This window comes from Vibrio sp. E150_018 (assembly GCF_053544035.1).
In genome coordinates this window covers 55,905-286,590 of the sequence record NZ_JBHGNY010000002.1, presented here as the reverse complement: position 1 = coordinate 286,590, position 230,686 = coordinate 55,905, and the positions used below count along the sequence as shown (strand labels likewise).

209 protein-coding genes, 11 tRNA genes, 1 other RNA gene, 2 pseudogenes and 2 riboswitches (2 of these 225 only partly in view) are annotated in these 230,686 nt (G+C 41.2%); of the genes and pseudogenes, 106 read left to right on the top strand and 117 right to left on the bottom strand.

Going from position 1 to position 230,686, the window contains the following annotated elements:
- The 13 genes from rpoS to rlmD form a co-directional block, all read right to left on the bottom strand.
- A protein-coding gene (rpoS, locus tag ACE3G9_RS04030) for an RNA polymerase sigma factor RpoS (protein ID WP_417881239.1) crosses the window boundary here: on the bottom strand, nt 1-81 show its 5' portion. Its footprint begins 891 nt before the window's first position; 81 of the gene's 972 nt are visible here — the first part of the coding sequence; its start codon is at nt 79-81; its stop codon lies off the left edge, out of view.
- 87 nt (nt 82-168) lie between these two features.
- The gene (locus tag ACE3G9_RS04025) at nt 169-948 is read right to left on the bottom strand and encodes a peptidoglycan DD-metalloendopeptidase family protein (RefSeq protein ID WP_417881296.1); all 780 of its coding nucleotides are present in this window, start codon (nt 946-948) and stop codon (nt 169-171) included.
- A gap of 43 nt (nt 949-991) precedes the next feature.
- Nucleotides 992-1,618, bottom strand: coding sequence for a protein-L-isoaspartate(D-aspartate) O-methyltransferase (locus tag ACE3G9_RS04020; protein ID WP_417881240.1), 627 nt, complete (start codon nt 1,616-1,618; stop codon nt 992-994).
- Between the two features lie 15 nt (nt 1,619-1,633).
- Nucleotides 1,634-2,377 (bottom strand): 5'/3'-nucleotidase SurE, encoded by a 744-nt coding sequence (gene surE / locus ACE3G9_RS04015; protein ID WP_417881241.1) that lies wholly within the window; start codon nt 2,375-2,377, stop codon nt 1,634-1,636.
- Between the two features lie 24 nt (nt 2,378-2,401).
- The gene (gene truD / locus ACE3G9_RS04010; protein WP_449218523.1) at nt 2,402-3,457 is read right to left on the bottom strand and encodes a tRNA pseudouridine(13) synthase TruD; all 1,056 of its coding nucleotides are present in this window, start codon (nt 3,455-3,457) and stop codon (nt 2,402-2,404) included.
- 28 nt (nt 3,458-3,485) lie between these two features.
- Nucleotides 3,486-3,962 (bottom strand): 2-C-methyl-D-erythritol 2,4-cyclodiphosphate synthase, encoded by a 477-nt coding sequence (gene ispF, locus ACE3G9_RS04005; RefSeq protein ID WP_449218522.1) that lies wholly within the window; start codon nt 3,960-3,962, stop codon nt 3,486-3,488.
- A gap of 15 nt (nt 3,963-3,977) precedes the next feature.
- Entirely contained in the window at nt 3,978-4,694 is a 717-nt protein-coding gene (ispD, locus tag ACE3G9_RS04000) for a 2-C-methyl-D-erythritol 4-phosphate cytidylyltransferase (RefSeq protein WP_449218521.1), read from the bottom strand.
- Nucleotides 4,695-4,696: 2 nt separating this feature from the next.
- Nucleotides 4,697-5,008, bottom strand: a complete 312-nt coding sequence (ftsB, locus tag ACE3G9_RS03995; protein WP_417881297.1) for a cell division protein FtsB — start codon at nt 5,006-5,008, stop codon at nt 4,697-4,699.
- A 281-nt stretch (nt 5,009-5,289) separates the two neighbouring features.
- Nucleotides 5,290-6,588, bottom strand: a complete 1,299-nt coding sequence (gene eno / locus ACE3G9_RS03990) for a phosphopyruvate hydratase (RefSeq protein WP_449218520.1) — start codon at nt 6,586-6,588, stop codon at nt 5,290-5,292.
- A 148-nt stretch (nt 6,589-6,736) separates the two neighbouring features.
- Nucleotides 6,737-8,374, bottom strand: coding sequence for a CTP synthase (locus tag ACE3G9_RS03985; RefSeq protein ID WP_417881246.1), 1,638 nt, complete (start codon nt 8,372-8,374; stop codon nt 6,737-6,739).
- Nucleotides 8,375-8,588: 214 nt separating this feature from the next.
- Entirely contained in the window at nt 8,589-9,389 is an 801-nt protein-coding gene (mazG, locus tag ACE3G9_RS03980) for a nucleoside triphosphate pyrophosphohydrolase (RefSeq protein ID WP_417881247.1), read from the bottom strand.
- A 95-nt stretch (nt 9,390-9,484) separates the two neighbouring features.
- The gene (gene relA, locus ACE3G9_RS03975; protein ID WP_417881248.1) at nt 9,485-11,701 is read right to left on the bottom strand and encodes a GTP diphosphokinase; all 2,217 of its coding nucleotides are present in this window, start codon (nt 11,699-11,701) and stop codon (nt 9,485-9,487) included.
- A gap of 116 nt (nt 11,702-11,817) precedes the next feature.
- On the bottom strand, nt 11,818-13,197 hold the full coding sequence (rlmD, locus tag ACE3G9_RS03970) for a 23S rRNA (uracil(1939)-C(5))-methyltransferase RlmD (protein ID WP_449218519.1): 1,380 nt from the start codon (nt 13,195-13,197) through the stop codon (nt 11,818-11,820).
- Nucleotides 13,198-13,389: 192 nt separating this feature from the next.
- Between rlmD and barA the strand changes: the two genes are divergently transcribed.
- Nucleotides 13,390-16,185 carry a two-component sensor histidine kinase BarA gene (gene barA / locus ACE3G9_RS03965; protein WP_417881250.1) on the top strand — a complete coding sequence of 932 codons (2,796 nt, stop codon included), beginning with the start codon at nt 13,390-13,392 and terminating at the stop codon, nt 16,183-16,185.
- A 109-nt stretch (nt 16,186-16,294) separates the two neighbouring features.
- Here barA and acpS read toward each other — a convergent pair whose 3' ends face one another.
- The 11 genes from acpS to rpoE all read right to left on the bottom strand — a co-directional run bounded on the left by acpS (nt 16,295) and on the right by rpoE (nt 25,606).
- Entirely contained in the window at nt 16,295-16,675 is a 381-nt protein-coding gene (gene acpS / locus ACE3G9_RS03960; protein ID WP_417881251.1) for a holo-ACP synthase, read from the bottom strand.
- Nucleotides 16,675-17,409, bottom strand: a complete 735-nt coding sequence (gene pdxJ / locus ACE3G9_RS03955; RefSeq protein ID WP_417881252.1) for a pyridoxine 5'-phosphate synthase — start codon at nt 17,407-17,409, stop codon at nt 16,675-16,677. Before pdxJ ends, acpS begins: the two co-directional genes overlap by 1 nt.
- 2 nt (nt 17,410-17,411) lie before the next feature.
- Nucleotides 17,412-18,146 (bottom strand): DNA repair protein RecO, encoded by a 735-nt coding sequence (gene recO / locus ACE3G9_RS03950; RefSeq protein WP_417881253.1) that lies wholly within the window; start codon nt 18,144-18,146, stop codon nt 17,412-17,414.
- An 83-nt stretch (nt 18,147-18,229) separates the two neighbouring features.
- Nucleotides 18,230-19,234: a GTPase Era gene (era, locus tag ACE3G9_RS03945; RefSeq protein ID WP_417881254.1), complete on the bottom strand. Its 1,005-nt coding sequence runs from the start codon at nt 19,232-19,234 to the stop codon at nt 18,230-18,232.
- Complete coding sequence (gene rnc / locus ACE3G9_RS03940; protein WP_417881255.1) at nt 19,224-19,904, bottom strand: ribonuclease III; 681 nt, start codon at nt 19,902-19,904, stop codon at nt 19,224-19,226. Before rnc ends, era begins: the two co-directional genes overlap by 11 nt.
- Nucleotides 19,905-19,914: 10 nt before the next feature.
- On the bottom strand, nt 19,915-20,814 hold the full coding sequence (gene lepB / locus ACE3G9_RS03935; RefSeq protein ID WP_449218518.1) for a signal peptidase I: 900 nt from the start codon (nt 20,812-20,814) through the stop codon (nt 19,915-19,917).
- 161 nt (nt 20,815-20,975) lie between these two features.
- Nucleotides 20,976-22,769: a translation elongation factor 4 gene (gene lepA / locus ACE3G9_RS03930; protein WP_449218517.1), complete on the bottom strand. Its 1,794-nt coding sequence runs from the start codon at nt 22,767-22,769 to the stop codon at nt 20,976-20,978.
- Nucleotides 22,770-22,928: 159 nt separating this feature from the next.
- Nucleotides 22,929-23,399, bottom strand: coding sequence for a SoxR reducing system RseC family protein (locus ACE3G9_RS03925; protein WP_417881258.1), 471 nt, complete (start codon nt 23,397-23,399; stop codon nt 22,929-22,931).
- Nucleotides 23,396-24,364: a sigma-E factor regulatory protein RseB gene (gene rseB, locus ACE3G9_RS03920; protein ID WP_449218516.1), complete on the bottom strand. Its 969-nt coding sequence runs from the start codon at nt 24,362-24,364 to the stop codon at nt 23,396-23,398. Before rseB ends, ACE3G9_RS03925 begins: the two co-directional genes overlap by 4 nt.
- Before the next feature lie 42 nt (nt 24,365-24,406).
- Entirely contained in the window at nt 24,407-25,003 is a 597-nt protein-coding gene (locus tag ACE3G9_RS03915; RefSeq protein WP_449218515.1) for an RseA family anti-sigma factor, read from the bottom strand.
- Nucleotides 25,004-25,027: 24 nt separating this feature from the next.
- Nucleotides 25,028-25,606 carry an RNA polymerase sigma factor RpoE gene (gene rpoE, locus ACE3G9_RS03910; protein WP_417881261.1) on the bottom strand — a complete coding sequence of 193 codons (579 nt, stop codon included), beginning with the start codon at nt 25,604-25,606 and terminating at the stop codon, nt 25,028-25,030.
- Between the two features lie 481 nt (nt 25,607-26,087).
- On the opposite strand from rpoE, the gene nadB reads away from it, so the two are divergent.
- On the top strand, nt 26,088-27,719 hold the full coding sequence (gene nadB, locus ACE3G9_RS03905; protein ID WP_417881262.1) for an L-aspartate oxidase: 1,632 nt from the start codon (nt 26,088-26,090) through the stop codon (nt 27,717-27,719).
- Between the two features lie 51 nt (nt 27,720-27,770).
- Here the strand turns inward: nadB and ACE3G9_RS03900 are convergent, their stop codons facing one another.
- Complete coding sequence (locus tag ACE3G9_RS03900; RefSeq protein ID WP_417881263.1) at nt 27,771-28,202, bottom strand: hypothetical protein; 432 nt, start codon at nt 28,200-28,202, stop codon at nt 27,771-27,773.
- Complete coding sequence (locus ACE3G9_RS03895; protein ID WP_027697662.1) at nt 28,174-28,434, bottom strand: FAD assembly factor SdhE; 261 nt, start codon at nt 28,432-28,434, stop codon at nt 28,174-28,176. The genes ACE3G9_RS03900 and ACE3G9_RS03895 overlap by 29 nt, the downstream gene beginning before the upstream one ends.
- Before the next feature lie 154 nt (nt 28,435-28,588).
- Here ACE3G9_RS03895 and ygfZ point away from each other — a divergent pair, with 154 nt between their 5' ends.
- Nucleotides 28,589-29,569 carry a tRNA-modifying protein YgfZ gene (gene ygfZ / locus ACE3G9_RS03890; RefSeq protein ID WP_449218514.1) on the top strand — a complete coding sequence of 327 codons (981 nt, stop codon included), beginning with the start codon at nt 28,589-28,591 and terminating at the stop codon, nt 29,567-29,569.
- Nucleotides 29,570-30,359: 790 nt separating this feature from the next.
- Here the strand turns inward: ygfZ and ACE3G9_RS03885 are convergent.
- From ACE3G9_RS03885 to ACE3G9_RS03875, 3 genes are read right to left on the bottom strand one after another with little or no spacing between them, the layout of a single operon-like run.
- Nucleotides 30,360-31,580: an FAD-dependent 2-octaprenylphenol hydroxylase gene (locus ACE3G9_RS03885; RefSeq protein WP_449218513.1), complete on the bottom strand. Its 1,221-nt coding sequence runs from the start codon at nt 31,578-31,580 to the stop codon at nt 30,360-30,362.
- 1 nt (nt 31,581) lies between these two features.
- Nucleotides 31,582-32,772, bottom strand: coding sequence for a 2-octaprenyl-6-methoxyphenyl hydroxylase (gene ubiH, locus ACE3G9_RS03880; protein ID WP_417881266.1), 1,191 nt, complete (start codon nt 32,770-32,772; stop codon nt 31,582-31,584).
- A 9-nt stretch (nt 32,773-32,781) separates the two neighbouring features.
- Complete coding sequence (locus ACE3G9_RS03875; protein ID WP_417881267.1) at nt 32,782-33,351, bottom strand: YecA/YgfB family protein; 570 nt, start codon at nt 33,349-33,351, stop codon at nt 32,782-32,784.
- Nucleotides 33,352-33,637: 286 nt separating this feature from the next.
- Between ACE3G9_RS03875 and zapA the strand changes: the two genes are divergently transcribed.
- The 5 genes from zapA (at nt 33,638) to serA (ending at nt 36,944) form a co-directional block, all read left to right on the top strand.
- Entirely contained in the window at nt 33,638-33,913 is a 276-nt protein-coding gene (gene zapA / locus ACE3G9_RS03870) for a cell division protein ZapA (protein WP_417881268.1), read from the top strand.
- A 43-nt stretch (nt 33,914-33,956) separates the two neighbouring features.
- A non-coding RNA gene (gene ssrS / locus ACE3G9_RS03865) (6S RNA) lies at nt 33,957-34,142 on the top strand.
- A 6-nt stretch (nt 34,143-34,148) separates the two neighbouring features.
- Nucleotides 34,149-34,772 (top strand): 5-formyltetrahydrofolate cyclo-ligase, encoded by a 624-nt coding sequence (locus ACE3G9_RS03860; protein ID WP_417881269.1) that lies wholly within the window; start codon nt 34,149-34,151, stop codon nt 34,770-34,772.
- 75 nt (nt 34,773-34,847) lie between these two features.
- Entirely contained in the window at nt 34,848-35,504 is a 657-nt protein-coding gene (gene rpiA, locus ACE3G9_RS03855; RefSeq protein ID WP_449218512.1) for a ribose-5-phosphate isomerase RpiA, read from the top strand.
- Nucleotides 35,505-35,714: 210 nt separating this feature from the next.
- A complete protein-coding gene (serA, locus tag ACE3G9_RS03850) occupies nt 35,715-36,944 on the top strand; it encodes a phosphoglycerate dehydrogenase (protein ID WP_449218511.1) in 1,230 nt (409 codons plus the stop codon).
- An 83-nt stretch (nt 36,945-37,027) separates the two neighbouring features.
- On the opposite strand, the gene ACE3G9_RS03845 is transcribed toward serA, so the two are convergent.
- The 6 genes from ACE3G9_RS03845 to tkt form a co-directional block, all read right to left on the bottom strand.
- Complete coding sequence (locus ACE3G9_RS03845) at nt 37,028-37,744, bottom strand: oxidative stress defense protein (protein WP_449218510.1); 717 nt, start codon at nt 37,742-37,744, stop codon at nt 37,028-37,030.
- A gap of 283 nt (nt 37,745-38,027) precedes the next feature.
- Entirely contained in the window at nt 38,028-38,900 is an 873-nt protein-coding gene (gene mscS / locus ACE3G9_RS03840) for a small-conductance mechanosensitive channel MscS (protein ID WP_449218509.1), read from the bottom strand.
- 250 nt (nt 38,901-39,150) lie between these two features.
- Nucleotides 39,151-40,227 (bottom strand): class II fructose-bisphosphate aldolase, encoded by a 1,077-nt coding sequence (fbaA, locus tag ACE3G9_RS03835; RefSeq protein ID WP_417881274.1) that lies wholly within the window; start codon nt 40,225-40,227, stop codon nt 39,151-39,153.
- Nucleotides 40,228-40,420: 193 nt separating this feature from the next.
- Nucleotides 40,421-41,584: a phosphoglycerate kinase gene (locus ACE3G9_RS03830; RefSeq protein ID WP_417881275.1), complete on the bottom strand. Its 1,164-nt coding sequence runs from the start codon at nt 41,582-41,584 to the stop codon at nt 40,421-40,423.
- 231 nt (nt 41,585-41,815) lie between these two features.
- Nucleotides 41,816-42,859, bottom strand: a complete 1,044-nt coding sequence (epd, locus tag ACE3G9_RS03825; protein ID WP_417881276.1) for an erythrose-4-phosphate dehydrogenase — start codon at nt 42,857-42,859, stop codon at nt 41,816-41,818.
- 121 nt (nt 42,860-42,980) lie between these two features.
- Nucleotides 42,981-44,975, bottom strand: coding sequence for a transketolase (gene tkt, locus ACE3G9_RS03820; protein WP_417881277.1), 1,995 nt, complete (start codon nt 44,973-44,975; stop codon nt 42,981-42,983).
- A gap of 500 nt (nt 44,976-45,475) precedes the next feature.
- Between tkt and metK the strand changes: the two genes are divergently transcribed.
- From metK to ruvX, 7 genes are all read left to right on the top strand, one after another.
- Nucleotides 45,476-46,627, top strand: coding sequence for a methionine adenosyltransferase (metK, locus tag ACE3G9_RS03815; protein WP_449218508.1), 1,152 nt, complete (start codon nt 45,476-45,478; stop codon nt 46,625-46,627).
- A 160-nt stretch (nt 46,628-46,787) separates the two neighbouring features.
- Entirely contained in the window at nt 46,788-47,282 is a 495-nt protein-coding gene (locus ACE3G9_RS03810; RefSeq protein ID WP_449218575.1) for a SprT family zinc-dependent metalloprotease, read from the top strand.
- A 71-nt stretch (nt 47,283-47,353) separates the two neighbouring features.
- Entirely contained in the window at nt 47,354-48,229 is an 876-nt protein-coding gene (locus ACE3G9_RS03805) for a sensor domain-containing diguanylate cyclase (RefSeq protein WP_417881279.1), read from the top strand.
- 116 nt (nt 48,230-48,345) lie between these two features.
- Complete coding sequence (gene rsmE, locus ACE3G9_RS03800) at nt 48,346-49,077, top strand: 16S rRNA (uracil(1498)-N(3))-methyltransferase (RefSeq protein WP_449218507.1); 732 nt, start codon at nt 48,346-48,348, stop codon at nt 49,075-49,077.
- A gap of 93 nt (nt 49,078-49,170) precedes the next feature.
- A complete protein-coding gene (gshB, locus tag ACE3G9_RS03795; protein WP_417881299.1) occupies nt 49,171-50,124 on the top strand; it encodes a glutathione synthase in 954 nt (317 codons plus the stop codon).
- A 77-nt stretch (nt 50,125-50,201) separates the two neighbouring features.
- On the top strand, nt 50,202-50,765 hold the full coding sequence (locus ACE3G9_RS03790; protein WP_417881281.1) for a YqgE/AlgH family protein: 564 nt from the start codon (nt 50,202-50,204) through the stop codon (nt 50,763-50,765).
- A gap of 33 nt (nt 50,766-50,798) precedes the next feature.
- Nucleotides 50,799-51,221 carry a Holliday junction resolvase RuvX gene (ruvX, locus tag ACE3G9_RS03785; RefSeq protein WP_417881282.1) on the top strand — a complete coding sequence of 141 codons (423 nt, stop codon included), beginning with the start codon at nt 50,799-50,801 and terminating at the stop codon, nt 51,219-51,221.
- A gap of 62 nt (nt 51,222-51,283) precedes the next feature.
- On the opposite strand, the gene ACE3G9_RS03780 is transcribed toward ruvX, so the two are convergent.
- From ACE3G9_RS03780 to ACE3G9_RS03770, 3 genes are read right to left on the bottom strand one after another with little or no spacing between them, the layout of a single operon-like run.
- Nucleotides 51,284-51,697 carry a DUF3293 domain-containing protein gene (locus tag ACE3G9_RS03780; protein WP_417881283.1) on the bottom strand — a complete coding sequence of 138 codons (414 nt, stop codon included), beginning with the start codon at nt 51,695-51,697 and terminating at the stop codon, nt 51,284-51,286.
- Nucleotides 51,698-51,710: 13 nt separating this feature from the next.
- Nucleotides 51,711-52,814 carry a PilT/PilU family type 4a pilus ATPase gene (locus ACE3G9_RS03775; protein ID WP_449218506.1) on the bottom strand — a complete coding sequence of 368 codons (1,104 nt, stop codon included), beginning with the start codon at nt 52,812-52,814 and terminating at the stop codon, nt 51,711-51,713.
- Between the two features lie 29 nt (nt 52,815-52,843).
- On the bottom strand, nt 52,844-53,893 hold the full coding sequence (locus tag ACE3G9_RS03770; RefSeq protein ID WP_417881285.1) for a type IV pilus twitching motility protein PilT: 1,050 nt from the start codon (nt 53,891-53,893) through the stop codon (nt 52,844-52,846).
- Between the two features lie 28 nt (nt 53,894-53,921).
- On the opposite strand from ACE3G9_RS03770, the gene ACE3G9_RS03765 reads away from it, so the two are divergent.
- The 7 genes from ACE3G9_RS03765 to hemW all read left to right on the top strand — a co-directional run bounded on the left by ACE3G9_RS03765 (nt 53,922) and on the right by hemW (nt 58,730).
- Nucleotides 53,922-54,629 carry a YggS family pyridoxal phosphate-dependent enzyme gene (locus tag ACE3G9_RS03765; protein ID WP_449218574.1) on the top strand — a complete coding sequence of 236 codons (708 nt, stop codon included), beginning with the start codon at nt 53,922-53,924 and terminating at the stop codon, nt 54,627-54,629.
- Between the two features lie 93 nt (nt 54,630-54,722).
- The gene (gene proC, locus ACE3G9_RS03760) at nt 54,723-55,541 is read left to right on the top strand and encodes a pyrroline-5-carboxylate reductase (RefSeq protein WP_449218505.1); all 819 of its coding nucleotides are present in this window, start codon (nt 54,723-54,725) and stop codon (nt 55,539-55,541) included.
- Between the two features lie 35 nt (nt 55,542-55,576).
- On the top strand, nt 55,577-56,131 hold the full coding sequence (locus ACE3G9_RS03755; protein WP_417881287.1) for a YggT family protein: 555 nt from the start codon (nt 55,577-55,579) through the stop codon (nt 56,129-56,131).
- Nucleotides 56,132-56,134: 3 nt separating this feature from the next.
- Nucleotides 56,135-56,425 (top strand): DUF167 family protein YggU, encoded by a 291-nt coding sequence (gene yggU / locus ACE3G9_RS03750; protein WP_449218504.1) that lies wholly within the window; start codon nt 56,135-56,137, stop codon nt 56,423-56,425.
- 50 nt (nt 56,426-56,475) lie between these two features.
- Nucleotides 56,476-56,925: a DUF4426 domain-containing protein gene (locus ACE3G9_RS03745; protein ID WP_417881289.1), complete on the top strand. Its 450-nt coding sequence runs from the start codon at nt 56,476-56,478 to the stop codon at nt 56,923-56,925.
- A gap of 17 nt (nt 56,926-56,942) precedes the next feature.
- The gene (locus ACE3G9_RS03740) at nt 56,943-57,551 is read left to right on the top strand and encodes an XTP/dITP diphosphatase (RefSeq protein ID WP_417881290.1); all 609 of its coding nucleotides are present in this window, start codon (nt 56,943-56,945) and stop codon (nt 57,549-57,551) included.
- Nucleotides 57,552-57,554: 3 nt separating this feature from the next.
- Nucleotides 57,555-58,730: a radical SAM family heme chaperone HemW gene (gene hemW, locus ACE3G9_RS03735; RefSeq protein WP_449218503.1), complete on the top strand. Its 1,176-nt coding sequence runs from the start codon at nt 57,555-57,557 to the stop codon at nt 58,728-58,730.
- A 234-nt stretch (nt 58,731-58,964) separates the two neighbouring features.
- Here the strand turns inward: hemW and glsB are convergent, their stop codons facing one another.
- Together glsB and trmB are read right to left on the bottom strand one after the other, a co-directional pair.
- On the bottom strand, nt 58,965-59,888 hold the full coding sequence (gene glsB, locus ACE3G9_RS03730; RefSeq protein ID WP_417881292.1) for a glutaminase B: 924 nt from the start codon (nt 59,886-59,888) through the stop codon (nt 58,965-58,967).
- Between the two features lie 108 nt (nt 59,889-59,996).
- Nucleotides 59,997-60,716, bottom strand: coding sequence for a tRNA (guanosine(46)-N7)-methyltransferase TrmB (trmB, locus tag ACE3G9_RS03725; protein ID WP_417881293.1), 720 nt, complete (start codon nt 60,714-60,716; stop codon nt 59,997-59,999).
- Between the two features lie 284 nt (nt 60,717-61,000).
- Here trmB and mutY point away from each other — a divergent pair, with 284 nt between their 5' ends.
- The 13 genes from mutY (at nt 61,001) to ACE3G9_RS03660 (ending at nt 66,953) form a co-directional block, all read left to right on the top strand.
- Entirely contained in the window at nt 61,001-62,056 is a 1,056-nt protein-coding gene (gene mutY, locus ACE3G9_RS03720; protein WP_417881294.1) for an A/G-specific adenine glycosylase, read from the top strand.
- 22 nt (nt 62,057-62,078) lie between these two features.
- A complete protein-coding gene (locus ACE3G9_RS03715) occupies nt 62,079-62,351 on the top strand; it encodes an oxidative damage protection protein (protein WP_027697699.1) in 273 nt (90 codons plus the stop codon).
- A 138-nt stretch (nt 62,352-62,489) separates the two neighbouring features.
- Nucleotides 62,490-63,626, top strand: a complete 1,137-nt coding sequence (gene mltC, locus ACE3G9_RS03710; RefSeq protein ID WP_449218502.1) for a membrane-bound lytic murein transglycosylase MltC — start codon at nt 62,490-62,492, stop codon at nt 63,624-63,626.
- A 127-nt stretch (nt 63,627-63,753) separates the two neighbouring features.
- Nucleotides 63,754-63,829, top strand: a tRNA-Phe gene (locus tag ACE3G9_RS03705).
- Between the two features lie 55 nt (nt 63,830-63,884).
- Nucleotides 63,885-63,960 (top strand) — tRNA-Thr (locus ACE3G9_RS03700).
- 6 nt (nt 63,961-63,966) lie between these two features.
- A tRNA-Phe gene (locus tag ACE3G9_RS03695) sits at nt 63,967-64,042 on the top strand.
- Nucleotides 64,043-64,089: 47 nt separating this feature from the next.
- Nucleotides 64,090-64,165, top strand: a tRNA-Asn gene (locus ACE3G9_RS03690).
- A gap of 285 nt (nt 64,166-64,450) precedes the next feature.
- The gene (locus ACE3G9_RS03685) at nt 64,451-66,049 is read left to right on the top strand and encodes a lytic polysaccharide monooxygenase (protein WP_449218501.1); all 1,599 of its coding nucleotides are present in this window, start codon (nt 64,451-64,453) and stop codon (nt 66,047-66,049) included.
- Between the two features lie 338 nt (nt 66,050-66,387).
- Nucleotides 66,388-66,463 (top strand) — tRNA-Phe (locus ACE3G9_RS03680).
- Nucleotides 66,464-66,518: 55 nt separating this feature from the next.
- Nucleotides 66,519-66,594: transfer RNA gene (locus ACE3G9_RS03675), tRNA-Thr, on the top strand.
- Between the two features lie 39 nt (nt 66,595-66,633).
- Nucleotides 66,634-66,709 (top strand) — tRNA-Asn (locus tag ACE3G9_RS03670).
- A 54-nt stretch (nt 66,710-66,763) separates the two neighbouring features.
- Nucleotides 66,764-66,839: transfer RNA gene (locus tag ACE3G9_RS03665), tRNA-Thr, on the top strand.
- A 38-nt stretch (nt 66,840-66,877) separates the two neighbouring features.
- Nucleotides 66,878-66,953, top strand: a tRNA-Asn gene (locus ACE3G9_RS03660).
- Nucleotides 66,954-67,110: 157 nt separating this feature from the next.
- Here the strand turns inward: ACE3G9_RS03660 and ACE3G9_RS03655 are convergent.
- Nucleotides 67,111-68,541: an NAD-dependent succinate-semialdehyde dehydrogenase gene (locus ACE3G9_RS03655; RefSeq protein WP_449218500.1), complete on the bottom strand. Its 1,431-nt coding sequence runs from the start codon at nt 68,539-68,541 to the stop codon at nt 67,111-67,113.
- Nucleotides 68,542-68,760: 219 nt separating this feature from the next.
- Nucleotides 68,761-68,845, bottom strand: a tRNA-Leu gene (locus ACE3G9_RS03650).
- Between the two features lie 200 nt (nt 68,846-69,045).
- Between ACE3G9_RS03650 and ACE3G9_RS03645 the strand changes: the two genes are divergently transcribed.
- The gene (locus ACE3G9_RS03645; RefSeq protein ID WP_417880120.1) at nt 69,046-69,519 is read left to right on the top strand and encodes an RDD family protein; all 474 of its coding nucleotides are present in this window, start codon (nt 69,046-69,048) and stop codon (nt 69,517-69,519) included.
- A 95-nt stretch (nt 69,520-69,614) separates the two neighbouring features.
- Here ACE3G9_RS03645 and lptG read toward each other — a convergent pair whose 3' ends face one another.
- Entirely contained in the window at nt 69,615-70,688 is a 1,074-nt protein-coding gene (gene lptG, locus ACE3G9_RS03640) for an LPS export ABC transporter permease LptG (RefSeq protein WP_449218499.1), read from the bottom strand.
- Nucleotides 70,681-71,787, bottom strand: a complete 1,107-nt coding sequence (lptF, locus tag ACE3G9_RS03635) for an LPS export ABC transporter permease LptF (protein ID WP_417880118.1) — start codon at nt 71,785-71,787, stop codon at nt 70,681-70,683. Before lptF ends, lptG begins: the two co-directional genes overlap by 8 nt.
- Nucleotides 71,788-72,034: 247 nt before the next feature.
- Here lptF and pepA point away from each other — a divergent pair, with 247 nt between their 5' ends.
- The 3 genes from pepA (at nt 72,035) to ACE3G9_RS03620 (ending at nt 77,078) form a co-directional block, all read left to right on the top strand.
- Nucleotides 72,035-73,549 carry a leucyl aminopeptidase gene (gene pepA / locus ACE3G9_RS03630; protein ID WP_417880117.1) on the top strand — a complete coding sequence of 505 codons (1,515 nt, stop codon included), beginning with the start codon at nt 72,035-72,037 and terminating at the stop codon, nt 73,547-73,549.
- An 82-nt stretch (nt 73,550-73,631) separates the two neighbouring features.
- Nucleotides 73,632-74,108 carry a DNA polymerase III subunit chi gene (locus tag ACE3G9_RS03625; RefSeq protein WP_417880116.1) on the top strand — a complete coding sequence of 159 codons (477 nt, stop codon included), beginning with the start codon at nt 73,632-73,634 and terminating at the stop codon, nt 74,106-74,108.
- 111 nt (nt 74,109-74,219) lie between these two features.
- Nucleotides 74,220-77,078 carry a valine--tRNA ligase gene (locus ACE3G9_RS03620; RefSeq protein ID WP_449218498.1) on the top strand — a complete coding sequence of 953 codons (2,859 nt, stop codon included), beginning with the start codon at nt 74,220-74,222 and terminating at the stop codon, nt 77,076-77,078.
- Nucleotides 77,079-77,119: 41 nt separating this feature from the next.
- Here ACE3G9_RS03620 and ACE3G9_RS03615 read toward each other — a convergent pair whose 3' ends face one another.
- The gene (locus ACE3G9_RS03615) at nt 77,120-78,337 is read right to left on the bottom strand and encodes a hypothetical protein (RefSeq protein WP_449218497.1); all 1,218 of its coding nucleotides are present in this window, start codon (nt 78,335-78,337) and stop codon (nt 77,120-77,122) included.
- A gap of 2 nt (nt 78,338-78,339) precedes the next feature.
- Nucleotides 78,340-78,531: a hypothetical protein gene (locus ACE3G9_RS03610; RefSeq protein ID WP_417880112.1), complete on the bottom strand. Its 192-nt coding sequence runs from the start codon at nt 78,529-78,531 to the stop codon at nt 78,340-78,342.
- Between the two features lie 273 nt (nt 78,532-78,804).
- Between ACE3G9_RS03610 and ACE3G9_RS03605 the strand changes: the two genes are divergently transcribed.
- Both ACE3G9_RS03605 and ACE3G9_RS03600 read left to right on the top strand, forming a co-directional pair.
- Complete coding sequence (locus tag ACE3G9_RS03605; protein ID WP_417880111.1) at nt 78,805-79,257, top strand: DUF2061 domain-containing protein; 453 nt, start codon at nt 78,805-78,807, stop codon at nt 79,255-79,257.
- Between the two features lie 153 nt (nt 79,258-79,410).
- On the top strand, nt 79,411-79,896 hold the full coding sequence (locus ACE3G9_RS03600) for a GNAT family N-acetyltransferase (protein ID WP_449218496.1): 486 nt from the start codon (nt 79,411-79,413) through the stop codon (nt 79,894-79,896).
- Between the two features lie 23 nt (nt 79,897-79,919).
- Here the strand turns inward: ACE3G9_RS03600 and ACE3G9_RS03595 are convergent, their stop codons facing one another.
- Complete coding sequence (locus ACE3G9_RS03595) at nt 79,920-80,720, bottom strand: glycosyl hydrolase 2 galactose-binding domain-containing protein (RefSeq protein WP_449218495.1); 801 nt, start codon at nt 80,718-80,720, stop codon at nt 79,920-79,922.
- Nucleotides 80,721-80,796: 76 nt separating this feature from the next.
- Nucleotides 80,797-81,231, bottom strand: coding sequence for a ribonuclease E inhibitor RraB (rraB, locus tag ACE3G9_RS03590; RefSeq protein ID WP_449218494.1), 435 nt, complete (start codon nt 81,229-81,231; stop codon nt 80,797-80,799).
- Between the two features lie 198 nt (nt 81,232-81,429).
- Between rraB and ACE3G9_RS03585 the strand changes: the two genes are divergently transcribed.
- From ACE3G9_RS03585 to ACE3G9_RS03560, 6 genes are all read left to right on the top strand, one after another.
- Nucleotides 81,430-82,434 (top strand): ornithine carbamoyltransferase, encoded by a 1,005-nt coding sequence (locus ACE3G9_RS03585; RefSeq protein WP_449218493.1) that lies wholly within the window; start codon nt 81,430-81,432, stop codon nt 82,432-82,434.
- A 254-nt stretch (nt 82,435-82,688) separates the two neighbouring features.
- Nucleotides 82,689-83,618 carry an aspartate carbamoyltransferase gene (gene pyrB, locus ACE3G9_RS03580; protein WP_417880107.1) on the top strand — a complete coding sequence of 310 codons (930 nt, stop codon included), beginning with the start codon at nt 82,689-82,691 and terminating at the stop codon, nt 83,616-83,618.
- Between the two features lie 15 nt (nt 83,619-83,633).
- A complete protein-coding gene (gene pyrI / locus ACE3G9_RS03575) occupies nt 83,634-84,095 on the top strand; it encodes an aspartate carbamoyltransferase regulatory subunit (RefSeq protein ID WP_417880106.1) in 462 nt (153 codons plus the stop codon).
- A 26-nt stretch (nt 84,096-84,121) separates the two neighbouring features.
- Complete coding sequence (locus ACE3G9_RS03570; protein WP_417880105.1) at nt 84,122-84,511, top strand: Rid family detoxifying hydrolase; 390 nt, start codon at nt 84,122-84,124, stop codon at nt 84,509-84,511.
- A gap of 139 nt (nt 84,512-84,650) precedes the next feature.
- Nucleotides 84,651-85,133: a hypothetical protein gene (locus ACE3G9_RS03565; RefSeq protein ID WP_417880104.1), complete on the top strand. Its 483-nt coding sequence runs from the start codon at nt 84,651-84,653 to the stop codon at nt 85,131-85,133.
- Nucleotides 85,133-86,245 carry a GGDEF domain-containing protein gene (locus ACE3G9_RS03560; protein WP_449218492.1) on the top strand — a complete coding sequence of 371 codons (1,113 nt, stop codon included), beginning with the start codon at nt 85,133-85,135 and terminating at the stop codon, nt 86,243-86,245. The genes ACE3G9_RS03565 and ACE3G9_RS03560 overlap by 1 nt, the downstream gene beginning before the upstream one ends.
- Nucleotides 86,246-86,304: 59 nt before the next feature.
- Here ACE3G9_RS03560 and ACE3G9_RS03555 read toward each other — a convergent pair whose 3' ends face one another.
- The 3 genes from ACE3G9_RS03555 to ACE3G9_RS03545 all read right to left on the bottom strand — a co-directional run bounded on the left by ACE3G9_RS03555 (nt 86,305) and on the right by ACE3G9_RS03545 (nt 89,710).
- Nucleotides 86,305-87,837: a DHA2 family efflux MFS transporter permease subunit gene (locus tag ACE3G9_RS03555; protein WP_417880102.1), complete on the bottom strand. Its 1,533-nt coding sequence runs from the start codon at nt 87,835-87,837 to the stop codon at nt 86,305-86,307.
- A gap of 8 nt (nt 87,838-87,845) precedes the next feature.
- Nucleotides 87,846-89,057 (bottom strand): efflux RND transporter periplasmic adaptor subunit, encoded by a 1,212-nt coding sequence (locus ACE3G9_RS03550; protein ID WP_417880101.1) that lies wholly within the window; start codon nt 89,055-89,057, stop codon nt 87,846-87,848.
- Between the two features lie 218 nt (nt 89,058-89,275).
- Nucleotides 89,276-89,710, bottom strand: a complete 435-nt coding sequence (locus tag ACE3G9_RS03545; RefSeq protein ID WP_417880100.1) for a MarR family transcriptional regulator — start codon at nt 89,708-89,710, stop codon at nt 89,276-89,278.
- Between the two features lie 191 nt (nt 89,711-89,901).
- Here ACE3G9_RS03545 and corA point away from each other — a divergent pair, with 191 nt between their 5' ends.
- Nucleotides 89,902-90,855, top strand: coding sequence for a magnesium/cobalt transporter CorA (corA, locus tag ACE3G9_RS03540; protein ID WP_417880099.1), 954 nt, complete (start codon nt 89,902-89,904; stop codon nt 90,853-90,855).
- A gap of 87 nt (nt 90,856-90,942) precedes the next feature.
- Here corA and ACE3G9_RS03535 read toward each other — a convergent pair whose 3' ends face one another.
- The 8 genes from ACE3G9_RS03535 to mlaF form a co-directional block, all read right to left on the bottom strand.
- Nucleotides 90,943-91,668, bottom strand: coding sequence for a 1-acylglycerol-3-phosphate O-acyltransferase (locus ACE3G9_RS03535; RefSeq protein ID WP_449218491.1), 726 nt, complete (start codon nt 91,666-91,668; stop codon nt 90,943-90,945).
- A 272-nt stretch (nt 91,669-91,940) separates the two neighbouring features.
- Complete coding sequence (gene murA, locus ACE3G9_RS03530) at nt 91,941-93,197, bottom strand: UDP-N-acetylglucosamine 1-carboxyvinyltransferase (RefSeq protein WP_417880097.1); 1,257 nt, start codon at nt 93,195-93,197, stop codon at nt 91,941-91,943.
- 92 nt (nt 93,198-93,289) lie between these two features.
- Nucleotides 93,290-93,544: a BolA family iron metabolism protein IbaG gene (ibaG, locus tag ACE3G9_RS03525; protein ID WP_417880096.1), complete on the bottom strand. Its 255-nt coding sequence runs from the start codon at nt 93,542-93,544 to the stop codon at nt 93,290-93,292.
- A 15-nt stretch (nt 93,545-93,559) separates the two neighbouring features.
- Complete coding sequence (locus ACE3G9_RS03520; RefSeq protein ID WP_417880095.1) at nt 93,560-93,877, bottom strand: STAS domain-containing protein; 318 nt, start codon at nt 93,875-93,877, stop codon at nt 93,560-93,562.
- A complete protein-coding gene (mlaC, locus tag ACE3G9_RS03515; protein ID WP_449218490.1) occupies nt 93,877-94,521 on the bottom strand; it encodes a phospholipid-binding protein MlaC in 645 nt (214 codons plus the stop codon). The genes ACE3G9_RS03520 and mlaC overlap by 1 nt, the downstream gene beginning before the upstream one ends.
- A gap of 15 nt (nt 94,522-94,536) precedes the next feature.
- Nucleotides 94,537-95,013 (bottom strand): outer membrane lipid asymmetry maintenance protein MlaD, encoded by a 477-nt coding sequence (gene mlaD, locus ACE3G9_RS03510; protein ID WP_417880093.1) that lies wholly within the window; start codon nt 95,011-95,013, stop codon nt 94,537-94,539.
- A 26-nt stretch (nt 95,014-95,039) separates the two neighbouring features.
- Nucleotides 95,040-95,816, bottom strand: a complete 777-nt coding sequence (gene mlaE / locus ACE3G9_RS03505) for a lipid asymmetry maintenance ABC transporter permease subunit MlaE (protein ID WP_417880138.1) — start codon at nt 95,814-95,816, stop codon at nt 95,040-95,042.
- 43 nt (nt 95,817-95,859) lie between these two features.
- Nucleotides 95,860-96,660 (bottom strand): phospholipid ABC transporter ATP-binding protein MlaF, encoded by an 801-nt coding sequence (gene mlaF / locus ACE3G9_RS03500; RefSeq protein ID WP_449218489.1) that lies wholly within the window; start codon nt 96,658-96,660, stop codon nt 95,860-95,862.
- 328 nt (nt 96,661-96,988) lie between these two features.
- Between mlaF and ACE3G9_RS03495 the strand changes: the two genes are divergently transcribed.
- The 12 genes from ACE3G9_RS03495 to mgtE all read left to right on the top strand — a co-directional run bounded on the left by ACE3G9_RS03495 (nt 96,989) and on the right by mgtE (nt 106,648).
- Nucleotides 96,989-97,954 carry a calcium/sodium antiporter gene (locus tag ACE3G9_RS03495; protein ID WP_449218488.1) on the top strand — a complete coding sequence of 322 codons (966 nt, stop codon included), beginning with the start codon at nt 96,989-96,991 and terminating at the stop codon, nt 97,952-97,954.
- 105 nt (nt 97,955-98,059) lie between these two features.
- Complete coding sequence (gene kdsD / locus ACE3G9_RS03490; protein ID WP_417880090.1) at nt 98,060-99,031, top strand: arabinose-5-phosphate isomerase KdsD; 972 nt, start codon at nt 98,060-98,062, stop codon at nt 99,029-99,031.
- Entirely contained in the window at nt 99,031-99,588 is a 558-nt protein-coding gene (kdsC, locus tag ACE3G9_RS03485) for a 3-deoxy-manno-octulosonate-8-phosphatase KdsC (protein ID WP_417880089.1), read from the top strand. Before kdsD ends, kdsC begins: the two co-directional genes overlap by 1 nt.
- Nucleotides 99,585-100,151: an LPS export ABC transporter periplasmic protein LptC gene (lptC, locus tag ACE3G9_RS03480; protein WP_449218487.1), complete on the top strand. Its 567-nt coding sequence runs from the start codon at nt 99,585-99,587 to the stop codon at nt 100,149-100,151. Before kdsC ends, lptC begins: the two co-directional genes overlap by 4 nt.
- Nucleotides 100,132-100,644, top strand: a complete 513-nt coding sequence (gene lptA / locus ACE3G9_RS03475) for a lipopolysaccharide transport periplasmic protein LptA (protein ID WP_449218486.1) — start codon at nt 100,132-100,134, stop codon at nt 100,642-100,644. The genes lptC and lptA overlap by 20 nt, the downstream gene beginning before the upstream one ends.
- 2 nt (nt 100,645-100,646) lie before the next feature.
- Nucleotides 100,647-101,372 carry an LPS export ABC transporter ATP-binding protein gene (gene lptB, locus ACE3G9_RS03470; protein WP_417880086.1) on the top strand — a complete coding sequence of 242 codons (726 nt, stop codon included), beginning with the start codon at nt 100,647-100,649 and terminating at the stop codon, nt 101,370-101,372.
- Nucleotides 101,373-101,637: 265 nt separating this feature from the next.
- Entirely contained in the window at nt 101,638-103,122 is a 1,485-nt protein-coding gene (locus ACE3G9_RS03465; RefSeq protein WP_417880085.1) for an RNA polymerase factor sigma-54, read from the top strand.
- A gap of 62 nt (nt 103,123-103,184) precedes the next feature.
- Nucleotides 103,185-103,472 carry a ribosome hibernation promoting factor gene (gene hpf, locus ACE3G9_RS03460; protein ID WP_417880084.1) on the top strand — a complete coding sequence of 96 codons (288 nt, stop codon included), beginning with the start codon at nt 103,185-103,187 and terminating at the stop codon, nt 103,470-103,472.
- Between the two features lie 2 nt (nt 103,473-103,474).
- Nucleotides 103,475-103,921 (top strand): PTS IIA-like nitrogen regulatory protein PtsN, encoded by a 447-nt coding sequence (gene ptsN / locus ACE3G9_RS03455; RefSeq protein ID WP_417880083.1) that lies wholly within the window; start codon nt 103,475-103,477, stop codon nt 103,919-103,921.
- A complete protein-coding gene (gene rapZ, locus ACE3G9_RS03450; RefSeq protein WP_417880082.1) occupies nt 103,921-104,805 on the top strand; it encodes an RNase adapter RapZ in 885 nt (294 codons plus the stop codon). Before ptsN ends, rapZ begins: the two co-directional genes overlap by 1 nt.
- Nucleotides 104,802-105,116, top strand: coding sequence for an HPr family phosphocarrier protein (locus tag ACE3G9_RS03445; protein WP_417880081.1), 315 nt, complete (start codon nt 104,802-104,804; stop codon nt 105,114-105,116). The genes rapZ and ACE3G9_RS03445 overlap by 4 nt, the downstream gene beginning before the upstream one ends.
- A 161-nt stretch (nt 105,117-105,277) precedes the next feature.
- Nucleotides 105,278-106,648 (top strand): magnesium transporter, encoded by a 1,371-nt coding sequence (gene mgtE, locus ACE3G9_RS03440; RefSeq protein ID WP_449218485.1) that lies wholly within the window; start codon nt 105,278-105,280, stop codon nt 106,646-106,648.
- Nucleotides 106,649-106,759: 111 nt separating this feature from the next.
- Here mgtE and pmbA read toward each other — a convergent pair whose 3' ends face one another.
- Nucleotides 106,760-108,103 carry a metalloprotease PmbA gene (gene pmbA, locus ACE3G9_RS03435; protein ID WP_449218484.1) on the bottom strand — a complete coding sequence of 448 codons (1,344 nt, stop codon included), beginning with the start codon at nt 108,101-108,103 and terminating at the stop codon, nt 106,760-106,762.
- Between the two features lie 123 nt (nt 108,104-108,226).
- Here pmbA and yjgA point away from each other — a divergent pair, with 123 nt between their 5' ends.
- The gene (gene yjgA / locus ACE3G9_RS03430) at nt 108,227-108,748 is read left to right on the top strand and encodes a ribosome biogenesis factor YjgA (protein ID WP_417880079.1); all 522 of its coding nucleotides are present in this window, start codon (nt 108,227-108,229) and stop codon (nt 108,746-108,748) included.
- Nucleotides 108,749-109,077: 329 nt separating this feature from the next.
- Here yjgA and tldD read toward each other — a convergent pair whose 3' ends face one another.
- From tldD to ACE3G9_RS03380, 10 genes are all read right to left on the bottom strand, one after another.
- On the bottom strand, nt 109,078-110,526 hold the full coding sequence (tldD, locus tag ACE3G9_RS03425) for a metalloprotease TldD (RefSeq protein WP_449218483.1): 1,449 nt from the start codon (nt 110,524-110,526) through the stop codon (nt 109,078-109,080).
- 7 nt (nt 110,527-110,533) lie between these two features.
- Complete coding sequence (locus tag ACE3G9_RS03420; protein ID WP_449218482.1) at nt 110,534-111,358, bottom strand: carbon-nitrogen hydrolase family protein; 825 nt, start codon at nt 111,356-111,358, stop codon at nt 110,534-110,536.
- Nucleotides 111,359-111,392: 34 nt separating this feature from the next.
- Nucleotides 111,393-115,358: a YhdP family protein gene (locus tag ACE3G9_RS03415; protein ID WP_449218481.1), complete on the bottom strand. Its 3,966-nt coding sequence runs from the start codon at nt 115,356-115,358 to the stop codon at nt 111,393-111,395.
- An 11-nt stretch (nt 115,359-115,369) separates the two neighbouring features.
- The gene (gene rng / locus ACE3G9_RS03410; protein ID WP_417880075.1) at nt 115,370-116,839 is read right to left on the bottom strand and encodes a ribonuclease G; all 1,470 of its coding nucleotides are present in this window, start codon (nt 116,837-116,839) and stop codon (nt 115,370-115,372) included.
- Nucleotides 116,840-116,892: 53 nt separating this feature from the next.
- Entirely contained in the window at nt 116,893-117,492 is a 600-nt protein-coding gene (locus ACE3G9_RS03405) for a Maf family protein (protein WP_417880074.1), read from the bottom strand.
- A gap of 110 nt (nt 117,493-117,602) precedes the next feature.
- Nucleotides 117,603-118,091: a rod shape-determining protein MreD gene (gene mreD / locus ACE3G9_RS03400; RefSeq protein ID WP_417880073.1), complete on the bottom strand. Its 489-nt coding sequence runs from the start codon at nt 118,089-118,091 to the stop codon at nt 117,603-117,605.
- Nucleotides 118,084-118,965, bottom strand: coding sequence for a rod shape-determining protein MreC (gene mreC, locus ACE3G9_RS03395; protein WP_417880072.1), 882 nt, complete (start codon nt 118,963-118,965; stop codon nt 118,084-118,086). The genes mreD and mreC overlap by 8 nt, the downstream gene beginning before the upstream one ends.
- Nucleotides 118,966-119,079: 114 nt before the next feature.
- On the bottom strand, nt 119,080-120,123 hold the full coding sequence (locus tag ACE3G9_RS03390; RefSeq protein WP_027697752.1) for a rod shape-determining protein: 1,044 nt from the start codon (nt 120,121-120,123) through the stop codon (nt 119,080-119,082).
- 546 nt (nt 120,124-120,669) lie between these two features.
- A complete protein-coding gene (gene csrD, locus ACE3G9_RS03385; protein WP_417880071.1) occupies nt 120,670-122,661 on the bottom strand; it encodes an RNase E specificity factor CsrD in 1,992 nt (663 codons plus the stop codon).
- A gap of 137 nt (nt 122,662-122,798) precedes the next feature.
- Entirely contained in the window at nt 122,799-123,323 is a 525-nt protein-coding gene (locus ACE3G9_RS03380) for a single-stranded DNA-binding protein (RefSeq protein ID WP_417880070.1), read from the bottom strand.
- Nucleotides 123,324-123,641: 318 nt separating this feature from the next.
- Here ACE3G9_RS03380 and ACE3G9_RS03375 point away from each other — a divergent pair, with 318 nt between their 5' ends.
- From ACE3G9_RS03375 to ACE3G9_RS03360, 4 genes are all read left to right on the top strand, one after another.
- Nucleotides 123,642-124,301, top strand: a complete 660-nt coding sequence (locus ACE3G9_RS03375) for a LuxR C-terminal-related transcriptional regulator (protein WP_417880069.1) — start codon at nt 123,642-123,644, stop codon at nt 124,299-124,301.
- 120 nt (nt 124,302-124,421) lie between these two features.
- Entirely contained in the window at nt 124,422-125,273 is an 852-nt protein-coding gene (gene galU, locus ACE3G9_RS03370; protein ID WP_417880068.1) for a UTP--glucose-1-phosphate uridylyltransferase GalU, read from the top strand.
- Between the two features lie 217 nt (nt 125,274-125,490).
- A complete protein-coding gene (gene uvrA / locus ACE3G9_RS03365; RefSeq protein WP_449218480.1) occupies nt 125,491-128,316 on the top strand; it encodes an excinuclease ABC subunit UvrA in 2,826 nt (941 codons plus the stop codon).
- 369 nt (nt 128,317-128,685) lie between these two features.
- Nucleotides 128,686-130,488 (top strand): PglL family O-oligosaccharyltransferase, encoded by a 1,803-nt coding sequence (locus ACE3G9_RS03360; protein ID WP_449218479.1) that lies wholly within the window; start codon nt 128,686-128,688, stop codon nt 130,486-130,488.
- A gap of 224 nt (nt 130,489-130,712) precedes the next feature.
- On the opposite strand, the gene ACE3G9_RS03355 is transcribed toward ACE3G9_RS03360, so the two are convergent.
- On the bottom strand, nt 130,713-131,834 hold the full coding sequence (locus ACE3G9_RS03355) for a pyridoxal-phosphate-dependent aminotransferase family protein (RefSeq protein ID WP_449218478.1): 1,122 nt from the start codon (nt 131,832-131,834) through the stop codon (nt 130,713-130,715).
- Nucleotides 131,835-132,224: 390 nt separating this feature from the next.
- Nucleotides 132,225-132,405, top strand: a riboswitch (Lysine riboswitch).
- A gap of 392 nt (nt 132,406-132,797) precedes the next feature.
- Between ACE3G9_RS03355 and lysC the strand changes: the two genes are divergently transcribed.
- Entirely contained in the window at nt 132,798-134,147 is a 1,350-nt protein-coding gene (gene lysC / locus ACE3G9_RS03350) for a lysine-sensitive aspartokinase 3 (protein ID WP_449218477.1), read from the top strand.
- Between the two features lie 236 nt (nt 134,148-134,383).
- On the opposite strand, the gene metH is transcribed toward lysC, so the two are convergent.
- Nucleotides 134,384-138,082 carry a methionine synthase gene (metH, locus tag ACE3G9_RS03345; RefSeq protein WP_449218476.1) on the bottom strand — a complete coding sequence of 1,233 codons (3,699 nt, stop codon included), beginning with the start codon at nt 138,080-138,082 and terminating at the stop codon, nt 134,384-134,386.
- Between the two features lie 445 nt (nt 138,083-138,527).
- Here metH and ACE3G9_RS03340 point away from each other — a divergent pair, with 445 nt between their 5' ends.
- A complete protein-coding gene (locus ACE3G9_RS03340) occupies nt 138,528-139,871 on the top strand; it encodes a cation:proton antiporter (RefSeq protein ID WP_449218475.1) in 1,344 nt (447 codons plus the stop codon).
- A gap of 125 nt (nt 139,872-139,996) precedes the next feature.
- On the opposite strand, the gene metA is transcribed toward ACE3G9_RS03340, so the two are convergent.
- From metA to zapE, 9 genes are all read right to left on the bottom strand, one after another.
- Nucleotides 139,997-140,938, bottom strand: a complete 942-nt coding sequence (gene metA / locus ACE3G9_RS03335; RefSeq protein WP_449218474.1) for a homoserine O-succinyltransferase MetA — start codon at nt 140,936-140,938, stop codon at nt 139,997-139,999.
- 350 nt (nt 140,939-141,288) lie between these two features.
- Entirely contained in the window at nt 141,289-141,771 is a 483-nt protein-coding gene (gene sspB, locus ACE3G9_RS03330; RefSeq protein WP_449218473.1) for a ClpXP protease specificity-enhancing factor, read from the bottom strand.
- Between the two features lie 2 nt (nt 141,772-141,773).
- On the bottom strand, nt 141,774-142,409 hold the full coding sequence (gene sspA, locus ACE3G9_RS03325) for a stringent starvation protein SspA (protein ID WP_417880059.1): 636 nt from the start codon (nt 142,407-142,409) through the stop codon (nt 141,774-141,776).
- 155 nt (nt 142,410-142,564) lie between these two features.
- Complete coding sequence (locus ACE3G9_RS03320; protein WP_449218472.1) at nt 142,565-143,305, bottom strand: cytochrome c1; 741 nt, start codon at nt 143,303-143,305, stop codon at nt 142,565-142,567.
- Entirely contained in the window at nt 143,302-144,570 is a 1,269-nt protein-coding gene (locus tag ACE3G9_RS03315; RefSeq protein WP_449218471.1) for a cytochrome b, read from the bottom strand. Before ACE3G9_RS03315 ends, ACE3G9_RS03320 begins: the two co-directional genes overlap by 4 nt.
- On the bottom strand, nt 144,570-145,163 hold the full coding sequence (gene petA / locus ACE3G9_RS03310) for a ubiquinol-cytochrome c reductase iron-sulfur subunit (RefSeq protein WP_449218470.1): 594 nt from the start codon (nt 145,161-145,163) through the stop codon (nt 144,570-144,572). Before petA ends, ACE3G9_RS03315 begins: the two co-directional genes overlap by 1 nt.
- 519 nt (nt 145,164-145,682) lie before the next feature.
- Nucleotides 145,683-146,075, bottom strand: a complete 393-nt coding sequence (rpsI, locus tag ACE3G9_RS03305) for a 30S ribosomal protein S9 (RefSeq protein ID WP_027697786.1) — start codon at nt 146,073-146,075, stop codon at nt 145,683-145,685.
- Nucleotides 146,076-146,090: 15 nt separating this feature from the next.
- Nucleotides 146,091-146,519: a 50S ribosomal protein L13 gene (gene rplM, locus ACE3G9_RS03300; RefSeq protein ID WP_017024950.1), complete on the bottom strand. Its 429-nt coding sequence runs from the start codon at nt 146,517-146,519 to the stop codon at nt 146,091-146,093.
- 319 nt (nt 146,520-146,838) lie between these two features.
- Nucleotides 146,839-147,939, bottom strand: coding sequence for a cell division protein ZapE (zapE, locus tag ACE3G9_RS03295; RefSeq protein ID WP_417880137.1), 1,101 nt, complete (start codon nt 147,937-147,939; stop codon nt 146,839-146,841).
- A gap of 182 nt (nt 147,940-148,121) precedes the next feature.
- On the opposite strand from zapE, the gene zapG reads away from it, so the two are divergent.
- The 4 genes from zapG (at nt 148,122) to ACE3G9_RS03275 (ending at nt 152,173) form a co-directional block, all read left to right on the top strand.
- Nucleotides 148,122-148,562, top strand: coding sequence for a Z-ring associated protein ZapG (gene zapG, locus ACE3G9_RS03290; protein WP_417880055.1), 441 nt, complete (start codon nt 148,122-148,124; stop codon nt 148,560-148,562).
- Between the two features lie 95 nt (nt 148,563-148,657).
- The gene (locus ACE3G9_RS03285) at nt 148,658-150,028 is read left to right on the top strand and encodes a Do family serine endopeptidase (protein ID WP_449218469.1); all 1,371 of its coding nucleotides are present in this window, start codon (nt 148,658-148,660) and stop codon (nt 150,026-150,028) included.
- A 158-nt stretch (nt 150,029-150,186) separates the two neighbouring features.
- A complete protein-coding gene (degS, locus tag ACE3G9_RS03280) occupies nt 150,187-151,251 on the top strand; it encodes an outer membrane-stress sensor serine endopeptidase DegS (protein ID WP_417880053.1) in 1,065 nt (354 codons plus the stop codon).
- Between the two features lie 46 nt (nt 151,252-151,297).
- The gene (locus tag ACE3G9_RS03275; protein ID WP_417880052.1) at nt 151,298-152,173 is read left to right on the top strand and encodes an EamA family transporter; all 876 of its coding nucleotides are present in this window, start codon (nt 151,298-151,300) and stop codon (nt 152,171-152,173) included.
- A gap of 132 nt (nt 152,174-152,305) precedes the next feature.
- Here ACE3G9_RS03275 and parC read toward each other — a convergent pair whose 3' ends face one another.
- From parC to nudF, 6 genes are all read right to left on the bottom strand, one after another.
- The gene (parC, locus tag ACE3G9_RS03270) at nt 152,306-154,579 is read right to left on the bottom strand and encodes a DNA topoisomerase IV subunit A (protein WP_449218468.1); all 2,274 of its coding nucleotides are present in this window, start codon (nt 154,577-154,579) and stop codon (nt 152,306-152,308) included.
- Nucleotides 154,580-154,610: 31 nt separating this feature from the next.
- Nucleotides 154,611-156,497, bottom strand: a complete 1,887-nt coding sequence (parE, locus tag ACE3G9_RS03265; RefSeq protein WP_449218467.1) for a DNA topoisomerase IV subunit B — start codon at nt 156,495-156,497, stop codon at nt 154,611-154,613.
- A 189-nt stretch (nt 156,498-156,686) separates the two neighbouring features.
- Entirely contained in the window at nt 156,687-157,256 is a 570-nt protein-coding gene (yqiA, locus tag ACE3G9_RS03260) for an esterase YqiA (RefSeq protein ID WP_417880136.1), read from the bottom strand.
- 105 nt (nt 157,257-157,361) lie between these two features.
- Nucleotides 157,362-158,171: a 3',5'-cyclic-AMP phosphodiesterase gene (cpdA, locus tag ACE3G9_RS03255; RefSeq protein ID WP_417880049.1), complete on the bottom strand. Its 810-nt coding sequence runs from the start codon at nt 158,169-158,171 to the stop codon at nt 157,362-157,364.
- Nucleotides 158,172-158,260: 89 nt separating this feature from the next.
- A complete protein-coding gene (locus ACE3G9_RS03250; protein ID WP_449218466.1) occupies nt 158,261-158,692 on the bottom strand; it encodes a DUF1249 family protein in 432 nt (143 codons plus the stop codon).
- 76 nt (nt 158,693-158,768) lie between these two features.
- The gene (nudF, locus tag ACE3G9_RS03245) at nt 158,769-159,395 is read right to left on the bottom strand and encodes an ADP-ribose diphosphatase (protein ID WP_449218465.1); all 627 of its coding nucleotides are present in this window, start codon (nt 159,393-159,395) and stop codon (nt 158,769-158,771) included.
- Between the two features lie 229 nt (nt 159,396-159,624).
- Between nudF and tolC the strand changes: the two genes are divergently transcribed.
- Nucleotides 159,625-160,980 carry an outer membrane channel protein TolC gene (gene tolC, locus ACE3G9_RS03240; RefSeq protein WP_417880046.1) on the top strand — a complete coding sequence of 452 codons (1,356 nt, stop codon included), beginning with the start codon at nt 159,625-159,627 and terminating at the stop codon, nt 160,978-160,980.
- A gap of 112 nt (nt 160,981-161,092) precedes the next feature.
- Here the strand turns inward: tolC and hldE are convergent, their stop codons facing one another.
- A complete protein-coding gene (gene hldE, locus ACE3G9_RS03235; protein ID WP_417880045.1) occupies nt 161,093-162,523 on the bottom strand; it encodes a bifunctional D-glycero-beta-D-manno-heptose-7-phosphate kinase/D-glycero-beta-D-manno-heptose 1-phosphate adenylyltransferase HldE in 1,431 nt (476 codons plus the stop codon).
- Between the two features lie 89 nt (nt 162,524-162,612).
- Nucleotides 162,613-165,471, bottom strand: a complete 2,859-nt coding sequence (glnE, locus tag ACE3G9_RS03230; protein WP_449218464.1) for a bifunctional [glutamate--ammonia ligase]-adenylyl-L-tyrosine phosphorylase/[glutamate--ammonia-ligase] adenylyltransferase — start codon at nt 165,469-165,471, stop codon at nt 162,613-162,615.
- Nucleotides 165,472-165,626: 155 nt separating this feature from the next.
- Between glnE and ACE3G9_RS03225 the strand changes: the two genes are divergently transcribed.
- Nucleotides 165,627-166,382 carry an ion transporter gene (locus tag ACE3G9_RS03225; RefSeq protein WP_417880043.1) on the top strand — a complete coding sequence of 252 codons (756 nt, stop codon included), beginning with the start codon at nt 165,627-165,629 and terminating at the stop codon, nt 166,380-166,382.
- Nucleotides 166,383-166,479: 97 nt separating this feature from the next.
- Here the strand turns inward: ACE3G9_RS03225 and ACE3G9_RS03220 are convergent, their stop codons facing one another.
- Nucleotides 166,480-168,003: a CYTH and CHAD domain-containing protein gene (locus ACE3G9_RS03220; protein WP_417880042.1), complete on the bottom strand. Its 1,524-nt coding sequence runs from the start codon at nt 168,001-168,003 to the stop codon at nt 166,480-166,482.
- 253 nt (nt 168,004-168,256) lie between these two features.
- Here ACE3G9_RS03220 and ACE3G9_RS03215 point away from each other — a divergent pair, with 253 nt between their 5' ends.
- The 3 genes from ACE3G9_RS03215 to ACE3G9_RS03205 all read left to right on the top strand — a co-directional run bounded on the left by ACE3G9_RS03215 (nt 168,257) and on the right by ACE3G9_RS03205 (nt 171,205).
- Entirely contained in the window at nt 168,257-168,937 is a 681-nt protein-coding gene (locus ACE3G9_RS03215; RefSeq protein ID WP_417880041.1) for a TIGR00153 family protein, read from the top strand.
- A 116-nt stretch (nt 168,938-169,053) separates the two neighbouring features.
- Nucleotides 169,054-170,313 carry an inorganic phosphate transporter gene (locus ACE3G9_RS03210; protein ID WP_417880040.1) on the top strand — a complete coding sequence of 420 codons (1,260 nt, stop codon included), beginning with the start codon at nt 169,054-169,056 and terminating at the stop codon, nt 170,311-170,313.
- 280 nt (nt 170,314-170,593) lie between these two features.
- Nucleotides 170,594-171,205, top strand: a complete 612-nt coding sequence (locus ACE3G9_RS03205; protein ID WP_449218463.1) for a TIGR04211 family SH3 domain-containing protein — start codon at nt 170,594-170,596, stop codon at nt 171,203-171,205.
- Nucleotides 171,206-171,319: 114 nt separating this feature from the next.
- Here the strand turns inward: ACE3G9_RS03205 and ACE3G9_RS03200 are convergent, their stop codons facing one another.
- The 3 genes from ACE3G9_RS03200 to ACE3G9_RS03190 all read right to left on the bottom strand — a co-directional run bounded on the left by ACE3G9_RS03200 (nt 171,320) and on the right by ACE3G9_RS03190 (nt 175,324).
- Nucleotides 171,320-172,576, bottom strand: coding sequence for a uracil-xanthine permease family protein (locus ACE3G9_RS03200; RefSeq protein WP_449218462.1), 1,257 nt, complete (start codon nt 172,574-172,576; stop codon nt 171,320-171,322).
- Between the two features lie 169 nt (nt 172,577-172,745).
- A complete protein-coding gene (locus tag ACE3G9_RS03195) occupies nt 172,746-173,597 on the bottom strand; it encodes a general secretion pathway protein GspB (protein ID WP_449218461.1) in 852 nt (283 codons plus the stop codon).
- Complete coding sequence (locus ACE3G9_RS03190; protein WP_449218460.1) at nt 173,597-175,324, bottom strand: AAA family ATPase; 1,728 nt, start codon at nt 175,322-175,324, stop codon at nt 173,597-173,599. The genes ACE3G9_RS03195 and ACE3G9_RS03190 overlap by 1 nt, the downstream gene beginning before the upstream one ends.
- A 326-nt stretch (nt 175,325-175,650) precedes the next feature.
- Between ACE3G9_RS03190 and ACE3G9_RS03185 the strand changes: the two genes are divergently transcribed.
- Entirely contained in the window at nt 175,651-176,874 is a 1,224-nt protein-coding gene (locus ACE3G9_RS03185; RefSeq protein WP_449218459.1) for a multifunctional CCA addition/repair protein, read from the top strand.
- A gap of 126 nt (nt 176,875-177,000) precedes the next feature.
- Entirely contained in the window at nt 177,001-177,771 is a 771-nt protein-coding gene (locus tag ACE3G9_RS03180; protein WP_417880034.1) for an undecaprenyl-diphosphate phosphatase, read from the top strand.
- An 84-nt stretch (nt 177,772-177,855) separates the two neighbouring features.
- Here ACE3G9_RS03180 and folK read toward each other — a convergent pair whose 3' ends face one another.
- Nucleotides 177,856-178,338, bottom strand: coding sequence for a 2-amino-4-hydroxy-6-hydroxymethyldihydropteridine diphosphokinase (gene folK, locus ACE3G9_RS03175; RefSeq protein WP_417880033.1), 483 nt, complete (start codon nt 178,336-178,338; stop codon nt 177,856-177,858).
- Nucleotides 178,335-178,694 (bottom strand): dihydroneopterin aldolase, encoded by a 360-nt coding sequence (gene folB / locus ACE3G9_RS03170; RefSeq protein WP_449218458.1) that lies wholly within the window; start codon nt 178,692-178,694, stop codon nt 178,335-178,337. The genes folK and folB overlap by 4 nt, the downstream gene beginning before the upstream one ends.
- Before the next feature lie 158 nt (nt 178,695-178,852).
- Between folB and plsY the strand changes: the two genes are divergently transcribed.
- Nucleotides 178,853-179,455, top strand: a complete 603-nt coding sequence (plsY, locus tag ACE3G9_RS03165; protein ID WP_417880032.1) for a glycerol-3-phosphate 1-O-acyltransferase PlsY — start codon at nt 178,853-178,855, stop codon at nt 179,453-179,455.
- Between the two features lie 46 nt (nt 179,456-179,501).
- Here plsY and tsaD read toward each other — a convergent pair whose 3' ends face one another.
- A complete protein-coding gene (gene tsaD, locus ACE3G9_RS03160) occupies nt 179,502-180,518 on the bottom strand; it encodes a tRNA (adenosine(37)-N6)-threonylcarbamoyltransferase complex transferase subunit TsaD (protein ID WP_417880031.1) in 1,017 nt (338 codons plus the stop codon).
- A 228-nt stretch (nt 180,519-180,746) separates the two neighbouring features.
- On the opposite strand from tsaD, the gene rpsU reads away from it, so the two are divergent.
- The 6 genes from rpsU (at nt 180,747) to ACE3G9_RS03130 (ending at nt 186,165) form a co-directional block, all read left to right on the top strand.
- Nucleotides 180,747-180,962 (top strand): 30S ribosomal protein S21, encoded by a 216-nt coding sequence (gene rpsU, locus ACE3G9_RS03155; protein ID WP_017024921.1) that lies wholly within the window; start codon nt 180,747-180,749, stop codon nt 180,960-180,962.
- 28 nt (nt 180,963-180,990) lie between these two features.
- Nucleotides 180,991-181,434 (top strand): GatB/YqeY domain-containing protein, encoded by a 444-nt coding sequence (locus ACE3G9_RS03150; protein ID WP_417880030.1) that lies wholly within the window; start codon nt 180,991-180,993, stop codon nt 181,432-181,434.
- Nucleotides 181,435-181,598: 164 nt separating this feature from the next.
- On the top strand, nt 181,599-183,359 hold the full coding sequence (gene dnaG / locus ACE3G9_RS03145) for a DNA primase (protein WP_449218457.1): 1,761 nt from the start codon (nt 181,599-181,601) through the stop codon (nt 183,357-183,359).
- A 120-nt stretch (nt 183,360-183,479) separates the two neighbouring features.
- On the top strand, nt 183,480-185,321 hold the full coding sequence (gene rpoD, locus ACE3G9_RS03140; RefSeq protein WP_417880028.1) for an RNA polymerase sigma factor RpoD: 1,842 nt from the start codon (nt 183,480-183,482) through the stop codon (nt 185,319-185,321).
- A 159-nt stretch (nt 185,322-185,480) separates the two neighbouring features.
- Nucleotides 185,481-185,557, top strand: a tRNA-Ile gene (locus tag ACE3G9_RS03135).
- A 410-nt stretch (nt 185,558-185,967) separates the two neighbouring features.
- Nucleotides 185,968-186,165: a diguanylate cyclase gene (locus ACE3G9_RS03130; RefSeq protein WP_417880026.1), complete on the top strand. Its 198-nt coding sequence runs from the start codon at nt 185,968-185,970 to the stop codon at nt 186,163-186,165.
- Between the two features lie 237 nt (nt 186,166-186,402).
- Here the strand turns inward: ACE3G9_RS03130 and ACE3G9_RS03125 are convergent, their stop codons facing one another.
- On the bottom strand, nt 186,403-187,062 hold the full coding sequence (locus tag ACE3G9_RS03125) for a winged helix-turn-helix domain-containing protein (RefSeq protein WP_449218456.1): 660 nt from the start codon (nt 187,060-187,062) through the stop codon (nt 186,403-186,405).
- A gap of 424 nt (nt 187,063-187,486) precedes the next feature.
- Between ACE3G9_RS03125 and ACE3G9_RS03120 the strand changes: the two genes are divergently transcribed.
- The 5 genes from ACE3G9_RS03120 (at nt 187,487) to ACE3G9_RS03100 (ending at nt 193,325) form a co-directional block, all read left to right on the top strand.
- Nucleotides 187,487-187,984 (top strand): fimbrial protein, encoded by a 498-nt coding sequence (locus ACE3G9_RS03120; protein ID WP_417880135.1) that lies wholly within the window; start codon nt 187,487-187,489, stop codon nt 187,982-187,984.
- 61 nt (nt 187,985-188,045) lie between these two features.
- Entirely contained in the window at nt 188,046-190,511 is a 2,466-nt protein-coding gene (locus tag ACE3G9_RS03115; RefSeq protein ID WP_449218455.1) for a fimbria/pilus outer membrane usher protein, read from the top strand.
- A 23-nt stretch (nt 190,512-190,534) separates the two neighbouring features.
- A complete protein-coding gene (locus ACE3G9_RS03110) occupies nt 190,535-191,293 on the top strand; it encodes a fimbrial biogenesis chaperone (RefSeq protein ID WP_417880023.1) in 759 nt (252 codons plus the stop codon).
- Between the two features lie 6 nt (nt 191,294-191,299).
- Entirely contained in the window at nt 191,300-192,337 is a 1,038-nt protein-coding gene (locus ACE3G9_RS03105; protein WP_417880022.1) for a fimbrial protein, read from the top strand.
- A 10-nt stretch (nt 192,338-192,347) separates the two neighbouring features.
- Nucleotides 192,348-193,325 carry an OmpA family protein gene (locus ACE3G9_RS03100; protein WP_449218454.1) on the top strand — a complete coding sequence of 326 codons (978 nt, stop codon included), beginning with the start codon at nt 192,348-192,350 and terminating at the stop codon, nt 193,323-193,325.
- Nucleotides 193,326-193,405: 80 nt separating this feature from the next.
- On the opposite strand, the gene ribB is transcribed toward ACE3G9_RS03100, so the two are convergent.
- The 4 genes from ribB to ACE3G9_RS03080 all read right to left on the bottom strand — a co-directional run bounded on the left by ribB (nt 193,406) and on the right by ACE3G9_RS03080 (nt 197,190).
- Nucleotides 193,406-194,068 (bottom strand): 3,4-dihydroxy-2-butanone-4-phosphate synthase, encoded by a 663-nt coding sequence (gene ribB, locus ACE3G9_RS03095; protein WP_449218453.1) that lies wholly within the window; start codon nt 194,066-194,068, stop codon nt 193,406-193,408.
- Nucleotides 194,069-194,197: 129 nt separating this feature from the next.
- Nucleotides 194,198-194,355, bottom strand: a riboswitch (FMN riboswitch).
- 333 nt (nt 194,356-194,688) lie between these two features.
- Nucleotides 194,689-195,303: an acetate uptake transporter gene (locus ACE3G9_RS03090; protein WP_417880019.1), complete on the bottom strand. Its 615-nt coding sequence runs from the start codon at nt 195,301-195,303 to the stop codon at nt 194,689-194,691.
- 301 nt (nt 195,304-195,604) lie between these two features.
- Nucleotides 195,605-196,228 carry a mechanosensitive ion channel domain-containing protein gene (locus ACE3G9_RS03085; RefSeq protein WP_449218452.1) on the bottom strand — a complete coding sequence of 208 codons (624 nt, stop codon included), beginning with the start codon at nt 196,226-196,228 and terminating at the stop codon, nt 195,605-195,607.
- Nucleotides 196,228-197,190, bottom strand: a complete 963-nt coding sequence (locus ACE3G9_RS03080; protein WP_417880134.1) for a bile acid:sodium symporter family protein — start codon at nt 197,188-197,190, stop codon at nt 196,228-196,230. The genes ACE3G9_RS03085 and ACE3G9_RS03080 overlap by 1 nt, the downstream gene beginning before the upstream one ends.
- Nucleotides 197,191-197,480: 290 nt before the next feature.
- On the opposite strand from ACE3G9_RS03080, the gene ACE3G9_RS03075 reads away from it, so the two are divergent.
- Both ACE3G9_RS03075 and ACE3G9_RS03070 read left to right on the top strand, forming a co-directional pair.
- The gene (locus tag ACE3G9_RS03075; protein WP_417880017.1) at nt 197,481-197,864 is read left to right on the top strand and encodes a DUF3302 domain-containing protein; all 384 of its coding nucleotides are present in this window, start codon (nt 197,481-197,483) and stop codon (nt 197,862-197,864) included.
- Entirely contained in the window at nt 197,864-198,994 is a 1,131-nt protein-coding gene (locus ACE3G9_RS03070; RefSeq protein ID WP_449218451.1) for an HlyD family secretion protein, read from the top strand. The genes ACE3G9_RS03075 and ACE3G9_RS03070 overlap by 1 nt, the downstream gene beginning before the upstream one ends.
- Before the next feature lie 222 nt (nt 198,995-199,216).
- On the opposite strand, the pseudogene ACE3G9_RS03065 reads toward ACE3G9_RS03070, so the two are convergent.
- Nucleotides 199,217-199,444: pseudogene (locus tag ACE3G9_RS03065) on the bottom strand (SAM-dependent methyltransferase); the annotation flags it as partial.
- Between ACE3G9_RS03065 and ACE3G9_RS03060 the strand changes: the two are divergent.
- Nucleotides 199,439-199,662, top strand: a pseudogene (locus ACE3G9_RS03060) (beta-ketoacyl synthase N-terminal-like domain-containing protein); the annotation flags it as partial. The pseudogenes ACE3G9_RS03065 and ACE3G9_RS03060 overlap by 6 nt on opposite strands.
- Before the next feature lie 173 nt (nt 199,663-199,835).
- On the opposite strand, the gene ACE3G9_RS03055 reads toward ACE3G9_RS03060, so the two are convergent.
- Nucleotides 199,836-200,519: an OmpW/AlkL family protein gene (locus ACE3G9_RS03055; RefSeq protein ID WP_449218450.1), complete on the bottom strand. Its 684-nt coding sequence runs from the start codon at nt 200,517-200,519 to the stop codon at nt 199,836-199,838.
- 226 nt (nt 200,520-200,745) lie between these two features.
- Here ACE3G9_RS03055 and zntR point away from each other — a divergent pair, with 226 nt between their 5' ends.
- Entirely contained in the window at nt 200,746-201,201 is a 456-nt protein-coding gene (gene zntR / locus ACE3G9_RS03050; RefSeq protein WP_449218449.1) for a Zn(2+)-responsive transcriptional regulator, read from the top strand.
- Here zntR and ACE3G9_RS03045 read toward each other — a convergent pair.
- The 4 genes from ACE3G9_RS03045 to ACE3G9_RS03030 form a co-directional block, all read right to left on the bottom strand.
- Nucleotides 201,198-202,097, bottom strand: coding sequence for a cation diffusion facilitator family transporter (locus ACE3G9_RS03045; protein ID WP_449218448.1), 900 nt, complete (start codon nt 202,095-202,097; stop codon nt 201,198-201,200). The two genes, zntR and ACE3G9_RS03045, sit on opposite strands and share 4 nt — an antisense overlap.
- A 192-nt stretch (nt 202,098-202,289) precedes the next feature.
- Nucleotides 202,290-203,168 (bottom strand): LysR family transcriptional regulator, encoded by an 879-nt coding sequence (locus ACE3G9_RS03040; protein WP_417880012.1) that lies wholly within the window; start codon nt 203,166-203,168, stop codon nt 202,290-202,292.
- Between the two features lie 164 nt (nt 203,169-203,332).
- Nucleotides 203,333-205,165: a glutamine--fructose-6-phosphate transaminase (isomerizing) gene (gene glmS, locus ACE3G9_RS03035; RefSeq protein WP_449218447.1), complete on the bottom strand. Its 1,833-nt coding sequence runs from the start codon at nt 205,163-205,165 to the stop codon at nt 203,333-203,335.
- Nucleotides 205,166-205,262: 97 nt separating this feature from the next.
- Nucleotides 205,263-206,024 (bottom strand): DeoR/GlpR family DNA-binding transcription regulator, encoded by a 762-nt coding sequence (locus tag ACE3G9_RS03030; RefSeq protein WP_449218446.1) that lies wholly within the window; start codon nt 206,022-206,024, stop codon nt 205,263-205,265.
- Between the two features lie 399 nt (nt 206,025-206,423).
- Here ACE3G9_RS03030 and pykF point away from each other — a divergent pair, with 399 nt between their 5' ends.
- Nucleotides 206,424-207,836 carry a pyruvate kinase PykF gene (gene pykF / locus ACE3G9_RS03025; protein WP_449218445.1) on the top strand — a complete coding sequence of 471 codons (1,413 nt, stop codon included), beginning with the start codon at nt 206,424-206,426 and terminating at the stop codon, nt 207,834-207,836.
- Nucleotides 207,837-208,370: 534 nt separating this feature from the next.
- On the opposite strand, the gene ilvN is transcribed toward pykF, so the two are convergent.
- The 5 genes from ilvN to ACE3G9_RS03000 form a co-directional block, all read right to left on the bottom strand.
- Complete coding sequence (ilvN, locus tag ACE3G9_RS03020) at nt 208,371-208,865, bottom strand: acetolactate synthase small subunit (RefSeq protein WP_089122190.1); 495 nt, start codon at nt 208,863-208,865, stop codon at nt 208,371-208,373.
- A 1-nt stretch (nt 208,866) separates the two neighbouring features.
- Nucleotides 208,867-210,585 (bottom strand): acetolactate synthase 3 large subunit, encoded by a 1,719-nt coding sequence (locus ACE3G9_RS03015; RefSeq protein WP_449218444.1) that lies wholly within the window; start codon nt 210,583-210,585, stop codon nt 208,867-208,869.
- A 471-nt stretch (nt 210,586-211,056) separates the two neighbouring features.
- Nucleotides 211,057-212,028 (bottom strand): transcriptional regulator LeuO, encoded by a 972-nt coding sequence (gene leuO / locus ACE3G9_RS03010; RefSeq protein ID WP_449218443.1) that lies wholly within the window; start codon nt 212,026-212,028, stop codon nt 211,057-211,059.
- Nucleotides 212,029-212,303: 275 nt separating this feature from the next.
- Nucleotides 212,304-213,359 carry an MJ1255/VC2487 family glycosyltransferase gene (locus ACE3G9_RS03005; protein WP_449218442.1) on the bottom strand — a complete coding sequence of 352 codons (1,056 nt, stop codon included), beginning with the start codon at nt 213,357-213,359 and terminating at the stop codon, nt 212,304-212,306.
- A gap of 5 nt (nt 213,360-213,364) precedes the next feature.
- Nucleotides 213,365-213,895, bottom strand: coding sequence for a phosphatase PAP2 family protein (locus tag ACE3G9_RS03000; RefSeq protein ID WP_449218441.1), 531 nt, complete (start codon nt 213,893-213,895; stop codon nt 213,365-213,367).
- A 431-nt stretch (nt 213,896-214,326) separates the two neighbouring features.
- Here ACE3G9_RS03000 and leuA point away from each other — a divergent pair, with 431 nt between their 5' ends.
- The 5 genes from leuA to ACE3G9_RS02975 all read left to right on the top strand — a co-directional run bounded on the left by leuA (nt 214,327) and on the right by ACE3G9_RS02975 (nt 220,092).
- A complete protein-coding gene (gene leuA / locus ACE3G9_RS02995) occupies nt 214,327-215,877 on the top strand; it encodes a 2-isopropylmalate synthase (protein WP_417880004.1) in 1,551 nt (516 codons plus the stop codon).
- A 105-nt stretch (nt 215,878-215,982) separates the two neighbouring features.
- On the top strand, nt 215,983-217,071 hold the full coding sequence (leuB, locus tag ACE3G9_RS02990; RefSeq protein WP_449218440.1) for a 3-isopropylmalate dehydrogenase: 1,089 nt from the start codon (nt 215,983-215,985) through the stop codon (nt 217,069-217,071).
- A 23-nt stretch (nt 217,072-217,094) separates the two neighbouring features.
- Complete coding sequence (gene leuC / locus ACE3G9_RS02985) at nt 217,095-218,513, top strand: 3-isopropylmalate dehydratase large subunit (protein ID WP_417880002.1); 1,419 nt, start codon at nt 217,095-217,097, stop codon at nt 218,511-218,513.
- A 10-nt stretch (nt 218,514-218,523) separates the two neighbouring features.
- Nucleotides 218,524-219,144 (top strand): 3-isopropylmalate dehydratase small subunit, encoded by a 621-nt coding sequence (gene leuD, locus ACE3G9_RS02980; protein WP_449218439.1) that lies wholly within the window; start codon nt 218,524-218,526, stop codon nt 219,142-219,144.
- A 168-nt stretch (nt 219,145-219,312) separates the two neighbouring features.
- Nucleotides 219,313-220,092 carry a DUF547 domain-containing protein gene (locus tag ACE3G9_RS02975; protein WP_417880133.1) on the top strand — a complete coding sequence of 260 codons (780 nt, stop codon included), beginning with the start codon at nt 219,313-219,315 and terminating at the stop codon, nt 220,090-220,092.
- 18 nt (nt 220,093-220,110) lie between these two features.
- Here the strand turns inward: ACE3G9_RS02975 and djlA are convergent, their stop codons facing one another.
- Complete coding sequence (djlA, locus tag ACE3G9_RS02970; RefSeq protein ID WP_417880000.1) at nt 220,111-220,953, bottom strand: co-chaperone DjlA; 843 nt, start codon at nt 220,951-220,953, stop codon at nt 220,111-220,113.
- Nucleotides 220,954-221,412: 459 nt separating this feature from the next.
- Between djlA and lptD the strand changes: the two genes are divergently transcribed.
- The 6 genes from lptD to ACE3G9_RS02940 all read left to right on the top strand — a co-directional run bounded on the left by lptD (nt 221,413) and on the right by ACE3G9_RS02940 (nt 228,255).
- Nucleotides 221,413-223,725 (top strand): LPS assembly protein LptD, encoded by a 2,313-nt coding sequence (gene lptD / locus ACE3G9_RS02965; RefSeq protein WP_449218438.1) that lies wholly within the window; start codon nt 221,413-221,415, stop codon nt 223,723-223,725.
- Between the two features lie 82 nt (nt 223,726-223,807).
- A complete protein-coding gene (surA, locus tag ACE3G9_RS02960; RefSeq protein ID WP_417879998.1) occupies nt 223,808-225,103 on the top strand; it encodes a peptidylprolyl isomerase SurA in 1,296 nt (431 codons plus the stop codon).
- Between the two features lie 14 nt (nt 225,104-225,117).
- Entirely contained in the window at nt 225,118-226,140 is a 1,023-nt protein-coding gene (gene pdxA, locus ACE3G9_RS02955) for a 4-hydroxythreonine-4-phosphate dehydrogenase PdxA (RefSeq protein WP_449218573.1), read from the top strand.
- Entirely contained in the window at nt 226,137-226,943 is an 807-nt protein-coding gene (gene rsmA / locus ACE3G9_RS02950; RefSeq protein ID WP_417879997.1) for a 16S rRNA (adenine(1518)-N(6)/adenine(1519)-N(6))-dimethyltransferase RsmA, read from the top strand. Before pdxA ends, rsmA begins: the two co-directional genes overlap by 4 nt.
- 108 nt (nt 226,944-227,051) lie before the next feature.
- Complete coding sequence (gene apaG / locus ACE3G9_RS02945) at nt 227,052-227,432, top strand: Co2+/Mg2+ efflux protein ApaG (protein WP_417880131.1); 381 nt, start codon at nt 227,052-227,054, stop codon at nt 227,430-227,432.
- A gap of 10 nt (nt 227,433-227,442) precedes the next feature.
- A complete protein-coding gene (locus ACE3G9_RS02940; protein ID WP_417879996.1) occupies nt 227,443-228,255 on the top strand; it encodes a symmetrical bis(5'-nucleosyl)-tetraphosphatase in 813 nt (270 codons plus the stop codon).
- Nucleotides 228,256-228,401: 146 nt separating this feature from the next.
- Here ACE3G9_RS02940 and folA read toward each other — a convergent pair whose 3' ends face one another.
- From folA to cgtA, 4 genes are all read right to left on the bottom strand, one after another.
- The gene (gene folA, locus ACE3G9_RS02935; RefSeq protein WP_417879995.1) at nt 228,402-228,884 is read right to left on the bottom strand and encodes a type 3 dihydrofolate reductase; all 483 of its coding nucleotides are present in this window, start codon (nt 228,882-228,884) and stop codon (nt 228,402-228,404) included.
- A 12-nt stretch (nt 228,885-228,896) separates the two neighbouring features.
- A complete protein-coding gene (locus tag ACE3G9_RS02930) occupies nt 228,897-229,379 on the bottom strand; it encodes a threonine/serine exporter family protein (protein ID WP_417879994.1) in 483 nt (160 codons plus the stop codon).
- Nucleotides 229,361-230,128 carry a threonine/serine exporter family protein gene (locus ACE3G9_RS02925; RefSeq protein ID WP_417880130.1) on the bottom strand — a complete coding sequence of 256 codons (768 nt, stop codon included), beginning with the start codon at nt 230,126-230,128 and terminating at the stop codon, nt 229,361-229,363. Before ACE3G9_RS02925 ends, ACE3G9_RS02930 begins: the two co-directional genes overlap by 19 nt.
- Before the next feature lie 172 nt (nt 230,129-230,300).
- Nucleotides 230,301-230,686 carry the 3' end of an Obg family GTPase CgtA gene (cgtA, locus tag ACE3G9_RS02920; protein WP_417879993.1) on the bottom strand. 784 nt of this gene lie beyond the right edge of the window, so 386 of the gene's 1,170 nt are visible here — the last part of the coding sequence; its start codon lies beyond the right edge, outside the window; the stop codon is at nt 230,301-230,303.

Genomic DNA, 230,686 nt, shown 5'->3' with positions numbered 1-230,686 from the left:
TGCTTCGGCTGCAAGAGCCTCAACATCAAATTCAGAATCATCGATGTCGTTTATTTTGGTTACTGCATTGCTGATACTCATAAGCGCCTCCCCTTGGCGAATAAAGTTTTAGCAAGACATAACAACTTAATATGTCATTATTGTAAGTCGGTGTATTTCAAAAGAGCTCTAGTCCAAGTAGCTTTCTGGATTCACTGGCTTACCTTTATATCGAATTTCGAAGTGTAGTCGAACACTATTGGTGCCCGTACTCCCCATCGATGCAATTTTCTGGCCAGTTTTTACAGACTGGCCTTCTGTTATCAATAAACTATCATTATGGGCATAAGCACTGAGATATTCATCATTATGTTTAATAATAATCAGATTCCCATAACCTCGAAGTGCATTACCAGCATATACCACAACACCTGCTGCGGTTGATACTACGTCTTGCCCTCGCTGCCCTACGATATCTATCCCTTTGTTACCTTGGTCACCAACCGAAAACTTGCTAATGACTCGTCCTTTTGTTGGCCACACCCAGCGTTTTACTTTGTCATTACTCGGTGTCGATTGTGTGACAGGTTTATTATTATTTTGTGTTACTTGGGATTCAACATACTCCTTTGACTTTGATTGCACAACTGGGGAAGTATTCTGTTTTTGTGCCACTTTAGTCGTAGAAGTGGAGGCTACTTGACTATCTCCAGCACCAGTACCATCAAATGCTGGTGGGATATAAACCGGACGCCACAAGTTTAATTTTTGACCAGGATGAATTATGTAAGGGGGCTTTAGATGGTTGAAGTTAATGATGTCATTAACATTTTTATCTGCGAGATAAGAAATCAAATATACCGAATCACCTTTTTCAACAACGTAGTAACTCCCCTTATAGCTACCACGCTCATTTTTAGCCGAGTTCAATGAACACGCTACTAAAAAAGTGAGAAAAAACAAAGCAATTAGCGCATTTCTTATCGACAGCAACCTGAGTACCTTTCGTTTATTAGGCTAAATCGCCCGAGATTAGAGGAACAAAACGCACGACTTCTACCAAAGTAGAAATACACTCCCCTGCTTTCTTTTCAATTTTTATCAATTCTTGATGTTCATCACCTATTGGCACCACAAGAACCCCCCCCTCAGCTAATTGTTCAACTAGCGCTTGCGGCAGGTGAGAAGCCGCTGCAGTGACAATAATCGCATCAAAAGGACTTTTCGATGGCCAACCTTTCCAGCCGTCACCATGCTTAGTTGAGACATTGTAAATATCTAAATGTTTCAAACGACGCTTGGCATCCCACTGTAATGACTTAATGCGTTCTATTGAATAAACATGATCAACCATTTTTGACAATACGGCGGTTTGGTAACCCGATCCTGTGCCAACTTCTAGTACTCTACTATTGTGTTTTAAATTCAATAGCTCGGTCATTCTTGCAACGATATAAGGCTGAGAGATTGTCTGACCAGCCCCAATAGGCAGCGCATTATTATCATACGCTTGATGACGCATCGCTTCAGATAAGAAATACTCACGAGGCAAACTTCTCATTATCTCTAGAAGTTGAGGATCTTTAATGCCTTTGTGTTGCAAAATAGAAACGAGTTGATCTGCTTTAATATTCTTCATTATTGCCTGTGATGTTTATTTTGGGCTAACCCAGTGTTTCATTTTATCTATCGCTTCATGTGCCGTAAGATCAACGCGTAATGGTGTAATCGACACTTCGCCTTTTTCTATGGCATAGAAATCAGTACCTTCACCCGCATCCGCTTCTTTTCCCGGAGGACCAAGCCAGTAGATATCAGCGCCACGTGGATCTTTTTGTTTAATCATATCTTCCGCATGATGACGTGCACCAAGTCGAGTCACTCGAGTCGCCCCAAGCTGATCGAGTGCTAAATCCGGTACATTAACGCTGATCAAATGATTAGCCGGAACCGGCTTCTTCACATGCTGTAAAACTAGATCTTTCGCAATTTGTGCCGCAGTATCAAAATGCGTTTGCCCCACCAACGAAATGGCTATCGATTGAACACCTAGAAAATGTCCTTCCATTGCTGCCGCAACGGTACCGGAATACAACACGTCATCACCTAGGTTTGCACCATGATTGATCCCAGAAACTACTAAATCGGGCATATCCGACTTTAATAATTCGTTTAAAGCAAAGTGGACACAATCGGTTGGAGTCCCTTGCACGGAATAGACATTTGGGCGGACTTGTGTCACTCGAAGCGGTGTTTCTAATGTTAATGAATTTGAAGCACCCGATCGATTACGATCCGGCGCCACAATGATGATCTCAGCGATCTCTGACAATACCTCGGCTAAGGTATTGATCCCCTTGGCATTCACACCATCATCGTTACTTAATAATATTTTCATTATTCTTCCTTGTTGAACCTGACACTAGTCTGCGTAAACGCGCTCTACTTCAACCGCATCAGCAACTTCTCTTAAAATCGAGGTAGCAAAGCATCCTGCTGGTAGAGAAAACGACACCACAACATCACAGCCATCAACTTGCCAATTCATGTTATCAGCTTTTAATCCCACCACACGACGATCATGACGCATACGATTACCACGGATAAGCTTCATCAAATCTTCTTCGGCATCTAGAAATTGATTTTCAAGTTGTTGTGCTAAGCCTTGAGTTGGAAGTGCATTATCTCCCGCTAATGCTGAAGTTAAAAATACGCTGCCTTGTTCAAGTTGAGATTGTAGTGATTCTAGCGTATCGGCTTCTATGGTCAGTAATTCGCCTTGAGCATTTTGAACTAAATCGCCTTCAACCAGTTGGTTAAACAAGCCATTTTCAATTCGATGGGACAAAATATGATTGAAGATCCAAGAACGTGCGGTCGACAGATACATGCTGCGCTTATTTTGATTGCGAGTGCGCACATTATCACGCCCCCAACGACGAGCTTCCGCCAAGTTATTACCATCACGACCAAAACGTTGTGAACCATAGTAGTTTGGCACGCCGCTTTGTTTAATTTTTTCCAGACGCTCAATCACATCATTAATATCCGTCACATCAACCAGACGAATCACGAACTGATTACCGACTAAATCACCCGGGCGCAGTTTTTTATTATGACGAGCGGTCTCAAGCACTTTAATACTTGGGTACTGTTGCTCTAAAGCTTTAGTATCAAAACTCATATCCGGCTTTGGTAAGTGAACGCTTAACCATTGTTCAGTCACGGCATGGCGATCTTTTAAACCTGCCCAGCCGACATTTTTCGATGGCACGCCGCACAATCTCGCGATTTCATTGGCAACGAAGGTCGTGTTTTCACCTTGCTTACGAATTCGCACCATCAAGTGTTCGCCATCACCAGAAAATTCAAAACCAAGATCTTCAATAACTTGAAAATCCTCCGCTTTAGATTTCAGTTTGGCTTGAGCTACAGGTTTACCCAGTAAGTATGCAAATAGCGCTAGAATATCAGTCATGAATTAAGATCTTTTTTATTTATAAAATTTATTGGCGAACGATTAACGCAACCGCTTCGCATGCAATGCCTTCTTTACGACCGATAAAACCCAATTTTTCGGTAGTGGTCGCTTTGACATTAATATTATCAATATCAGTTTCTAAATCAGCGGCGATGGCTTCGCGCATGCTTTGAATAAATGGCAGCATTTTCGGTGCTTGAGCGATGATAGTGACATCTGCATTGCCCAATACATAACCTTTCTGTTTAACAAAATGATACACTTCGCGTAGTAAAGATCGGCTATCTGCGCCTTTCCATTTATCGTCGGTATCTGGAAAATGCTTACCGATATCTCCAGCCGCAATCGCCCCTAGTAAAGCATCGGTTAGTGCATGTAGCGCAACATCGCCATCAGAGTGAGCAATTAAACCTTGTTCATAAGGAATGGCGACACCACCAATGATAACTGGGCCTTCACCACCAAATTTATGCACGTCAAAACCATGACCGATTCGAATCATTACATTACCTATTATTTATTTACGCTGAGATAGGAAAAATTCCGCTAGGGCCAAATCTTCAGGCTGGGTGACTTTAAGGTTATCGGAGCGACCTTGAACCAATAAAGGTTGGTAACCTGACAGCTCCATCGCGGAGGCTTCATCAGTAATAACCTTTTGATTGATTAATCCATCGACTAAAGCTGATTTTAGTTCAATCAGTGGAAAAAGCTGCGGTGTTAATGCGTGCCATAATTGATTACGATCGACGGTTTGATCAATGGTATTCAAGCCATTTTGCACACAAGAACGTTTCATCGTGTCACGTACTGGCGCGGCTAAAGTGCCACCGCGGTGCGCTTGCCGGCACTGATTAATTAATTTGTTGATATCGTCATGAGTTAAGCAAGGACGCGCTGCATCATGCACCATGACCCATGAATATTGGTCGACATGATTTTGAGATAGATATTCCAACCCGGAAAGTACGGAATCAACACGCTCTTCCCCACCAGCGACTCGGATAACATTGTCAGCTTTAGCTAAGCCAAGATCTGAGAAATATTCATCGCCGTCGCTCACCGCAATCACCACCAATTCGATTTGCGGATGTGATAATAAGTTTTCGACCGTATGTTCAAGAATGGTTTTATCATGTAAAAATAAGTACTGCTTAGGATGGTTGGTTTGCATACGTTTACCAACCCCGGCAGCTGGTACGACGACAGCAAACTGCTGTGGAAAGTCAGTCATGCTTAATTATCATCAGAGTTAAACGTGGTATTGGCTTCTGAATCATCACCAATAATTCGATAAAAAGTTTCACCATCTTTGATCATACCCAATTCATGACGAGCACGCTCTTCAATCGCATCTAGCCCTTGGCGTAAATCATCAATTTCGGCAAACATCAGGTGATTGCGCTTTTTCAAACTATTATTCACCTCTTGTTGCACTGCAATATCAGAATGAACCGCTTGGTAATCAAGAACGCCGTTCTTACCAAAAAATAAGTCATACTGCAGAATAACCAAGATGGCAATCAGTACTAAAGTAAATATCCGCATCATCTACTCGCTATAAAATTCTTACGCTAATGATACCTCATTCGAAGAATTGAAGCATAATAATACAGGTGAAAAGTTGGAAAGAAGATGAGAGCCGTAGTTCGTATCTCGGGCGCTACGCTGCTTGTTTCTCGGAAAAGCCAAAGCGATACTTTCGAGCCATGAGAAGTGAAACGGCCGAGTCCCGAGTAACGTTTCTGTCTTTTCCATTTCCGTAAACAAAAAAAATCCCCGCCGAAGCGAGGATTTCAAAGTATCAATCAAACTAATTCAATGATGAATTATTGACCTTTAACTTCTTTAAGACCGTTGAAAGGAGCTTTAGCACCTAGAGCTTCTTCGATACGGATAAGTTGGTTGTACTTAGCAACACGGTCAGAACGGCTCATAGAACCCGTTTTGATTTGGCCTGCAGCAGTACCTACCGCTAGGTCAGCGATAGTTGCATCTTCAGTTTCGCCAGAACGGTGAGAGATTACAGCTGTGTAACCTGCATCTTTAGCCATCTTGATTGCAGCTAGAGTCTCAGTTAGAGAACCGATTTGGTTGAATTTGATAAGGATAGAGTTAGCAACACCCATTTCGATACCTTTAGCAAGGATCTTAGTGTTAGTTACGAACAGGTCATCACCTACTAGTTGAAGTTTGTCACCTAGTAGTTCAGTTTGGTGCTTAAAGCCATCCCAATCTGATTCGTCAAGACCATCTTCGATAGAAACGATTGGGTATTGGTTAGCTAGGTCAGCTAGGTAGTGGTTGAACTCTTCAGAAGTGAAGATTTTACCTTCACCTTTCATGTTGTAGTTGCCCGCTTCTTTGTCGTAGAACTCAGATGCAGCACAGTCCATCGCTAGAGTAACGTCTTTACCAAGAACGTAGCCAGCTTGCTCAACCGCTTCTTTGATTGCAGCGAGTGCAGCAGCGTTTGATTCTAGGTTAGGAGCAAAACCACCTTCATCACCAACGGCAGTGCTTAGGCCTTTAGCTTTAAGTACTTTAGCTAGGTTGTGGAATACTTCTGCGCCGATACGTAGAGCTTCTTTGATTGTTTTCGCGCCAACTGGTTGAATCATGAATTCTTGGATATCAACGTTGTTGTCTGCGTGCTCACCACCGTTGATGATATTCATCATTGGTAGAGGCATAGAGAATACACCTGGAGTGCCGTTTAGTTCAGCGATGTGCTCAAATAAAGGCATGCCTTTTGATGCAGCAGCCGCTTTTGCGTTTGCTAGAGAAACAGCAAGAATGGCGTTTGCACCAAAGTTAGATTTGTTTTCAGTGCCGTCTAAATCGATCATTACTTGGTCGATTGTAGCTTGGTCTTTAGCGTCTTTGCCTACTAGAGCAGACGCGATTGGGCCGTTCACTGCTTCAATAGCTTTAAGAACACCTTTACCTAGGAAACGTGATTTGTCACCGTCACGTAATTCAAGCGCTTCACGAGAACCAGTTGATGCGCCAGATGGAGCAGCAGCCATACCTACAAAGCCACCTTCTAGGTGTACTTCCGCTTCTACTGTTGGGTTACCACGTGAATCGATGATTTCGCGACCTAGAACTTTAACGATCTTAGACATTGATGTTTCCTCTCGTTCAATTTAAATATAAATGTCAATTTAATGGGTAGTCGCGCAATTAAAGCCACTACCCGTATCCCTTTTACATCTTACTTTCAAATTATTTCCAATTAGACCTTTAGCTAATTAGATTCGTTGCCAAAGGCAATTATTCAAATTCACCGCGTTGGTTTTGACCAGCCGCTTTTACAAAACCTGCAAATAATGGATGACCATCACGAGGAGTTGATGTGAATTCAGGGTGGAACTGAGCAGCGACAAACCACGGGTGGTTCGGGTTTTCAACTACTTCCACTAATTTCTTATCAGCAGAAAGACCAGAGACTTTCAGACCTGCTTTCTCAATTTGAGGACGCAAGTTATTGTTCACTTCGTAACGGTGACGGTGACGCTCATGAATTTGAGCATTACCGTACAATTCGTACGCTTTCGTGCCTTTTTCTAGGTGACAAAGTTGAGAACCAAGGCGCATCGTGCCACCTAAATCTGATGCTTCAGTACGTTCTTCAACATTACCTTCTTTGTCTACCCATTCAGTGATTAAGCCAACCACAGGGAATTTCGTTTCTTTGTTAAACTCAGTTGAGTGTGCACCTTCCATACCCGCAACATTACGCGCATATTCAATAAGTGCCACTTGCATACCTAAGCAAATACCTAAATATGGAATTTTGTTTTCACGAGCATACTGAGCGGCAAGAATTTTACCTTCAACACCACGGTCACCAAAGCCACCAGGAACTAAAATCGCATCGATGCCTTCAAGTAACTCAACACCTTTAGATTCAAGATCTTGAGAATCAATATACTTAATGTTAACACTTAGACGATTTTTCAAGCCTGCATGTTTTAATGCCTCGTTAACCGATTTGTATGCATCTGGTAATTCAGTGTATTTACCAACCATACCGATAGTCACTTCACCGGTTGGATTTGCTTCTTCGTAAATCACTTGTTCCCATTCGGTCAAGTCGGCTTCAGGAGCACTAATACCAAAACGAGTACACACTAAGTCATCTAAGCCTTGCGCACGAATCAGTTGTGGGATCTTATAAATAGAATCCACATCTTTCATTGAGATCACGGCTTTTTCTTGCACATTACAGAATAGTGCAATTTTCTTACGTTCGTTAGCCGGAATGATACGATCACTACGACAAACTAAAATATCTGGTTGAATACCAATAGAAAGTAATTCTTTTACAGAGTGCTGGGTTGGCTTAGTTTTCACTTCACCTGCTGCTGCAAGGTAAGGAACTAAAGTTAAGTGCATGAATAATGCATTCTCACGACCAACTTCAACTGCTAACTGACGAATGGCTTCCATAAATGGTAGAGACTCAATATCACCTACCGTACCACCAATTTCAACGATCGCGATATCGTGACCTTCAGAGCCAGCAATAATGCGGTCTTTGATTGAATTTGTGATATGAGGAATAACCTGAATGGTTGCACCTAGATAGTCACCGCGACGTTCTTTACGTAGAACATCTTCGTAAACACGACCTGCCGTAAAGTTATTACGTTTACTCATCTTGGTACGAATAAAGCGTTCGTAGTGACCAAGATCGAGATCGGTTTCAGCGCCATCTTCAGTAACGAATACTTCACCATGTTGAATCGGGCTCATTGTGCCTGGATCCACGTTGATGTATGGATCTAGTTTCATCATGGTCACTTTAAGACCACGAGCTTCTAAAATCGCTGCAAGTGATGCTGCTGCAATACCTTTACCTAGAGAGGATACGACCCCACCAGTAACAAAAATGTAATTTGTCGTCATGCTTAACCTGAAATTGGTTGAATGAGGGAAATGGATTTCTTCTGGACGGGATGAAAATATACCAGAACCCCTTTTCCGCTACAACGTGAAATCTATCACACTCGATTAATTTATTTCTTGCTTCAAATCAATTTAGCTATCTCCGCAAGGGAAGCCTCGTATTACAGATAAATAATCTCTATATAAAACAATTAATAAGCATAAAAAGTATTGGTTATATTCTTTTTTCTGCTAATTTTACATTTTCCCACTGAATATCAAGTTCTTGTAAAGAGCAATCCATCAATTCTTTACCTTGTCCATAGATAATAGATTCTACCCCACGAAAACGGCGCTCAAATTTATGGTTTGCTTTAGCCAAAGCCACTTCAGGGTCTTTGCCTAGATGCCTAACTAAATTGACCGTCGCAAACATTAAGTCGCCAAGCTCTTCTTCAATGCGCAGCTCATTTTTATCAACTTGTAAGGCTTCTTCCATGACCTCATCGATTTCCTCGTGAACCTTATCAACGACAGGACCTAAGGTGCCCCAATCAAAGCCGTATTTAGCGCATTTTTGCTGTAATTTATTAGCTCGTGATAAAGCTGGTAATGCTTTTGGTATAGAGTCTAGAATACTTTCCTCTACTTTGCCTTGCTGTAATTTTTCGTTTTGCTTCTCTTGTTCCCAACGCGCATTCAGTTCATCTTCTGTCTCAATATTTTCATCTGCAAAAACATGAGGATGGCGACGTATGAGTTTCTCGTTCACCCCTTTCACCACATCTTCGAAATCAAATAGTTGTTGCTCGCTGGCCAACTGACTGTAGAAAATCACTTGAAACAACAAGTCACCTAGCTCTTCTTGTAGGTTTTTCCAATCTTGATTGAGGATCGCATCCGCCACTTCATAAGTTTCTTCGATGGTGTGAGGCACAATAGAATCAAAAGTTTGCTTTTTATCCCAAGGACAACCATTTTCAGGATCACGTAACTGTTGCATGATGGATTTGAGCTGTTCAATTGGTATTGTCATGACTTTCTCTTTATATTCTTTCTAGTAACAGTGAGATTCAGATAGTAAAACACCGCTTATAAGATTAAGCGGTGTTGATATTGGCACTGATTCGGTTATTTCAGACGCTTCACTCTTAATACATCTTTGAGCTGTTCAATCCGAGCGATAATCCGCGATAAGATTTCCACATTTTGCACTTCTAAATTAAAATCCATAATCGCTATCTGACGTTTGTAATCAGTACGGCCATTCATACTACTGACTTTCAACTTTTCATTGGCAAACAGTGCGGTAATATCTTTAAGTAGTCCACCGCGCTCTAGAGCTTCAATTCGAATCGTCAGAATGTACAAGCCAGTAAAGCCGCTTCCCCATACAGTTTCAATGATACGTTCTGGTGCATGATGCTTTAATTCTTCAAGTTGTTCACAGTCGCTACGATGCACTGAAATGCCTCGACCTTGAGTGATATAACCACAAATTTCATCACCAGGAATAGGCTGACAACAGCGAGCCAAGTGGTTCATAAGGTTATCGACCCCTTGTACCACCACCGCATCTTTACGAGGGCGGTTTTGTTGCGACACTTGTGATTCTTGCAGTTTGGCCAGTGCTTGCTGATCTTCTTCTTCGGCGGTTGGCTTGTTCACCAAGGCATTAATGTGATTGATAACTTGATTAATGCGTAAATCGCCACTGCCAACTCCAGCATATAGCTCATCAGGCGTATTCACGTTAAAACGTTTTAACGCGTACTGTTGCGCATCTTTTAGCGTCGCGCCAATTTTTTGCAGTTCCACCTCCAGGATATCTTTACCTGCTTCAAGGTTCTTCTCACGGCTTTGCTTTCTAAACCAAGCGTTAATTTTGGCGCGAGCACGGCCTGAATGGACAAATCCTAAATTAGGATTGAGCCAATCACGAGATGGATTCGGCTCTTTTTGAGTAATAATCTCAACTTGATCGCCCATCGCCAGTTTATGAGTAAACGGTACTATGCGTCCGCCTACTTTTGCACCAATACAACGATGACCGACTTCAGAGTGTATATGGTAGGCAAAATCCAGTGGCGTTGCGCCCATCGGTAGATCAACCACATCGCCGCGCGGTGTAAAGGCATACACACGGTCATCAAATACTTGGCTGCGTAGTTCATCTAGCATTTCGCCAGAATCCGCCATTTCTTCTTGCCAATCAATCAGCTTACGTAGCCAGGTGATCTTTTCATCGTAACCACTGCGGCCAGCCGAACTCCCTTCTTTATATTTCCAGTGCGCGGCAACCCCAAGCTCGGAATCTTCATGCATTTGCTTGGTACGAATTTGGATCTCAATAGTTTTGCCTTCAGGGCCAAGTACCACGGTATGAATCGATTGATATCCATTAGGTTTAGGATTAGCAACGTAATCGTCAAACTCACTAGGTAGGTGCTTATATTTAGTGTGTACCATGCCTAGGGCGGCGTAACAGTCTTGCAATTGATCGGCAATAATCCTCACCGCTCGCACGTCGAACAATTCATCAAATGCGAGATTCTTTTTCTGCATTTTTCGCCAAATACTATAAATGTGTTTTGGCCGGCCACTGACCTCAGCATTAATATTGGCCACTTTCATGTCTTTGGATAAATTGGTCACAAAATCATGAATATATTGCTCTCGAACGATTCGACGCTCAGACAACTGTTTGGCAATTTTTTTATAAATGTCAGATTGCTGATAACGAAAGGCGTAATCTTCAATTTCCCATTTAAGCTGACCGATACCTAATCGATTTGCCAGAGGAGCATAGATATTGGCACACTCTTTTGCCGCTGCTTGACGAATTTCATCTGGCTCATTTTTCACTTCACGTAAATTACAAATACGCTCAGCAAGTTTTATGACTACGCAGCGAAAATCATCGACCATCGCCAATAGCATACGGCGTACGTTATCCACTTGCTCTGAAGCTTCTGAGTCATCAAGACTAACGTTTAGCTGACCAATCGCGGCCATTTCTTCTACGCCATCAATCAGCTTTACGATTTCTTTGCCATACTTTTCAACTAAGGCTTCACGTTCAAATAATCCTGCCGTCACGATAGGAAAAAGCTGCGCAGCTAATAAAGTTGGTCGATCCATCGACAAGGTGATCAAAATTTCAATCATCTCTCGACCACGCCATAGTAGTAATGATTGCTCTGGATGATCTTTTAGTAAGCTTTCACACGCTTGATAGACTTGCGTCAATTTATTGCTAGTCTTGCCGTCTTGATTCAAGCTTGCAATCCAAGATTCCAGTTCAAACTCTTCGTTCTTGTTCAAATGTGCGCTTCTAACTGCGACCATTACACTATCCTGTTTATCTAATCTTTAAAGGTGATGCTAATGCATATCCGACAAAATATAGAGACTTTCTTCGTTCACTCATAAAGCCCCTTTTTCTTACTTATAAAAAATAGCTATTAAAATAATTTCAGTTTCGTCGGCTTTTTATTCTTAAGATTATTCTTATCTACTTTTTTGGCGACTTTTTCAAACAGCGCCATTGATTCTAAATGACTGGTATGTGGGAACATATCGATCATGCCTAACTTTTTCAGCTGATAACCTTGTTTTTGTAAACTATAGCTATCTCTGGCTAATGTCGCCGGGTTACACGAAACATAAAGCACACTTTTAGCGCCCAACTCCAACATTTTATCAATAATGCCGGATGCTCCTGCTCGGGCCGGATCGAGTAGCACTTTATCAAACGCCTTTTTAGCCCATGATGTTTGAGTGAAGTCTTGTTCTAAATCAGCTTGATAGAACTCTAGGTTATTTAGTTGATTAATTTGGGCGTTGGATCTTGCTCTATCTACCATAGCTTGAATACCTTCAACCCCAACAACCGATTGAGCTTGCTGAGCGAGCGCCAAACTAAAATTACCTAAACCACAGAATAAATCCAGTATGCGATCATTTTTAGTGACCTCTAACCATGAAATCGCCTGAGCAACCATTGCTTGGTTTACTGCTTGGTTTACTTGAATAAAGTCTGTCGGCAGAAAATCAATTTTGTTATCTGTCTCGATGCATTGTAGAGGCTCACCCGTCAAACAGTCTAGTTCACCACTGTTGCCTAACAAGTAAATTGTCACCTCATGTCGCTGAGCAAACGCCAATAAGCTTTGTTGTTCTTGTTCGGTTAATGACGCGGTGTGGCGTAATAACAAGGCTTTACGCTGTCCATCAAACACCACTTCAACATGCCCTAGCGATCTTGGGTTATCAAAGGCTTGCAGCATGGATTTTATTTCAGGCAGCAGTTCGTTTAATACAGGCTCTAAAACCGGACAATCCGTGACGTTTGCAATTTGTTTACTGGCTTTTTGTCTAAAGCCAAATTGTAATTGTTGCTGCTTACTATCAAACAGCATACTAATGCGTGCTCGGCGTCGATAACCCGTGCTCTTGGAACGGATAGTCTCCCCCATAACAAGATTAGGTTGACCGAATTTTGCCATTAAATGATGTAATGATGTGGCCTTATGCGTAATTTGATCATCATGATCCAAATGCTGCATATTACATCCACCACAAATTTTATAATGTGGACAAAAAGGCTCAACTCGCTGACTACTCGCCTGTTGTATGTTGATAATTTTTGCGCGTGAATATTTACTTTTCTCTTCAATTAGTTGAACCAGCACCTTTTCTTTTGGCAGTACACCTTCCACAAACATAGGTTTATTATTGTAATACGCAATACCGGCACCTTGATGATCGAGCTTATCAATAGTCACTGTTTGATGTTTTTGATTATTGGTTGTATTTTTCTTGGCTTGGTAAAAATTGACCATTGGTGCAAAGTATCCATAAATATATAAAGGTCATCATGCCTTTATCAGTAAATATATTATCGGGCTTAATTCGTGTTTATTCATAACAATGATTGTCGAACTGCGCCTAGTTGATTAAGCTAAGTGCATATTGGCAATAATCAGAGTTATTGCTATTTTCCCATATCCAGACAGGCTTGTAATTAAAGAATCATGACAAGGTATGGCTTGCGCGCCCGCGTAATTACATTAACGTTAGCACCGACGTTGATCATTGGCTTATTATTAAGCATATTTTTCACTTTAAATCGCTATAACGATCTTGAGACTCAGCTTATCACGTCTGGGACAGATATTATCGAGCCTTTAGCTATCGCTAGTGAATACGGCATGACTCAACAAAGCCGTGAGGCAGTACGCCGACTGATCAGCTATGCCCATCGTAAGCACTCTGATATTGTGCGTAGTATTGCGGTATTTGATATCCATCACGAACTATTCGTAACCTCGAATTTTCACCCTAATTTTCAGTCTCTCACTTTTGATAAAAGCAAACCGATCCCGCTGCTTAGCTCGATCACTCAATCTAAATCCAATCCGAATTTAATGATATTACGCTCACCTATCTTAGCTGAAGGTCAATTTACCACCCCAAGTGGTAAAGATATTTCACCCAACCAAGCTTTAGGTTATATCGCAATGGAACTCGATTTATCGTCATTGCGCTTACAGCAATATCAAGAAATTTTTTCAGCTTTAATCGTATTACTACTAGGTATGGGACTGTCGGGATTTTTTGCTTATCGACTCATGCGCGATGTTACCTTACCCATTTCCCACATGGTAAGCGTGGTTGACCGAATTCGTCGTGGTCATCTCAATGTACGAATTGAAGGCAAACTGCATGGTGAACTCGATACTTTAAAAAGTGGTATCAATGCCATGGCGATATCGCTGTCAGAATATCATGTTGAAATGCAACATAGTATTGACCAAGCCACCTCAGATTTACGTGAAACACTAGAGCAGCTAGAAATTCAAAACATTGAGCTTGATATTGCCAAGAAACGCGCCCAAGAAGCGGCCAGAGTGAAATCTGAATTCTTAGCCAATATGTCACACGAATTACGTACTCCATTAAATGGTGTGATTGGCTTTGCCAGACAAATGCTTAAAACTGATCTCACCGCAAACCAAATTGACTACCTACAAACGATTGAACGCTCTGCCCAAAACTTACTCTCTATCATCAATGACATCTTAGACTTTTCTAAATTAGAAGCAGGTAAGTTACTATTAGAAAACATTCCTTTCGATTTGCAAGAAACCTTAGATGAAGTAGTCAGTTTACAAGCCACCAGCGCTCATGAAAAAGGCTTAGAAATCACCTTGAATATTGATCCTAATATTCCTCAAGGCATGGTTGGCGACCCATTACGCATTCAACAAGTACTTACTAACCTAGTGGGTAATGCGATAAAATTCACTGAACGTGGCAACATAGATATTGTTGCCGAGTTACGCTCAAGCCAAGATAAAAATGTCGAAGTACAATTCATGGTGCGTGACACTGGTATTGGTATTTCAGAACGTCAGCAAGCACAGTTATTCCAAGCATTCAGCCAAGCTGATGCCAGCATTTCACGCCGTTATGGTGGTACTGGTTTAGGGTTAGTCATTACTCAAAATCTGGTGAGTCAGATGGGAGGGGAAATCAGCTTAACCAGTCGCTTACACCAAGGTTCAACATTTTGGTTTAGTGTTACTTTCCAAGCCACAAATATGCCTATTGCACCACAGATTGATATTTCTTCGCTACAAGGTAAGTCGGTTCTGTTAGTTGAATCGAACATGCCTTCTGCAGCAATTATTGAGCAGCAATTAACTCGCGCTGGCATGAAGGTTACTTATCAAGCGCAATTAGCAGATAACCCCGATAGATTTGATATTGTATTACTCAACTTACCAACAAATATCCAACACGACCAAAGTCACTTATTTTCGATGATCCAGCAAGGGTTAACCCTATCGCCACAACTAATCCTTGGACTACCAAGTACGGAATTAGCATTAGCTGAAAACTTAATCAAGCTCTACCCAATTCAATGTATCGCAAAACCAATCGTGCGCCGTAAGCTGATTCAACTTATGCTGCCAAACCAAGCAAAATCAACTTTATTGGCAGCGCCTCAACCACTAACAGCAGCCTTACCTCTTAAGGTGATGGCGGTCGATGATAACCCAGCAAACTTAAAACTAATCTGCGCTTTACTCGAAGAACAAGTAGAAGAGATTGTTACTTGTAGTAGCGGTTCACAGGCGGTTGAGCAAGCACAATTACAGAAGTTTGATGTAATATTGATGGATATCCAAATGCCAGATATGGATGGCGTAACCGCTTGTCAAAATATCAAAAAGACCGAGTTCAACCATCAAACTCCAGTGATAGCGGTCACCGCTCATGCGATTGACGGTGAAAGAGAACGTTTATTGCAAGCCGGCATGGATGACTACCTGTCTAAACCGATTGAAGAGCATGTACTGCATCAAGCGCTGGTCCATTGGAACCCTTATGCAGAGCAAGGCACCATTGAAAAGCTGGATTTAAAAGAAAACCAACTAGATAGCATCCCAACCGTCTCTACTAGTCAGCAGACAACGGTTTCTAGTATTGACTGGTCTACCGCCTTAAAACAAGCGGCTAACAAAGAAGCATTAGCCAAGGATATGCTGCAAATGTTAATTGAGTTTTTACCAGAAGTTGATCAATCGATAGAAAGAGCATTGATAGAACCCAATGAACAACAAAACCAACTACTTACCACCATACACAAACTACATGGCAGCTGCGCTTATAGTGGCATGCCTAAGCTACAAACACTTTGTGCAACCATTGAAACCGCGTTAAGAGCTGAACAAGATATCGCTGAAATAGAACCTGAGTTATTTGAGTTGCAAGATGAAATGGAAAAAGTAAAAGAAGATTCGAAGCAGTATCTTGTTGGATAAAGGTTAATACCCAACAATAAAAAAACCGAGCTCACTTCACAGTGCACAGTTCGGTTTTTATTATTTAATCTATAGCTCTAGGTAAATTGACTACTCGATAAATTAGCTACTAGGACTCTAAAATCACCGTCGCCATAGCGTAACGTTTTTCATCGGAAATCGATAAATGGATCTGGCTAACACCTTGCGCTTGAGCAATTTCTTTTGCTTTGCCATGCAGCGTTAACATTGGCTTACCCAATTCATCATTTTCAATTTCAAAATGTTGAAAACTCACACCACAAGCAATGCCAGTACCGAGTGCTTTAGATGCTGCTTCTTTGGCAGCAAAGCGTTTTGCTAAATAACGGCCTTGTTGCTTTAAACCATGAAAAATAGCCAGCTCAGTCGGATGAAGAACTCGCTCAGCAAAAGCTTGTCCAGAACGCTGCAAGCTTTTGTCGATACGTTCTATATCGGCAATATCAGTGCCTAATCCAACAATAGCCATTATCCACGACGCGCTTGCTGCATAATTGCTTTCATATCCGCAACCGCTTTATCCAAACCATCAAACAAAGCTCGGCCAATGATCGAGTGGCCAATATTTAATTCATAAATTTCAGGTAACGCAGCAATTGGCGCTACGTTATGATAAGTCAAACCATGACCAGCATTGACTTTAATGCCAATACTGTGTGCATAAGTAGCCCCCGTGGCAATACGTTTTAATTCAACTTGTTGATCGGCATCTGATTCAGCATCGGCATAATGCCCTGTATGTAGTTCGATATAAGGCGCACCACACGCTTTAGCTGCATCAATTTGATCGCGGGAAGCATCGATAAACAATGATACTTTAATACCTGCTTCAGTTAATTTTTGCGTTGCTGCTTTCACTTTGTCTAACTGGCCGGCGACATCCAAACCACCTTCAGTGGTTAACTCTTCCCGTTTTTCTGGCACTAAACATACATATTCAGGTTTAGTTTGAATCGCAATTTCAACCATTTCATCGGTAACCGCCATTTCAAGGTTCATACGAGTTTGAATTGTTTCACTTAAAATACGCACATCGCGATCTTTAATATGGCGGCGATCTTCACGTAGATGAACCGTAATTCCATTAGCACCTGCACGCTCTGCAATTTCTGCCGCATGCACAGGATCGGGATACTTAGTGCCACGGGCATTTCTGACGGTTGCGATGTGGTCAATATTGACACCCAAATAAATATCACTCATGGTTAACTCCTTGTCTTCGGGATGACTTTGTGCGGTGACAGTGCCATAAATAGCTCCCGACTTTTTAAAGGTTTACTGCCAAGGTACGGCTTTAATGCCATTCGAGTAAAACGCTTAGCAGCTTGTAATTGTTGTTTGGTTAGAAAACGGCGCTCACTGATCGCAATCAATTCATCCCCAAGAAAGGTTAAGTTATCCTTTCTTAGGCTCGCAATAAAGCCTTTTTGTTCTCGGTAACGGTAAGTCATGTTTTCAGACACAGGTTCGCCACTGCCGGCACAATGCAAGAAATCCACTCCATAGCCTAATGAAGACAGCAAGGCCAACTCAAAACGACGTAAAGCAGGTTCAGGGTTATCAGCTTGTGCCAATTCCGTCAAAGAAGCGAGATAATCATGAAATAATTCGGGATAGGCGGTTTCGCTTTCAATTACTCGACTAATCAATTCGTTGATGTACATCGCCGAATAAAGATTAATACCATTGAGAGGAATACCTAAACTGATCGGTTCGGCTTGCCTAAGCGTACGCATCGAGCCTTTACCAAACCATTTAAGTAATAGCGGTGTGAATGGTTGTAACACCCCTTTTAAATTAGAACGTTTACTACGAGCACCTTTGGCTAAAATGCTGACGCGACCGTACTCTTCACTAAACACATCTAAGATGAGACTCGTTTCAGTATAAGGACGGCGATGTAGGATAAAACAGCGTTGAAGTCCTAAAGCGTCAGACATAATTTTTCCGTAGCTTGAATCTCGAATGCTCGTTTCTCGAAGTTAGCATATCGAGAAACGAGTCTCGAGATTCCGATTAACGATTATAAATCATCAATATAGCCAAGAGAACGTAGGGCACGCTCATCATCAGCCCAACCAGATTTTACTTTCACCCAAGTTTCTAGATAAACTTTACGTTCAAATAACCCTTCCATATCTAAGCGTGCTTCACGGCCGATGGTTTTTATTTTCTCACCACCTTTACCGATCACCATTTTCTTCTGGCCTGTACGTTCAACCAAGATCAAGGCATTGATATGAAAACCATCAGTTTCTGGGTTGTAGTCGAAACGTTCAATTTCAACCGTCACTGAATAAGGCAGTTCTTCACCGGTAAAACGCATCAATTTTTCACGGATGATTTCCGATGCCATAAAGCGTTGTGAACGGTCTGTCACATACTCTTCTGGAAAATGGTGTACCGCTTGTGGTAAAGCTGCACGTACTCGCTCACGAATTGCATCAGTATTGCGGCCTTGTTTCGCTGAAATTGGAATAATATCGACAAAATCCATTTTCTCAGACAAGGTTTGCATGTGTGCCATCACTTCAGTGCGATCTTTTACATTATCGACCTTATTGATCAGTAATATGGTTGGAAAATTAGCAATACGCAACTTATTGAGTACCATTTCATCATCCGCGGTCCACTGAGTACCATCGACTAAGAATAGCACTAAGTTAACATCACTTAATGAGCTATTAGCCGCACGATTCATTAAACGGTTAATCGCGCGCTTTTCTTCGATATGTAATCCCGGTGTATCGACGTAGATAGCCTGATACGCACCTTCAGTATCTACCCCCATGATACGGTGACGGGTCGTCTGAGGTTTACGTGAGGTAATCGAAATCTTCTGACCAAGTAAATGGTTTAGCAGCGTTGATTTACCAACATTAGGGCGACCAACAATCGCGATAAAACCACAATGTTGTTCATTAGGGTCGACATCTTCCGCGGCAACTTGATTTGGCTGCGCTTCACCGGCAAAGTAAGCATCAAGATCGAACTCTTGTTCGTCTTGTGGAGCATTTTTATTTACCATTTACTAAGACTCCTAAAGCTAGCTCTGCAGCAGCTTGCTCCGCTTTGCGTCGGCTAGTACCTTTACCTACAATAGGCTCTGAAACACCAATAATATCGCATGAAACAGTGAATTCTTGGTTGTGAGCTTCACCTTTAATTTTCGCCACAGTATAAACAGGCAATGGTTTACGACGACCTTGCAAAAACTCTTGTAAACGAGTCTTAGGATCTTTTTGTGATACCCCCGGCTGAATTTCATCCAAACGAGTTTGATACCAAGCGAGAACGACTTTACGTACCACTTCAATATCACTATCAAGGTAACATGCACCAATGATAGCTTCGACGGCATCAGCTAGAATAGAATCACGACGGAAGCCGCCACTTTTCAATTCGCCTGGACCTAATTTTAAGTAGTCACCAAGCACAAATTCACGTCCTAGCTCCGCTAAAGTATGACCTCTAACTAAAGTTGCACGCATGCGGCTCATATCCCCTTCGTTAATATTAGGGAAACGATGATATAACTCATCAGCTATAACAAAACTTAAAATTGAATCGCCCAAAAACTCTAAGCGCTCATTGTGTTTGCTGTTCGCACTGCGGTGAGTCAGTGCGAGGTTTAAAAGATTGACATCATTAAATTGATAGCCAATCTTTTTTTGTAATTTAGGAATCTGAGAATTCATACTCTCTCAATTATATTAGTCCGCCGATACGATTAAATCGCACGCCGGAAGGGATCCAAGAAGGTAATACGCTGTCCGCATCACGTTCAAACTCAAAGCTAATCCAAATGGCGGTGGCTTTCCCCACAAAGTTTGCTTCTGGAACAAAGCCCCAGTAGCGACTATCAGCACTGTTATCACGGTTATCACCCATCATAAAGTACTCACCTTCTGGCACGACCCATTCATTGTGATACGGACGAGGCTGGTATGCTTGTACGTTATCGCGACGAACTGGACTGATTAAAATATTATGTTCCACTTCACCAAGCTTTTCTTTCGCTTGAATCAATGGAATGCCATCTTGATAAAATGGACTTTCTTTCGCATCAAACTGTGCCACAGGCTTACAAGTATCAGTGCCGACAGCTTGAACACAAATTTGCTTATCTTCAGTATAGCGGATAGTGTCGCCCGGTAGGCCAACCACACGCTTAATGTAATCGATATTTGGTTGTGGGGGATATTTGAATACCGCAATATCACCACGCTTAGGCTCACCAGTTTCAATCAATTTAGATTGAAATACTGGATCTTTAATACCGTATGAGAATTTTTCTACCAAAATGAAGTCACCAACTAATAACGTTGGCATCATAGAGCCTGATGGAATTTGAAATGGTTCGTAGATAAAGCTACGCAATACCAAAACAAAGGCAATCACTGGGAAAATCGACACGCTATTTTCTACCCACCAAGGTTGCGGGTGAATTTTCGCAGCCGCTTCCTTAGTGAGGGGTTCTGTTGTTTTAGTTTCAACATCAGCAACCGCTTGTTGGCGTTTTTTGCCCCAAACAAACTTTTCTAATACCCAAACCACGCCAGTCACTAATGTCACTAGCACTAAGATTAATGAAAATGTATTCGCCATCCGATTCGGCTTCCCTATGATATAATACTGATTGTACTAATATGTTTACTATAAATAACAAAAGTGAAAAGGCATTATCGCCCTTTCACTTTATATAGTCATTTACCTATGATATAGCCATTTGCTTGTGCTCACGGAAACGAACAACGTCATTACCGTGATTAATCTTTACCTACGTGCAAAATAGCTAAGAACGCTTCTTGCGGTAATTCAACATTACCGATTTGCTTCATGCGTTTCTTACCTTCTTTCTGCTTCTTCAATAGCTTTTTCTTACGGCTCACATCACCACCGTAACATTTCGCGATTACGTTTTTACGCAATTGTTTCACTGTTGAACGGGCAATGATGTGGTTACCAATTGCTGCTTGAATCGCGATATCAAACATTTGGCGAGGAATGAATTCTTTCATCTTCTCAACCAACTGACGACCACGCGTTTGTGATTGGTCTTTATGAGTAATGATCGCTAATGCATCAACGGTGTCGCCGTTAAGTAGTACATCTACACGTACCATGCTTGAGCTTTCATAACGGTGGAAGTTGTAATCAAGTGATGCATAACCACGTGACGTTGACTTCAAGCGGTCAAAGAAATCCAATACCACTTCTGCCATTGGTAAGTCATACGTCAATGCAACTTGATTACCGTGATAAACCATATCAACCTGAGTACCGCGTTTTTCAACACACAGCGTGATTACATTACCTAGGTAGTCTGAAGGTACTAAGATATTACAGCGAGCGATAGGTTCACGAATTTCTTCAATATCATTAATTGCTGGTAGCTTAGCTGGGCTATCAACGTAAATAATATCACCATTGGTCTTTTCTACTTCATACACTACCGTTGGTGCGGTAGTGATCAGATCTAGGTCATATTCACGCTCTAAACGTTCTTGAATAATCTCCATGTGTAGCATACCAAGGAAGCCACAACGGAAACCAAAGCCAAGTGCTGCTGAGCTTTCTGGCTCATAGAATAGTGAAGCATCGTTCAGACTTAATTTGCCTAATGCATCACGGAAATTCTCATAATCATCTGATGATACAGGGAACAAGCCAGCATAAACCTGAGGCTTCACTTTTTGGAAACCTGGTAAACCTTTCTCACAACCGCCTTTAGCATGAGTTAAGGTATCACCAACGGGTGCACCTAAGATATCTTTGATACCACACACTACCCAGCCTACTTCGCCAGTATTTAGCCCATCTGTATCAACTCGCTTAGGCGTGAAAATACCAATGCGATCCACCCCCCAAGTTTGGCCAGTGCTCATCACTTTAATTTTGTCGTTTTTCTTTAGTGAACCATTTTTAATTCGAACCAAAGAAACCACACCTAAGTAGTTATCAAACCATGAATCAATAATCAGTGCTTGTAACGGTGCTTCTGGGTCGCCTTCTGGTGCAGGAATGCATCGAACAATTTCTTCTAAAACTAAATCGACACCGATACCAGTTTTGGCAGAACAGCGAACCGCCTCCATCGCATCAATACCAACGATGTCTTCGATTTCTTCCGCAACACGCTCAGGATCAGCGGCTGGTAAGTCAATTTTATTTAAAATGGGAACCACTTCTAGGTCCATTTCAATCGCGGTATAGCAGTTTGCTAGTGTTTGAGCTTCTACACCTTGACCTGCATCGACAACCAATAATGCACCTTCACACGCAGCTAGAGAGCGAGAAACTTCATAAGAGAAGTCAACGTGTCCTGGGGTATCGATGAAGTTAAGTTGATAAGTTTCACCATCATTAGCTTTATAATCCAATGTCACGCTTTGCGCTTTAATCGTGATACCACGCTCGCGCTCAAGATCCATTGAATCAAGTACTTGAGCTGCCATTTCACGCTCGGTCAGCCCTCCACATACTTGAATTAAGCGATCAGAAAGAGTCGACTTACCGTGGTCGATATGGGCGATAATCGAAAAGTTACGAATGTGCTTCATAGGCTGGAGACAATACTCAAATAAATGGTGGATTGGATATGAAATCCCTTTTACTAGGTCAATTTCATTTTAGTGGCAGCGATTCTACCCAATTTCCTGCTGGGTAGCTATACCCAATATGCTTAGGAAAAAAACAACAAGAAAACCGAGTGGAAAATCTCAAATAATAGGTTGTCCTAAAACTCGAATCAAAGAGACTTCACTATCGACTTTTTTTTCTAACCATTGAGTCATGGGTTTTGCGAAATAGATGCCAAGACCACCACAGATGAAAAACATCAAAATGACAATACCTTCACCAAGGTTTAACCAAGGTCTTAAAACGAGCTGTGCAAACACACTACCCGTAATCATAGTTAGCAAAGGTAGTAAGTAAACAATAAGAGCTGAAAGTACTAAACTTTTTTCCGGTAAACCAATTTCAACTACTTGCCCATTTTGTAATACTTGGCTAGTCCGTAGTTTCCAAAAGTGCGCTTTACTACCTAATGCGTTCGACACCATACCCGTGCCGCAGCTTTTTTGTGATTTACAACTTTTGCAACTGGTTTGCTGTTCACAACTCAACTGCACGGTATTCATACCTTGCTCTTGTTCAATCGAAACAACGGTTGCTAAGGCGGTCATCATGGTGTGTTGCCTTTATTGGTAAATGTCACTGAATCTGCAATGCGCTTCGCGGTAAGTGGCGGAATATCACCAATCACCGAAATCTCACGGTTATCTTTGATAAAAGTTTGCAGCGTTCGACGGCCTTGACGATAAACCTGCGGTTTACTGTCGGATGTTTTGATTTCCGACACGTAGACAGAAAAATTGAACAGGCCATCACTGTAGAGCTGGCTTTCTACAACAGTATCCGTGATGGGCATACGGTAACGATTAAGGCTATTGGCTTCAAAACCATTTGGCACCCAATTAACCTGCCAATTAGCGTCTATATCTTGTGATTTTGGTAAGGTTAATACATCTGGTAATTTCGCAGAATTAAGCCCATCTAAAATCGTCGCAATATGATCACTCACCGCGTAAGAAATCGTTCGATATTGCTCTAGAACCTCACCATTACGCTCAACTAAATCTGCCCTTAATGGCAAGCTAGTGCGCTCATCAATCCAGACAATATAAGAGTAACGTTGACCATCTTTTGGTACTACTCGAACCACCTGACACGCGGTGCCGGCTTCACGAGAGCGTCCAATCTTCACAAAATCATAAATATTGCTCAGCTCTTTAATATTACTACCAATCAAAGGGATCAGGGGGGCAACCATGTTGCCTGAGCGGATAGAAAATGGATCGAGTCCAGGTTCAATATAACTGATCTCATCACCACGACGGATCACTTCTCGTACCGGGCCACTTAAATAAACCAGATGAGCCAAATTTTTGTTATTCTCAGTCGCATGACGATAAAGTAATGGTTCAATACTATTCTTGCGCACTAAGATATAAGACAACTCATAATTGAGGGTATTGCTAGCTTCACTCATTTTAAGCAATAAAGCCTCAGCGGAAGGCTTAACATCTTCGGCTGAGGCTGCTTGACTAAATAAGCTGAATAGCAACCAAGTACTAATCAGAATTTTTTTCATTTAAATACCGCTTCTATCGGATTAATCGTCACGAAAGACATATTATTCACTCATGTGATTCAAACGCAGTTGTAATTCATAATCTTGCATCAATTCATTAGCACGACGATGTTGTTCCATCGCTTTGGCTTCAGACGATTGTGAACGTACTGAATCACTAGTCAGGCTAACAGGCTCTGCTGAACCAGCAAAAGGTATTGTTTGTAAAACTGGAAGCTGATCAGAATCAGAGGCTAAATTAGCGTCTGAACCAGAGTATTGTTGAACCCCAAGAATCACAACTAATGAAACACACGCTGCGACACCGACTTGAGTCAAATTACTTAACCAAGCGGGCATTCTCGCACGAGCTTTCTCCGGCTTAGGTTGAGCTTCTAAAATTGGCGTAACTTTGTTTGAGGACAAGTCGTTTCTCGAAGACAAACTGTTATGAGCGGGTTCACCTTCTAGCGCTAAAGCAACTTTAGAAGCGATATCCCAACTTGGGTTACTTGGCGTTTCACCACGAAGCGTATCTCCGATCAAATGGTAGTGACTCCAAGATTGTAAAGATTTATCATCTTGCTCTATCTCAGAAATCAATGCTTGATCAATAAGCTCTCCATCCATTAGAGCTGAGATCTGCTGTTTATTGGTCATTTTACTCACCATTATTAGTCATTGTTATCGCTGAATCAGTGGTCTTATTTTCTTTTCCACTGCGTCGCGAGCTCGGAAAATCCGAGAACGAACCGTACCAACAGGACAATCCATCACCTCTGCAATCTCCTCATAACTCAAACCATCCAGTTCTCGTAAAGTCATTGCGGTTTTTAAATCTTCAGGTAAGGCTTCAATTGCATGAAAAACTACCCGCTTTAACTCTTCTGACAACGTTAAGTTCTCAGGGTTCGATATTTCTTTTAATGCACTTCCAGATTCGTAATATTCTGCATCTTCAGCATCGACATCACTGGCTGGAGGGCGGCGTGATTGAGCGACGATATGATTCTTCGCAGTGTTAACCGCGATACGATAAAGCCATGTATAAAAAGCACTTTCACCACGGAAATTGGGTAGCGCTCGGTAGGCTTTGATAAAGGCTTCTTGAGCCACGTCAGGCACATCGCCGGGGTTCTTAATATAGCGGGAAATCAAACTACAGACTTTATTTTGATACTTGGTGACCAAAAGGTTGAATGCTTGTTTGTCTCCGTTTTGAACCCGCTCAATTAAAACTTGATCAGTCAACTGCTCGCTCATTTCGAGCACCTACTCCTATTTGTTTTACTTTTTGTCTCAACGACATAAGCATTTCTTATTATACTTAAATGACCTTTGGGTTACTGTTCTTATAAGTAAACAGCCTTTGGTAGTCACTAGGGTATATTGTAGTATTGATGTATCACCGACCACTATTGTGACATGTGGCGTCGAGAAAAGTTCATTAAAGAACAACTTTTTCCATTTTAACCATAAAATGTGCTGTAATCGTCATCGAACTTTCTCATATTTTTCATGGAAAAGTAAAACAACACTTGAAACTCAGTTTAATATCTATGCATATTATATACTCAAGTGACTTTCTGGTGCGAGTTTCAGCACCAGAAAGTCACTTGAGTATAACGATTTATTTCAATGCTTCGTCAAGTGCGCGAGCAGTCTCATTGTGCGCCAGCTGAGTGAATACAAATAAGTATCGACCCCTATTTCTCGGTACTAGCTTAGGAAATGAAACGAACTTATGAACACAAATAGTGAACATCAATGTGATGTACTAGTCATTGGTAGTGGTGCTGCTGGTTTATCGTTAGCACTCAGAGTTGCCCCTCATGGCAAGGTAATTGTATTAAGCAAAGGTCCTCGAAATGAAGGCTCTACCTATTATGCTCAGGGTGGTATCGCAGCGGTATTCGATGAAGAAGATAGTGTCGAATCCCATATAAATGACACATTAATTGCTGGTGCAGGTATATGTGAAAAAGATGCGGTTAGCTTTATCACTGAAAACGCCAAAGAATGTGTGCAATGGTTGATTGATGGTGGTGTACCATTTGATCTTGATGAAAGTGATAAAAGTGAGCACCCTCGCCACCACTTAACGCGTGAGGGGGGCCATAGTCATCGTAGGATTCTACATGCTGCAGATGCCACCGGCATGGCAATGCAAACCAATCTACAAGATAACGTTAATAATCACCCCAACATCCATTTTTTAGAACGCTACAACGCTTTAGATTTGATTACCGAAGATCGTATTGGCGGCGACGCTAAAAAAGTCGTCGGCGCTTATATTTGGAACCGAAACCAAGAGCACGTGGAATCGGTTAGAGCGAAATTTGTAGTATTAGCAACCGGCGGCGCTTCAAAAGTTTATCAATATACTTCTAACCCAGATGTCTCTTCTGGTGATGGCATTGCTATGGCTTGGCGTTCAGGTTGTCGTGTTGCTAATTTAGAGTTCAATCAATTCCACCCTACTTGCTTATTTCACCCTGAAGCACGCAACTTCTTATTAACTGAAGCATTGCGTGGCGAAGGTGCCTATTTAAAACGCCCTGATGGCAGTCGCTTTATGCCTGATTTTGATGAAAGAGGTGAGCTCGCCCCACGCGATATAGTAGCTCGTGCAATTGACTATGAAATGAAACGTCTTGGTGCGGATTGCATGTACTTAGATATCAGTCATAAGCCTGCTGACTTTATTGAAAAGCATTTCCCAACTATCAATATGCGTTTGCTCGATTTGGGCATTGATATGACCAAAGAGCCAATTCCAATAGTTCCTGCAGCCCACTACACTTGTGGAGGTGTGATGGTTAATCAGCAAGGACAAACCGATTTAGCCAACTTGTATGCAGTAGGTGAAGTGACCTATACCGGTCTACATGGTGCTAACCGTCTGGCATCAAACTCATTATTAGAGTGCGTGGTTTATGCTTGGTCTGCTGCCAAAGACATTATCACAAACCTTGATAAAGTAAATCTGCCACCAACACTTCCATATTGGGATGAAAGTCAGGTAACCAACTCGGATGAAGAAGTGATCTTGCAGCATAACTGGCATGAATTACGTTTATTTATGTGGGATTACATGGGCATAGTACGAACCGATAAGCGCCTTGAGCGAGCTTTACGTCGTATACAGTTATTGCAACAAGAAACCCATGAATACTATAGCTACTTTAGAGTATCCAATAATTTACTGGAACTACGTAACTTATTACAAGTGGCTGAATTAATGGTTCGCTGTGCGATGGCACGTAAAGAAAGCCGTGGTTTACACTACACTTTGGATTATCCGGATCAGTTAGAAAATAGCGGCCCAACTATTCTAGAGCCTGAAACCTTTCGAACCAGTAATCCTTTGTTTTAATTAGCAAAGTAAATAACAAGCCTCTGGCCTCTCTTTTTCAAGAATAGAGGCCTATTTTTTATCTTGATTCTTAAGAGATAAAAGACAAATTGAAAGGTTACTTTCCCCTTCATCCAATACCACATTTAATTTCTTATATTCATCATTCTCAAATTGGTAACGCATTAACCGCAACACTTGTCCATTTTTTAAAAGCAATTGCAGACCAAATTCCGATAACTGCCGATCTATTCGTATTAAAGGATGAAATAATTCAGGTGGAGTAGCCTCGTGACCAAAACGAACAGTAAACTGATTGAGGAGAGAAAAAGATAAAATTATCAATAAGATTGAAGCGGTGAGCGGAAGAGTAGAAACAGATATCGCCCAAATAGATAGGCTGTTTAAGACAACAAACCCAATTTGAGCGATATAGGTGTGACGATAATAAAAAGCAGCCGTTGTATTATGGCGCTTAGCGCACTTTACTAAGATTGTGGGCAACGATTCGATCCACAAGTTTCGCGTGACCTAAATGCTCACTACGACCATGCCCCATAATCCAAGTAAACAGATCGGGATCATCGCATTCAAGCAAAGAAACAAATGACTTTTGATCATCTTCAGTTAAATCATCAAAACATTCTTCAAAAAAAGGCATGATAACTACATCAAGTTCTAGCATGCCACGGCGGCAAGCCCACTTTATACGTGCTTTTTGTTCTGGTGTGTACATAACGGTTCCATCTCATAATGCATATTAGTCAAGTTTATCAGCTCACCTGTCTAGCAACTAGTGCAGCAATCACAATCACAACAAATGCTGACAAATATCAATTACGCCAGTACCATAGTGAACAACTTTATGAACTATAAACTAGGACGTTATGATGAATTGGAATGATACTTTTACCGCTTATCCTCTCGCATCAACACAAGCCTTTCCCGATTTAGTCCTTTGTCACCTTGCCTCTTGGAGTGCGATCACCATGACTGGTGATGACAAAAAAAACTATCTTCAGGGACAAATTACTAGTGATGTGGTATCGCTTGAAGTAAGCCAATCAACGCTAGGTGCTCATTGTGATGCTAAAGGAAAAATGCTCAGCACTTTCCGTTTATTCCATCACAATGATGGTTATGCCATGTTTCAACGTGCTTCTGCTATCGAAAAAGAGTTAATAGAAATAAAAAAATACGCCATTTTTTCTAAAGTAGTCATCGAACAAAGCACTGATATTTTTCTCGGTCTTATTGGTCACCAAGCGACTTCATTTATCGCACAACTATCTGGCCAATCTATTGATCAAGATAACTTACAAGTCATCTCACTAGAATGTGGGACTGCGGTGCCGATCAGTACCAACCGATGGCTATTAATGCTACCAAAGCAAAGTGCTGAGCAAGTTATTGAAAAAAATAGCGATCTTATTTTATCCGATGAACGTTTATGGGATTATGCCGATGTGACGGATGCCCTACCGCGAATTGACCAACATGAACAGCTCGAACACATTCCACAAGCAATGAACTTACAAGCACTCGGTGGTATTTCGTTCCAAAAAGGTTGTTATACCGGTCAGGAAACCGTCGCTCGAGCTAAATATCGCGGCATTAATAAGCGTGCATTATTCTGCCTGCAAGGTGAACTCCATTCAGAGTTAAGCAACAACCTTAAATTAGAACGTCAAGTAGGTGAAAACTGGCGAGGTGCAGGTCAGCTCAATAATTACTATCAATTCAGTGATGGTAAATTAATCGCACTCGCTGTACTGCCAAATAATTTAGAAGTCGATACTGTGTTTCGTTTAGAAGCATTCCCAAATGCTCAATTAAGCTTTAGCAAACTCCCTTACTCACTTGAAGATTAATAGAGATTATGCACTCTAATTAGTTAGAGTGCACATCCACCTATTTGGCTCTCTAATCCCTGCTTCGCCAATTATATCAACTATTCAATCATCAACCTTCCAAGCAGAGCTTGATCGCTTATCCTTGCAATTTATTGCATTCACATTCATTAAATATCGATCTTACTCACACAAGAAAAAACAAAATAAGAAATTTTTAATCATTTATTTTGAATAAATATTGATCATGATTTTTTTAATGTATGATTTATTTGCAGGTTAATTCATAACATCCTTTGATTAAGTGAATTGACTAGTAAAGTGTTGTGCTGGTTCTTCCAGCCATATCCACTTTGTATAATGCATCTGTGACTATTCGCCCACGCTATTTTTTCGTGGGCATTTTTTTGCCTAAATCATCAATTAAAACAATAAAGTATCAATATCCATCCTTTTCAATAGATGCAAACACTGTCATTTCAGGTTAAAACAACATTAAAAATTAATGGCTATATGCTTTTTCACATAAAAATATAAATTTAACAATATGGATTCATACAATAAGTACAATGACCTTAATGACTATAAAGATTGTTAGTATGCGATTAATTTAATAAATATGCACCAAGAGCCATTGCAAGAAATTAACAGCATGCGCTGTGCTTATACCCAAGTAACTTCAAGGTGCAAGTTTCAGCAAGAATAAAACAAGCTATAGGCAAGGCAAAATGAATAAAATTTAAAAAGGCTGGCTTTGATCGCCAACCTTTTTTCGTTTATCTGTCGTGTATTTAACTCCAACGGAAGTTATTTACAGTTGAGGAGATTTTGCTTGAGCTAAGCTTGGTAATTTTCCGGTAATACCTAGGGCTCTTTTCATCATTTCTTCTTTCATTCCTGGCAACTGACCAATAAATTGCATTCCAAGCCCACGGACTAACTTCTTAGCCGGGTTTTCTCCTTCAAATAAATCTTTAAAGCCTTGCATTGCCGCGATCATTTTTGCAGCCTCTGCTTTACGCCAGCGTTCATAGGATCTCAAATTACGCTGTAGACCAAAATCTTCTCCTTGCTGCCATAATGCCAACACCTCTTCCGCTAAGCTCGCCGCATCAAGAAAACCTAAGTTCACTCCTTGGCCTGCTAGTGGATGTATGGTGTGCGCCGCATCCCCCACTAACGCAACTCTCTCAACCACAAAGTTGCGTGCATAACGCATTTTCAACGGAAAAGCATGGCGCTCACCTTCAACACTACACAGACCTAGTCGAGTATCAAACTCACTAGTCAAAACCTGATTAAACGTTGTCTCTGAACGAGAAAGTAAAGTATCTGCACGGTTGGGGTGGGTAGACCAAACTAACGAACATAAATGAGGATCAGATAACGGCAAGAAAGCGATTGGTCCTTTTGGAGTAAAGATTTGTCTTGCAACGCCTTGGTGAGGTTCTGAGGTTCGAATATTCGCAACAATCGCACTATGACCATAATCCCAATGCGTTAATGGAATATCTTGGTGGTTTCTAACCCAAGAATTCGCTCCATCAGCCCCTACAACCAACTTACTTGAAATAGAATCACCATTGTCGAGGGTTAACCAAGCTTCTCTTTCACCGATAGCCATAGTCGCGCAACGATTTGGCATAAATAATGAGACATTCGATAGCTTTTTGACTCGCTCGAGCAAGGCTAATTGAATCACTCGATTCTCAACAATATGTCCTAAGTTAGACTGAGCTAAATCATTGGCTTTAAACTCTAAACGAGCAAAGCTGTCTTTTTCCCATACTTCCATTGCATGATAAGGCGCAATTCGACGATGAGTGATGCCATCCCAAGCTTTAATATTTTTCAGGAAATTTTCACTGGCGCGACTCAACGCGGAAACTCGCGTATCGGGTGCATTATTCAATGATTCATCAGGCACCTGCCCTTCGATAACCGCGATACGCAAATTAGTTTCGGCAAACGAAGCAGCTAAGGCTAGACCTACCATGCCACCGCCAACGATGGTGATATCAAAACTCTGCATGTTATCGCTCCACTAATCCCATAGTACGCTTGACTATAGGTTGCTTAATATAAGGTAAATGATTGATAGCAAGTAACCCTAAGTTACGACCGATACGCATCGCCGGCCAATGGTTTGAAAAGCAGTGTACTAAGCTCGCTGTTAATGACATCGTTTGGTTACGATCGCATTCACGACGCTGTCGGTAACGAGACAACATAGAATAACAACCGATATCACCATTCGATTGATAAGCAGTCGAAACCTCTTCTGCTAAGCTAATCACATCACGAATCCCCAAGTTAAAGCCTTGACCTGCAATTGGATGTAAGGTTTGCGCAGCATTCCCCACAATGGCAAAACGATGCGATACTACTGAGTCACGATAGCGTAATAACAAGGGATAACAAGCTGGCTTGCCAACTTTGGTGATCTTACCTAAACGCCAACCAAAATCTTGTTGTAAAGCAGTCATTAAGGTAGCTTCATCGGCCTGCATCAACTGTTGTGCTCGTGTCTCTGGCATACACCATACGACTGAACTTCGCCCTTGAGACATAGGTAAAAAAGCCACCGGGCCAGTTTCTGTAAAGCGCTCAAATGCTCTACCTTGTGGCTGTTTTTCTGTACAAACATTCGCTATCACAGCAAATTGTTCAAAATCGATTTCTTGTAAAGGAATATTAAGTTGTTGACAGCTTTCTGATAGTGCACCATCGGCGGCCACTAGCAAGCGAGTCTCGAATATTTGCCCATCATTTAATGAGACAGTGACTTTCTCAAGCGTACGTTCGATTTTCGAAACTTTCGCAGGACAAAAATAGTCAATTGCAGAACAATCACTCAATGCTTGCTGATAAATACGACCAACATTCTCAAGCTCAACCACATAACCTAAAGCATCTACGTTCTCTTTCTCTGCGGTAATATCCGCAAGACCAAGATGTCCACGATCGGAAACTTCAATATCGGTAATCGCGGTGACTAAACCTTCAAAGTGATGCCACAATTTCAACCGTTGTAAAATACTTACCGTGCCATAAGATAATGCAATCGCGCGAGAATCAAACCCTGGATGTGCTTGCTGCTGATTCATTTGATGCGCTTCAATCACAGCAATGCTCAATCGCCCATGACACAAACGGTCGGCTGCTAATGCTAATGTTGCACCAACCATTCCAGCGCCAATAATTGCAATATCATAACACTTCATAAAGTGACCTTAATGTAAGATTTTAGACTCAGTTGAAACCACAGGTTTTACTGCTAGATCGGCATGAATAGTCAGTACACATACTTTGACATGCTCAATCACTTGTTCTAACAAAATCGCCTGTTCAGAAAAATCATCCTCTTCATCAATTCCTAGCTTAGAAATCTCTTCTAGATCGGTGAGTGCTTCTTTGGTTTCGGCTGATAATTTCGCTAAGCTTGAACCGGCAAGACCTAAACCAGAAATAAAGTGGTTAACCCATTCAGAAACTGTATCGGCATAATTAAGCAATTCATCATCACTTGGTAACAACATGGTTAATTCCATGCTCGTGCCACTTAACTCTTTCATCAACAATGCGTAAATCGTTTCAGCTAATGTCGCCGCACTCATTGGCCAGCCCATTCCGTCATTGGTGTAATCAAACAAGATAGTCTTCCAGTTGTCATTATCAGTTGGAATACCACCACTTAACATTCCAGCAATTAAGCCCTGTAGTTCTGCCGGCGTTACCGATAACGAAGCAGAAGTCAGCTCTGTTAAGGCTTGATTGTAATCAGGTAGGCGAATATTACTCATGAATCGTCTCACTTGGTTGGTCAATTTTATTTGAGTATATCAATTCAAAGCCAAGCCCGAAAATGTTAATCCCCAAATAACTGCCATCAACATCAATAAAATTCAGTAAATGACTCACTTTGTAAGCGAATCGGTCAACATTCAGCAAAATAAAAGCCCACGCGTCTGAAATGCTTGAACATGTAAGGCAATTTAGCCTATAGTTTCTCCCTCAGTCGAACAATCTTAACCAAGGGTTTTAATCTTGAGATTGTACTTTTTCATCAGCTATTAAGAGTGCGCCCCAGTGGAAGTCGAAATATTAGGAAAACTCACTCGCGTCAATTGTCCACCTGGACAAGAAGAGGCCTTGCATGCTGCTGCTAATGAATTAAACCGACGCTTGAACCAAATGACTGAACGTACTAAAGTACACAACATTGAACAGCTACTGATTATCGCAGCTTTAAATGCTTGTTATGAAGTTCAAGAATTAAAAAATGAACTTAGTGATAGTCAGCAAATGGCACAGCGTATCGAGCAATTGTCGAAAGCATTAGACAAAGCGCTAGCCAAAAACTAACGCGATTGAATCCGTAAACTCTACATTCAATAACGTAGCCAAATTTACCCTGGAGTGTTTGTCAGAGGATTTAAGTCCCTGAGCCGATAAGCAACAACCCAGGATCGGTATTTGAGAACTATTGAGCAAGCTCGGCTCGTACCGAGAAGCCTACGGTTTTCATTGCGGATCCGCCTTGAACTCGCTGGTTCATAGGTCCATCAATTCTCAACGGCACTTTGGGGTATTCCTTACTATGAAATATCCAATTCAATCTGAACTTTCCCGTTCACAATTACGACAACTGATTCGTCAGCGACGCACTAACTTAACCTCTGATGAGCAAATTGCAGCTGGCATCGCACTTCTGGAACAAATAAAACAACTTCCCGTTATCCATGATGCCAACAATATCGCCATCTATCTTTCTTCTGATGGCGAAATAGATACTAAGCCAGTGATTGAGTGGTTATGGCAACAAGGTAAAAAAGTCGTTCTACCTGTTTTACACCCGTTTTCTAAGGGCCACTTACTTTTCCTTAATTATCATGCTGACAGCCCTATCACTTATAATAAATATGGAATTACCGAGCCTAAACTCGATCAAACTCAGATCTGCCTCATCAAAGACATCGATATTATCTTTACTCCACTAGTGGCCTTTGACCATACAGGACAACGCCTAGGAATGGGCGGAGGATATTACGATCGCACTCTAGAGCAATGGTTTAATACTGGAATCGGCCCTCTTCCGATCGGCTTAGCTCATGATTGCCAACAAGTAGAACAAGTTCCCGCAGAGCATTGGGATATCCCATTACCAATATTTGTGACCCCAAATAACATCTGGCATTGGGAAAAGACAGAGAAGTCGCTATAATCACGCCAATTAAAACGGAATATCGATAACTACACACTCAAAAGCAATCGATTACTTATCTATTTAGGAGTTCTCATGACACAAGATGAAATGAAAAAAGCCGCTGGTTGGGCTGCTTTAAAATACGTAAAACCAGATACCATTGTGGGCGTGGGAACCGGTTCAACTGTTAATCACTTTATTGACGCGCTTGCGACCATGAAAAACGAAATTGAAGGGGCAGTATCCAGTTCTGTTGCTTCAACTGAAAGGCTAAAAGAACTCGGTATTCACGTATTCGATTCGAATGAAGTGGATGGTCTAGACGTTTATATCGATGGTGCTGATGAAATCAACGCACAAAAAGATATGATCAAAGGTGGTGGTGCAGCGTTAACCCGTGAAAAAATTGTCGCAGCAATGTCGAAAACTTTTGTGTGTATTGTTGATGGTACTAAAGCAGTAGATGTATTAGGCAAATTCCCACTACCAGTTGAAGTGATTCCAATGGCTCGCTCTTATGTGGCTCGTGAACTAGTGAAACTCGGTGGTACACCTGAATACCGCCAAGGCATCGTAACGGATAATGGTAATATCATCTTAGATGTTCATAACCTATCGATTATCGATCCAAAAGTATTAGAAGATAAAATTAATAGCATTGCAGGGGTGGTAACAGTTGGCTTATTTGCTCACCGTGGCGCAGATGTGGTGATTACTGGTACACCTGAAGGTGCAAAAATCGAAGAATAATCAACTATTTTTCTCTTTTTGAAAGTCAATAAGAAAACGGTGCTTAAAAGTGCCGTTTTTTTATACTTTATTCATTAAAAATCTTACCCAAGCTCACATTTTTTTGATATTTTAATTAAATAGTCGCACAAGGAATGTCCAGTTCACCACCAAACGTGGTGATGCCATTGCATGCGCAGAATCATTATTATCTATTAAGGACGACGTTACATGACTAAAGTTTCTCTCGGTAAAGATAAAATTAAAATTCTCCTTCTTGAAGGCCTTCACCCATCATCTGTAGAAGTTCTACAATCTGCTGGCTACACCAACATTGAGTACCACAAAGGCTCACTTTCAGAAAAAGAGCTTCTTGAGGCGGTAAAAGATGTTCACTTCATTGGTCTGCGCTCTCGTACCCAACTAACACAAGAAGTATTTGATGCAGCAGAAAAACTTGTCGCTGTAGGTTGTTTTTGTATTGGTACCAATCAGGTCAACCTTAATGCCGCAGCAGCTCGTGGTATTCCTGTATTTAATGCACCATTCTCTAATACTCGTAGTGTTGCAGAACTCGTTCTAGGCCAGATTTTACTGCTACTTCGTGGTATTCCAGAAAAGAATGCACTAGCTCACCGTGGTATCTGGAAGAAAAGTGCTGATGCTTCTTATGAAGCACGTGGAAAACGTCTTGGTATTATCGGTTATGGGCACATCGGTACTCAATTGAGCATTCTTGCTGAAAACTTGGGTATGCATGTTTATTACTACGATATTGAAAGCAAATTATCGCTTGGTAATGCCACTCAAGTCTCAACCATGAGTGAATTGCTCAATAAATCAGACATTATTTCTCTACATGTACCAGAAACTATGAGCACGAAAGAAATGATGGGAGCGGATGAGTTTGCACAAATGAAACCTGGTGCGATCTTTATTAACGCTGCTCGCGGAACTGTCGTCGATATTCCTGCATTATCTGATGCTTTAGAATCTGGCCACCTAAGTGGTGCGGCAATTGACGTGTTCCCAGTAGAGCCCAAAACCAATAATGACCCATTTGAATCACCATTGATGAAATTTGATAATGTGATTTTAACTCCTCACATTGGTGGCTCAACTCAAGAAGCTCAAGAAAACATTGGTATTGAAGTCGCTGGAAAGCTAGTTAAATATTCTGATAATGGCTCTACGCTGTCTTGTGTCAACTTCCCAGAAGTATCATTACCAGAACATATTGGCACATCTCGTCTACTTCATATTCACGAAAACCGTCCAGGTATTCTGACTCAAATTAACACCATTTTTGCAGAAGCCAAAATTAACATCGCCGCGCAGTATCTACAAACTAACGCTGGGATGGGTTATGTAGTAATCGATATTGAAGCGGAACGCTCAGAAGAAGCATTAGAGAAAATGAAAGCGGTAGAAGGCACCATTCGCGCTCGTATTTTACATTAATTTAAATAACGTAAAGTTTTTTATATAAACAAAAACAGCGACATAATGGTCGCTGTTTTTTCATCTATAGTTTTATAAAGCAATTATTTTTTCAATTTAAAAACCACATCCACTTGATCGCTGATTATCATCTCCTCATCTTGATAACCTTGATCTGTAGAGCGAGATTCCATTGCCACCGCTTTTGCCATCATAGCCGGACGAACCGAGTTACTACGATACAAAATCGACCATACACCATTTAACTCACTATCAAATCCCTTGGCTAACTGTTGAGCTTTTTGCTTAGCATCTGCAATTGCTGCTTGGCGAGCTTGTTGCTTATATTGAGTTTCATCTTTCACTTTAAGGTTAATGTTGTTAACTTTATTCACCCCACTTTGTAGCGCCAGATCGAGATAAGTATTTAATTTATCTAATTGTTCTACCGTTACAGTAATGTCGCGTACCGCTCGATAGCCATTGAGCACAGGTTTACCATCTTTCGGGTAGTTATATTGAGGCGACAACCGTAAATGGCCACTCATTATCGATTTACGTGCTATACCCGATTTTGTTAAAGAAGAGATAAAGGTTTCAACCACTTTATCTACTGCTGCTTTAGCTTGTTTTGCTTGGCTTCTATCCGATTGAATCGAAACGGAAAACTCAGCCATATCAGGCTTTGCTATCACTTCCCCATAACCAGTTGTCGACAGCGTTGGCACATTAATATCATTAGCCATCGCAGCAGGCGTCACCACCAGCCATGACAAACAAAGCGTAATAAATGAAAGAAATCGTGTACTTACTCTTTTCATAACAACCTCTAAAATGTGAAATTAGTTATATACTCAATTCATACCAACCAAATTAATTGGTTGATCAGAAATTGCGTAGAAAAAAACTTTAAAAACAAGGCATAAATTTTCGATAAATCGTTGCTCTACCACCAACACCTTATAAACGAAAAGTATAACGAAGTTATCAGAGATTTTAGCACGCAAAATGATCATATAATTAGTAGGATTAGTAGAACAATACTCTACCAATAAAAAAGGCGCACTAAGCGCCTTTTTTTCAATAATTTACACTAAGCTGAAATTAATCTTCTAGCTTGTTTAAATGTACATTCATTTGTGGGAATGGAATTTCGATACCTTCTGCATCAAGCTCTTCTTTAATCGCTTGTAGTAAATCAAAATATACATCCCAGTACTCTGCAGTTTTAACCCATGGACGTACCACGAAGTTTACTGATGAATCCGCTAACGCAACCACACCTACAGTGGGTGCTGGTGTTTGCAATAAACGTGACTCTTGTTCTAATACCTTTGTAATAACTTCTTTGGTTTTCTTAAGATCCGCTTTATAAGAAACACCAATGACATAATCAATACGACGTGTTGCATGACGAGAGTAGTTTACAATTGCACCACCAATAACGCTGCCGTTTGGAACAACAATCATTTTGTTATCAGGAGTAGTTAATACGGTTTGAAAAATCTGGATAGACTCAACACTCCCTGCAACGCCACCAATTTCAACGTAGTCACCTGCTTTAAATGGGCGGAATGCCACAATCAATACACCTGCCGCAAAGTTTGCAAGAGAGCCCTGTAAAGCTAAACCTACCGCTAAACCAGCCGCACCTATAACCGCTACAACAGAAGCTGTTTGTACGCCAATTTTACCTAGCGCAGCAATAAGAACAATAACGAATAGAACATAACGAACTAACGAACCAACGAAATGAACAACTGCTTGGTCCAGGTCTTTCTTTTCAAGAACTTTAGATACGCTGTTACTGATCATTTTAACGATGATGTTACCGATAAAAAGAATAAGAATAGCGGAAATGATGTTTACACCATATTGGATAAGAAGTTCAGAATGACCCTCTAACCATTTACCAGCTTCAGGAACGATATTTGTCGCTTGTTCTACTTGCTCTTTTACTACATCTTCTGAAGACATAATGATTTCCTTATAAATATAAAAGGTTATAACCAAAAGGGGACTTACTAAAACAGTAATCGATAACTGATAGTAATTCTATAAATATATAAGAGTTTATCTACGAATGAAAATAATTTGTTAATAACTATACCTAAGTGACTTCAAAATGCAGAATTCAATGAGGTAATGCTTTTTATTGGTCCTAAGGCCATAGATAAAAAAACCTCGCATTTTATGCGAGGTTTTTTATCAAACACTTAGAGACGAATTATAATACGTCGATAGCGTTAAGGTCAGCGAACGCTTTTTCAAGGCGTGTAACCATAGACGATTGACCAGCTCGTAACCATACACGAGGATCATAGTATTTTTTGTTTGGCGCTTCTTCACCTGTTGGGTTACCGATTTGGCCTTGTAGGTAATCGTGGTTGTCCGCTTCGTATTGACGAACACCATCCCAACATGCCCACTGAGTATCAGTATCAATGTTCATTTTGATAACACCATAACCGATTGATTCTTGGATTTCTGCTTCAGAAGAACCAGAACCACCGTGGAAAACGAAGTTTAAAGAGTTAGCTGGTAGGCCAAACTTCTCAGAAACGTGCGCTTGAGAATCACGTAGGATAGTTGGAGTAAGAACAACGTTACCAGGCTTGTAAACACCGTGTACGTTACCGAAAGAAGCCGCGATAGTGAAACGTGGACTAACAGCATTTAGTTTTTCGTACGCATATGCAACGTCTTCTGGAGAAGTGTAAAGCTCAGATGCGTCCATATCAGAGTTATCAACGCCATCCTCTTCACCACCAGTACAACCTAGTTCGATTTCGATAGTCATATTCATTTTAGCCATGCGCTCTAGGTACTTAGCACATGTTTCAACGTTCTCTTCTAGAGGTTCTTCAGAAAGATCTAGCATGTGAGAAGAGAATAGAGGCTTACCAGTTTCAGCGAAGTACTTTTCACCAGCGTCTAATAGACCGTCGATCCAAGGAAGAAGTTTCTTAGCAGCGTGATCAGTGTGAAGGATCACAGGTACACCGTAAGTTTCAGCAACAGCATGTACATATTTCGCACCAGCAACGGCACCTAGGATTTGTGCACCTTGGCCTTCAAGCTTAACGCCTTTACCAGCAAAGAAAGCAGCGCCGCCGTTAGAAAACTGAACGATTACAGGAGCTTTTACTTTTGCTGCTGCTTCTAGTACTGCGTTTACAGAGTCAGTGTTAACAACGTTAACTGCTGGAAGTGCAAAGTTGTTTTCTTTAGCTACTTCAAAAACTTTCTGTACGTCATCACCAGAGATAACACCAGGTTTTACAAAATCGAAGATCTTAGACATGGGTTTAGTCCTATTTTTCTATCGTTTAAAATCCCGCTCAAAGAACGAAATCGTTAATTAAATAAACGTTTGCTTGATAACGGGAACATTGTAGCAACAAACCGCTTCAATTCACATAGTGTGATCTACGCAACAGATAAAAATCTACAAACGTAAAAAAGGCGAGCATTTTCTCCCGCCTTATTTTCAATCATTAAGCTTTTGCACGCTCTTCAAGCATTGCAACTGCAGGTAATACTTTACCTTCTACAAACTCAAGGAAAGCACCGCCACCTGTTGAGATGTAAGAAACATCAGCTTTAATGCCAAACTTGTCGATGGCCGCTAGTGTGTCACCGCCGCCTGCAACAGAGAAACCGGCTGATTCAGCAATGGCTTTAGAAATACCCGCTGTACCTGCTTCGAAATTTTTGAATTCAAATACGCCTACTGGACCATTCCAAAGAATCGTTTTTGCATTCATGATTATGTCAGCAAGTGCTTTAGTTGAATCTGGGCCAAGGTCAAAAATCATGTCATCATCTTGAACTTCAGAAACATGCTTGATTTCAGCTTCAGCATTTTCATCAAATGCTTTTGCACAGGCAACATCAGTCGCAACTGGAATCGCACAATCTTTCATTAATTTTTTAGCAGTATCTATTAGATCAGCTTCGTATAGAGATTTACCAACATTGTGGCCTTCAGCTGCAATGAAAGTATTAGCAATACCACCACCAACAACGAGTTGGTCTGCAATTTTAGATAAAGATTCAAGTACTGTTAACTTAGTAGAAACTTTAGAACCACCAACAATAGCAACAAGTGGACGCTCTGGGTTATCCATTGCTTTACCTAGTGCTTCAAGTTCAGCAGCAAGTAAAGGACCAGCACAAGCGATTGGCGCATGCATACCAACACCGTGAGTAGACGCTTGAGCACGGTGAGCCGTACCAAATGCATCCATTACGAATACGTCACAAAGTGCTGCATATTTTTTAGACAGCTCTTCTTCATTTTTCTTCTCACCTTTGTTAAAGCGAACGTTTTCAAGAACAACCAATTCACCAGCGTTAAGTTCAAGGCCATCTAAGTAATCTTTTGCTAGCTTAACATCACAATCTAGTGAGTCGTTTAAGTAGTTAACGACAGGAGCAAGAGAGAACTCTTCGTTGTATTCACCTTCAGTTGGGCGACCTAAGTGAGAAGTCACCATTACTTTTGCGCCAGCTTCTAGGCAAGTTTTGATCGTTGGTAAAGACGCTAAGATACGAGCATCTGAAGTTACTTTACCATCTTTTACTGGCACGTTTAGGTCAGCACGAATGAATACACGTTTACCTGCAAGATCCAGGTCAGTCATCTTGATTACAGACATTATTTGTCCTCTCAATGTTAGTGAAATTAAAAATATGTAAACTATTATCATCCGGCATATTGCCCAATGATCAAATTTCTTATCTAGCTTAGCGACCAAATCGCTTCCCTGTAAACTGAACAAGGCTAATCACTTTATTACCCAATATACTGGGGGTGACCATTTATTATTTCAAGCTTAAAAAATAATAAATTGACTATTTATTCATCACAGCAGTAAATTTAATCAATATTATTGTGAATCGAGCATTGACCCCATTGTTAATGTGGTATCGAGCATTCGGTTAGCAAAGCCCCATTCGTTATCGCACCACACTAGCATTTTTACTAAGCGGTAATTACTGACTCGAGTTTGCGAACCATCCACTATCGCACTGTGTGAATCATGATTGAAATCAATTGAAACCAAAGGGGCTTCGGTATAATCCAATATGCCGTCCAATGTACAACGAGATGCTTCCACGATAGATTGATTTACGTCATTAACATCGACATTTTTGTGAACTGTGACACTTAAATCCATCGCTGTGACATTAATTGTAGGAACTCGAACTGAAATTGCTTCAAACTTATCAGCAAATTTGGGGTAAATTCTTGCTATGCCTAAATGAAGTTTAGTATCAACGGGAATGATAGATTGGCTGGCAGCTCGAGAACGGCGTAAATCCGAATGATAAGCATCGATCACTTGTTGATCATTCATAGATGAGTGAATGGTGGTAATTGTACCCGATTCAATACCAAAGCTATCATCCAGCGCCTTGATCACTGGAATAATACAGTTAGTAGTACAAGAGCCATTCGATACCACATGATGCTTAGTACTCAGTGTTTCGTGATTCACACCATAGATAATCGTATTATCGACATCATTACCACCGGGATGAGAAAACAATACTCGTTTTGCCCCAGCTTGAATATGCAATTGACCATCAGCTTGAGAGCCAAACTTACCCGTACAATCTAAAACAATATCGACATTTAAATCTTTCCAAGGCAGAAGCTTGGCATCAGACAGATGTAATATACGAATCGAGTCAAACCCTAGTTCGACCTTATCGCTGTGATGAATAAAAAGGTGTTCTTGATCATTGGTCACTTTTTTGAAAAAACGACCATGACTCGAATCATATTGTAGTAGGTGTGCCATGCCTTCCGGTTCGGCCAAATCATTAATTGCTACTACTTGAATCGACTGATTTTTGCCACTTTCATATAAAGCGCGCAATACACTACGTCCAATTCGACCAAATCCATTAATAGCAATTCTAAGCATAATTATTCCGTGGCATCAATCTAAAGTAGCAGTATATTACCTCATCGCCTTTAAATTCGCATTAAAAAAGCCGAGCAATCATGCCCGGCTTTCATCTTGCAATTACTTTAATTCAAAAGGATTAAGCAATTAACTCTTTCGCAGTTTCTACTACGTTTTCAACCGTAAAGCCGAACATTTTAAATAGCTCACCTGCTGGTGCAGACTCACCAAATGTTGTCATACCGATGATACGACCATCTAGGCCAACATACTTGAACCAGTAATCCGCAATACCCGCTTCAATAGCGATACGAGCCGTTACGTCAGATGGTAGTACAGATTCACGGTAAGCTGCGTCTTGCTTATCGAATGCATCAGTCGATGGCATAGAAACCACACGTACTTGCTTGCCTTCAGCAGAAAGTTGCGCAGCTGCTTCAACCGCTAGTTCAACTTCAGAACCTGTAGCAATCAAAATCAACTCTGGCTTGACTTCGCAATCTTTAAGAATGTAAGCACCTTTAGCAATGTTTGCAACTTGCTCAGCGTTACGCTCTTGTTGTGCTAGGTTTTGACGAGAGAAAATCAGTGCCGAAGGTGCATCTTTACGCTCAATCGCAAGTTTCCAAGCCACTGCTGATTCAACTTGGTCACATGGACGCCATGTGCTCATGTTTGGAGTCATACGAAGTGATGCCATTTGCTCAACCGGTTGGTGAGTTGGACCATCTTCACCTAGACCAATTGAATCATGCGTGTAAACTTGAATGTTTTGAACTTTCATCAATGCAGCCATACGCATCGCGTTACGAGCGTATTCCATAAACATTAGGAAGGTTGCGCCGTAAGGAATGAAACCACCGTGTAGTGCGATACCATTAATGATTGCCGTCATACCGAACTCACGCACACCGTAGTGTACATAATTACCTGAAGCATCATCAGCCGTTAAAGACTTAGAACCAGACCACATGGTTAGGTTTGAAGGCGCAAGGTCAGCAGAACCGCCCATGAACTCAGGAAGGATTTGACCAAACGCTTCTAGTGCATTTTGAGATGCTTTACGAGAGGCGATATTTGCTGGGTTCGCTTGCAAGTCAGCAATAATTGCATTTGCTTTTTCTTCCCATTCTTTAGGAAGGTCACCCGCCATACGACGTTTGAATTCTGCTGCAAGCTCAGGGTAAGCGGCTTCATAAGCGGCCAGTTTTTCATTCCAAGCGGCTTCTTTTGCTGCGCCTGCTTCTTTGGCATCCCATTCAGCATAAATGTCTGAAGGAATTTCAAATGGACCGTGTTCCCAACCTAGTTGAGCTTTAGTCGCTGTAATTTCGTCAGCACCGAGTGGAGCGCCGTGACAATCGTGTGTGCCCGCTTTGTTTGGAGAACCAAAACCAATAACCGTTTTAGTACAGATAAGCGTTGGACGAGGATCCGCTTTAGCCGCTTGAATCGCCGCTTCAATGGCATCAGAATCGTGACCATCGACCGCAGGAATGACATGCCAACCGTAAGACTCAAAGCGCTTAGGCGTATCATCGGCAAACCAACCTTCTACGTGACCATCGATAGAAATACCGTTGTCATCCCAGAATGCAACCAATTTACCTAGGCCCAACACACCCGCTAAAGAAGCCGCTTCGTGTGAAATACCTTCCATCAAACAGCCATCACCTAAGAAGGTATAAGTGTAGTGATCAACGATATCGTGGCCTTCACGGTTAAACTGAGCCGCTAATGACTTTTCAGCTAATGCCATACCAACAGCATTAGTGATACCTTGGCCTAGTGGACCAGTAGTGGTTTCAATACCTGGTGCATAACCATACTCAGGGTGACCTGGTGTTTTTGAATGCAGTTGGCGGAAATTTTTCAGTTCTGAAAGTGGAAGGTCATAACCAGAAAGGTGAAGCAAAGAGTAAATCAGCATCGAACCGTGGCCATTTGAAAGCACGAAACGATCGCGATCAAACCACTCAGGGTTTTGTGGGTTGTGATTCAAATGACCACGCCAAAGAACTTCAGCGATATCGGCCATGCCCATTGGGGCGCCTGGGTGGCCGGAATTAGCCTGTTGAACACCGTCCATGCTAAGTGCGCGGATTGCATTTGCTAGATCTTTACGAGACGTCATGTCTGCTCCTGATTTGTGCATTAAAAGTGCATAAGCGATTTATTAAGGTTGGGAAAGCTCGCCGACTACATCAACTTGCTTTAAATTCTGCGTGGTATTGTCGCAAAGCGACTGCATGACTGCAAACGTTAACCACTTGATATTTTCTCTTTTGGGGTTATTTTTTTTGCTTTTTTAGCATTGTCACATAATTTCCCCTCAGCACTAGAAATTATGGGAACGCAATCGAATACATCAATAAATAAAAAGGCGAATTAATAAACACCTTCATCTCCTTTACCATCCTACTTTCGAGACAACGGAATAGCAAAAAGATAAAAAAGGCTTGTAATTCGACCAATCAAAACTAGAATAGACGTCTAGATGTAGAAACACCTACAAAATTTATTGTTTTTAAAAGGCGCGATTCATAGCATTAGCTATATAAGGACGCGTCTTTTCTAACTTAACTGCATTCATCAAGCGATGAATTGGCATGATTCAAAGTGGAGCACTCACACATGGCTAAGCATTTATTTACTTCAGAATCTGTATCTGAAGGCCATCCAGACAAAATTGCTGATCAAATTTCTGATGCGGTATTGGATGCAATCCTAGAGCAAGATCCTAAAGCACGTGTGGCGTGTGAAACTTACGTAAAAACCGGTATGGTAATGGTAGGTGGTGAAGTTACCACTTCAGCTTGGGTTGATATTGAAGAAATTACTCGCGAAACTGTTCATGAAATTGGTTACATACACTCTGACATGGGCTTTGATGCCGACTCTTGCGCAGTATTAAACACCATTGGTAAGCAATCACCTGACATTAATCAAGGTGTTGATAAGGCAGACCCTAAAGATCAAGGTGCTGGCGACCAAGGTATTATGTTTGGTTATGCATGCAACGAGACTAACGTATTGATGCCGGCACCAATTACTTACTCTCACCTACTAGTTCAAAAGCAAGCTGAAGTACGTAAAAGCGGCAAACTTAATTTCTTGCGTCCTGATGCCAAATCTCAAGTTACTTTCCAATACGATCAAGGAAAGATTGTTGGTATTGATGCAGTAGTACTTTCAACCCAACACTGTGATTCTATCTCAACACCGGATCTACGCGAAGCGGTAATGGAAGAAATCATCAAACCAGTATTGCCTTCTGAGTGGTTAAACAAAGAAACTAAATTCTTTATTAACCCAACCGGTCGTTTTGTTATCGGTGGTCCAATGGGTGACTGTGGCCTTACTGGCCGTAAAATCATCGTTGATACATACGGTGGCGCAGCTCGTCACGGTGGTGGTGCATTCTCTGGTAAAGATCCATCGAAAGTTGACCGTTCAGCGGCTTATGCAGCCCGTTATGTAGCCAAAAATATCGTAGCAGCTGGCCTTGCGGATCGTTGTGAAATTCAACTTTCTTACGCTATCGGTATTGCAGAGCCGACTTCAATCATGGTAGAAACTTTTGGTACGGAAAAAGTACCGTCAGACATCATCATTGAAGCCGTACGTCAGCACTTCGACTTACGTCCATATGGCCTACAAGAAATGTTGAACTTACTTCAACCTATCTATAAGAAAACAGCTGCTTATGGTCACTTTGGTCGTGAAGAATTCCCTTGGGAAGCAACCGACAAAGCAGAAGCGCTACGTGGATTTGCCGGTTTATAATTAATCGTTACGGCAAGCTATCAGTCGTCAATATTAAAACGATTAGCTATAAACATTAATTGTAACTCCTACCTTTCTCTATTAACATTCAGCCTACACTATCGGTTCTGAATGTTAGTAGAGAATTATTGTGTCAGCCATTGTCGTTCCTCAAGATTTAATTCATCAACTAGAGCACAGCCTTCAAGTTCATCTAAAAAAAGCAGAACAGGCCTTTAAATATACTTTTCCCACACCAGATCTGACATTCAAGGTTCGAGGAAAAATAGCGGGAAAAGCCTACCTACAACAATGGCAAATTCGCTTAAATCCAACATTACTTATCGAAAACCAGCAAGCATTCATAGAACAAGTGATTCCTCATGAACTGGCTCACCTTATCACCTACAATCAATTTGGTCGTGTAAAGCCTCATGGCAAAGAGTGGCGCTATATAATGACCAATATTTTCCAATGTTCTCCTGAAACTTACCATGCCTTCGATATTAGTTCAGTACAAGGGGAAACCTTTACTTATCAATGTCAATGCCAAATCCACCAATTATCGATTCGCCGACATAATAAAGTGAAACGACAACAAACTCTTTATCATTGTTCTTTATGTGGCACTCAGTTAGAGCCTTTAAATAAAGAAAGAGTGAACAATGACCTATAAAATAGCTTGTATTGCTTTATGATTAGTCCATCAATAATCACAACTCCTTTGAAGTAACGATAACTAACGCTATGAATGAATATAAACACATACTCGAGATTCACCCTAATCCATGCGTAATTCATATTGACTTCAAACCACTCTACGCCAACGATGCCTTTGCTCGCTTTAGTGGATTAAAAAGCGCAGATCAAATATTGGAAATTGAATCATTAATGGTGCTGATTAACCCCGAAGAAAGAGAAGAAGCTCAGATTCGTTACCAAAAAGCCCTCACAGAACAGCAAACTGAACCTCGAGTAATCGCTCATACTGATTTACAGGGCAATCCTGTAATGGTTGAAATTACTGATAAGTTAATAAATTGGCACGGACAACAAGCGGTTTGTACCTTTATCAGTATTGTTACCGATACCATCAATAAAGAACGTCACCTGAAAAAACTCTCCGAACAAGACCCTTTAACTCAGCTATATAATCGACGTTATATCCTCAATAAACTAGCAAAATTTCATCGAGAAAACCTCGCCAATGAGTTCTTTTTAGCGATTGTGGATATTGATTACTTTAAAAAAATTAACGATCAATATGGTCACTTTGTTGGCGATAAAACATTGCAACAACTGGCCGAGTTACTCCGTGGATTTATTGGAGAAAATGACTATTTAGCCAGATTAGGTGGAGAAGAGTTCATAATACTCATACGCTCAAATTCAGCTCAACATGTTATCTCTCGGTTAGAGTCTTTACGTACTTCTATAGAAAATCATCACTTTATAATTGAGCACGACAATACCGATGATAAATTGAAAATTAACTGTACCTTATCGGTTGGATTAACCAAAATTCAACAAGGTGAAAAAGTAGATTCGAGTTATATCCGTGCCGACAAAGCGCTGTATACCGCAAAGCATCAAGGTCGTAATCAAGTTATCATCAACGATTAAGCTCATTTATTCATACATATCGTAAAACATAGAGTGTGAAGTTAACCTTTCCCCTTGTTTTTTAGTGTTAAAACATCCATGTTAAGAAAAGCAATTAACCTTACACTGGTCATGACATGAGAATCCCAAGAATTTACCATCCCCAAACTATTGAACAGCTGGGGGAAATCCACTTATCTGAAGACGCAGCTGGTCATGTCGGCCGAGTACTGCGTATGACTCAAGGCCAAGACGTCTTACTCTTTGATGGTTCTGGTGCAGAGTTTCCAGCCGCGATCCTTTCTGTTTCAAAGAAAAATGTGACGGTAGAAATCAAAGAGCGTATCGAGCGTAGTATTGAATCCCCGTTAGATCTTCATCTTGGTCAGGTCATTTCTCGTGGTGACAAGATGGAATTCACCATTCAAAAAGCGGTTGAGCTAGGGGTAAATACCATTACACCTTTAATTTCCGAACGTTGCGGTGTCAAACTCAATGCAGAACGTTTCGAGAAAAAACTGCAACAATGGCAAAAAATCGTAATTGCCGCTTGTGAGCAATGTGGTCGTAATATCGTACCGACCGTTCGTCCTTTGATGCAAGTAGAACAATGGTGCTCAGAGGATTATGATGGACTAAAGCTCAACCTTCATCCTAGAGCAAAGTACTCCATCAATACTCTGCCCGCACCGGTCAGTAAAGTTCGCCTATTGATTGGCCCTGAAGGTGGCCTATCTGATGAAGAAATTCAAATGACGGAAAAATATCAGTTTGAAGAAACACTCTTAGGCCCACGCGTACTACGTACAGAAACCGCAGGCTTATCAGCAATTACCGCCCTACAGGTTCGCTTTGGCGATCTCGGTTAAGCTTATACCCAAGTGACTTTAAGATACTTGGGTATAAATATCTCATATCGCAAAAAAAGCGGTATCAATGAATTCGCCAACTATGGAGTATCAATCATGAAAATTGGCATCGTAATGGACCCGATTTCAACCATTAACATCAAAAAAGATTCAAGCTTTGCAATGCTATTAGAAGCCCAACGTCGTGGTTGGGAAATTCATTACATGGAAATGTCTGATCTTCATCTAGAACAAGGTAAGCCGCTCGCTGATACCAAGATTGTAAGCCTATTTGAAGATGCCAATAAATGGTATGAATTCACATCAGAACAATCGATTGAGTTATCAGAACTCGATGCGGTGTTAATGCGTAAAGATCCTCCGTTTGATACCGAGTACATCTACTCTACCTACATTCTTGAGCGCGCCGAAGAACAAGGCACGTTAATTGTGAACAAGCCGCAAAGCCTACGTGATTGCAATGAGAAACTGTTTACAGCTTGGTTCCCAGAATTAACGCCGACGACTCTAGTGACACGTAAAGCGGAAAAAATTAAAGCCTTCCGCGAGCAACATGGCGATGTGATTTTAAAACCGCTCGATGGCATGGGTGGCGCATCAATCTTCCGTGTAAAACAAGATGATCCGAACGTTTCCGTTATTATCGAAACACTGACTAACCACGGTCAAAACTATGCGATGGCACAAACCTTTGTTCCTGATATCAGTAATGGTGATAAGCGCATTTTAGTGGTTGATGGCGAGCCAATGCCATACTGCTTAGCTCGTATTCCTGCTAAAGGAGAAACTCGTGGCAACTTAGCTGCCGGTGGCCGTGGCGAGGCTCGTCCGTTAAGCGAAACTGACCTTAAAATCGCACAAACTGTTGCCCCAACGCTAAAAGAAAAAGGCTTAATTTTTGTTGGTCTTGATGTAATCGGTGATAAGTTAACTGAAATAAATGTCACCAGTCCTACCTGCATTAAAGAGATAGAATCGGCGTTTGATATCTCTATTACCGGTAAGTTAATGGATGCTATTGAACGTCGTGTAGCTATGGCTAAATAGCCTGATCTAGCTTAGCTCACATTAAAATAGTATGGCAGCTAATAGTTGCCATACGTAAATTGCTTATGGAGAGCAGAATGAACTTAACCGATCACTTTTTAATTGCTATGCCCAGCATGAAAGACTCTCATTTTACTCGCAGCGTGATTTATATCTGTGAGCACAATGAAGATGGTGCGATGGGGTTAGTCATTAATGATTCTGTCGGCATTAATATTAAAAACATGCTCGAACAAATTGATGTTCAGCCTGTTCACCCTCGTATTTGCCAACAAAGTTTATCTGCTCCTTTATTAAATGGCGGCCCTGTAGCAACCGACCGAGGCTTTGTTCTGCATAGCCGCAAAGATACTTACCAATCAAGTATTGAAATTACTGACGAACTGGCAGTCACAACCTCAAAAGATATTCTAACGGTACTTGGCACCGAAGCTGAACCAAAGAAATTCATTGTTACCCTGGGTTATTCTGGCTGGGATTCAGGTCAGTTAGAACAAGAACTACTTGATAACTCTTGGTTAACCGCGCCTGCTAATTTAGAAATACTATTCGATACTCCGGTGCATGCTCGCTGGAAAAAAGCGGTACAATTACTCGGGATCAGCGTTTCACAATTATCTGGCGATGCTGGTCACGCTTAAGTCTCGCGATAATCACACTAATAGAGAAACATCATGTCTAACCAAACCATCATGGCATTCGATTACGGCACCAAAAGCATTGGCAGCGCCATAGGCCAAACCATTACTGGCACTGCCTCACCACTGAAAGCATTTAAAGCTCAAGATGGCATTCCAAAATGGGAAGACATCGAAAAACAAATCAAAGAATGGCAGCCAGATCTCGTTGTCGTCGGTTTACCGACTGATATGCAAGGTAAAGATCTTACCGATATTACTACCCGATCACGCAAATTTGCCAACCGTCTGCATGGTCGTTTTGGCGTTAAAGTAGAATTGCATGATGAGCGCCTTTCGACTCAAGAAGCTCGTGCGGAATTATTTTCGATGGGCGGCTATAAAGCCCTAAGTAAAGGTAATGTCGACTGCCAATCCGCTGTTGTGATATTAGAAAGTTGGTTTGAAAGTCAGTACTAGTCTATGAAAGCGAAGAATGAAACATAAAAGTTGATGCGAACCATCAACTCTTTTTAGTTTAACTATTCAAACAGGTGCAGCAATGGAACCCCATGGCTATCACCAAAAACAAATGCATTCTGTTGGTACTTAGTTGCCAAATTTTTCGCGATAGTTAGCTCAATATTGACAATCCAAAATCCTTTTTCAATTGACCAGTTAGACGAATCCGGCACACCATCACCTCGATAAAACTCATAACCTAGAGCCTGTAACTCGTTTGATAACGCGATATTAGCTTGTTGATTGAGCGGTTCAGACGTTGAATTTGAGTAAGGATTATAGGCGGTAATAATCGCCCATTGTTGGACTTGATTCTGTTGGCAGTAAGTGGAAAATAGCGGATTAGGTTGACCAATGAATAACTCAAAAGCCTGCTCATCGATATCAACTCGATAACAAGTTTTCTGATAAGCCTCAATTAAGATGTTATCCATTTATCCGCCCCTCTTACAGGTTTATCTTAATACCTTTCAATGAACTAGTTTCAAAGGTCGTATCACCGGAAGATTTAAGCATTAAACGTAAATCGTTAGGCGAATCCGCACTGTGCATCGCATCATCTAGACTAATTTTATCGGCTTGTAATAACTCAAATAATGCCTGATCGAAAGTCTGCATACCGGCTTCTTTAGAGCGAATCATGGTCGATTTAAGCTCTTGTAAATCACCACGACGAATCAAATCCGATACTCGAGGAGTATTCAGCAATATCTCAAACACACCATGTCGACCATTACCCTCTTTATCTCGTACTAATTGTTGAGCAATAACGCCTTTTAAGTTCAAAGACAAATCAAACAAGAATTGCTCTTTTTGCTCTTTCGGTACCAAGTGCAGAATACGCTCTAAGGCTTGGTTAGCGTTATTGGCGTGTAAAGTTGCCATACATAAATGCCCAGTTTCAGCAAATGTCATGGCATATTCCATGGTCTCACGGCTACGGATCTCACCAATTAAAATCATGTCTGGCGCTTGGCGTAAAGAATTCTTCAACGCCACTTCATAACTTTCAGTGTCTAGACCAACTTCACGTTGAGTCACGATGCATTTTTTATGCTCATGAACAAACTCAATCGGATCTTCTACCGTCAGTATGTGGCCCGTTTTATTTAAGTTGCGATAACCTGTCATTGCCGCCATTGAAGTCGACTTACCTGACCCCGTCGCCCCCACCACCAGCACTAAACCACGCTTAGCGGTCGATAACTCTTTTAATACTTCAGGTAGATTCAACTCTTCCATACTTGGAATACGAGTTTCAATTCGACGGACTACCGCACCAGGCAATTCTCGCTGGAAAAAAGCACTGACACGAAAACGCCCTTCTCCGTGCACGACAGCAAAGTTTGCTTCATGAGTTAACTGATATTCTTCGCGTCTTTCGTTATCCATCATTTCAAAGAGTAAGGCTTCTACTCCACTTTTATTTAATGGCTCACCATGCGCTTTAAGCTCGCCATCAATACGAAACAAACATGGTGCACCAACCGTCAAATAAATATCAGACGCTTTAGATGACACCATAATTTCTAGGACTTGTGAAACTTGCATGTGGTTTCCTTCAAATTAATAAGGTGGCATTAATACGGTGATGTTGACGCTAAGGTTTCAATTTTGCTTTCAATTTCTTCTTGAGTCACTAAACCTTGCATCAATAACTGACGAGCCGCTTGTTCCATGGTTTGCATGCCTATAGACGAACCAGTTTGGATCATTGATAGCATTTGAGCGACTTTATCTTCACGCACCAAGTTACGAATCGCAGGGGTTGCAATCATCACTTCATGACATGCGATACGTCCACCAGCATCACCTTCACGCTTTAAGAGCTTCTGTGCAATAACTGCACGCAATGATTCTGAAAGCATAGAGCGCACCATATTTTTTTCCGTTCCTGGGAAAACATCAATGATACGATCAATGGTTTTCGCGGCAGAACTAGTATGTAGAGTACCAAATACTAGGTGGCCAGTTTCCGCTGCCGTTAAAGCTAAGCTAATGGTTTCTTTATCACGTAGTTCCCCCACCAAAATCACATCAGGATCTTCACGTAACGCCGAGCGTAATGATGCTTCAAAACTATGCGTATCGCGGTGTACTTCGCGCTGGTTGACCAAGCATTTTTTATTGTTGTGAGTAAATTCAATAGGATCTTCAATGGTTAGAATATGCTTTTTATGATTACGATTAATGTAATCAACCATTGCCGCTAAAGTCGTCGATTTACCAGAGCCAGTTGGGCCAGTCACCAATACTAAGCCTTTTTCATAGTTAGCAATTTTTTCGAAAATCTCAGGGGCTGAGATATCTTCAAATGAAGGAATATGAACTGGAATAGTGCGAAATACTGCCGCACAACCACGAGATTGATTGAAAGCATTAACACGAAAACGGCCAATATTGGGTAATTCAAATGAAAAATCGATTTCTAGTTTTTCTTCAAATTCGCTACGCTGGGCATCGTTCATAATATCGAAAACTAATGCATGAACATCTGAATGGGTAAAGGCCGGCATTTCCAATTGTCTGATGTCACCATCAATACGTAAGATTGGAGGAACGCCCGCAGAAAGATGTAGATCTGATGCATTATGCTTTACACTAAATTCCAATAACTCAGCAATATCCATTTATATTCCTTATTGAAGAAAAACTATGATGTGTTCTGATAAAAATAGTATTCAACAAAATATTGAACAAATTAACCAACAGATTCGAACCTCTGAGCAACAATATGGCCGTCATGCTAACTCAGTACAACTATTAGCGGTAAGTAAAACTAAACCTATTGAGGCATTAGAGTTAGCTATCGCAGCAGGCCAAACATGCTTTGGTGAAAATTACGTCCAAGAAGGCGTTGAAAAAATACAATATTTCTCTCAACACTATACCCAGAGTGCACTTGAATGGCACTTCATTGGACCAATTCAATCTAATAAAACTCGACTGATCTCAGAAAATTTTGATTGGGTACATTCGGTTGACCGTGAAAAAATTGCCCAGCGACTCAATGATCAACGTCCTGACGGCAAGCCGCTGCAAATTCTGATTCAAGTAAACACCAGTGGCGAAAGCTCGAAATCAGGTACTAATCGTGAACAAGTTTTTGCCTTAGCTCAGTTGATAAATGACTTACCTAACCTCACATTAAGAGGATTGATGTCAATTCCTGAAAATGTGTCGGATCACGCTTCACAATTGGCAGCATTTCAGCAATTAGCAGAACTAAAGCAAGCGCTACAATCCCACTACCCACAAATCGATACCCTTTCGATGGGTATGAGTGGTGACATGCAAGCGGCAATTGAAGCAGGCAGCACGATGGTTCGTATTGGTACTGCTATTTTTGGAGAAAGGGGCTGTTGAACTTTGGTGGTTAAATTTTGTTGTAAATAACGAGCACAATCAGTGCAGCAACGATATACTCGCATAAAGATAAAATACTAGGACGATACAGATATGGAACAACGTAAAATCAGTTTTATCGGCTCTGGCAATATGGCGCGTTCCATTTTTTCAGGCATGCTATCAAGTGGCTATAAAGCGGGGAATATTACCGCAACGGGTCGTGATGAAGACAAGCTCAAACATCTTACTGATTGTTACGGGATCCACACAACAACCGATAATATTGCAGCCGTTGAACAAGCAGACGTGGTGATTTTATCGGTTAAGCCACAAATGATGGCAGATGTATGTGCTGATTTTCAATCGATGGATCTGAGCAACAAATTAATCATCTCGATTGCTGCAGGTATATCTGCAAAACGCTTAAACGAAATGCTTGGTCAAACCGTTCAATTAGTGCGCGTGATGCCCAATACACCATCATTAATCGGTAAAGGCATGAGCGGTTTATTTTCTACTGATAATGTCTCTGAAGATGATAAAGGCTTTGCCGGTGATCTCATGTCAGCGGTTGGCGAGATCTGTTGGGTCGATAAAGAATCTGGCATCAATAATATTATTGCTGCCGCTGGTAGTGCGCCTGCTTACTTCTTCCTATTTATGGATGCGATGCAACAAGAAGCTATGGCGCAAGGTTTCAATAAAGATACCGCTCGCCTACTCATTCAACAAGCAGCCCTAGGTGCGGCTGAAATGGTCGTGGCAAACCCTGAACTTGATTTATCAACTCTTCGTGAACAAGTAACATCAAAAGGCGGCACCACCGCTGAAGCGCTAAAAACGTTTAACCAACATAACCTTTCTGACATCGTATCCAAAGCGATGCAAGCCGCGGTTAACCGTGCTGAAGAAATGGAAAAACTAATTTAATTTCGATTTAAATATTAATAACAAGGTTTGCAGTAATGAACTCAATGACTTTTCTAGTTTCGACCGTATTCGACCTCTATATTATGGTCGTGATTTTACGCGTATGGTTACAATTAGCGCGCGCTGATTTCTATAATCCATTTTCACAATTTGTCGTCAAAGCAACCCAACCTGTGGTTGCCCCGTTACGCCGCATTATTCCATCGATGGGTAATATTGATTTAGCTACGGTTATCTTTGCCTACCTGCTAAGCGTCGCTAAATTCATCTGCTTAATTTTAATTTCAAATGGTAGTTTAGTGTTTAGCCCAAGCTTTTTAATGTTTGGTGCACTTTCACTGGTTAAAGCGGCTGGTGGATTACTATTCTGGGTATTACTGATCCGCGCTATTCTAAGCTGGGTAAGCCAAGGCAACAGCCCGGTTGAATATGTGATGGTTCAATTAACCGAACCTATGCTGGCACCAATTCGTCGAATTCTTCCTCCCATGGGCGGTTTCGATCTTAGCCTGCTGGTTCTATTCTTAATTCTACAATTTGCCAACTACTTGATGGGTGATGTAGTCGGTCCGATTTGGTACCAACTTTAATCTATGGCTATCCCCGTGCAACTCGCAGGAGAGGACTTACTACTGCGAGTTTACATTCAACCTAAAGCAAGCCGAGATAGCATTATCGGCTTGCATGGGGATGAAATAAAAATCGCCATCACTGCTCCACCTGTCGATGGCAAAGCTAACGCCTATTTAACTAAATACCTAGCCAAGCTTTGTAAAGTCTCAAAAGGCTCAGTAAGCATCGAAAAAGGCGAATTAGGCAGACATAAAACCATTCGAATCGCTACCCCAAGCGTTATTCCTGAGTCGATACAAAATCTACTTTGATGACGACTTGAATAACCTACTTTGATTATCCACTTTGATAAGGAAGTCTCATGAAAAAATGGATCGCTATCGCCTTACCTGCTTTAGTTTCTTTGATTACCTTGGTCTCTTTACCAAGCTTTGCAGGGCAATTCAAAACCATTAAAAATAGCGAAGTACACTACTCTGCTTTCAATTCCGCCATGCTTACTCCAGAAGTGGCCACTCAATATAAATTAAAGCGTAATGGCTATTCGGCAATTTTAAATATCAGTGTATTAGACACCAGTAAACTCGGCAAACCTGCAATGGATGCTAAAGTTACAGGTAGCAGTAAGAACCTGATAGGCCAAACGAAACAACTTAACTTCAAACAAGTGAAAGAAGGCGAAGCGATTTATTACTTAGCTGAATTTCCAATCACCAATGAAGAACAACTCACCTTCAACATTAATATTGACGCTGGTAACACCGGCAGCGGCCCAATCAACTTCACCCAAAAATTTTATACTGAAGAATAAATAACACAGGATCCCCAATGAAAAAGCTCGTTCTCGCCACTGGCAACCAAGGCAAAGTCAAAGAAATGGCTGACTTACTTTCTGAATTTGGCTTCGACGTTGAAGCGCAAAGCCAATATAAGGTTTCAGAAGTGGCAGAAACTGGCACTACGTTCATCGAAAACGCCATTATCAAAGCTCGCCATGCTGCAAAAGAAACGGGCTTACCGGCGATTGCTGATGATTCAGGTTTAGAAGTTGATGCACTGCAAGGCGCTCCGGGGATCTACTCTGCACGCTATTCTGGTGAAGGGGCAACCGATCAGCGCAATTTAGATAAACTGCTAGAAGAAATGAAAGGCGTACCTAATGAACAACGCAGCGCACGCTTTCACTGCGTTTTAGTATTGATGCGCCATGAAAACGATCCAACCCCTTTAGTCTGTCACGGCCAATGGGAAGGTAAGATCTTAGAAAAAGCTCAAGGCGAAAATGGTTTCGGTTATGATCCGATATTCTGGGTTCCTGAAGATCAATGCTCTTCTGCTGAGCTAGAGCCTGTGCGTAAAAAGCAACTATCACATCGCGGCAAAGCTCTGAAAAAACTGTTTGCTGAACTGTCTGATTCTCCTCAGTTTTTAAGTTAATACATGAACTCAATTACTCCACCACCATTAAGTTTATATGTGCACATTCCATGGTGTGTTCAAAAGTGTCCGTATTGTGATTTCAACTCGCATGCTCAAAAAGGTGAGATACCAGAAACCCAATATATCGATGCTTTATTAGACGATCTTAAAACCGATATTGAAAAATATCAGCTAACGGATGAACCTAGATTACTGCATTCGATATTTATTGGTGGTGGCACGCCAAGCTTGATTTCACCTTCTGAAATTGGTCGCTTATTGCAAGGTATCAAAGCGCTGCTGCCATTTGAAGACAATATTGAGATCACCATGGAAGCCAATCCGGGCACCATTGAAGCAGAACGCTTTGCTCAATTTCAAACTCAAGGCGTCAATCGTATTTCTATCGGGGTGCAAAGCTTTGAAGAAGAAAAACTACAAGCCCTAGGCCGAATTCATGGCCAGCAAGAAGCGATTAATGCGGCTCATCTAGCGCATAAGGTTGGTTTAAACAGTTTCAATCTAGACTTGATGCACGGATTGCCGAATCAAACCCAACAGCAAGCACTGGCCGATTTAGATAAAGCGATTGAGCTTAATCCTTATCACTTATCTTGGTATCAATTAACCATTGAGCCCAATACCTTGTTCTACTCCAAACCGCCGATTCTGCCTGATGATGACGATTTGTGGGATATTTTCGAGCAAGGCCACCAGCGATTAACCGATGCCGGGTACGTGCAATATGAAATTTCTGGCTACAGCAAACCCGGTTATCAATGTCGACATAATCTTAACTATTGGCATTTTGGTGACTACCTAGGCATAGGCTGCGGCTCACATGGCAAGTTAAGCTTTGCAGATGGACGAATCATTCGCACCACTAAGGTCAAGCACCCTAGAGGCTATTTAGCGGCTTATCAAAACCTAGTCAAAAGCTACCTAAATACCGAAGCCTTAGTCGAAGCCGAAGATCGCCCATTTGAATACTTTATGAATCGCTTCCGCTTAATCGAAGCTTGCCCGAAAGCTGAATTTGTCGAGCGTACCGGACTGGCGCTTTCTGTGATTGAAGCGCAAATCCAAACCGCGATAGAGCAAGGCTATTTAACCGAAACCGAAAGTCATTGGCACATTACCCAAAAAGGGAAATTGTTTTTTAATGATTTGGTGGCGTTGTTTGTAGAAGAAGAATAAAAAACGAATCTCGTTTCTCGAGCGCTTTGCTTCTCGTCGCTTGAAGGTCCTATCGAGCGACGAGTAACGAGATTCCGATTGAGGTATATCCAAAGTAATTGGAGTTGCAGAGAGGCGACAAGTGAATGAGGCCTCATGAGCATAGCTCGCCTATGGCTTTCTTTCATAAAGATACAGGGGGCGAATGAACGCAGTCAACAAAGCTGCAGCTTCAAGTACGAAGGATATATCGTTTTAAAATATCGACCGCCCCAATTCCGTCGATAATATCTCCAACGCTGCGGTTCCCGCTAATGAGTTTCCTGATTTATCTAATTCAGGAGACCATACTGCGATGCTCATTTCCCCCGGAATTATTGCCACAATACCGCCACCGACGCCAGATTTACCCGGCATGCCAACACGGAATGCAAACTCACCGGCGCCATCATAAAGCCCACAAGTAGCCAATAAGGCATTTAAACGCTTGGTTTGATTCGGCGCGATAATTTGCTTTTGGGTTTGTACTGATTGACCTTTATTAGCGAGATAACTAAATGTTTTGGCTAAATCGACACAGCTCATTTTCAGTGCACAGGCATGGAAATAATTATTTAAAACGGGGATCACCTCATTTTCAAAATTACCAAATGAGCGCATCAGGTAGGCAATTGCAGCATTTCGATCGCTATGCAACATTTCAGAAGCTGCCACCATTTTGTCATACACAATATGCGTATCACCAGAAAGTTGACGGGCAAACTCTAATAAGCGCTGACGAGGCGCCGACAAACGAGATTGCAGCATATCAGCCACGACAATCGCTCCGGCATTAATGAAAGGGTTACGCGGAATACCTTGCTCGACTTCCAACTGAATCATCGAATTAAATGCTTGACCTGAGGGCTCTTTACCCACTCGACGCCAAATTTCTTCAGATTCATATAACCCCATCGCGAGCGTTAAACTTAAAACTTTCGAGATCGACTGAATAGAAAATGGTTCATCAGCATCACCAGCCTTCACCACCTTGCCATCATTGGTATAAACCGCAATAGCCAATTTATCATTCGGAACGCACGCTAAAGCGGGAATATAATCGGCCACTTTGCCCTTACCAATTAATGGGCGAACTTGCTCTAAGATATCATTCAATAATTCAGTGGTTGCTTGTGGCATGACGACTCCTATTTAGGAAAATGCTCGTAGACAAAAAAGCCAGCGGCATCTGCTACTGGCTTTAACAAGGTTAATCCTGTAGACCCAAAGGCCTCAAATTAAGTTCCATTACGCGTTACGACGGAATTTAATATCCCATACACCATGGCCTAGACGGTGGCCGCGAGCTTCAAACTTGGTTAATGGACGCTCATCTGGACGAGGAATAAAATCACCATCAGTGGCAATGTTTTCAAAGCCCGGCGCTTCATTCATCACTTCAATCATATGCTCAGCGTAGTTTTCCCAGTCAGTTGCCATGTGGAAAATGCCTTCACCAATAATAAGCTTTTGACGAACCATTTCAGCAAATCCTAGTTGCACAATACGACGTTTGTGGTGACGTTTCTTGTGCCAAGGGTCAGGGAAAAACAGTTGTAACGTGATCAAGCTATTATCTGGGATCATGTGCTCGAACACTTCGACGGCATCGTGACACATTACACGTAAGTTCGTTACGCCAGCTTCTTGTGCTGACGCTAAACAAGCCCCCACACCAGGGCTATGAACTTCAATACCGATAAAGTTTTTCTCTGGTGCATTCTTCGCCATTTCAACTAATGACGCGCCCATACCAAAGCCAATTTCCAGAACGACTGGGTTATCGTTACCAAACACTTGCTTCCAATCTAGGCGCTGTTGGGCAAACTCGATGCCCATGGTTGGCCAGCATTCTTCAATCGCTTTTTCTTGGCCTTTGGTTAAGCGCCCTTCACGGCGAACAAAACTGCGAATTCTGCGAACAATTTTGCCTTCTTCATTTACTTCGTTGGTTGTTACTTCTGTCATGGTTTCGCCTGAAGATTATGCCAAGTTTGATTGTTCTAGTTGAAACTTAGCGATTGAAAGTAATAAGTGATTTTAAATAATAGAGCCTATTCAAAATTAGGGTGAGAATTATCCAAAGATACGCTCAAGGTGCAAGCTTTTATCGTCGAATTAATCGACTTTCTCATCAGTTTATTACCACTTCCCCCAAATAGCCTTTTTTATCCATATAATTTACATGGTTTACTAAACTGTATAGCTATGGTGGAATCAACACCAATTAAAATTCAAATAAAGAGTAACCAGTGAGTACATTTTCTGATTCCATTTTAAATTGGTATGAAAACTTTGGCCGTAAAAGCTTGCCTTGGCAGAAAAATAAAACCGCCTATAAAGTTTGGTTATCAGAAATCATGTTGCAACAAACCCAAGTCACCACGGTTATTCCCTATTTTGAACGCTTCCTTGATCGCTTTCCTACTGTGACGGATTTAGCCAAAGCGCATCAAGATGAAGTACTCCACCTGTGGACGGGACTAGGGTATTACGCTCGTGCTCGTAACCTGCATAAAGCTGCGCAAATAGTCGAGCAAGACTACCAAGGTGAATTCCCGACCGATATAGAACAAATGAATGCCCTTCCCGGTATTGGCCGTTCAACCGCAGCGGCAATTTTGTCTTCCGTTTATAAGCAGCCTCACGCTATATTAGACGGCAATGTAAAACGTACTTTAGCGCGTTGCTTTGCCGTAGAAGGCTGGCCGGGACAAAAAACCATTGAAAACCAACTATGGCAAATAGCAGAACAACATACGCCAAAGCATGATGTCGATAAGTACAATCAAGCCATGATGGATATGGGCGCAATTGTGTGTACTCGCAGTAAACCTAAATGCGACTTGTGCCCAATCGAGCAATTCTGCCAAGCCAAAGCCCAACAGCGCCAACTTGATTTTCCAGGCAAAAAACCGAAAAAAGAAAAACCGATAAAAGAAACCTGGTTTGTGATGCTTTATCACGACAATCAGGTTTGGCTAGAACAGCGTCCGCAAAGCGGTATTTGGGGAGGGTTATTTTGTTTCCCTCAACATTCAAATCAAACCATTGAAGATTTGCTAAATAATAAAGCGATTACGGAGACGATGATAAGCAAAAAAAGTACTTTAACGGCCTTCCGTCATACTTTTAGCCATTACCACTTAGATATTACGCCAATCTTAGTAAAATTAAATAAACAACCAAGCTTGGTGATGGAAGGTCAGCAAGGTCTTTGGTATAACTTATCTCAACCGAAAGAAGTCGGGCTTGCCGCACCAGTTAAACAACTGCTGCATAGCTTGCCTTATGAACTTAACGATTAATTCAATCTCTCAAGGAGCTCCTATGAGCCGTACTGTAAACTGTGTTTTCTTAAAGAAAGAAGCGGAAGGTTTAGATTTCCAACTTTACCCTGGTGAACTCGGTAAGCGTATTTTCGATAACATCAGCAAAGAAGCTTGGGGCCAATGGCAGCATAAACAAACCATGCTGATCAATGAGAAAAAATTAAACATGATGGATCCAGAGCACCGTAAACTACTGGAAACTGAAATGGTTAATTTCTTATTTGAAGGAAAAGACATTATTATTGATGGTTATACTCCACCGAGTGAATAATCGGATATATACCCAAATAGCTTCAAGGTGAGCGTTATTTGAGTATAATACAACCAACTTTTGTAGCAGGCATTGCTCTTCCCGTTTTGGGAAATCGAACGCAATGCCTGTTTGTTTTTAAGCAAATTCGAACTCGACATGAATAAAAAACTTTGGCTATTACTCATCACCTGTATCGCTCTTTCTGGTTGTAGCCGAGAATTTATCGAAAGTATTTATGATGTCGATTACACCCCTACCAATCGCTTTGCTAAAAACCTTGCACCACTTCCTGGTCAATTTGCCAAAGATACCGCCGCTTTAGATAGCTTGATGAGTCAGTTCTCCGGCCAAGTCGCCAACAAATGGGGGCAAGACAATATCAAGATGGCGGGCGCGAAAACCTACGTTAAATATACCGATGGTTACTTAAACCGAGCCGATATCGACTTTGATAATGGTACTGTCACAGTAGAAACCATTGCCTCGACAGATCCTACAGGGCATTTAAAACAAGCGATTGTGACTACCCTACTAACGCCAAATAACCCGGCGAATGTCGACTTATTCTCATCTAAAGAAATCGCAATGGGCGGTAAACCTTTTTTATCCAATCAGGTCGTCGATCAAAATGGTCAATCGATTCAATGGTCTTGGCGTGCTAGTCAATTTGCTGATTATCTTATAAATAACAAGCTTAAGACTCGCACTATTGATTTTAAAAAGTCTTACTATGTCACCATCCCTATGGTAAAAAACCACTCAAAACTACGTAGTTATCAATATGCTGATATCGTGCGTAAAGCTTCAAAACAATATGACATCCCAGAAGATCTTATCTATGCCATCATCAAAACAGAAAGTAGCTTCAACCCTTACGCGGTAAGTTGGGCGAATGCTTATGGCTTAATGCAAGTGGTACCTAAGACCGCTGGTCACGATGTGTTTAACCTCGTGAAAGGTAAATCGGGTATGCCGACGCCGAAATATTTATATAACCCAGCCAACAATATCGATACTGGTACTGCTTACTTTTATATTTTAAAGAATCGTTACTTGAAGGGCATACGAAATTCAACCTCGCTGCAATACAGCATGATTTCAGCGTATAACGGTGGTTCAGGTGGTGTGTTTAACACCTTTGGTGGCGGTAGAACCAGTGCCATCAATGACATTAACAGCTTACAAACTAGTCAAGTTTATTGGGCGCTGACCAAAAAACACCCCAATGCCGAGTCACGTCGTTACCTAGAAAAAGTAACGGCTTATCAAAAAGAATTTCATTCGATGAAGTAATATTTGCATTAAAAAACAGCAAATCACACTTTTTTGCTTAAATTGACAGCAAACAAACCTTTTTTTCGAGTTTTTTACAAAAACAAGTTGACGGTGAAGCAGAAAATCCGTTTAATAGCGCTCCGTTGCCCGGATAGCTCAGTCGGTAGAGCAGAGGATTGAAAATCCTCGTGTCGGTGGTTCGATTCCGCCTCCGGGCACCACAATTAAATTGTTGGTGTCATGGTTACATGCACGGACAAGCAATAAATATAGTGTGCCGACTTAGCTCAGTAGGTAGAGCAACTGACTTGTAATCAGTAGGTCACCAGTTCGATTCCGGTAGTCGGCACCATTTATTGCCTCGATAGCTCAGTCGGTAGAGCAGAGGATTGAAAATCCTCGTGTCGGTGGTTCGATTCCGCCTCGAGGCACCATTATTTAGTTAACGACTGATTGCATCAATTAGTGTTAAAAGAATAATTCCCCTTTAGTTCAGTTGGTAGAACGGCGGACTGTTAATCCGTATGTCGCAAGTTCAAGTCTTGCAAGGGGAGCCACTTTAAAAAAACCTCATCAGATGATGAGGTTTTTTTTCGCCTTTAATAACATCTTTTATCATAACTTCGCCCCACCACACTTTCTCTTCTTAGCTGGCTTTTTTCAATTTATGTAATCTTTATGTCAATTAGCTTCACTTTCAAAGCGACTATTCAATTTTACTTCGACAAGTGAAACTTGAGATAAATTTCTTCGATAGAGTGTTCAAACTAACAATTTTCTATTCTGCCTTTTTCTGCTCCCCCACCACACTCCATGCCATTCAACAACAAATGGAGGTGTGTATGAATCATTCACTTTTTCGAAGCAAATTATGCTTATCCACGAGCGTCATTGGCTTAACTTTACTTTCAACTCATATACAAGCGCATGGTTATCTAGACTACCCACCAGCAAGGCAGCAAATCTGTGATATGGATGGTGGTTACTGGGATTCAACCGATGGTAGTACTATTCCTAACGCCGCTTGTCGTGCCACATTTTTAGAGTCAGGCTGGACGCCATTTGTGCAAAAGCCAGAGTTTTCCACTTTAGTTTCTAACTACAATAACCAGGCTGCCGTCGAAGCAACGATTCCCAATGGAGAATTATGCTCTGCAGGCGATAACGCTAAACATGGTATCGACCTACCTTCACCTGATTGGCAAAAGACCAAACTTGATTTAACCAACAATGGTAAGGTCACCCTGCAATATCGCGCCAACACGCCGCATAACCCAAGCTTCTGGAAAGTCTACTTAACCAAACCAAGTTATGATTCTGCAACCATGCCGCTGGCTTGGAGTGATTTAGATTTAATCGCGGAATTTGGCAACTTGGCAACCGTTGAATTAAATGGCAAAAAGTACTATCAAATGGAAGTTACACTACCAACAGATCGTACTGGCGATGCTATTTTATATACTCGCTGGCAGCGTCAAGATCCGGCTGGAGAAGGTTTTTATAACTGTAGTGACATTTCATTTACCAGCAACGATGATGGAGTCGATCCAAATAACCCACTCGATAAATGGACCAGTAGCGGTAACTACTTAGCCTCAAGCAGTGACGCAAATACTGGTAATACTGCTTGGCTACGTATCTTTGATGAAAATGGTCAAGAGATCGTGTTTGAAAAGTTCCCAATTGATAATGATGCGGAAAGTGTGTGGGCAGAATCCTTAGCAACAATCGTGAATCAAAAATACCCACAAACAGTACAAATTGGCCTGAAAGACTCCGCTTCACAAACTATTCAGTATCAAAGTCAAGATTTGTATAGCAATTTGGTTTATGTCACTGACTCTAATTATAGCTATCAACTAGAAATCAAAACGGGTAATCAAGCTCCGGTTATTACCGCTCCAAGCAATTTAAGCGTACAAAGCGGAAAAAGCCTAGTGTTTGAGATTTCAGCAACCGATGCCGATAATGATCCACTGATATTCAGTGTCGATAAAGGTAATATCATCACTCAAAGTGACACTAGCATTACCGTCAATTATCAAGCACCCGAAACGACAACTACTCTCAATGAAAGCATCGTGGTATCGGTTGGTGATCCTATCACCACCAGCCAATCAACTGTATCCATTACCGTAACCCCATTAGAAGATAATGGTAATAACAATGGAGAAACGACCTGGGATAGTGCAATTGCCTACAACAGCGGTGATGTCGTGCTATACAACGGCGTGAGCTATACCGCTAAATGGTGGACTCAAGGTGACCAGCCAGACACCTCAAGTGCTTGGCAATCGGCCGCAAGTGATGATTCTAAGTGGCAAGCCGATAAAGTCTATACATCCGGTGATACGGTAAACTACCAAGGCGCTTCTTATAAAGCACAGTGGTGGACACAAGGCGATGAACCGACCTCTGGTGGACCGTGGGCTAAAATATAATATTTAATCCCATCAGGTAACATGTAACGCCAAAAGGAGAGGTCGTTTAATCACTACCTCTCCTTTCTATTATGTATTCGATGATAATGATTCACTTAGTTTATATTTTCGGCATTCAGCACGATGAATTGAACTCAAGTTAAACTTATACCCAAGCTACTCTTATTCTCATTCACTTTCACGTCAGTAATTCCCCACAAATAACCAGCAAAATTTGAGAAAAAAACGGCCTATTGTGTGGAGAAACACGCAATGGCGACTATAAATTACTCAAACGAACATTTTTTTATATTTTACTGTTGACGTTAGTCACGAAAAACCGTTTAATACCCTCCGTTGCCCGGATAGCTCAGTCGGTAGAGCAGAGGATTGAAAATCCTCGTGTCGGTGGTTCGATTCCGCCTCCGGGCACCACTATTTATAGTTTGGTGTCTTGATAAAGCAGACGTCAAATTGAAAAATACAGTGTGCCGACTTAGCTCAGTAGGTAGAGCAACTGACTTGTAATCAGTAGGTCACCAGTTCGATTCCGGTAGTCGGCACCATTTTTCTAGCTTAACCACTAGAAATGAAAAAAGAATAATTCCCCTTTAGTTCAGTTGGTAGAACGGCGGACTGTTAATCCGTATGTCGCAAGTTCAAGTCTTGCAAGGGGAGCCAATTTAAAATTGTTTGAATCAAGCATTCAAATAATTAGAAGCAAAAACAAAGTGCGCCGACTTAGCTCAGTAGGTAGAGCAACTGACTTGTAATCAGTAGGTCACCAGTTCGATTCCGGTAGTCGGCACCATTTTCTAGCTTAATCACTAGAAATGAAAAAAGAATAATTCCCCTTTAGTTCAGTTGGTAGAACGGCGGACTGTTAATCCGTATGTCGCAAGTTCAAGTCTTGCAAGGGGAGCCACTTTAAAAAACCTCATCAGATGATGAGGTTTTTTTTCGTTTCTAGAACTCGGAAAACGAAAAGCGTGATCCGGGGTTCGGGGGCGCTACTCTCGAGAGCTGAGAAGAAGTAGCGCTCTTCCTAGAAACTAGGAACTAGAAACCTTCTCCCTACTTCATTATCGATCTAACCCACCAATACACACGTATTTCGTCTCTAAGTATTCTTCCAAACCTTCTTTAGCCCCTTCTCGGCCATTACCCGATTGCTTCATGCCACCAAACGGCGCAACTTCCGTCGAAATAATACCTTCATTGACTCCTACCATGCCGTACTCTAGATTATGCGCAACGCGCCAAATGCGGTTCATGTCTTGGCTATAAAAATAAGCGGCTAATCCGTAGATAGTGTCATTGGCCATCGCAATCATTTTATTCTCTTCAGAAAAACGAATGATCGGTAATACTGGGCCAAAAATCTCCCCTTGAACTAATGGTCTATCGTGCTCAACATCCACCAATACCGTTGGTGCTATAAAATTACCTTCTAACGATTGCTTTTTATTTACTTGTCTTGCTCCGCGGCCTTTCGCTTCTTCAATCAAATCAGAAACTCTTTGCTTCGCCTCTTTTGAAATAAGCGGACCAATATCGGTTGACTCATCAAGCCCGTTGCCGACTTTAAGTTTATCGACTTCCACCACCAGCTTTTCAATAAATTCATCATAAACCGCATCTTGTACATAAAAGCGATTAGCACACACACACGTTTGCCCTGCATTACGGAACTTACTGGCAATCGCCCCTTTAACCGCACTATCAATATCCGCATCATCGAACACGATAAATGGCGCATTGCCACCGAGTTCCATTGAGGTACGCTTAATGGTTGAAGCACACTGCATTTGTAATTTACGCCCCACGAGAGTCGAGCCAGTGAACGAAAATTTTCGAACAGAAGGATGATAGGTAAACACCTCCCCTACATCATGCGCATTTTCGCCCACAACCATGCGTAGAACGTCTTTAGGAATACCGGCTTGGTATGCCAACTCAGTTACCGCAAATGCCGTCAGAGGCGTTGATTCAGACGGTTTACAGATAAAGCTACAACCCGCGGCAAGTGCCGGTGCGGCTTTACGGGTGATCATGGCTAATGGGAAGTTCCAAGGTGTAATTGCCGCCGCCACACCAATCGCTTGTTTTACCGTTAAAATGGTTTTGTCATTACTCGCCGATGGAATGGTATTACCGTAAGCTCGACGCCCTTCTTCAGCAAACCATTCAATAAAAGAGGCTCCGTAACGCACCTCACCTAACGCCTCTTTTAATGGCTTACCACCTTCTAAAGTGATAAGCATGGCAAGATCATCTTCATTTTGTAAAATCAATTGATGCCATTTCTTCATGAGCTGGCAGCGTTCAGCAACCGGTGTTTTCTGCCAGATTTCTTGCCCGGCTTCCATATCAACAACATCACGCTCAATTCTCGCCTGGCAAGAAACTGGCACGATAGCGAGCAAACTATTATCGAATGGATTGAATACTTGCTGTCCTTTGCCATCCGTTAACACCGAGGCAAGGAGTGTTTGATTTTTTAATTGCTTCATATTCATCCCTTTTTTGTTTTTAACATATTCAGTTTAGCTGAAATTAAATCAGTAAGACGGCTTCATAATGCGCTCAATGAGAATGAAAATCTATCGACCAAGGTCACCACTTCAAAAAATGAAGTCGCTCAGTATGGATTAAGGAAAGGGAGAAAAGAAACTCGCTAGATGTCAGATGCCAAAAAGGCGCTCAATTGCTTGAACGCCTTTCTTTAAATTTGGTAGCGGTGGGCGGACTTGAACCGCCACGCCCGAAGGCAACGGATTTTGAATCCGTCGTGTATACCAATTTCACCACACCGCCAAATTGTCACTCAATTAGCTTATAACGCTAAGGAGTGATTGGAATTATACGTATGGAAGGCACCGGCGCAAGTGTTAAATTTTCAAAATGGTTTAATCGCTGATATTTTCACCATTAATACTAATTAGATACAAGTTTCAACTTTAAATGTCCCATACAAATGGCTATTCTGCTGACACCTTTTATAAATTAGATCGCTTATGAATTCTCAAGTACACACTAAGCCTGCTGGTTTTTTACGTCGTTTGGCGGCAATTTTTTATGATGCTCTGATTATTATTGCGGTGGAAATGATCGCGGTAGGTATTGTGATCGCCACCATGGAGGCCCTTTTATCTCAAGGTATCATCAACTACGGCTCTTATATTGATGCTAGTGATTTACTCAATCATCACCCTGTTTGGAGTATTTTATTTCATGGTTATGTGGTGTTTGTCTGGGTAGGCTTTTTAAGCTTCTTCTGGATGAAAGGACAGACTCTCGGCATGCGAGCTTGGAAGTTAAGAGTACAGAATGAAGATGGTAGTAACATTCGTTTCGCTCAATCTTTAATCCGAGCGGCTACATCTCTATTTGGGTTGGGTAATATCACGGTGTTATTTGATTCTGAAAAAAGAGCTTTGCAGGATATGTGGTCAAAATGCCAAGTAGTTCATCTACCAAAGGCAGTTTAAATTCAACTCTCTATTTGAACAACATTAAAAAGGGATGCACTTGGCATCCCTTGTTTATTTTAATACCAATCAAATTAATTATAACTATTTCACTGCTAGGCTTTCCGCTTCATCAGCATCACGGCGACCGCTAAAAAGATCACACTAGGAGCGAGTGCGCCAATTACCGGAGGTATGCCATATACCAAGCTCATCGGGCCAAATACTTCGCTGGAAATGTAGAAAGTAAAGCCTGCGATAACACCTGATAAAATTCTCGCCCCCATGGTCACACTACGAAGCGGACCAAAGACAAACGATAGCGCCATCAACATCATCACAGCGATGGATAATGGCTGGAAGACTTTACGCCAAAAAGCTAATTCATAGCGAGATGGATCTTGCTCTGAATCTCTCAAATAGGTCACATAACTATATAAACCGGTTAACGATAATTCTTCTGGCTTAACCGTGACTACTGCTAGCTTGTCCGGTGTTAATGTCGTGTGCCATTCATAATTAGGCTCTTTCACTTTACTAAGCTGAACATCATTTTTCATCTTTGTAATTTGAACATCTTTCATCATCCAACGGTTATCATCTTCGTATCGAACGGTTTGCGATACCAGAATATCATTGAGTTTTTTCTTTTGATCAAACTGCCAGATAGTCACACCTTTCAACTCATCTTCGCCATTCACTCGGCCGATATAGATAAAGTTATTACCATCACGCGCCCAAACACCATCTCGAACCGAAACAATGTCACCACCGGCAATCGCCATGGCACGTGAATCTCGCGCTAGCTTTTGTGCTTGTGGCGAGCCCCATTCACCAAGAATCATCACCATTAGCATTAAAGGCACTGCGGTTTTCAATACTGAAACACCAATATTCAGCTTCGAGAAACCTGAGGCCTGCATTACCACAAGTTCAGAACTGGCGGCTAGCATACCTAAACCAATCAAGGCACCAAGTAAGGCTGCCATTGGGAAGAACATTTCGATATCACGAGGAATACTTAATACCACAAAGTACAAAGCTTCCATTAAGTCGTAAGTTCCTCGACCGACTTTACGTAACTGCTCAACGTATTTAATAATGGCAGACAAACCGACCAAGGTCGCGAGACACAAAGAAGAAGTGGCAATAATGGTTCGGCCAATATACCAATCAAGAATTTTAAACACGGCTCAACTTCCTTCTTCTCAATTTATCTCTGAGTCCACGTACAAATAAGCTATCTAAACTATTGAGAATAATCCCGGCAATCAACAAACAAGCATTTATCGACCACATTCCTAATGCTGGCGGCACAGTGCCATCTTCAATGGCCGATTTCATTGCACTGATTGCTAAGAAGTAAGCTAAATAAATCAATACAGCAGGACCTAGTTTGGCGAAACGCCCCTGTCTAGGGTTAACCGCCGATAAAGGCACCACAACTAAAGTAAGCAATGGAATACAAACAATCAAAGTTAAACGCCATTGCAGTTCGGATTTTGCTTCTAGGTCACTGATGCCGATAAGATCTTTCGTTGGAATGGCTTCCCACTTACGCTTTTTCGTTTGCACATCACGCTGACCAATTAACGCTGAGTATTCGTCATAATCGGTATTACGGTAGTCTAAAGAATTAGGAATGCCTTCATAACGAACCCCATCTTTTAGGGTCAACATTTGACGACCATCAGGAAATTCTTGCACCACACCAGAGTTAGCAAACATCACACTTGGACGAATCGAATCTCTTGGTTGTGCTTGAGCGACAAACACATTGGTCAGTTGTTTATCTTTAATATCATCAATAAAAACCACAGCACTACCATCTGGCGCAGGTTGGAACTGACCTTTTTTAAGTAAATCAATACTACTGGTTGCGGTAACTTGTTCAAGAAGTTGGGTTACTTTTTCCTGACTCCAAGGCGAAAGATATAAAGAATTAAAGCCAGCAATGACACCAGTGATCACGGCAAGATATAAAGCGGCATGCACTAAAAATTTATTACCAATCCCGGTGGCATTCATTACCGTGATTTCACTTTCAGCGTACAGGCGACCAAAAGTCAGCAAGATGCCAACATATAAACTCAATGGAAGCATTAATAATCCCATTGCTGGCATATTAAGACCAACAATAGACATAATCATACTGGCGGGAATGTCCCCATCAGATGCATCAGCTAACACACTGATAAATTTTTGGCTCAAAAACACGAGAAAAAGCACAAAGAAGACGGCGAACTGGCTTTTGAGTGTCTCGCGGATCAAATATCTAACAATAATCACGCAGCATTACCTATACAAAACTTGTTTTTTTGACGGAATCACTATAGTTTTCCGATGAGTCTATTATTTTTAATGTTTTTTAACTATATTAATCTTTAAATATCGAGTGAATTTTCAAAAACACTCGATTTACTATTTCTAACTAAATCTTGTGTCGCTTAATTCTAGAACAGTTTGCCCAATGGCAACGAAGAATAAGCATTATCCAACATTTAGTTCTATTTGTCTTTAGGATGTAGGAGTACGCATGGAGTTCAGTGTAAAAAGTGGCAGCCCAGAAAAACAACGCAGCGCTTGTATAGTCGTTGGAGTGTTTGAGCCACGTCGCCTTTCTCCTGTCGCCGAGCAACTAGATAAAATCAGCGACGGCTATATTAGTTCATTATTACGTCGAGGTGACCTCGAAGGTAAACCAGGTCAAATGCTGCTATTGCACCAAGTACCGGGCATGTTATCTGAACGTGTTCTACTTGTTGGTTGCGGTAAAGAACGTGAACTAGGCGAACGTCAATACAAAGATATTATCCAAAAAACCATTAGTACCTTGAACGACACCGGCTCAATGGAAGCAGTATGCTTCTTAACAGAGCTACATGTCAAAGGGCGTGATACTTATTGGAAAGTTCGTCAAGCAATTGAATCAACAAAAGATAGCCTTTACACATTTAATCAATTTAAGAGCAACAAGCCAGAAACTCGCCGCCCTCTACGTAAATTAGTATTTAACGTACCAACTCGTCGAGAGCTGAACCTAGGCGAAAAAGCGATTGCTCATGGTTTAGCGGTTTCATCAGGTGTGAAAGCATCGAAAGATCTTGGCAATATGCCACCAAATGTTGCAAACCCTGCTTATCTTGCTTCCCAAGCACGTCGCCTAGCCGATGATTTCGAAACCATCACAACCAAAATCATTGGTGAAGAAGAGATGGAAAAACTCGGAATGCACTCTTACCTAGCGGTAGGTCGTGGTTCGCGCAATGAATCTATGATGTCCATCATCAACTATAAAGGTAACCCAGATCCAGAAGCCAAACCAATTGTGCTTGTGGGTAAAGGTTTAACTTTTGATTCGGGCGGTATTTCATTAAAGCCAGGCGAAGGCATGGATGAAATGAAATACGATATGTGTGGCGCAGCCTCTGTCTTTGGTACCATGAAAGCACTCGCGAAATTAAACTTACCAATTAACGTGGTTGGTGTGTTAGCGGGCTGTGAAAATATGCCAGGTAGCAACGCTTACCGCCCAGGTGATATTTTAACAACAATGTCAGGCCAAACGGTTGAAGTATTAAATACCGATGCAGAAGGTCGTTTAGTACTTTGTGATGCTCTAACTTATGTCGAGCGTTTCGATCCTGATTGTGTCATTGATGTAGCAACCTTAACAGGCGCTTGTGTGATTGCACTAGGTCATCACATCAGTGGTGTGATTGCCAACCATAACCCGCTATCACATGAGATTGTCAACGCATCAGAGCAAGCAGGTGACCGCGCATGGCGTCTACCTATGTCTGATGAGTACCAAGAACAACTCAATAGTCCATTTGCTGATATGGCAAACATCGGCGGTCGCCCAGGTGGTACAATCACCGCAGGCTGTTTCTTATCTCGCTTTACTAAGAAATACAATTGGGCACACCTTGATATTGCAGGCACAGCTTGGAAATCAGGCGCACAAAAAGGCTCAACAGGCCGTCCAGTACCGTTACTAGTACAATTCTTAGTCAATCGTGCATCAGGCTCGCAAATCATAGAAGAATAATTCTTATCTCTTTGATGAGCTAATCGTATAAAATGGGGGCCTTTACGGTCCCCTTTCATTTTGGTGAACACAAAATCTGCGTATGGCTATTGCAACTTTTTACATCATTGAACCAAACAGCTTGCAAGATACCACTACTGGCCATATTGACTATGTAGTGTATTTAGCCAGCCATTTTGCTTCTCAAGGAGCAAAAGTGTACATCAATGCACAAGATCAAAGCCAAGCAGAAGCCATAGATGAAGCGTTCTGGCAAAAAGAACCTGAACAATTTCAACCGCATAACTTATCTGGGGAAGGACCACAATATGGTACCTCAATTGAAATTGGTTTTAGCCAAGTAAAGCCACATCGCAACCGCCAGTTAGTTATCAATATGGCGAATGATAATACAATTTTTGCTCAGACCTTTAGACAAGTGGTAGACTTCGTTCCTTGCGAAGAAAAACCAAAGCAACAAGCTCGAGAAAGGTATAAAATCTACCGACAAGCTGGCTTTGAAATGCAGACAATTAACATTAAAAACGTTACTCGTAGCTCGGAAAAGCAAAGCACGTAAATCGAGTAACGAATAAATCGAGCAGCGAAGCGCCCTAGCAACGAAAAAGCGCAGCGCTCTAGGCTCGAAAAACATTATTTTTCACGCTCAACGTATCGATAAAAGAAGACTATGGAAAAGACATATAACCCAACATCAATTGAACAAGCGCTATACCAGCGTTGGGAAGAGGCTGGTTACTTTAAGCCTCATGGTGATACTTCAAAGCAAGCCTACAGCATTGTCATTCCACCGCCGAACGTCACCGGTAGTCTTCACATGGGCCACGCCTTCCAAGATACCATCATGGATACTTTGATCCGTTGTGAGCGTATGAAAGGCAAAAACACCCTTTGGCAAGTCGGTACCGACCATGCTGGTATTGCGACTCAAATGGTGGTTGAGCGTAAGATCGCAGCAGAAGAAGGCAAAACAAAACACGATTACGGTCGTGAAGCCTTTATCGATAAGATCTGGGATTGGAAAGCTGAATCTGGTGGTAACATCACTCGTCAGCTTCGTCGTCTTGGCGCATCAGTTGATTGGGAACGTGAACGCTTTACTATGGATGATGGCCTATCTAATGCCACCCGTGAAGTTTTCGTCCGTCTTTATGAAGATGACCTCATTTACCGCGGCAAACGCCTAGTAAACTGGGATCCCAAACTGCACACCGCGATTTCTGATCTTGAAGTTGAAAACAAAGACAAAAAAGGTCACATGTGGCACTTCCGCTACCCATTAGCCGATGGTGCATTAACCGCGGAAGGTAAAGACTACATCGTTGTCGCAACCACTCGCCCTGAAACGGTACTAGGTGATACGGGTGTTGCGGTTAACCCAGAAGATCCTCGTTACAAAGATATCATTGGCAAAGAAATCATCTTGCCTATCGTTGATCGCCGTATTCCAATCGTTGGTGACGAACACGCCGATATGGAAAAAGGCACAGGTTGTGTGAAGATCACCCCTGCGCACGATTTCAATGACTATGAAGTGGGCAAACGCCACCAACTTCCAATGATCAACATTTTAACCCTAAATGCTGATATCCGTGATGCGGCTGAAGTCTTCACCACCACGGGTGAACCATCAGACATTTACAGCACTGACATTCCAGCTCAATACCAAGGCATGGAGCGCTTCGCAGCACGTAAAGCACTCGTTGCAGAAATGGATTCACTTGGCTTATTAGAAGAAGTTAAAGATCACGACCTAACGGTTCCTTACGGTGACCGTGGTGGCGTAGTTATCGAGCCAATGCTGACTGACCAATGGTATGTTCGCACTGCTCCTTTAGCCGCTCCAGCTGTGAAAGCGGTAGAAGATGGCGACATTCAATTCGTACCTAAGCAATATGAAAACATGTACTTTGCGTGGATGCGTGACGTACAAGACTGGTGTATCTCTCGCCAACTTTGGTGGGGTCATCGCATTCCAGCTTGGTATGACAACAACGGCAACGTTTATGTCGGTCGTACTGAAGAAGAAGTGCGTGAGAAAAACAATCTCGATCCAGTGATCGTACTACGCCAAGACGATGACGTATTAGATACCTGGTTCTCTTCAGCGCTTTGGACGTTCGGCACGATGGGCTGGCCTGAAAAAACCAAAGATCTTTCAACTTTCCACCCTACCGATGTATTGGTGTCTGGTTTTGACATCATCTTCTTCTGGGTTGCACGTATGATCATGATGACCATGCACTTTGTGAAAGATGAAGATGGTAAAGCACAAGTACCATTTAAAACCGTTTACATGACTGGCCTTATCCGTGATGAAAACGGCGATAAGATGTCTAAGTCAAAAGGTAACGTACTTGACCCAATCGATATGATTGACGGTATTGATCTTGAATCTCTGGTTGAAAAACGTTGCGGCAACATGATGCAGCCTCAGCTTGCGAAGAAGATCGAGAAAAACACCCGTAAAACTTTTGAAAACGGTATCGAACCTTATGGTACTGATGCCTTGCGTTTCACCCTAGCAGCCATGGCTTCAACTGGCCGTGACATCAACTGGGATATGAAACGTCTTGAAGGTTACCGTAACTTCTGTAACAAACTATGGAACGCAAGCCGTTACGTATTGATGAACACAGAAGAGCAAGATTGTGGTTTTGCTGAAGGTGCTGAGCTTGAATATTCTCTAGCCGACAAATGGATTGAATCTCAATTCGAAATCGCCGCTAAAGAGTTCAATGCGCATATCGAAAACTTCCGTCTAGATATGGCTGCTAACACGCTATACGAGTTTATCTGGAACCAATTCTGTGACTGGTACTTAGAGCTGACTAAGCCAGTATTATGGAAAGGGACTGAAGCAAAACAACGTGCTACTCGTCGTACTCTCATTACTGTACTAGAGAAAACATTGCGCCTTGCGCACCCTGTGATCCCATACATCACAGAGTCTATCTGGCAGAGCGTAAAACCGCTTGTTCCTGGCGTTGAAGGCGACACCATCATGACTCAGGCCATGCCTCTATTTGATGAAAGCAACTTCGATCAAAAAGCACTAGACGATATCGAGTGGGTAAAACAATTCATCACTTGTATCCGTAACTTACGTGCAGAATACGATATCGCGCCAAGCGTCCCGCTTTCAATTATGCTAAAAGCCGATTCGGTTGATGCTAAACGTCTTGAAGATAACCTAGCGGTATTAAGCTCTCTAGGTAAACTGGAAGAAGTGAAAGTATTAACGGAAGGCGAAGAAACACCAGCATGTGCAACGTCACTGGTAGGAAAATCAACTATCATGGTGCCAATGGCTGGTCTGATTGATAAAGATGCGGAACTGGCTCGTCTTGATAAAGAAGTCGCGAAAACCCAAGGTGAAATTAAACGCATCGAAGGTAAACTAAACAATCAAGGCTTTGTCGCAAAAGCACCAGAAGCCGTTGTGACAGCCGAGCGCGCTAAGCTTGAAGGCTACCAAGAAACCTTGATTAAGCTAGAAGAGCAAAAAGCGACTATTGCTGCTTTATAAGCGGATTATTTAAGTAATACTCTCAAAGGCTAACCGAAAGGTTAGCCTTTTTTAAAGGTATTTTTTATTATTCTGTCACTAATATTAATAATCGCAGCTGGTATAAATAGCTCTTTTTTGTAAGGTTTACTCTTACCTAATTGTCTGAGCATTTTATTTTTACCCATACCGTTGCCATAAAATAATAGTGAGCGAATTATATATGGGCCATCTGATTTTCTTAATTTCTCGCCAGGAACAGAAAATGTATCGGATAACTCCTCTCGAGATATTGTTAACTTAAATTCATTCTCACCTTTGGCAACTTGAAATCGGTCACCAATATTCATATCAAAATGCCGTTCACTAAAAGATCCTTTAAGCATACCGTATAAATCGAACGTTCCTTCTCGATGAAAAGTTGCATTTACAGTGACTAAAATATCATTCACACATACATCATTAGGAATAACAACTTGGACACTATCTACTGTCGCCACTTGCTCCGTTACTACCATATTTTTTCCAGCATATGCTTGGTATTGATAACCCAAGCGGTGAGCCACTACTTTACTCTCAACAATATGCTCTCCCACTTGCTGGTAAGGAATGCTATTTGGGGCTGTATAAACACCATCTCCAGCCACTGCGCCTAAGCCAGAGCCATCATCGTACCCCACTAATTTATCCATACGACCATCAGGATAAGTGACAGTGATAGGAACCTCTGCATTTAAAACAGGCTGACCATTTGCTGTCACCAATATTGCTGGGAGCATAAAATCACCAACCACAGCTAAATGACTCAGTATCGCCACTTTGGCGTTGAGGATAGAACGTTTAAATACTTGAAGTGCAATAATAGAATCATAATTCACGTCATCATATTGAATAATAAATTTCCAAGTGCCCGTTCTATTTCCAACTTCCAATGGAGGTAGTTCATACATTGCTCCAGGAAGCCCTGGTTCAATTTCATCGCCATAACTAATTTTAATCGATTCATGGTGACTATCGAGCACACTATTTCCGTTTGAATCCAGCAATTCAAAATGTACGTTAGTGATAGGAATAACGACAGAAGCAAAAAAAGATTGCCCTCGATTAACCTCAAATTCTACCACGGTCTGACGATCGCCTTTTTTAAAAGGTGCATCAATGATTTCAAACAATTCATTACCGGAAAATAAAGGAACTGAGTCTCTCGCTAAAAGCTGAGAACTAAAACCAAAGACTATACTCAACACCAAAACTTTTAAAATATTGCCATACAATGTCATGATTATTCTCCCCCGCGCATTGTCATAATTTGATTGATAAACAGATTCATCGTATTGGGGTTTTTCACCGTACTATGATTTGCTTTTTTAACTCCTAACGAAGTTGCAAATGTTGGTAATGCACTTCCAACGGTTACGACAATATCATTGTCATGCAATGTACTCTCATCTTGAGCTTCGGCTTGATAAATCACACGTACAACGACTTTTTACTACTATATTCATCTATTTCATTTCAGAGCTAACGTGTGTGAATTAAACCGGAAAGAATGTTAATAAATTAAAAAAAGAGATAAGTATTAAAAAAGATTACATTTCATAAAAACTCACATAAGACACCGAACAACGCAAAAACATAAAATCAATAGTTTTTACCTATCAAACAAATAACCACAAACTTACTTTACGTAATGAGAATTATTCGCAATAATGTACTCAACAAAACAAAGACATTATTCGGAGTCATTATGAAAAAGACATTTACTTTCGCTATCTTACATTTCACTGTTGCTTTTACCGTTGCTTATGTATTAACCGGTGACATTATCTTAGGTAGTTTAATCGCAATGATTGAACCAATGGTGAACACAGTTGCTTTCTACTTCCATGAAAAAGCATGGCAGCAACCAAAGTGGGCCCGTTTAGCAATGTTAAAACCGAGTCGTAAAACCGCAAGCTTCGCTGTGTTGCACTTTAGCGTAGCGTTCTTAGTCGTTTACTTATTAACAGGTGATGTGTTTGTCGGTGGTTTGATGGCGATGTTAGAGCCAAGTATTAATACGGTTGTATTCTACTTCCACGAGCGTGTATGGCAACATAATGAAAAAGCGAAAATCAGCTTACATTGCCACCATCATGAACTACAACAACATAGTATTGAAGTAACAGAAGTAAAAAATGATCAAGTCAGAGCCTATTAATCGCACAACCAAAAGTTAAACAACAAACGCCCACGACCCACTACTCCGAATAAGATAGTGGGCGTTTTTGTTTTTCATTTTTATTTTCATAGCCGAGAAATATTGGGATACACTCTCTGCTATTACTCATATCCTTAAGAATCCAGTCGTACTATGTCTTACACCATTCGCCCTATTGAGCCGCAAGATAACCCTCACATTGCTCAAGTCATTCGTGATGTTTCAGCAGAGTTTGGCTTAACCGCCGATAAAGGTTATAGCGTGGCCGATCCAACTTTAGATACCTTATTTGAGATCTATCAAGCGACGCGTTCTCACTACTGGGTAATGGTTGATAAAGACGGTCTGGTTGTGGGTGGTGCGGGGATTGCCCCACTCGCCGGTAAGCCCGAAGTGTGTGAATTACAGAAGATGTATATTTTAAATCGCGCTCGTGGCCAAGGTTTCGCTAAGCAGTTAATTGATGTTTGCTTTGATCAAGCGAGAGAAATCGGCTTTGAACAGTGTTATTTAGAATCAACCGCGGAGCTGAAAGCAGCGCTTACTTTATATCAAAAGCTTGGTTTTCAACATTTAGATGAGCCTTGGGGAAATACCGGTCACAGTGATTGTGAAGTAGTCATGGCTAAAACGCTATAATCACAATGAATAAAACCTAAGGTTTATAGCGGATGATGGCTAACGCTTTGCGTTTCTGATAACGCCACATTAAACCTAAAGTGATAGCCATCTAAGTGAACATAAAGTTCAGTATTACCAGATAATGCTTGATTAGTTTCTTGCTCTATGACCGCTTGCTTAGGAGCATCAACCTGAAAAATAGCCGTCACATGATCGCTTCTCACATCTAAAGGTATGGTGTACATCATCCCTTCGTATTTTATTTGAGTTGAAACTAACCCGGGCTTTAATGTCGAATAATACACATCAACCTTTAGCTCACAGCCACCACCGTGATGCCAAATTTGCTCAGTCACCACATGTTGCAATCGAACATTACGCACTAAACGTAAAAAGGGTGTGCGCTTAATTTCACTGACAATTGCAGCATCACTAACAGGATCGCCTAAGTGACAAACCGATGCTTCTTCAATCAAGAAATCATCATCAGGTTCTAAAAACAGAATCTCAATCCGATTTTTACCAAGGTTAAGATAAGGCTGAATATCTTTTTGATAACGATATTGGCTACCATCACAGTCAAATACTGCCACCCCACCCACTCGCACTTCGGCATAACGATCAATACCATCGATCACAAGATCTACCCCTGCAAGATCTAACATTGATTGATCGACCTCGATATCGTGCATTAGATGCCATTCTTGCTGATCAATCTCTTGTTCAGTTAAGTAGCTAGGTAATACCGAACTCAATTTGGCAGGAAAAGCGATATCCGCTTGCGGGATAGATAAATCAGTAAGTGGCGATATTTGCCAAAGGCCATCAAGTAAAAAATGCATAATCGTCCGTGAATAAAATTTAGATATAAAAATACCAGCCATATTCAGCTGGTATTTATTAACGAAAAGAAAAGCGTTATTCGCTGTCGTAGTCGTCATTCTCTTCATCATAAATCGCATCTTCACCTTCATAGAAGGTGCCCCAGCCATCATAGATAATGTCAAACTTTTCAGCCAAATGGACAAGCTTCTCAACTTGCTCATCAATAAGATTAGCATTTAAAGCCGATTGCATGATCGCATCACAGCACAATACTTTGCTGCCATCTTCGTCTTCCGTTTCTTCAGCTTCTAAAACCTCAAAGCCCATTTGGAATGCTTCCATCACCGCTTTTTCTAATGTTGCGAAATCTTCAGCGAATAAATGGTGCTCAATATCGTAAAGCGCATCTGGATCACTGCCATCTTCAATCAATGCTGCGATAATTTCACGTGTTTCTTCTTTTTGAAATTCAATCAGTTCTTCTACCGACATGTAATCGTCTTGCATCGATTGATCATTATTAGACATAGCTTAAGCTCCAGTGTGGGCGAATTTTCAATGTAGATTAATACGGTGTATTTTGCCATGAAAGCTCATACTAAGTAAGCGTTAATATGCCTATTAGTTATACTTTGATTTCCACCACACACAAGTTAAATAAAAATTCACTTTATTGGCATTTTTATGTATAAGTAACTTTTACCACCGACTCACAAGGACGTAGTTATGGCTTTCAACTTACGCAACCGTAATTTCTTAAAACTGTTGGATTTTACGCCGAAAGAAATCGATTTTTTACTCAGCTTATCTCGCGATCTAAAACGCGCTAAATACGCAGGCTGTGAGAAGAAATCACTGGTAGGTAAAAATATCGCGCTGATCTTTGAAAAATCTTCTACTCGTACTCGTTGCGCTTTTGAAGTTGCCGCGTTTGATCAAGGCGCGCAAGTCTCCTATCTCGGCCCTTCCGGTTCGCAAATTGGCCATAAGGAATCAATGAAAGATACCGCGCGTGTTTTGGGCCGTATGTATGATGGCATCGAATATCGCGGATTTGGACAAGCGATTGTGGAAGAACTCGGAGAGCATGCTGGTGTACCGGTTTGGAATGGCTTAACCGATGAATTTCACCCAACGCAAATTTTAGCTGACTTCCTGACTATGCAAGAGTACAGCCAAGACAAACCATTAAATGAAGTGAGTTTTGCTTACTTAGGGGATGCTCGAAACAACATGGGTAATTCATTGATGGTTGGCGCAGCGAAAATGGGAATGGATATTCGCTTAGTTGCACCGAAAGCATTTTGGCCAGAAGAAAGCCTAGTGAAAGCTTGCCAAACTATCGCCCAAAGTACTGGCGCTAAAATCACACTCACTGAAGATGTGACCAAAGGTGTTCAAGGTTGTGATTTCTTATATACCGATGTGTGGGTTTCTATGGGTGAAGCGGCAGATGCTTGGGATGAACGTGTTGCCTTGATGACGCCTTATCAAATTAATATAGATATGATTAATGCTACCAACAATCCAAATGTGAAATTTATGCACTGCTTACCTGCTTTTCATAATGATGAAACTACTGTCGGTAAAGAAGTGGCTGAAAAATACGGCATGAAAGGCTTAGAAGTAACAGAGGAAGTGTTTGAATCAGACTACTCTATTGTCTTCGACCAAGCAGAAAACCGCATGCATACGATTAAAGCCATCATGGTGGCGACTTTAGGTGACTAGCATCATTAGATAAACAGAAATCAAGGCACATAATAATTAGCCTAGGGCTTTAGCAAACGCTTGCGCTTACTTTTATTGGGAGTATAATTTCCGCCAATTATCAAAGGAGTGAGCAATGCGACTGTTAAGCCTAAATATCAAATTTTGCTTCAAGCAAATGGGCTTATTTAATTCTGTTATTGCTTTTATTCTTTTATGATCAAGCCTCCTTTATTGGGGGCTTTTTTGTATCTAAAGCTAGCTAAGGACAAATCATGGCGAACTCGCTCTATCAAAAGCACATTATTTCCATTCCAGAACTGTCTCGTCAGGAGCTTGAATTAATCATTCAGACTGCCGCACAAATTAAAGAGAATCCTCAGCCAGAGTTGATCAAAGGCAAAGTGGTGGCAAGCTGCTTCTTTGAGCCCTCCACTCGTACTCGATTGTCTTTTGAAACCGCCATTCAACGTATTGGTGGTAGTGTGATTGGCTTTGATAACGCGGGGAATACTTCTCATGCGAAAAAAGGCGAAACGCTTGCCGATTCAATCCGCATCATTTCTTCTTATGTCGATGCGTTTGTAATGCGTCATCCACAAGAAGGTGCGGCACGCTTAGCATCTGAGTTCTCCAACGATACACCTATCATCAATGCGGGTGACGGTTCAAACCAACATCCAACCCAGACCTTGCTTGATTTGTACAGCATTTATGAAACGCAAAGCACTTTAGATAATATCAATATCGCGTTTGTCGGAGATTTAAAATACGGCCGCACCGTGCACTCGTTAACTCAAGCGCTCGCTAAGTTCAGCAACGTACGTTTTTATTTTGTCGCTCCTGAAGCGCTAGCGATGCCTGATTATATTTATGAAGAGCTGGATGATGCAGGCATAGAATACAGCTTGCATACCGATATGGATGAAGTGATTCCTAAGCTAGATATTTTATACATGACGCGCGTACAAAAAGAGCGTTTTGATGAGTCAGAATATGCTCATATTAAATCCGCTTTTGTATTAACCGCATCGGCATTAAAAAATGCTAAAGATAATTTGAAAGTGCTTCATCCACTGCCTCGTGTTGATGAAATCACGGTTGATGTTGATAAAACGCCATACGCTTATTATTTCGAACAAGCAGAGAATGGCGTTTACGCACGTACCGCACTGCTTGCACTTGTTCTAAACCAAACTTTATAATCACGGAGGCCTTCCATGTCTAAGCAATACCAATTACAAGTTGAAGCCATTAAAAACGGCACCGTGATCGACCACATTCCTGCACATATTGGCATAAAAGTGCTTAAACTATTTCAAATGGATAACTCAAATGAAAGAGTCACCGTCGGTTTAAATTTGCCCTCTTCGGCTCTTGGCGCTAAAGATTTACTCAAAATTGAAAATACCTTTATCACCGAAGAGCAAGCACAAAAACTCGCTTTATACGCACCTCATGCCACGGTGAATCAAATTGAAGATTATCAAGTCGTCAAGAAACTCGCCTTAACCTTGCCAAAAGTGGTGACTGACGTATTCAACTGTGCAAATAGCAATTGTATTACTCACAATGAACCAGTTTCGAGTAGCTTTTCTGTTATTGAAAAAAATGATGATATTCGCTTAAAGTGTAAGTATTGTGAGAAGAGCTTTTCTCGCGAAATCATGACTGAGAAATAATACCACGGAATAACAAGGAAAAAATAATGACTAAAGTATTGCATACTGAATCAGCACCCGCAGCGATTGGCCCATACGTTCAAGGCGTTGATCTTGGCAGTATGATAATGACATCAGGCCAAATTCCAGTGAACCCAACAACTGGTGAAGTACCATCTGAGATTACCGCTCAGGCTCGCCAGTCTTTAGATAATGTTAAGGCAGTTGTCGAGTCTTCAGGCTTAACGGTGGGTGATATTGTTAAAATGACCGTATTTGTAAAAGACTTAAATGACTTTGTTGCAATAAATGAAGTGTACGGCACATTCTTTGATGAACACAAAGTTGCCAACTACCCTGCACGTTCTTGTGTAGAAGTAGCGCGTTTACCAAAAGATGTTGGTATTGAAATTGAAGCGATTGCAGTTCGTAAGTAATCGATACAAGAGTAATCAATAATACTAAGTGGGAGGCCTATGCCTCTCATTTTTGTTCAAAAATCCTCCACAAAATAGCACTAATTATCATGGTAATGTTAGAATGCGACTAAATATATGCGCAGGGTAACTATTACTAATGAAATCGATAATCTCATACTCTTTTCAACTGACATTAGCTTGGGTACTAATGGTGATTTCAACTGTCGCACAATCATCGCCTATGTTGAGCTTAGAGTCATCAACAGGACAACAAATTAACTTAAGCCTTAAAGATCTCGAAATCCTGCCTCAGACGATCTTCACAACCTCGACGCCTTGGACTAAAGGGGTTCATACCTATCAAGGACCGAAGTTAAGCTTAATTACTGACAAATTTTCATCTTCTATTAATGGTATTCGAATTTATGCTTTGAATGGCTATTCCTATGACATAAATACTCAAGATTTACAAAGATATCCATTTATCTTAGTCCTTCGACAAGACGAGAAAGTACTATCACTACGTAATAAAGGACCTTTTTGGTTATTGGTACCCTTTGACCTGAACCCTAAATTACTCTCTCACGATAAACTACAGAATCAATTGGTTTGGCAAATAAACAAAATTAAGGCTTTATAATGCACCTGCATCTCTCACGACACATGATGATCAATATTGCCTTTATCTTGCTGCTATCACTATTTACTAGCGGTTTTTTATGGACTGTCTACCTACAAAAAGAAAACAATCACAATATCGATCGATTATATCGCTCGACCAATTGGTACGCCAACCGAATACTCTACCAGTCGGAAAAGTTTTTGTACAAAGCCGAATTATATCAATTAGGTGCGATTCCTTTATCAGACTTAACTCAAAGTTACGATCTCGTTTGGAACCGCCTACAACTCTTTTTAGAATCGAGTACTACAGAGCTTTTGCGCACTCGTCATCCGCAGGTCACTAAGGACGTAGAAACACTTTTTAATAGCATTAAAGCACTCAGTAATGACTTTAACGAACCAAGTAAACTTCACTCAAAAGCATTTACCGACAAAGTTGTTAACGTTAAAAATGCCCTACTAAAGTTAGATTATTCACTAAACCGAGTACTCACAAGTAGTATCAGCGAAGGTATACGTACCAATAACGATCTCATTCAGTTTTGGCAATTATCTGTTTTTATTATTACCGTATTACTTTCGACGGCTTTACTTCGAATGAGTCGACGCTCAGCAGAACTTGCACAACTCGACCCACTCACTCAATTAGGTAATAGGCGCGCCTTATCAGGCTACCTAAATAAGCAATTAAAACGCTCCTCAACAGTCTGTTTATACGCTATTGACCTAAAACTTTTTAAACAAATCAATGATCACATTGGTTATCAAGTAGGTGATCTCGTTTTAGTGAAATTTGCTCAAAGACTTGCTGCAATAAAACAATGTAAAGCTTTTAGACTTGGTGGTGATGAATTTGTACTTATTTGTACTAAATCAGGTACACCAAATAACTTAGTGGCTCGAGTTAAAGAGTTACAACAACAACTCGAATTTGATTACCAGTCCGAAGAACATCAGTTTCCAGTTCGTGTTCGCATTGGTATTACCTACTCAAATAAAAAAGGGCAACCTAAAGCAGAAGAATTACTCGACCAAGCAATCTTAGCGCTAGATGAAACTAAACGAGCAACCAATAAAGATTATGCTTTTTATCATACGCCTGCTTCATCCACTTCACCTGCCCCTTAAAAAACAAAAGGAGTGATATCATTCGCTCCTTTATTATTACGACTCAACGAACAAACTCGTTAATGCGCAGCTGCCGCCGATGAATTTGAACTTGATTTAATAAATGGTCCTTTCGCAAACCAAGTAATCACAATTAACGCAAAGAACAACCAACCTAGCATGTAGAAGTAATCAATCGTTGAGTTCATAAAAGCTTGAGTCGTGATGATGTGATCTACTGCCGCTAAATGAGCTTGCGTCTCTCCCCCCATCTTATCTAAATACTCTACCGCTGCAGGCTCATAATTACTCACATGTTCAGTCATTGTCGCATGATGAAAATCAGCTCGACGAGTCCATAACCATGTAGTTAATGACGATGCAAAGCTACCACCTAGTACACGCAAGAAAGTGGTTAAGCCCGAAGCATCAGCAATTTTCTGACCGTTCAAGTTCGATAAAAATATCGTGGTTAGGGGCATAAACATAAATGCGATACCAATTCCCATAAATAACTGCACTTGAGCAATCGAGTTAAAATCGACAAACGTATTAAAATAAGAACGTAAGAAACATGACAAGCCAATTACGACAAAGGAAATTGTCGCCAAGACTCTCATGTCCGCTTTATGCGCATATTTACCAACTAATGGCGTTAATAAAAATGGTAATATTCCCATTGGTGCAGAAGCTAAGCCCGCCCAAATCGAAGTATATCCCATGTAAATCTGTAACCACTGTGGCAAAATAATATTAATGGCAAAGAAAGCTGAATAACTTAACACTAGAGCCAGCGTGCCTACCGTATAGTTGCGATCTTTGAACAAGTATAAATTTACGATTGGATGTTCATCGGTTAATTCCCAAATGACAAATGAAATCAGAGCTATTGCTGCAATACAGCTCATTATCACAATGTGAGTTGAAGCAAACCAATCGGCATCATTCCCTAAATCAAGCACAACTTGCAGTAAACCTACCCCAAGAACTAATAAAGCAATACCAATAAAATCGATCGGCATTTTCGCTGTCACATCAACGCGATCTTTCAATTGCTGCCAAACTACCAAGCAACAAAAAATACCAATCGGTAAATTGATGAAAAAGATCCACGGCCAAGAGTAATTATCGGTTATCCACCCTCCCGTAATCGGCCCAACAATCGGCGCAACCACTGTCACCATAGAAATCAGCGCTAATGCTGCACTACGTTTGACTGATGGAAAAATTGCCAACAATAAGGTCTGACACATCGGAAACATAGGGCCAGCAAAAAAACCCTGTAGAGCACGGAATACGATAAGCTCAGGCATACTCGTCGCAATTCCACAAAGGAATGACGAAATTGTAAATAATGCCACCGATAAAATGAACAACCTAAGTTGGCCTATACGGCGAGAAAACCATCCTGTAAGTGGCAGTGCAATCGCATTACACACTGCAAATGAAGTAATTATCCAAGTACTTTGCTCTGAACTTACCCCTAAGTTACCTGCGATCGTCGGCAAGGCAACGTTAGCAATCGTACTGTCTAATACTTGCATAAACGTTGCTAAGGCGAGTGCGATTACCGCCAATGGCAGACTAGGTGGCGTGTATGTTTGATCGTTCATGAACGCCTCTATTGTGCGGTCGCTGTTGTGCCAACACTGCTTACATTAACACTTGATACACCAGCATTTTCATGCAAGATTTTAGCGACAAGCGTATCCACTTCTTCCAAAGAGTTATGATAAACATCAGTGTCATAGCGAGCGTGTTTATTCACTTCTTTAGCCAATAATTGACCATCGGTATCTTTAATATCGACTTTAGCTACCATAGACAAACCAATACGTAATGGGTATTTATCTTGGTTTTGTTCATCTAAATGAATTTTTACAGGCAAACGCTGAACAATCTTGATCCAGTTACCGCTAGCGTTTTGCGCAGGGAGTAGAGAGAACGCGCTGCCCGTACCAATACCTAGGCTTTCAATTTCACCTGTATATTGCACTTCTTCACCATAAAGATCGGAAGTTAAAGTAACTGGTTGGCCAATACGCATATCTTTCATCTGGCTTTCTTTGAAATTGGCATCAACCCACACTTGATGCAATGGAACGATTGCCATTAATTGACTACCCGGTTGTACTTGACTACCGAGTTGAACCGCACGTTTAGCCACATAACCACTAATTGGGGCAACAATTTCAGTACGCATATTATCTAAATAACTTTTACGTAACGCCGAAACCGCTGATTTCACACCTGGGTGCGTTTCTAAAACCGTGTTATCAACTAAGGCCACCGTCATTTGTAGTGATTGCTCTGCCGCTTCCAACTGGCTTTTTGCGCCTTCTAGAGTATCTTGGTAATGAATTAAATCTTCTTTTGAAATCGCGCCTTTCGAAACTAAATTTTTACGACGGTTGTAGTCATTTAAGGCTTGGCGATATTCAACTTTGCTGGCTTCAACTTTCGCTTTAAAGTTATCCGCCGACGCATACATACTACGAACTTCGCGAACTTTACTTGCTAATTTAGCTTCAGCATTTTGTAGTGCAATTTGGGTATCATTAGAATCCAACGTCACTAACACTTGACCTTTTTCCACATAATCACCAACATCTGGAATAACTTTAGTCACCGTACCTGCAATCTGTGGTGAAACCGTTACAAGGTTACCATTCACATAGGCATCATCCGTTTCTTCTACGAATTTTGCATACATTTGATAATAAGCAAACCAACCACCAGCAATCACCAACAATGCAACTAACAGGATCATAAAAGAGGTTTGGCGTTTACTTTTTTGTTTTACAGTACCTTCAATATTTTGTGTGTTTTCCATGATTCAACCATTTGATCATTAATGAATTATACCCAAGTGACTTCAAGGTGCGGAATTCAGAGCTATCATCCAAACTGTTCAGCAAGGAGGGTTGGCAAAAGAATATAGGCGCCTTTCAAACCAATATGACACGGCATAAAAGTTTGAATGAAGCTCCCGAAGGACTAATTAAAGTTACTTTTGGATATATAATTTTTTCTTGCCTAAATAACGCTTCGTTAAGGTAATAATCGCTCTAATAAACGGCTCAACTGTTTCACTTCATCAGCAGCTAAATCACCGACTAATAAGGGACTCACTTGAGTTTCAATCACCTCAATACACTCAGTTAATAATGATTGACCGGAAGACGTTAAAATTAAGATAACGCCTCTTTTATCTTCTGGGTTAGGCAACTTTTCTACTAACGACTTTTTAAGCAGTCGCTCAACCATGCGAGTCATCGATCCACAATCGATACCGAGTAATTTACTAATTTCAGCGGGTGAATTTTTTTTCTCAAATTCAATGGCCGCAAGTACTTTAAACTGAGCTGGTGTGATATCGAGTGGCATAAAATACTGTGACAGCAACCGCTCTTTATGATGGTTAACCAAACCAATTAGCTTTCCTAAAGGAATACTCGATGCATGAATATAAGGAGGAGTCGTCATAAATAACCTTCCAATTACTTGCCTAGACAATTACTTTGATAGGATTTTACTTGCCTAGGCAAAAAAGTGTCAATAAATATTTCAAAATGTAACAATAAAATCACATATGATTCAGACTGAAATTCGCATCCGATAGCCACTTAGGTATAAGATAAGAATATTCGTCCATCAGTCCAAAGGACTTCTTCACTATGCGATTTTTCAAAATAAATAACGGCTTTATTCAAGAAATAAGATATGACAAACAACAAGATCTAGAACCTCTTATCGAACAAGCTGATTGGATAGATGCCCACGATCCTAGCGACGAAGATCGTCAATTTTTATCTCAACAACTTGGTATTCGAATTCCCGGCACTAATGACGTAGAAGAAATCGAAGCGTCTTCTCGTTACTTTGTCGATCATGAAGGATTGCACGTCCACTCGCTGTTTCTCTCTCCGAGTGAAGGTCGCCATACTACCGTCAACATCGCGTCTATTCTGCAAAAAGATCGATTAATCACCATTCGTGAAGGCAGTATTGCGGATTTTCGTTTATTGCGCTTACGAGCTCGTAAAGGCCAGGTTCAATCTGATGATGTTCAATCACTGTTTATCACCATCTTGGAACAAAAAGTTGAGAATCATGCCGATACTATTGAGGATATCCATCATCAATTAGAAAAGATCAGTTATACCGTGCTGGAAGATGAGGAGTCAGATTGGGAAGAATGCATTAGCCGCCTAGCTCGACTTGAAGACAGCAATGGCAAAATTCGTTTATGTTTGATGGATACCCAGCGCGTCATTTCATTTTTATTGCGTCACTTAAAATCGACACCAGAACAACTGGAAACATTGCGTGAAATTGTGCGTGATATTGAAACATTAATGTCTCACACCACTTTCTTATTTGAAAAGATCAATTTCTTAATGGATTCGGCGCAAGGCTTTATCAGTATAGAGCAAAACCAGATCATCAAAATCTTCTCGATTGCTGCGGTTGTCTTCTTACCACCAACATTAATTGCTAGTATTTATGGGATGAACTTCCAAATTATGCCTGAGCTAGAGTGGACTTTTGGTTACCCGGCCGCTTTAGTGTTAATGGTGGCTTCAGGCTTTGCTCCTTACTTTTACTTTAAACGTAAAGGCTGGTTGTAATTTCTTCTTATACCCAAATAACAAAAAAGCCAATGAACACGAATATTCATTGGCTTTCTATTAAGTTGAATTCGAATCAAAAGAAGTTTACTTCGCATTACGCTCTAGTACTTCAGCATCGAGCTCTTCTAACTTAGCTTTCATTTGATTGCGGCACAGTTTCAGTATCTCGCGAACATTTTCTTTATTATAGCCTTCAACACTGATCGGTGGCAGCATCTCAACAATCACATGACCGTTATTCCAGCGGTTCAACTTAAGATTATCGGTTGAGCTACATACGATTGGCACAATTGGCACCTGTGCAGCAATCGCCGCATGGAAAGCACCGGTTTTAAATGGCAGTAAACCACGACCACGAGAACGTGTCCCTTCAGGAAACATCCACACTGATACTTTGCTTTTCTTAATTTGATCGGCAACTTGGCTAATAGTATCCATTGCCTTGCTACGATTAGCACGGTCAATCAAGATATTACCCGTTAGCCAATAAAGCTGACCAAATAATGGCAGCCAAACTAAGCTTTTCTTACCAACAGTAACCACATTCGGCGTTACCGCTGATGAAATGGTAAATAAATCCCAGTTATTTTGATGGTTACCTAAATAGATATGTTGGCCACGATCATAGGCATTGTCTGGAACTCTAAGTTCAAGCTTAATGCCAAACACTTTCGACATTTGGCCAAACATGCGGCCAAAAGTAAAAACATGGCGAGGGTTACGTGGGCTAAATAAACAGTAACCACAGCCAAAAATAAACATGAAGATAGCAAATATCGCGACAGCAATAATGCGTAGTAAAGCAATCATTCAGTTTCTCCAATTACATAAAGCATAAGGCAAATTGCCAACAGCCTATACAATAAAAAAGCCGAAACCATTAGGGCGTGTTTATCTTTCGTGGTGATTTTTACAGCGAGTTATTGAGCATTTTTACAAAGCCGATAACACAGTAGAAATGCCCAATAAACGTTGTCCGAAGGGTTCGGATAAAATTCAACCATGAAAGATGAATGCCCCCTTGGACTTCAGCTTCTATAGCCAAAAAAGTAAGCAGATTAAATGCTCACTTTCTCAAGCTATTATTGAAAACGTTCGATATTCGCACCAAGTGCATTGAGTTTATTTTCAATGCGGTCATAGCCACGGTCGATATGATAAATACGATCAACAATGGTCTCACCTTTAGCAATACAACCAGCAATAACCAGGCTCGCAGAAGCACGAAGGTCAGTTGCCATCACTTGTGCACCAGTTAAGCTTTCAGCATCCCCACAAATAACGGTATTACCTTCTATCTCAGCTTTAGCTCCCATACGCATTAATTCTGGTACATGCATAAAGCGATTTTCAAAGATAGTTTCTGTGATCACACCGCCGCCTTTCGCCATCATATTCAGCAAAGTAAACTGCGCTTGCATATCCGTTGGGAAGCCTGGATGTGGAGCGGTACGAATCGTGACCGCTTTTAATTCACGGCCAGTCATATCTAGGCTAATCCAATCTTCACCAGATTCTACTTTCGCCCCCGCTTCTTCAAGCTTAGCCAAAACAGCTTCGAGTAAAGAGGCTTTTGTATTACGACATACGACTTTACCGCCAGAAACAGCCGCTGCAACTAGGAATGTACCAGTCTCAATACGGTCAGCGACTACTGAGTGCTTACCTCCCGCAAGACGCTCAACGCCTTCAATGGTAATTGTCCCCGTACCGGCACCTGTAATTTTCGCACCAATCGCATTTAAAAATGCCGCGGTATCTTCAATTTCTGGCTCACGAGCCGCATTTTCTAATACCGTAGTACCTTCTGCTAAGGTTGCTGCACTCATTACTGTAATGGTTGCACCTACTGACACTTTATCCATCACGATATGCGCACCTTTCAAGCGTCCATCAACTTCCGCTTTTACGTACCCATCTTCAAGCGTAATGTTTGCACCTAGTTGCTCTAGACCATTAATATGTAAATCAACCGGGCGAGCACCGATAGCACAACCACCAGGTAAAGAAACTTGACCATGACCAAAACGAGCCACTAATGGACCTAGTGCCCAAATAGAAGCACGCATAGTTTTTACTAAATCATACGGAGCACAATATTCGTGAATTGGGCCAGAATTAACCGTTAACACTTCGCCATTTCGCTCAACTTCCGCACCGAGACGCTTAAGTAACTCAATTGAAGTATCGATATCACGCAATGCAGGAACGTTCGCAACTTCAACTGGACCTTCAGATAAAATAGCGGCGAACAAAATTGGTAACGCTGCATTTTTAGCCCCAGAAATGGTGACTTCACCTTGTAGCACGCCTGAACCGTGTACTCTAAATTTTTCCATTAGTATAAGAACCTTGCTTCTTTATTTTTAATCTTTACTTCTTTTAGACAAAAAGTAAGCAATAGCGATTGAGTCTATAGAGGCCGTTGAATCTATAATGACATCAGCTTTTTATCACGTGCCCACTCTTCGGGTGTATACGCTTTAATTGACACAGCATGAATATCATTTCTTTGGATGTATTCCATCAGAGGTGCGTAAATTAATTGTTGTTTTTTAACTCGACTCATACCGTCAAAAGATGAATCAACCGCAACAACTTCGTAATGGCTACCTTCACCTTTCACGTGAATTTCTTGCAATGACAAAGCGTCATCTAATATTTGTTTTACTTGGATAATGTCCACGTAACCCTCTAATTTTTAACCGTCGGTAATTTGAATATGCTCAGCAAATAATTCATCAATATTGCTAAGTTTAAATAATGTGTATAGCTGACTTGGCATAAAGGTCAGCATTATATGACAATTTTGATTTTTTGCATGCTGTAATAAATGAATAAGCATTGCCATCCCTGCAGAATCCACTCTATCGAGATCTTTTAAGCATACTTCGTATTGCGTAATTTGTGGCTGCCAACCTTGTAGCTGAGACCACAGCTCGGGTACAGTATCACGAGTCAATTGACCAATGATAGAGGCGCGCTGTTCACTTTCCTCTCGCCAATAACGACTCTGCACTATTTTTTACCTTCAAAAACAATATCTTTCTGTGCCAATTGAGTTAACTCTTTAGTGACGGCAGGAATACCATCTTGACGGATTTTTGTGTTCCATTCCGACTGCTTGCTCGAAAGTAGACTGACTCCTTCTGCCACCATATCGTAAGCTTTCCACTCACCAGTCTTGGTATTTTTCAATAAGGTAAACTCAAGTTTAATATTAGGACGCCCCTTATCAATAATTTCAACTGGAATAGAGAGGATGCGAGCGTCATCGTTAACCGATTTTTCTTGTGAAAATTGAATCGTTTGATCGGTATATTGCGTCAAGACTTGTGCATAAGAGGTAATTAAATAAGCACGGAACTCCTGAATAAACGCTCTTACTTGCTGTTTATCTGCTCCTCGTAGATTGGGGCCTAGTAATTTCAATGCCGTATATTGATAATTAACGTACGGCATCATTTCTTGTTCTACGATGGTTTTTAAATAGTTAGGATCCACTTTCACCTTCGGCTGCTCCGCTTTAAGGCGCTCAAAAGTTTGTTCTGCAACCGAATGAATCATTTTATAAGGATCGCTACTATCAACGGTTGCGGCACTCACATTAAAAGCTCCCCCTATGAACACCAACAATAATGCTGTTTTTCTTAACCAGGACATACCCAACTCCTTGTATTACTCAGACTCTTTGCTGCTATATAAAAACTGGCCAATTAAATCTTCTAACACTAACGCAGACTTCGTGTCTTCAATAAAATCACCATCCATTAAGGTACTGCTCATTCCTTCCATAACAAAACCTGGTACTAGGCTAATATATTGCTCCCCAATTAAACCTGAAGTCAGGATCCTCGCACTTGAAGTATCTGGATATTTCCCAAACTTTCGTCCAATGGACATACTAACAACTGGAATATAACTTTGAGTATCTAAACTAATGTCAGTCACTTGCCCAACGACCACACCACCCACTTTTACTGGAGAACGCACTTTCAAGTTACCAATATTATCAAAGCGCGCTTTCAAGATATAACTGTCACTTGGGCCAATACTGGTGACGTTAGCCACTTTAAACATCATTACTAAAATCGCAATAACGCCCAATAAGACAAAACTGCCTACCATAAATTCTAAACGACGATTTGTTTGCATGATTTACTTCCAATATAAATTCAAAATCAATGACCGAACATCAAGGCAGTCAGAATAAAATCTAGCCCTAATACCGCTAATGACGAATGTACAACCGTACGAGTAGTAGCGCGACTAATGCCTTCTGATGTAGGAATACAATCATAGCCATTAAATAACGCAATCCAGATAATGGTTATCGCAAACACCATACTCTTAATAACACTGTTACCAATATCGTAACCAAGGCTGACTGAAGATTGCATCGCCGACCAGTAACTCCCCGCATCGATGCCTTTCCATTCTACGCCGACGATCTGTCCCCCCCAGATGCCAACCGCCATAAAGATCATCGTCAGTATCGGCATTGCTACAACCCCTGCCCAAAAACGTGGCGCAACGACTCGACGCAAAGGATCGATCGCCATCATTTCCAAACTAGATAATTGCTCGGTGGCCTTCATCAAGCCAATTTCAGCAGTTAACGCCGATCCTGCTCGTCCAGCAAATAATAATGCGGTCACCACTGGCCCTAACTCACGTAATAGCGACAGTGCCACCATTTGACCTAAGCTGCCTTCTGCGCCGTAGTCCACCAATATAATGTAACCTTGTAAACTCAACACCATGCCAATAAACAAACCTGACACAATAATAATCGCTAGAGATTGCACACCAATGGCGTAGATCTGATTGATAAATAAAGGAAAGTTTTTCCTTAATTGAGGTTTACCAATAAGTGCCCCCCACAGCATCAAAGAAGCTCTTCCCCAAGCTTCTGCTAAGCCAATGGTACGATCGCCAACTCGGGCGACCTTATTGATTATAGGGTGACTGTCTTTTACAGAATCACGGTTTTGCTCTGGTTTATTCACAACCCAATATATCCTTTTCAATTGGTGAAGCAGGGAAATGAAACGGAACTGGACCATCTTCTTTTCCAGTCAAAAACTGTTGTACACGCTCATCGGTACTCTGATTAAGATCATCGGGAGAACCTTGAGCAATGACTTTACCGTGAGACAATAAATACACATAATCGGCAATACTCATTACTTCAGGCACATCATGAGACACCACAATCGACGTCACGCCAAGGGCATGGTTTAAGTTTTTGATCAGCTCCACCAGCACGCCCATAGTGATAGGATCTTGTCCGACAAACGGTTCATCATACATAATTAAATCAGGATCTAGCGCAACCGCTCTCGCCAACGCTGCTCGCCGAGCCATACCACCAGAAAGTTCACTTGGCATTAGTTGCGCTGCCCCTCGTAACCCAACCGCTTCCAATTTGAGTTTAACTAAGGTGGAAATTAAAGATTGGTCCAGTTCAGTATGTTCTCTCAAAGGAAAAGCGACATTATCGAATACATTCATATCGGTAAACAAAGCACCAGATTGAAATAACATGCTCATTTTCTTACGAACTTGATACAAACGCTGTCGACTTAAAGTAGGAATATTGTCACCATCAAACCATATCTCACCTTGATCTGGTGAAATTTGGCCACCGATCAAACGCAGCAATGTCGTTTTACCAATTCCCGATGGCCCCATAATGGCGGTGATCTTTCCTTTTGGGATCGACAAATTCACATCATCAAAAATCACTCTTTGATTACGCTGAAACGTCAGAGATTTTATCGATATCAATTCCGCTGTCATAACTTCCCTTTATAATCACTAACCAAAGTAATATACCCAAGTGACTTCAAGATGCAGAATTCACTTGGGTATACATTATCGCATAATAAGCACATTACATCTTGAGTTCAAAAACAATACATCAAATAATCTGAAAATCAGCATGGTTTATCTGTCTTTTCATGTAAATAGAGACAATTCATTAATAAATACATCAAGAGACTTTCTTTTTGTTGCTTGAAACGTCAAAATTGCGCCCCTTATATTGAGGATAGTTAACTTCTCCCTTAATTTAACCTACTCAATATTTTGTTCACTTTTAAATTCACTTTAGTAAACAGGAATCATCATGTTACTTGCAGTTGTATTACTCCTTATTGGCCTTGCATTATTAGTATGGAGTGCTGATAAGCTGGTTTATGGCTCAGCAGCCGTTGCAAAGAACATGGGCATTTCCCCATTAGTCATTGGTATGACTATTCTGGCCATGGGCTCATCAGCACCAGAAATGATGGTCTCTGCCACAGCTGCGCTGGAAGGGAAAACCGATACTGCAATTGGTAACGTACTCGGTTCAAACATAGCCAACATTGCATTGATCTTAGGGATTACCGCCATGATTAAGCCGCTATCAATCAGCTCAACAATTTTGCATCGCGAACTACCTCTGATGATCATCGTGACTTTGATCGCTGGTTCCCTAATGTGGGATGACTACTTAGGCTTTACTGAAGGTCTGGTGTTAATCGCTTTATTTGCCGCCTTTATTTTAGGTATGCTTAAAATTAGCCAAAGTGAAAAAGGCGAAAAAGATGTCTTGTTAGAACAGCAAGAATCTGAAATCCCAGATGGGGTTGATAATAAAACCGCTATTTTTTGGGTCGTCGTGGGGTTAATTCTATTGCCAATAGCTGCCGATTTATTAGTCGATAACGCTGTGATCATCGCTAAATATTTCGGTATGAGCGATCTGGTTATCGGTTTGACTATCATCGCTATTGGTACCAGTTTACCTGAACTTGCTGCATCTCTCGCGGGCGTTCTTAAAGGTGAAGATGATATGGCGGTAGGTAACATCATCGGTTCGAATATCTTTAATATTTTAGCTGTGATGGGCATCCCTGCGATACTAACACCATCGGTATTAAGTGAATACGCCATGAACCGAGATTTTTGGGTCATGCTAGGCGTATCATTACTCTTGGTTATCATGGCTCTAGGAAAGTCTCGCAGCATAAACCGCACTGAGGGTGGGATATTATTGCTATGCTTTTTAGCTTATCAAAGTTATCTGTTTTACAATATCAGTGCCTAAAACAAGACATTACGAATAGGCGACCACACAATCGCCTTTTTATTAAATTATCGTTAACTGACGATGCAGTTAAACAACAATCTCCCCAGACTAGGAATAACATTGATGTCGACTTCTTTTGATTACCGCTCTGTTGCCCAAGATGTTTTATCAATTGAAATGCGAGGCCTACAACAGTTAGCGCAGTATTTTAATGACGACTTCCAACACGCTTGCGATATGGTTTTAAACAACCAAGGTAAGGTTGTAGTAATGGGTATGGGTAAATCGGGTCATATTGGTAACAAAATTGCTGCCACCTTAGCCAGTACTGGTACTCCTGCATTCTTCGTTCACCCAGGAGAAGCAAGCCATGGTGATCTGGGTATGATTGGCTCTGATGACATTGTATTAGCGATTTCAAACTCCGGCGAGTCTTCAGAAATATTAGCACTTTACCCAGTACTTAAACGTCGTCATATTCGCATTATTGGCATGACGGGTAAGCCTGAATCTAACATGGCTAAACTGGCTGACGTACACCTACAAATCACAGTTCCAGAAGAAGCCTGCCCACTGGATCTTGCGCCAACCTCAAGTACGACTGCTACCTTAGTGATGGGCGATGCCTTTGCGGTCGCATTAATGAAAGCGCGCGGATTCACCGCTGAAGATTTTGCACTATCGCATCCAGGTGGCGCACTAGGCCGTAAATTATTACTTAAACTGTCTGATATTATGCATTCAGGTGCCGCACTACCAACCGTAAACCAAGATGCTCTAATTCGTGATGCCTTGTTAGAAGTGTCACAAAAAGGACTCGGCATGACAGCGGTTGTCGATAAAGATATGACACTACTTGGTATTTTCACTGATGGTGATTTACGCCGCTTACTCGATCAACGTATCGATGTGCACACCACGCCAATTAGCCAAGTCATGACCAAGAACCCAACGATTGCAACACCAAATCTACTGGCTGTTGAAGGGTTGAATATCATGCAAGAAAAAAGTATCAATGGCTTAATGCTATGCCAAAATGGTAAATTGGTTGGTGCACTGAATATGCATGACTTATTAAAGGCTGGAGTAATGTAATGAGCCAAATGACACCTACCCCATACGGACAAGCTCCAACATCTATAATGAATATAGCGAAAAACATCAAATTATTGATCTGTGATGTCGATGGGGTATTCTCAGATGGCTTGGTGTACATGGGAAATCAAGGTGAAGAGCTCAAAACCTTTCACACTCGCGATGGCTATGGCGTTAAATCATTAATGCAAGCAGGGATTGATATCGCCATTATTACTGGTCGACAATCTCAAATCGTTGAAAACCGCATGAAAGCTTTGGGTATCACGCTTATCTACCAAGGCCAAGATAACAAACTTATCGCCTATGAAGATATTTTGAGCAAACTAAAGGTTTCGCCACAACAGGTTGGTTATATTGGGGATGACCTAATCGATTGGCCAGTGATGGAAAAAGTAGGCTTACAAGTCTCCGTTGCTGATGGGCATCCATTGTTAGTGCAACGCGCCAATTATGTTACCCATATTAAAGGCGGTCACGGAGCGGTACGTGAAGTATGTGATTTAATTTTACAGGCGAGAAATGAACTCGAAGCATATCAAGGACTCAGTATATGATGAGCTTATCTAGACTCATTTATTTACTGCTCATTTTTGTGGCATCTTGGTCAGCTTATTATCTTTATGATCAATCGGCAGATGACGTAGAGCTTATTGCACCAAGTTTAGAAGCGCCATTATTTACCGGTAAGCATCTCACGAACACCACTTATGATATCGATGGACTGCGCAACTATAAAATGTATTCGGACTCTTTAGAACACTTTGCACAAGATGGCCACACGGTATTCTATAAACCTAAATTGGTAGTTTACCGCGAAGGCAGCACAGAAGAATGGGTTGTTACTTCAGATAGCGCAGTGTTATCGAAAGATCATCTATTAACACTACAACATAATGTGGTAGCACGTAATACGATTGAAGGTGCAAGTTTTGATCGCATGACCACAGAAAAAATGCTCATTGATTTGAATAGCAAAGATTTTTCAACCAACACCACTGTCACAATGGTTGGGCCACAATTTACCAATATTGGCAACGCGATGAAAGGTAACTTTGATACCAACCTCGCTACGCTTTTTAATCAAGTTCAAGGTACCTATGAAAATATTACACCGTAGCTCTTTATACCTTAGTGTATTGTTTTGCTTATTCGCTTCAGCTTCATCATGGGCACTGACCAGCGATCAAGAACAACCAATCCATATCAGCTCTGATAGCCAAGATTTGGATATGAAGACTAACAAAGTTACCTTTATTGGCAATGTAAAATTGACTCAAGGCAGCATTGTACTGACTGCCGATAAGCTGATCGCTTTCCGTGATGCCAAAACTGGCGAACTGACTGAATTACAAGGCTATGGTAAACCTTCTCACTTTTCACAAAAAACCGATGAAGGTAAATTATTAAAAGGCCAGGCGAATACTCTCGTGTATACCGTTGCCAGCGACCAACTTGTGATGACTACCAACGCAGAACTACACCAAGACGATAGCGTTATCAGAGGTAAAGAGATCACATACCATATTTCCAGCCAAAACTTAAAAGCAAGTAGCGGCGATGGCGAGCGAGTATCAACGGTTATTCAACCTGCGCAATTGGAACAAAAATAATTATGGCGACTCTTAAAGCAGAAAAACTGGCTAAAACCTATGGCAACCGAAAAGTCGTCAGTGATGTAGGCTTAGAAGTAAAATCTGGCCAAATTGTCGGCTTGCTTGGGCCTAACGGGGCAGGTAAAACGACCTCTTTCTATATGATTGTAGGGCTAGTCTCTCGTGATGAAGGCACCATTAGCATTGATGAAACTGACATCAGTATACTGCCGATGCACCAACGTTCCCGTATGGGTATCGGTTACCTACCTCAAGAAGCCTCAATCTTTCGCAAACTTTCTGTCGAAGATAACATTATGGCGGTGCTGCAAACCCGTGATGAGCTAACCAAAGCGGATAAGCAAGATCGTTTAGAAGAACTACTCGATGAGTTTAATATTCAACATATTCGTAAAAGTACGGGGATGGCGCTTTCTGGTGGTGAACGTCGCCGTGTCGAAATTGCTCGTGCATTAGCGGCAAACCCGAAATTTATTTTATTGGATGAACCTTTTGCCGGGGTCGATCCAATCTCGGTTATTGATATCAAAAAAATTATTGAGCACCTACGTGACCGTGGTTTAGGCGTATTAATCACCGACCACAACGTACGTGAAACATTAGATGTATGTGAGCACGCCTATATTGTGAGCCAAGGTCACTTGATCGCCAACGGTACTCCAGAAGAAGTATTGAATAACGAGCAAGTGAAGAAAGTATACCTAGGTGAACAATTCCGCTTATAACAGCTCTTTAGCACCAACTTGGATGATGTGAGCGAAGGAATCGCCACTCTCGACTTAGATACTACACCCAAAGTAATTGGAATTGCAGTGAGGCGACAAGTGAATGAAACCCCATAAGCATAGATCGTCTATGACTTTGTTTAATAAAGAGATAGGGGGAGAATGAGCGTAGTCAACAAAACTGTAGCTTCAAATACAATGGTATAAGCATCATTCAAGACACTATGAATAGGGATATTTCAGAACAAAGGGCACTGAGTATTGCATGAAGTCATCATTACAACTTAAGTTTGGTCAACAGCTTTCCATGACCCCTCAGTTACAGCAAGCAATACGTTTGTTGCAACTTTCTACACTCGATTTACAGCAAGAAATTCAAGAAGCGCTCGATTCCAACCCACTATTAGAAGTTGCTGATGAATTTTCTGAGCAAGCTGACGACGCGAATAAAAATGACGACAATACCGACTCAACAGAACACACTCTGCAAGATACCACTAACGCACAAGAAAACGAACTTGAAGTACCAGATAGCACCGAGCATATTGAACAATCAACCATTAGCGATGAACTTAGCATAGATGCTAGTTGGGAAGATATTTACAGCGCGAACACTGGCAGTACCGGAATAAATAGCAACGACGAACTCCCCGTCTACCAAGGTGAAACCACACAAACGCTACAAGACTATTTAGAGTGGCAATTAGAACTCACCCCTTTTAGCGATACCGACCGCACTATAGCGCTGGCGATACTTGATAGTCTCGATGAATATGGTTATATCACTGAAAGTTTAGACGATATTCAGCAAAGTCTTGGAAATGATGAAATTGAACTCGATGAAATTGAAGCGGTACTTAAACGTATTCAGCAGTTTGATCCACTCGGCGTTGCCTCACGTAATCTCCAAGAATGCTTATTACTGCAACTGGCTATTTACCCGAAAGACACCCCTTGGCTCGATGAAGCTAAAATGGTGTTACACAATTATATTGATTACCTAGGTAACCGAGATTACAAACTCATCTGTAAAGAAGCTAAACTGAAAGAAGATGAGCTAAAACAAATTTTAACCTTGATTCAGCAACTCGACCCGAGACCCGGCAATCATGTCAGCGGCGATGATATCGAATATGTGGTGCCAGATGTATCAGTGTTTAAAGATCGAGGTAAATGGACCGTTACTATCAATCCCGATAGTGTGCCTCGCTTAAAGGTTAATCAGCAATACGCCGCTTTAGGCAAAGGCAATAGTAACGATAGCCAATATATACGTACCCATGTTCAAGAAGCAAAATGGCTGATTAAAAGTTTAGAGAGTCGAAACGAGACCTTGCTCAAAGTTGCTCGTTGTATAGTTGAACATCAACAAGATTTCTTTGAACATGGTGAAGAAGCGATGAAACCAATGGTTCTCAACGATATCGCACTCGATGTCGATATGCATGAATCAACGATTTCTCGTGTAACAACACAAAAATATATGCATACACCAAAAGGAATTTTTGAGCTTAAATACTTCTTCTCAAGCCATGTCAGCACTGAAGCTGGTGGGGAATGTTCATCAACCGCAATTCGCGCTTTAATTAAGAAGCTCGTCGCCGCTGAGGACATTAAGAAGCCGTTAAGTGATAGTAAGATTGCAGCCCTTTTAGTTGAACAAGGAATACAAGTAGCAAGACGAACGGTCGCTAAATATCGTGAATCGCTCGGCATTGCACCTTCTAGTCAACGGAAACGTCTACTCTAGGTCTATTAATTAAGGGTAGAAATACTCAAGTGATTTGAGTATCTAACTAAAGAGGAAAGTTTATGCCAATGAATATTACCGGACACCACGTCGACTTAACCGATGCGTTAACCGAATATGTGAACACTAAATTCCAAAAGCTAGAACGCTTCTTTGACCATATCAATAACACTCATGTTGTATTAAAGGTTGAAAAGTTAGATCAAATCGCCGAGGCGACACTACACGTCAATCAAGGTGAAATTCATGCTTCCTCGCAAAGTGAGAACATGTATACCTCAATTGATGATTTAGTCGATAAACTCACTCGACAACTCAATAAACACAAAGAGAAACTAAGTAGTCATTAACTATGCAATTAAATGAAGTATTGTCACTGAACTGCACAAAAACTGCAGTTCAGTGCACTAGCAAAAAACGTGCACTCGAAATCATTAGTGAAATCGCAGCGCAACACAGTGGCCTAGATTCAACTCGCTTATTTGAGTGCATGTTGTCTCGTGAAAAAGTAGGAACGACAGGTATCGGTAACGGCATCGCTATTCCTCATGGCCGCATGCTAGATAGCGAACAAGCCATTGCAGTCTTACTACAGTGCGATCAACCGGTTGATTTTGATGCGATTGATAACCGCCCTGTCGATATTCTCTTTGCACTACTCGTGCCAGATGAACAATGTAAAGTTCATTTGAAAACCTTGTCATTGATGGCTGAAAAACTCAACGATAAAGCAATATTAAAGCAGTTACGTCACGCTCAAACCGACCAAGAGCTATACAACATTATGGTTGGTACTTAATGAATACGGATCAGTCTAAACCACTACACATCACCATAGTCAGCGGCCAATCCGGTGCAGGTAAAAGTGTGGCTCTGCGCGTATTGGAAGATCTTGGTTATTATTGCGTTGATAACCTTCCTGTAAACTTACTGGATGAATTTGTCGCCTCAGTTCGTAGTAGTAAACAAAACGTTGCTGTAAGCATTGATATTCGTAACCTGCCACAAGATCCAACTGCGGTGTCGACTACGCTGCAAAACCTTAAGCAATCGTATGATGTGAATGTTCTATTTTTAGATGCAGACCAATCAACCTTGCTCAAACGTTACAGCGAAACCCGTCGCTTGCACCCACTTTCAATGCACAAAGAAAAGCTCTCTCTTGAGCAAGCAATTCAATTAGAGAAAGACCTACTGCTTAATCTAAAAGAAGAGGCGGATTTGGTACTTGATAGTAGTAATCTGTCTTTACATGAATTAAGCGAGACTGTACGAATCCGCGTACAAGGTAGAGACTCTAAAGAATTAGTCATGGTCTTTGAATCATTTGGCTTTAAGTATGGCTTACCCAATGATGCTGATTATGTCTTCGATGTTCGCTTTTTACCTAATCCTCACTGGGTCCCAGAGTTAAGACCACTAACCGGACTCGATCAGCCCATTGTCGATTTTCTTAGTGCAGAGTCGGATGTTCTCGAATTACAATCGAGCATTGAAGGCTTCATCAAACAATGGCTACCGCGACTAGAAAAAAATAACCGTAGCTATCTCACCGTGGCAATTGGTTGTACTGGTGGTAAACATCGCTCTGTCTATATCACTCAACAACTTGGCGAACATTTCAAAGCACTAGGTCATCAAGTGCAAGTTCGTCATACTAGCCTAGAGAAGCATCACTCATGAGCCAACAGACTAAACCTCAAAAGCCTGCTCACCAAAAGACTAAGTGCCAGCAAACCGTACTAATTCAGAACCGATTAGGCCTACACGCTCGAGCGGCCATTAAATTAGTTGAATTAGCACAGAGCTTTGATGCAGTCATCACCATCAGCGCCGATGATCGTGAAGTGACTGCCGACAGCGTCATGGGATTATTATTACTTGATTCGGCACAAGGCCAATATATTGATATTACCTCCGAAGGTAGCCAAGCCGAGCAAGCGCTGTCCGCAATATGTGCCTTAATTGAACAAAAATTTGATGAAGAAGAATAAATAGCTGCTCATCAAGTTTTAACCTTCCCTTTTAGTCTCTCATTCAAAGCAAAAATACCGCTCTCAAAGCACTATAAGCTATGACATTTACCGTTAAATTAGGCTAATATTCACACCTCAAATATTATAGATGTCATTCAGGTGTATTTAGGAAACGTATCATGGCTGAACAACTAGAGTTTGAACTCACTCATCAAACCCTCCAAGAAGTAAGCGAAGCCATTGAAGATGGTCGCTTTGTCCATGTTCGTCGTCAACTACAAGACATGGAACCTGAAGATATTGCGCACCTTTTAGAAGCCTCCCCGCACAAAAGCCGTGACGTACTCTGGCAACTAACTGATCCTGAAGATTACGGTGAGATCCTTGATGAGCTTTCTGAAGATATCAAAGATAGCATCGTCTCAAAAATGGCCCCAGAGAAACTGGCCGAAGCTACCGAAGGCATGGATACCGATGATGTCGCCTATGTCTTACGTAGTTTACCTGATGACGTTTCGCGTGAAGTCCTTGATCAAATGGACTCTGAGGATCGTGAACGTGTCGAAACCGCCTTATCCTATTCCGAGGATAGCGCTGGTGGGTTAATGAACACCGACGTTATTACTATTCGTAGTGATGTCGATGTTGACGTTGTCTTGCGTTATTTACGCATGAAAGGGGAACTACCAGAAGCTACCGATGCTTTGTATGTGATTGATAGTGAAAGTAAGTTAATTGGTCATTTATCTCTGACCTCACTCATCACATCTCAAATCGATACCCCTATAACCGAATTGATGGAAGATGCCGATGAAGCTATTTCGGTTTATACCAGTGCAACAGATGTCGCTAGCTTATTTGAACGTCGTGATTGGGTATCGGCTCCGGTGGTTAACGAAGATGGTCAGTTGGTCGGTCGTATCACTATCGATGACGTGGTCGATGTTATCCGTGAAGATGCCGAGCACTCAATGATGAGTATGGCAGGTCTAGATGATGACGAAGATACCTTTGCACCAGTCGTTAAATCAGTACGTCGTCGTAGTATTTGGCTAGGAGCCAATGTATTAGCGGCACTGGCTGCCGCTTCCGTATCCAACATGTTTGAAGGCACCTTGGCACAAATGGCCTCAGTTGCTGTATTAATGACCATAGTACCTTCTATGGGCGGAGTTGCCGGTAACCAAACGGTAGCACTAGTTATTCGCGGCTTAGCATTAGGCCACATTGGTAATACCAACCAACGATCATTATTATTCAAAGAAGCAGCCATTGGCTTCCTCAATGGTGTGTTATGGGCCTGTATTATTGGCGGTATTGTAATGTTTTGGAAAGGTAGCGTAGTGCTTGGCACCATCATGGCCGTTGCAATGCTCGCCAACTTACTGGCCGCCGGTATTGCAGGGGTAAGTATTCCAATCTTACTGAAGAAAATGAATATCGACCCAGCACTCGCTGGCGGAATGGCACTTACCACCGTTACCGATATGGTGGGGTTATCCGCTTTCTTAGGTCTTGCGACTTTGATGATTAAGATGAATATGATTTAGAAAAGAAAGTGACGAGATCCGAGAACGCTTCGCTTCGAGAGGCGAGTTAAGAGCAAAAGCTAAGCTCACCACTCGAAGTGAAAAACCACTTTACCACGCAACTCGCGTCAATTATTCCCCCGCAACCTTCATCGAATCAATCAAAATCGACCCTGTCTGAATTTGCGAACGAGTTTCCACATCCGTGCCTACTGCTGAAATATTGTTGAACATATCTTTCAAGTTACCGGCAATGGTGATTTCGGAAACTGGGTACTGAATGACACCATTTTCTACCCAGAAACCTGCTGCGCCACGTGAGTAGTCACCGGTGACCATATTAACGCCTTGTCCCATCAATTCGGTCACGATAAGCCCAGTGCCCATGTCTTTAACGAGTTGACCAAAGTCTTGTCCGGTTGATTCAACAAACCAGTTATGGATACCACCAGCATGGCCGGTTGGAGTCATGCCCATCTTACGTGCGGCATAGCTAGTTAATAGGTAGGTAGATAACACGCCATCACTAATGATTTGGGCATCTTTGGTGTAGACACCTTCACTATCAAATGCACCAGATGCTAAGCCGCGAAGCACATGCGGTTTTTCAGCGACATTAAACCAGCTCGGTAAAATTTGAGTATCCAAACGGTCAAGTAAGAAAGAGGATTTACGGTAAAGATTCCCACCGCTGATCGCCATCACTAGGTGACCGAGTAAACCGGTTGCTACATCGGCTTGGAATAGAATAGGAAACTGGCCGGTTTTCACTTGGCGTGCATCTAATCGGTCGATGGTTTTCTTAGCCGCTTGCAAGCCTACACTTTCTGGCGTCCATAGATCATCTTTATGACGAGCAATGGTATAGCTGTAATCACGCTCCATTTCACCGGTTTTACCTGCACCAATCACGCTACAGCTCAAGCTATGACGGCTCGATGCATTACTCACTAGCAAGCCATGACTGTTGCCGTACACTTTAATACCGTAATGGCTATCATAACTTGCGCCATCACTTTGCTTGATCTTGTCGCTGTATTCTAAGGCGGCTTGCTCAGCACGAATTGCCATTTCAGAGGCATAATCGGGGTTTGGTTCATCAGGATGGAACAGATCCAAATCAGGGATCTCTTTAACCATTAATTCTTTTGGTGCTGGTCCTGCGTAAGGATCAGCGGAAGTAAACTTAGCAATATCTAACGCAGCGGCTACGGCTTTTTGAATCGCATGATCACTCAAATCAGAGGTTGAAGCACTGCCTTTACACTGACCACGGTAAACGGTAATACCTAATGCACCGTCACTATTAAACTCAACATTTTCAACTTCACAAGCGTGAGTCGTGACGCTAATACCAGTGGTTTTTGTGATCGCAACTTCGACCGCATCGGCGCTGACTTTCGCAGTCTCCAACGCTTTTGCGACGGCGGCTTCCAATTCAATTTTTTGCTGTGCGATTTGCTGTTTTGCGTCCATATCCACTCTTATCTAATTTATTTCACTATTATTACCTCTAGGATAACAAGAATTTCGCTTTCTCCCCATAATTCTTGCTAAAATAGCCCAATAAGATTCTCATATTAAGAGTAAGTAGAGATTATGGCTCGTAAAAACCAAAAAGCACCTTGGGAAGAAGAAGAGGAAATCATCTGGGTAAGTAAAACCGAGATGAAAGAAGATATGGAAGCCCTACAAAAATTGGGCGAAGAGTTAGTCGGTTTGAAACCGTCTTCCTTGGATAAATTTCCATTAGATGATGATCTACGTGAAGCTATCGCTAATGCGCAACGCTTTAAAAACGAAGCCAAGCGCCGCCAATTACAATACATTGGTAAGCTAATGCGCCAAGTGGATCCTGAACCGATCCAAGCAGAATTAGATAAGCTACGTAATAAGCACTCACAAGCGACTGCTGAACTACACAAGCTGGAAGAAATGCGTGATCGTATTATTACTGAAATCGATCCTGCGATTGAAGAGGTCATGGAGCAACACCCAGAAGCGGATCGTCAACGCTTACGCCAACTAGCACGCCAAGCGCAAAAAGAAAAAGGCGGCAATAAGCCACCGAAAGCGTCGAGAGAGATTTTTCAGATCTTGAAGGTGTTGAAAGAGCTTTAAAAGATAAAAGAAAGTTGCGAGTAGCGAGTGCGCTTCGCTTCGAGAACCGAGTAAAGACAAAAAAGCAGTTCTGAAATCTCAGACTGCTTTTTTTGATCTTGTTTCTGTATACCGGAGACAAGTACGATCTTTACACGCTACTCACAACACGTCACCCGCAACCATGCCTTTAGCTCCCGATCGCAACATCCTCGAATCTCGATAAATCCCAAAGCACCGATCGAGCAACGAGCTACGAGAAACGCAGTGTCCGAGACTCGAAAACACACCGTGATGCGAAATTCGTCCCGCAACCGCCCCTAGAAACTAGGAACGCTTTTTCTTTTCCTCTACTGCGTCCCACCCACCGTAATCGAATCTAACTTCAAGCTCGGCTGGCCAACACCTACTGGTACGCTTTGACCTGCTTTACCACACACGCCTACGCCTTTATCAATCGATAGATCATTACCTACCATTGAAACTTGCTGCATCGCTTCAATACCTGAACCAACTAATGTTGCGCCTTTAACTGGTCGGGTAATTTTACCATCTTCAATTAAGTAAGCTTCTGAGGCTGAGAATACAAACTTGCCAGAAGTGATATCGACTTGACCACCACCAAAGTTAGGAGCATAAAGCCCTTTCTTGATCGTAGAAATGATTTCTTCTGGAGTATGCTCACCTGGCAACATGTAGGTATTAGTCATTCGTGGCATAGGTAAATGAGCATAAGATTCACGACGTCCGTTACCGGTTGGTGCGACGCCCATTAAACCTGCATTATGCTTATCTTGCATGTAACCTTTTAATACGCCATTTTCAATCAGAGTATTGTATTGACCTTCAACACCTTCATCATCGATATTCAATGAACCGCGTAGATCTTTCAAAGTGCCATCATCGACGATAGTACATAAGTCTGAAGTAACTTTTTGACCCAACTTGCCAGAGAATACCGAGGACTCTTTACGGTTAAAGTCACCTTCTAAACCATGACCTACCGCTTCGTGCAGGAGTACGCCCGGCCAACCTGAACCTAACACTACAGGCATAGTACCGGCTGGCGCTTCATCGGCTTCTAGGTTAACCAATGCTTGACGAATTGCTTCATCGGCAAAGTGAATCGCTTGAGTTTTACCATCTGCCATTGTTTGCATAAAAGCTTGATAGCCGTAACGACCACCGCCACCTGCACTACCACGTTCACGACGCTCACCACGTTGGGCTAATACCGAAATAGATAAACGTACTAATGGACGAACATCACCAGCGTAAGTGCCATCGGTTGCTGCAACCAGCACTTGCTCATACACGCCACTAATACTTACCGACACTTCTTGAATTAATGGCTCTTTGCTACGGATGTAGGCATCAATTTGCTTTAACAGCTCAATTTTTTGCTGTTTATCTAGGGTTTCCAGTGGGTTAACCGCTTGATAAGTTTGTGGCGTTACTCTGCGAGTAAAGGCTTTTACTTGGGTATTTTGGCCTTGTTGAGCAATACCACGCGCCGCAACCGCACTTTGTTGTAAACCATTAATATCGATTTGATCAGAATAAGCAAATCCCGTTTTCTCGCCGGCAATCGCTCGGATACCGACACCACGGTCAATATTAAACGAGCCATCTTTAATGATGCTGTCTTCTAATACTAATGACTCATGCCAGCTAGACTGAAAGTAAATATCCGCATAATCAATATGACGAGTGGCAATGCTCGCTAATGTTTTTTGAATATCGTTATCGGTTAATCCCGACGGCGCTAATAATTCGCTTTCTACCTTAGTAAGTGTCATAGGTGCTCTATTGTTTGGGTTTTAATTGACGGACAAATCGAGCGTGTTGCATCACGGGCATGCGTTGTCGAATGTCTTGGTTGATCTTAGTATCAATGGTAACGGTTATATAGCCTGCTGTCTCGGGTAAACATTCAACTATCTGCCCCCATGGATTAATCACCATCGAGTGTCCCCAAGTTTGACGACCACAAGGGTGAGTGCCAGTTTGCCCAACTGCAACAATCCAACATTGAGTTTCAATGGCACGCGCTCGCAATAACGGCTCCCAATGAGCGTTACCGGTGACATAAGTGAAAGCGGCAGGAACCACAATCACATCAGAACCTTGCCTAACGAGTTGCTGAAATAATTCAGGAAAACGCAGATCATAGCAAATGGATAACCCTAAGTTAGCAAAAGGAGTTTTCGTAACAACCACTCGCTCACCAGCTAAAAAGGTTTCCGACTCACGATAGCGTTGATGACCATCACTGACATCCACATCAAACATGTGCAACTTATCGTAATCCGCTTGTAGTTCACCCTCAGAGGAAAACACCAGACAAGTGGTTTTGACATCATCACCAACTCGAATAGGAAAGGAGCCGACCACCAGCCAAACGCCATAATCATTGGCTAATTTGGCTAGAGCCGATTGTAACGGCCCTTTAGCTAAAGCTTCTGCATGTTGATGGTAGTCTTCTCTGTGACCAAAAATAATCGCATTTTCTGGCAAGATAACCCAATCAACTTGCTGGTCTTGCATTGCTTGTAGCTGCTGTTCAACAAATACCAAATTATCTTGAGGATCTGGCCCCGAGGTCATTTGAATTAGTGCGACTTTAGACATATCCACACTCCTTGTAAAATTTAGTTCTACCAGACTATTTAGACGATTTATCCAACTGATATTCACCACGACTACGAGAAATTTCTTTTACTTCTGGTGCATCCAATGGACCTTTCACCGAGTACTGGACCTTAGTAAATACATCAACAACGGGTGACAACACTTTGGTAATAGCAAAAATTGCCACTGCCGTTTGAGGTGCAACCGCAAAAGCTGCCACCAAAGGCACACTCGAAGTTAAGTCTGGAATAAAGGTGACTTCCGCATCCACTAAACGAGTATTCAGATCCGCTTGTCCTTTTAGCATTAAGTCCCCAGCAGAACCATCCATTTCAAGATCGTTAGTGACAAAGATCCCGCGCTTAATATCACCGCTACCTTTGATGGAATCAAACGTCATACCGTCATCAAACACGCCAGTAAAATCTAGCTGCATCTTACGAACGATGGAATCTAAGCTAAACAGTCCCAACAAACGAGCTGCACCATTGACATCGGTGATCACACCATCTTTAAACTCAGTTTTTAAATGTCCATTTAATGTATCGGTTTTCACCGACCAAGGCGCACCATCCCAATTTGCAGCCATTGAAAGATCAAAGGACGCTTTTTGAATACCGGAGTTAATCCCAAAACGAGCCATTACCTCAGAGTTATTCTTACCGGTTAAGCTCAAATCAAAATTAGAATGACTCTTCTCACCAGATAATTGCCACCAGCCTTTTGCCTGCAAGTGGTTTGAACCGGTTTTAAAATCCAAATTTTTCCAAACCAGCTTATCTTTATCGCGCTGCAACTGCATATCAACCGTACCAACTTTATAACCTTGCAGCCATAAGTCGCCAATTTTCAATGATAGATTCGGCATATATTGATGGAACTGACGATCAAATTCGCTAATCAAAGGTTCATCTTCAGCTTTACCTGAAATTAGTTGCGCATCTTGATTTTCTTTCTTGTTATCCCACTCAGGAATAAAAATATGTACTGATTTTAGATCTAGGCTTAAATCTTTTTTATTGCGGTAATGACCACTACCGACAATTTCACTACTCGATAAATTAAGCTGCCAATCTTGCGGTTTATGGATCGCATCTAGCTTCACCTGATGCCAATCTAAATCGCCCAACACCAAAGTTTTCGTTTTAATATTAATCACTTCAGGTACAGGTATCGCTGGCATATCAATGCTTGTAGCTTGAGCTTGCTGGCTATTGGCTTTCTGTAGGCTAACTTTATCACCATTGGTAGTCGACGAACTTTTAGCGGAATGTTCAGTAACACGTAATCCTGCCTCAGCTGGTTTAATGTTTAATGTTGGATCTTTATTCACCACAAAATCAAACCACTCATCAGCATTGAATTTATTAGTATTGATCGACAAATAATGACCACCAATAGGACTAACCTTAAACTCTCCCCGTCCGACAATTATGTTAGTCGCACTTAACACGGGCGTTTTAGGACGAATATCAATATCAGCTTGATACTTCACATTAGGGAGCGATATTCTCGCATTCACTGTTTCTTGGTTACCGGCAGCTTGCAGACGACCTCGGCCTTTAATACCTAAAGCTTTACCGAGTGGTGCGGGGTATTGACTGGTTAAAAACTCTAAATCGGCATTGCCATCAACCTGATAAGTAAAGCCAATATCACTCAAATGCAAATCAACGCCTAAATTCCACGGCGCATTCCCAGCTAAAGGCTTCAGCCACGTCGAGTCCACTTGTTTCTTCAACTCAGGAATATCGATATCACCTACCACATCAATTTTCACCGCATAGCCCTGACCTTGGGTATGGCTATTAAAATCCAACGCAATAGGTTGATTTAGCAAGTTAGCTTTTAAGCCTGAACCAATCACAACATCATTTTTAAACTCAATTTTTCCGTTTGCTTTTTCAAGTTGAATCGACGGAGTTTGTATCGTAATCGGATTCTCTTTTAATTGCGCAAAACCACTGACATCCGGATCACTACCATCAAATGGTATATTTAAGCTAAGCTCGGCATCGACTGGCCCTGAAACTTGTACCGCCGTTAGAGCTGCGCCAACCGAATCCACTAGAGGGCTGGAAGTCATATAGTCACGAACCGCTTCGCCATCCGCTTGTGCTTTAGCATTGATTTTAATGTGTCCGTTGGAATTTAAATTTGGAATAACACCGTCAATATGGCTCACATGTACATCCATCAATGTCGCGGAATCAGAGCTTAAATACATGCTAGCATTTTCAAACAACAAATCGAGTTGTAACTCAGTAATCGCCGGCCATGCTGTATCAAAGCTGAAACGTGCATTTTGTAGTGGCACTCTCGCTTGGAAAATTCCTTTATGATGAAGATAAGGGAAATCGTTTAGCGAGCCATACCAAAGAATTTGAGCTGTTTTAGCAGTACCGCTTTGAATTGCAGTAGAAAGGTAGTCAGTTAGATCACGCCCCAGTGCTAAAGTTGGTAGGTAACGCCATGTTTCACCAGCTTTTTTAACATCAGCTTCAACATACAAGGATAAAAATGGCGATTGCTCATCAGGGAAATCTAGTTCAAATTCACCAATCGCAGATAAATCTGAATTCGACACTTCAATTTTATCCGCCCAAAGCTTCCAACCAGTTTGATACTTTTGCCATACCAGATTGAGCTTACTTTGCTCGATGTTAAGAGGCGCTTGGAACACATCGCCATAAGGCACCACATCATCTTGCAATGTCGCCTTAATCGAAGCGTTATTGGCATCCCCCGTCACAGTTGCAGAAAGTTTATTAATACCAGGTAATAACCCCCACTGCTTCATTGCCACTTTATTTAGTGAAGCAGAATACGTCAGCTTGTTTATGTGCTTAGGAATATTGACGCGTATATCTTCAATCGAACCGGCGGGGTGTAATTTATCCAGCCATTCCATTGAGCCATTTTGGCTTTTCAATATGCCCAGCAAAGGAGTCAAGTTTTCAATATCTAAACGAGATAAATTCAACACTTGATGATCAGGTTGCCAATCCAACGCAAATTGAAATTGTGGCCACTTGCCATCATTAGTTTTTATTAAAAAATTAGAACCTAAGATTGTCCAACCGTCAGCGCTCGGTTTAAGGTTTACCACACCATGCTCAATATCGAGTTGATGTTTATTTTTTTTATTATGCCAAATTAAATGAGAGGGCTTCAACTCAACTAACGCATCGGTTGGTTCACCTTGTTTTAGCGTTAACCATGAATTGAGGCTGACTCGACCAGAATCAATAGTGGTTGACTCTTTAACGTACTGCGGCATCCATGGAGTCACACGAATATTTTCTGCTGAAACAAAAAACTGTCCATCGAGGTAACGTAAGCTCCCTTGCTCACTAAAGTTAGCGATCACAGAAACTTTGTTTAGATTGGCACCAGCAATACTGACGACACCTTCAGCTCGGTGCTGATTATCATTATTTTCCCAACGTAAGCGCTCGATATCGACTAAACGAATTTCACCATTAAGCGCAAGATATTGAATACTAGAATCAACTAAAGAAAATTCACCAAGTTGGCGTAAAAATATATTCTGTATACCTTTTAGTGATTTATTTGAACCATCAGACTGTGGAGCTGCCTTTTTATTTTTTTCAGGAATTAAAGGCCAACGACTAAGATCAGCACGCAGTCCTTCAATTTTGATATCCGCTAATTTAAGTTGAAGATGAATTAAGGATTGAATCAAGTCGACTTCAGCATCAGCACGATCAATCGTCACAATCGGAATTTGCTCACCGGGCAAAAAGACTTGCACATGCTTTAGTGCTAATGCCGGCGTAATATTTCCCCAGTAACCGCGAATTGATTCAAATTGAACCTCAACACCAGTGGATTTCAATACTTGAGCTTCAATCTCATCACGATAATGATCAAGACTAGGAAGAAACAGACGCAGTAAAGTAACACTAATCGCCCATACCACCGCAATTGTTAATATTGTCCATAATAAAGTCCGCCACAGGCGATTAGGCAAGGTCACTCTCTTCTCCGCTACATCATCACAACGTCAAACTGCTCTTGAATATACAAAGGTTCAGCATGAATTTTAACTTCTTTTCCAATAAATACTTCGAGTTCACCTAGTGCATGTGATTCTTCACCTTGCAAGGCTTCCGCAACTGCAACTGCGGCATACACAACAAATTTGTCAGCATCATAAGCACGGTTTACTCGAGTCACTTCTCTCAAAATTTCATAACAGACGGTTTCAACGGTTTTCACCGAACCGCGACCTTTACAAGTAGGGCAACCAGAACATAGAACATGTTCAATACTTTCTCGGGTTCGCTTGCGAGTCATTTCAACCAAACCAAGCTGAGTAAAGCCATTAATATTGGTTTTCACTCGGTCTTTCGATAGTGCCAATTCCAATGATTGAATAACACGACGACGATGTTCATCTTCAAGCATATCGATAAAATCGATAATAATAATGCCGCCAAGGTTACGTAGACGAAGCTGACGAGCTATCGCTTGAGTCGCTTCAATATTGGTATTGAAGATGGTCTCTTCTAAATTACGCCGACCGACAAAAGCTCCGGTATTAATATCTACCGTCGTCATCGCTTCCGTCTGATCGATAATCAAATAGCCACCCGATTTCAATTCTACTTTACGATCTAATGAACGCTGGACTTCATTCTCAGTGTCGTACATATCAAAAATCGGTTTATCGCCATGATACAGCTCTAGTTTGTCGGTTAAATTAGGCACAAACTCGGCGGTAAATTCCAACAAAGTTTCATAGGCTAAACGTGAGTCGACCTGAATACGGCTGATCTCTGTGCCAACAAAATCACGTAAAATACGCTGCGCTAAACCGATCTCACCATACAGCATCGACTTGGTTTTATATTTACTACGTCGTTCATTGATCTTATTCCACAAACGTTTTAGAAAAGCGGCATCTTGCGCTAACTCTTCACTATCGGCCCCTTCTGCAGCGGTTCGGATAATAAAGCCACCGTTCTCATCACAATAAGGTAATACGGTTTCTTTTAGACGGTTACGTTCTGCTTCATCATCAATACGTTGTGATACCCCAACATGAGCGGCTCCCGGCATAAAGACCAAATACCGAGAAGGCAAAGTAATATCTGTGGTTAATCGCGCTCCTTTAGTACCGAGTGGGTCTTTAACCACCTGCACTACTAAATCTTGGCCTTGACGAACCAATTCGGCGATATCTCTTACTTGGAATTGCTTCTTTTCATTTTCTGCCACACATTCAGTGTGAGGAACAATATCTGAGGCATGTAAAAAGGCCGCTTTATCTAAACCGATATCTACGAAAGCCGCTTGCATACCTGGTAATACTCGACTGACTTTGCCTTTATAAATATTGCCAACAATACCGCGGCGTGATTCACGTTCAATGTGGACTTCTTGCAATAGCCCCCCTTCAATCATCGCGACTCGAGTTTCACTAGGGGTGACGTTGATCAGTAATTCTGCACTCATGATTGTGCCTCATAAATTTTGGGTCGCTAAAAAGGAATTAGTTAAGATAAATTCTAAAGATATTGCTTCAATAGCTCATCGGTCTCATATAAAGGTAGCCCCATTACAGCATGAAAACTGCCATCAATACGAGAAACAAAACGGCCACCAATACCCTGAATGCCATAACCACCCGCTTTATCGCACGGTTCGCCAGTTTGCCAATAGGTTTCAATGTCTTGTTCAGTTAGAGACTTAAACCATACATCAGTTATCACTACTTTAGTGTGATACTCAGTAGAAGTTGCGACAGTCACAGAAGTCATTACTTGATGTTGTCGATTGGATAACGCCTGCAACATGCGTAAACAGTCAGCATAATCGTTTGGTTTTTCGAGAACGTGATCATCGACAATCACGATTGTATCGGCCCCTAAAACAGGCAGTTCTGATGCTTCTGACATCGATGAAATCAATTTAACACCCGCTTGGGCTTTTTCACGAGAAAGGCGTTTTACATAATCGACGGGAGATTCGCTAGGCTGTTTTTGTTCTTCAATATTAGGCACCACAATATTGAATTGGTAACCAAGTTGAGTGAGAAGTTCTTTACGTCGCGGAGAGCCTGAAGCCAGGTAAAAATTAGGATGCTGTGAATCAGAAGAATTAGACATGCGGCCTCGCCAGTGAAAGTTGTTTAACCTCAGCAGAGGTTATTTATATCAAAATCATCAAAGTTGCAGTGCGAATAGATGCACAACGAACAGCACTGCAGCTTCAAATCCTAGCGCATGTGCCAATGTCGTCTCACTCTTCTTAAAAGTAAGAACATCCACGGCCATAAAATGCAGTTCACTACACCTGACCATAGAAGGTGAGGATTAAAATCGATATCTCTTATTATAAACTCACCGAAGAACTCGAGGAACTCTGCCAATACGGTTAGCCCACCAATCACGACACCTTGTTGCCACAATGCCATATTACGTAGTACTTGGAAGTTTAGTGCAACAAGGTATGCAGTAATCGACATGACGATACCGTGAACACCTAACGTCGTACCAATCACCAAATCCCAAAGTAAGCCTAAGATTAATGCCGTACCTACATTCACTCGATGTGGTAAAGCTAATATCCAGTAGCTAAAAATGAGAATAAGCCAGCTTGGACGCATCATTTCAAGTGGTCCAGGCCAAGGCACAGCCTGCAAAATAAGAGCAATAAAAAAGGATATCCAAATAATTAACTTGCTTCTAAATAAGTGATTAGTCATTACCAATCGCCTCTTCTTCAGTTAATTCGATGGTTTGAGCTTGCTTTTGACGCCCTTGATCAGGCCACACCAGTAATAAATAACGTAAGCGATCAAATTCAACCACAGGTTTAGCGGCAATTTCAGAAAAAGGAAGATGGTTATCATTTTTAACACTCGTGACATAAGCCACTGGATACCCTTCAGGATAACGACCTGCCAAGCCAGAAGTCACCAGTAAATCACCGGTTTCAATATGAGTACTGGTTGGTACATTTTCTAATTGAATCGAATCGATATCCCCATTGCCTGATGCAATCACACGAATATCATTACGTAAAACTTGAACCGGAATCGAGCTATTGCTGTCGGTTAATAACAATACGCGACTGTTATGAGCCGATACATTGATCACTTGGCCGACAATACCTTTTTCGTTAATGACAGGTTGCCCTTCATAAACGCCATCGGTACGGCCTTTATCGATCACGACCTCATGACGATAAGGTGATGAGTCAACAGCCATCACTTCTGTCACAACTTTACGTTCATCTCTTACATAAGGAGAGCCGAGTAATTCTCGCAGACGAACATTTTCTTCTTTGTATTGCTCAAGTAGCAATAAGTTACTCTTCAAGCTAAGAACTTCATTTTTTAAAGTACTGTTGGTTTGCACCAAGGTTTTCATACTATTTAAACGTTCATACATCCCATCAAACATGCTTCTTGGTAAATTCGCCGCATATTGAATTGGTGCTACCGAACTATTGAGTAAATATCGAACATTTGAAAAAGTATCTAAACGACTATCAGCCAGCATTAAGCTGGCCGATAAGATCAGTGCGAAAAATAAACGCAGTTGTAAAGAAGGGCCGCGGCCAAATATCAATTTCATGCAGTTAAATTGTTCTATCTATCCATATGGATAATTCCAAAATAATTGAAGTTTCAGCGAGACAACTCGTCAATGAACGCGATTAACAAGGCTACAACTTCAAGAATGAAGGTATTATTCCTCGCTAAATAGATCACCACCATGCATGTCTATCATTTCAAGCGCTTTACCGCCACCAAGAGCAACACAAGTTAATGGCTCATCAGCAACCACAACTGGAATACCCGTTTCTTCAGTTAATAAGCGATCTATGTCTTTCAGTAGTGCACCACCGCCCGTTAGAACCATACCATTTTCAGAGATATCTGAAGCAAGCTCTGGTGGACATTGTTCAAGTGCAACCATTACCGCCGATACGATACCTGATAGAGGCTCTTGTAATGCTTCTAAAATTTCGTTTGAGTTCAATGTAAAGCTACGCGGCACACCTTCAGCCAGGTTACGACCACGAACTTCCATTTCCATCACTTCATCGCCAGGGTAAGCTGAACCGATTTCGTGCTTGATTTTCTCAGCTGTCGATTCACCAATTAAGCTACCGTAGTTACGACGAACATAATTAATGATCGCTTCATCAAAACGGTCACCACCGATACGAACAGAAGATGAGTAAACCACACCATTCAAAGAAATCACGGCAACCTCAGTCGTACCACCACCGATATCAACAACCATAGAACCGGTTGGCTCAGAAACGCGAAGGCCAGCACCAATTGCCGCTGCCATTGGTTCATCAATTAAATACACTTCACGAGCACCAGCACCTAAGGCTGACTCACGAATAGCACGACGTTCAACTTGAGTAGAACCACAAGGCACACATACCAATACGCGTGGGCTTGGTTTTAAAACACTATTATCATGCACTTGCTTAATGAAGTGTTGCAGCATTTTTTCTGTTACGTAAAAATCAGCAATCACACCGTCTTTCATTGGACGAATTGCAGAAATATTCCCCGGTGTACGACCAAGCATTTGTTTAGCTTCATGACCAACAGCAGCGACGCTTTTTGCAGTACCAGTACGATCCTGACGAATAGCGACTACAGAAGGCTCATCAAGAACAATGCCTTGACCTTTAACATAAATAAGAGTGTTGGCTGTACCTAGATCTATTGAAAGATCGTTTGAAAACATACCACGAAGTTTCTTGAACATATTCTTCGTTATCCTAAGAGCGATAGAAGGAAATAAAATTGTGCTAAATGTACCAATGCCTTGCACTATCGGCAAGCATTAACCGTACACAGAGTAAGAATAAGCGGTATTCTTACATAAAGTTAACTCAAGGTCAGGAAAAAGATAGGTTAAAGAGCGGTTCCTAGTTTCTAGGAAAAGAAGAGCGTTGGTCGTTACTCGGTGCTCGGACGGTTTCGTAGCTAGCTAAAAATCGTCATCCTGAAAAGCGACGTAGGAGCGCAGTTCAGGATCTCCAACGACCATTAGGAGATTCCAAACAGTTCGTACCTCACTTTTGGAATGACGGTATTAAATTGATCACCCTCGAGAAACGAGCAGCGAAGCGCCCGAAAAACGAGCCTCGAAAACGCTCTTCCTAGAAACTAGGGACTAGAAACCCACAGCCTTCCTACTCTCCAGTTAAATTCGGCTCACCCCGGAATATAATTCGATCATTCCTTCGGTAAGCGTCAAAGTTAACTTTATCTTCAATGAAATGAATACTCATAGGTTGTTTAAATTCCTCTATTTACGCCAACGATTTCTACGACCAGGCTTAATCACACGTGTTGTTTCTATACTTGGTAGCAATTGCTTTTCAGTTGCAAAGAAGCGACCTTGGGCACCATCCAACCCTAACTGAGATAAGACAAACCATTCATTTTCTGTCTCCACACCTACCGCGATAACCTTCGTGTTACTGTCAACACAAGAACCTAATATACTACGAACAAATAATTGATTCTCGCTTCTCCTATCTATTTGTTTTACCAGGCTACGATGCAACTTTAAATAACTAATCGGCAATGTTTTTATGTAGTGAGTACTGACAATTGTTCTGCCAACTTGATTAACTATTATTTGACAACCTAAGCCTGAAAGCATCTTTAACACTGGCCGCATAACGTCCAAATCTGTCACTAAGTTTCGTTCAATAAAAGAAAAACTTAATCGATGCCTTACCTCCGTAGGTAGTTGTAGCAATTCATACCTTAACCAGCGCCGATAATCTTTTCTCTTAAATGGCACAGTAAATAAGTTGACCGCATAGCGATTTTCTAGCCATTCAGATTTCAAGTGACTAAATACAGTTTTGAGTATAGCTTGATCCAGAATTCTCTCATAACCAACCTGCTCAATTGCGGTTAAGAAACGAGAAGCTTTAATTATGTCGCCCTTCTCATCTTGAATTCGGGTGAATAATTGATAATGTTCAGTGGTTTTTAAGTTGTCATTTTCCATTAGGTAACAAGGCTGCTCATAAATAAATAGCTTATTTGAACTTAAAGATAAATCAAATAGATTCCGCCAACGAACACCACCACGATATTCTACTGGTTTATGCTTATATTTATTAAACTTAGCCCACCCATTAACCCCTTCTAATCGAGCACTTTTGATAGCCGTTTCCGCCTCATCAATAATCTTACCGCGACGCTCCCCTTGTGAAAAAATTGTTGCACCGATGTGGCACCAGTTTTCACTATCTAGATCGTTCGGAATATCGAGTTTTTTAAGCTGATTAATACATTGACTTGCTAGGATTGAGATTTCTTTTTCTGACTGATGAGGGATTAATAAAGCAAATTGACCACTGTAATAACGAGCAAATACTGCATTCGGATATTTTTGGGTTAAATTCATCAATACTTGACCGACTGTCACCAAAAACGCTTCGTATTCAGATTTTTCTGAGGTTTCAACAAACTCATCCCAACCATTAATTTCAACCGCCAAAACCCCACCACCTGCACCAGTTTCTTGCAGAGCGGAGGTCAAACGGCTATCAAATAACACTCGATTGGCAGCCCCGGTAAGTTTATCTAAGAAAGTATGAGTACGAATGAAGGTATCAAAGCGACTTCGCTCTTGTCTGGCATCATTTAATTCTTCAATCAATTGGGTTAATGCTTGACTTGCTGAGTATGGAAACTCTCTTTCATCACCTTGGGTGTACTGTTCAACTTGTCCGGCTAAAATCATCCGACCACGTTCTTCAAGTAGCTCTGAGCCATATAGTTGCTCTCTTAACCACTGCAACCCTTTCAATAAACAAAACATCACTAGCACAACCGCCAGTGTTAACGAAAAAAATGCTTCAAAAGAATAACTATTATTGGCATAAGGCGGCACAACTTGGAATTCAGCAAAATAATCTTGATTACGCTGAAGTGGGTAGTTTTTTGTATAGAGCAACAACTCATCTTGTTGTAGTAGAGATTTGTTTTGGAAAGTATAGATCACACCTGCTGGCGAGGTAATTTTCAACTCTCCAACATCACTGGCTTGTAACAATTTAGGTAGCCAATGACGCATAACATCAAAATCTTGTGGGGTTGATAACTCTTGATCAATAACCGTTGTCAGGCGCTGTAAGTTTTGATCGACATATTGCCCACCCATTTTTTTAAAGGTAAACACGCCCCCCACGAATAATATAAACATGGCACTCACAACAATCATGGTGACAAAAGCAACCAAGCGGGTACTTAGTTTTAATGTTGGAGTCGCTTTCATTAAGTCGAAGTTCCGTATCGAGTGAAATCTATTAAATCTATCTATTTGTTATTATAACAAAAAAGCCACATTTAAGATGCGGCTTTTTATCAAATCGTGCGATGACGAGCATTTTTATTCAGTTCAATGCAGTGATATTAGAATGGAATATCGTCATCAAAATCCATTGGTGGTTCATTATATTGTGGAGCCTGTTGCTGTGGTGCTTGCTGTTGCGGTGCACGCGGTGCAGATTGTTGTGCTTGAGGTTGTTGAGGCTGCCCCCAGTTACCTTGATTATTGCTGGCTGCTGGCGCCTGTCCACCTTGAGAACGGCCACCTAGCATTTGCATTACGCCATTAAAGCCTTGTACAACCACTTCGGTAGTGTAACGGTCTTGACCGCTTTGATCTTGCCATTTACGTGTTTGCAGTTGACCTTCAATGTAGACTTGAGAGCCTTTACGTAAATATTCACCTGCAACTTCAGCAAGTTTGCCAAACAAAGCAACGCGATGCCATTCAGTTTTTTCACGTTGTTCGCCTGTCGCTTTATCTCTCCATGTTTCAGAAGTAGCAATGGTAATGTTTGCAACCGCACCACCGCTTGGTAGATAACGAATCTCTGGGTCGTTACCTAGATTTCCGACTAAAATTACTTTATTTATTCCGCGGCTAGCCATGTTCTGCTCCGTCTTAATACATTTCAAAAATAGCTGTCGATCATATCATGATTTATACAGCTAACGGTATAATAATATCGCCTCAACTCACTTTGAGATTAACCTTCATGTTCACTATAACCAATAACAAAAGTCACTACTTAGCATAGTAACTTCCAAAGCATTCATCATAAATTATTGAATACAATGAATCTCTTCTCAAAACCAAGAATCGTATAAAAAACCAGCATAAGTTTATACTATTCAAGCTACAAGTTTCATACAGTCGCAATATAAAGAATCAATCGCGTTATTAAAAATCAAGAAGGCTCTGTTGACATGACTTGCCAAAATCAAGAAACCTCTGTGTATTTGTTATCGCCACTTATTGAGGCCAATGACGCTTTTATTTCAATAGTCACAACACGGGTTGATATTCAATTAACACTTATTAATTACGATGAAGTGACTAAAATCTTACATCAGCAAGAACCTTACATTTTGCTTGTTGATGCGCGCTTTACTGAAGAGGAATTATTTGAGCTACAAACTCACCCTATTTTACAAAAAGCTCAAGCAAACGCCCTTATCTTTGCTCCTGAAAAAGCCAATTTGGTCTTACTGTCTCAATGGTATAATTTGACCGGTTATTTTTATCAATCAACATCCAATGAGCAACTTTGTGACGAATTGATAAAAATGCTCACTGGACATAATTGCTTGCCTAAATCACTATTAATCAAATTATTCAAACATTGGCAAGCTCTTAACCACCAGCGGGCCAATCCAACGGTCAAAGCTAAACTATCATTGACCCGAAGAGAGCTAGAAATTTTGACTCACTTACAAATAGGTCAATCAAATCTAGATATTGCGGATTCACTATTCGTCAGTGAACATACGATCAAATCCCATTTGTATCGAATTTTTAGAAAGCTTAATGTCAGCAATCGTCGACAAGCTATTAACTGGGCTCGGCTATATTTATCTGAGGGTTAATTTCTACTAATCGCGAAGATGCTACCCTCAACCACCATGTTCTTTGCTATATTTGTGTTTCTAATGAAAAAAATGCTATTTTAGCGCACAGATACCCCCTATTTATACAAGGTCTCAAACATGATCAAAAAATGTCTATTCCCTGCTGCAGGTTATGGCACTCGTTTTTTACCGGCAACGAAATCTATGCCAAAAGAAATGATGCCGGTCGTTAATAAGCCGTTAATTGAATATGGCGTTGAAGAAGCCATTCAAGCTGGTATGAATGGCATGTGTATCGTTACCGGCCGTGGTAAACACTCATTAACCGATCACTTTGATAAAAACTACGAATTAGAACATCAAATTAGCGGCACTAATAAAGAAGAACTGTTAGTTGATATCCGTAATATCATCGACAGCGCTAACTTCACTTATGTTCGCCAACGTGAAATGAAAGGTTTAGGTCATGCAATTTTAACTGGCCGTGAATTAGTCGGTGACGAACCGTTTGCAGTGGTATTGGCGGATGACTTATGTGTAAATCCAGATCAAGGCGTTTTAGCGCAAATGGTTGCACTTTATAAACAATTTCGCTGCACCATTGTTGCGGTACAAGAAGTACCAAAAGATGAAGTCTACAAGTATGGTGTGATTGCTGGTGAGATGATCAAAGATGATCTTTACCGTGTTGATGACATGGTAGAAAAGCCAGAGCCAGGTACAGAGCCAAGTAACTTAGCGATCATTGGGCGTTACATCATGACGCCAGATATTTTTGAATTAATTGAACAGACGGAACCAGGCAAAGGTGGTGAGATCCAAATAACCGACGCCCTACTCAAACAAGCTAAATCAGGTTGTGTTCTAGCCTATAAATTTAAAGGTAAGCGTTTTGACTGTGGTAGTGTTGAAGGCTACATCGAAGCGACTAACTACTGCTATGAGAATATGTATCTAAAAGATCAAGATACTAAAACAAGCAAGAACTAATTCGCAACCTTCTTTACATCGTAAGCTCTCCTAGGCCGTAATAAATTGCTATTACGGCCTTTCTTTTTATATTTCTCACAACAACGACAACTGTATTTTTATACAGCTAACTGTTTCCACTTTTCTTAACCTATGTAATACTTATCTACTACTTAGCATTCAATACTCACCAATACACAGATTGGTATCACTTCTATCATTTATGAGAGCGTGAAGCATGGAAACAATTGAAGTTCGCGGAGCCCGTACCCATAACCTAAAAAACATCAACCTGACCATGCCACGTGACAAGCTTATTGTTATCACAGGATTGTCGGGTTCTGGTAAATCTTCGTTGGCTTTTGATACTTTGTATGCTGAAGGTCAACGCCGCTATGTTGAATCGCTTTCTGCTTACGCTCGCCAGTTTTTATCCTTAATGGAAAAGCCAGATGTCGATCATATTGAAGGTTTGTCTCCTGCTATTTCCATCGAGCAAAAATCGACCTCGCATAATCCACGCTCAACCGTGGGTACAATTACTGAAATCTACGATTATTTACGTTTGTTGTACGCTCGTGTCGGTGAGCCACGCTGCCCAGAACACAATACTCCATTAGCGGCACAAACTATTTCACAAATGGTCGATAAGGTATTAGATCTACCAGAAAACAGCAAACTAATGCTATTAGCGCCCATCATCAAAGAGCGAAAAGGCGAGCACGTAAAAACGCTACAAAATCTCTCGGCTCAAGGTTTTATCCGCGCACGTATTGATGGCGAAACGTGCGATCTTTCTGATCCACCTACCCTTGAGTTACATAAAAAACACACTATTGAAGTTGTGGTAGATCGGTTTAAAGTACGTGATGGCCTGCAACAGCGTTTGGCTGAATCTTTTGAAACTGCGCTCGAATTATCTGGTGGTACCGCCACCATTACTTGGATGGGTGATTCACAGCAAGAAGACATTATCTTTTCTGCCAATTTTTCATGTTCTCACTGTGGTTACAGCATGCGTGAGCTAGAACCGCGTCTATTTTCATTTAATAACCCAGCGGGCGCTTGTGAAACCTGTGATGGATTGGGTGTTCAGCAGTATTTTGACGCAGAGCGAGTAATTCAAGATGAGAGTTTAAGTCTTGCTAATGGCGCAATACGTGGCTGGGATAAAAAAAACTTCTATTACTTCCACATGCTAACCGCACTGTCAGAGCATTATGGTTTTGATCTACAGCAGCCATTTAATAAGCTGCCGAAAAAAGTCCGTGATGTGGTACTGCATGGTTCGAAAAAAGAAGAAATCGAATTTAAGTACGTAAATGATCGCGGTGATACTCGGGTCAAACGCCACGCTTTTGAAGGGATCTTAAATAACCTTAACCGACGTTATCATGAAACTGAATCAAATTCGGTACGTGAAGAACTGTCTAAATATATCTCCAATAAGTCATGTTCTAGCTGTGGTGGTGCACGTCTAAAAACTGAAGCTCGTCATGTATTTATTGAAAATACTGCACTACCTCAAGTGGTAGAAATGAGTATTTATGGCGCGCTGCAATTTTTTGAGTCATTAAAACTCACCGGGCAACGTGCTCAGATCGCGGAAAAGATCTTAAAAGAAATCAATGACCGCTTAAACTTCTTAATCAATGTCGGCCTAAATTACCTCAATTTATCACGCAGTGCTGAGACACTTTCTGGTGGTGAAGCGCAACGTATTCGTCTCGCTAGCCAAATTGGTGCAGGTTTAGTAGGCGTCATGTACGTGCTCGATGAGCCGTCGATTGGCTTACATCAAAGAGACAACGAACGCTTACTGAAAACCTTGATTCATCTGCGTGATTTAGGCAATACAGTTATCGTTGTTGAGCATGATGAAGACGCGATTCGCGCAGCCGACCATGTTATTGATATTGGCCCAGGGGCTGGTGTCCATGGCGGTAACGTAATTGCCGAAGGAACGATACAAGATATTCTCGACAATCCTAACTCTCTTACCGGTCAATACTTAAGTGGCGTTAAGCAAATTGAAATACCCCAAAAGCGCACTCCAATCGATAAGAAGAAAACCGTTGAACTGATTGGCGCAACGGGTAATAACCTACAAAACGTTAACCTATCTATTCCTGTTGGTTTGTTAACTTGTGTTACTGGTGTTTCTGGCTCAGGTAAATCAACGCTGATTAACGATACTTTCTTTAAAATCGCTCACGCCCGTTTAAATGGTGCGACCACAGCTGAAGCCGCACCTTATAAAAAAATTAATGGCCTAGAGCACTTTGATAAAGTCATCGATATCAACCAAAGCCCAATTGGCCGAACCCCACGTTCAAATCCAGCCACTTACACGGGCATTTTTACCCCAATTCGTGAATTATTTGCCGGCACACAAGAGTCTCGTTCGCGTGGTTATAAGCCGGGACGCTTTAGTTTTAACGTACGTGGCGGCCGCTGTGAAGCCTGCCAAGGTGATGGTGTTATCAAAGTAGAAATGCACTTCTTACCAGATGTGTATGTACCTTGTGATGCCTGTAAAGGTAAGCGTTATAACCGCGAAACATTAGATGTGCGTTACAAAGGTAAGAGCATTGATGAAGTACTAGAAATGACGGTCGAAGATGCTCACACTTTCTTTGAACCTGTACCAGTGATTGCTCGTAAACTGAAAACGCTGATTGATGTTGGCTTGTCTTACATCCGACTAGGCCAAGCAGCTACTACGTTATCGGGCGGTGAAGCACAACGCGTTAAATTGGCTAAAGAACTGTCTAAGCGTGACACAGGTAAAACCTTATATATCTTGGATGAGCCAACTACCGGGCTGCATTTCCACGATATTCAACAGCTACTAAACGTTCTACATCGCCTACGTGATCACGGTAATACCGTAGTGGTAATTGAACACAATCTAGATGTCATTAAAACAGCCGATTGGATTGTCGACCTAGGCCCCGAAGGTGGCAGTGGCGGTGGTGAAATCATCGCAGCAGGCACACCAGAACAAGTGGTTAAGGTAAAAGGATCGCATACCGCACACTTTCTTAAGCCGTTGTTGAAATAAGAAACCTAGTTCCGGTTCCTGGTTCCTGGTTCCTGGTTCCTGGTTCCTGGTTCCTGGTTCCTGGTTCCTGGTTCCTGGTTCCTGGTTCCTGGTTCCTGGTTCCTGGTTCCTGGTTCCTGGTTCCTGGTTCCTGGAGGGCAGCTTTCCGTAAAGACCATATTAAAACAACTAATGCATATATTTATTGCTGTAAATATTCAGCAACCACCTCTAGGGTCCAGGAACTAGGACCTAGCTCCCTCCCTTCCTAAACCCGAAAACTAGAACTCTCCCCCATAATTCCAGTTACTTTTCGTCATCTTTTTTACATAAACAATGCTAACATAGCCGTCCTATAGACAACTCAAACATCTAGAGGCTGCACTGTACATGGCAACGTTACATATCCAAGGCACGAAACTTGAAGAAGTGCCTGAACCTAATATCTTAGCCAAACCATTTCTTTGGTCGCTAGGTGTGGTGTTCTTACTTGCCATGCATTTTTTCCAGCCCAATCCAGGTGGTGCGGGACTCGCTCTCTCTTTCAATTCCACAACTTGGTTAGCCTTAAGTGTTAGTTTTGGCATTGGCTTATATGCGATTGCCAATCAGCGAGTGTTACGCATTACGAGCCTCACCATAGTGATGTTTATTGCTTGTATTATTTTAACTCTGCCAATTTTCTATTCGACCGCCAATGTTCAAGATGCCATGTTACGCTTGATCGGTCTGTGGGCTGGTTGGCTGCTGTTACTGATTTTGCACCAATACCCGCTGTCGATTAAACAAAAGCAGACGCTATTACTTCTCATTGTTGGCGCGGTATGTATCGAAGCAGCCTATAGTTACTTCCAATACTTATTTTTAGAGCCAGGTAATTCATTTGGTTACAACACCGAACAAAATCGTCCGTTTGCAATATTCCAACAACCGAATGTCACCGCGAGCTTTCTAGCCACAGGCTTAGCCATTGGTTCTTATTTATTGGCGAGACAAAGCCAAACCAATGTTCAGCTACATAAAGTATTCTCCGGCTTGTTGCTGTTAATGCCAATTATCACTATTCCATTATTATGGGTACTTGCTTCACGTACTGGCTGGCTAGGTGCGACTGTCTCTGCCGTTCTTCTGATCCCATATCTCGCTAAATTCTTACCAAAGCGAATGATGTCATTATGGCTCATTTCAATCATTGTCGGTTTGGCTGGCGGTTATACTCTCGCCACAACCAATGGTGGTAATGAGTTAATTGCTAAGAAATCCAATTTAGAAAGCCCGCGTCGTTATACCTTCCCGCAAACCTTAGATATGGTGATAGAAAAGCCGCTAACCGGATATGGTTATGGTCAGTTTGAACCAGCTTATATGGTTTACACCGCAAGGCAGCACCAGCTAAATCCGGACTACCATCCGGGATTGCCTTCGATGGATCACCCACATAATGAAATTTTATATTGGGCGGTAGAAGGTGGCATCGTATCAGTATTAGGTTTGCTCATTGCAGCCTTGATTGTCTTTCGTAAAGTACGAAAGTCTCCGTCAGGAACCCGTTTGGCGTTAATCGCTTTATTTTTTCCAATCGTGTTGCATACCCAACTTGAATATCCGTTTTATCACTCTGCGATCCATTGGATCATCTTTGTCATACTTATCTACTGGGTTGATCAGTTGACTTCTCAATATAAAGTGGTGAGTTTTAGCAAAATAACCAAAAGCTTATTGAGTGTATTTTCATTACTCATCCCGATCATTACCGCGTTTTTCATGATCACAGCACTACATACCAACTATGTTCTCAGTCGATTTGAATATACCAGGCCGATCAACCCAGACTTATTAAACCAAGTGACCAACCCTAGTGTTTGGAAGGATAGATTTGATTGGGATGTGTACAGCACTCAACTCAACATTGGCTTGCACCTTGATAATCCTGAGTACATCCAGCCTTATATTGATTGGGCAACTCAAGTCATCAAGCGTAAACCAAGAGCCGCGTTTTATTCAAAACTGATCGTGGCCTACCAAGGCATTGGTGATGACAGAAAAGCGGAAGAGATCCGCAAAGAAGCCAGTTTCTTATTCCCGGCGCAAGATTTTTCAACGATTCGTTATATTCCACCGGAGGAGAGGGTTTCAAGGGCAGAGGCGGCCTCGGAGGCTAAAGCTGTACAGAAAAGTGCAGAGATAAAATAAAAACGTAGCTCGTTACTTGAGCACTTCGTTTCTCGTTTCTCGTTTCTCGTTTCTCGTTTCTCGAAAAAGAAGTAGCCCCTGCATTAAAAAATGAAAGGGGCCATCACCGATTCCTAAGTAATCGTCAAAACAATAGCGTGGCTCGAAAAACGAGCTACGATCAACGAAGTGCCCGAGACTCGCTCTTCCTAGAAACTAGGGACTAGCACCTAGAAACCTTCCCCTTACTTCCCTATCGTCTCCTGCAGCGCTTTCAAACATAACGCGACATTTTCGCTTTTAGCGCTATACCCCATCAAACCGATACGCCATACTTTACCAGCTAACGCACCTAAACCACTGCCGATTTCAAGGTTATATTCTTCAAGTAAGTACTGACGAGTTTTAGCATCATCAACACCTTCCGGTAAATATACTGAGTTCAATTGTGGCAAACGACACGCTTCATCCACCACATAGGTAAAGCCTAATTCTTCCAGACCTTGTTTTAGTTTTTGATGCATATCAGCATGACGTTGCCAGGCATTTTCTAGCCCTTCGTTATACAAGCCAAGCAAAGCTTCATGTAACGCATATAAGCTATTCACCGGTGCAGTATGGTGATAACTGCGTTTACCTTCACCACTCCAATAGCCAAGTACTAAGCTTTGATCTAAAAACCAACTTTGAACGGGTGTTGTTCTTGCTTGAATCTTAGCAATCGCTTTAGGAGAGAAAGTCACTGGCGATAAACCCGGTACGCACGATAGGCATTTTTGGCTACCGGAATACACCGCATCTAACTGCCATTCATCCACTTTAAGAGGCACACCACCAAGTGACGTAACTGCATCAACAATCGTCAGTGCATCATATTGCTTAGCCACTTTCGATAGTTCTTGTGCATCACTTAAGGCACCAGTTGAAGTTTCGGCGTGAACAAAAGCCAGAATTTTGGCATCTGAGTTTTCTGCAAAGGCAGCGGCGACTTTATCGACACTAACCGATTTCCCCCATTCATCATCCACCAGCACCACTTCTGCGCCACTACGAATCGCATTTTCACGCATACGTTCGCCAAACACACCATTACGGCAAATAATCACTTTATCACCGGGCTCAATCAGGTTAACAAAGCAGGCTTCCATACCAGCACTGCCGGGTGCTGAAACCGGAATAGTAAAATCATTTTCGGTTTGGAAAGCATATTTCAGAAGCGTTTTCACTTCATCCATCATACCGATAAACAGTGGATCTAAGTGACCGACCGTTGGGCGACTTAAAGCTTGTAGAACATCCGATGAAATATCAGAAGGCCCTGGGCCCATTAAAATGCGACGAGGTGGAAAAAAGTGCTGAATTGTCATAATAATCCTTAATGGTGTATTCCATATTTATCATTCGCTCAATGACGACTTTAACCTGGCTTTTGGGAAACCTCGTAAATAAACATCAGCGAAATTTGTGTGCTGTATATACCTAAAGTAATTGGAGTTGCAGTGAGGCGACAAGTGAATGAACGCCGTCAACAAAGCTGAAGCTTCAAGTACGCAAGGTATAATATAAAATTACCACGCTCTGAGAGCCACCTCATCGCGAAGCCATAAAGCTGTGAGCTTGCTCAATTAATTGTGTACATTATTGAATTTTATTGTCGACAAATAAAGTTGAAAAAATGTTATCAAATACTTATCTATTATTGACTTTTTTGGTGCAACAACGTTCAATGGAGACTCTTTCTGCCATGGGATAATGGTTGAAAAGGAAGAGGAGCGTAACCCAGGCAGATGACTAGTGGATCCCGAGATCCCAAACTTGTCATTCAGGGGGAGTTACGCCGAGATGGGTAAATGCTCGGAAATTTATCGCATCGGTTGTTCAGGTTGAATCCTGGCAACTGTCACTGAGTACCTCACTTAGTGAAGAGCTTCTAAGATTTACATGGTCACGATTCAAGGGCCTGTTGATCTTTGGTGATTAAATTTTGTTCGATATAAAAGCATTTTAGGCAAGGCAAGCCGATTGAAGCCTAGTATTCTAAGTAAATGAGGCTTAACGAAGTATAAAACGCTTTTAGCCGAACCCGTTGGGCAGCGTTTGTTGGTCATTGCTACTGTCTTATCGGCTTCTCGTGTAGGCTAGCTACACCACGAAGCCTCTGCCTTGTAGAAAAACCCAACAATTCGCTGCAAAAATCATCACCAAAGTTCAACAGGCCCTAGTAATTCACTTCTATGTATTTCCCCCGCTCTAAGAAATCTCTCTTCAACATTGGACGTTTGCTTATTGATATCAATAAGCTTTATTTGAGAATTATGGGAGACAATGCCGTGAGCGCATTTAACGTAGCAAAGTTTGGTGGCACCAGTGTGGCGAATTTCGAAGCCATGAGTCGCTGTGCCGCAATTATTGAAGAAAACCCGTCAACTAAATTGGTTGTTAGTAGTGCCTGTTCTGGCGTGACTAACTTATTGGTTGAGTTAGCGCTTGGGATACAAAACTCGGATGATCGCCTTGCGACTTTAGAAAAAATTCGTGCGATTCATTACAGCATTATCGAGCAATTTTCCGATCAAGAAAAAACGCGACATGCGGTTGATACAATTTTAACTACTCTTTCTAGCATGGCTGAAGCAGCTTCATTTCAATCGAGCGATAAACTCACCGATCATATCGTTGCCTGTGGCGAGTTAATGTCGACCCACATTTTAACTCAGCTTATGGTTGAGCGCGGCATCAACGCGGTACGATTTGATATTCGAGACGTATTACGTACCAATTCTGATCATGGAAAAGCTGAACCAATTGTTGCCGATATTTCTACTCTGGCACAACAAAAGCTTAGCCCACTTTGCCAGCAACATGTCGTGATCACCCAAGGTTTTATTGGTAGTGATGCCGATGGCAATACCACAACGCTTGGTCGTGGTGGTAGTGATTACAGCGCAGCATTAATTGCCGAGGCAGTTAAAGCCTCTGGTTTAGAGATTTGGACGGATGTTCCGGGAATCTACACTACCGATCCTCGTATTGCTCCGAAAGCCACTCCGATTCCTGAAATTAGCTTTAGTGAAGCCTCTGAAATGGCCAACTACGGTGCGAAAATCTTACATCCTTCGACTTTACTTCCTGCGCTTCGCCACCAGATCCCTGTATTCGTAGGTTCTTCTCGCGAGCCAGAAAAAGGGGGGACTTGGATCCGAAAACAAGTAGAAAGCGCGCCACTATTCCGAGCATTAGCGTTACGTAATAACCAAACTATGGTGACATTACGTAGTCCAGACATGTTCCAAACTTACGGTTTCTTGGCTCAAGTATTTAATATCTTAGCGAAATATCAGATCTCAGTAGACTTGATCACAACGTCAGAAGTCAGTGTGTCATTAACTCTAGATCAAACCAATACATCCGGCCAAGCTCCAGAACTACCAGCAGAGGTTCGCACAGAACTAGAACAACTCTGCCTAGTTGAAGTGGAATATAACCTAAGCCTAGTCGCCTTAATCGGTAACAAAATGAGCGCCAAAAAAGGCTACGCTAAACAAGTATTCAGCGCACTAGAAGATTTTAACTTACGTATGATTTGTTACGGCGCAAGCCCGCATAATCTTTGCTTCCTAATTGGCGCAGAAGAAGCAAAAAATGCGGTAGAAATGTTGCACCGGGAGTTGTTTGAATAAAGGTAGCTAGGTTTCTAGTCCCTAGTTTCTAGGGAAAGAAGCCCTAGGGAGTAATTAAAACTTACTTTCCATTTTTACTCAGAAAATACAATTTAAGTATTTAGATAAGTGAAAGGCGATAACTGATTATAGGTTATCGCCTTTATTTTTAGCAGCCTAAAGAGTTGAACTCATAGGAAAGACTAACAGCTTTCAGAACCTAGGGACTAGGAACTAGAAACCGCTCTTCCCTGCCTTTAACTTAAATTCGGCCCTAGCCATTTCTCCATTTCCACTTCATCCCAGCCTTTACGCTGTGCGTATTCTTCCGCTTGATCTTGTTGAATTTGCGCTATCGCAAAGTAACGTGAATCGGGATGAGAGAAATACCAGCCTGACACTGAAGCGCCCGGCCACATTGCATAACTAGAGGTCAAAGACATACCGATGGTTTCTTCAACGTTGAGAAGCTCCCACAAGCTGCCTTTTTCAGTATGTTCAGGACAAGCAGGATAACCTGGCGCAGGGCGGATACCTTGGTACTTTTCACGGATCAAATCATTATTGGTTAGATTCTCATCCGGTGCATAACCCCAAATATCTTTACGCACTTGTTCATGCATATATTCTGCAAACGCTTCGGCTAAACGGTCGGCTACCGCTTGGATCATGATGGCATTAAAGTCATCACCTTGCGCTTTATAAGCATCAGCTAATTCGCGCTCACCAATACCACCAGTAACCGCAAAGGCACCAATCCAATCCGCTTTATCACTGTCTTTTGGGGCAATGTAGTCTGATAAACAGTAGTTCGGGCCTTTTGGCTTTTCGGTTTGTTGACGAAGGTTGTGCAACACTTTAATCACGTCGGTACGAGTTTCGTCTGCATAGACTTCGATATCATCACCCACACTATTCGCAGGGAACATTCCGCACATACCGCTCGCTTTTAGAATGCCTTCTTGCTCGATTTGATCTAAGAAAACATTGGCATCTTCATACAAACGCTTCGCTTCTTCACCGACTTCTTCATGGTCAAAAATCGATGGGTACTTACCCATTAATCCCCAAGTTAAGAAGAACGGTGTCCAGTCGATGTACTGACGTAAAATCGCCGTATCAATATGTTCAAATACATGCATACCCGGTTTAACCGGAGCCGGTGGTGTGTAAGCTTGCCAGTCAATATTCACCTTATTGGCGCGAGCTTGCTCTAACGTTACTGGCTTAGTACGCGGACGCTTACGTGCGTGTTGCTCACGCACACGGTCGTAATCTAGGTTTAATTTTTCAACAAAGGCTGGACGTAAAGTGTCAGAAAGCAGAGCTGAACATACCCCAACAGCCCTAGAAGCATTGTTTACATACACCACTGGTTGAGAGTAGTTTTGCTCAATTTTCACCGCGGTGTGGGCTTTTGAGGTTGTTGCCCCACCAATCAGTAATGGCAAGTCAAAACCTTGACGCTCCATCTCTTTAGCCACATGCACCATTTCATCAAGTGATGGCGTAATAAGACCAGATAAACCAATAATATCAACGTTTTCTTCTTTGGCGACTTTCAAGATAGTTTCGGTTGGCACCATCACACCAAGGTCGATGATTTCGTAGTTATTACATTGCAACACTACTCCAACGATGTTTTTACCAATATCGTGTACATCCCCCTTTACTGTCGCCAGTAAGATCTTACCGTTAGTTTGTCCAACTTGTTTTTCAGCATTGATAAAAGGCTCTAAATAAGCCACCGCTTGTTTCATCACACGCGCCGACTTTACTACTTGAGGAAGGAACATTTTACCTTCACCAAATAAGTCACCGACCACGTTCATGCCATCCATCAACGGCCCTTCAATTACCTCAAGAGGTTTGGCAGCTTTAGTTCGAGCTTCTTCGGTATCTTCAACAATAAACTCTGTAATACCTTTTACTAATGCATGCTCAAGACGCTTTTCTACTTCCCAAGTACGCCATTCTAATAGAGCAGGATCTTCCGCTTTGCCTACGCCATTTGAACGATATTGTTCGGCAAGTTCGAGTAAGTTTTCAGTCGCATCAGAATGACGGTTAAGTACCACGTCTTCCACCGCATTACGCAGTTTTTCCGGTACGTTATCGTAAATTTCCAATTGGCCTGCGTTAACGATTCCCATATCCATACCGCGTTTAAAACAGTGATAGAGGAATACCGCATGAATCGCTTCACGTACGTAGTTATTGCCACGGAATGAGAAAGAAACGTTAGAGACACCCCCAGAGATCATTGCATAAGGGAGATCGCGTTTAATATCACCGACAGCTTCAATAAAATCGACGGCGTAGTTATTGTGCTCATCAATACCGGTCGCGATGGCAAAAATATTAGGGTCAAAAATCACATCTTCTGGTGGGAAGCCCACTTCATCAACCAGAATACGGTAAGCCTTAGTACAAATTTCGGTTTTACGTTCACGAGTATCGGCTTGACCCACTTCATCGAATGCCATCACGATCACTGCCGCGCCATAGCGACGGATCAATTTGGCTTGCTCAATAAAGTTCTCAACCCCTTCTTTCATTGAGATAGAGTTGACGATGCCTTTGCCTTGCACGCATTTCAAGCCAGCTTCAATAACGTCCCATTTAGAGGAATCAACCATAATAGGTACTTTAGAGATTTCTGGCTCAGAGGCACATAGATTCAGGAAGCGTTCCATACAAGCTTTGGCATCGAGCATTCCTTCATCCATATTGATATCGATGATTTGCGCGCCATTGGCTACTTGTTCACGAGCCACATCAAGCGCTTCATCATATTGCTCTTCAACAATCAGACGCTTGAACTTAGCAGAACCGGTTACGTTAGTACGCTCACCAACGTTCACAAATAATGAATCTTTATCTATGGTAAGCGGTTCTAGACCCGATAGGCGACAGGCTTTTGGTAGTTCAGGCAATGCGCGAGGTTTTACCCCTTCAACAACACGTGCCATCTGACGAATATGTTCAGGTGTAGTACCACAACAACCACCCACCATATTTAAGAAACCACTTTCTGCCCACTCTTGAATGTGCTTAGCCATTTCACGAGGCTCAAGATCATATTCACCAAAGGCATTTGGCAGGCCAGCATTCGGGTGAGCAGAAACATGACTTTCTGAAATGCGCGATAGTTCTTCAACATATTGACGTAGTTCATTCGGTCCTAGTGCGCAGTTGAGGCCAAATGACAGCGGCTCAACATGACGTAGTGCATTATAAAATGCTTCCGTGGTTTGCCCTGACAGCGTACGGCCAGAGGCATCTGTAATGGTGCCAGAAATCATTACTGGCAATTTGAAGCCAAGTTCATCAAACACACTTAACACCGCGAAAGCACAAGCCTTGGCATTTAAGGTATCAAAGATGGTTTCAATCATAATGATATCTGCGCCACCTTCGATTAGCGCGCGAGTAGATTCAGAGTAAGCAGTCACTAACTCATCAAAGCTGACATTACGAAAGCCAGGGTCATTTACATCAGGAGAAATTGAGCAGGTACGATTAGTTGGCCCTAGAACGCCGGCAACAAACCTTGGTTTATTTGGCGTTTTTGCTGTCCATTCATCAGCCGCTTCACGCGCAAGTTTCGCCGCAGCAAAGTTTATCTCTGCACTTAAGCTTTCCATGTCGTAATCAGCCATCGCGATAGTGGTGGCATTGAAGGTATTGGTTTCTAGAATATCAGCACCAGCAGCTAAGTAGTCACTGTGCAGCTCTTTAATTAACTGCGGTTGAGTTAAAACCAATAAGTCGTTATTACCTTTAAGGTCACTATGCCAATCCGCAAAACGTTCTCCTCGATAATCATTTTCTTGCAATTGATGAGACTGGATCATGGTTCCCATGCCACCATCAATCAATAAAATTCGAGATTTTAATAACGTTTGAATTTGATGTTTTACTTCATTGTGATGAGAATTTGCGCTTCCAGCCACGATATAACCTCTTTCCTTAAGTCTTTGATATACCCAAGTGACTTCAAGTTGCAGAATTCAGAGATTCATCCAGCCCTTTAGGCAAGGAAGATTGGAAAGGAATGTAATCACCTTTCAAACCAATCTGACGCCGTATAAAGAGCTAGTTAAAACAAGCTTTATACTGCATTAAATTGAATAGAGATTGAACAACTATGATCGTATTCAATTTGCCTTGCCTAAAGCTTGTTTTATTCTTGCTGAAACTTGCCACTTGAAGTTACTTGGATATACATCCTAACATAGAAATCTAGACGTCTAAAATAAGTTTTAAATATCTAATATATCCTTTTTAACATGCTTTTTATCTGCTTTATTCCAATCTTGTTAAAAATATATTGATATTTATTGATAAGCGCATGAAAATTGCAAAATTACAGTTTGTTACATTAGTCAAGGTTAAACTATGTCGGTCTATAATACCCTTTGCTTCCTATCGTTTGCTGCGATGGTGATTGCATTGATTAACAGTAAATTTGGTCGCCTACAAACGACAATTGCTATTACAGCGGGCTCTATGATGCTCTCTCTAATTATTATTATTGCAGGTTATAGCGGCTGGTTTAACCTTATCGATATCGCTTCAAAAACAATAACGGAAATTAATTTTGAGAGTTTCCTATTAAATGGTGTGCTTGGTTTTTTGCTATTTGCAGGTGGTCTAGGTATCAAGTTACCGCATTTTTCTGATCAAAAATGGGAGATTGCCATCCTTGCTTTTGGTGGCACTTTATTCTCTACTTTCTTTATTGGTTTCAGTTTATATGCGATTTGTGATGCAATTAACATTCACATTGATTTGATCTACTGCATCCTGTTTGGTGCACTTATCTCGCCAACCGATCCCATTGCAGTACTGGCCATTGTTAAAAAACTCCAAGCACCGCAACGTATTTCAACTCAAATTGAAGGCGAATCTCTTTTTAATGATGGTATTGGATTAGTTATTTTCGTTACTATCTTTACTGTTGCCTTCAGTGGCCAGGCTCCTACCCCTGGCGGCGTACTAACATTATTCTTACAAGAAGCAGTAGGTGGTATTGCCTACGGTCTTGTTCTAGGTCTCATATTCCACTACCTAATCAGTTCAACCAACGATCACTCAATGGAATTATTGTTGATGATCTGTATTCCAACCGCCGGTTACGCTTTTGCTGAAACCCTTGATGTATCAGGCCCATTGGCGATGGTTGTTTCTAGTATAATGATAGGTAACTGGACACGCTATGTTGGATTTTCTAAAGAAAGTACCGAGCACATGGATCACTTCTGGGAACTAATTGATGAATTCCTCAACGGTATCCTATTCTTACTTATTGGTATGTCGTTATTATTATTCGAGTTTCACTCAGAAGATTGGATCATGATGGCCATTGCAATACCACTGGTTCTACTGTCACGCTTCTTAAGTGTTTGGATTCCATTTATCGGCTTTAAGCGTTTTAGAACTTACAACAAATGGTCAGTAAAAATCCTAACTTGGGGGGGGCTACGTGGTGGTTTAGCACTGGCTATGGCACTATCGATTCCACATGATAAGTACTTTGTAACCGATGGTAATATTGATATTAAAGAGATCATCATGGTGATGACCTATGCGGTAGTGGTATTCTCGATCCTAATTCAAGGCTCAACGATTACCCCAATGATCAATAAAGCCAAAGTGGTACAAAAACAAATGGAAGAAGCGGATCAACTACGCGCGCAAGTAGAAGCGGATTCGCAAGATCAGGAAAATAAGCCAAGTTAATTAATACCAATCACAACGCTTCACAAAAAAAGCAGCATAACGTTAAGGCGTAATTCCAAATAGTTATGCTGCTTTTTTATTACTACTAAGTTTATCGATACTAAACTGTACTAAGACTTTATTTATCAATCATCTTTAGTAAAATTCTCTATCGAAAAATGGTCAAGATCGTAAGGCGTTTGCTGGTAAACACAGTAATTTAACCAATTAGAAAATAACAAATGACCATGACTTCTCCAACTGGCAATCGGTGGATTATCTGGATTATCATTTGGATAATAGTTCACAGGAATTGCAGGCTCCATCCCTTCAGCTAGATCTCGCACATATTCATTGTGTAGAGTATGAGAATCATATTCGGGGTGTCCTGTGACAAATACATGTCGTTTATCTTTGCTACTCGCGAGGTAAACGCCAGCATCCTCAGAAGTGGCTAAAATATCTAAAGTTGTATGTTCAGATAAGTATTCAGCGGTAAAGTCGGCATAGCGAGAGTGAGGCGCTAAGAAGTTATCATCAAATCCTCTAACTACCGGATGAAACTCGCTAACCACATCATGATGATACACACCTGATAGCTTCTCTTTACGCGTACGTTTCGGCAAGTTATACAGAAGCTTTAAGCCTGCTTGCGCTGCCCAACAAACATATAATGTAGACGTTACGTGATCTTTAGCCCATGACATTATCGTCTGTAAATGATCCCAATAAACCACATCTTCAAATTGTACTAGCCCTAATGGTGCGCCCGTAATAATCAAACCATCAAAGTTTCGGTTTTTTACTGTATCAAATTGACGATAAAAATTATTCAAATGTTCTGTTGGGGTATTTTTACTTGGGCGGTCATCAATACGCAGCAGTTCAATATCAACTTGTAACGGACTATTTGAAAGTAAACGTAAGAACTGAGTTTCCGTCTCAATTTTTTTCGGCATCAAATTTAAGATCAACACTTTAAGTGGACGGATCATCTGCGTAGTTGCACGAGTCTCCGACATAATAAAGATTCTTTCCTGACGTAAAATATCAGAAGCAGGAAGTTGATCGGGAATCTTGATTGGCATTGCACTCTCTCCATAAGCAATCTAGACGTCTAAACACCTACGAGTATATCAAGACAAATTGGAATGTCGAGAAGGAATATTTAGAAGGTCTTTCAAGCTTATTTATACCAATCACATTAATTAGGTGATCAAAAATTGCGCTGAGAAAAGGCTTGAGAACAAGGCTGAAATTTTTTGGTAAGTAGTTATTTTACAAAAATAATTTCTAACGCAGTTATCGAGTCTTTTAGCAAGCAAGGATGAGTAAATAATTAATACGATTGGTATTAGACTCATTAGATTAAGTTTAGCGCTAAAAAAAGCAGCGCATTAAGTGCGCTGCTTTTGAAAAGGAAATGATTTAGTTATCACTACTTAACAATAGTTAAACTCGGACGACCTTTAGGTTTCGGTGCTTCAGATTCATTAGTAGCTGACGCTTCAGGAGCTTCATCGCTTAAGTCATCAACACTTGATAGTGAAGATACTGGCTCTTCTTCGATACCAGCCTCCATTTCAGCAGTGTAAGCACTTTCAGGTTCAAACATAGTTCCAGCGCCATTTTCACGTGCATAGATAGCTTGTACCGCATACATAGGAACAATGACTGAATGTGGACGGCCGCTAAAGCGAGCATTGAACATAATGGCATCATTACTGATTTCTAAGTTACCAACCGCTCGTGGCGCAACATTCAAAATAATTTGTCCATCTTGTACAAACTCTACCGGTACACGAACACCAGGTAATGTTGCTTCCACGACTAGGTGTGGTGTCAATTCATTATCCACTAACCATTCATAAAACGCACGTACCAAATAAGGGCGCCTTGGTGTCATTTTGTCCATATCCATGATTAACGAACCAAACGCATTTCTCGTTCAGCTTCTGTTAATGAAGCTAAGAATGAATCACGCTCAAACACACGGCTCATGTAGATTTTTAATTCTTTTGAACCTGGGCCTGATAGCTCAATGCCAAATGTCGGTAAACGCCATAATAATGGTGCTAAATAGCAGTCGATTAAACTAAATTCTTCACTCATAAAGTGCTCATATTCAGCAAAAACAGGGGCTAAAGTTAACAAGTCATTACGTAGTTTAGTACGAGCTGCATCCGCTTCTTCCGGTGTACCTGAAACAATTTTCTCTGCTTGTGAATACCAGTTACGTTCGATACGGTACATCATCAAACGACTATTACCACGAGCAACAGGATAAACCGGCATTAAAGGTGGGTGAGGGAAGCGTTCATCAAGGTATTCCATGATGATATTTGAGTTATATAATGCAAGTTCACGATCGACTAAAGTCGGAACTGACTTGTAAGGGTTTAATTCAATAAGTTCAGTTGGTAAGTTATCTTCTTCAACTAACTCAACTTCAACACTAACCCCTTTTTCGGCTAGAACAATACGAACCTGATGGCTATACATATCTGAAGCACTTGAAAATAGAGTCATCACAGAACGTTTATTGGCAGCTACAGCCATTGAGAAGCCCTCCAGCACACTTAAAAATAAAAAAGAATGGAGGCTCAATGCCCCCATTACATAAAAATTAGCAAGGAATTTTAGCACAAATATTTACATTCAGGCTAATTTTTATTCCTAAGCCTTATTGATTATAGCTTAACAAGCCTCTGCTATTAGTGAACATCACGCCAATATTCTTTCTTCAATAAGACCACTACGATAGTAAAGATTACTAAGAAAGCCATTACCCACCAACCTAGTGCATGGCGTTCAAGCTTCACAGGATCGCCAGAATACTCAAGGAAGTTAACCAAATCACGGACAGTGTTGTCATACTCTTCCGTGGTTAACTCACCCATTTTGACGATTTTAGTTCCCATAACGACTTGATGTTCTTCACCATCAACGATCGTGGTTTCAAATACAGGCTCTGGGATCCCTTGTAAGCCTTCCAGTACATGTGGCATACCAACATTAGGGAAAGTTGTATTATTCACCCCAAATGGACGAGATGGATCGGCGTAAAAACTGCGTAAATATGTATACAACCAATCAACACCACGTACTCGAGCGACTAAAGTTAAATCTGGTGGCGGAGTACCAAACCATTTACCAGCGTCTTCCTCAGGAATAGCATTGGTCATCAAGTCACCGATTTTCGCATTAGGATCAAATACTAGATTTTCCATCATTAAATCATCAGGAATACCTAAATCCGTCGCGACACGTTGATAACGTTGATATTGCGTTGAATGACACCCTGCGCAATAACTCATAAAGGTTTGAGCACCACGTTGTAAAGATGCTTTGTCCGTTAAGTCATTATTAGCACTGTCTAAATGTACATTTCCACCTGCAGCCATTCCAGAGAATGGCAACATAATAGTCAAAAGTCCTACAATCCACTTTTTCATTTGAATGTTACCCTCTCTGGCAATGGTTTCGTCGCTTCATTTTTACTATAAAAATACAGTAGAACGAAGAACATGAAATATCCTAGGCTAAAGATCTGTGATAACAAAGTATACAGAGGTGTTGCTGGTAAAGTACCTAAAATACCCAAGCCAATAAAACACACCACAAACTGGATAATATTTAATAAATGCCACTTGCTGCGGTAGCGGTATGAACGTACTTTACAACGGTCAAACCAAGGCAGTAAGAATAGGAATAAAATCGATGCCCCCATTGCCGCCACACCAATTAATTTATCAGGAACCGCACGTAAAATTGCGTAAAATGGTGTGAAATACCATACTGGTGCAATATGCTCAGGTGTTTTTAGCGGGTTAGCAGCTTCAAAGTTAGGCGGCTCAAGGAAATATCCTCCCATTTCAGGGTTAAAGAACAGCACATAGCTAAAGAAAAACAAGAAACCAGCCACACCCACTAAGTCTTTAACCGTACCATAAGGATGGAAAGGGACCGAGTCGATAATGTTGTATTTTTTCGTAAACTGCTTATGGAATTTAAACTGAGTCTTATGTTCGCCGTTATCATCTGGCGCTTTAGGAATCTTAGTATCAATACCATCTGGATTGTTTGAACCTACTTCGTGCAAGGCTAGTACGTGTAAAACAACCAATAGCAATAATACAATCGGTAATGCAATCACGTGCAGTGCAAAGAAACGATTTAAGGTTGCGCCAGAGATAACATAGTCACCACGAATCCATAGCGTTAAATCATCACCAATAACCGGAATCGCACCAAATAGAGAAATAATTACCTGAGCCCCCCAGTAAGACATTTGTCCCCAAGGTAGCAAGTAACCCATAAAAGCTTCGGCCATCAATACTAAGAAGATCAACATACCGAAGATCCACAATAATTCACGTGGCTTTTGATACGAACCGTAGATAAGGCCACGGAACATGTGCAAGTACACCACAACAAAGAACGCAGAAGCACCGGTTGAGTGCATATAACGAAGCAACCAACCATATTGCACATCTCGCATGATGTATTCAACCGAGGCAAAAGCACCATCGCCAGAAGGAACATAATTCATGGTTAGCCAAATGCCAGTAAGGATCTGGTTAACCAATACTAACATTGCTAAAGAACCAAAAAGGTACCAAAAGTTGAAGTTCTTAGGCATTGGATATTCGGATAAGTGCTTTTTATAAGCATCCATCACAGGTAAACGTTTTTCTACCCAATCAAGTAAGGCTTGCATCAGGCTCCCTCCTCACGACTTTCGCCAATGATAATCCGTGAATCACTCAAATAACCATGCTCTGGAACCACTAGATTTAACGGTGCAGGTACCCCTTGGAATACACGCCCCGCCAAATCAAATTTTGACCCATGACATGGACAGAAAAAGCCGGATTTCACGCCTTGAACTTGCTCACTAAAAGTGTCTGGTAAATAAGTCGGTGAACAACCAAGGTGAGTACAAATACCAACCGCAACAAAGTATTCAGGCTTTATTGAACGATATTTATTTTGAGCATAACTAGGTTGTTGCTCTTGATCTGATAAAGGATCACGAAGCTTATCATCCAACGCATCTAGCTGCTCTAAAGTACTTTGAGAACGACGTACAACCCAAACCGGTTTACCTCGCCATTCAACACGAACCAACTGACCTTCTTCTATTTTACTTATATCAACTTCAACTGGAGCACCAGCCGCTTTTGCTCTTTCACTTGGATTCCAGGATTTAATAAAAGGCACAGCGACAGCCACAGCCCCTATTCCACCTACAACCGCAGTGGTGGCAGTCAAAAAGCGCCGACGGCCATTATTGATAGGCGCATTGCTCATCCAAACATCTCCCAATCTGTATTAAATACAAAAGAGTAACCCAATCCTTAGATCTTGCGACCTTTGTACTCTTAACGTGCATTTTCATTTTTTTAAAATCGATTTAGCTAACATCGACATTAATATGCTTATTATCATGCACATGTTTATAAAAATTCTTTTAAATGATAAAGAAACCGCTACATAGAGACAAGATAAAGCTACCTTTTAATAACATCTGTAACCCATATTTGTTTAGGACTTCACAAAAGCACCCAAAAACCCCAAATACAAGAAGATGAAGAATAACCAGAAAGCCTAAAAGGTCCGAAATCAATAGGATATTGCAAGATAATCAAGCCTAAATGACACATTATGTAACATTTAGATTTTAAGGAGAATTCAAAAAAACAGGCGGAATTAAAAGAAAGCATTTACTACAGAAACAAAAAAGCCCAGCCGAAGCTGAGCTTTTGTAACCACACACCAGAAAACTGGTGACGTTGATTTTGCAATACAGAGAAAACTCTGTAGAGAAAATTAACGCTTAGAGAATTGTGGTTTACGACGTGCTTTACGTAGACCAACTTTCTTACGTTCAACGCAACGAGCGTCACGCGTAACATAGCCAGCTGCGCGTAGAGCAGGACGTAGAGTTTCATCGTATTCCATAAGAGCGCGTGTGATACCGTGACGGATCGCACCAGCTTGACCAGAAATACCACCACCTTTAACAGTAATGTATAGGTCAAGTTTCTCTACCATTTCAACAAGTTCAAGAGGTTGTTTAACAACCATACGTGAAGTTGGACGACCGAAGTAGGTGTCTAGGTCACGTTTGTTGATTACGATGTTGCCGCTGCCTGGTTTGATGAAAACACGAGCAGCTGAGCTTTTGCGACGGCCAGTGCCGTAGTATTGATTCTCTGCCATTTCGATAATCCTCGATTAGATGTCTAGTACTTGTGGTTGTTGAGCAACATGGTTGTGCTCAGCGCCAGCGTAAACTTTTAGCTTACGGTACATAGCACGGCCAAGAGGACCACGTGGTAGCATACCTTTAACAGCTAGTTCAATAACCATTTCTGGCTTCTTATCAATCAGTTTTTCGAAAGAGATTGATTTTAGGCCACCAGGGAACTCAGAGTGACGGTAATAAATTTTACCTTTCGCTTTGTTACCTGTAACAGCTACTTTCTCTGCGTTTACAACGATGATGTAATCACCAGTGTCAACGTGAGGAGTGTACTCAGCTTTATGTTTGCCACGTAGGCGAGATGCAATTTCACTTGCTAGACGGCCAAGAGTTTTACCTTCAGCGTCTACAACATACCAGTCGCGTTTTACAGTTTCTGGTTTAGCAACGAAAGTTTTCATGCTAACAATACCCGTTTAATTTAAATTCATAGTTTAAGGAACAAGCAACCGCTTATTACCCTTAGGATAAGAAGCTCTAAAAGCTTATTCCCACTGTCTAAGAGTCCCATTCATCACCCCTTCGAGCCGTTGGTACTCTCGGCTTCGTTCATAGAACTTAACCTGCAGTAACGGTGGGTCGCAGGATTATAGAGAAGAGTGAGGGAAAAATCATCTATTTTTACCAAAAAACTGAGATTAATGATAAAAACCGATGAATCACTAGTTAATTCTATATTTTAGTATAGAAATCTAGCCAGCCCTTACTCACAACACAATATTAAGCCAAGTGTTCATTGGCTAAGTAATCAAGGCTCTGCATCTCAATCAAACGTGATTGGCAACGTTGGAATTCAAATTCAAGCTGCCCTTCACTATATAAAGACTCGAGTGCCACTTCCGCTGAAATAATTAACGTCACATTGCGCTCATAAAACTCATCAACTAAAGCAATAAACCGACGTGCCGCGTCATCTCTATTGCGTCCCATTTGCTTCACTTCAGAAAGTAATACTGTGTGGTACAAACGTGATATTTCAATATAATCAGACTGGCTGCGCGAGCTTTCACAAAGCTGTGAAAAGCTGGCAGACAACACGCCATCACATGCGCCTTTAACCTCAATATTACGATTATTAATCTCGACAGATTTAGTGTCTCGACATTCATCGCGGCTAAGTTGCAAATAATAGTGCTCTAAATTGGCCTGCGCTTTTTCGTCTAATGGGAAGTGATAAATTTCAGCTTGTTCAAGAGTTCGCATTCGGTAATCAATACCGCTATCAATATTCACTTCGATACATTGCTGTTCAATCAGCTTAATGGCCGGTAGAAAGCGGGCACGTTGTAAGCCATTTCGATACAGATCTTTAGGCGGAATATTTGATGTCGCCACCAGCACAATGCCACGTTCAAATAACGCTTCAAATAAAGTACCCAAAATCATTGCATCGGTAATATCGGAAACAAAAAATTCATCAAAACAAATGATATCCGCTTGTTGCTTAAACCTATCTGCAACTATCTGCAAAGGATCGCTGACATCTTTTAAACTTGAAAGCTCAGAATGTACCTTTTGCATGAAGCGATGAAAGTGCATGCGGCTCTTTTTTTCGTAAGGCAACGCATCAAAAAACAAATCCATAAGATAAGTTTTACCACGACCTACCCCACCCCAAAAATACAGACCTTTAGGCATGGTCACTTGAGCCTTCCGACCTAACAGTTTTGAAAATAAACGCAGTTTTTCTGGTGGAGTTGATACATACTCAAGAAATTGGTGATAAAGTTGATCCAGTTTCTCAACGGCATATTGTTGCGCAGGGTCATGTTGAAACCCAGAGTGTTCAATGTCGTTCTGATACTTTTGCTTAGGTGTCATCATTCAATATCATCCATGAATACGAAATAAAGTGGAATGTTGAGAAAAAATGGCCCATCTACGTTAGATGTTTTTAAGGGCAGTTTTTGCTTTATAGAGCAAGAATCTCATAGTACCATGTATTGCAAACATGTATAACATGTCGTAATAAACATGTTAAAAATCAATAGTAAGGAGCTTGTATGGCTTTTCTTTATGCTGCAGTAGGTTTGGTGATCGGTATCATTATCGGCATTATCGTGGCCCGTTTAATGACGCCAGAGTACAAGAAACACAAACAACTACAAAAAGAACTAGAAACGGCTAAATTTGAACTAGAGCAGCATCGCCAAGATCTTTCTGATCATTTTTCAAATGCCGCTGAAATGCTTGACACTCTTGGTAAGAATTATACTAAGCTTTATCAACACATGGCTCAGACTTCTACCGATCTATTGCCAAATATTCCCAAACAAGATAATCCATTTATCACTCAAACCACTGAAGAGCCATCGGAAGCACCTAGTAAGCCTGAAGAGACACCGGAAATTCAACCTAAAGATTACGCTAATGGTTCAACCGGTTTATTAAAAGAGCAACCAAAAACTTATGTTGATTCTCCAACGTTGAATAAAGCGTCATAAATCGCTCTCATTAAACGATTCATTTTTGGAACTTTGTAAAGGTTTTTAGTTCTAATATCCTTGATATTGATTTTGTTCAATAAAGGAGTATTAGAATGAAAAAACCTTTACTTGTTTTGAGCGCTATCTCATTAAGCCTCAGCGCTATCCTTACCCCTGCTTTAGCATCAGCAAGCCTTCCTTCAGTCAATGGCCAACAAACACCTAGTCTAGCGCCTATGCTAGAACAAGTAACACCTGCAGTTGTTTCAGTGTTAGTTGAAGGTAAAAAAAATGCCATAAATCAATCTATCCCTGAGCAATTTCGCTTTTTCTTTGGCCCTGACTTTCCTTCACAATCTCTACCTGAGAGACAATTTAGAGGATTAGGCTCAGGGGTTATTATTGATGCTAAAAATGGCTACATCGTCACTAACTACCATGTCATCAATGATGCCGATAAGATTCTCGTGTCCCTGTCAGATGGAAGAGAAGTGAAAGCTACGTTGATTGGTGGCGATAAGTTATCCGATATTGCGATCATCAAACTCGACAAAAAAATATCCGACCTCGTGCAAATCAAAATGTCCGACTCAGATCAATTACGTGTCGGTGATTTTGCTGTGGCGATTGGCAACCCATTTGGGCTGGGACAAACTGTGACTTCTGGCATTATTTCTGCGCTAGGACGTAGTGGACTCAACATTGAAAACTTTGAAAACTTTATTCAAACCGATGCGGCTATTAATACCGGTAACTCGGGTGGTGCTTTGGTGAACCTCAACGGGGAACTTGTCGGAATCAATACTGCAATCCTTGGACCAAGTGGCGGTAACGTGGGTATTGGTTTTGCCATTCCCTCCAACATGGTAAAAAACCTAACCGAGCAAATTATTGAATTCGGCGGCGTAAAACGAGGTATCTTAGGGATTCAAGGTGGAGAAATTACCCCTGACCTTGCCGAAGCCATGGGTTATAACAGTAGTAAAGGTGCATTTGTCAGCCAAGTGCTGCCAGAGAGCGCAGCCGAGAAAGCGGACCTACAAGCAGGTGATGTGATCACTTCCATAAATGATAAAAACATTGATACTTTCGGAGAGCTTAGAGCAAAAATTGCCACTATAGGAGCAGGCAAAACCGTCAAAATTGGATTAATTCGTGATGGTAAAGCGTTATCTAAAACGGTGACCCTTGGCGAAGCCGAACAAATTCAAGCCAGTGCTAGTGATATTCACCCAGGGTTAGAAGGGGCGAAATTCAGCAATACCGACAGTAGTGATAGTATTTCAGGAATTAAAATTACCGATATTGCCAAAGGTTCTCCAGCCGAAGCCTATCAACTACAACAAGGCGATATTATCATTGGTGTTAATCGAACTCGCGTGAAAAACCTAGCGCAAATGAAAAAAGTGCTCGATCAAAAAACCAATATTCTGGCTTTAAATATCCAACGAGGTAATCGAACCATTTATCTTGTGGTGAAATAGAACTTTCCTAAACAATACCATCCAAATATAAAGCCGAACCGAAAGAGAAGTTTATAATCACTTGGCTATAACAATAAACTTCTCTTTTCTTTGCTTTCCATCCAGTGCTATTCTTTGCCGAATCATCTCTTTTCTAATTCTGCCTATTTGAGGAAAAAATGCTTAAATTTTTGCTTCGACCTATTCTTATCGGGCTAGCAACAGCAGCGGTCATTCTTATTGCCGCTCCTTCATTACGTCAGGGTTTAGTTCCTATCGAAACCAAATCTAAAGCTGAAAACATCGAGGATATTCAGGTTTCGTTTAGCCATGCTGTACATCGTGCAGGACCTGCAGTAGCGAATATTTACAGTCGAAAATATGTTGAAGGCGATCGGTTAAAGCTTAAAACTCAAGGGCTTGGTTCTGGGGTTATCGTCTCAGATAAAGGCTACATCATTACCAACTACCACGTCGTCGCACAAGCCGATCAAATCGTAGTCGCATTGCAAGATGGCCGAGTATCGAGCGCCCAATTAGTGGGATCAGATAAACGAACCGATATCGCGGTACTCAAAGTTGAAATGACTAATCTACCGGTTATTCCACAAAATTCGCACAATAAGACCAAAGTTGGCGATATTGTTTTAGCCATCGGTAACCCTTACAACCTAGGTCAAACCACCACATTTGGTATTATTTCTGCTATTGGCCGATCCTCTGTTAGCTCCGATGGCCGCCAAGCACTCATCCAAACAGATGCGGCTATTAATAAAGGTAACTCGGGGGGCGCATTAGTAAACACTCGTGGTGAGCTTATCGGGATTAATACCGCTTCATTTCAACAAGCGACCGATCTCGAAACTTATGGAATATCCTTCGCTATTCCCTACCCTTTGGCTTATAAAATCATGACCAAAATTATTGCTGATGGTCGGGTGATCCGCGGTTACATAGGGATTGATGGTCAAGACATGAACGCGGTGGCCGCACGCCTACTCGGCATTGATCATGTTAGTGGTATTATTGTACTAAGCATTGCCGAAGGTGGGCCAGCAGACAAAGCCGGCCTAAAAGAAAAAGATGTGATTGTCGCTATTGATGACAATAAAGTACTTAACAGCCAAAGCGTCATGGAAATGATCACCGAATTGAGACCTGGTACTACGGTTGATTTTGATGTACTACGCGATGGTAAAACCATCACACTACCTGTGACTATCGAAGAAGATCCTAGGGATTAAGTCGTTCAAGTCCTTATTAACTTTATAGATTAAATGGAAGCCTAATATGACATGGATATTGTTTACTTTGATGGCTGCCTTTATGCAGTCTTGGCGCAATGCATTTCAAAGTAAACTATCCACAGAAGTCAAAACGCTAGGGGTAACCTTAGCGCGATTTTTATGGGCTAGCCCAATTGCTGCGCTGTATCTCTTTGCCCTTTATCAAGCCAATCCTATTTCTTTACCCGAGCTCAATACACGCCTTATTTCCTTTGTCATTGCCGCCGCTTTAATGCAGATCCTCGCCACCGCGCTAATGGTACAATTATTTAAACTCAATAATTACGCAATTGGTGCTGGTCTTGCCAAAAGCGAAGCGTTAACCGCCGCAATTTTAGGCATGCTGTTTTTTGGCACTCAATTATCACTACTCGGTTGGATGGGCGTTTGCTTAGGCGGTGTTGGAGTATTTCTGTTAAGTACAACCTCTGGTATTCGAGGGATTTCCCTCTCAACCGTACTACTCGGTTTATGCTGCGGCAGTGCATTTGCTTTAACTTCGTTATGGATACGCGAAGCGAGTTTATCCCTTAACTTACCCTTTCCTTATAACGCCGCTTGGGTGTTGTGGTTAGTGATCAGCATACAAACACTTATCTTATTGGCTTATATTTTTATAACCGATAAATCTACCCTACAAGCTTTATGGCAGCGTCCCAAACTTACCTTTCTTGCTAGTGCCACCAGTTGTTTGGGATCGATTGGTTGGTTTAGTGCGATGTCACTAGAAACAGTACCGTATGTTAAAACACTAGGACAAGTTGAAATCTTTTTTACCATGATGATTTCAGTACTTTGGCTTAAGCAGAAAGTCAAAGTTAAGGATGGTTTAGGTTTGGTTCTGGTGGCGATTGCCGCAGTTTTAGTGATGTGGACATAGCTGAGTTGCGAAGTTGCGAAGTTGCGAAGTTGCGAAGTTGCGAAGTTGCGAAGTTGCGAAGTTGCGAGCAATTATAAAGCCACTAAACAACTTGTCTAGCGGCTTTAATTCTTTTAATAACAAAGACAGAATTTATTCTTCTTCGTTACTTGTCGAACTATTGGCTTCCACTTCAATACGAGTCACACGTTGCAAGCCTCTTGGTAGTTTACCACCACGACGACCACGCTCGCCTCGGAAGTTATCCAAATCAATCGGTTTCAAGCCCAGCTTACGTTTTCCTGCATATAAAGTTACAGTCACACCATAAGGGATGGCAATCAGTTGCGAGATCACTTCTTCACGTGCTTTGGCTTTTGCTGAAGGAATATTGATGATCTTATTGCCTTTACCTTTGCTTAGCTGAGGTAGATCTTTGATCGGGAATAACAGCATTCTGCCATCATTGGTGATCACTAAAATCTCATCTTTCTCGATATCTGAAACTCGGCTAGGCGGTAGTACTTCTGAGTTTTCTGGAAGATTTAACAACGCCTTACCGCTACGGTTTTTCGATAATAGATCCGCACCTTTACATACAAAGCCATAACCAGCATCAGAGGCAATTAGCCATAATTGATCTTCTTCGCCCATCAAGACTTGACGAATTTGACTACCTTCGGCAATCCCTAAACGACCTGTGATCGGTTCACCTTGACTACGTGCTGAAGGAAGCGAATGCGACTCTAATGAGTAACTACGGCCATCGGAACCTAAGAACACCGCTGGCTGGTTGCTCTTACCATGCGCTGAAGCGAGATAACTATCACCTGATTTATAGTTCAGTGTCGAAGCATCAACATCATGGCCTTTGGCATGACGGATCCAACCTTTTTCAGATAGTACAACCGTAATCGGCTCACTTGGAATTAAATCACGTTCAGTTAAGGCTTTCGCTTCTGAACGTTCAACGAGTGGAGAGCGACGATCATCACCATATTTTTCCGCATCCGATTGGATTTCTTTCTTGATCAAGGTATTTAAACGACGATCAGAGCTCAGCAGTTGCTCTAGTTTTTGACGCTCTTTTTCTAACTCATCTTGCTCACCACGCAGCTTCATTTCTTCAAGCTTAGCTAAGTTACGCAAACGAGTATCTAAAATCGCATTGGCTTGAATTTCCGTGATCCCAAAGCGTGCCATTAACACTTCTTTTGGTTCATCTTCAGTACGGATAATTTCAATCACTTCACCAAGGTTTAGATAAGCAACCAATAAACCTTCTAAAATATGTAGACGATCGAGCACTTTATCTAAGCGATGTTGCAAACGGCGGCGTACTGTTGTTTTACGGAATTCAATCCACTCAAGCAGAATTTGAACTAAACCTTTCACTTCAGGCCGATTATCTAAACCAATCATGTTTAAGTTAACACGGTAGTTTTTCTCAAGATCGGTGGAAGCAAATAAATGGTTCATCAATTGATCACAATCGACACGGTTTGAACGCGGTACAATCACAATACGAGTTGGGTTTTCATGATCCGATTCATCACGTAGATCATCAACCATCGGCAGCTTTTTAGCACGCATCTGGTTGGCAATTTGCTCAAGCAGTTTTGCGCCAGACACTTGGTGTGGCAATGCGGTAATAACGACGTCAGAACCTTCTTTGTGCCATACCGCGCGCATCTTAATGCTGCCACGGCCATTGCGATACATTTTTTCTATATCAGCCGGTGCCGAGATAATTTCCGCTTCCGTTGGGTAGTCTGGGCCTTTAACATGCTCCATCACTTCGCCCAAGTCAGCTTTCGGATTATCAATCAAATGTACCGCTGCGCCAGCAATTTCACGCACATTGTGTGGCGGAATATCGGTCGCCATACCAACTGCAATCCCAGTAATACCATTAAGTAAAATGTGTGGCAAACGCGCCGGCAGCATTTTTGGCTCTTTCATGGTGCCATCAAAGTTTGGCGTCCATTCTACTGTGCCTTGGCCTAGCTCACCGAGCAATACTTCAGCAAACTTAGAGAGTTTGGCTTCCGTATAACGCATCGCAGCGAAAGACTTAGGATCATCCGGCGCACCCCAGTTACCTTGACCATCAACCAGTGGGTAGCGGTAAGAGAACGGCTGAGCCATCAGTACCATGGCTTCATAACAGGCTGAATCACCATGTGGGTGGTATTTACCTAATACATCACCGACAGTACGAGCGGATTTTTTATATTTTGCTGCAGCGGATAAACCAAGCTCAGACATCGCATAAATAATACGACGCTGTACAGGCTTGAGACCATCCCCGACATACGGTAAGGCACGGTCCATAATTACGTACATTGAATAGTTTAGATACGCATCTTCAGTAAATTTGCGCAGGGCTAACTGTTCAACGCCATCAAATGTCATTTCAGAACTCATTGATTAACCTTAATTCTTTTCTATAAAGGGCTTATAGCTCTACGTCTGCTTGATCACCGTAGGCTTGTAGCCAATTACGACGGTCTTCCGCTCGCTTTTTACCAAGTAGCATGTCCATCATTTCCATGGTTTGTTCATCGTCATCTACGGTTAATTGCACTAAGCGACGAGTGTTTGGATCCATGGTCGTTTCGCGAAGCTGCAATGGGTTCATCTCACCCAAACCTTTAAATCGCTGCACGTTAATTTTGGCTTTCTTGTTGCTTAATCGCTCTAAAATGCCATCTTTTTCAGCTTCATCTAAGGCATAGAAGACTTCTTTACCACAGTCGATACGGAACAAAGGAGGCATGGCAACATACACATGGCCAGCACGAACCAACGATTCAAAATGACGCATAAATAGCGCACAAAGCAGGGTCGCAATATGCAAACCATCTGAGTCCGCATCGGCAAGAATACAAATTTTTCCGTAGCGTAAACCATCAAGACTATCAGTATCTGGGTCGATACCTAATGCAACCGAGATATTATGAACTTCATCAGAGGCAAGAACTTGGTCTGAAGACACTTCCCAAGTATTTAAAATTTTACCACGCAGCGGCATGATGGCTTGGAATTCACGATCGCGAGCTTGCTTGGCTGAGCCGCCCGCCGAGTCCCCTTCCACTAAGAAAAGTTCGGTACGGTTTAAATCTTGCACCGAACAATCGGTCAATTTACCCGGCAATGCTGGACCAGAAGCCACTTTCTTACGCACCACTTTTTTACTGGCACGCATACGACGATGGGCGTTGGCAATACAAGATTCTGCAAGTAGTTCAGCAATTTGTGGTTTTTCATTTAGCCATAAACTGAAAGCATCTTTGACCACGCCAGAAACAAAAGCGGCCGATTGACGAGAAGATAAACGCTCTTTGGTTTGACCGGCAAATTGAGGATCTTGCATTTTGATCGACAGTACATAAGCACAGCGGTCAAAAATATCATCACCGGTTAATTTCACACCACGTGGCAGCAGGTTGCGGAATTCACAGAACTCACGCATTGCATCCAGTAAGCCTTGGCGTAAACCGTTAACGTGTGTACCACCTTGAGCAGTTGGGATCAGGTTAACGTAACTTTCTGTAATTAAATCGCCACCTTCTGGCAACCAAATAATCGCCCAATTCGCAGCTTCGGTTTGTGCAATAAACTCACCTGTAAAAGGTTCTTCAGGCAATACAGGGAAACTTTTAACCCCTTCAACTAGGTAATCTTTTAAGCCATCTTCATAAAGCCATTTGTGAGTTTTATCATTCACTTTATCGATAAACTCAATTTCAAGACCTGGGCATAACACGGCTTTTGCACGTAAATTATTAACTAAACGACTAACGGAAAAGTTGCCAGAATCAAAATAAGAAGCATCTGGCCAAAAATGAACACTAGTCCCAGTGTTACGACGACCACAAGTACCGGTGATTTCAAGTTCAGATACTTTATTACCGTTTTCAAATGCGATTTCATACACTTGAGCATCGCGTCTAATCGTTACTTCGACACGTTTGGATAAGGCATTCACAACCGAGATACCTACCCCATGCAAACCGCCAGAGAATTGGTAGTTTTTATTTGAGAACTTACCACCCGCATGCAATTTACAGAAAATCAGCTCCACCCCTGAGATTTTCTCTTCTGGGTGGATATCGACTGGCATACCTCGCCCATCATCGGCAACTTCTATTGATTGATCAGCATGGAGTATCACCTGCACTTTAGATGCATGACCAGCTAAGGCTTCATCGACACTGTTATCTATAACTTCTTGCGCCAGATGGTTTGGACGTACCGTATCGGTATACATCCCCGGACGACGGCGAACCGGCTCGAGCCCATTTAGGACCTCAATCGCACCAGCATTATATTGTTCAGTCATAATAAAAAGATATTCTCAAAAAAAGATGGTAGCCATTTTGGCATACAAATGATGTCACATAGTATTCATTGGAAATATACTCTGTATCCCCATATACAATGTCAAGTTAAGCCACAAAGACATAAAGGATTCTATAGTTATCCCCAGACAACCTCAAGATACGAGTTTCATACGATAACGGTAAACACACTACAGTTGCAAAAACTCAATAATTTGTTGTGGGTAGCGTTCAAAATTCACAAAACTGTGATCACCGCCGACTTCAACGGTTGAGCGACTATGCTGATATTTTTCTACCGCTTGACGATAATCGAGCACTTCATCGCCTTTTTGTTGTAATAACCAGAAATCTTGTGGCGATCTAAGACTTGCCACTTCAAGTGCTTTAAGCTCTAAAATATGTTTCTGTTCTAATACGTAGTGTTGCTGAGTATAAGGATTGGTTTGTTGACCAAGGAAGTTAACCAATAACTCATAAGGACGAACTGCTGGATTAATCACCACGGCTCGACAACCATATTTATCATTAAGCCAAGTAGATAAATAGCCACCTAATGAGCTGCCAACTAAACCAATATTATATTCTCGTTGATGGTTACTCACAAAAGCATCAATGTAATCGGCGGCACGTTTCGGAAAATGAGGGAGCTGTGGGATTTCTAACTTAATATCAGGGCGATGTTGCTGACAGTATTGACGAATAACATTGGCTTTATGAGAACCGGGAGAGCTGTTAAAGCCATGTAAATACAGCAACATTGAAGGTTTGGACACGAGACACTCCTCAGTTATTGATTGAGGCGCTATTGTATACCCAAGTCATCTAGGTATAAACTCATGTACCGTTAAATAATATTAAGGGGATTAGTATCCTTGCGCCTCAAAGTTTGGTAAGAACTCCTCTCCCTCCAATCGATACACTTGAGTATCAAGCTGACCGTTAGCCTTCAAACTCAAAGAACGCCAACCTGGAGATACTTTATCAAGGGCAAAGTTATTCGATCGCGGCTTAAACTGAATGCAAGTCGATGGACTCGTCAGCACCTCAACACCTTGATGAACTTGATGGAAATCTTGGTGAACATGACCACATAATACCGCTTTCACATTATTAAATGGCTCTAGCGTTTTCCAGAATTCATCACTGTTATGCAAGCAATGTTGATCGAGCCACTGGCTCCCCACCAATAATGGATGATGGTGCAATAACACTAAACTAAAACGGTCAGAGTGCTCAGATAGACAATCTGATAAATACTGCCGTTGTTGCTCAGTCAAAAATCCATGTGGACTGCCTTCAGCTTGACTATCTAATAAAATGACTTGCCAATACTTACCTACCAACAGATGTGTATCTTGTTGAATTTGGGTAGAAGGATAAACACTTCGCATGCTTGGTTGATAATCGTGATTGCCCGGTAACCAATAACAAGGCTTACTCAAAGGGGCAATGCCTTGCTCAAAGTTGGCATAAGAAGCATCAGTATGATCTTGCGATACATCCCCAGTCATAATCAAAGCGTCATAATCGAGTGCTTGTTTTTCAATATCAGCAACCACAGCAGAAAAGCTACTTAAGGTATTCACACCAAGTAACTCCCCTTTGTCATCCGCAAAAAGGTGGGTATCAGTAATTTGAACCAAGGTTATATCTTCACGATCTGGTTCAATCATATTAGGAGAATCTTTTTTCAAGGCTGCTAACTCAAATATACTATAGTTAAAATTAATTAGTTGGGGTGAGATTAATAAAATGATTGAAACTAATAAATAGGAGCACGGCTAATTCCGTGCCTTAAACAAAAGCTTAACCACTCACCAAGAAATTGGTTTACTTGGAACTTTTCGTCTTTTTGCATCATTCTTTTATTAGGATAATCATAACGCGCTTCTACCCGAGAAATCTGCTCACTAGCACACACTTCCGCAACTCGAGCATCATGATATAAACGTACTTGCATGCGCGGCAATGGGAATACTGGACGAACATCACATTGACAAACATCGACTAAAGTCGTGTAACGCGTAATTTCTTTAATTTCTAATTGATAAGCCATTTGCGAAACTTGATACGAACGCGTATCCCCTACCGTAGGTTCAAACGGCAATAAAGAATTCATTTTGGCATAATTGGTTTCATATACTCGCATTAAACCCGCCAAATCAACATGATACGCTTTTTGCAACTTTTGCATTAATAACCTTAGAAACCTTTTTCTTGAATATTTTTAGTCTTCAAAACATCGAGATAGTTCATCGACTATAGAGTCTTTACTCAGCCCAACGCTGTTTGAGCTTTTGATGATTTAACTCTAACCATAGTAGAGCAATAATAGTGGCACCATTTTCAATCACACCAGATTCGACCAGCTGATACGCTTGCTCACGACTCATTACGTGCACTTGAATATCTTCGTCTTCGTCATCCACTCCGTGAATACCAGACGCTAAACCAGCATCGACTTGACCAATGAACACATCTAAAGTTTCAGAGCAGCCGCCAGACGAAGGATAATAGTGGCTAATATGCTCCACTTCGCCGATTTCAATGCCCGCTTCTTCCTTGGCTTCACGCCGAACGACTTGATCGAGTGGCTCATCCTTATCATTGATGCCTGCGATAATTTCTAGCTGCCAAGGTGATGAATGCTCTAGTGCGCCAACTCGAATTTGCTCGATTAATACTACTTGGTCACGGGTAGAATCATAAGCCAATAAAGCGGCGGCATGGCCTCTCTCAAACATTTCACGAATCACCGGCGGACTCCAACCACCCGCGAATAAACGATGCTTAAAGGTGTATTTCACTACTTTAAAAAAACCATTAAATACAGTTTCTTTGCTCTCAATTTGAACGTCACTAGACTGAAAAAGCGACCGAAATGGTTTAAAGTTCATGGTGAAACTCCTTTTTATCGAATCAGAGATCTAATCACGATAATAATCAATCAACAAGCGTTGTTATAAATTTATTTGATAAACATTGAGTTTTTTTTAATTTTAACCTAACTTATTATCCAGTTGGATAGTAAATGATAAAATAGTGTAAAAGTTTGCATAACATTCTAGCTACTTAGGTTACAATCTAAGCCATGTTGTCTATTAATTTTATAAGCGGGAAAGAATCATGAAAAAACTGCTTCCACTTATCATTGGCCTGACTCTAGGTGGCGTTCACCTTGCACACGCTGATGATCTGGCAGAGATTTATAATCAAGCAAAAGAAAACGATCCTCAATTATTACGTTCAAAAGCTGACCGTGACGCCTCTTTTGAAGCGATCGAGTCAAGCCGTGGTGATCTTTTGCCTCAAATTAATTTGACCGCGGGTTACAATATCACTCGTAATATTAATACCCACACTGGTTCACACTCTGTTTCTAGCCCTACTTTAGGTTCACCATCAGAGCAAAATGCATTCACTGCCGGCGTGGAACTCTCTCAAGAATTATACAGTCGTGACAGCTGGGTAAATTTAGATATTGCTGAGCAAAATGCTCGCCAACAAGATTCAGCCTACGCCGCAGAACAACAAGCAATGATTTTGCGTGTTTCTCAAGCCTACTTTGAGGTACTGCAAGCACAAGATAACCTCACCTTTATCCAGGCTGAAAAAAAAGCAGTTGCTCGTCAACTTGAACAAACCAAACAACGTTTTGAAGTTGGTTTATCTGCGATTACCGATGTTCATGATGCTCAGGCTCAATACGACAGTGTTTTAGCCGATGAAATTCTAGCGAAAAATGATGTGACTAACAGCTATGAAGCACTACGTGAAATCACTGGCCAAGATCACAAAGATCTCAGCGTGTTAGATACCAAACGTTTTGCTGCTAATGTGCCGCAGACCAACCAAAACACTTTAGTTGATGAAGCACAACAAAAAAACCTTAATCTATTAACTGCTCGTATTGCGCAAGATATTGCTAAAAGCAACATTTCTTTAGCTCAATCAGGTTACACACCATCACTAACCCTTGATGGTGGGTATCAATATTCCGATATTGATGAACACAAAAATCACACAGCGGCAGGAAACTACACCAGTAACGACTACAACATTGGTATTAATTTAGTGGTTCCACTATACCAAGGTGGCTCAACCAGTGCCGATGTGAAAACCGCTCAATACCAATACGTATCAGCAAGCCAACAACTTGAAGCGACTTACCGTAACGTAGTGAAAAATGTTCGCGCTTACTACAACAACATTAACGCTTCAATTGGTTCAATCCGTGCTTATGAGCAATCTGTGGTTTCAGCTAAATCCGCTTTAGAAGCAACAGAAGCTGGCTATGAAGTGGGTACTCGTACCATTGTGGATGTGTTAGATGCAACACGTCGACTATATGATGCAAACCGTCAGCTTTCAGATGCTCGTTACGGCTATATACTAAGCGTACTTCAGCTAAAACAAGCAGTGGGTACATTAAGCGAACAAGATATCCTAGATATCAATGCCGGTCTTAAACGTCCATCATAATCTCTGATCTGACAACAATCAGAGTTTTTAATTCTCGCTTAAATAAAAACGCCACTTCAATTGAAGTGGCGTTTTTGTGTCTCTTTAGGTTAGTTATTCGAAACAGAAAGGATTAACCTTTTCCGCCTTTAATTGCATTAATGATCTCTGACGTTGAACAGCCATCTTCAAAGTTTAATACTTTCACTTCTCCACCAGCCGCAATCACTTCTTCACCACCAGCAATCTCTTCCGGCTTATAATCGCCGCCTTTGACAAGAATACTTGGTAGTACTTCTGAGATTAAGCGTTGTGGCGTCTCTTCACTAAACGGTACGACCCAATCAACCGCACCAAGTCCGGCTAACACTGCCATACGGCGATCAGTAGGATTCACTGGACGGCCAGGACCTTTAAGACATTTCACTGACGCATCAGTATTTACTGCCACGATAAGCTTATCACCAAGCTCTGCGGCATTATTTAAATAAGACACATGGCCAGCATGCAAAATATCAAAGCAGCCATTAGTCATCACCACTTTTTCACCACGGGCACGCGCACGTTTGACCGCTTCAATTAAAGCAGACTCACTGATCACGCCATAATCGGTATCTTTACTACCATGGATCGCTTCAGCTAATTCAATGGTTGATAATGTTGAAGTACCTAGTTTACCAACCACAACACCTGCTGCCGCATTCGCTAAGGCACAAGCTTCTTTCAAATCTTTTCCCGCCGCAACCGAAGCGGCTAATACTGAAATTACCGTATCGCCAGCCCCCGTTACATCAAACACTTCTTGTGCTTGAGTTGGTAGATGGAAAGGTTCTTCACCACGGCGTAGTAACGTCATGCCATGCTCACTACGTGTCACCAATAACGCTTCGAAATCGAACTTTTCAATCAAAGCTAAACCTTTTTCTACTAGCTCTTGTTCGTTTTTGGTTTTACCTACTACTAATTCAAACTCTGATAAATTTGGCGTAAGTAGAGTGGCGCCACGATAACGTTCAAAGTCGGCACCTTTCGGGTCAATAAACACGGGAACATTGGCCGCTTTGGCTTGCTGAATCATGGTTTGCACATCGTCTAATGCGCCTTTGCCATAATCAGATAGGATCAATGATTTTACTTGAGGTAGGTATTGCGCCATACGCTCTAACATTGGCTTAGAATCAACATCTTCAAAGCTGTCTTCAAAATCTAAACGAATTAATTGCTGGCCACGGCTCATCACTCGTAGCTTAGTAATCGTCGGTAGATTCGGCACAGTGACAAAATCACAAGTGACATTAAGTGACGATAACTTTTGATTTAACACTTGAGCGGGTTCATCTTCACCGGTTAAACCGACTAATTTTGCATTGCCACCTAATGCCGCAATATTCATTGCAACGTTTGCTGCGCCACCCGGTCTTTCTTCATTATTTTCAATTTTAACTACCGGCACCGGTGCTTCAGGCGAAATACGACCTGTTGGGCCATACCAGTAACGATCTAGCATCACATCACCAATGATCAATACACCAGATTGGGCGTAATCAGGCAAAATAGGTTTCATACTGTTCTCCGCATGCTTAATGGTTATCTGCCATTAAGACAAAATTAACGTTGTTATGTCGATAATATCACAGGCTTATAAGCTTGTATTTAGTCGCTGCGATTAACAAACCAATGCTGCCAATGGTCAATCACACACTCTCTTTGTTCAATAAAAAGAGCATCATCAACATCGGCGTCTAAGTTTAGCAAGTTTCTACGGTGCGTCTCATTACGCAAGCAAGTATAAGCTTCCGTTAGTTGCTCGCGCCCTTGCTTAGTCATGAGGCCTTGTTCGGCAGCTTTTTCCAAAATACGCACATTATCCGACCATTGAGTTAACGGTGAATGAGTGTGGCTATATTGCAACACCAAATATTGCACTAAAAACTCAATATCGGTAATGCCGCCTTTATCTTGTTTAAGCATAAAACGGCCCGGCTTCTTGGCACTTAAGTGTTCCCGCATTTTCTCTCGCATATTACTAACGTCTTGGCGGAGTTTTTCAGCATCTCGCACTTGAGTAAGTACCTTATGTCGAATGCGGCTAAAGCTTTCTGCTAATTGAGAATCGCCATAAATCACTCTAGCTCGCACGAGTGCTTGATGCTCCCACGTCCAAGCTTGTTGTAATTGATACTCCTCAAAAGTTTCTGTTGTACAAGCCAATAAACCGGAAACGCCAGATGGACGTAAGCGAGTATCCATTTCATAGAGAATTCCTGATGGAGTTCTTACAGAGAAAATATGTACAATGCGTTGTGCCAACCTCAGGTAAAATTGGCGACCATCAATTTCTTTTTGTCCTGTGGTATAGACGTTGGTTGGACAATCATGCAAAAACACCACATCAAGATCGGAATTATACCCTAGCTCCCAACCGCCTACTTTGCCATAACCGACCACCGCAAAGCCGCGGCCTTCTCTATCCGCTAAATGACTCGGCTCACCATATTTTTCCGTCAGTTGTAGCCATGCCTGTTGCACTACCGCATCCACAATCGCTTCTGCCAAATACGTTAAGTGATCACTCACTTTCATCACAGGCAGTACACCAGCAATATCGGCAGCCGCAATTCGCAAAATACAAATCTGCTTAAATTGGCGCAGCGCTTCCATTTGCTGCTCCATATCATCTTCTGGAATGCGCGCTAGAAAATCTCGCAACTCAGAACGATATTGATGCAATTCAATCGGGTTATACAATTGCTGAGGATCGATTAACTCATCGAGCAAAATTGGATAACGACCTAACTTTTCAGAAATCATCGGGCTTGCGGTACACAAACGTACTAGCTGCTTTAACGCTCCAGGATGTTCTTCTAGTAACTCTAGATAGGTGGTTCGAGTCACGATTCGATTAAGTAAATGTAATACTCTCGCCAAACCAAACTGAGCATCTTTATGAGCAAAAACCGCCTCGAAGACTTTAGGCATTAAACGAACAAGCACTTCACGCCCGCGTGGACCTAGTGTCTTTTTAGCTAAGTCTTGCTTAAAGGGCACGATCACTTCAGCTAAAGACGTCGCATGTTCCGAGCCAACATCTTGCTGCAAAATGGTTTCTAAGACATCCGCCTCGGTGGCCATATCCCACATTTCAACAAAATGCGGTGCAACCGAATCTTCGGACTCTTCTTCCTCACCAATTAAATCAACAAAAACCTGATGAACATTCTGCATGTGTTGGAAGGTAGTTTGAATTAATGAAGACCAATCAGGCATCGACATCGCAAAGGCTAAACGCTGCTGATCAAGCTCATCATCTGGCAAGGTTTGAGTTTGCTTATCACCTATCGCTTGCAATAAGTTTTCGAGGCGACGTAGAAATAGATAAGATTCACGCAAAGTTTGCACTTCATGTGACTCAAGCAGACCAAGATCATCAATCGCGGTTAAGGTTTCCAGCAAGCCTCGCCCTTGCAAACTCGGCTCTCGTCCACCACGAATTAATTGAAAAACTTGCACGATAAATTCAATTTCACGGATACCGCCTGCGCCCAGTTTGATGTTATTGCTCAAACCGCGGCGACGCACTTCAGCGCTGATCATAGACTTCATTCGGCGCAAAGATTGGATCGCACTAAAATCAATATAACGACGGAATACAAACGGCCTAAGCATCTGACGTAGCTCTTGGTATTGTGGATACATTTCGCATCCCATCACGCGAGCTTTTACCATCGCGTAACGTTCCCAATCACGGCCTTGCTCTTGATAATAATCTTCTAGTGCGGCATAACTCATCACCAAAGGGCCACTTTCGCCAAATGGACGTAACCGCATGTCGACTCGATAACAAAAGCCATCAAAGGTAGTTTGGTCGAGTGCTTTGATCACACGCTGACCTAGGCGAGTAAAGAACTGGGCATTATCTAAGCTTCGACGCTTACCTTGAGTCTCGCCATTTTCTGGATAGGTAAAAATCAAATCAATATCGGAAGAGAAGTTCAGCTCAGCACCACCGAGTTTTCCCATACCAATAATCAGCATAGGTTGGGCTTCTCCTTGCGCGTTGCACGGCGTTCCCCACTCTTCACAACATGCTTTATATTGCCATTGATAAGCTTCAACAATCATCGCCTCTGCCAACATCGACAAATGCTGCAAGCTCGTTTCCAGAGGCCACTGTTGCAAAAAGTCACGCCAAGCAATAACCACCATTTCTTGACGACGGAATAACCGCAACTGATGTAAAAACTCGATTTCATTGCCACATTGCGATAACCGTTGCTGCAACTCCTGACGATAATTCTCAGCACGTTTGTTTACTTTAAGTAGTTGAGGCAACTGTTCGAGTAACGTCTCATCACTCATCAGCGATTCAGTAATAAAATCGCTTAGACCTAAAACCGTTTCGAGTTGCTGCTTTTCGTCTTGTGACCAATCTTCTAAGCTATTTGAATGACGCTCAAGTAATGTAGTGAATGCAGAATCAGAAAGGGCTTGTAGCGCAGCAGGCAAACTCATAGAAACTCCTTGTTTCATTAATAGACCATTATATTGGTCGTGTATCTTGTGCATGATAAAGTGCAGATAGTTTGTTTATCCCCCAAGTGACTAGAGTATGAGCCCTAGTCACTTAGGGATATTCTACGTTAGAAATTAATTAATAAGGAAACACCATGGCTAAGATGCATAACGGCTCCGATTTTAAACCAATGAGCCTAATGTCATTATTGCTTTCGTTTATCTCCGTCGGCATTGTCATTTATTTGCTCTTGTTTCCAGTCGATCAAGAAACCCGCCATACCTTATTAGGCATAGACACCGCCATCTGTGTTCTCTTTTTACTACAATTGACCGTTGATTGCTGTCGCTCAACGAACAAATTAAACTATTTAAAATCCCATTGGCTAGATATCGTCGCCAGTATTCCTACTATTGAAATTCTTCGTCTTGCTCGAATCTGGCATATTGTCAGAATGCTGTCTCTCTTCCGCCATAGCAACTCTTTTATCAAGCAAGTCAAACAGAACCGTAAAGAAGCAACCTTAGCAACCATCTTCACTTTATTGATTATTTTAGTCTGCAGTGGCTCTATTTTTATGTTGATGTTCGAACGTGATGCAATTGATAGCAACATCCATACTGCTGGAGATGCTTTGTGGTGGAGTTTAGTCACTATATCCACGGTAGGTTATGGGGATCACTATCCTGTCACCGCTGGAGGCAAAGTACTCGCTACCGCAATGATTATCTGTGGTGTGGGAATATTCGGTATGATTTCTGGTTTGATCACATCAATTTTAACTTCACCGGTACAAACCGAAGCAGAAGATAATAATGCGCTGCAACAATTACTTTCCCAGCAACAAATCATGTTCGATAAAATAGAACGCTTAGAGCAACAGCTTCAGCAGAAGGGTCGAGATAATTAGCTTCTCAGACTTCAAATAATCAACCAGCAGAAATAACAAAGGGATCTTTCGATCCCTTTGTTCGTTATTAGGCTTAATCAGTCATGAATTGCATCGATTAATGGTTTCGATGCCAATATGGTGCAGCTTCAATACAATGAGCACGCGTTTGCTCCATGGCATGTAGAATCGACATTTCTTGACGTCTTATCCAACGCTCTAGCTGCTCTTGATCGGATTCTTCAAGCTCAGGCAATAGTTGTTGTAACGGATCTAGTGTCAATAAATCATCGACCCCTTCCAACAAGTCTACCCAAGGCAAGCGAAACTGAGTTCGCAACTCTAAATCAAACAAGTAAGCGAACGCTAATCCAGTCAACAAATTACGTCTCAAGCGAGCCTGTTGGTCGATATAATCTTGGCGAGACAACTCACGCTCGACAGGGAAAACTTCGATTAACTCGGCCCAACTGCGATCCAGTTGCTTTATCGCGAAAGGCTTAACATCTTGCGCCATTTTATCACGCGCTTTATCGTCTAAAAATGGTTGCCAGCCTTTCGATAAAATCCAACGACTTAAATCCAACAACACTGCAGTATAACGTGCAGATTCAAATAACTTTAAAATCAAATCTGAATTAGGTAGGGCTTCTTTTTGTTCATTCAATACCGAAACCAACTGCTTTTGGCAATCCAGCTTACGCAAGGTATAACCTTTATCCTTGGTTAAATCCTCTAAATACTGTGAGGTTTTCAACCAAGATAACTCCTCTTCTAACCATTTGAATTCTTGTCGCAATAAAGCACTAGCACGGCGAGGAACAATACCACCATAAACCGTAAATAATTGGCGAATAAAGTGAATGGCGTAATCTATTTGCTCTAACGCCTCTATCGTTTGTTGCTCGCAATAGATTTGTTCATGGTAATGCCAGTGCGACAAACCATGTTCGAGTGATTGAACAAAACATTCTTCGACGCTGAATTTAGGGTCAGTTTCAATTAAAGCGAAGTCTAACACCGGATCGGATACGTAGTTTTGTGCTAAACGATAGCCGCGTGCCGCTTTACTTAAATTACCTAAACGCATGCCACCTTGATCAGACAAAATACGCGCTAAAGCAAATAAAGATTCGGTTTGCCCAGATTTCAGTTCTAACTCTACTTCACAAATAGGAGATTGTTGCTCTCCAGCTACCACTACACCTTGATCGAAAGCCACTTCTATTTGGCTTCCATCTGGCATGCTTAATAACCATTGCTCACGCTCAAAGTTAGTCGCGAATAGTGGGACAATTTGCTCTTGTAAGACTGACACTTCTCGACCTGCGGGCCAAATATCATCAGGGTGAAGTAAAAGGTTTGGTTCATTACTGGAATGTTCAGCATTGTATTCTGGGCGCTGATGTAAGCCAGCGACGACTCGGCCTGACGTTTTAACGGTTTGAACATACACGCCATCGCTTTCACGAATCCGCAAACCAATATCATGGTCGCGTAACCAAGAATCAGCGGTATCAAAATAAATATTACCAAGCTCTTTACGGCTATGCTGAAGGATTTTGGTCTCGGCAATTTTTTGCTTTAAAATATCGGAGAAATCAGGTGAAACAAAAAACTTAAGTTCTATCTCGGTTTCCATAATGATACCTATTGTTGATTACCCAGAAAGGATATTGTGGAATTGAGTGGTGAGCAAGAGGGAAATGTATGATCAAATTACTTGGGTATAGTTATAACTCACAATAATATGATCTGCAGATTACATGATCTAAAATAGTATTAATGCTTTTCAGATTAAGTTAACATGCGCGACTTTATAGCACAGTCCAGTATTTGAGCTAAAGTTAGGCCAAATGTCCAATGGGTTATATTTTTTTGTAGGTTGAATAACCATGCCAGTAAATACGATAATGGGGTTATTTGCAAAGTCCCCTATTAAGCCTTTGCAAGAACATGTTGTTTGTGTAAATGAATGCTGTTCCTATTTAATCCCTTTCTTTGAAACTTGCGCCAAAGGCGACTGGGAAGAAGCGAATAACATTCGTGAAAACATCTCTCGCCTAGAGCGTGAAGCTGACGTATTGAAGCGCGAGATCCGTCTCAAACTTCCACGTGGCCTTTTCATGCCGGTAGATCGTACCGACATGCTTGAACTCCTCACTCAACAAGACAAGCTTGCTAACCTTGCTAAAGATATCGCGGGTCGCGTTATTGGACGTCAGTTGGAAATACCAACGCAAATGCAAGAAGCTTTCCTAGCTTATGTCTCTCGCTGCCTTGACGCTGCAGGTCAAGCACAAGAAGTTATTCATGAACTAGATGAACTACTTGAAACAGGTTTTAAAGGTCGTGAAGTAACATTAGTTGCAGAAATGATTAACCAATTAGATGAAATTGAAGATGACACTGACACGATGCAAATTGAGCTTCGTCAACAGTTAATGGCCATTGAATCTAAATACAACCCTATCGATATTGTATTCTTATACAAAATCCTTGAATGGGTTGGTGGTATTGCCGATCAAGCACAACGTGTGGGTGCTCGCTTGGAAGTCATGTTGTCTCGTTCTTAACGTTCGACACAGCTACAATAAACAAAACAGTAAAAAATAACTAATGTGGTAAGTGCTGGGTGTGACTCCCTGCGCCAAACTTACCCGAATTGTTATCTCAAAAACTAGGTATTACGATGGATATCCTCGCAAACTACGGCACTATTTTAATTTTAGTTGCAGCGTTCTTTGGTTTCCTAATGGCTGTTGGTATTGGTGCAAATGATGTTGCCAATGCAATGGGTACTTCTGTTGGCTCAAAAGCACTAACAGTAAAACAAGCAATTGTTATTGCTATGATTTTCGAGTTTGCTGGTGCTTATCTAGCTGGCGGAGAAGTAACTGACACCATCCGTAAAGGGGTAATTGAAACCTCATTCTACGTATCCCAACCTGACGTTTTAGTATACGGTATGATGTCAGCATTACTTGCTGCTGGCACATGGTTGCTTTTAGCTTCATACATGGGTTGGCCGGTATCAACCACTCACTCAATTATCGGTGCAATTATCGGTTTTGCTTGTGTTTCAGTAGGTACCGAAGGTGTCGATTGGCACTCAGTACAAGGCATCGTGGGTAGCTGGATAATCACTCCCTTTATCGCTGGTATATTTGCCTATGGCATATTTGTCAGTGCACAACGGTTGATTTTCGATACTGAAAACCCGGTCCACAATGCTAAGCGTTTTGTACCGGTTTATATGTTTATTACCACGATGGTGATTGCTTTAGTTACCATTAAGAAAGGCTTAAAACATATCGGTCTACATCTAACTCACAGCGAAGCTTGGATGTGTTCAGCACTGATTTCTGCGTTTGTGATGGTATGTGGTTACATCTATATCAGCAAAAAATTTGTCAATCAAAAAGAAGACCATAACTTTGCCGGTGTTGAGAGCATCTTTAGCGTATTAATGGTTATCACTGCGTGTGCGATGGCATTTGCTCATGGTTCAAACGATGTAGCCAATGCAATTGGTCCACTATCCGCGGTTGTATCTACTATTGATCATATGGGCGAATTAACAGAGAAAAGTGCTATTGCATGGTGGATTCTACCATTAGGCGGTATTGGTATTGTGGTGGGCCTAGCGACCATGGGTCACAAAGTAATGGCAACCGTTGGTACCGGTATTACTGAACTGACTCCTAGCCGTGGTTTTGCAGCTCAACTTGCAACCGCAACAACTGTAGTATTGGCATCGGGTACTGGCTTACCTATTTCAACCACACAAACCTTAGTTGGTGCGGTATTAGGTGTAGGTTTTGCTCGTGGTATCGCGGCATTGAACCTGGGTGTAGTACGTAATATCGTGGCATCTTGGATCATTACTCTACCAGCAGGTGCCGTACTTTCTATTGTATTCTTCTACGCAATTCAAGGCGTCTTTGCATAATACAATCCAACTATTGCTGTAAGACATTCTGTCATAGCTATGTCATATTTTTTACGGCAAGGTAAAAAGAGGGAGCGAAAGCTCCCTCTTTTGTTGCACCTCAAGCTGAAACTTCTTACTATTTGACAAGCTCATATCTACCCAATTCTGGAGATACTTAAGGTGTCTGGTTTTATCGGACTATTAAAGCAGCTAATTGCTGTTCATCTCCTTTAGATTTATATAAATTAAAAAGCTTTATTCAACTGAAAGCTTTATACCAAATTAAAAGGGACAAAATGTGAAAAAGCTTCTTTGCTTAGTATTATTGGCATGTTTTTTTACTCCAATAACATACGCACGTGACTTCTACATTTCAGACCAACTTTTTACTTATATGCATTCAGGCCCAAGTAATGACTACCGTATCATTGGTAGTGTTGATGCTGGTGAAGTGATAAAAGTATTAGGTCGCAACAACTCAACTAAATTTACCCAGATCTTAGATACCAAAGGTCGTAAAGGCTGGATTGAGAGCAAGTATGTGACTCAAAATGTCAGTATGGCGGTTCGTATGCCTAAACTTGAAAAAGAATTAGCAACGGTAAAAGAGCAATTAAGTAAAGCTCGTGAAATATCGGATACTGAAAAAGCAGGTCTAGTAAGTTCTCTAGAGATAAGCAAAAAACAAATTACCGATTTAGAAACTAACTATCGTGAAATCAACCAGCAGCTTGCGGACTCTCAAGAAGAAGTTCGCGCGTTGCGCGCAAGAATTGACACTCAAAAAGATGACTTACTACTTCGTTATTTCATGTATGGGGGTGGCGTTGCAGGTCTAGGTCTATTATTTGGTCTAATTCTGCCACACATTATTCCACGCCGTAAGAAAAATCCAGGTGGTTGGGCTTAATCCCATTTAGATATTTAACCTCAGTTACGGTTATTTAAAATATAAAAAAAGTGCGCCTCATTATCATTAGGCGCACTTTTTGTATCTATCGCTTTAATGTTGTATCAGCTCAGATTACTTAACGTCTGAATCGCCTTCCATTTGCGCGTTATCGACAATATGATTTTCGCCAATATCTTTAGGAAGTACTAGGTTAAGAATAATCGCCACAATACCGCATAAGCTGACACCTTGTAGGCTAAACTCACCAATACCGAACGCCATACCACCAATACCAAAGACCAATGTCACCGCCACAATCACTAGGTTACGTGACTTGTGTAAATCAACTTGGTTTTTAATCAAAGTATTCAGACCAACGACAGCAATCGAACCGAATAGTAAGATCATAATGCCACCCATCACAGGAACAGGAATGGTTTGTAGTACTGCGCCTAACTTACCAACAAACGCCAATACCAGAGCTGTCACTGCTGCCCATGTCATGATCACAGGATTAAACGCTTTAGTGAGCATTACCGCTCCAGTCACCTCTGAGTAGGTAGTATTGGGTGGTGCACCAAACATAGCTGCTGCCATAGTTGCCACCCCATCACCAGCCATAGTTCGATGTAAGCCAGGTTTTTTCAGGTAATTTTTTCCAGTCACATTAGAAATCGCCAAAATATCACCTACATGCTCAACCGCTGGCGCAATCGCCACTGGGATCATAAATAGTATCGCATTGATATTAAACTCAGGGAAAGTAAAGTTAGGCACTGCAAGCCAAGCCGCCTGTTGAACAGGTGAAAAATCTACTACGCCGAAGAATAAGCTCATGATATAACCAGAAACAATACCACCAAGAATCGGCACTAATTTAAAAAAGCCCTTACCCATTACGCTTAAAATAATGGTCACAATCAAAGAAACAGCAGAAATCCATAATGCAGAATCATTAGCAACAATTTGAATACCACCATCACCACTTTTACCTAGCGCCATATTCACGGCCGCAGGTGCCAACCCCAGACCGATAACCATGATCACTGGGCCAACGACCACCGGTGGTAGTAACTTATGAATGAAGCCACTGCCACGCACTTTAATCACCGCGCCTAATATCACATACACAGCACCCGCAGTCATCAAACCGCCTAAAGTACTAGCAACACCCCATGCCTGGATGCCGTACATTATAGGAGCAATGAAAGCGAAAGAAGAAGCAAGAAAAATGGGAACGCTTCGCTTGGTAATCACTTGAAAGATAAGAGTACCGATACCAGCACCGAATAACGCAACGCTAGGATCTAACCCAGTTAAAAGAGGAACTAAAACCAGTGCGCCAAATGCTACGAATAACATTTGAGCACCTTGTAATATCTGGAACATACGCAGCCTTCATCCTTTATAAAAAAACCGATGAATTTTAGCATTAAAAAATGCATGTTTGCTGAAACATTTTAGGTAATTCTTAACAATATCCATTAAGAAACCGTTTACCTTACGATAAAATACACGAAATCCTTATTTAAACTAACTTATGTTAGATCCTCAATACCTACCCTTGCCATTCATACAGGGCTGGAATTTGCAGTTGTTGATTATCAAACGTCACAATCAAACTACCGGGTAAAATCAGGTCCAACTTAACCAAATTATTAATCACCCACTCCCCTTCATGCACATTATTGCCATTCACTTTAATCCAACGGCTTTGAGGTTTAGAAGAGTACATGTGGGTTTCAAAATTCATTTTTGGTAGGCGACCTCGATACTCACTTTCATGCCCCACCAAATTAATCGCATCTTGCGGCTTAGTAGGCATCGAGGTGATTTTCGTTTGAGGCTTACTTTGAGCAGGATGTTTTTCTAGTGCTGATTGAAAACGCTGAGCAAGCTCCGGTGATAAGCCAGAAAGATCAAGATCATCGACATTCCAATCTTGCTTTGAGGCATGGCTAACATTGACTTGATCCGTTTTAATGCGCTGTCCTTCTGATGGCGCATTATGTCGAGTCACGGTCGTGATCGGTTTAGTTTTTATTGGTAAAGGTTTAGCGACCAATTTGGGTAATACCACTAATCCGGTTAGTTCAGGATAAGGTAACAACTTGGCCAATGGCTCACTTTTCCCACTTGATTTTTTTTGCTCAAGCCTAGTCGCTTGTTTTTGATTTTTTGAAGTACCTGTAGCTTCAAGCTGAGACGATGTGTTCGCTGTCTGATTGAAATGCAAATAAGTCATCACTGCCAATATCACAATAATAGGTAACACAGCAAACAGCCCAACCAACCACCAGCGCGTGATTTTTCTGGCATTAACGAGAGCTGGGGAGGATAAATGAGGCTGTGATATTTGCGCTTGATAAGCTCGCTCTGATTGTTGAAGTGCTTTCATTACTTCGGACATTACTTATCCTCCGTGGCTAACGGTAAGATATTATCAACCACACTCGGCGCTTTATTATTAACATAACTATCAAGCAGCATCAGTGTTCTTTTGCCTGCGATACCATCAACATTAATGCCTTGCCACATTTGAAAGGCTTCCACTTTATTCTTCACACTTTGATCAAACTGACGACGCTCTTTTAACGGTTCACCTAATACTTGAGATAATAAATCATTCAATTTAGCAACTTCCGGCCCTTGAGAGTTCAGTTTCAAAGTTTGACCAGCAAACTCACTATGCCACAATAACTGATACTCTCCGCTCCAGTGTTGTTTCAGCCATTGGGTTGGAACTTCAATTCTTTTATTTGCGAGAAGTAATTGCGCCTTGTCATCAGACAATTTATATAAAATGGCAAAATAAGAATGATATTGATCTTGTAGCGTCAGCATGGCTGGGCGATTAATGGCCGCCAGATCATTTAAAGTACCAGAATCTTGGTAGCAGTATAAATTCGCACGCTCGGCTTGTTGGCAATTGGCTTCATCATTCGCCACCTTATACCCCCATAAGGCCATCAATGTTTTCATCGCAGCAATGGGGTTATAACTTTGGCGAATCAAGGGCTCAACCAACTCGGCAACATTGTCGTTTTGAGAAATGTTACTTTGATATGATAAATCATTGCTACCTTGAGCATCTAAAGGCTGAGCTAAATTGTCAGCTTGATTCACCTGTGATGAGATTGGCGCGGCAACTGGCTCAAGCTTGGCACTCTCAAATTTTTCGCTTGCCATCCAACTCGGTAACCAAAACCACGCTGCCGCCGCTAACAAACACCCCACTGACAAACTTGCGATATACGTTAACCAAGATTGAGATTGATTGGCTAATTCGGCTCTACCATTTAACGCAGGATTAGAACGGCCAATTGGACGCTGAAAACTCATTACATCTTCACACGCTTTTTCCGCGTTAGACAAAGAAACATGAGCCTCGCCACTATAGTAGGCATACAGCATGCACTTATCACACACTAAGTTGATTAAACGAGGCACACCTTGAGTTTGCTTGGCTATCAACTTAACCGCTTTGGCTGTAAAAATGTCATATTGCCCACCCGCAACTTGCAAGCGAAATTGAATATATTGAGAAACTTCATCGGTAGTGAGAGGCAGTAAGTGATAACGTCCAGTTATACGTTGTGCAAGTTGGCGCAGCTCTTCGGTTTGCAGTTTATATTGCAGCTCTGGCTGACCAATCAATAACACTCTAAGTAACTTTTGACTTTCAGTCTCTAAGTTGGTCAATAAGCGTAATTGCTCCAACACATCAGCTGATAAGTGCTGAGCCTCATCAATCAACAGTAGTGTTTTGATGCCCTTACCATGGTTATCCAGTAAGTATTGGTAGATCGCTTGAGTGAGTTGCTTAAGGCTGGCTGATGCTTGATAACCAATAGAAAACTCATCACAAATCGCTTCTAACAAATCTGTGCTGGTATAGGTTGGATTCAACAAGAGTCCGGTTTTAACATTCGACTCTAATACTGAAAGTAGCGCTTTAGAAACGGTGGTTTTTCCCGTACCAACTTCACCGGTGAGCAAGGCAAAACCACCGCCACCACCTAAACCCGCTTGTAAGTGATTCATAGCTTCACGGTGACGCGCACTCAGAAAAATATAACGAGAGCTAGGAACAATCGTAAACGGCAGTTCTGATAAACCAAAAAAATCCTTGTACATGTACACTCTCAAACCAGAAAAGAAAAGCTGTCGATAGCTAAAATCAGATGCCCTAAAGTACACCAATCAAGACTAAATTTATACTTACTGACCGCTTCATCGTGGCGAAGTTCTAGTTTATACCCATTCCGATAAATAAGTGGTCTAAATTAGCGTAGGGAAAAAGCTTGATAACAAGGCATAAAATTTCTGTTAGTAGTGGTTCTACATGCAAATTTTATAACGCAGTTAGCGAGTTTTTTAACAAGCTAAGATAATCAGTTATTTGTTGGAGTTGGTATTGTTGCTAAACTGCCGATCAATATGATGGTAAAAAAGGAATTAGGGTGAAAATTTATCTGGTAGGCGGTGCCGTGCGTGACCGACTTCTTGGCATTCCAAGTTACGATAGAGACTGGATGGTGGTTGGTAGCAGCCCGCAAGAAATGTTGGCACAAGGCTTTCGTGCAGTCGGGCAAGATTTCCCGGTATTTCTTCACCCTAAAACACAGGAAGAATACGCACTAGCTCGTACCGAACGTAAATCGGGGCAAGGTTATACTGGTTTTGAATGCCACTACGCGCCCGATGTAACCTTGGAAGAGGACTTAGCTCGCCGTGATCTGACAATCAATGCCATTGCACAAAGCTCAGATGGTACATTACACGATCCTTACCATGGCGAAAAAGATCTACAAGATCGAATAATACGTCATGTCTCCCCGGCTTTTAGCGAAGATCCACTGCGTGTGCTACGTGTCGCAAGGTTTGCTGCTAAATTACAACCCTTTGGCTTTACCATCGCCCCTGAAACTATGCAATTAATGCAGCAAATTGTGGATTCTGGCGAATTAAAATATTTGACGGCTGAGCGCGTATGGCAAGAATGGCAAAAATCATTGAATACCGACTCTCCACACGTGTTTCTAGAAACTTTAAAACAATGCGGTGCACTAGCCGTGATTTTACCGGAAATTGATGCGTTATTTGGCGTTCCGCAACCTGAGTGCTGGCACCCAGAAATTGATACTGGCATCCACACTTTAATGGTAGCCAAACAAGCCGCCCAATTAAGTTCAGATATTGCAGTACGCTTTGCCGCACAAGTGCATGATCTAGGTAAAGCCATCACACCTAAATCAGAAGGGCCAAGTCATAAAATGCATTGTCATACTGGTCTAAAACGGATCAAACAACTTTGCCAACGCTTGACCGTTCCCAATGAGTGCCGCGATTTAGCACTATTAGTTTGCCAGCATCATTCTAATATTCACCGCACCATGGAACTCAAAGCTTCAACGGCACTCAAATTGCTTAACCAGCTTGATGCTTGGCGTAAACCACAACGCTTTGAACAAGTTTTATTATGTTGTCAGGCCGATCATCAAGGGCGCTTAGGATTAGAATCTCAACCCTATCCACAAAAAAGGCGTATGTTAAATTATTATCATGCAGCAGTGAGCATTGATGTTCAAGCTATTATCTCCCAAGGCTTTACAGGGCAAGCTATTCGAGAGGAGCTAGATAAGCAAAGAACAGCTGCCATTCAGGCGGTAAAACAGCTCAAATAACCCCCTGTATTATCTATGGGAATCATCGTACAATGCGGCCAATTTTTGCACTACCACATTCATAAACGTAGTCCGGTAAGTGATTTTACCAGCAACACACTATCTAATTAGGGATACACACTTCCAATGACCATTTTTGATTCCATTATCCTAGGAATAATCGAAGGTATTACTGAGTTTTTACCTATTTCATCTACTGGACACATGATCGTTGTCGGTGATTGGTTAGGCATTGCCAATACCGATACTAACCAAGCTTTTGAAGTCATCATTCAAGTAGCTGCCATTTTGGCCGTTATCGCTAACTATAAAGAAAAATTCCACCCTAGATTCTTTGATCTTTGGGTGAAAGTCGCGGTGGCTTTCTTGCCTATCGGTATCATTGGCTTTCTAATGAGTGATGTAGTGAAAGCGTTATTTAGTGTCACGGTAGTGGGAGTAATGTTTATCGTCGGCGGGATTATTTTCATCGCGGTTGAAAAGTATTACCAAGAAGAATCCTGCCCCACCACCGATGTTAATGATGTCACGATGAAGCAAGCGATGTGGATTGGTTTCGCGCAGATATTTGCCCTAATTCCGGGTACTAGCCGTGCAGGCTCCACCATTATTGGTGCCATGCTTGTCGGATTGAATCGTAAAACCTGTGCTGAGTTTTCATTCCTACTTGGCTTACCGGTTTTAGCCGCAGCATCAGGTTATGATTTATTAAAGCACTACCAAGACTTCACTAGCGCTGATGTTACTAACCTTGCAGTTGGTTTTGTTACGGCCTTCATTGTGGCCTACTTTGTCATTAAATGGTTTATCAGTTTCTTAGCTAAGTTTACCTTTGTCGGGTTTGGTATCTACCGCATTCTATTTGGCATGTTATTACTTGGCATGGCTTGGGGTTAATCAAACTCAAATATAAGAAAATGGGCGTGATACGGTTAAGTATCACGCCCATTTTGTATCTACGGTCTGGATGAACCGCCAGTATTAACGAAAATCAAACGGAACCGCTTGCAAACTACCTTTTGGCGTAAAACCATCCCATAGCTGGCGAATAGTTCGTCCATCATTTGGTACACTCAAATCTGGGCATAATTCATATAACGGCTGCAAAACAAACTCATAATTAAAAATATCAGCTCTTGGCAAGATCGGCTTAACCGTTGAAACCACGTTTCCATACAACAGAATATCCAAATCTAGAGTTCGGTCTTGGAACTTTTGTGCCTCAACCTCGCGGCCCCACTTCAACTCAATCTCTCTAAGCTTGATTTGCAATTCAGACAAACTTAATAACGTTTCCAGTTCAAACACTAGGTTATAAAAAGCATGACTATCAAAGCCAACGGGCTGACATTGATAAACCGTGGAAGATCTTAATTCACCCAGCAAGCTAAGCTCGTCAAAGGCGGCCTTTACATGCTTTTTAGGTTCGAGATTACTGCCTACTCCAATATAACTGAGCGTCACATTTGGCCTCGTTCAATAATCACGCCTACGCCTTTCGCTTGTGGTACGGCACCAGGCTTAATTAAGTGAATTTTCACCCAAGGCACTGCAAAGGTTGTCATGATAAGTTCTGCCACTTCTTCGGCGACTCGCTCAACTAGTTGAAAGTGACCATTCTCAATATGATTTAATACCGCTTGACTCACTTGAGCGTAATCTAATGCATCATTGACATCATCACTTTTGCCTGCCGGACGGTTGTCATGAGCCATTTCAATATTGAGAACCAATTTTTGTTTAATATCTTGCTCCCAATCGTAAGCGCCAATCGTGGTAATCACTTCTAATTGATCAATAAATACTTTGTCCAAGGCCATGCTGCTTCCTTTTAATAAATTAGATTCTTTCTTATAAAAATTAATATGATTGAATTTCTAAGATTACGACTCATCGGATACCCAAGTGAGATAAAAACACGTAATATGCGCAAAATATACTACAAACTCCCAACTTCACACTACCGTCTAGGAAGACTATGAGCATTCTGGCACTTATATTGATCATTCTCGCCTATTTACTCGGGTCAATTTCGAGTGCGGTGCTGATCTGTCGAATGTGCAAATTGCCAGACCCACGCCTTCAAGGTTCAAACAACCCTGGTGCAACCAATGTATTGCGGGTCGGGGGAAAATGGGCTGCGTTTGGTGTATTGCTGTGTGATATTTTGAAAGGAATGCTTCCGGTTTGGGGAAGTTACTACCTAGGTATAGAACCACTGATTCTTGGTTTTATTGGGGTTGCCACTTGTTTAGGGCATATCTACCCAATCTTCTTCCATTTTAAAGGTGGCAAAGGCGTAGCGACTGCGGTAGGGACTATGGCACCGATTGGGTTCGATTTAACCGGCATGGTGATGGCAACATGGCTTATTACGTTTTTCTTTAGCCGCTATTCATCGCTTGCTGCCATTGTCACATCACTGCTTGCACCATTTTATACTTGGTTAGTCAAACCGCAATACACCATTCCTGTGGCAATGCTCTCTTGCTTAATCATCTTTAGACACCACCAAAACATTAAACGCTTGATTGATGGTAGTGAGCCTAAGATCAATAAAAAGAAATTACCTTCCAAATAAAAACAGCAACCTAGGCTGCCGTTTATTCATTGTATTGTCATCGAATTTATTCAATCGGCTTTAAATGATCAATAGGCCAACGTGGTTGAGCTTGAACAGAAAGATCGGTCATCTCACCATTACGTAAACGCTGCATCCCCGCATAAGCAATCATCGCGCCATTATCAGTACAAAATTCAGTACGAGGATAATACACCGCGCCACCTACTTTTTGTGCTAGTGCTTCTAGCGAAAGCCTCAGTTGCTTGTTAGCACTTACTCCGCCTGCAATCACGATACGCTTTAGTCCGGTTTGTTCTAGTGCACGACGACACTTAATCACTAAGGTGTCACATACCGCTTCTTGGAAAGCATAAGCAATGTCTGCGCGAGTTTGATCATCGTTATCATTTGCCGCAATGGTATTAGCCGCAAAGGTTTTTAAACCAGAGAAACTAAAATCAAGTCCTGGTCGATCCGTCATTGGACGCGGAAACTTAAAGCGACCTTTAGTGCCATTTTCCGCCAAACGAGATAGCAAAGGCCCTCCCGGGTAATCTAAGCCCATCAACTTAGCAGTTTTATCAAATGCTTCACCCGCGGCGTCATCAATGGATTCGCCTAAAATGTGGTACTCACCAATCGCTTTGACTTCCACCATCATGGTGTGACCACCAGAGACGAGCAAAGCGACAAACGGGAAATCAGGTGGATTATCTTCTAGCATTGGCGCTAACAGATGCCCTTCCATATGATGAACCGGCACCGCGGGAACATTCCACGCATAAGCAAGGCTGCGACCAATCGTTGCGCCAACTAATAATGCGCCAACCAAGCCCGGGCCAGCAGTATAAGCTACCCCATCAATATCTTTTGACGTTACACCCGCTTCTTTCAGAGCCGCTTTAATCAATGGAATGGTTTTTTTTACATGATCACGAGAGGCCAACTCCGGCACTACACCACCATAATCAGCATGTAATTTCACTTGGCTATATAATTGATGAGATAATAACCCTTGCTCTTCATCATAAATCGCAATGCCGGTTTCATCACATGAGGTTTCAATACCTAAAATTCGCATAGTTATCCCAGTACTTCTTGGTACATCGGTTGATTTTTCTAGAATTGAGCGTAATCTTACCGCCTCGGAAAAAATTTAACCAGATCTTCCCTTTATAATGCTTTACAAATGGGTAGCGATCGGATTAAAATTCCGCACCATTTTTGATCTAGCTGATTAATGTCTGGGCTAACAATTGAACAGACTCAACGATCAGCGTTAACGAATAACCCCTGAGGTGAAAGGCATATGCCAGTAGTTAAAGTACGTGATAACGAACCGTTCGACGTGGCACTACGTCGTTTCAAGCGCTCTTGCGAAAAAGCAGGTGTTCTTTCTGAAGTGCGTCGTCGTGAGCACTATGAGAAACCAACAACTGTACGTAAACGCGCTAAAGCAGCGGCTCAAAAGCGTCACGCTAAAAAGCTAGCTCGCGAAAACGCACGTCGCGTTCGCTTGTACTAATAACTTAACTTCCATAAGGACTTAAGTTATGGCTCTGATTGACCAACTTAAAGAAGAGCAAAAAATAGCGATGAAAGCCAAGGACAAAGCGCGCCTTGGCACAATCCGTTTAGCTCTATCAGCCATTAAGCAACGTGAAGTTGACGAACAGATTACTCTGGGCGACGATGACATTCTTGCGGTGTTGACTAAAATGGTTAAACAGCGTCGCGATTCTGTTACGCAATATGAAGCTGCAAATCGTCAAGATCTTGCAGATGCTGAAAAAGCTGAAATTACCGTTCTAGAGGAATTTATGCCTCAACCGCTTAGCGATGAAGAAGTAGCTGCTTTAATTGATAAAGCAATTACTGACTCTGGTGCCGCGGGCATGCAAGACATGGGGAACGTAATGGGGGTATTAAAACCTCTACTTCAAGGCCGTGCAGACATGGGTAAAGTAAGTGGCTTAGTTCGTTCTAAGTTAGCTTAATTTCTCCAGCTTAAATTAAATCAAGCCGTGCACTTCTTTGGAGTTGCACGGCTTGTTTGTATTTATAAACACGACAATCGAAAGCTCGTGACTCGTATCTCGATAGCTCTATCGAAACCCGAGAAGCGTAGCGCCCTAGACTCGTAAATCGGATTTTATTCTTTATGGCAGGACACATCCCACGTAGTTTCATTGATGACCTTCTTGCTCGAGTTGATATCGTCGATCTTGTTGATCCACGCGTCAAACTCAAGAAACAAGGTAAAAACTACAGTGCATGTTGCCCGTTTCATAATGAAAAAACACCCTCTTTTATTGTCAGCCCTGACCGTCAAACTTATCATTGCTTTGGCTGTGGTGTACACGGCAATGCTATTGATTTCATGATGGAATACGAACGGCTTGAGTTCGTAGAAGCGATTGAAGAATTAGCTGGAATACTGGGCCTTGATGTTCCTCGCGAACAACGCGGCGGTGGCAACTTCCAAAATAATGCCCCACGCGCTAACGCGGAGCAGAAACGCAATTTATACGATTTACTGGGAAGTATTAGTCAATATTATCGGTCTCAGTTAAAAGTTGCCGCCAATAAACCGGCGATTGAATACCTTAAAAATCGCGGCTTATCCGGCGAGATCGTACAAAAGTTTGGCATCGGTTATGTCCCAGATGAATGGGATAATGTGCGTAAAAACTTTGGTCAACAAAAAGCCGTACAGGATATGTTGGTTGAAGGCGGCATGCTGATTGAAAACGATAAAGGCAACCGTTACGACCGTTTTCGTGGTCGTATCATGTTCCCGATTCGAGATCGTCGTGGGCGAGTGATTGGTTTTGGTGGCCGTGTACTCGGTGATGAAAAACCGAAATATTTAAACTCACCAGAAACCCCAGTTTTCCATAAAGGTAAAGAGCTATACGGCTTATACGATGTCCTACAAAGCCATCGTGAACCTACACAAATTTTAGTGGTCGAAGGCTATATGGATGTGGTGGCCTTAGCGCAATACGGTGTGGATTACTCAGTTGCAGCACTAGGGACTTCGACGACTGGCGATCACATGCAAATGCTATTTCGCCAAACAGGTACAGTGGTCTGTTGTTACGATGGTGACCGCGCTGGCCGAGAAGCAGCCTGGCGAGCCATGGAAAACGCTCTACCGTATTTAACTGACGGTCGACAATTAAAATTTATGTTCTTACCCGATGGTGAAGATCCAGATTCTTACATTCGCGAATATGGTAAAGAACAATTTGAGCAACAGGTATTCCATGCAACATCTTTGTCAGAGTTTTTATTCTCAACCTTGATGCAACAAGTAGATACCAGTAGCAATGAAGGTAAGGCAAAATTAACCTCATTGGTAGTACCATTAATAGAAAAAGTGCCAGGTGGTACATTGCGTCTATACTTGAGGGACTTATTAGGTAAAAAGCTCGGGTTATTGGATGAACGTCAATTACAGCAATTAATCGCTAAAGATAGTCAACCTCAAACAACGCCTCAACCACATAAAGAGATAAAACGTACACCTATGCGCGTGGTTATTGCGTTACTTTTGCAAAAACCCAGCTATGCTGAATTAACACCAAACTTAGATACAATTCGCCATATAGACTTACCTGGTTTAAGTTTATTATTAAATGTACTTGATATTTGTCGAGAAAATCCCCATATCAAGTCTGCCCAGTTAATGGAACACTGGCGAGATCAACAAAATGAACCATTATTATCGCGCTTAATGAATTGGGATATCCCCCTCAATGATGATAATGAACAAGATGTATTTTTAGATACATTGGATAAAATACTAGCCCAATGTATTGAAAAACAAATTGAAACTTTGCAAGCGAAAGAAAGAAGCTCCGGCTTATCAGTCGAGGAAAAACGGGAGTTGCAAGATCTTATTCTTCAACGTCCTTAGTTCAGCAACGTCCTAAGAAAATGTTCTTAAGTGGCGAGCAATGATTAAATTTGTTATAATTGGCGGTTTGCATTTCGCATACTAATATTCTTCACTCAGACCTCAAGTTGGATATCGTCGATGGATCAAAATCCGCAGTCACAGCTAAAGTTACTTGTCGCAAAAGGTAAGGAACAAGGCTATCTGACCTACGCCGAAGTAAATGACCACCTACCTGAAGAAATCGTAGATTCAGAACAGGTAGAAGACATCATTCAAATGATTAACGACATGGGTATCCAAGTCGTTGAAACCGCACCTGATGCGGACGATCTTATGTTGAATGAGGCAGTAGCAGATGAAGACGCTGCCGAAGCTGCAGCAGCCGCACTTTCAAGTGTAGAAAGTGAAATTGGCCGAACTACTGACCCAGTGCGCATGTACATGCGTGAAATGGGTACGGTTGAACTTTTAACTCGTGAAGGTGAGATCGACATTGCTAAACGCATTGAAGATGGCATCAACCAAGTACAATGTTCAGTCGCTGAATACCCAGGCACTATTTCTTACATTCTTGAGCAATTTGATAAAGTTCAAGCTGAAGAACTTCGTTTAACTGACATTATTTCAGGTTTCGTTGATCCTGATGATGATGGTAATGCCGCACCAACTGCAACACATGTTGGCTCAGAGCTTGCTGTTACTGATGATGATTTGGATGACGATGATGAAGATTCTGATTCAGATGAGGACGAAGAAGAGGAAGATACAGGCATCGATCCTGAGCTTGCTCTAGAGCGCTTTACTGAGCTTCGTAATACTTATCAGAACCTGCAACTTGCGATCAATGAACACGGTCGTGACAGCAAAGCCATTTCTGATAGTAAACAAGAATTTCTTGATGTTTTCCGTCAATTCCGTCTGATTCCAAAACAGTTTGATTATTTAGTTAATAATCTTAAAAACTCAATGGATCGTGTACGTACTCAAGAACGTTTAATTATTCGTACTTGTGTTGAATACGGGAAAATGCCGAAAAAAGCATTTGTGCAAGCCTTTACGGGTAATGAATCATCAGATGCATGGTTAGATGAAGTTCTAGCATCTGGTAAACCTTATGCAGATAAAATAAAACAAAGCGAAGAAGAGCTGCGCCGTAGTATCTTCAAGCTAAAATCAATCGAAGAAGAAACCTCTTTGAATGTGCAAACGATCAAAGATATCAGCCGTCGCATGTCAATCGGTGAAGCAAAAGCTCGTCGTGCGAAGAAAGAAATGGTTGAAGCAAACTTACGTTTAGTTATTTCGATTGCGAAAAAATACACTAACCGTGGCCTACAATTCTTGGATCTTATTCAAGAAGGTAACATTGGCCTAATGAAAGCGGTTGATAAGTTCGAATACCGTCGTGGTTATAAGTTTTCGACTTATGCAACATGGTGGATTCGTCAGGCGATCACTCGTTCAATTGCTGACCAAGCCCGTACGATTCGTATTCCGGTACACATGATCGAAACCATTAACAAATTGAACCGTATCTCTCGTCAGATGCTTCAAGAAATGGGTCGTGAACCTTTACCAGAAGAATTGGCTGAACGTATGCAAATGCCTGAAGACAAAATTCGCAAAGTACTAAAAATTGCTAAAGAGCCAATTTCAATGGAAACTCCTATTGGTGATGATGAAGATTCTCACCTAGGTGATTTCATTGAAGATACTACGCTTGAGCTACCTTTAGATTCAGCTACCTCGACTAGCTTGAAGTTTGCAACTAAAGATGTGTTAGCGGGTCTAACACCTCGTGAGGCAAAAGTACTTCGTATGCGTTTCGGTATCGATATGAATACTGACCACACATTGGAAGAAGTGGGTAAACAATTCGACGTAACTCGTGAACGTATTCGTCAGATTGAAGCGAAAGCATTACGTAAACTTCGCCACCCGAGCCGCTCAGAAACACTACGTAGTTTCTTGGACGAATAAGCCAAATCGGATACATTTCTGATTAAAAAGGTGAGTTCTATACTCACCTTTTTAATATCTGAAATAAGAAACAGGTTTAAGTGGATAAAAACTAAACACAATCTAGGCTTACACATCTAGACACTAAGAACTCATTCCCCTATAATCGTGCAACAATTTGGCCCCATAGCTCAGTTGGTTAGAGCGCACGACTCATAATCGTTAGGTCCACAGTTCAAGTCTGTGTGGGGCCACCATTTCAAAGAAGACGCTCAAGGGCGTCTTTTTTATTCTCTAAGGTGAGAATAAAGCCCCCTTTGGCTTATACTGAACGGTTTGATCGGTACATGTTCATACGGTAGTCATGCTAAACCCAATGAAAACTCGCATCCACTCAATCCCTCGCTTTGGTATTTCCCGCTACTTGTGGGCAGCATCATTGTAACCGTTTTCTTTTCAGTTTCACTCGCCTGCTGACTACTTGTTCATTCGTATCATGATTTTGATAATACGAGAGAAAGAACAAAGTTTTCCACGAAGTAAATCAATTTGTTATAGCTTTAAATATTTACGGTCGTGAACGAGATTTCGCTTATAAACTCACCTTTGCTGATCAAAAAATTAAGTTAGCCAAATTAGCAAGCTTTAATAAAAATCCGTTTAGAAAGTGAATGATGGATGGGGTCATGTGGTTGGCGATCATGTCTCAGTTAGTATTGCCGATATTTTACGTGAACATTCTCACCCAAAAAGCTTAGTGACACGACTCGGTGGTGAAGAGTTCGCCATCATCTTCTCACCTAATATTAAATTTAGATCAGCAATTAGTCATACTACAAACGAAAATGCGTCAATGATAGGTTGATAACGAGGTAAGTGGCAATATCGTAGATCAGCCAATTCGATAAAATAGTAAAAATTTCGGACATGATGAGATTTACTTTTATTCAATATACACGCCCAATAGCCAGTAAATAAGAAACATTCACAAAAAATGTTTTTATAATCAAACTAAAAAATAGAAATTAGAGGCAATCTTATTACCTCTAAAAAATTAATGACAAAAAACCGAGAAAAACCTTACCAAGAAAAATAATTAAAATTAGTTAGAACTTAAACTATAATAACTATTTTTTTCTGACGATAAAGTACCTTTTTCACAATAAACCATCATTGCTTTACCGTTACTCCTTAATCCCTTCTCTATATTTTCATTATCTTGAATAATTATAGAAACAACATCATTCCCGTTAATTAAATCAACTATTTCATCATGATAAAAAATTATCAACAGATGAATAATAAAACTTATAAAAACAAATAAGGCAAGATTATGTTTTGACTTATCTATAATTCCAACATCAGAACTTTTCGCTAATTTAATGTCATCCTTTGATAAGCTAGTTGCGATTTCAATCTTATACCCAACTTTAGGTAAAGTTTCTATATGCACTATCGCCCTTAACACAGTATTATTTATTTGCTTTCTTAATCTTGATATACATTGGTTAAGACTATTTTCATCAACTAAAACCCCCCTATCCCCCCAAATATTTTTAATTAATAATTTTCTCATGACAAATTCATTTTTATATTCCAAAAGAGTGCATAAAGCCATACATTCATTATAACCTAATGCTATAACCTCACCATCCGACAATGATATTGAAAACTTTTCAGGCAAAAACATACTACCATCTATAAATTCATATCGATGCATACTAAACGATGCTTCATAGGTAGTGCATTTATAAACTTCCATTTTAACCCCTTAATACTCTAATATAATCAATTATAAATCAAAAAATAAAACCACAATGAAATCTATAACTTAACATCCCTTGAAACAAATACTCCCGAAGAAAAATAACTATCAGTTCATATTACTATTTACAACATATTTTTAATATTAACATGTCGTCATTTCATATTTATTTAGATGAAAATTAATGAATTATTCTATTTCATAATTAATTATTCTGTTTCACTTTGTGAAAACATTAAAGATAAGCTCTAATTTGATTTGTTGAGCTTACATTTTAAATACCAAAAATAGAGCTCAATTAAAATGAGAATAAAAATTTAAATAAACAGTTATTCTCATAAATCATAAACAGAACGGAGTTTTAAAAATGAACAAAAACAAAAAGAACATTGCTTTAAAGGCAGGGTTACCTCTTACTGCAATGAGTATTTTTAGTATTTTCCTATCAGCACCTGCAATGTCAGACAACACAACAAATGTTTATTTTAAAGGTGAAATTGTTGAATCAGCATGTGGTTTATCCCCAAATAGCATGGATCAAACTATCCAACTAGGACAACACCCTACTCACATATTTAAAGCGAATGGTGATCGCTCTACTCCCGTTCAATTCAATATAAAACTAACCGATTGTGATACAACGGTATCTCAAACAGCTGATTTTACTTTCTTATCGAATCCAGATTCGAGTGGTAAACTCTTCGGCGTAGAAGGTGGTGCTGCTGGTGTCGGTGTGCGTATTCTGCATAATGGCCAACCAATTGATAATGGCGATGTGGCCGCATCAAATGTTTTGATTGATGGTACAAACATGGCTTCATTTTCTGCAGCTTATGAAGCCAACGTAGATCCAGCAGCAACCCCAGTCACAGCTGGTAATGCTGAATCTTGGGCTTTATTGCGCGTTAGCTATCAATAATAAAAACAAGCCCTAGTTTATCTAGGGCTCTATTTTTATTGCTCAATTTTGGAGTTTAATAATGCGTTTTCATTTATTCAATGCATTTTTGATTTATATATCTCTTATTTCATGCTCAACCAATGCAACTGAATTTAATAGTTACTTTATAAAATCTGAAAATGAAGTTGATCTCAGTAACTTTGAAAAAGGAAACCATATTAAGGATGGAAACTATCTTCTTGATCTGTACTTTAATCAAGATTATCTAGATACTGAAAATTTAACTATTATTTCAAATCAACTTTGTATCGATAAGAAAACATTAAAGTCACTCCCATTAAATGAAAAAGGATTAAAAATATACAAAAAAACATTATCAACAATCAATGACAATCAGTGCTTTAGACTGATCAATATAGAATATACTACTATTGATATCAATTTGGGGAAAGGACGCGTTGATATTTCGATGCCTCAAGAGTATTTAGCTGAAAATTATAAAAATGGCTTTGTTGAACCAAAACAATGGAATGATGGAATATCAGGAATCTTTCTTGATTATCATATGAATTACTTCTCAACAAAACAAAATTCAGATGCAAGTTGGGACAATAATTTAACCACCTATGGAATGTTCGGTGCTAATACTGGCCCTGTAAGGTTACGTGCTCAATATCAAAAAACCGATGATACTAGTGGAGAATTTACATCTTATTATGGGTATATTCCAATAAGAAACATCCAATCCAAATTCACTTTTGGTAATACTCAATTCGCCTCAAGTGTATATGATTCTTTTAACATGATAGGTGTGAACTTACAAAATGATGACAAAATGTTGCCATCCTATTTACGCGGATACTCTCCAACGATATCAGGCACGGTAGACAGTAATGCGGTAATTACTATCACTCAACAAGGAAGAGTGCTTAAAGTTGTCAATGTGAATGCAGGCCCTTACATCATTAATAATCTTTCACAAACCAGTCAAGGCGATATTAATGTGGAAGTTAAGCAGGCAAATGGAAAAACTCAAAATTATCAATTAAATGGGGCAGATGTTCAATATCTTACTCGCCCAGGAAAAATACGTTATTCCTTTTCTGCGGGGGTTCCTAATTCAAAAAATTATGAATATACGCCAGGTTTTTTATCAGTAGAATCCGCTTATGGTTTGAATAATACGCTTTCATTATTTTCTGGCACTCTGCTTTCAAATAAGTATCAATCCTACACCTTAGGAAGTGGGGTTAATATTAATCAATTTGGTGCCTTATCCTTTGATGTCTCTCTCGCTCAAGCAGAGCTTGAAAGGGAAGGAAAAGTGACGGGGACATCTTATGGCTTTAGTTATAACACAACATTAACTGATTGGGGATTAGGTCTTCGCGTTGCTGGTTATCGATTTTCTGAAAAACAATTCTATGAATTTGATGAATATTTACATACCTATGATGATTATACTATCGCTAATATATATGCCTCAAATAACAATAAGAAAGATGAAAAATATATTACGTTAACTCAAAGCATCAAGGATATTAGTTTATTTTTATCTTATAACTCTAGGAATTATTGGGATAATCGTCGTTACTCAGAACGATATGATATTACAGCATCAAAACCTTTTACTATTAGTGGATTAACCTTTTATGTTAATGCAAATATTTATCATTCCGTCAATTCATATGCCAATTATAATAATGAAAATGGACTCACGTCTTCTTTATCAAATGATAATGAAAATGGTTGGGGAATTGGAATATCAATCCCATTAGGTAATGGGGATACCGTTTCGATGCAAACAAAAGTAAGTGATCATAAATATTCACAAAATATGGCCTATGCAGGAAAGGATGAAAGTCGTAATGCTAATTACCGACTATCATTTGATGAATATGAGGGCCAGTCTATTGGTGCCAGTGGTTCGTATAATCGAGATTTTTCTTATGTTTCCACTTCGGTAGGAGGAAGTTACCAAACAGATGATTATCGACAAGTGAATGCCAGCGCATCTGGAACCTTATTATTGACTAACCATGGTCTTGCTTACAGTAATTTAAATGCAGGAGATACTCGTTTATTAATCGATACTAAAGTTCCTGATGTTGCAATTCAAGGAACGGGAAAACAGTCATCAAATTCATTTGGTCTAGCTGTCGTGAATGGTGTCACTCCTTACCAAAAAAGTTGGAATACTATTGATTACAAATCTTTACCCGACAATGTGGAAGTTTTAGATTCAATAAAAAGTACCGTTCTTACAGAAGGTGCTATTGGTTTTCAAACCATACGAGCACGTCAAGGAGAAAGTTTCTTAGCCCAGCTTAGTAGTTCACAATTGATTCCGTTTGGTGCTTCCATCTTTGATGTCAATACAAATGAAGAAATAGGGATAGTAGGTTCAGATCAAACGGTTTATTTGTCAGGTGTAAATAATACTTCATTTTTGAAAGTTAGCTGGGGTAATAATGATTATTGCCACATCTCGATAAATGAAGAGCAACTCAATAATAACAATATTCGTCAATTAGAATGCATCTAATTAACTTAGAGGTTAAAGGTTATATGAAAACTTTATCAATCATAACTATTATATGGTGCTTTTTTATTCAGAATGCTCAAGCAGCATTAGCATTAGATCGCACAAGAATAATCTTTCCGGAGAAAAGTAAATTAGAAACGATCAGAGTGAAAAACCCTTCGAATTTACCTTATTTATCTCAAGCTTGGATAACGAATGATGAAGGAACTCAAATAATGGAACCATTTATGGTTGTTCCCCCTCTAATTCGTATTGAAAGTCAAGATTATGCACTTTTGAGAATTGAAAAAACAGGCATGACTCAAAGCCTACCTTTGGATCGTGAAAGTTTATTTTACTTCCATGTTCGTGAAGTTCCCCCAAAGGATCAAAATAAAGAACAAACAAACAAAAAGCTAGTCGGTGATACAGGGGGATCGATTCAATTTGCAATAGAATCGGTTATTAAAATGTTTTATAGACCTGACCAATTAAGCAGCATTGCTAATATTGATTTAGCTATATCAAAAGGCACCAAAATAACAAAAAAAGACAATCAAGTTTGGATTGAAAATAATTCACCTTTTTATGCTACTTATTTTTCAATCACAGATAATCATAAAAAAAAGATAAAAGGTCTTGATTCCATGATGCTAAAGCCATATAGCCGAAAAAAAATCTCATTGCTCATTAAAGGAAATTATTATATTACCCATATAAATGATTATGGCGCTTTAATAACTAATCTCTATCAGTGTGATAATGAGATGTGTCAATTTTCCGAAAAGATGAAGCAGGAGTAACTTTTCATGACGCGTTATATCCTATGGATTTTTGCTCTAATTCTGACATTAGGCATCAATACCCAAACCTGGGCTCTGGCTTGTTATAGCACTGATGCTGGTGGGTCATTTGGGGGAAGTGGTCCTGGTGGGGTCAGTCATTTTTATATCGACCCTTCAGCATCTGTACCAGAAAGTGCTCCAAACGACCAAGTTATTTGGAGAGGTACAACCCAAACAGTCACCATTACTTGTTATAAAGACGCTACACATTATCCACGTGAAAGAAAAATGGTTGAACAAGTCTATTTTTGGCCGGGTAAAACGGGAGATACGGGTGTACCTGATATATCTGGTATCAAGGTAGGATTTCGCTATAACGGCATAGATATCTATGGTTCCAAAACACCGGTAGAAAGTTTTATAGTTGACAAATGTGCTACAGGTGAAACGAATTCCGCGTGTGAAGTCAGAACAAAAGTAACTAAAACCATTACTTATCAACCCATTATTGTCACGGGACCAGGTACATTCGAAGGCTATTCATCTCCTTTAAATATATTTCAAGTCGATGGCGTTAAAGGTTATAACGGAAAATATTCGAACTATAATGCAGTTATAGAAAATATGGATGTTTTAAAACCGTCTAAGTGCGAAGTGGAATTAAAACTTCAAAATAACAATGTTGACTTTGGCTTACTTAATGAGAATGATATTAGAAATACAGTGACTCAACCAGTGTCTATTGTTGTAACGAATATTAAATATGGACCAGATTGTCGAGCAGTACAGTTACGTGGTTATTTCAATAATATAAGAGATGCAAATAACAACATTTATATTCCTGCATTTGACCCTAGTGGTAATAAACTAGAAGGCCTTGCTATTAAACTCCACACCGAAAATGGTACTCCTGTAAAATTAAATGAACCTATTGATCCTGGCTATGAAATAGAAAAAGTCGGTTATGATCGTTACAATGCTACTTTATATGCACTTGATTCAGATAATATAGACAAAGGAAAATTTGAAGCCATGGTCATTTATTCAGTCTCCTACTTATAGAGATATAATAATGTTAATTAAAACTATCTTTTTAATATTGATATTCATTGGGAATATTTTCATTTTTCAAAATAGTTATGCATCTGAGATATCCACTCCAAGTCCATCATATTTAAATGATCTTTATTTTATAGCTGGGGGGGGGAAAGCAGAGTTTCAGGATTCTGCTTTTTCAGAAAATGATAATATAACTCTCCTAAGATATGGGATCGGTTATAATTTCCCATGGTTTAGTACTGAAACAGCTTATCGAGGGTATTCTAATGGAGAAGATTTCACTATCCAAGGATTAGATATCCTTGCGCAAAAAACACTATTTGAATGGAGTGATTTCAAAATATCAGCTGGAATTGGAGCATACATTTATAAAAGCAAACTGGATAATCCTATCTATGACAGCCAAAGCTCCCATAATGATATTAGCCCTTTACTTAGCGTTGGCGGCTATTATCGATTAAATGAATATATTGATATCGGTTTAAACTATGATCATACTTTCAATGTTGAATTTACTAGTCCGAAATACGACAGACCAACAAATGATGCTCTAAAACAATTTACATTATCTCTTATCGTAAGACCTTGGGGAGCTAAATCAGATAATGTAACTACCATTGAAATGGAAGAGTCGAATCCAAATATTATAACTATTTTTAATGAACAGTACGACAGTGAAACTTATGCCTATGACTCTTATCAATTAACCCCATCTAATCGAATATCATTGGATAATGCTATTGAACGTACAAGATCATTTGAACATTACGTAATAATAGTAACAGGTAGTGCCGATACTCATGAAAAATATCGTTCTTATAATGAAAAATTAGCCGATAAGCGTGCTAGAACCGCTATCAATTATTTGCAAAAGAATGGAATCCCTTCAGAACGTATCCATTTAAAAACCGATCTTTATCTATTATCACCTGAAGAAAAAGAAAGACCAAAAGCAAGAAAGGTCATTGTCGAAATTAAAAATATAGAATAGATGAAATAGTTTTATCTTTAAATAAAAAACGATGTCATTATTAGGCATCGTTTTTATATTTATTCAACTATTTTAGTGCGCTACGCTTGTTTTTTCATTAACGACTCGCGATATTGAACGATATCATCAATAGTTAATACTGGCATGTTATGTAGTTTGCCGAATGCCACGATCTCTTCTGCGCGCGCCATAGTGCCATCAGGGTTCGTTACTTCACACAATACTCCCGCAGGATTCAAGCCAGCAAGCTGCATCAAATCCGTCGTGCCTTCCGTATGACCTCGACGAGTAAATACCCCGCCAGTACGAGCGCGTAGAGGGAAAACGTGACCAGGGCGAGCTAAATCATCTGGCTTAGCATCGGCAAAAATGGCCGTTTTAATAGTGGTAACACGATCTGCTGCTGATACACCAGTCGTCACACCTTGCTTGGCTTCGATTGAAACCGTAAATGCCGTCTGATTCTGGCTATTGTTATTAATGACCATTGGCGGTAAATCAAGTTGATTAGCTTGTTCATCGGTTAAGCATAAGCACACAATACCGCTACACTCGCGAATCATTAGCGCCATTTGAGCATCGGTTAGTGTTTCAGCAGAATAAATAAGATCGCCTTCATTTTCACGATCCTCATCATCAAGTACGAGTACACCTTGCCCTTGTTGCAAGGCAACTAAAGCGACTTCAACACGCTCAATAGGATTTCCAAACTCGGCCAATAACGAAGGTTGGTTCTGATTCATGGTAATATCTCCTGTGGATACCAGAATCAGGGCTCTTTAAGAAGGGGTCAGTAAGACAAATAGCAAAATCTACGCATTACCAACGTCAAAGCCACTAAACCACCTTAGAAATTAAGGTAGTTCAGTGTCATTTATCCTCTCCCATCCAGACTATAACTGTCGGCTCTGGCATCTCACCAGATCTGCTGACCCTACTTCAAAACGATAATGAATAGGCGCTCGCGGGCTGATAACATCAAGTGCTATTTACCGCCGGTGGGGAATTTCGCCCCGCCCTGAGAATAAGTTAAAAATTGTGCCACTTAGTGTGGTGGATACATACTATTACAGCGACAAGATAAAATCTATTTCCTGTTAGAGATAAATTCTAATACTAATCAAATTAATTAGGTGTTCAGAAATTACGCAGGAAAAAATTTTGAGAACAAGGCATAAATTTTTGATAAGTAGTTGCTCTACAATCAACGTCTTTATAAACGAAAGGGATAACGTAGTTATCGAGGCTTTGCACAATTAAGAATGATCAGATAATTAGTGCGATAAATATAAGCAGTAGCCAAGATCAAAAAAGCCTCAGACTAAGCTGAGGCTTTCACGATAACGTTTTTGTTAGGAACGAATTAAGCAGCAGCTTTAATTGACTCAACAGGTGCAGCAACTTTCTTTTCACCGATAGGAAGAATAGTGCGACCAAATTCTAAATTGATGACTGTGGCAACCGCTAGGTAAACCGCACTTGAACCACAGAAAATACCAACGACACCAGCAATATGGCCGATAGTTGCATTACCAGTAAAATCACCTGCCGCAAGCAAGAAAAATAGTAGAGTCAAGCTACCAAATATCACTTGTTTCGCTACTGGGTAACGAGCCAATGTTGCGATAAACATCAAGCCAGTGAAGATACCCCAGATGAGTAGGTAAGAGGCTAGAAAATACGTTGGTGTTACTTCTCCTAGCCCCATGCCAGGCATTAAAATTAGACCGACAAGTGATAACCAAAACATACCGTAAGAAGTGAAAGCTGTGGTACCAAATGTATTACCATTTTTATATTCCATAATACCAGCGATAACTTGTGCAATACCGCCATAAAAAATACCCATAGCAAGAATTACACTAGTTAATGGAAATAAACCTACATTATGTAGATTTAAAAGAATCGTAGTCATACCAAACGCCATTAAGCCTAACGGTGCTGGATTTGCTGGTTTTGTAGTAGTCGCGGTTGACATAGAATTACCTGATTAAAATATGAACGAAATTTTAAAAGCGGCGTATTATTGTCGATGATCGAAATTTTGTAAAACACTTTGTAGTATAAGTCACAAAAAACTCATTTAAAGTCATGAGAAATCTTAATATACCCTAGTGACTTCAAGATGCAGAATTCAGAGCTATCATCCACCCCTTTAAGCAAGGAAGATTGGCGAAAGAATGTAAGCACCTTTCAAACCAATCTGATGTGGCGTTAAATTGAATAGAGATAGAATAACTATGATCATATTCTGACTGAATAAAATAGGGACATAGTTATTATGATTTTACTATTTTTTCAGTAACTTTCGATTCAACAGTACCCGTATTCTGCTCTATTGCTACCTCTACTTCAGAGGCATTAGTCTCTTTTGGTTGTGGTTTTTCTTTTAATACAATCACAGGTCGAGTTATAAATAAGCTATTCGGGTACAAAATCGAATCACCATCAAGGCTACGTAACTGAACATTCATAAAGCCCATTTCGGTGATCTCACCTTCCAAAAAATTAGCACCATCAACAACTCTCACCCAGCGCCCCACTCGACAATCATTCTGGGTAAACAAAATTAAAAAGCTGGTTAAGTTACTCAATAATGACCAACCAGCAAAGAGTGCCACCCCCAATAAAGCAAACATGGATGAACCAACGACTAATAAACCTTTTAATTCAATCCCCCACAACATCAATAACAAACAGATTAGAATGATAGAAGTAATAGTATTGAGCAATAGCCTAGCGCGTTGCTTACGGTGAGGACTAATACCACTTTTCATACTACGTAAGAAAATTTTACTCGGAATACGGCGAAGCATTGGATAAAACACTAAAACCAAAACCGTAATAAACCATTTGTAATAGTCTTGAGTAAACACCAACCATTCTTGAGATATTGTAGACATTAATCATTCGCCTCTATTTGCTGTTCACGAGTGATGGCTTTCTTTTGATACCGATTGGCTAGAACTGCGCAATAAAATATTTGTAATGGGTGATAAATCATTATCGGCAACAATATCATCCCTAATCTAGGATCAGCACTAAAAATCACTTTCGCCATTGGCACGCCAGCCGCCAAGGTTTTTTTGCTACCACAAAACACCGCTGCCACTTCATCAGCATGATCAAAGCCCAGCCAACGAGTGCTTTTAACCATCAAGTTCACGACAAAAAACAATACCAGCCCACAAATTACAACCGACATAATGACATACTCAATAGAAAAGCTATGCCAAACCCCCTCTGCTATGGAATCACTAAATGCATTAAAAATAATCAATAAGATAACGAATTTATCTAACTTACCAATAATACTTTTATACTTTTCAAAACTTGCTAGCAAAAAAGGTCTCAATAGTTGACCAAGCACCATAGGCAATAATAGCATCGTCGAAATAGAAGTAACTGAATCCATAACATCAATTTTAGCGCCCTCTAACCCCATAAAGACTTGAACCAAGAGTGGGGTAATTAAGATCCCAAGAATACTAGAAAGTGATGCGTTAAATATCGCTCCCGGCATATTGCCTCGACCAATCGCGGTCATAGCGACCGATGAAGATATCGTGCTCGGTAATACAAATAGAAAGCAAAAACCAAATGCCAATGCGCTAGGCATCACAGCCAATAATCCTTGACCAAACACTAGCCAAAGTAAAGGATAGAGAATAAACGTCGCCGATTGAATAAATAGATGCAGCCTCCAATTACTCATCCCCGCTTTTAACGATTGTGGAGAAAGGCCAATACCATGCAAAAAGAAAACGATCGCAATACCGAAAGCGGTCACCTGATCTAAATGCAAACTACCTTGGCTACGCCCAACATCAGGAATAATCGTAGCGAGTAACATGCAGATGACCATCGCGATTAAAAACCATTCTTTTTTTAATACTGCGACTAGATTTAAACGCATATGATTAATATCTCTTAATAAATAAAATTGGATAAAAACTTTGGAACTTCATTAGTATCGTATAAACTAACATGACGTACACACCATATATTATGAGATGCAGCCCAAAGAATACAAAGCGTTGTATTTTAAGCAAAGCCTTGTTTGACATAGAATATTAACTAATATTAATAAAATCACGATATTTTTATTAATAACTGTCATCGCATTATATTGAGCGAGCAGATAAAGGAAAAATAATGACATTAGATCATCTAGCTCTGGGCATACTTATTTTCGTCGTACTGGTGCTGTTTTACGGCATCATTGTTATTCACGATATCCCCTATGAAATTGCCAAAAAGCGCAATCATCCCCATCAAGATGCCATTCATGTTTCTGGCTGGGTAAGTCTATTTACTTTACATGTACTTTGGCCATTCTTGTGGATCTGGGCGACCTTATGGCGTGAAGATCGAGGTTGGGGCTTTAATAAACTACAAGCCGAACAAGATGATATGCACCATAAAGTGGATGAATTGAATAAGCAAATCTCTCAACTACAAAAACAAATGGCTGAATTATCACCTCAAGCAAAACCAACTGAGCACACACAAGAAAGCGCCAAAGGAGAATCAAACTAATGGAAACAATATTGATTCTAACCTATACCGCTTTTTGTATTGCGATATTTAAAATCTTCCGTATCCCACTCAATAAGTGGACGGTTCCAACTGCGGTTTTAGGTGGCGTAGTTTTACTTGGCTCTATCTTCTTAGCGATGAACTACTTCCAGCCATTCACTCAGTTGGGTGGCCAAATCTATAGCACGACACCAATGGTTTCTAATGTCCGCGCCCGTGTGGTTTCCGTCGACGTTGTACCAAACAAACTCGTAAAACAAGGCGATGTATTAGTCCGTTTGGACGATACCCCATTTAAAGCTGCGGTTGTACAAAAAAAAGCAGCACTGGCTGCCGCGAAACAAAATGTATTAGTTCTAGAAGCTGATTACAAACAAGCTGCCGCCACTAGTGTGCAAGCCTTGGCAGAAAGAGATCGCTCACAACGTGAAGCAGCGCGTTACCAAAAAGGTTACAAACGTGGCGCATTTACTTTGCAACAAGTGGATGACAAACAACAAATCGCGAAAGGCGCAGAAGCCGCTTACCAAGCAGCCCTTTCTAATGAAAATGCCGCTAAAGCCGCGTTCGAATCACAAATTGATGGGGTTAATACCTCAGTTGCAGAAGCACAAGCAGCATTAGATAAAGCTCAATTTAATCTAGACCAAACAATCATTCGTGCACCAACGGATGGTTATGTTTCTCAACTAGCATTAAAGCCTGGTGTTATGGCAGTTCCACTCCCATTTAAACCAATTTTAACTTTCGTGAGTACTCAAGATCATTACTTCGTGGGTGCCTTCCGCCAAAACTCAACACTAAATATTAAAGCTGGTGATGAAGCAGATATGATATTTAGAGCGCTCCCTGGTAAGTCTTTCAAAGCAGAGGTGGAAGAAGTACTTCCTGCAATTGCTGAGAGTCAATTCCAAGCTGGTGGTGAACTATTAGGAACCAATGCTCTGCAAACTCAAGGCCGTATCATGGTAAAACTGAAACTGATTGATGATGTCGACCAGTATAACTTACCTATGGGAGCTAATGTTGAAATTGCAGTCTACTCAGGCAAGTTAGAACACGTTGCTATTATTCGTAAAATCCTAATTCGAATGAAAAGCTGGCAAAACTACGTGTACTTCGACCACTAATATCAATGCACTCACAGTAATACTTCAGGTACACAAAGCCCCAAATTGAACTGAGCCCCAATCATTGGACAACCAACATTTGGGGCTTTTTGTTATCTAACATAAGACTTTCTATTCAATATCATGCTATTTAAGAATAACCTCAGCCACTGAACCAGAAAGACCAGCACCAATAATCACAACCGATGTTTTTTGTATTGTGTTCATTCTCAATCTCTATCTAAATTCAATTTTAATCAGCTTTAAGATGTATGACGCAGCCTCATAACGCTGTGCATCCCAAAATAGTTCAATAATATACAGATCGATTGAAGGCTTCATCGCAGCACGAACGCAGCGCAAAATACTGAGAATTTCCATCGGTGAGCAGCAATCTAGAAATTGACTCATCCACCACACATCAGCACCTTCTGGCAAAGCTTGTTGCTTATCGAGCATATTGTCTGGGAAGAAATCAAACAGAGTTACCAAGCCGTAATGGTTGCCGGTGGTGGTAAAGAGCGATGCCCTACTGAGTCAGCCGTTTTTAATACCCTTTTTGCAACCAGTTTAAAAAACGACTCTCCGAAAACCACTCCTCGTCCTTATGATAAAGACCGAGATGGCTTAGTCATTGGTGAAGGGCTGGTACTTTAGTGCTTGAAGACGATGAGCATGCCGTTGCTCGTGACGATTTAGATTCTATTCGTGGAGACGGCCGTGAAATGGATTGCCAATACATCATGAGTAACGATTTCACATTTAGTGATATTAATACTTTAATTATTTTTAAAAAATACGCTTAAATAAAAGTGGCGCTTGTCAGATAAACCAGCGCCGCTTTCTCTTCATTTAGCAATAACTAGAACTTATAACCAATGCCAACCATGTAAACCCAAGGGTCGATATCAACATCGACGTTTAACTTGCCAACACCATTAAGCTCAACATTAGCTTCGGTATCAATATCGATATATCGAACCTGAGCATTCAAGGTGATATTATCGGTAATAAAATAATCCATCCCTACTTGGCCAGCCCAGCCCCAAGAGTTATCTAAATCTAAGTTACTGAATCCTTTATCTTTAGCGCTATCATCAACCGATTCATCAAAAAACATTGTATAGTTTACACCAACCCCGACATAAGGTTGAAATTTCGATTGAGTATCCATCGGGTAATACAATACGCTTAAAGTTGGTGGTAAGTGTTTCACATTGCCCAATCCACCGTTCAAAGAGTCAAGCCCTGCCGGTGAACCGCCTAATGTAACATCATGGCTAAATGGGGTTGCAGCCAACAACTCAAGTGCCCAGTGATCTCTCATCATATAAGCAAAATTCAATCCAAGCTGAGTATTATTATCCACTGAAACGTCACCACCTAAATTGGTTCCTCCAGCTTTAATACCTGAATTACTTTCATCCGGTGCGACTAATACCGCGCCAGCCCGGACTAAAAAGTCACCTTGTTGTAGAGCAGCATGAGCAGACACTGAAGTAAAACCTGCCGTAATAAGAGCTAAAACTATCAAAGACTTTTTCATTATTTCACCTATATTGTTTTTATTATGATTCCTCAATATTCAACAATAAAAACAAATGGAAGTACCACTTTTGAGTTACATCAATTTTACTTATGATTTCCCCGTATAAATTGACAAGACGTGATCACACCATCATTTTACCTAGTGAAATAACCGTAGGTAAAAATGGAACCTATGTTTAGACTATAAGATTTACACTGATATCAGCAGAAAATAGGAATAAGCAATGTACAAAATCGGAGAACTGGCTAAGTTATGCAGTATCAATAACGACACACTACGCTTTTATGAAAAGTCAGGCTTATTAAGCCCATCTGCTCGCTCTGAATCTGGCTACCGCCTATATAACGAGCAAGATAGGCAAGCACTACAATTTATTATTAGAGCTAAAAAGGTAGGATTTAACCTTGCAGATATTAAAGAGTTACTTGAAATCGAAGTCGATAAAGCCAGTAATTCTTGCTTTGATGTCAAACAAGTGGTTGATGCTAAACTTGCGGATGTGGAGCAAAAATTGGCGGAACTACAACATTTTCAACGCTCATTAAAAACCTTATCGTCCGCTTGCTGTGGCGGTAAAGGTAGCGCAGAGGAATGTACCATCTTACAAGCTTTGGAAACTAATACGGAGAAAGTGAAAGTCGAAAAACATCACCACTCCGAAAGCTGTCAGAAACATTAACTGGCAATATTAATAGTGAGCTGTAATTTCAATGGCAAAGAAGACAAGCGAGCTTCAATGCCATGTCTGGCTTGTTCAATATCATCACGTGAGATCAGTTCACTAGAATCATCAACATGAAGATCCACATCGACCCACAATTCATGGCCAACCTTCACTACACCCGCTAATTCAATTTCTTGTTGAGAATCTTCATTCGTCACTATAATGCTTTGATCAACGGTTTGGTAAATCTCTTTACTTGGTGCCATCAAAAAGATTTCTCTTAATGCAGATCGCAACATCTCAAACGGTACTTTAATAAAATAAAATGACATCAGTAGCATCATCATTGGGTCTGCATATACCGCGTATTTTTCCAACGGTGTTAATGTCATCAACCAAGCCACCACAAATCCTGCGGTTACAGCAACACTCAATAATGTATCCATTTGCCATTGCTTCACTTCAGCATCAACCAAACCAGAAAAATGCTTGTTTCGTAATGAGATCATGCACCACCAAGCCAGACCACAACCAATAATATTGATAACACCAAAGGCGGTTGCAATCGAAACATCAACAGCACGGCCTCCAGTAAACATGGCGCCAATCGCTGAATATAATGAATAACTGACGATTAATAAGATCACTGCTCCTTTGACCGCGATAACCGCAGGTTCGAATAGCGCGCGACCAAAAGGAAATTGAGCATCAGATGGTTTTTTAATATAACGAGCGGCAACGAGCGACAACAATGTTAACAGTAGGCTAACAAGGGAATACACCCCATCAAACATGATGACAAGCGAGCCAACAAGTAAGCCAACAATCAAGCCTCCCCCGGCAAACATAGATGCAAAAACAGCCGAGAAAACTAAAACAGAATTTTCGTTAAACCTTGAATGAACAGACATATTAATACCTTTAGATAACTAAAGATATTTTGGCGAAATGGAGGAGCTTTACAATAAAGATTTACACAAACTAAAAATGGAAACGTATCAATAAAAATTAACTTAATATTATTCAATAACTAACCTCTAAAATTAACTGTCAAATTAAATGACACTGGCTGACCTAGCAAAGTAAAGAAGAGTAAAAATACTTTAGAAGTCGAACAGATAATCACTCACTTTATCGACTAACCAATCAATGGCAGGACTATCAGCGCCTTCAGCAACACTGAACATACAAAAATCTTCTTGGGTTAACCCATAAGTATGGCGAATCACCGAAAGGCGTTGTTCACGCAGGTGATGACGAATCAATGGTTCAGGAAGCACTCCCCATGCTGATTCAGTCAATATGGTATTAAGCATGTATTCAAAACTAGAGAAACCAATATAACGACGAGAAAAAGGCTCTAAACTAGCATTATCTTGCTCATTCAAGTAAGCCATGACTGCTTGCATAGACTTACGTAATTCTTCATCTGTCACTCGTTGAATTTTGCTTAATGGGTGGGTTGAACTGCACACCGACATCATACGAATTTTACCCAGAGGCTGACGAACAATACGAGCATCATCGATATGTTCGTAATCCACTCCAAATGCAAAATCCACTTGTTGTGTGGCGACTAAATTGGCCAAGTCGCCACTAGAAGCCAGAATGATATTAAACGAAGTACTAGGAAACTGCTTACTAAGCGAATGGGCAAACTCCTGCCATAACATATCCGGCAAGGCGTCATCACGAGCTATCCATATTTCAGCGGCAAACTCTTTAGAAACTTGAGAACAAATGCGACGAACACGTGAAGTGGTAATAAGAATACTTTCAAAATCCTTATAAACCGCCTTACCAATCTCAGACAAGGTTAAGTTATTGCCAGTGCGGATAAACAACTTAACATTTAGATCCGTTTCAAGTGCTTTAATTGCCATACTAAGTTTGGTGCGATTGCATTCTAGCTGTCGGGCCGCTTCAGAAACGGAACCGGTATTAGCAACGGTGCAGAATGCTTCGATTTGTGACAAGTTCATAGCTGACTCACCTAATGAAAGTCTCAGAATAATAAACAATTTTTGAAAGATTGCCTAATATAGGTGATATAAAAATGGCTGTGTCCAAACCGGAACACAGCCATTTAGTCACAACCAATATTTAATTGCTAGAATCGTATGTAAACCATTAATTTAAAATGAAATTACTCAACCGTCACTGCCTTAGCTAGGTTCCTAGGCTGATCGACATCGGTGCCTTTAATCAAAGCAACATGATACGAAAGCAACTGCATTGGAATGGTGTAGTAGATTGGCGCGGTGATCTCGCTGACATGTGGAAGATTAATGATCTTCATGCTTTCGTCTGCTTCAAACCCTGCACCTGCATCAGCAAACACATACAGTAAACCGCCACGAGCACGGACCTCTTCGATGTTTGATTTAAGCTTTTCAAGTAGATCATTATTTGGCGCAACAACTACCACTGGCATATCGGCATCAATTAATGCTAGAGGACCATGTTTTAGCTCGCCCGCAGCATAAGCTTCTGCATGAATATAAGAGATTTCCTTAAGCTTTAAAGAAGCTTCTAGTGCAATGGGATAATACTCACCACGGCCTAAGAATAGCGTGTGATGTTTATCGGCAAAACCTTCGGCTAAGGCTTCAATCTCTTTATCGTAAGCGAGTGCTTTTTCAATTTGAGAAGGCAGTAGATGCAAAGCTTCCACAATTTCCGCTTCTTTGGCACTATCGATACGTTGCTGCTGTTTCCCCATTGCAGTAACTAGCATTAATAACGCTGCTAACTGAGTAGTAAAAGCTTTAGTTGAAGCTACGCCAATTTCAGTACCGGCACGTGTCATAAAAGCAAAGTCCGACTCGCGAACAAGAGATGAGCCGGCGACATTACAAATGGTCATCGCTGACATGTAGCCTTTTTCTTTAGCTAAGCGTAATGCGGCTAAGGTGTCTGCTGTCTCGCCTGATTGAGATAGGGTAATCAACAGACTATTTGGACGAGTAACAAATTTTCGGTAGCGGAATTCTGATGCAATTTCCACATCACAACTGACGCCAGCCAAAGACTCAAACCAATAACGTGCTGTCATACCAGCATTATAAGACGTACCACAAGCGATGATTTGCACATGTTCAACTTTAGATAGGATCTCGGCAGCATTCACACCGATGCTTTCCGTCACCACAGTATCTTTGGTGAGTCGAGCTTCCATAGTGTTAATTAATGCGGTTGGCTGCTCAAAGATTTCTTTCTGCATAAAGTGGCGATATTGACCTTTATCACCTGCATCATGCTCTGCGCTTGATTCAGAAACCATACGCTCTACTCGTTCACCATTCTCAGAAAAAACGGTCACATCCCGACGAGTCACTTCAGCAACATCCCCCTCTTCAAGGTACATAAAACGACGAGTGACATTTAATAGAGCCAATTGATCCGAAGCGATAAAGTTTTCACCCAATCCTAAGCCAATCACAATCGGGCTACCTGAACGTGCAACAACTACACGGCTTGGATCTTTACGATCAAATACGACCGTACCGTAAGCACCATCAAGCTGCTTAACCGCTTTTTGCAATGCTTCGATTAATGTTTCAGAAGTACGACGTTCCCATTCAACTAAATGAGCGATCACTTCAGTATCCGTTTGAGACTCAAATACATAACCACGTTCACGCAAGGTTTCACGCAATACTTGATGATTTTCAATAATGCCGTTGTGTACCACCGAAATATCATTAGAAACGTGTGGATGAGCATTAATTTCCGAAGGTTCACCATGAGTTGCCCAACGAGTATGAGCAATACCAGTTCCACCAAACACATCGGCAGCTTCAATTGCATCGGCTAATTCTTGCACTTTGCCTAAGCGGCGCACGCGCGTCATGTTTGAATCAGCATCGACCACTGCGACTCCCGCTGAATCATAGCCGCGATATTCCAAACGACGTAAACCTTCAACAAGAATTTCAGCTATATCACGCTGCGCAACAGCACCAACGATTCCACACATATTGTTATCCTTTTTTATTCCTTTACCAGCAGCAAGCAAAAGATGGTAAAGCGTAATTTAATAAATTGATTAATTTTAAGTGTTAAGTTTTTTGATATTAGGCAATCAGCACTTGCACGTTATATTTCTGTATTTGTGCTTGTTGTTCGTCAGTGATGCCATTATCAGTTACCAACACATCGACTTTGTCCCATGCCAGTTCTAAATTTGGAATTTTTCTACCAATCTTGTCAGATTCCACCATCACTACCACACGGCGTGCTACTTCGGACATCACCTGACTTAAACCTAAAAGTTCATTAAATGTGGTGGTTCCTCGAGCTAAGTCGATGCCATCTGCGCCAATAAATAACTGATCAAAATCATAAGAGCGAAGCACTTGTTCTGCGACTTGACCTTGGAATGATTCCGAATGGGTATCCCAAGTTCCACCTGTCATTAGTAATGTGGGTTCACTTTCTAATGCATTTAATGCATTAGCAACATTCAGTGAGTTGGTCATCACAACTAAACCACGCTTGTAATTAAGTTGTTCAATCAAAGCACCAGTAGTGCTACCGCTATCAATAATGATTCTATGGTGATCTTTAATAAGCGATGCTGCGGCTTTCGCCAACTCAACCTTTCGTTTCGAAACCTCTTCCGAAAATGCTTCATTGATAATTTCTTTAGGTAAAGAGATTGCCCCTCCGTAACGGCGCAATAGCAAACCACTAGCTTCTAATGCTGACAAGTCTTTTCTTATAGTGACTTCAGAGATATTGAATTGCTTATTCAATGCTTCCACACTGACCTCACCCAATTCATTTACTTGTTGAACAATAAGGTGACGTCGCTGTTGAGTATTTCGTTTTGACATAAAATAAAACCAACAAAGTTTCGAAACGAAATACATTAAACACAATCGAAACTTAATTGTCCATTTTTTTCACTATAAAAAATAAATGTTTTTCGAAGAAACCTTGCTCTAAGACAAGTAAGTATCGTGATCTTCCCCACAAAGACTGGTAAAATTATTACCCTTATTTAAGAAACAAAATTACAACGCAGCCCCTCGCAGACTACAAAATGAAATGGAGGCTGCAACGAAAATGAAGTGTGGCCATGCGAGAATGGGAATAATGACTACAATGTAGCTCATGCAATAAAAACTCAGCAAAGAATTTCTGTTTTAATGCACTCAATCAATCAAGTTGCTTGCGATTAAAACGCATAAAAATTGAAAAATGTAATATTACTTACCGGAGAGTACCTACTCATGAAAAAGACCAAAATCGTATGTACGATTGGCCCGAAAACTGAATCTATTGAGAAACTAACTGAGCTAGCAAACGCTGGCATGAACGTAATGCGTTTGAACTTTTCACACGGTGATTTCGAAGAGCACGGCAACCGTATTGCTAACCTTCGCCAAGTAATGAAGAACACGGGTAAGCAACTTGCGATCCTTTTAGATACTAAAGGTCCAGAAATCCGCACTATCAAACTAGAAAACGGCAACGATGTTACTCTAGTTGCTGGTCAAGATTTCACATTCACAACCGATACTTCTGTTGTGGGTAACAAAAACACTGTAGCGGTAACTTACCCTGGTTTCGCTCAAGACCTTAACGCTGGTGATACTATCCTAGTAGACGATGGTCTTATTGAAATGGAAGTTGTTTCAACGACTGATACAGAAGTGAAATGTAAAGTATTAAATAACGGCGACCTAGGTGAAAACAAAGGTGTTAACCTTCCTGGCGTTTCTGTAAAACTTCCAGCACTAGCTGAAAAAGATAAAGCTGACCTTAAATTTGGTTGTGAGCAAGGCGTTGATTTCGTTGCTGCTTCTTTCATCCGTAAAGCAAACGATGTAAAAGAAATCCGTGAATTACTATGTGCAAACGGCGGCGAAAACATCCAAATCATCTCTAAAATCGAAAACCAAGAAGGTGTGGATAACTTCGATGAGATTTTAGAAGCGTCTGACGGCATCATGGTTGCTCGTGGTGACCTAGGTGTTGAAATCCCAGTTGAAGAAGTAATCTTCGCTCAGAAAATGATGATTGAGAAATGTAACCGCGCACGTAAAGTGGTTATTACTGCAACTCAAATGCTTGATTCTATGATCAAAAACCCACGCCCAACTCGAGCAGAAGCGGGTGATGTGGCAAACGCAATCATGGATGGTACTGATGCAGTAATGCTTTCTGGTGAGTCTGCAAAAGGTAAGTACCCTGTTGAAGCGGTAACTATCATGGCGCAAATCTGTGCTCGTACTGATAAAGCTTTAAAAGCAGAACTCGGTTCTCGTTTAGACAGTCCTCGCCTACGTATCACTGAAGCTGTATGTAAATCAGCAGTAGAAACTGCCGAGAAGCTTGCCGCTCCTGTAATCGTTGTGGCAACTGAAGCTGGTAAATCTGCTCGTTCAGTTCGCAAATACTTCCCGACAGCGAAAATCATTGCCGTTACAACTAACACTAAAACTGCAGCACAGCTTTGCTTATCTAAAGGTGTAACGCCAATCGTTGTTGACTCTATCAATAATACTGAAGACTTCTACCGTCAAGGTATAGCTCTAGCGCTAGAAACAGGCTATGGCAAGAAAGGCGATGTAACCGTTATGGTTTCTGGTGCTCTAGTACCATCTGGCACAACTAACACATCTTCTGTTCACGTTCTTTAATTAAAATGAACGGATAGAAATACCAAAAGGAGGCCAATTAGCCTCCTTTTTTATACTTTCCTTACACCTACAAAACACAATCCACTTTTAGTTGTACAACTCACTGCACTATCTTCCCTATCACCTTCTTCCCTATATTAGATACAACCTTTTCTGCGCCATTACCAACCAAAGAACTCCTGATGATGAGTGTTCAGCAATACCACCAACAATAAGAAATATAAAGCACTAATATTGATAGCAAGTACTAACAAACTAGCAATTGTTATTCTAACAACCACGACATTAGACATAAGTTACTCACCGAAATTGATAAATATTCATTCAATAAGTTTAGTGAAGTTTTGCCGATTTATTAGACTAACGTCTTAGATCTTTTCTTCATATACCCAAGTAACTTCAAGCTGCGAGTTTCAGCAAGAATAAAGCAAGCTTTAGGCAAGGCAAATTGAGTATAAAAAATTGGAGCATAAAAAAACGCAACCTGTCGGCTGCGTTATCTGTTATTACGTTATTATCTATAAAGTACTGATGTTATGCTTTTAAAGCACGTTCTCCCCGAGCAATACCCACCACCCCACTACGCGCAACTTCAATGACATCGGTCATTTCAGATACCGCTTTGATAAAGGCATCTAATTTCGCACTATCGCCGGCCAATTGAATGGTAAACAACGATGCTGTGACATCGACAATCTGCCCACGGAATACATCAGATAAACGATGCACTTCAGCGCGAGAAAAACCACTGGCTTTCACTTTAACTAACATCAACTCACGCTCAACATAGTCATACTCTGTAACCTCTTGTACTTTCAACACATCGACAAGTTTATGTAGGTTTTTTTCAATCTGCTCAAGCTGAAGCGCATCGGTTGCGGTGGTGATATTAATACGTGATAAAGTTTCATCATCCGTCGGAGAAACGGTTAATGACTCAATGTTATAACCTCGCTGTGAAAACAAGCCAACAACACGTGATAAAGAACCCGGTTGGTTTTCTAATAATAATGAAATGATATGTCTCATATTAGGTTCTCTCCGTCTTGCTTAACCACATTTTATCCATCGCTTCACCTTTAATTTGCATTGGATAAACATGCTCAGTTTCATCAACATTAATATCAACAAACACGAGACGATCTTTCATATCCAAGGCTTTTTGTAGGCCAGCTTCTAGCTCTTCAGGTTTATTAATACGAATTCCAACGTGACCATAAGCTTCAGCAATGGCTGCAAAATCAGGCACAGAATCCATATAAGAATGAGAATGGCGACCTTGATAAATCATATCTTGCCACTGCTTCACCATGCCTAAGAAACGGTTATTCAAGTTAATGATCTTAACTGGGATAGCATATTGCATACAGGTCGATAGTTCTTGGATATTCATCTGAATACTACCATCACCAGTAATACACACCACTTCCTCTTTTGGCATAGCAAACTTAACGCCCATTGCCGCTGGTAAACCAAAGCCCATGGTGCCTAAACCGCCAGAGTTAATCCAACGACGTGGTTTATCAAATGGATAATATAATGCAGCAAACATTTGGTGCTGCCCTACATCAGAAGCGACATAAGCCTCACCTTTAGTGAGCTTGTAAAGCGTTTCGACTACCTGCTGAGGTTTAATGCGATCCGAATTATGATCAAACGCTAAACACTTACGATTACGCCAACTTTGTAGTTCTTGCCACCAAGTTTCAAGCGCTTCGCTATCTTGCTCTACACCTTGATCTTCAAGCAGCTTTAACATGCTATTTAACACTTCATCGGCAGAACCAACGATAGGTAAATCCGCTTGAATAGTCTTAGAAATCGAAGATGGATCGATATCAATATGCATGATCTTGGCATTAGGGCAGTATTTTTCGACATTGTTGGTCGTACGATCATCAAAACGTACCCCGACACCAAAAATAAGATCAGCATTATGCATAGCCATATTGGCTTCATAAGTGCCGTGCATGCCTAACATACCAAGGGAATTATGATGAGTTGCTGGGAAAGCACCAAGACCCATTAATGTACTGACTACTGGCAAGTTAAGCGCTTCAGCCAGCTTAATTAATTGCTCGCTAGCTTCTGCAATAATCGCCCCACCACCGATATAAAGCACTGGTTTCTTCGCTGCCAATAAGGCTTTCAACCCTTTCTTAATTTGCCCTTTATGACCCGAAGTTGTCGGATTATAAGTACGCATTTTAATTTCATCAGGGTAGTGATAAGGAAATTTTTCTAATGGATTTAATACGTTTTTCGGCAGATCAACGACCACAGGGCCAGGGCGGCCAGTAGACGCAAGGTAAAACGCTTTTTTAATAGTTTCAGGAATATCTTCTGCTTTGGTGACTAGAAAGCTATGTTTAACCACAGGGCGGGAGATTCCCACCATATCACATTCTTGGAAAGCATCATTACCAATTAGACTACTTGGTACCTGACCCGATAGAACAACCATTGGTGCAGAGTCCATATAGGCAGTTGCAATACCAGTAATCGCGTTGGTGGCGCCAGGGCCTGAAGTCACGAGAACAACACCAACTTTACCAGTTCCGCGTGCATAGCCATCAGCCATGTGAACCGCGGCTTGTTCATGGCGAACCAGCACGTGTTCAATATCACTCTTTTCATGTAGAGCGTCGTAAATATCCAGAACTGAACCGCCTGGATAACCGAAGATGTGCTCGACACCTTCATCTATTAGGGAGCGGACGATCATATCCGCACCAGATAACATTTCCATGTTGCCTCCTGTTAACTGAATCTCACTATCCTTAATTAAAGCGTGATGATTCAGTGCTACATAGTTAGGGCTTATTTTTAGCCTAAGAAACTTCAGGCTGCTTATACTTTAGATTTCAATAAAAGTACTACAACCTTGCTATGTACCTATTTGCATTGTCATAACAAGCAACTAGGGTGCATAAGTTCTAAATTACATTCGAACTTGATCACTTTACCGCCATTAACAGAAACTTGTCTATTACTCTAAAATTATTTAAATCATAAAAACCAACAAACAACCTACATAATTAGTGATAAAGACTGCATATATAATATCAATCAAAATATACCAACCAATAACCCGATAAAATTCAGTAGATAATAAATCTAACAATGAGAGGTTAATCTCATTTTGGGTTCTTCAGTGACAGGGATAGACATAAAAAAACGCAGCCTCTAATCAAATAAAGACTGCGCTTTCTAGAAGAACTTATCGCAACAAGCTTGCAGCAAGTGTTTCGCCACAAATTAACATCAGTTGATCTCTCATCCAGATGTGACCTTTATCTTTCTCACTCGATTCATGCCAACTTAAGTAACCCGCCACTTTATTATCGGCGTATGGGTAAGCCATGACTTTATAGTTTGCGCGGTTAGGCATTGAATCAACCAACCAACGAGGAACGACTGTTACTAATTCAGATTGACCGACTACGTACAAGATATTACTTAAACTTGTACCATGATAAGACGCTTGGAATGCAAAATCACCAGTATAAACTCGCTCATAGAAACTACGCACACCGTTTACTTTCGATAGTGTTGCATGTTTTTCTGCCATGAACTCGGCTTGGCTAATTTGAGAGCCAATACGTGGGTGATTTGCAGCAATCACAACGACTAACTCGTCACTAAAGATTTCAGTACTTGAGTAACCCGGCTGCTCAAAACGCGCATAATCAATCACGAAATCCACTTCTTGGTAACGAAGCTTTTCAGGTAAGTGACGATCAAAATCAGCATCAAGACTTAATTGAATACTTGGCGATTTTTCAGCAATACCACGCATGATTCTTGGTGCAAAACGTAAATCTGAAGGGCTACAAACCGCTAATTTAAATACTTGTTCTGATGTTTCAGGAACAAAAATAGAGTTCGGCAATTCATTACGTATTAATTGTAATGCTTGACGAAGCGGGCCAAACAATTGACGAGCGCGTTGAGTCGGTTGAATACCACGACCATGACGCATGAACAATTCATCATTAAACATTACTTTCAAACGAGCAACAGCATTACTTACTGCAGGTTGTGACATACCTAAATACTGCGCCGCACGAGTAATATTTTGCTCTTGCATTACTGCATCAAAAACGGTCAATAAATTAAGATCTACGCCACGTAAAGTGGCTTCTGTTCTAAAATTAAGGGCCATATTTTTTGGTTCAGTAGAAAGTGTCATGTTGTGTTGCACCTCTTTTAATTGTAAGTCAATCACACATAACGACCGTGATTATCGACTACAAAAAGATATCGAATAATGATTGTATTTGCCCCGCCAATATGTCGGGTTGCATTTACTATTCACCAAGCAAATATCAGAAGCAACCGTATTGATATTAAATTATTTTTATTTACAAAAAATCACTAAAAACACTAATATTTCAACAAGCTAACTAGAATATATAAATTAATCTAAAAACCATTTAGCTACTAAATTGATGATGTGAAAGTTGTTTACTCATTAATCAAAGCATAATGCGGAAAATCGACTTGCTCCCATAAGTGACTCCACAAGGGGGCAATATTTCCCCATTCACCTTGCACGACCCAATCGGCAATTGACTCAGCAACATTGGGATAAATTACTCGCTCTGCTGGCTCCTCATCCAACCAAGCTCTCACTATACTAGGATCAAGCCATTGCATTGAACTAGCTAAACCTAAAGATTCAAGTGTCGCCACATTACTCATTTGTTCAAATTGCCCATCTAATGGTTTTAACAATAGCTTTTTACCTAGCGTTAACGCTTCTGAAGGCAACTCAAAACCGCCATTGGCAATTACGCCATGACAAGCATGTAAATCTCTTTGGAAGTGTTGGTATGACAAAGGCATAAAGGTCAGGTGATCTTGTTGGCTCACTTCTTTAACTTCTGGGTGATAACAGATGAAATGGCAATTGGAGAAGCGCTGCAAAAGATCACTAATAGCGGGTAGAGCCTCGAAAGGTAAATAAACCAGAGTGAAATCATGCTTCTGGTTATCAATTTGCGTTGATGTATGAACTATCGGCGGCAAAATAGGTTGCTGAAAATGATACCAATGCAAACCTAAATGATGTTGAGTTGGTGCAAAATGTTGTATCAGAGTTTGATCAAGCCAACTCGCGCCCTTCTTTGGCACCGAATAACGAAAGGCATTTTGATGACTAATCCCAATACTCGGCACATTTTGCTTTTTGGCCGCCCATGCAGTAATCGGTTCAAAATCATTGAGCACCACATCATAACCCTCCAAGTCCATATCGGAGACTTCTTTCCATAACTGACTAGGGTTGGTATTCAAAGCGGTTTTCATATGGCTGACTTTTCCTTTTTCAGTAGTCAATGTCAGCCCTCGTCGAGTTTGATACCCCCCAAAATCTTCCATCGAGAAATAACCTTTGTCATCTCGCCCTGAAAATAAAAAATCAACCGAAACATCCGATTGTTTAGATAAAGCTGACGCCATTGCCCGTGCTCGAGCGATATGACCATTTCCGGTACCTTGCACACCATATAAGATCTTCATTGTTTTTATCCACCAGCCAACATATTAATTGCCGCAAGAGCACAACTGATTCCCAAAGCCGCGCCTAATACAATATCCGTCAAAAAATGCACCCCTAACAAAATGCGAGAAAACCCTATCAAACCAGCCCAAACAAAAGGTAACAAACCAAATTCTGGATAGTAGTTTTGTAGTAGTACTGCCATTAAGAAAGCGGCAGCCGTGTGACCGGAAGGCAAGCTGTATTGATCTGACGGAGTAATAAAAGACGTTAACAAATCAGATATTTGTGCAGGCCTGCGACGTTTAAAACCATTTTTTGCTAACCAATAGATCGGCAGTTCTAATAAAAATGCTAACAATCCTGCCAGTAAAAAGTATTGACCCGATCTTGGTTCAAACCACCAAGTTAATAACCCCATGACTGCATATAAATGCCCATCACCAGTATGAGAGATTGCTTTGCTAATACGAGCAACTGGCAAATTAAAACGGTGTTGTAAGCAAAATAAAGAAAATGCTAAATCAAAGCGTGCTATCGGCTGTATAGTTTTCATCATATGCTCCTTGTTCGATGCTTAATCAGCACTACACCGTCTAAGTTAAGGGAGATAAATGACAAAAAAGTGACGATATTTTGTTCTTATGATGAAAACGTATTGCGGCATATAAATTGGCAAATGAGAGACCATTAAGTTATTTGGATATTTTTTCATCCAAAAGGTTGACGTATCCCCCTTGAGTGCGGTACTAATTAAATCAGTTTTTACGTGGTCGCAGACATTGCTAAGGTAACAAGCATGACTCAACAATTTTCAACTCTACTGAACCTCCTCCTCATCGTGACTCAATCGCGCGGGTAGGCAGTGGACGAAAAACCACATACGATTTCAAACAAGCCCGCATCCAGATGCGGGCTTTTTTATTCACAAATACTCAACGAATAAACCGCATTGGATAGCAAAGCATTAATCACAAGGAAGGTAACATGAACGATCAAGTCATTATATTCGACACCACACTACGCGATGGCGAACAAGCACTTTCAGCGAGCCTAACCGTAAAAGAGAAACTACAGATCGCTTATGCCCTAGAACGTTTAGGCGTTGATGTTATCGAAGCTGGCTTTCCAGTCTCTTCACCCGGTGATTTTGAATCCGTTCAAACCATCGCGAAACAAATCAAAAACAGCCGTATTTGTGCTCTATCCCGCGCCGTAGAAAAAGATATTGATGTTGCCGCAGAAGCATTAAAAGTAGCGGAAGCCTTCCGTATTCATACCTTTATCTCCACTTCCACTATCCACGTACAAGATAAACTTCGCCGCAGTTATGATGACGTCGTAGAAATGGGCGTTAATGCCGTTAAACGTGCACGTAAATATACCGATGATGTGGAGTTTTCTTGTGAAGATGCTGGCCGTACGCCAATTGATAACCTATGCCGCATTGTTGAAGCAGCTATCGATGCAGGTGCAACTACCGTCAATATTCCAGACACCGTTGGTTATACCCTACCGAGTGAGTTTGGTGGCATCATCGAAACGCTATTTAATCGCGTACCAAACATTGATAAAGCGGTCATTTCAGTACACTGCCATGATGACCTAGGTATGTCGGTTGCCACTTCCATGGCCGCAGTACAAGCTGGTGCTCGCCAAGTAGAGGGCACGATTAATGGTATTGGTGAACGAGCTGGTAACTGTGCATTAGAAGAAATCGCCATGATCATCCGCACTCGCGCGGAATTGCTAGGTGTTCATACTGGTCTTAAATACGACGAAATTCACCGCACCAGTAAACTTGTCAGCCAATTGTGTAACATGCCTATTCAATCGAACAAAGCGATTGTTGGTACTAACGCGTTTAGTCACTCATCGGGTATTCACCAAGACGGCATGTTGAAGAATAAGAATACCTACGAAATCATGACACCAGAGACTATTGGCCTTAAAAATCAAGCCTTAAATCTAACCAGCCGATCAGGTCGCGCAGCGGTTAAGAGTCATATGGAAACCATGGGTTACAGTGATGATGACTACAACCTAAACACTTTATATGAAGACTTTTTGAAGCTAGCTGACCGAAAAGGCCAAGTATTTGATTATGATTTAGAGTCATTAATGCACTTTGCTAACTTGCGTGAAGAAGATGATTTCTTTAAGTTAAATTACCTAAGCGTGCAATCAGGTAGCGTAATGGCAACCACCAGTATTAAATTGCAATGTGGCGAAGAAGAAAAATGCGAAGCGGCGGTCGGTAATGGCCCAGTAGATGCGCTTTATCAATGCATCTACAAACTAACTGGTTATGAAATCGTATTAGATAAATTCGACCTGACCGCCAAAGGTGAAGGTGAAGATGGCCTAGGTCAAGCAGATATCATCGCCAATTACAAAGGACGTAAATATCACGGCACCGGGCTTGCAACTGATATCGTTGAGGCTTCAGGCCAAGCGCTATTACATGTTATTAATAGCATTCAGCGTGCTGACAAAATTGCAGAGATCAAGCAATCAAAAAGAATTGAAACGGTTTAACAAAATATAAGTTTAATCAGACGAGAAACCAGATAAATCGCTGGGTAATACATTATTCAGCGAACAATAAAATTAAGTATTACATATTTAAAGGAAAAGAGAACCATGGCAGGTACATATAAAATTGCTGTTTTACCCGGAGATGGCATTGGTCCAGAGGTCATGCAACAAGCGCAAAAAGTGCTAGATGCAATTGAAAAAAAGCATGATATTTCATTTGAGCGCCAAGAATTTGATGTCGGCGGGATTGCGATTGATAACCATGGCACGCCTCTACCAAAAGCAACCATCAAAGGCTGTGAAGATGCCGATGCCGTATTATTTGGCTCGGTAGGTGGCCCTAAATGGGAACATCTTCCACCAAATGAACAACCTGAACGTGGTGCTTTACTTCCGCTACGTAAGCACTTCCAACTTTTCTGTAACCTGCGCCCTGCGCAAATTCATACTGGTTTAGAAAACTTCTCACCATTGCGTGCTGATATTTCAGATCGCGGATTTGATATCGTGGTGGTTCGAGAATTAACAGGTGGTATTTACTTCGGTCAACCGAAAGGTCGTGAAGGTGAAGGTCCACAAGAAAAAGCCTTTGATACTGAGGTTTATCATCATTATGAAATTGAGCGCATTGCCAAAATTGCTTTTGAATCAGCACGTCTACGTGACAAAAAAGTCTGCTCAGTAGATAAAGCAAACGTCCTACAAAGCTCAATTTTATGGCGTGAAGTGGTTGAGGAAACCGCTAAAGGCTACCCTGATGTCGAGCTATCGCACATCTACATCGATAACGCCACTATGCAGTTGATCAAAGATCCATCTCAGTTTGACGTGATGCTTTGCTCAAATATTTTCGGCGATATTATTTCTGATGAATGCGCCATGATCACTGGCTCAATGGGCATGTTGCCATCCGCTAGCTTAAATGAAAGCAAGTTTGGTCTGTATGAACCTGCCGGTGGTAGTGCGCCAGATATTGCGGGTAAGAATATCGCTAACCCAGTAGCACAAATTCTATCAGCAGCACTAATGCTTCGTTACAGTTTAAATGAAGAGCAAGCAGCCCAAGATATCGAACAAGCAGTATCAAAAGCACTAGCAGCCGGAGAGCTGACTGCCGATCTTGCTGATAAAAACCCCGCCCTTTCGACTTCAGAAATGGGTGACAAGATTGCGCAATACATTCAGTCATTATAATTAATTTGAGCAGGTAGCTAGCAATGTCAAACTCAACATCAAAAACATTATATGAAAAAGTCTATGATGCTCACGTAGTCGTAGCCGCTCAAGGTGAAAACCCGATTTTATATATCGACCGTCATTTGGTACACGAAGTGACTTCACCTCAAGCGTTTGATGGCTTACGCGAAAAAGGCCGCAAGGTACGCCAAGTCAGCAAAACCTTTGCCACGATGGATCACAACGTTTCAACTACCACCAAAGATATTAATGCCTCTGGTGAAATGGCGCGCATTCAAATGCAAACCTTGATGAAAAACTGCTTAGATTTCGGCGTCACGCTGTACGATCTAAACCATAAATATCAAGGTATCGTGCATGTAATGGGGCCTGAGCTTGGCATTACATTGCCGGGCATGACGATTGTTTGTGGTGATTCCCATACTGCCACTCATGGCGCATTTGGTTCATTAGCTTTCGGTATTGGTACTTCCGAAGTGGAACACGTACTTGCGACTCAAACGCTAAAACAAGCCAAAGCTAAGACCATGAAAATCGAAGTCAAAGGCAAAGTTGCCGAAGGCATTACCGCCAAAGACATCGTATTAGCAATCATCGGAAAAACAACCGCTGCTGGTGGAACCGGTTACGTCGTAGAATTTTGTGGTGAAGCCATTACCGACCTTTCAATGGAAGGCCGAATGACGGTTTGTAACATGGCAATTGAACTAGGCGCAAAAGCAGGTCTAATTGCACCAGATCAAACGACCTTCGATTACATCAAAGAGAAAAAGTTTGCTCCGAAAGGCGCCGATTTTGATGCAGCAGTAGAGTACTGGAAGACTCTAAAATCAGATGATGATGCTCAATTTGATGCGGTGGTCACTCTAGAAGCTTCAGAAATCAAACCACAAGTCACTTGGGGGACCAACCCAGGTCAAGTCATGTCAGTTGATGGTATTATTCCTAACCCTCAAGATTTCACGGATCCAGTCGAAAAAGCATCAGCACAAAAAGCTCTGGCTTACATGGGCCTAGAAGCAGGTAAAAAACTGTCTGACTACACAGTAGACAAAGTGTTTGTTGGTTCTTGTACTAACTCACGTATTGAAGATATGCGCGCTGCGGCAGCCGTTGCTAAAGGCCGTAAAGTAGCCGCCAATGTTCAAGCGCTGATCGTTCCAGGTTCAGAGCAAGTTAAAGCTCAAGCAGAACAAGAAGGCTTAGATAAGATCTTTATTGAAGCAGGTTTTGAATGGCGTTTACCGGGCTGCTCGATGTGTCTTGCAATGAATAATGATCGCCTAGGTCCACAAGAGCGCTGCGCATCTACCAGTAACCGTAACTTTGAAGGTCGCCAAGGCCGTGATGGTCGCACCCATCTCGTTAGTCCTGCAATGGCAGCGGCGGCAGCGATTGCCGGTCACTTTGTCGATATCCGTTCACTAGAACAAGCATAAGGAGCACGCTATGTCTCAAGCCTCTAAACAGACAGGTTTTCAACAACATACTGGCCTAGTCGTGCCACTTGATATTGCTAATATTGATACTGATGCAATTATTCCTAAACAGTTTCTACAAAAAGTCACTCGTTTAGGCTTTGGTCAGCATTTATTCCATGACTGGCGCTTTTTAGATGATGCAGGCAAACAGCCTAATCCTGAGTTTGTAATGAACGCACCTCGCTATCAAGGTGCAAGTATTTTACTGGCCCGTGAAAACTTTGGCTGTGGTTCATCTCGTGAACATGCTCCTTGGGCACTTGCCGACTACGGCATTCAAGTGATGATCGCACCTAGTTTTGCTGATATTTTCTACGGCAACTCCATCAACAACCAAATGGTTCCGGTACGTTTAACTGAGAGTGAAGTCGATGAGTTATTCGAATTTGTTCATAACCACGAAGGCGCACAAATCACGGTAGATCTTGAAGCGATGACAGTGTCGGCTAACGGTAAGCAATATAGTTTTGAGATTGATAAATTCCGTCGCCATTGTTTACTTAATGGCTTAGATAATATCGGCTTAACGCTACAACATGCTGATAAAATCACTGAATTTGAAAATAGCATTCCTAGCTTTTTAAAGTAGTCAGTTTTTGCCTAGTCTTCCTTTGAACTAGATAAAAACGCAAGCAAACTAGCCCAAATACTCAATAAGTATTTGGGCTTAATTATATTAAAACCTAATGTGAAATTTCCGAGTATCTCTACAGGTCTCTTTCTTTATTGATAATAATGACGAGATTGAAAAATGAATATTAAATACGTTTGGTTAATACTGCTAGCCAGTTTGAGTTTCTTTTCCCATGCAGCTCCCAAAGCCGAACTTTGGCCTTATTGGAATAAAAGCAATGCAGCTAGCTCACAAGTCATTAATCATAATGAATGGCAGCGGGTATTAGATAATAATCTTATTCAACAAGGATCGAATACTTTGTTTGACTACGAACATATTAACTTAACCGATCGCCAAGCTTTGCTTCATTACCTCAATATGCTAACCAAGCTCGATCCGCGCCAATTTAATAAAAATGAGCAATTTGCTTATTGGATTAACTTATACAATGCAGCAACCGTTCAGCTTGTTTTAGACAACTACCCAATCGCTTCGATAACTAAACTCGGCGGCTTATTTTCGTTTGGCCCGTGGGATCAAGATATCCTCACCATTAATGGTCAAAAGTTAAGTTTAAATGATATCGAGCATCGAATCTTACGCCCAGTTTGGCAAGATAAACGCATCCACTACGCGGTCAATTGCGCCAGTTTAGGTTGCCCTAATTTATCAGCTAAAGCCTTCACTGCAGACAATACTCAGAGCTTACTCAAACAAGCTGAGTTAAACTTCATCAGCAGCTCGAAGGGTGTCAACATAACGGATGGTAAGCTTGAACTTTCTTCTATTTATGATTGGTATGCTGTAGATTTTGGCGGTGAGCAAGGCGTGTTGAAGTACTTATCTCGTTTTAAGCCAGAAATACAACAGACCAACAAAAAGCCCAGCTATCAATATAACTGGGCTCTCAATAAAAAGTAAGATTGGAACTGGACTGTATTAAAAGCCTTTATTCTTCTTGACTAAATCATAGGCAGATTGAATTTCTTGTGCTTTTTGTTTAGCTACTTCCATCATCTCTGGTGGTAAGCCTTTAGCAACTAACTTATCAGGGTGGTGCTCATTCATTAATTTACGGTGAGCACGCTTGATTGTCTTAGCATCAGCAGATTTATCTACCCCTAATAACTCATAGGCATCATCCAATTGCGAGGCGGTTGGTCCTTGTTGCCACTGGCCACCTGATTGCTGACCTTGATGTTGATAACCACCAAAGCCGCCACCTTGTTGAAAACGAAATGCGGCTTCTTGCATACGTAAACGCTGTTGCAAATATTGTGCGGTAAAGCCAAGTTCTGATGCCACAATTTGTAGGACATTTATCTCACTTGGATGCAGAGAGCCATCAGCAAAGGCGGCAGATATTTGTAATTCTAAAAAGAACTGTAACAAATCACGTCGACGTCCCGCAGAAAAGCGCACTTTACGTAATGTCTCTTCCAATGGAAAGTTCGATTCTTTTCCTTGGCGGAATGCTTCTTGAGCAATTTTTTTCTGCTCGCCAGTAAGGTTCATGCGATCCATCATCACAGAAGCTAATTGAATTTCTTCTTTGGTCACTTGACCTTTGGCTTTCGCGACATGCCCCATGACGGCATAAGCAGCTTGGAAAAATTCAGTTTGTCTTTCCGCTTGAGAAGGGCCAGATCCAAACGCTGATTGGAATCCTTGTTGGCGACGACGTGCCTTATCAAATTGATGACCAATTAAGCAACCAATGATTGCACCAGGAATATTCCCGATCATTGAGCCAAACAAAATACCTAGTAATTTACCTAACATATGTTGATTCCAAATCCCAAACTATGAATTTTTATTGTTAACTATTGTCTGTATAGTGTCGATTCTTGCAAGATTCTTATATGATATACCCAAGTAACTTCAAGATGCGAGTTTCGGCAAGAATAAAACAAGCTTTAGGCAAGGCAAATTGAATATGATCATAGTCATTCTATCTCTGTTCTATTTAACGCAGTATAAAGCTTGTTTTAACTTGCCCTTCGGGAGCTTCATCCAAGACTTTATGCAGTGTCAGATTGATTTGAAAGGTGTTTACATTCCTTCACCAATCTTTCTTGCCTAAAGGCTTGGATGATAGATCTGAATTCTGCATATTGAAGTCACTTGGGTATATAAAAATCTGTGTATATTTCGTCTTATTTCTGTAAATAACCTTTGTGTATACATAAGTATTATCAAAAACGACATTCACAACTAAATTTCACAGGACAACTTTATTTCATGCTACCAATTTCTCGCACTTTTCTTACCACTCTCATAAGTGCAGCCTTCCTACCAACTGCTTTCGCTGATGAAAGTAGTAGTGACAGTTTGCCCGAAACCGTTCCAGTAGATCAATGTATCGCACCAGAAGAAAACTCTGCAGATCCAGCTCAAGAAACTGTCAATATCGAAGCCGATAGTATTTATGCTGAAGGAAAAAATAAAGCAGTATATCAAGGCGATGTTATTGTTACCCAAGGCCATAAAAAAATCACTGCTGATAAAGTGACACTCAATCAAAGCGAAAGTTCTGTTGTTGCTGATGGTCATGTGACGATGAATGATGGGCAAATTAAATCTACATCCCATAAAGCCAAATCTGATTTTAAAGGCGAACGCATTGAGCTGCATGACACCAAGTATCAATTACTTTGCCAACCAGCTCGTGGTGAAGCCACCTACATATTAAAAGATGGCCAAAGTATCTACACCATGAAAGATGGCTCATTAACGACTTGTCCTGAAGGTAATAAATCATGGCGTGTTAAAGCCAGCAATATTGATATCGATAACGAAGAAGAAGAAGCCACCTTTTACAATACTCGCTTTGAGATCTTAGATTTCCCTGTCTTTTACTGGCCATACATTACCGTACCAATTGGTGACACACGTAAAACCGGTTTCCTTTATCCGTCGGGTGGTTATGATTCAAAAAATGGCTTAGAAATTAATGTTCCAATCTACTTCAACATTGCCCCACAATATGATTTGACCACTACCGTCAATTACATGCAAAAACGTGGGGTGCAGTTTGATAATGAATTTAGATACCTAACAGATGGGTTTGGTGCCGGTTCAATCGATTTTGAATATTTACACCATGATGATTTATACAGTGATAAAGGCTCTCGTTGGGGGCTAAACTTCTCTCACAATGGTATTTACAATCGTCATTGGAAGTTTTCCGTTGATTACTCTCGCGTGAGTGATAATGATTACTTTTCCGACCTTGATTCCAATATTGGTAACCGTGAAGATGGTCAATTATTGCAAGCTGGCGAAGTGTCATACCGTACCGACTATTCAGATACCACATTAAAAGTGCGTGACTTCCAAGTACTATCAAGCTCACAACCTTATCGCTTAATGCCACAACTACAATATGAGTACCATCGACCAGATGTACTGCCACATATTGATCTGGAGTGGAATAGCCATATTAGTCGCTTTGAGACCGATGACGATGACTTACCAGATGCCACTCGTATCCATTTAGAACCTGGCGTAGTGGTACCTTTCTATGCACCGTGGGGGAAATTAACTTCTGAAGCGAAATTGATGTATACCTATTATGATCAGGATTTAAAAAATGGAAGTTCCGCTAGTTCTGACTTAAAAGAAAACGCCAGTCGTACCGTGCCTGAATACCGCATGACAGGCACGCTATTTTTAGATAACAGTCAAAAATGGCTTGGGGGCTACACGCAAACACTTGAACCTCGATTGCAGTATTTGTACATACCTGAAGTTGATCAAGACGATATCTATAAAGGTTATGATACAACTCTTATGCAATTGGATTATTACGGTTTATTCCGTGATATGAAATACAGCAGTGTCGATTACATCGCCCCAGCCAACCAGCTTAGTTATGGTGCAACTTCTCGTTTCTACGATGAAAATTATAAAGAACGCTTCAATATCTCTTTAGGGCAAATCTATTACATCAATCCTGAAAATGGTGAAGCCAATTTATCTGCTTGGGCATTAGAAAATGAATGGAACATCAACGATAAATGGTTATTTAAAGGTGGTGTTCAGTACGATGGCGATGTATCTGAGTTACAACTGGCGAACAGCACTCTTGAGTACAAACTGCCATTTGGTGGCCACACTCAACTAAGTTATCGCTACATTGCTAAAAGTTATATTGAAGACAACGCTGGAAGTATTGGTAGTCAAAATAATATCGGAAAATACACTCGTGATGGCATCTCGCAAGCGGGCATTGTTAATAGCTTTACCGTCGCGAAACGTTGGAGCGTGCAGGCTAACTACTACCATGATCTAACTGAAGACTACATGTTAGAGAGTTTAGTCGGCGTCACTTATAACGATGATTGCTGGTTCTTAGGTTTGACATACTCTCGTCACCAAATGTCACCAGGAAATGTTTACCTTGATACGGTGTATCCTGAGCCTGGACCTGAATACGAATCAAAAGTTAGCTTAAACATTGGCATTAAAGGCTTAGGCCAAAGTGCTGGGGTAACCTACAGCGACGGTGGCAACTCACTTGGTTATGGTCGACCATTTAGCCTTGCTGACTAATGAACCGATAAGCCTGTCATGATAGTATGACAAGCTTACTCATTTACTGTACTTAATTTGTTGTACTTATTGGATATCAAAAATGAAGACATGGATTCCCACATTACTTGGAATAATGAGTCTGTTTACGGCCTCAACAGTACTGTCTGCCCCTCAACCTCTCAACCATGTGGTGGCAATAGTTAACAATGGTGTTATTTTACAAACGGATGTAGACACTGCGATAAAAACAGTACGAGCCAACGCACAAGATAAAAGCCAATCACTTCCTGATAGTGACACTCTACATGAACAGGTCCTTGAAAAATTAGTTTTAGATGAAATTCAATTACAAGAAGCTAAACGTATGGGCATTCAAATTGATGACCAACGTCTAGATCAAGCGATTGAGGGTATTGCTAAAGATAACAATCAGAGCTTGGAACAATTAAGAGCTTCGCTACAACAACAAGGCATCACTTACCCAGTATTTCGTGAGCAAATTCGTAAAGAAATAGCCATCAGTGAAGCTCGTAATGCTCAAGTTCGTCGTCGAGTGAATATTTCACCCTCTGAAGTTGATACTCTGGCATCGATGATGGCTGAACAAACCACACAACGTGTTGAATATAAAGTTTCTCAAATTCAGCTGCGCTTTGGTGATGATAAAGAAGCAACAGAACAACAAGCTAATGAATTAATTGAACGATTAAATCAAGGTGAAGACTTTTCAACTCTCGCCTATACCTATTCGAAAGGCCCAAAAGCTCTACAAGGTGGTGATTGGGGATGGATGCGTAAAGAAGAAATGCCGACCATCTTTGCCGATGAAATTACGACTCAAGGTAAAGGCGCAATCATTGGCCCATTCCGCAGTGGTGTTGGCTTTCACATTATGAAAATTGACGATGTAAAAGGCTTAAAAACGGTAGCAGTTACTGAAGTTAATGCTCAGCACATATTGATTAAACCCTCAATTATTTTAAGCGATGAAGGTGCAAAAAAAGAACTTAACCACCTGATTGATGAAATCCAATCTGGCAAGAGTACTTTTGGCGAATTGGCTCAACAATATAGCCAAGATACGGGTTCCGCGGTAGCTGATGGCATTTTAGGTTACCAAACACCAGATACTTACGTGCCTGAGTTTAAACATCAAGTCGAGACTTTACCAGTCAATCAGATCAGTGAGCCATTCAAAACGGTTCATGGTTGGCATATCGTAAAAGTACTTGACCGTCGCACTGTCGATCGCACGGAGTCAGCAATGAAAAACCGCGCTTATCAAATTTTATTCAAACGTAAATTCAATGAAGAAGCTGGCGCATGGCTACAAGAAATTCGCGCCAGTGCTTATGTTGAAATATTAGATCAACAAGATGGACAAGATAACCAATGATCATTCAACAAATGATAAATATTCGTCGTCTTGTGATCACTGCTGGTGAGCCAGCGGGTATTGGTCCCGATCTGGTCTTAGCATTATCTCAATATGATTGGCCACATCAATTAGTGATTTGCGCAGACAAACAAATGCTCATTGAGCGTGCCGAACAACTTGGCGTTGAAGTAGAGCTCCTCGATTACGACTTTACACTACCCGCTCAAGTGCAAAAAAAAGGCCAATTATACGTTGAACATATTGCGGTTTCTCAACCGGTTGTATCAGGTCAACTCAATGAAGCTAATGGTCACTATGTCCTACAAACGTTAGAGCGTGCTTGCCAAGGTAGTATGACGGGTGAATTTGATGCCATTGTAACCGGCCCCGTTCATAAAGGTGTAATCAATCGTGCTGGCGTTGCATTTAGCGGCCATACCGAATTCTTTGCCGAACGCTCTAACACACCATTAGTAGTGATGATGTTGGCGACCGAAGGATTACGAGTGGCGCTTGTAACTACCCATATTCCCTTAGCTTATGTTAGCCAGGCGGTGACCTCTGAACGCCTTGAAAGTATCATTCGAATTTTACATACCGATTTAGTCAATAAATTTGGTATTGAACAACCAAGCATCTATGTATGTGGACTTAATCCTCATGCAGGTGAAGATGGTTGTTTAGGGCATGAAGAAATTGAAACCATTACGCCTACATTAGAAAAAATGCGCCTACAAGATGGAATGAATTTAGTTGGCCCACTACCAGCAGATACCATCTTCAATCAAAAATATTTAGAAAAAGCCGATACCGTATTGGCAATGTACCATGATCAAGGATTACCCGTGCTAAAATACAAAGGCTTCGGTAATTCAGTCAATATTACATTGGGGTTACCTTTTATTCGTACCTCGGTTGATCATGGTACTGCACTGGATCTAGCTGGCACAGGGAATGCCGATATAGGCAGTTTTTTAACTGCAATCACCCATGCTTTACAACTGGTAGAAAGCTCAAAACAGCCAGAATCAAAGCAACAAGAGAGTAATCAATGAGTAATGATGTCCATCTAGGTCATAAAGCCCGTAAACGCTTTGGCCAAAACTTTTTAAATGATCCCTATATTATTGATGGTATTGTTTCTGCAATAAACCCACTGCCAGGACAAAACCTGGTTGAAATCGGCCCTGGCTTAGGTGCAATCACTGAACCGGTTGGTCGTGAAGTTGATAAATTAACGGTTATCGAACTTGACCGAGATCTGGCTGAGCGCTTAAGAAATCATCCAGAGTTATCTAGCAAATTAACCATTCATGAAGGCGATGCCATGCGCTTTGACTTCAATGAATTAGTGAAGCCAAATAATAAGCTGCGTATTTTCGGTAACTTGCCTTACAACATCTCAACCCCATTGATGTTCCACTTGTTTGAATTTCATAAAGACATTCAAGACATGCACTTTATGTTGCAAAAAGAAGTGGTTAACCGTCTGGCGGCAGGTCCAGGTTCAAAAGCTTACGGTCGTTTAACCGTGATGGCTCAGTACTTTTGTAAAGTCATGCCGGTGCTTGAAGTCCCACCAACTGCATTTATACCGCCACCGAAAGTGGATTCAGCGGTCGTACGATTGATGCCTTATGAAGTATTACCTCACCCAGCCACTAGCTTGAAATGGTTAGATCGCGTATGTCGCGAAGGTTTTAATCAACGCCGTAAAACAGTTAGAAACTGCTTTAAGAACTTAGTGTCAGCGGAAGAGTTAGAGCAACTTGATATAAACCCAAGTGTGCGTCCTGAGAACTTGACTTTAGTGCAGTTTGTTTCTCTAGCAAACCACCTTGATGCCAAAGATAAGTAACTGACTATACCCAAATGACCTGAGTATAAGCTTCAATTTTCACTAAATAATAAGAGCACAATAAAGTGCTCTTATTATTTAAAGCTCTAAGGATAGGAGACATTTGTGATTCAACAACAATCACCAAGCATTACTTGCCAAGTTCATACTCGTTATGTAGAAGAACAGTCTCAACCTGAAAAAAATCGCTATATCTTTGCTTATACCATTACCATTCGTAATCTCAGCCAGAAGCCTGTTCAACTAATCAGCCGGCGTTGGTTAATTACCGATGCTAACGGCAAACAGTTAACCATTGAAGGCGATGGTGTGGTCGGTGAGCAACCCGTGATTGAGCCGATGCAAGAGTATACTTATACCAGTGGTACCGCTTTAGAAACCCCACTCGGCGTAATGCAAGGGCATTATGTAATGCTCGATGAACAAAGTGAGCAATTTCTTGCTGAAGTCTCGCCATTTCGCATGGCTATTCCAAATATTTTAAATTAAGCGAGGTTTTGTGGCGACCTACATAGTTGGTGATATCCAAGGCTGCTTTGATGAATTACAAGCTCTATTAGAACAAGTCAATTTCAACTCACAAGTCGATCAACTATGGTTGGCTGGTGACTTAGTCGCTCGCGGTCCCAAGTCGCTAGAAACATTACGCTTTGTCAAAAGCTTAGGCGATTCCGCAAAGTGCATCCTCGGCAACCATGACCTGCACCTACTGGCAGTGCATTTAGGTTACTTCAATGCTAAGCCTAAAGATAAAACATTCCCAATACTGCAAGCAACCGATCGCCAAGAATTAATCGACTGGCTACGCCAACAACCGTTAATGGCAGAACATGAAGACTTTGTCATGTGTCATGCAGGAGTAGCGCCTAGTTGGGATCTCGCAACGGCTAGACAATCGAGCCAAGAAATCAGTGACATTTTACAAAGCGATGATTGGGCTTGGTTAATCAAAAACATGTACGCCAATCAACCGACTCAATGGGATGATAATCTACAAGACATTGAGCGATATCGTTTTATTATCAATGCTTTCACTCGAATGCGCTTTTGCAATCCGCAAGGACAATTAGAGATGGAGTGCAAACTTCCTCCGGCGAAAGTCGACAATAGTAGTCTAGTACCTTGGTTTAAAGTCAGCGAACGTATTCCATTAAATAAAACCGTCATTTTTGGCCATTGGGCAGCGCTAATGGGCTGTCATGATGATGAAGCAAATGTGATAGGACTAGATACTGGTTGCGTGTGGGGAGAACATTTGTCTATGTTGCGCTGGGAAGATAAACAAATGTTTACTCAAGCCAGTCTACAATAATGCCCCCATTTATCGCGACTTACTGATCAAATTTAGCGCCAGAGCAATCAGTTTATGTAGATGTGGGATTTCTTCCATTAACTGAATACTCAACCACTCATCACCACGAAAGCCAGAGCATAGCCGACGAGCTTTTCATCAGATCATCAAATCTTTTCTAAACACTCAAAGCGCATATTGTAGGCATTCTTATCATCTTTAAGATATTCTTCTTGTTCAACAATTTTCCAATTATCTCCCCAATCTGGAAATTGAGTATCACCATCAATATCCGCATCGATAAAGGTTAAGTAAAGACAATCGGCTTGAGGCAAACAGAAAGCATAGATAGTACCACCACCGATAATCATCAATTCATCAGCATCACCAGCGACTTGTTTGGCTTGCTCAACACTAGTTACAGTAGTAACACCTTCAATAAAGAGCGAAGCATCTCTTGAAATCACAATATTTAAACGTCCCGGCAGTGGTCGTCCAATCGATTCATAGGTCTTACGCCCCATTACGATTGGCTTTCCCATCGTGCAGCGTTTAAACCAAGCAAAGTCGGCGGGTAAGTGCCATGGCATTTGATTATCTTTACCGATAATACGATTATTTGCCATCGCAACAATCATGCTAATCTTCACATTTCGTCCTTTTTAAACAATGGATCGTCTTCGATAAAATAACAAACCTGGCATTGCAAGGCCAATTGCTAATCCAGCAATGATAAACATGGCTTGTAAAAAGTTATCGATCAAAATACTAAATAATTGTACATCATAGCCATTTTGGTTTATTTCAACTAGAGCGATCATCGCTTTAAATGCATAAACTCCCGGTACCATCGGAATCATAGCGGCAACAGTAAAGACTTTTGGGTGCGCTAAAAAACGATGTGACCAATGAACTCCAACCATACTTACTATCGTTGCTGCAAAAAATGTTGCCCATTCAATAGGTATATTATACGTCATCAGTACAAATCGAATTCCATGCCCAATCGCTCCTCCCAAAGCACAATATTTTAGAGCTCTAACCGGAACATTAAATACCAAAGCAAACCCCACGGCAGGAATCGCGGCAAGAGACATATCAGTAAGTAAAGCAATCAAAAAATCCATTATCTCACCCATACCCATGTCCCCGTTACTGTCATTGCAGCCACGATTCCTAAGCAGGTAGCAAAGGTCAATAAACTTGCCATGAAAAATCGAGCAATTCCCATGTTGATATAACCTTTCAACATATCCGCCACGGAATTAATCAAAGGAAAACCAGGCACTAGCATCAGAACTGAAGATGCCATGGCAGTAAATGGAGCATTACCTAATTGATGGATAACTGCTTGAGAGGAAATGACTGTGGTCACAAATGCCGTCACTGCAAAATTAACGAGTGGATTAAAATTACGATGACCCACTTCTTGCCGAACAAACATTCCACAACAGGATGCGATAAAGGTAATCGCACATATCATTACATCCCCACCCGCTAAACGAGCGAATGCAGCACAAGATAAGCCAATCATAAGTAGGACCAGCCAACGGTTATACCTAACGGGCTTAATTTGTTCGAGTTTATGGAGCGCTAATCGGTAATCAATAATTTTACGCTCTAGCATAATACAGATTTGCTGAACTTCTGTAACCACCTTCATATTGATGCCACGATCAGGACAACGGCGAGCAGTAGTAATACAATGTTCATTCATAACAGTCGTTACTACTAATGAACTTGCTGACATTGACACCTCAACATCCGTCATTCCACTTGCAAGGCCTAACCTACGAGTTAAGTCCCCGACTAAAGTGCTTTCAGCGCCATGTGCAAGCAGCATTTGGCCTGCTTGAATAATCATCCGAGTAATTATTCGTTGTTTTTCATCCATCATTATATTCTCATCAATCCATTGATAATTAGCCTGTGCTGAAAATAAGAATTTTCAGCTTATCTACATGCTTAAATTGTGCACTAAAACGCTCCTCAATAGCATGATTTAGGATAAAAAAAAGCTGTGATCCTTAAAGAATCACAGCTTATATATCTATCGATTATACAAATTAGTCACGAACGTAGATAACATGGCCATCATCTTCGTCATCATCCCAATCATCGTCATCCCACTCTTCGGTAATGACATCTTTACCGCTCATGGCATCTTTATGGTAATCATCCCACTTAAAGTCGACTTTCTCTTCTTCTTCAACCACTTGTTCTTCTTTAGGCAGTGTTTCCATAAACTCAGCTAATTGAAAAGCGAGTTCTTTGGTACCTAATTGATTAGAAGCAGAGATCTTAGCGTAATGGCCATCCCAACCCAATGCATCGATGATTTGTTGGATCTTTTCATCCACTTCCTCTTCTGGCAGAAGATCGACTTTGTTAAAGATCAACCAACGAGGTTTAGCTGCAACCTTTTCACTGTATTGCTCAAGCTCATCAATGA

Bases quoted from the DNA above. Each gene is read 5' to 3' on its own strand.
- ACE3G9_RS04020 (WP_417881240.1), bottom strand. From the start codon at position 1,618: ATGAAGAATATTAAAGCAGATCAACTCGTTTCTATTTTGCAACACAAA.
- surE (WP_417881241.1), bottom strand. From the start codon at position 2,377: ATGAAAATATTATTAAGTAACGATGATGGTGTGAATGCCAAGGGGATC.
- truD (WP_449218523.1), bottom strand. From the start codon at position 3,457: ATGACTGATATTCTAGCGCTATTTGCATACTTACTGGGTAAACCTGTA.
- ispF (WP_449218522.1), bottom strand. From the start codon at position 3,962: ATGATTCGAATCGGTCATGGTTTTGACGTGCATAAATTTGGTGGTGAA.
- ispD (WP_449218521.1), bottom strand. From the start codon at position 4,694: ATGACTGACTTTCCACAGCAGTTTGCTGTCGTCGTACCAGCTGCCGGG.
- ftsB (WP_417881297.1), bottom strand. From the start codon at position 5,008: ATGCGGATATTTACTTTAGTACTGATTGCCATCTTGGTTATTCTGCAG.
- eno (WP_449218520.1), bottom strand. From the start codon at position 6,588: ATGTCTAAGATCGTTAAAGTTCTAGGTCGCGAAATCATCGATTCACGT.
- ACE3G9_RS03985 (WP_417881246.1), bottom strand. From the start codon at position 8,374: ATGACGACAAATTACATTTTTGTTACTGGTGGGGTCGTATCCTCTCTA.
- mazG (WP_417881247.1), bottom strand. From the start codon at position 9,389: ATGACAATACCAATTGAACAGCTCAAATCCATCATGCAACAGTTACGT.
- relA (WP_417881248.1), bottom strand. From the start codon at position 11,701: ATGGTCGCAGTTAGAAGCGCACATTTGAACAAGAACGAAGAGTTTGAA.
- rlmD (WP_449218519.1), bottom strand. From the start codon at position 13,197: ATGGTCAATTTTTACCAAGCCAAGAAAAATACAACCAATAATCAAAAA.
- barA (WP_417881250.1), top strand. From the start codon at position 13,390: ATGACAAGGTATGGCTTGCGCGCCCGCGTAATTACATTAACGTTAGCA.
- acpS (WP_417881251.1), bottom strand. From the start codon at position 16,675: ATGGCTATTGTTGGATTAGGCACTGATATTGCCGATATAGAACGTATC.
- pdxJ (WP_417881252.1), bottom strand. From the start codon at position 17,409: ATGAGTGATATTTATTTGGGTGTCAATATTGACCACATCGCAACCGTC.
- recO (WP_417881253.1), bottom strand. From the start codon at position 18,146: ATGTCTGACGCTTTAGGACTTCAACGCTGTTTTATCCTACATCGCCGT.
- era (WP_417881254.1), bottom strand. From the start codon at position 19,234: ATGGTAAATAAAAATGCTCCACAAGACGAACAAGAGTTCGATCTTGAT.
- rnc (WP_417881255.1), bottom strand. From the start codon at position 19,904: ATGAATTCTCAGATTCCTAAATTACAAAAAAAGATTGGCTATCAATTT.
- lepB (WP_449218518.1), bottom strand. From the start codon at position 20,814: ATGGCGAATACATTTTCATTAATCTTAGTGCTAGTGACATTAGTGACT.
- lepA (WP_449218517.1), bottom strand. From the start codon at position 22,769: ATGAAGCACATTCGTAACTTTTCGATTATCGCCCATATCGACCACGGT.
- ACE3G9_RS03925 (WP_417881258.1), bottom strand. From the start codon at position 23,399: ATGATGACCGCCTTAGCAACCGTTGTTTCGATTGAACAAGAGCAAGGT.
- rseB (WP_449218516.1), bottom strand. From the start codon at position 24,364: ATGAAAAAAATTCTGATTAGTACTTGGTTGCTATTCAGCTTATTTAGT.
- ACE3G9_RS03915 (WP_449218515.1), bottom strand. From the start codon at position 25,003: ATGACCAATAAACAGCAGATCTCAGCTCTAATGGATGGAGAGCTTATT.
- rpoE (WP_417881261.1), bottom strand. From the start codon at position 25,606: ATGAGCGAGCAGTTGACTGATCAAGTTTTAATTGAGCGGGTTCAAAAC.
- nadB (WP_417881262.1), top strand. From the start codon at position 26,088: ATGAACACAAATAGTGAACATCAATGTGATGTACTAGTCATTGGTAGT.
- ACE3G9_RS03895 (WP_027697662.1), bottom strand. From the start codon at position 28,434: ATGTACACACCAGAACAAAAAGCACGTATAAAGTGGGCTTGCCGCCGT.
- ygfZ (WP_449218514.1), top strand. From the start codon at position 28,589: ATGAATTGGAATGATACTTTTACCGCTTATCCTCTCGCATCAACACAA.
- ACE3G9_RS03885 (WP_449218513.1), bottom strand. From the start codon at position 31,580: ATGCAGAGTTTTGATATCACCATCGTTGGCGGTGGCATGGTAGGTCTA.
- ubiH (WP_417881266.1), bottom strand. From the start codon at position 32,772: ATGAAGTGTTATGATATTGCAATTATTGGCGCTGGAATGGTTGGTGCA.
- ACE3G9_RS03875 (WP_417881267.1), bottom strand. From the start codon at position 33,351: ATGAGTAATATTCGCCTACCTGATTACAATCAAGCCTTAACAGAGCTG.
- ACE3G9_RS03860 (WP_417881269.1), top strand. From the start codon at position 34,149: ATGAAATATCCAATTCAATCTGAACTTTCCCGTTCACAATTACGACAA.
- rpiA (WP_449218512.1), top strand. From the start codon at position 34,848: ATGACACAAGATGAAATGAAAAAAGCCGCTGGTTGGGCTGCTTTAAAA.
- serA (WP_449218511.1), top strand. From the start codon at position 35,715: ATGACTAAAGTTTCTCTCGGTAAAGATAAAATTAAAATTCTCCTTCTT.
- ACE3G9_RS03845 (WP_449218510.1), bottom strand. From the start codon at position 37,744: ATGAAAAGAGTAAGTACACGATTTCTTTCATTTATTACGCTTTGTTTG.
- mscS (WP_449218509.1), bottom strand. From the start codon at position 38,900: ATGTCTTCAGAAGATGTAGTAAAAGAGCAAGTAGAACAAGCGACAAAT.
- fbaA (WP_417881274.1), bottom strand. From the start codon at position 40,227: ATGTCTAAGATCTTCGATTTTGTAAAACCTGGTGTTATCTCTGGTGAT.
- ACE3G9_RS03830 (WP_417881275.1), bottom strand. From the start codon at position 41,584: ATGTCTGTAATCAAGATGACTGACCTGGATCTTGCAGGTAAACGTGTA.
- epd (WP_417881276.1), bottom strand. From the start codon at position 42,859: ATGCTTAGAATTGCTATTAATGGATTTGGTCGAATTGGACGTAGTGTA.
- tkt (WP_417881277.1), bottom strand. From the start codon at position 44,975: ATGACGTCTCGTAAAGATCTAGCAAATGCAATCCGCGCACTTAGCATG.
- metK (WP_449218508.1), top strand. From the start codon at position 45,476: ATGGCTAAGCATTTATTTACTTCAGAATCTGTATCTGAAGGCCATCCA.
- ACE3G9_RS03805 (WP_417881279.1), top strand. From the start codon at position 47,354: ATGAATGAATATAAACACATACTCGAGATTCACCCTAATCCATGCGTA.
- rsmE (WP_449218507.1), top strand. From the start codon at position 48,346: ATGAGAATCCCAAGAATTTACCATCCCCAAACTATTGAACAGCTGGGG.
- ACE3G9_RS03790 (WP_417881281.1), top strand. From the start codon at position 50,202: ATGAACTTAACCGATCACTTTTTAATTGCTATGCCCAGCATGAAAGAC.
- ruvX (WP_417881282.1), top strand. From the start codon at position 50,799: ATGTCTAACCAAACCATCATGGCATTCGATTACGGCACCAAAAGCATT.
- ACE3G9_RS03780 (WP_417881283.1), bottom strand. From the start codon at position 51,697: ATGGATAACATCTTAATTGAGGCTTATCAGAAAACTTGTTATCGAGTT.
- ACE3G9_RS03775 (WP_449218506.1), bottom strand. From the start codon at position 52,814: ATGCAAGTTTCACAAGTCCTAGAAATTATGGTGTCATCTAAAGCGTCT.
- ACE3G9_RS03770 (WP_417881285.1), bottom strand. From the start codon at position 53,893: ATGGATATTGCTGAGTTATTGGAATTTAGTGTAAAGCATAATGCATCA.
- ACE3G9_RS03765 (WP_449218574.1), top strand. From the start codon at position 53,922: ATGTGTTCTGATAAAAATAGTATTCAACAAAATATTGAACAAATTAAC.
- proC (WP_449218505.1), top strand. From the start codon at position 54,723: ATGGAACAACGTAAAATCAGTTTTATCGGCTCTGGCAATATGGCGCGT.
- ACE3G9_RS03755 (WP_417881287.1), top strand. From the start codon at position 55,577: ATGAACTCAATGACTTTTCTAGTTTCGACCGTATTCGACCTCTATATT.
- yggU (WP_449218504.1), top strand. From the start codon at position 56,135: ATGGCTATCCCCGTGCAACTCGCAGGAGAGGACTTACTACTGCGAGTT.
- ACE3G9_RS03745 (WP_417881289.1), top strand. From the start codon at position 56,476: ATGAAAAAATGGATCGCTATCGCCTTACCTGCTTTAGTTTCTTTGATT.
- ACE3G9_RS03740 (WP_417881290.1), top strand. From the start codon at position 56,943: ATGAAAAAGCTCGTTCTCGCCACTGGCAACCAAGGCAAAGTCAAAGAA.
- hemW (WP_449218503.1), top strand. From the start codon at position 57,555: ATGAACTCAATTACTCCACCACCATTAAGTTTATATGTGCACATTCCA.
- glsB (WP_417881292.1), bottom strand. From the start codon at position 59,888: ATGCCACAAGCAACCACTGAATTATTGAATGATATCTTAGAGCAAGTT.
- trmB (WP_417881293.1), bottom strand. From the start codon at position 60,716: ATGACAGAAGTAACAACCAACGAAGTAAATGAAGAAGGCAAAATTGTT.
- ACE3G9_RS03715 (WP_027697699.1), top strand. From the start codon at position 62,079: ATGAGCCGTACTGTAAACTGTGTTTTCTTAAAGAAAGAAGCGGAAGGT.
- mltC (WP_449218502.1), top strand. From the start codon at position 62,490: ATGAATAAAAAACTTTGGCTATTACTCATCACCTGTATCGCTCTTTCT.
- ACE3G9_RS03685 (WP_449218501.1), top strand. From the start codon at position 64,451: ATGAATCATTCACTTTTTCGAAGCAAATTATGCTTATCCACGAGCGTC.
- ACE3G9_RS03655 (WP_449218500.1), bottom strand. From the start codon at position 68,541: ATGAAGCAATTAAAAAATCAAACACTCCTTGCCTCGGTGTTAACGGAT.
- ACE3G9_RS03645 (WP_417880120.1), top strand. From the start codon at position 69,046: ATGAATTCTCAAGTACACACTAAGCCTGCTGGTTTTTTACGTCGTTTG.
- pepA (WP_417880117.1), top strand. From the start codon at position 72,035: ATGGAGTTCAGTGTAAAAAGTGGCAGCCCAGAAAAACAACGCAGCGCT.
- ACE3G9_RS03625 (WP_417880116.1), top strand. From the start codon at position 73,632: ATGGCTATTGCAACTTTTTACATCATTGAACCAAACAGCTTGCAAGAT.
- ACE3G9_RS03620 (WP_449218498.1), top strand. From the start codon at position 74,220: ATGGAAAAGACATATAACCCAACATCAATTGAACAAGCGCTATACCAG.
- ACE3G9_RS03615 (WP_449218497.1), bottom strand. From the start codon at position 78,337: ATGACATTGTATGGCAATATTTTAAAAGTTTTGGTGTTGAGTATAGTC.
- ACE3G9_RS03605 (WP_417880111.1), top strand. From the start codon at position 78,805: ATGAAAAAGACATTTACTTTCGCTATCTTACATTTCACTGTTGCTTTT.
- ACE3G9_RS03600 (WP_449218496.1), top strand. From the start codon at position 79,411: ATGTCTTACACCATTCGCCCTATTGAGCCGCAAGATAACCCTCACATT.
- ACE3G9_RS03595 (WP_449218495.1), bottom strand. From the start codon at position 80,720: ATGCATTTTTTACTTGATGGCCTTTGGCAAATATCGCCACTTACTGAT.
- rraB (WP_449218494.1), bottom strand. From the start codon at position 81,231: ATGTCTAATAATGATCAATCGATGCAAGACGATTACATGTCGGTAGAA.
- ACE3G9_RS03585 (WP_449218493.1), top strand. From the start codon at position 81,430: ATGGCTTTCAACTTACGCAACCGTAATTTCTTAAAACTGTTGGATTTT.
- pyrB (WP_417880107.1), top strand. From the start codon at position 82,689: ATGGCGAACTCGCTCTATCAAAAGCACATTATTTCCATTCCAGAACTG.
- pyrI (WP_417880106.1), top strand. From the start codon at position 83,634: ATGTCTAAGCAATACCAATTACAAGTTGAAGCCATTAAAAACGGCACC.
- ACE3G9_RS03570 (WP_417880105.1), top strand. From the start codon at position 84,122: ATGACTAAAGTATTGCATACTGAATCAGCACCCGCAGCGATTGGCCCA.
- ACE3G9_RS03565 (WP_417880104.1), top strand. From the start codon at position 84,651: ATGAAATCGATAATCTCATACTCTTTTCAACTGACATTAGCTTGGGTA.
- ACE3G9_RS03560 (WP_449218492.1), top strand. From the start codon at position 85,133: ATGCACCTGCATCTCTCACGACACATGATGATCAATATTGCCTTTATC.
- ACE3G9_RS03555 (WP_417880102.1), bottom strand. From the start codon at position 87,837: ATGAACGATCAAACATACACGCCACCTAGTCTGCCATTGGCGGTAATC.
- ACE3G9_RS03550 (WP_417880101.1), bottom strand. From the start codon at position 89,057: ATGGAAAACACACAAAATATTGAAGGTACTGTAAAACAAAAAAGTAAA.
- ACE3G9_RS03545 (WP_417880100.1), bottom strand. From the start codon at position 89,710: ATGACGACTCCTCCTTATATTCATGCATCGAGTATTCCTTTAGGAAAG.
- corA (WP_417880099.1), top strand. From the start codon at position 89,902: ATGCGATTTTTCAAAATAAATAACGGCTTTATTCAAGAAATAAGATAT.
- ACE3G9_RS03535 (WP_449218491.1), bottom strand. From the start codon at position 91,668: ATGATTGCTTTACTACGCATTATTGCTGTCGCGATATTTGCTATCTTC.
- murA (WP_417880097.1), bottom strand. From the start codon at position 93,197: ATGGAAAAATTTAGAGTACACGGTTCAGGCGTGCTACAAGGTGAAGTC.
- mlaC (WP_449218490.1), bottom strand. From the start codon at position 94,521: ATGTCCTGGTTAAGAAAAACAGCATTATTGTTGGTGTTCATAGGGGGA.
- mlaD (WP_417880093.1), bottom strand. From the start codon at position 95,013: ATGCAAACAAATCGTCGTTTAGAATTTATGGTAGGCAGTTTTGTCTTA.
- mlaF (WP_449218489.1), bottom strand. From the start codon at position 96,660: ATGACAGCGGAATTGATATCGATAAAATCTCTGACGTTTCAGCGTAAT.
- ACE3G9_RS03495 (WP_449218488.1), top strand. From the start codon at position 96,989: ATGTTACTTGCAGTTGTATTACTCCTTATTGGCCTTGCATTATTAGTA.
- kdsD (WP_417880090.1), top strand. From the start codon at position 98,060: ATGTCGACTTCTTTTGATTACCGCTCTGTTGCCCAAGATGTTTTATCA.
- kdsC (WP_417880089.1), top strand. From the start codon at position 99,031: ATGAGCCAAATGACACCTACCCCATACGGACAAGCTCCAACATCTATA.
- lptC (WP_449218487.1), top strand. From the start codon at position 99,585: ATGATGAGCTTATCTAGACTCATTTATTTACTGCTCATTTTTGTGGCA.
- lptA (WP_449218486.1), top strand. From the start codon at position 100,132: ATGAAAATATTACACCGTAGCTCTTTATACCTTAGTGTATTGTTTTGC.
- lptB (WP_417880086.1), top strand. From the start codon at position 100,647: ATGGCGACTCTTAAAGCAGAAAAACTGGCTAAAACCTATGGCAACCGA.
- ACE3G9_RS03465 (WP_417880085.1), top strand. From the start codon at position 101,638: ATGAAGTCATCATTACAACTTAAGTTTGGTCAACAGCTTTCCATGACC.
- hpf (WP_417880084.1), top strand. From the start codon at position 103,185: ATGCCAATGAATATTACCGGACACCACGTCGACTTAACCGATGCGTTA.
- ptsN (WP_417880083.1), top strand. From the start codon at position 103,475: ATGCAATTAAATGAAGTATTGTCACTGAACTGCACAAAAACTGCAGTT.
- rapZ (WP_417880082.1), top strand. From the start codon at position 103,921: ATGAATACGGATCAGTCTAAACCACTACACATCACCATAGTCAGCGGC.
- ACE3G9_RS03445 (WP_417880081.1), top strand. From the start codon at position 104,802: ATGAGCCAACAGACTAAACCTCAAAAGCCTGCTCACCAAAAGACTAAG.
- mgtE (WP_449218485.1), top strand. From the start codon at position 105,278: ATGGCTGAACAACTAGAGTTTGAACTCACTCATCAAACCCTCCAAGAA.
- pmbA (WP_449218484.1), bottom strand. From the start codon at position 108,103: ATGGACGCAAAACAGCAAATCGCACAGCAAAAAATTGAATTGGAAGCC.
- yjgA (WP_417880079.1), top strand. From the start codon at position 108,227: ATGGCTCGTAAAAACCAAAAAGCACCTTGGGAAGAAGAAGAGGAAATC.
- tldD (WP_449218483.1), bottom strand. From the start codon at position 110,526: ATGACACTTACTAAGGTAGAAAGCGAATTATTAGCGCCGTCGGGATTA.
- ACE3G9_RS03420 (WP_449218482.1), bottom strand. From the start codon at position 111,358: ATGTCTAAAGTCGCACTAATTCAAATGACCTCGGGGCCAGATCCTCAA.
- rng (WP_417880075.1), bottom strand. From the start codon at position 116,839: ATGAGTGCAGAATTACTGATCAACGTCACCCCTAGTGAAACTCGAGTC.
- ACE3G9_RS03405 (WP_417880074.1), bottom strand. From the start codon at position 117,492: ATGTCTAATTCTTCTGATTCACAGCATCCTAATTTTTACCTGGCTTCA.
- mreD (WP_417880073.1), bottom strand. From the start codon at position 118,091: ATGACTAATCACTTATTTAGAAGCAAGTTAATTATTTGGATATCCTTT.
- mreC (WP_417880072.1), bottom strand. From the start codon at position 118,965: ATGAAATTGATATTTGGCCGCGGCCCTTCTTTACAACTGCGTTTATTT.
- ACE3G9_RS03390 (WP_027697752.1), bottom strand. From the start codon at position 120,123: ATGTTCAAGAAACTTCGTGGTATGTTTTCAAACGATCTTTCAATAGAT.
- csrD (WP_417880071.1), bottom strand. From the start codon at position 122,661: ATGAAAGCGACTCCAACATTAAAACTAAGTACCCGCTTGGTTGCTTTT.
- ACE3G9_RS03380 (WP_417880070.1), bottom strand. From the start codon at position 123,323: ATGGCTAGCCGCGGAATAAATAAAGTAATTTTAGTCGGAAATCTAGGT.
- ACE3G9_RS03375 (WP_417880069.1), top strand. From the start codon at position 123,642: ATGACTTGCCAAAATCAAGAAACCTCTGTGTATTTGTTATCGCCACTT.
- galU (WP_417880068.1), top strand. From the start codon at position 124,422: ATGATCAAAAAATGTCTATTCCCTGCTGCAGGTTATGGCACTCGTTTT.
- uvrA (WP_449218480.1), top strand. From the start codon at position 125,491: ATGGAAACAATTGAAGTTCGCGGAGCCCGTACCCATAACCTAAAAAAC.
- ACE3G9_RS03360 (WP_449218479.1), top strand. From the start codon at position 128,686: ATGGCAACGTTACATATCCAAGGCACGAAACTTGAAGAAGTGCCTGAA.
- ACE3G9_RS03355 (WP_449218478.1), bottom strand. From the start codon at position 131,834: ATGACAATTCAGCACTTTTTTCCACCTCGTCGCATTTTAATGGGCCCA.
- ACE3G9_RS03340 (WP_449218475.1), top strand. From the start codon at position 138,528: ATGTCGGTCTATAATACCCTTTGCTTCCTATCGTTTGCTGCGATGGTG.
- metA (WP_449218474.1), bottom strand. From the start codon at position 140,938: ATGCCAATCAAGATTCCCGATCAACTTCCTGCTTCTGATATTTTACGT.
- sspB (WP_449218473.1), bottom strand. From the start codon at position 141,771: ATGGATATGGACAAAATGACACCAAGGCGCCCTTATTTGGTACGTGCG.
- sspA (WP_417880059.1), bottom strand. From the start codon at position 142,409: ATGGCTGTAGCTGCCAATAAACGTTCTGTGATGACTCTATTTTCAAGT.
- ACE3G9_RS03320 (WP_449218472.1), bottom strand. From the start codon at position 143,305: ATGAAAAAGTGGATTGTAGGACTTTTGACTATTATGTTGCCATTCTCT.
- ACE3G9_RS03315 (WP_449218471.1), bottom strand. From the start codon at position 144,570: ATGCAAGCCTTACTTGATTGGGTAGAAAAACGTTTACCTGTGATGGAT.
- petA (WP_449218470.1), bottom strand. From the start codon at position 145,163: ATGAGCAATGCGCCTATCAATAATGGCCGTCGGCGCTTTTTGACTGCC.
- rpsI (WP_027697786.1), bottom strand. From the start codon at position 146,075: ATGGCAGAGAATCAATACTACGGCACTGGCCGTCGCAAAAGCTCAGCT.
- rplM (WP_017024950.1), bottom strand. From the start codon at position 146,519: ATGAAAACTTTCGTTGCTAAACCAGAAACTGTAAAACGCGACTGGTAT.
- zapE (WP_417880137.1), bottom strand. From the start codon at position 147,939: ATGACACCTAAGCAAAAGTATCAGAACGACATTGAACACTCTGGGTTT.
- zapG (WP_417880055.1), top strand. From the start codon at position 148,122: ATGGCTTTTCTTTATGCTGCAGTAGGTTTGGTGATCGGTATCATTATC.
- ACE3G9_RS03285 (WP_449218469.1), top strand. From the start codon at position 148,658: ATGAAAAAACCTTTACTTGTTTTGAGCGCTATCTCATTAAGCCTCAGC.
- degS (WP_417880053.1), top strand. From the start codon at position 150,187: ATGCTTAAATTTTTGCTTCGACCTATTCTTATCGGGCTAGCAACAGCA.
- ACE3G9_RS03275 (WP_417880052.1), top strand. From the start codon at position 151,298: ATGACATGGATATTGTTTACTTTGATGGCTGCCTTTATGCAGTCTTGG.
- parC (WP_449218468.1), bottom strand. From the start codon at position 154,579: ATGAGTTCTGAAATGACATTTGATGGCGTTGAACAGTTAGCCCTGCGC.
- parE (WP_449218467.1), bottom strand. From the start codon at position 156,497: ATGACTGAACAATATAATGCTGGTGCGATTGAGGTCCTAAATGGGCTC.
- yqiA (WP_417880136.1), bottom strand. From the start codon at position 157,256: ATGTTGCTGTATTTACATGGCTTTAACAGCTCTCCCGGTTCTCATAAA.
- cpdA (WP_417880049.1), bottom strand. From the start codon at position 158,171: ATGATTGAACCAGATCGTGAAGATATAACCTTGGTTCAAATTACTGAT.
- ACE3G9_RS03250 (WP_449218466.1), bottom strand. From the start codon at position 158,692: ATGCAAAAGTTGCAAAAAGCGTATCATGTTGATTTGGCGGGTTTAATG.
- nudF (WP_449218465.1), bottom strand. From the start codon at position 159,395: ATGAACTTTAAACCATTTCGGTCGCTTTTTCAGTCTAGTGACGTTCAA.
- tolC (WP_417880046.1), top strand. From the start codon at position 159,625: ATGAAAAAACTGCTTCCACTTATCATTGGCCTGACTCTAGGTGGCGTT.
- hldE (WP_417880045.1), bottom strand. From the start codon at position 162,523: ATGAAACCTATTTTGCCTGATTACGCCCAATCTGGTGTATTGATCATT.
- glnE (WP_449218464.1), bottom strand. From the start codon at position 165,471: ATGAGTTTGCCTGCTGCGCTACAAGCCCTTTCTGATTCTGCATTCACT.
- ACE3G9_RS03225 (WP_417880043.1), top strand. From the start codon at position 165,627: ATGGCTAAGATGCATAACGGCTCCGATTTTAAACCAATGAGCCTAATG.
- ACE3G9_RS03220 (WP_417880042.1), bottom strand. From the start codon at position 168,003: ATGGAAACCGAGATAGAACTTAAGTTTTTTGTTTCACCTGATTTCTCC.
- ACE3G9_RS03215 (WP_417880041.1), top strand. From the start codon at position 168,257: ATGCCAGTAAATACGATAATGGGGTTATTTGCAAAGTCCCCTATTAAG.
- ACE3G9_RS03210 (WP_417880040.1), top strand. From the start codon at position 169,054: ATGGATATCCTCGCAAACTACGGCACTATTTTAATTTTAGTTGCAGCG.
- ACE3G9_RS03200 (WP_449218462.1), bottom strand. From the start codon at position 172,576: ATGTTCCAGATATTACAAGGTGCTCAAATGTTATTCGTAGCATTTGGC.
- ACE3G9_RS03195 (WP_449218461.1), bottom strand. From the start codon at position 173,597: ATGTCCGAAGTAATGAAAGCACTTCAACAATCAGAGCGAGCTTATCAA.
- ACE3G9_RS03190 (WP_449218460.1), bottom strand. From the start codon at position 175,324: ATGTACAAGGATTTTTTTGGTTTATCAGAACTGCCGTTTACGATTGTT.
- ACE3G9_RS03180 (WP_417880034.1), top strand. From the start codon at position 177,001: ATGACCATTTTTGATTCCATTATCCTAGGAATAATCGAAGGTATTACT.
- folB (WP_449218458.1), bottom strand. From the start codon at position 178,694: ATGGCCTTGGACAAAGTATTTATTGATCAATTAGAAGTGATTACCACG.
- plsY (WP_417880032.1), top strand. From the start codon at position 178,853: ATGAGCATTCTGGCACTTATATTGATCATTCTCGCCTATTTACTCGGG.
- tsaD (WP_417880031.1), bottom strand. From the start codon at position 180,518: ATGCGAATTTTAGGTATTGAAACCTCATGTGATGAAACCGGCATTGCG.
- rpsU (WP_017024921.1), top strand. From the start codon at position 180,747: ATGCCAGTAGTTAAAGTACGTGATAACGAACCGTTCGACGTGGCACTA.
- ACE3G9_RS03150 (WP_417880030.1), top strand. From the start codon at position 180,991: ATGGCTCTGATTGACCAACTTAAAGAAGAGCAAAAAATAGCGATGAAA.
- dnaG (WP_449218457.1), top strand. From the start codon at position 181,599: ATGGCAGGACACATCCCACGTAGTTTCATTGATGACCTTCTTGCTCGA.
- rpoD (WP_417880028.1), top strand. From the start codon at position 183,480: ATGGATCAAAATCCGCAGTCACAGCTAAAGTTACTTGTCGCAAAAGGT.
- ACE3G9_RS03125 (WP_449218456.1), bottom strand. From the start codon at position 187,062: ATGGAAGTTTATAAATGCACTACCTATGAAGCATCGTTTAGTATGCAT.
- ACE3G9_RS03120 (WP_417880135.1), top strand. From the start codon at position 187,487: ATGAGTATTTTTAGTATTTTCCTATCAGCACCTGCAATGTCAGACAAC.
- ACE3G9_RS03115 (WP_449218455.1), top strand. From the start codon at position 188,046: ATGCGTTTTCATTTATTCAATGCATTTTTGATTTATATATCTCTTATT.
- ACE3G9_RS03110 (WP_417880023.1), top strand. From the start codon at position 190,535: ATGAAAACTTTATCAATCATAACTATTATATGGTGCTTTTTTATTCAG.
- ACE3G9_RS03105 (WP_417880022.1), top strand. From the start codon at position 191,300: ATGACGCGTTATATCCTATGGATTTTTGCTCTAATTCTGACATTAGGC.
- ACE3G9_RS03100 (WP_449218454.1), top strand. From the start codon at position 192,348: ATGTTAATTAAAACTATCTTTTTAATATTGATATTCATTGGGAATATT.
- ribB (WP_449218453.1), bottom strand. From the start codon at position 194,068: ATGAATCAGAACCAACCTTCGTTATTGGCCGAGTTTGGAAATCCTATT.
- ACE3G9_RS03090 (WP_417880019.1), bottom strand. From the start codon at position 195,303: ATGTCAACCGCGACTACTACAAAACCAGCAAATCCAGCACCGTTAGGC.
- ACE3G9_RS03085 (WP_449218452.1), bottom strand. From the start codon at position 196,228: ATGTCTACAATATCTCAAGAATGGTTGGTGTTTACTCAAGACTATTAC.
- ACE3G9_RS03080 (WP_417880134.1), bottom strand. From the start codon at position 197,190: ATGGTCATCTGCATGTTACTCGCTACGATTATTCCTGATGTTGGGCGT.
- ACE3G9_RS03075 (WP_417880017.1), top strand. From the start codon at position 197,481: ATGACATTAGATCATCTAGCTCTGGGCATACTTATTTTCGTCGTACTG.
- ACE3G9_RS03070 (WP_449218451.1), top strand. From the start codon at position 197,864: ATGGAAACAATATTGATTCTAACCTATACCGCTTTTTGTATTGCGATA.
- ACE3G9_RS03055 (WP_449218450.1), bottom strand. From the start codon at position 200,519: ATGAAAAAGTCTTTGATAGTTTTAGCTCTTATTACGGCAGGTTTTACT.
- zntR (WP_449218449.1), top strand. From the start codon at position 200,746: ATGTACAAAATCGGAGAACTGGCTAAGTTATGCAGTATCAATAACGAC.
- ACE3G9_RS03045 (WP_449218448.1), bottom strand. From the start codon at position 202,097: ATGTCTGTTCATTCAAGGTTTAACGAAAATTCTGTTTTAGTTTTCTCG.
- ACE3G9_RS03040 (WP_417880012.1), bottom strand. From the start codon at position 203,168: ATGAACTTGTCACAAATCGAAGCATTCTGCACCGTTGCTAATACCGGT.
- glmS (WP_449218447.1), bottom strand. From the start codon at position 205,165: ATGTGTGGAATCGTTGGTGCTGTTGCGCAGCGTGATATAGCTGAAATT.
- ACE3G9_RS03030 (WP_449218446.1), bottom strand. From the start codon at position 206,024: ATGTCAAAACGAAATACTCAACAGCGACGTCACCTTATTGTTCAACAA.
- pykF (WP_449218445.1), top strand. From the start codon at position 206,424: ATGAAAAAGACCAAAATCGTATGTACGATTGGCCCGAAAACTGAATCT.
- ilvN (WP_089122190.1), bottom strand. From the start codon at position 208,865: ATGAGACATATCATTTCATTATTATTAGAAAACCAACCGGGTTCTTTA.
- ACE3G9_RS03015 (WP_449218444.1), bottom strand. From the start codon at position 210,585: ATGGAAATGTTATCTGGTGCGGATATGATCGTCCGCTCCCTAATAGAT.
- leuO (WP_449218443.1), bottom strand. From the start codon at position 212,028: ATGACACTTTCTACTGAACCAAAAAATATGGCCCTTAATTTTAGAACA.
- ACE3G9_RS03005 (WP_449218442.1), bottom strand. From the start codon at position 213,359: ATGAAGATCTTATATGGTGTGCAAGGTACCGGAAATGGTCATATCGCT.
- ACE3G9_RS03000 (WP_449218441.1), bottom strand. From the start codon at position 213,895: ATGAAAACTATACAGCCGATAGCACGCTTTGATTTAGCATTTTCTTTA.
- leuA (WP_417880004.1), top strand. From the start codon at position 214,327: ATGAACGATCAAGTCATTATATTCGACACCACACTACGCGATGGCGAA.
- leuB (WP_449218440.1), top strand. From the start codon at position 215,983: ATGGCAGGTACATATAAAATTGCTGTTTTACCCGGAGATGGCATTGGT.
- leuC (WP_417880002.1), top strand. From the start codon at position 217,095: ATGTCAAACTCAACATCAAAAACATTATATGAAAAAGTCTATGATGCT.
- leuD (WP_449218439.1), top strand. From the start codon at position 218,524: ATGTCTCAAGCCTCTAAACAGACAGGTTTTCAACAACATACTGGCCTA.
- djlA (WP_417880000.1), bottom strand. From the start codon at position 220,953: ATGTTAGGTAAATTACTAGGTATTTTGTTTGGCTCAATGATCGGGAAT.
- lptD (WP_449218438.1), top strand. From the start codon at position 221,413: ATGCTACCAATTTCTCGCACTTTTCTTACCACTCTCATAAGTGCAGCC.
- surA (WP_417879998.1), top strand. From the start codon at position 223,808: ATGAAGACATGGATTCCCACATTACTTGGAATAATGAGTCTGTTTACG.
- rsmA (WP_417879997.1), top strand. From the start codon at position 226,137: ATGAGTAATGATGTCCATCTAGGTCATAAAGCCCGTAAACGCTTTGGC.
- ACE3G9_RS02930 (WP_417879994.1), bottom strand. From the start codon at position 229,379: ATGGGTATGGGTGAGATAATGGATTTTTTGATTGCTTTACTTACTGAT.
- ACE3G9_RS02925 (WP_417880130.1), bottom strand. From the start codon at position 230,128: ATGGATGAAAAACAACGAATAATTACTCGGATGATTATTCAAGCAGGC.